At 65.0% G+C, this 230,686-nt stretch carries 192 protein-coding genes and 1 pseudogene (2 of these 193 only partly in view); 87 read left to right on the forward strand and 106 right to left on the reverse strand.

Features of this window, described 5'->3' with window-relative positions; translation table 11 throughout:
- Window positions 1-625, forward strand: the final stretch of a protein-coding gene (locus tag EDF58_RS13565; RefSeq protein WP_207912971.1) for a TonB-dependent receptor. It extends 2,411 nt beyond the left edge of the window; 625 of the gene's 3,036 nt are visible here — the last part of the coding sequence; its start codon lies beyond the left edge, outside the window; its stop codon occupies window positions 623-625.
- Window positions 626-708: 83 nt separating this feature from the next.
- A complete protein-coding gene (gene phoA, locus EDF58_RS13570; protein WP_132266435.1) occupies window positions 709-2,115 on the forward strand; it encodes an alkaline phosphatase in 1,407 nt (468 codons plus the stop codon).
- A 394-nt stretch (window positions 2,116-2,509) separates the two neighbouring features.
- On the opposite strand, the gene EDF58_RS13575 is transcribed toward phoA, so the two are convergent.
- The 9 genes from EDF58_RS13575 to EDF58_RS13615 all read right to left on the reverse strand — a co-directional run bounded on the left by EDF58_RS13575 (window position 2,510) and on the right by EDF58_RS13615 (window position 13,430).
- Window positions 2,510-3,910 carry an MFS transporter gene (locus EDF58_RS13575; RefSeq protein ID WP_207912973.1) on the reverse strand — a complete coding sequence of 467 codons (1,401 nt, stop codon included), beginning with the start codon at window positions 3,908-3,910 and terminating at the stop codon, window positions 2,510-2,512.
- Window positions 3,907-4,389 (reverse strand): prolyl-tRNA synthetase associated domain-containing protein, encoded by a 483-nt coding sequence (locus tag EDF58_RS13580; RefSeq protein WP_132266441.1) that lies wholly within the window; start codon window positions 4,387-4,389, stop codon window positions 3,907-3,909. The genes EDF58_RS13575 and EDF58_RS13580 overlap by 4 nt, the downstream gene beginning before the upstream one ends.
- Before the next feature lie 18 nt (window positions 4,390-4,407).
- On the reverse strand, window positions 4,408-5,697 hold the full coding sequence (locus EDF58_RS13585; protein ID WP_243654250.1) for a hypothetical protein: 1,290 nt from the start codon (window positions 5,695-5,697) through the stop codon (window positions 4,408-4,410).
- A 216-nt stretch (window positions 5,698-5,913) separates the two neighbouring features.
- On the reverse strand, window positions 5,914-7,407 hold the full coding sequence (locus EDF58_RS13590) for an aldehyde dehydrogenase (RefSeq protein WP_132266444.1): 1,494 nt from the start codon (window positions 7,405-7,407) through the stop codon (window positions 5,914-5,916).
- The gene (locus EDF58_RS13595) at window positions 7,400-8,323 is read right to left on the reverse strand and encodes a dihydrodipicolinate synthase family protein (RefSeq protein ID WP_207912975.1); all 924 of its coding nucleotides are present in this window, start codon (window positions 8,321-8,323) and stop codon (window positions 7,400-7,402) included. Before EDF58_RS13595 ends, EDF58_RS13590 begins: the two co-directional genes overlap by 8 nt.
- 46 nt (window positions 8,324-8,369) lie before the next feature.
- On the reverse strand, window positions 8,370-9,710 hold the full coding sequence (locus tag EDF58_RS13600; protein ID WP_132266449.1) for an MFS transporter: 1,341 nt from the start codon (window positions 9,708-9,710) through the stop codon (window positions 8,370-8,372).
- 59 nt (window positions 9,711-9,769) lie between these two features.
- On the reverse strand, window positions 9,770-11,080 hold the full coding sequence (locus EDF58_RS13605) for an FAD-binding oxidoreductase (protein WP_207912977.1): 1,311 nt from the start codon (window positions 11,078-11,080) through the stop codon (window positions 9,770-9,772).
- A 494-nt stretch (window positions 11,081-11,574) separates the two neighbouring features.
- A complete protein-coding gene (locus tag EDF58_RS13610; protein ID WP_243654251.1) occupies window positions 11,575-12,396 on the reverse strand; it encodes an EamA family transporter in 822 nt (273 codons plus the stop codon).
- Window positions 12,397-12,473: 77 nt separating this feature from the next.
- Entirely contained in the window at window positions 12,474-13,430 is a 957-nt protein-coding gene (locus tag EDF58_RS13615) for a DMT family transporter (RefSeq protein WP_132266455.1), read from the reverse strand.
- Between the two features lie 147 nt (window positions 13,431-13,577).
- Between EDF58_RS13615 and EDF58_RS13620 the strand changes: the two genes are divergently transcribed.
- Together EDF58_RS13620 and EDF58_RS25900 are read left to right on the forward strand one after the other, a co-directional pair.
- Window positions 13,578-14,258, forward strand: coding sequence for a GntR family transcriptional regulator (locus EDF58_RS13620; RefSeq protein WP_207912979.1), 681 nt, complete (start codon window positions 13,578-13,580; stop codon window positions 14,256-14,258).
- Between the two features lie 81 nt (window positions 14,259-14,339).
- A complete protein-coding gene (locus EDF58_RS25900) occupies window positions 14,340-14,489 on the forward strand; it encodes a hypothetical protein (protein ID WP_165921412.1) in 150 nt (49 codons plus the stop codon).
- 110 nt (window positions 14,490-14,599) lie between these two features.
- Here the strand turns inward: EDF58_RS25900 and EDF58_RS13625 are convergent, their stop codons facing one another.
- Window positions 14,600-15,610 (reverse strand): cation diffusion facilitator family transporter, encoded by a 1,011-nt coding sequence (locus EDF58_RS13625; protein ID WP_243654252.1) that lies wholly within the window; start codon window positions 15,608-15,610, stop codon window positions 14,600-14,602.
- Window positions 15,611-15,879: 269 nt separating this feature from the next.
- On the opposite strand from EDF58_RS13625, the gene EDF58_RS13635 reads away from it, so the two are divergent.
- Window positions 15,880-16,110 carry a hypothetical protein gene (locus tag EDF58_RS13635; RefSeq protein WP_132266467.1) on the forward strand — a complete coding sequence of 77 codons (231 nt, stop codon included), beginning with the start codon at window positions 15,880-15,882 and terminating at the stop codon, window positions 16,108-16,110.
- A 109-nt stretch (window positions 16,111-16,219) separates the two neighbouring features.
- Here EDF58_RS13635 and EDF58_RS25905 read toward each other — a convergent pair whose 3' ends face one another.
- The 3 genes from EDF58_RS25905 to EDF58_RS13645 all read right to left on the reverse strand — a co-directional run bounded on the left by EDF58_RS25905 (window position 16,220) and on the right by EDF58_RS13645 (window position 19,015).
- Entirely contained in the window at window positions 16,220-16,417 is a 198-nt protein-coding gene (locus EDF58_RS25905; RefSeq protein WP_165921407.1) for a hypothetical protein, read from the reverse strand.
- A gap of 60 nt (window positions 16,418-16,477) precedes the next feature.
- A complete protein-coding gene (locus EDF58_RS13640; RefSeq protein ID WP_132266469.1) occupies window positions 16,478-18,115 on the reverse strand; it encodes an FAD-dependent oxidoreductase in 1,638 nt (545 codons plus the stop codon).
- Between the two features lie 63 nt (window positions 18,116-18,178).
- A complete protein-coding gene (locus EDF58_RS13645; RefSeq protein WP_132266472.1) occupies window positions 18,179-19,015 on the reverse strand; it encodes an alpha/beta hydrolase in 837 nt (278 codons plus the stop codon).
- Window positions 19,016-19,200: 185 nt separating this feature from the next.
- On the opposite strand from EDF58_RS13645, the gene EDF58_RS13650 reads away from it, so the two are divergent.
- From EDF58_RS13650 to EDF58_RS13670, 5 genes are all read left to right on the forward strand, one after another.
- Complete coding sequence (locus EDF58_RS13650; protein WP_132266475.1) at window positions 19,201-19,482, forward strand: histidine kinase dimerization/phosphoacceptor domain -containing protein; 282 nt, start codon at window positions 19,201-19,203, stop codon at window positions 19,480-19,482.
- A complete protein-coding gene (locus tag EDF58_RS13655; RefSeq protein WP_132266478.1) occupies window positions 19,469-19,735 on the forward strand; it encodes an ATP-binding protein in 267 nt (88 codons plus the stop codon). The genes EDF58_RS13650 and EDF58_RS13655 overlap by 14 nt, the downstream gene beginning before the upstream one ends.
- A 146-nt stretch (window positions 19,736-19,881) precedes the next feature.
- Window positions 19,882-21,372: an ATP-binding protein gene (locus tag EDF58_RS13660; protein WP_165921413.1), complete on the forward strand. Its 1,491-nt coding sequence runs from the start codon at window positions 19,882-19,884 to the stop codon at window positions 21,370-21,372.
- On the forward strand, window positions 21,369-21,995 hold the full coding sequence (locus EDF58_RS13665; RefSeq protein ID WP_132266485.1) for a response regulator transcription factor: 627 nt from the start codon (window positions 21,369-21,371) through the stop codon (window positions 21,993-21,995). The genes EDF58_RS13660 and EDF58_RS13665 overlap by 4 nt, the downstream gene beginning before the upstream one ends.
- 61 nt (window positions 21,996-22,056) lie before the next feature.
- Window positions 22,057-22,419: a response regulator gene (locus EDF58_RS13670; RefSeq protein ID WP_207912981.1), complete on the forward strand. Its 363-nt coding sequence runs from the start codon at window positions 22,057-22,059 to the stop codon at window positions 22,417-22,419.
- Between the two features lie 105 nt (window positions 22,420-22,524).
- On the opposite strand, the gene EDF58_RS13675 is transcribed toward EDF58_RS13670, so the two are convergent.
- Window positions 22,525-23,052 (reverse strand): DNA starvation/stationary phase protection protein, encoded by a 528-nt coding sequence (locus EDF58_RS13675; protein ID WP_132266491.1) that lies wholly within the window; start codon window positions 23,050-23,052, stop codon window positions 22,525-22,527.
- 171 nt (window positions 23,053-23,223) lie between these two features.
- Between EDF58_RS13675 and EDF58_RS13680 the strand changes: the two genes are divergently transcribed.
- Window positions 23,224-24,264 (forward strand): cupin domain-containing protein, encoded by a 1,041-nt coding sequence (locus tag EDF58_RS13680; protein ID WP_132266493.1) that lies wholly within the window; start codon window positions 23,224-23,226, stop codon window positions 24,262-24,264.
- A 351-nt stretch (window positions 24,265-24,615) separates the two neighbouring features.
- Here EDF58_RS13680 and EDF58_RS13685 read toward each other — a convergent pair whose 3' ends face one another.
- Both EDF58_RS13685 and EDF58_RS13690 read right to left on the reverse strand, forming a co-directional pair.
- On the reverse strand, window positions 24,616-25,020 hold the full coding sequence (locus EDF58_RS13685; protein ID WP_132266496.1) for a thiol-disulfide oxidoreductase DCC family protein: 405 nt from the start codon (window positions 25,018-25,020) through the stop codon (window positions 24,616-24,618).
- Window positions 25,017-26,249, reverse strand: coding sequence for an NAD(P)/FAD-dependent oxidoreductase (locus EDF58_RS13690; RefSeq protein ID WP_132266499.1), 1,233 nt, complete (start codon window positions 26,247-26,249; stop codon window positions 25,017-25,019). Before EDF58_RS13690 ends, EDF58_RS13685 begins: the two co-directional genes overlap by 4 nt.
- Before the next feature lie 711 nt (window positions 26,250-26,960).
- Between EDF58_RS13690 and EDF58_RS13695 the strand changes: the two genes are divergently transcribed.
- Window positions 26,961-29,060, forward strand: a complete 2,100-nt coding sequence (locus EDF58_RS13695) for a TonB-dependent receptor (protein WP_132267181.1) — start codon at window positions 26,961-26,963, stop codon at window positions 29,058-29,060.
- A gap of 328 nt (window positions 29,061-29,388) precedes the next feature.
- Here the strand turns inward: EDF58_RS13695 and EDF58_RS13700 are convergent.
- Together EDF58_RS13700 and EDF58_RS13705 are read right to left on the reverse strand one after the other, a co-directional pair.
- Window positions 29,389-30,402, reverse strand: a pseudogene (locus tag EDF58_RS13700) (PepSY-associated TM helix domain-containing protein).
- Window positions 30,402-32,555 (reverse strand): TonB-dependent siderophore receptor, encoded by a 2,154-nt coding sequence (locus EDF58_RS13705; protein ID WP_165921414.1) that lies wholly within the window; start codon window positions 32,553-32,555, stop codon window positions 30,402-30,404. The pseudogene EDF58_RS13700 and the gene EDF58_RS13705 overlap by 1 nt, the downstream one beginning before the upstream one ends.
- Before the next feature lie 686 nt (window positions 32,556-33,241).
- On the opposite strand from EDF58_RS13705, the gene EDF58_RS13710 reads away from it, so the two are divergent.
- Window positions 33,242-35,212: a TonB-dependent siderophore receptor gene (locus EDF58_RS13710; RefSeq protein ID WP_243654253.1), complete on the forward strand. Its 1,971-nt coding sequence runs from the start codon at window positions 33,242-33,244 to the stop codon at window positions 35,210-35,212.
- Between the two features lie 381 nt (window positions 35,213-35,593).
- On the opposite strand, the gene EDF58_RS13715 is transcribed toward EDF58_RS13710, so the two are convergent.
- Both EDF58_RS13715 and EDF58_RS13720 read right to left on the reverse strand, forming a co-directional pair.
- Window positions 35,594-36,544 (reverse strand): YiiG family protein, encoded by a 951-nt coding sequence (locus EDF58_RS13715; RefSeq protein ID WP_132266508.1) that lies wholly within the window; start codon window positions 36,542-36,544, stop codon window positions 35,594-35,596.
- A gap of 206 nt (window positions 36,545-36,750) precedes the next feature.
- Window positions 36,751-37,320, reverse strand: a complete 570-nt coding sequence (locus EDF58_RS13720; RefSeq protein WP_132266511.1) for a VOC family protein — start codon at window positions 37,318-37,320, stop codon at window positions 36,751-36,753.
- A 360-nt stretch (window positions 37,321-37,680) separates the two neighbouring features.
- Here EDF58_RS13720 and EDF58_RS13725 point away from each other — a divergent pair, with 360 nt between their 5' ends.
- Both EDF58_RS13725 and EDF58_RS13730 read left to right on the forward strand, forming a co-directional pair.
- Complete coding sequence (locus tag EDF58_RS13725; protein ID WP_132266513.1) at window positions 37,681-38,853, forward strand: hypothetical protein; 1,173 nt, start codon at window positions 37,681-37,683, stop codon at window positions 38,851-38,853.
- 213 nt (window positions 38,854-39,066) lie between these two features.
- Window positions 39,067-40,227 carry an IS30 family transposase gene (locus EDF58_RS13730; protein WP_132266516.1) on the forward strand — a complete coding sequence of 387 codons (1,161 nt, stop codon included), beginning with the start codon at window positions 39,067-39,069 and terminating at the stop codon, window positions 40,225-40,227.
- A gap of 143 nt (window positions 40,228-40,370) precedes the next feature.
- On the opposite strand, the gene EDF58_RS13735 is transcribed toward EDF58_RS13730, so the two are convergent.
- Window positions 40,371-41,741, reverse strand: a complete 1,371-nt coding sequence (locus tag EDF58_RS13735) for an MFS transporter (protein ID WP_207912983.1) — start codon at window positions 41,739-41,741, stop codon at window positions 40,371-40,373.
- Between the two features lie 484 nt (window positions 41,742-42,225).
- Between EDF58_RS13735 and EDF58_RS13740 the strand changes: the two genes are divergently transcribed.
- On the forward strand, window positions 42,226-42,807 hold the full coding sequence (locus EDF58_RS13740) for a hypothetical protein (protein WP_132266519.1): 582 nt from the start codon (window positions 42,226-42,228) through the stop codon (window positions 42,805-42,807).
- Between the two features lie 429 nt (window positions 42,808-43,236).
- Here the strand turns inward: EDF58_RS13740 and EDF58_RS13745 are convergent, their stop codons facing one another.
- From EDF58_RS13745 to EDF58_RS13755, 3 genes are all read right to left on the reverse strand, one after another.
- On the reverse strand, window positions 43,237-45,249 hold the full coding sequence (locus EDF58_RS13745) for a TonB-dependent receptor (RefSeq protein WP_243654254.1): 2,013 nt from the start codon (window positions 45,247-45,249) through the stop codon (window positions 43,237-43,239).
- A 92-nt stretch (window positions 45,250-45,341) separates the two neighbouring features.
- Window positions 45,342-46,265, reverse strand: a complete 924-nt coding sequence (locus EDF58_RS13750) for a LysR family transcriptional regulator (protein ID WP_132266522.1) — start codon at window positions 46,263-46,265, stop codon at window positions 45,342-45,344.
- A gap of 222 nt (window positions 46,266-46,487) precedes the next feature.
- On the reverse strand, window positions 46,488-47,501 hold the full coding sequence (locus EDF58_RS13755) for a hypothetical protein (RefSeq protein WP_165921415.1): 1,014 nt from the start codon (window positions 47,499-47,501) through the stop codon (window positions 46,488-46,490).
- A 383-nt stretch (window positions 47,502-47,884) separates the two neighbouring features.
- Here EDF58_RS13755 and EDF58_RS13760 point away from each other — a divergent pair, with 383 nt between their 5' ends.
- Window positions 47,885-49,456: a phospholipase D-like domain-containing protein gene (locus EDF58_RS13760; RefSeq protein WP_132266528.1), complete on the forward strand. Its 1,572-nt coding sequence runs from the start codon at window positions 47,885-47,887 to the stop codon at window positions 49,454-49,456.
- Between the two features lie 77 nt (window positions 49,457-49,533).
- On the opposite strand, the gene EDF58_RS13765 is transcribed toward EDF58_RS13760, so the two are convergent.
- Window positions 49,534-50,394: an aldo/keto reductase family oxidoreductase gene (locus EDF58_RS13765; RefSeq protein WP_132266531.1), complete on the reverse strand. Its 861-nt coding sequence runs from the start codon at window positions 50,392-50,394 to the stop codon at window positions 49,534-49,536.
- Between the two features lie 96 nt (window positions 50,395-50,490).
- Between EDF58_RS13765 and EDF58_RS13770 the strand changes: the two genes are divergently transcribed.
- Window positions 50,491-51,393 carry a LysR family transcriptional regulator gene (locus EDF58_RS13770; protein WP_132266534.1) on the forward strand — a complete coding sequence of 301 codons (903 nt, stop codon included), beginning with the start codon at window positions 50,491-50,493 and terminating at the stop codon, window positions 51,391-51,393.
- Between the two features lie 43 nt (window positions 51,394-51,436).
- On the opposite strand, the gene EDF58_RS13775 is transcribed toward EDF58_RS13770, so the two are convergent.
- Window positions 51,437-53,776, reverse strand: a complete 2,340-nt coding sequence (locus EDF58_RS13775) for an arylsulfatase (protein ID WP_243654255.1) — start codon at window positions 53,774-53,776, stop codon at window positions 51,437-51,439.
- A gap of 100 nt (window positions 53,777-53,876) precedes the next feature.
- On the opposite strand from EDF58_RS13775, the gene EDF58_RS13780 reads away from it, so the two are divergent.
- Window positions 53,877-54,749, forward strand: coding sequence for a LysR family transcriptional regulator (locus EDF58_RS13780; RefSeq protein WP_165921416.1), 873 nt, complete (start codon window positions 53,877-53,879; stop codon window positions 54,747-54,749).
- A gap of 24 nt (window positions 54,750-54,773) precedes the next feature.
- Here EDF58_RS13780 and EDF58_RS13785 read toward each other — a convergent pair whose 3' ends face one another.
- From EDF58_RS13785 to EDF58_RS13855, 13 genes are all read right to left on the reverse strand, one after another.
- Window positions 54,774-56,084 (reverse strand): PHB depolymerase family esterase, encoded by a 1,311-nt coding sequence (locus EDF58_RS13785; protein WP_347812895.1) that lies wholly within the window; start codon window positions 56,082-56,084, stop codon window positions 54,774-54,776.
- Window positions 56,085-56,251: 167 nt separating this feature from the next.
- The gene (locus EDF58_RS13790; RefSeq protein ID WP_132266540.1) at window positions 56,252-56,497 is read right to left on the reverse strand and encodes a hypothetical protein; all 246 of its coding nucleotides are present in this window, start codon (window positions 56,495-56,497) and stop codon (window positions 56,252-56,254) included.
- Between the two features lie 755 nt (window positions 56,498-57,252).
- On the reverse strand, window positions 57,253-57,726 hold the full coding sequence (aac(6'), locus tag EDF58_RS13800) for an aminoglycoside 6'-N-acetyltransferase (RefSeq protein ID WP_243654256.1): 474 nt from the start codon (window positions 57,724-57,726) through the stop codon (window positions 57,253-57,255).
- An 83-nt stretch (window positions 57,727-57,809) separates the two neighbouring features.
- Window positions 57,810-58,085 (reverse strand): HU family DNA-binding protein, encoded by a 276-nt coding sequence (locus EDF58_RS13805; RefSeq protein WP_132266543.1) that lies wholly within the window; start codon window positions 58,083-58,085, stop codon window positions 57,810-57,812.
- Window positions 58,086-59,278: 1,193 nt separating this feature from the next.
- A complete protein-coding gene (locus tag EDF58_RS13815) occupies window positions 59,279-61,801 on the reverse strand; it encodes a TonB-dependent receptor (RefSeq protein ID WP_132266549.1) in 2,523 nt (840 codons plus the stop codon).
- A gap of 96 nt (window positions 61,802-61,897) precedes the next feature.
- On the reverse strand, window positions 61,898-62,836 hold the full coding sequence (locus EDF58_RS13820; protein ID WP_132266551.1) for an ABC transporter substrate-binding protein: 939 nt from the start codon (window positions 62,834-62,836) through the stop codon (window positions 61,898-61,900).
- 3 nt (window positions 62,837-62,839) lie between these two features.
- Window positions 62,840-63,700, reverse strand: a complete 861-nt coding sequence (locus EDF58_RS13825; RefSeq protein ID WP_132266554.1) for a TauD/TfdA family dioxygenase — start codon at window positions 63,698-63,700, stop codon at window positions 62,840-62,842.
- Between the two features lie 23 nt (window positions 63,701-63,723).
- Window positions 63,724-65,058, reverse strand: coding sequence for an LLM class flavin-dependent oxidoreductase (locus EDF58_RS13830; RefSeq protein WP_132266557.1), 1,335 nt, complete (start codon window positions 65,056-65,058; stop codon window positions 63,724-63,726).
- A 106-nt stretch (window positions 65,059-65,164) separates the two neighbouring features.
- A complete protein-coding gene (locus EDF58_RS13835; RefSeq protein WP_132266560.1) occupies window positions 65,165-66,256 on the reverse strand; it encodes an LLM class flavin-dependent oxidoreductase in 1,092 nt (363 codons plus the stop codon).
- Between the two features lie 26 nt (window positions 66,257-66,282).
- Complete coding sequence (locus tag EDF58_RS13840; RefSeq protein WP_132266562.1) at window positions 66,283-67,515, reverse strand: rhodanese-like domain-containing protein; 1,233 nt, start codon at window positions 67,513-67,515, stop codon at window positions 66,283-66,285.
- Window positions 67,512-68,132 (reverse strand): cysteine dioxygenase, encoded by a 621-nt coding sequence (locus tag EDF58_RS13845; protein ID WP_132266565.1) that lies wholly within the window; start codon window positions 68,130-68,132, stop codon window positions 67,512-67,514. The genes EDF58_RS13840 and EDF58_RS13845 overlap by 4 nt, the downstream gene beginning before the upstream one ends.
- Complete coding sequence (locus EDF58_RS13850) at window positions 68,129-68,926, reverse strand: ABC transporter ATP-binding protein (protein ID WP_132266567.1); 798 nt, start codon at window positions 68,924-68,926, stop codon at window positions 68,129-68,131. Before EDF58_RS13850 ends, EDF58_RS13845 begins: the two co-directional genes overlap by 4 nt.
- 35 nt (window positions 68,927-68,961) lie before the next feature.
- Window positions 68,962-69,768 carry an ABC transporter permease gene (locus tag EDF58_RS13855; protein ID WP_132266570.1) on the reverse strand — a complete coding sequence of 269 codons (807 nt, stop codon included), beginning with the start codon at window positions 69,766-69,768 and terminating at the stop codon, window positions 68,962-68,964.
- Between the two features lie 276 nt (window positions 69,769-70,044).
- On the opposite strand from EDF58_RS13855, the gene EDF58_RS13860 reads away from it, so the two are divergent.
- Entirely contained in the window at window positions 70,045-70,878 is an 834-nt protein-coding gene (locus EDF58_RS13860) for a LysR substrate-binding domain-containing protein (RefSeq protein WP_132266573.1), read from the forward strand.
- 109 nt (window positions 70,879-70,987) lie between these two features.
- Window positions 70,988-71,683: a peroxiredoxin-like family protein gene (locus EDF58_RS13865; RefSeq protein ID WP_132266575.1), complete on the forward strand. Its 696-nt coding sequence runs from the start codon at window positions 70,988-70,990 to the stop codon at window positions 71,681-71,683.
- 421 nt (window positions 71,684-72,104) lie between these two features.
- Here the strand turns inward: EDF58_RS13865 and EDF58_RS13870 are convergent, their stop codons facing one another.
- Window positions 72,105-72,983: a pirin family protein gene (locus EDF58_RS13870; protein ID WP_132266578.1), complete on the reverse strand. Its 879-nt coding sequence runs from the start codon at window positions 72,981-72,983 to the stop codon at window positions 72,105-72,107.
- Window positions 72,984-73,226: 243 nt separating this feature from the next.
- Between EDF58_RS13870 and EDF58_RS13875 the strand changes: the two genes are divergently transcribed.
- Window positions 73,227-74,513, forward strand: coding sequence for a DUF6683 family protein (locus tag EDF58_RS13875; protein WP_132266580.1), 1,287 nt, complete (start codon window positions 73,227-73,229; stop codon window positions 74,511-74,513).
- Between the two features lie 210 nt (window positions 74,514-74,723).
- Entirely contained in the window at window positions 74,724-75,620 is an 897-nt protein-coding gene (locus EDF58_RS13880; RefSeq protein WP_132266583.1) for a bestrophin family protein, read from the forward strand.
- A gap of 98 nt (window positions 75,621-75,718) precedes the next feature.
- Here the strand turns inward: EDF58_RS13880 and EDF58_RS13885 are convergent, their stop codons facing one another.
- Window positions 75,719-76,711: an aldo/keto reductase gene (locus EDF58_RS13885; RefSeq protein WP_132266586.1), complete on the reverse strand. Its 993-nt coding sequence runs from the start codon at window positions 76,709-76,711 to the stop codon at window positions 75,719-75,721.
- 29 nt (window positions 76,712-76,740) lie between these two features.
- Window positions 76,741-77,709 carry an SDR family NAD(P)-dependent oxidoreductase gene (locus EDF58_RS13890; protein ID WP_132266588.1) on the reverse strand — a complete coding sequence of 323 codons (969 nt, stop codon included), beginning with the start codon at window positions 77,707-77,709 and terminating at the stop codon, window positions 76,741-76,743.
- A 150-nt stretch (window positions 77,710-77,859) separates the two neighbouring features.
- On the opposite strand from EDF58_RS13890, the gene EDF58_RS13895 reads away from it, so the two are divergent.
- On the forward strand, window positions 77,860-78,789 hold the full coding sequence (locus EDF58_RS13895; RefSeq protein ID WP_243654257.1) for an AraC family transcriptional regulator: 930 nt from the start codon (window positions 77,860-77,862) through the stop codon (window positions 78,787-78,789).
- 72 nt (window positions 78,790-78,861) lie between these two features.
- Here the strand turns inward: EDF58_RS13895 and EDF58_RS13900 are convergent, their stop codons facing one another.
- The 6 genes from EDF58_RS13900 to EDF58_RS13925 form a co-directional block, all read right to left on the reverse strand.
- Window positions 78,862-79,314 (reverse strand): hypothetical protein, encoded by a 453-nt coding sequence (locus tag EDF58_RS13900; protein ID WP_132266591.1) that lies wholly within the window; start codon window positions 79,312-79,314, stop codon window positions 78,862-78,864.
- Between the two features lie 309 nt (window positions 79,315-79,623).
- Entirely contained in the window at window positions 79,624-80,901 is a 1,278-nt protein-coding gene (locus EDF58_RS13905; protein WP_132266594.1) for a Xaa-Pro peptidase family protein, read from the reverse strand.
- A 52-nt stretch (window positions 80,902-80,953) separates the two neighbouring features.
- Complete coding sequence (locus EDF58_RS13910) at window positions 80,954-81,808, reverse strand: SDR family oxidoreductase (RefSeq protein WP_132266597.1); 855 nt, start codon at window positions 81,806-81,808, stop codon at window positions 80,954-80,956.
- 107 nt (window positions 81,809-81,915) lie between these two features.
- A complete protein-coding gene (locus EDF58_RS13915; RefSeq protein ID WP_132266599.1) occupies window positions 81,916-82,677 on the reverse strand; it encodes an SDR family NAD(P)-dependent oxidoreductase in 762 nt (253 codons plus the stop codon).
- Between the two features lie 13 nt (window positions 82,678-82,690).
- Window positions 82,691-83,962 (reverse strand): cytochrome P450, encoded by a 1,272-nt coding sequence (locus EDF58_RS13920; protein ID WP_132266602.1) that lies wholly within the window; start codon window positions 83,960-83,962, stop codon window positions 82,691-82,693.
- A gap of 150 nt (window positions 83,963-84,112) precedes the next feature.
- A complete protein-coding gene (locus EDF58_RS13925; protein WP_132266605.1) occupies window positions 84,113-86,632 on the reverse strand; it encodes a TonB-dependent receptor in 2,520 nt (839 codons plus the stop codon).
- A 231-nt stretch (window positions 86,633-86,863) separates the two neighbouring features.
- Here EDF58_RS13925 and EDF58_RS13930 point away from each other — a divergent pair, with 231 nt between their 5' ends.
- Window positions 86,864-87,418 (forward strand): TetR/AcrR family transcriptional regulator, encoded by a 555-nt coding sequence (locus EDF58_RS13930; protein WP_165921417.1) that lies wholly within the window; start codon window positions 86,864-86,866, stop codon window positions 87,416-87,418.
- Window positions 87,419-87,527: 109 nt separating this feature from the next.
- On the forward strand, window positions 87,528-87,935 hold the full coding sequence (locus tag EDF58_RS13935; RefSeq protein ID WP_132266610.1) for a GFA family protein: 408 nt from the start codon (window positions 87,528-87,530) through the stop codon (window positions 87,933-87,935).
- 144 nt (window positions 87,936-88,079) lie between these two features.
- On the opposite strand, the gene EDF58_RS13940 is transcribed toward EDF58_RS13935, so the two are convergent.
- Window positions 88,080-88,724 carry a response regulator transcription factor gene (locus tag EDF58_RS13940; RefSeq protein WP_165921418.1) on the reverse strand — a complete coding sequence of 215 codons (645 nt, stop codon included), beginning with the start codon at window positions 88,722-88,724 and terminating at the stop codon, window positions 88,080-88,082.
- A gap of 354 nt (window positions 88,725-89,078) precedes the next feature.
- Between EDF58_RS13940 and EDF58_RS13945 the strand changes: the two genes are divergently transcribed.
- The 8 genes from EDF58_RS13945 to EDF58_RS13980 all read left to right on the forward strand — a co-directional run bounded on the left by EDF58_RS13945 (window position 89,079) and on the right by EDF58_RS13980 (window position 100,794).
- Window positions 89,079-90,476: a DUF1254 domain-containing protein gene (locus EDF58_RS13945; protein ID WP_132266616.1), complete on the forward strand. Its 1,398-nt coding sequence runs from the start codon at window positions 89,079-89,081 to the stop codon at window positions 90,474-90,476.
- Window positions 90,473-91,873 (forward strand): DUF1254 domain-containing protein, encoded by a 1,401-nt coding sequence (locus EDF58_RS13950; protein ID WP_132266619.1) that lies wholly within the window; start codon window positions 90,473-90,475, stop codon window positions 91,871-91,873. Before EDF58_RS13945 ends, EDF58_RS13950 begins: the two co-directional genes overlap by 4 nt.
- Before the next feature lie 176 nt (window positions 91,874-92,049).
- A complete protein-coding gene (locus EDF58_RS13955; RefSeq protein WP_132266622.1) occupies window positions 92,050-92,910 on the forward strand; it encodes a Na+-dependent transporter in 861 nt (286 codons plus the stop codon).
- A gap of 189 nt (window positions 92,911-93,099) precedes the next feature.
- Entirely contained in the window at window positions 93,100-95,514 is a 2,415-nt protein-coding gene (locus EDF58_RS13960) for a glycoside hydrolase family 2 TIM barrel-domain containing protein (RefSeq protein ID WP_132266625.1), read from the forward strand.
- Between the two features lie 175 nt (window positions 95,515-95,689).
- Entirely contained in the window at window positions 95,690-96,262 is a 573-nt protein-coding gene (locus EDF58_RS13965) for an RNA polymerase sigma factor (RefSeq protein WP_132266628.1), read from the forward strand.
- Window positions 96,220-97,176: a DUF4880 domain-containing protein gene (locus tag EDF58_RS13970; protein ID WP_132266631.1), complete on the forward strand. Its 957-nt coding sequence runs from the start codon at window positions 96,220-96,222 to the stop codon at window positions 97,174-97,176. Before EDF58_RS13965 ends, EDF58_RS13970 begins: the two co-directional genes overlap by 43 nt.
- 106 nt (window positions 97,177-97,282) lie before the next feature.
- Window positions 97,283-99,775: a TonB-dependent receptor gene (locus EDF58_RS13975; RefSeq protein WP_132266634.1), complete on the forward strand. Its 2,493-nt coding sequence runs from the start codon at window positions 97,283-97,285 to the stop codon at window positions 99,773-99,775.
- Window positions 99,776-99,855: 80 nt separating this feature from the next.
- Window positions 99,856-100,794: a metallophosphoesterase gene (locus tag EDF58_RS13980; protein WP_132266637.1), complete on the forward strand. Its 939-nt coding sequence runs from the start codon at window positions 99,856-99,858 to the stop codon at window positions 100,792-100,794.
- 103 nt (window positions 100,795-100,897) lie between these two features.
- Here EDF58_RS13980 and EDF58_RS13985 read toward each other — a convergent pair whose 3' ends face one another.
- From EDF58_RS13985 to EDF58_RS14010, 6 genes are all read right to left on the reverse strand, one after another.
- Entirely contained in the window at window positions 100,898-104,071 is a 3,174-nt protein-coding gene (locus tag EDF58_RS13985; RefSeq protein WP_243654283.1) for a glycoside hydrolase family 2 TIM barrel-domain containing protein, read from the reverse strand.
- A 74-nt stretch (window positions 104,072-104,145) separates the two neighbouring features.
- The gene (gene kduI, locus EDF58_RS13990) at window positions 104,146-104,982 is read right to left on the reverse strand and encodes a 5-dehydro-4-deoxy-D-glucuronate isomerase (protein ID WP_132266643.1); all 837 of its coding nucleotides are present in this window, start codon (window positions 104,980-104,982) and stop codon (window positions 104,146-104,148) included.
- A 12-nt stretch (window positions 104,983-104,994) separates the two neighbouring features.
- Window positions 104,995-106,137: a glycoside hydrolase family 88 protein gene (locus tag EDF58_RS13995; RefSeq protein ID WP_243654258.1), complete on the reverse strand. Its 1,143-nt coding sequence runs from the start codon at window positions 106,135-106,137 to the stop codon at window positions 104,995-104,997.
- 22 nt (window positions 106,138-106,159) lie between these two features.
- Window positions 106,160-106,285, reverse strand: coding sequence for a hypothetical protein (locus EDF58_RS26640; protein ID WP_279388324.1), 126 nt, complete (start codon window positions 106,283-106,285; stop codon window positions 106,160-106,162).
- A gap of 152 nt (window positions 106,286-106,437) precedes the next feature.
- Window positions 106,438-109,296 (reverse strand): TonB-dependent receptor, encoded by a 2,859-nt coding sequence (locus tag EDF58_RS14005; RefSeq protein ID WP_132266649.1) that lies wholly within the window; start codon window positions 109,294-109,296, stop codon window positions 106,438-106,440.
- 78 nt (window positions 109,297-109,374) lie between these two features.
- Complete coding sequence (locus EDF58_RS14010; RefSeq protein ID WP_132266652.1) at window positions 109,375-110,109, reverse strand: FadR/GntR family transcriptional regulator; 735 nt, start codon at window positions 110,107-110,109, stop codon at window positions 109,375-109,377.
- 175 nt (window positions 110,110-110,284) lie between these two features.
- Here EDF58_RS14010 and EDF58_RS14015 point away from each other — a divergent pair, with 175 nt between their 5' ends.
- The 8 genes from EDF58_RS14015 (at window position 110,285) to EDF58_RS14050 (ending at window position 119,685) form a co-directional block, all read left to right on the forward strand.
- A complete protein-coding gene (locus EDF58_RS14015; protein WP_243654259.1) occupies window positions 110,285-111,196 on the forward strand; it encodes a DUF4861 family protein in 912 nt (303 codons plus the stop codon).
- A gap of 2 nt (window positions 111,197-111,198) precedes the next feature.
- Window positions 111,199-112,491 carry a DUF2264 domain-containing protein gene (locus EDF58_RS14020; RefSeq protein ID WP_132266657.1) on the forward strand — a complete coding sequence of 431 codons (1,293 nt, stop codon included), beginning with the start codon at window positions 111,199-111,201 and terminating at the stop codon, window positions 112,489-112,491.
- Window positions 112,492-112,767: 276 nt separating this feature from the next.
- Window positions 112,768-113,436 carry a TetR family transcriptional regulator gene (locus tag EDF58_RS14025; RefSeq protein ID WP_132266660.1) on the forward strand — a complete coding sequence of 223 codons (669 nt, stop codon included), beginning with the start codon at window positions 112,768-112,770 and terminating at the stop codon, window positions 113,434-113,436.
- A 157-nt stretch (window positions 113,437-113,593) separates the two neighbouring features.
- Window positions 113,594-114,931: an aromatic ring-hydroxylating dioxygenase subunit alpha gene (locus tag EDF58_RS14030; RefSeq protein ID WP_132266662.1), complete on the forward strand. Its 1,338-nt coding sequence runs from the start codon at window positions 113,594-113,596 to the stop codon at window positions 114,929-114,931.
- A 157-nt stretch (window positions 114,932-115,088) separates the two neighbouring features.
- Window positions 115,089-117,422: a TonB-dependent receptor gene (locus EDF58_RS14035; RefSeq protein WP_132266665.1), complete on the forward strand. Its 2,334-nt coding sequence runs from the start codon at window positions 115,089-115,091 to the stop codon at window positions 117,420-117,422.
- A 24-nt stretch (window positions 117,423-117,446) separates the two neighbouring features.
- Window positions 117,447-118,205, forward strand: coding sequence for an SDR family oxidoreductase (locus EDF58_RS14040; protein ID WP_132266668.1), 759 nt, complete (start codon window positions 117,447-117,449; stop codon window positions 118,203-118,205).
- A complete protein-coding gene (locus tag EDF58_RS14045) occupies window positions 118,202-119,290 on the forward strand; it encodes a nuclear transport factor 2 family protein (protein WP_132266670.1) in 1,089 nt (362 codons plus the stop codon). Before EDF58_RS14040 ends, EDF58_RS14045 begins: the two co-directional genes overlap by 4 nt.
- A gap of 149 nt (window positions 119,291-119,439) precedes the next feature.
- Window positions 119,440-119,685, forward strand: coding sequence for a helix-turn-helix transcriptional regulator (locus tag EDF58_RS14050; protein WP_165921419.1), 246 nt, complete (start codon window positions 119,440-119,442; stop codon window positions 119,683-119,685).
- Window positions 119,686-119,750: 65 nt separating this feature from the next.
- Here the strand turns inward: EDF58_RS14050 and EDF58_RS14055 are convergent, their stop codons facing one another.
- From EDF58_RS14055 to EDF58_RS14065, 3 genes are all read right to left on the reverse strand, one after another.
- A complete protein-coding gene (locus EDF58_RS14055) occupies window positions 119,751-120,716 on the reverse strand; it encodes a sensor domain-containing diguanylate cyclase (protein WP_243654260.1) in 966 nt (321 codons plus the stop codon).
- 288 nt (window positions 120,717-121,004) lie between these two features.
- A complete protein-coding gene (locus EDF58_RS14060; RefSeq protein ID WP_132266678.1) occupies window positions 121,005-121,865 on the reverse strand; it encodes a hypothetical protein in 861 nt (286 codons plus the stop codon).
- Between the two features lie 128 nt (window positions 121,866-121,993).
- On the reverse strand, window positions 121,994-123,253 hold the full coding sequence (locus EDF58_RS14065; protein ID WP_132266681.1) for a S8 family serine peptidase: 1,260 nt from the start codon (window positions 123,251-123,253) through the stop codon (window positions 121,994-121,996).
- Between the two features lie 86 nt (window positions 123,254-123,339).
- Here EDF58_RS14065 and EDF58_RS14070 point away from each other — a divergent pair, with 86 nt between their 5' ends.
- Window positions 123,340-123,837 carry an RNA polymerase sigma factor gene (locus tag EDF58_RS14070; protein WP_132266684.1) on the forward strand — a complete coding sequence of 166 codons (498 nt, stop codon included), beginning with the start codon at window positions 123,340-123,342 and terminating at the stop codon, window positions 123,835-123,837.
- Window positions 123,834-124,649 carry a hypothetical protein gene (locus EDF58_RS14075; RefSeq protein WP_132266686.1) on the forward strand — a complete coding sequence of 272 codons (816 nt, stop codon included), beginning with the start codon at window positions 123,834-123,836 and terminating at the stop codon, window positions 124,647-124,649. Before EDF58_RS14070 ends, EDF58_RS14075 begins: the two co-directional genes overlap by 4 nt.
- A gap of 38 nt (window positions 124,650-124,687) precedes the next feature.
- Here EDF58_RS14075 and EDF58_RS14080 read toward each other — a convergent pair whose 3' ends face one another.
- From EDF58_RS14080 to EDF58_RS14095, 4 genes are all read right to left on the reverse strand, one after another.
- The gene (locus EDF58_RS14080; RefSeq protein ID WP_132266689.1) at window positions 124,688-125,509 is read right to left on the reverse strand and encodes a hypothetical protein; all 822 of its coding nucleotides are present in this window, start codon (window positions 125,507-125,509) and stop codon (window positions 124,688-124,690) included.
- The gene (locus EDF58_RS14085; RefSeq protein ID WP_243654261.1) at window positions 125,506-126,858 is read right to left on the reverse strand and encodes a lipopolysaccharide biosynthesis protein; all 1,353 of its coding nucleotides are present in this window, start codon (window positions 126,856-126,858) and stop codon (window positions 125,506-125,508) included. Before EDF58_RS14085 ends, EDF58_RS14080 begins: the two co-directional genes overlap by 4 nt.
- Window positions 126,858-127,592: a nucleoside triphosphate hydrolase gene (locus EDF58_RS14090; protein WP_132266692.1), complete on the reverse strand. Its 735-nt coding sequence runs from the start codon at window positions 127,590-127,592 to the stop codon at window positions 126,858-126,860. Before EDF58_RS14090 ends, EDF58_RS14085 begins: the two co-directional genes overlap by 1 nt.
- Window positions 127,593-127,663: 71 nt before the next feature.
- Window positions 127,664-128,365 carry a hypothetical protein gene (locus tag EDF58_RS14095; RefSeq protein WP_207912987.1) on the reverse strand — a complete coding sequence of 234 codons (702 nt, stop codon included), beginning with the start codon at window positions 128,363-128,365 and terminating at the stop codon, window positions 127,664-127,666.
- A gap of 352 nt (window positions 128,366-128,717) precedes the next feature.
- Here EDF58_RS14095 and EDF58_RS14100 point away from each other — a divergent pair, with 352 nt between their 5' ends.
- A complete protein-coding gene (locus tag EDF58_RS14100; RefSeq protein WP_207912989.1) occupies window positions 128,718-129,386 on the forward strand; it encodes a response regulator transcription factor in 669 nt (222 codons plus the stop codon).
- A complete protein-coding gene (locus EDF58_RS14105) occupies window positions 129,383-130,807 on the forward strand; it encodes a HAMP domain-containing sensor histidine kinase (RefSeq protein ID WP_132266694.1) in 1,425 nt (474 codons plus the stop codon). The genes EDF58_RS14100 and EDF58_RS14105 overlap by 4 nt, the downstream gene beginning before the upstream one ends.
- A 61-nt stretch (window positions 130,808-130,868) precedes the next feature.
- On the opposite strand, the gene EDF58_RS14110 is transcribed toward EDF58_RS14105, so the two are convergent.
- A complete protein-coding gene (locus EDF58_RS14110; RefSeq protein WP_243654262.1) occupies window positions 130,869-133,244 on the reverse strand; it encodes a DUF3772 domain-containing protein in 2,376 nt (791 codons plus the stop codon).
- 510 nt (window positions 133,245-133,754) lie between these two features.
- Between EDF58_RS14110 and EDF58_RS14115 the strand changes: the two genes are divergently transcribed.
- The 6 genes from EDF58_RS14115 to EDF58_RS14140 all read left to right on the forward strand — a co-directional run bounded on the left by EDF58_RS14115 (window position 133,755) and on the right by EDF58_RS14140 (window position 141,920).
- Window positions 133,755-136,487 (forward strand): TonB-dependent receptor, encoded by a 2,733-nt coding sequence (locus EDF58_RS14115; protein WP_132266697.1) that lies wholly within the window; start codon window positions 133,755-133,757, stop codon window positions 136,485-136,487.
- Between the two features lie 190 nt (window positions 136,488-136,677).
- Entirely contained in the window at window positions 136,678-139,101 is a 2,424-nt protein-coding gene (locus tag EDF58_RS14120; protein WP_165921420.1) for a TonB-dependent receptor, read from the forward strand.
- Between the two features lie 24 nt (window positions 139,102-139,125).
- On the forward strand, window positions 139,126-139,623 hold the full coding sequence (locus tag EDF58_RS26705; protein ID WP_165921421.1) for a TonB-dependent receptor: 498 nt from the start codon (window positions 139,126-139,128) through the stop codon (window positions 139,621-139,623).
- A gap of 103 nt (window positions 139,624-139,726) precedes the next feature.
- On the forward strand, window positions 139,727-140,260 hold the full coding sequence (locus tag EDF58_RS14130; RefSeq protein WP_243654263.1) for a sigma-70 family RNA polymerase sigma factor: 534 nt from the start codon (window positions 139,727-139,729) through the stop codon (window positions 140,258-140,260).
- Window positions 140,253-141,251, forward strand: coding sequence for a FecR domain-containing protein (locus EDF58_RS14135; protein WP_132266705.1), 999 nt, complete (start codon window positions 140,253-140,255; stop codon window positions 141,249-141,251). The genes EDF58_RS14130 and EDF58_RS14135 overlap by 8 nt, the downstream gene beginning before the upstream one ends.
- Before the next feature lie 132 nt (window positions 141,252-141,383).
- Window positions 141,384-141,920, forward strand: a complete 537-nt coding sequence (locus tag EDF58_RS14140; protein ID WP_132266707.1) for a hypothetical protein — start codon at window positions 141,384-141,386, stop codon at window positions 141,918-141,920.
- Window positions 141,921-142,048: 128 nt separating this feature from the next.
- On the opposite strand, the gene EDF58_RS14145 is transcribed toward EDF58_RS14140, so the two are convergent.
- The gene (locus tag EDF58_RS14145; protein ID WP_243654264.1) at window positions 142,049-143,008 is read right to left on the reverse strand and encodes a DMT family transporter; all 960 of its coding nucleotides are present in this window, start codon (window positions 143,006-143,008) and stop codon (window positions 142,049-142,051) included.
- A gap of 55 nt (window positions 143,009-143,063) precedes the next feature.
- On the opposite strand from EDF58_RS14145, the gene EDF58_RS14150 reads away from it, so the two are divergent.
- Window positions 143,064-144,425: a PLP-dependent aminotransferase family protein gene (locus EDF58_RS14150; protein WP_132266710.1), complete on the forward strand. Its 1,362-nt coding sequence runs from the start codon at window positions 143,064-143,066 to the stop codon at window positions 144,423-144,425.
- A gap of 57 nt (window positions 144,426-144,482) precedes the next feature.
- Here EDF58_RS14150 and EDF58_RS14155 read toward each other — a convergent pair whose 3' ends face one another.
- The gene (locus EDF58_RS14155; protein WP_132266713.1) at window positions 144,483-146,603 is read right to left on the reverse strand and encodes an ATP-binding protein; all 2,121 of its coding nucleotides are present in this window, start codon (window positions 146,601-146,603) and stop codon (window positions 144,483-144,485) included.
- A 210-nt stretch (window positions 146,604-146,813) separates the two neighbouring features.
- Between EDF58_RS14155 and EDF58_RS14160 the strand changes: the two genes are divergently transcribed.
- The 4 genes from EDF58_RS14160 (at window position 146,814) to EDF58_RS14175 (ending at window position 151,215) form a co-directional block, all read left to right on the forward strand.
- Window positions 146,814-147,089: a metal/formaldehyde-sensitive transcriptional repressor gene (locus tag EDF58_RS14160; protein WP_132266716.1), complete on the forward strand. Its 276-nt coding sequence runs from the start codon at window positions 146,814-146,816 to the stop codon at window positions 147,087-147,089.
- 17 nt (window positions 147,090-147,106) lie between these two features.
- Window positions 147,107-148,075: a CDF family Co(II)/Ni(II) efflux transporter DmeF gene (dmeF, locus tag EDF58_RS14165; RefSeq protein WP_132266719.1), complete on the forward strand. Its 969-nt coding sequence runs from the start codon at window positions 147,107-147,109 to the stop codon at window positions 148,073-148,075.
- Between the two features lie 51 nt (window positions 148,076-148,126).
- Window positions 148,127-148,843, forward strand: coding sequence for an NAD-dependent deacylase (locus EDF58_RS14170; RefSeq protein WP_132266722.1), 717 nt, complete (start codon window positions 148,127-148,129; stop codon window positions 148,841-148,843).
- Window positions 148,844-149,058: 215 nt separating this feature from the next.
- Window positions 149,059-151,215, forward strand: coding sequence for a TonB-dependent siderophore receptor (locus EDF58_RS14175; protein ID WP_132266725.1), 2,157 nt, complete (start codon window positions 149,059-149,061; stop codon window positions 151,213-151,215).
- Window positions 151,216-151,331: 116 nt separating this feature from the next.
- Here EDF58_RS14175 and EDF58_RS14180 read toward each other — a convergent pair whose 3' ends face one another.
- Window positions 151,332-152,717, reverse strand: a complete 1,386-nt coding sequence (locus tag EDF58_RS14180; protein ID WP_132266727.1) for an FAD-containing oxidoreductase — start codon at window positions 152,715-152,717, stop codon at window positions 151,332-151,334.
- Entirely contained in the window at window positions 152,714-153,169 is a 456-nt protein-coding gene (locus EDF58_RS14185) for a DUF4126 domain-containing protein (protein ID WP_132266730.1), read from the reverse strand. Before EDF58_RS14185 ends, EDF58_RS14180 begins: the two co-directional genes overlap by 4 nt.
- Before the next feature lie 253 nt (window positions 153,170-153,422).
- Between EDF58_RS14185 and EDF58_RS14190 the strand changes: the two genes are divergently transcribed.
- Together EDF58_RS14190 and EDF58_RS14195 are read left to right on the forward strand one after the other, a co-directional pair.
- Window positions 153,423-153,716 (forward strand): hypothetical protein, encoded by a 294-nt coding sequence (locus EDF58_RS14190; RefSeq protein WP_132266733.1) that lies wholly within the window; start codon window positions 153,423-153,425, stop codon window positions 153,714-153,716.
- Between the two features lie 79 nt (window positions 153,717-153,795).
- Window positions 153,796-156,135 carry a GH92 family glycosyl hydrolase gene (locus EDF58_RS14195; protein WP_132266735.1) on the forward strand — a complete coding sequence of 780 codons (2,340 nt, stop codon included), beginning with the start codon at window positions 153,796-153,798 and terminating at the stop codon, window positions 156,133-156,135.
- On the opposite strand, the gene EDF58_RS14200 is transcribed toward EDF58_RS14195, so the two are convergent.
- On the reverse strand, window positions 156,107-156,592 hold the full coding sequence (locus EDF58_RS14200; RefSeq protein ID WP_132266738.1) for a DoxX family protein: 486 nt from the start codon (window positions 156,590-156,592) through the stop codon (window positions 156,107-156,109). The two genes, EDF58_RS14195 and EDF58_RS14200, sit on opposite strands and share 29 nt — an antisense overlap.
- 92 nt (window positions 156,593-156,684) lie before the next feature.
- Window positions 156,685-156,948, reverse strand: coding sequence for a DUF2282 domain-containing protein (locus tag EDF58_RS14205; protein ID WP_132266741.1), 264 nt, complete (start codon window positions 156,946-156,948; stop codon window positions 156,685-156,687).
- A gap of 159 nt (window positions 156,949-157,107) precedes the next feature.
- Between EDF58_RS14205 and EDF58_RS14210 the strand changes: the two genes are divergently transcribed.
- From EDF58_RS14210 to EDF58_RS14245, 8 genes are all read left to right on the forward strand, one after another.
- Complete coding sequence (locus EDF58_RS14210) at window positions 157,108-157,647, forward strand: sigma-70 family RNA polymerase sigma factor (RefSeq protein ID WP_132266744.1); 540 nt, start codon at window positions 157,108-157,110, stop codon at window positions 157,645-157,647.
- A complete protein-coding gene (locus EDF58_RS14215) occupies window positions 157,644-158,285 on the forward strand; it encodes a DUF1109 domain-containing protein (protein ID WP_132266746.1) in 642 nt (213 codons plus the stop codon). Before EDF58_RS14210 ends, EDF58_RS14215 begins: the two co-directional genes overlap by 4 nt.
- A gap of 86 nt (window positions 158,286-158,371) precedes the next feature.
- On the forward strand, window positions 158,372-158,641 hold the full coding sequence (locus EDF58_RS14220; protein ID WP_132266749.1) for a hypothetical protein: 270 nt from the start codon (window positions 158,372-158,374) through the stop codon (window positions 158,639-158,641).
- Window positions 158,642-158,716: 75 nt separating this feature from the next.
- Window positions 158,717-159,559: a DUF692 domain-containing protein gene (locus EDF58_RS14225; protein WP_132266752.1), complete on the forward strand. Its 843-nt coding sequence runs from the start codon at window positions 158,717-158,719 to the stop codon at window positions 159,557-159,559.
- Window positions 159,556-160,320 (forward strand): DNA-binding domain-containing protein, encoded by a 765-nt coding sequence (locus EDF58_RS14230; protein WP_132266753.1) that lies wholly within the window; start codon window positions 159,556-159,558, stop codon window positions 160,318-160,320. The genes EDF58_RS14225 and EDF58_RS14230 overlap by 4 nt, the downstream gene beginning before the upstream one ends.
- Window positions 160,321-160,451: 131 nt before the next feature.
- Window positions 160,452-162,230 (forward strand): IlvD/Edd family dehydratase, encoded by a 1,779-nt coding sequence (locus tag EDF58_RS14235; RefSeq protein ID WP_132266755.1) that lies wholly within the window; start codon window positions 160,452-160,454, stop codon window positions 162,228-162,230.
- A 146-nt stretch (window positions 162,231-162,376) separates the two neighbouring features.
- Entirely contained in the window at window positions 162,377-163,267 is an 891-nt protein-coding gene (locus tag EDF58_RS14240) for a LysR family transcriptional regulator (RefSeq protein WP_132266757.1), read from the forward strand.
- Between the two features lie 208 nt (window positions 163,268-163,475).
- Window positions 163,476-164,543 (forward strand): putative sulfate exporter family transporter, encoded by a 1,068-nt coding sequence (locus EDF58_RS14245; protein WP_132266759.1) that lies wholly within the window; start codon window positions 163,476-163,478, stop codon window positions 164,541-164,543.
- Window positions 164,544-164,577: 34 nt separating this feature from the next.
- Here EDF58_RS14245 and EDF58_RS14250 read toward each other — a convergent pair whose 3' ends face one another.
- From EDF58_RS14250 to EDF58_RS14300, 11 genes are all read right to left on the reverse strand, one after another.
- Window positions 164,578-166,143 (reverse strand): alkaline phosphatase D family protein, encoded by a 1,566-nt coding sequence (locus EDF58_RS14250; protein WP_132266761.1) that lies wholly within the window; start codon window positions 166,141-166,143, stop codon window positions 164,578-164,580.
- Between the two features lie 14 nt (window positions 166,144-166,157).
- Entirely contained in the window at window positions 166,158-167,156 is a 999-nt protein-coding gene (locus tag EDF58_RS14255; RefSeq protein ID WP_132266762.1) for a nuclease, read from the reverse strand.
- A gap of 68 nt (window positions 167,157-167,224) precedes the next feature.
- Window positions 167,225-170,401: a TonB-dependent receptor gene (locus tag EDF58_RS14260; RefSeq protein ID WP_243654265.1), complete on the reverse strand. Its 3,177-nt coding sequence runs from the start codon at window positions 170,399-170,401 to the stop codon at window positions 167,225-167,227.
- A 92-nt stretch (window positions 170,402-170,493) separates the two neighbouring features.
- Entirely contained in the window at window positions 170,494-171,420 is a 927-nt protein-coding gene (locus EDF58_RS14265; RefSeq protein WP_132266764.1) for a FecR domain-containing protein, read from the reverse strand.
- 76 nt (window positions 171,421-171,496) lie between these two features.
- Window positions 171,497-172,069 carry a sigma-70 family RNA polymerase sigma factor gene (locus EDF58_RS14270; protein WP_132266766.1) on the reverse strand — a complete coding sequence of 191 codons (573 nt, stop codon included), beginning with the start codon at window positions 172,067-172,069 and terminating at the stop codon, window positions 171,497-171,499.
- 203 nt (window positions 172,070-172,272) lie between these two features.
- Complete coding sequence (locus tag EDF58_RS14275) at window positions 172,273-173,010, reverse strand: isocitrate lyase/phosphoenolpyruvate mutase family protein (RefSeq protein WP_132267208.1); 738 nt, start codon at window positions 173,008-173,010, stop codon at window positions 172,273-172,275.
- Between the two features lie 122 nt (window positions 173,011-173,132).
- Window positions 173,133-173,999 carry an NAD(P)-dependent oxidoreductase gene (locus EDF58_RS14280; protein WP_132266768.1) on the reverse strand — a complete coding sequence of 289 codons (867 nt, stop codon included), beginning with the start codon at window positions 173,997-173,999 and terminating at the stop codon, window positions 173,133-173,135.
- Window positions 173,996-175,174, reverse strand: a complete 1,179-nt coding sequence (locus tag EDF58_RS14285) for an L-rhamnonate dehydratase (protein WP_132266770.1) — start codon at window positions 175,172-175,174, stop codon at window positions 173,996-173,998. Before EDF58_RS14285 ends, EDF58_RS14280 begins: the two co-directional genes overlap by 4 nt.
- Window positions 175,171-176,382 carry an MFS transporter gene (locus EDF58_RS14290; RefSeq protein ID WP_132266772.1) on the reverse strand — a complete coding sequence of 404 codons (1,212 nt, stop codon included), beginning with the start codon at window positions 176,380-176,382 and terminating at the stop codon, window positions 175,171-175,173. The genes EDF58_RS14285 and EDF58_RS14290 overlap by 4 nt, the downstream gene beginning before the upstream one ends.
- A gap of 125 nt (window positions 176,383-176,507) precedes the next feature.
- A complete protein-coding gene (locus EDF58_RS14295; protein WP_132266774.1) occupies window positions 176,508-178,220 on the reverse strand; it encodes a beta-xylosidase in 1,713 nt (570 codons plus the stop codon).
- A 37-nt stretch (window positions 178,221-178,257) separates the two neighbouring features.
- Window positions 178,258-181,017 (reverse strand): TonB-dependent receptor, encoded by a 2,760-nt coding sequence (locus EDF58_RS14300; RefSeq protein ID WP_132266776.1) that lies wholly within the window; start codon window positions 181,015-181,017, stop codon window positions 178,258-178,260.
- A gap of 185 nt (window positions 181,018-181,202) precedes the next feature.
- Between EDF58_RS14300 and EDF58_RS14305 the strand changes: the two genes are divergently transcribed.
- Complete coding sequence (locus EDF58_RS14305; protein WP_132266778.1) at window positions 181,203-181,937, forward strand: FadR/GntR family transcriptional regulator; 735 nt, start codon at window positions 181,203-181,205, stop codon at window positions 181,935-181,937.
- 54 nt (window positions 181,938-181,991) lie between these two features.
- Here EDF58_RS14305 and EDF58_RS14310 read toward each other — a convergent pair whose 3' ends face one another.
- From EDF58_RS14310 to EDF58_RS14340, 7 genes are all read right to left on the reverse strand, one after another.
- Entirely contained in the window at window positions 181,992-183,632 is a 1,641-nt protein-coding gene (locus EDF58_RS14310; protein WP_132266780.1) for a peptidase S10, read from the reverse strand.
- 115 nt (window positions 183,633-183,747) lie between these two features.
- On the reverse strand, window positions 183,748-184,002 hold the full coding sequence (locus tag EDF58_RS14315; protein ID WP_134094381.1) for a hypothetical protein: 255 nt from the start codon (window positions 184,000-184,002) through the stop codon (window positions 183,748-183,750).
- Between the two features lie 113 nt (window positions 184,003-184,115).
- The gene (locus EDF58_RS14320; RefSeq protein WP_132266784.1) at window positions 184,116-185,045 is read right to left on the reverse strand and encodes a histone deacetylase; all 930 of its coding nucleotides are present in this window, start codon (window positions 185,043-185,045) and stop codon (window positions 184,116-184,118) included.
- Between the two features lie 84 nt (window positions 185,046-185,129).
- Window positions 185,130-186,137 carry a DUF2891 domain-containing protein gene (locus tag EDF58_RS14325; protein WP_132266786.1) on the reverse strand — a complete coding sequence of 336 codons (1,008 nt, stop codon included), beginning with the start codon at window positions 186,135-186,137 and terminating at the stop codon, window positions 185,130-185,132.
- Window positions 186,134-187,087: a DUF979 domain-containing protein gene (locus tag EDF58_RS14330; protein WP_132266788.1), complete on the reverse strand. Its 954-nt coding sequence runs from the start codon at window positions 187,085-187,087 to the stop codon at window positions 186,134-186,136. Before EDF58_RS14330 ends, EDF58_RS14325 begins: the two co-directional genes overlap by 4 nt.
- Complete coding sequence (locus EDF58_RS14335; RefSeq protein ID WP_132266790.1) at window positions 187,084-187,785, reverse strand: DUF969 family protein; 702 nt, start codon at window positions 187,783-187,785, stop codon at window positions 187,084-187,086. Before EDF58_RS14335 ends, EDF58_RS14330 begins: the two co-directional genes overlap by 4 nt.
- Window positions 187,786-187,809: 24 nt before the next feature.
- The gene (locus EDF58_RS14340) at window positions 187,810-191,433 is read right to left on the reverse strand and encodes a hydantoinase B/oxoprolinase family protein (RefSeq protein WP_132266792.1); all 3,624 of its coding nucleotides are present in this window, start codon (window positions 191,431-191,433) and stop codon (window positions 187,810-187,812) included.
- 121 nt (window positions 191,434-191,554) lie between these two features.
- Here EDF58_RS14340 and EDF58_RS14345 point away from each other — a divergent pair, with 121 nt between their 5' ends.
- Window positions 191,555-192,064, forward strand: coding sequence for a winged helix DNA-binding protein (locus EDF58_RS14345; RefSeq protein ID WP_132266794.1), 510 nt, complete (start codon window positions 191,555-191,557; stop codon window positions 192,062-192,064).
- 224 nt (window positions 192,065-192,288) lie between these two features.
- Complete coding sequence (locus tag EDF58_RS14350) at window positions 192,289-194,325, forward strand: TonB-dependent siderophore receptor (RefSeq protein WP_132266796.1); 2,037 nt, start codon at window positions 192,289-192,291, stop codon at window positions 194,323-194,325.
- Between the two features lie 66 nt (window positions 194,326-194,391).
- Here the strand turns inward: EDF58_RS14350 and EDF58_RS14355 are convergent, their stop codons facing one another.
- The gene (locus tag EDF58_RS14355) at window positions 194,392-194,622 is read right to left on the reverse strand and encodes a hypothetical protein (RefSeq protein ID WP_132266798.1); all 231 of its coding nucleotides are present in this window, start codon (window positions 194,620-194,622) and stop codon (window positions 194,392-194,394) included.
- Window positions 194,623-194,837: 215 nt separating this feature from the next.
- Here EDF58_RS14355 and EDF58_RS14360 point away from each other — a divergent pair, with 215 nt between their 5' ends.
- Both EDF58_RS14360 and EDF58_RS14365 read left to right on the forward strand, forming a co-directional pair.
- Window positions 194,838-196,412 (forward strand): HAMP domain-containing sensor histidine kinase, encoded by a 1,575-nt coding sequence (locus tag EDF58_RS14360; RefSeq protein WP_132267210.1) that lies wholly within the window; start codon window positions 194,838-194,840, stop codon window positions 196,410-196,412.
- A complete protein-coding gene (locus EDF58_RS14365) occupies window positions 196,409-197,029 on the forward strand; it encodes a response regulator (protein ID WP_132266799.1) in 621 nt (206 codons plus the stop codon). The genes EDF58_RS14360 and EDF58_RS14365 overlap by 4 nt, the downstream gene beginning before the upstream one ends.
- A 229-nt stretch (window positions 197,030-197,258) precedes the next feature.
- On the opposite strand, the gene EDF58_RS14370 is transcribed toward EDF58_RS14365, so the two are convergent.
- Window positions 197,259-197,870 carry a glutathione S-transferase family protein gene (locus EDF58_RS14370; protein ID WP_132266801.1) on the reverse strand — a complete coding sequence of 204 codons (612 nt, stop codon included), beginning with the start codon at window positions 197,868-197,870 and terminating at the stop codon, window positions 197,259-197,261.
- Between the two features lie 97 nt (window positions 197,871-197,967).
- On the opposite strand from EDF58_RS14370, the gene EDF58_RS14375 reads away from it, so the two are divergent.
- Window positions 197,968-198,699 carry a YafY family protein gene (locus tag EDF58_RS14375; RefSeq protein ID WP_132266803.1) on the forward strand — a complete coding sequence of 244 codons (732 nt, stop codon included), beginning with the start codon at window positions 197,968-197,970 and terminating at the stop codon, window positions 198,697-198,699.
- A gap of 24 nt (window positions 198,700-198,723) precedes the next feature.
- Here EDF58_RS14375 and EDF58_RS14380 read toward each other — a convergent pair whose 3' ends face one another.
- On the reverse strand, window positions 198,724-199,281 hold the full coding sequence (locus EDF58_RS14380) for a DUF1993 domain-containing protein (protein ID WP_132266805.1): 558 nt from the start codon (window positions 199,279-199,281) through the stop codon (window positions 198,724-198,726).
- Between the two features lie 138 nt (window positions 199,282-199,419).
- Here EDF58_RS14380 and EDF58_RS14385 point away from each other — a divergent pair, with 138 nt between their 5' ends.
- Window positions 199,420-200,451 carry an alpha/beta hydrolase gene (locus EDF58_RS14385; protein WP_132266807.1) on the forward strand — a complete coding sequence of 344 codons (1,032 nt, stop codon included), beginning with the start codon at window positions 199,420-199,422 and terminating at the stop codon, window positions 200,449-200,451.
- Between the two features lie 142 nt (window positions 200,452-200,593).
- On the forward strand, window positions 200,594-203,011 hold the full coding sequence (locus EDF58_RS14390; RefSeq protein ID WP_132266809.1) for a TonB-dependent receptor: 2,418 nt from the start codon (window positions 200,594-200,596) through the stop codon (window positions 203,009-203,011).
- A 16-nt stretch (window positions 203,012-203,027) separates the two neighbouring features.
- Here EDF58_RS14390 and malQ read toward each other — a convergent pair whose 3' ends face one another.
- Window positions 203,028-205,088 carry a 4-alpha-glucanotransferase gene (malQ, locus tag EDF58_RS14395; RefSeq protein ID WP_243654266.1) on the reverse strand — a complete coding sequence of 687 codons (2,061 nt, stop codon included), beginning with the start codon at window positions 205,086-205,088 and terminating at the stop codon, window positions 203,028-203,030.
- Between the two features lie 422 nt (window positions 205,089-205,510).
- Here malQ and EDF58_RS14400 point away from each other — a divergent pair, with 422 nt between their 5' ends.
- Window positions 205,511-205,720 carry a hypothetical protein gene (locus EDF58_RS14400; RefSeq protein ID WP_132266810.1) on the forward strand — a complete coding sequence of 70 codons (210 nt, stop codon included), beginning with the start codon at window positions 205,511-205,513 and terminating at the stop codon, window positions 205,718-205,720.
- A 29-nt stretch (window positions 205,721-205,749) separates the two neighbouring features.
- On the opposite strand, the gene EDF58_RS14405 is transcribed toward EDF58_RS14400, so the two are convergent.
- On the reverse strand, window positions 205,750-207,549 hold the full coding sequence (locus tag EDF58_RS14405; protein WP_243654267.1) for a GGDEF domain-containing protein: 1,800 nt from the start codon (window positions 207,547-207,549) through the stop codon (window positions 205,750-205,752).
- 336 nt (window positions 207,550-207,885) lie between these two features.
- On the opposite strand from EDF58_RS14405, the gene EDF58_RS14410 reads away from it, so the two are divergent.
- Together EDF58_RS14410 and EDF58_RS14415 are read left to right on the forward strand one after the other, a co-directional pair.
- Complete coding sequence (locus EDF58_RS14410; protein WP_132266813.1) at window positions 207,886-208,272, forward strand: hypothetical protein; 387 nt, start codon at window positions 207,886-207,888, stop codon at window positions 208,270-208,272.
- A 165-nt stretch (window positions 208,273-208,437) separates the two neighbouring features.
- Window positions 208,438-209,082 (forward strand): prolyl oligopeptidase family serine peptidase, encoded by a 645-nt coding sequence (locus tag EDF58_RS14415; protein WP_132266815.1) that lies wholly within the window; start codon window positions 208,438-208,440, stop codon window positions 209,080-209,082.
- Window positions 209,083-209,095: 13 nt separating this feature from the next.
- On the opposite strand, the gene EDF58_RS14420 is transcribed toward EDF58_RS14415, so the two are convergent.
- Both EDF58_RS14420 and EDF58_RS14425 read right to left on the reverse strand, forming a co-directional pair.
- On the reverse strand, window positions 209,096-210,643 hold the full coding sequence (locus EDF58_RS14420) for a class I SAM-dependent methyltransferase (protein ID WP_165921422.1): 1,548 nt from the start codon (window positions 210,641-210,643) through the stop codon (window positions 209,096-209,098).
- 141 nt (window positions 210,644-210,784) lie between these two features.
- Window positions 210,785-211,696 carry a LysR substrate-binding domain-containing protein gene (locus tag EDF58_RS14425; RefSeq protein ID WP_132266818.1) on the reverse strand — a complete coding sequence of 304 codons (912 nt, stop codon included), beginning with the start codon at window positions 211,694-211,696 and terminating at the stop codon, window positions 210,785-210,787.
- 114 nt (window positions 211,697-211,810) lie between these two features.
- On the opposite strand from EDF58_RS14425, the gene EDF58_RS14430 reads away from it, so the two are divergent.
- Entirely contained in the window at window positions 211,811-212,845 is a 1,035-nt protein-coding gene (locus EDF58_RS14430) for an aldo/keto reductase (protein WP_132266820.1), read from the forward strand.
- Window positions 212,846-212,855: 10 nt separating this feature from the next.
- Window positions 212,856-214,055: an MFS transporter gene (locus tag EDF58_RS14435; RefSeq protein WP_132266822.1), complete on the forward strand. Its 1,200-nt coding sequence runs from the start codon at window positions 212,856-212,858 to the stop codon at window positions 214,053-214,055.
- A gap of 3 nt (window positions 214,056-214,058) precedes the next feature.
- On the opposite strand, the gene EDF58_RS14440 is transcribed toward EDF58_RS14435, so the two are convergent.
- The 5 genes from EDF58_RS14440 to EDF58_RS14460 are packed head-to-tail and all read right to left on the reverse strand — an operon-like array spanning window position 214,059 to window position 218,280.
- Entirely contained in the window at window positions 214,059-214,772 is a 714-nt protein-coding gene (locus EDF58_RS14440; RefSeq protein WP_132266823.1) for an SDR family oxidoreductase, read from the reverse strand.
- Entirely contained in the window at window positions 214,765-215,979 is a 1,215-nt protein-coding gene (locus EDF58_RS14445; RefSeq protein WP_132266825.1) for an MFS transporter, read from the reverse strand. The genes EDF58_RS14440 and EDF58_RS14445 overlap by 8 nt, the downstream gene beginning before the upstream one ends.
- A gap of 50 nt (window positions 215,980-216,029) precedes the next feature.
- On the reverse strand, window positions 216,030-216,779 hold the full coding sequence (locus EDF58_RS14450) for an SDR family oxidoreductase (RefSeq protein WP_132266826.1): 750 nt from the start codon (window positions 216,777-216,779) through the stop codon (window positions 216,030-216,032).
- A complete protein-coding gene (locus EDF58_RS14455; protein WP_132266828.1) occupies window positions 216,779-217,339 on the reverse strand; it encodes a cupin domain-containing protein in 561 nt (186 codons plus the stop codon). Before EDF58_RS14455 ends, EDF58_RS14450 begins: the two co-directional genes overlap by 1 nt.
- The gene (locus EDF58_RS14460) at window positions 217,336-218,280 is read right to left on the reverse strand and encodes a fumarylacetoacetate hydrolase family protein (RefSeq protein ID WP_132266830.1); all 945 of its coding nucleotides are present in this window, start codon (window positions 218,278-218,280) and stop codon (window positions 217,336-217,338) included. The genes EDF58_RS14455 and EDF58_RS14460 overlap by 4 nt, the downstream gene beginning before the upstream one ends.
- Before the next feature lie 175 nt (window positions 218,281-218,455).
- Here EDF58_RS14460 and hisD point away from each other — a divergent pair, with 175 nt between their 5' ends.
- The 6 genes from hisD (at window position 218,456) to EDF58_RS14490 (ending at window position 223,483) form a co-directional block, all read left to right on the forward strand.
- Window positions 218,456-219,787 (forward strand): histidinol dehydrogenase, encoded by a 1,332-nt coding sequence (gene hisD, locus EDF58_RS14465; RefSeq protein ID WP_132266832.1) that lies wholly within the window; start codon window positions 218,456-218,458, stop codon window positions 219,785-219,787.
- Between the two features lie 2 nt (window positions 219,788-219,789).
- Window positions 219,790-220,545: an SDR family oxidoreductase gene (locus EDF58_RS14470; RefSeq protein WP_132266834.1), complete on the forward strand. Its 756-nt coding sequence runs from the start codon at window positions 219,790-219,792 to the stop codon at window positions 220,543-220,545.
- A 25-nt stretch (window positions 220,546-220,570) separates the two neighbouring features.
- On the forward strand, window positions 220,571-221,722 hold the full coding sequence (locus EDF58_RS14475; RefSeq protein WP_132266835.1) for an alpha/beta hydrolase: 1,152 nt from the start codon (window positions 220,571-220,573) through the stop codon (window positions 221,720-221,722).
- Window positions 221,723-221,727: 5 nt separating this feature from the next.
- Window positions 221,728-222,135 (forward strand): VOC family protein, encoded by a 408-nt coding sequence (locus EDF58_RS14480; protein ID WP_132266837.1) that lies wholly within the window; start codon window positions 221,728-221,730, stop codon window positions 222,133-222,135.
- A complete protein-coding gene (locus EDF58_RS14485; RefSeq protein ID WP_132266839.1) occupies window positions 222,132-222,419 on the forward strand; it encodes an antibiotic biosynthesis monooxygenase in 288 nt (95 codons plus the stop codon). The genes EDF58_RS14480 and EDF58_RS14485 overlap by 4 nt, the downstream gene beginning before the upstream one ends.
- Window positions 222,420-222,481: 62 nt before the next feature.
- The gene (locus EDF58_RS14490) at window positions 222,482-223,483 is read left to right on the forward strand and encodes an MBL fold metallo-hydrolase (RefSeq protein WP_132266841.1); all 1,002 of its coding nucleotides are present in this window, start codon (window positions 222,482-222,484) and stop codon (window positions 223,481-223,483) included.
- Window positions 223,484-223,489: 6 nt separating this feature from the next.
- Here the strand turns inward: EDF58_RS14490 and EDF58_RS14495 are convergent, their stop codons facing one another.
- From EDF58_RS14495 to EDF58_RS14510, 4 genes are all read right to left on the reverse strand, one after another.
- Window positions 223,490-224,560 (reverse strand): VOC family protein, encoded by a 1,071-nt coding sequence (locus EDF58_RS14495; RefSeq protein WP_132266843.1) that lies wholly within the window; start codon window positions 224,558-224,560, stop codon window positions 223,490-223,492.
- A gap of 109 nt (window positions 224,561-224,669) precedes the next feature.
- A complete protein-coding gene (locus EDF58_RS14500) occupies window positions 224,670-224,906 on the reverse strand; it encodes a hypothetical protein (RefSeq protein ID WP_132266845.1) in 237 nt (78 codons plus the stop codon).
- Window positions 224,906-226,489: an NAD(P)/FAD-dependent oxidoreductase gene (locus EDF58_RS14505; protein ID WP_132266847.1), complete on the reverse strand. Its 1,584-nt coding sequence runs from the start codon at window positions 226,487-226,489 to the stop codon at window positions 224,906-224,908. Before EDF58_RS14505 ends, EDF58_RS14500 begins: the two co-directional genes overlap by 1 nt.
- On the reverse strand, window positions 226,489-227,298 hold the full coding sequence (locus tag EDF58_RS14510) for an SDR family oxidoreductase (RefSeq protein WP_132266848.1): 810 nt from the start codon (window positions 227,296-227,298) through the stop codon (window positions 226,489-226,491). The genes EDF58_RS14505 and EDF58_RS14510 overlap by 1 nt, the downstream gene beginning before the upstream one ends.
- Window positions 227,299-227,411: 113 nt before the next feature.
- Here EDF58_RS14510 and EDF58_RS14515 point away from each other — a divergent pair, with 113 nt between their 5' ends.
- A complete protein-coding gene (locus tag EDF58_RS14515; protein WP_132267213.1) occupies window positions 227,412-227,855 on the forward strand; it encodes a helix-turn-helix domain-containing protein in 444 nt (147 codons plus the stop codon).
- Between the two features lie 27 nt (window positions 227,856-227,882).
- On the opposite strand, the gene EDF58_RS14520 is transcribed toward EDF58_RS14515, so the two are convergent.
- The 3 genes in view from EDF58_RS14520 to EDF58_RS14530 are tightly spaced (at most 31 nt apart) and all read right to left on the reverse strand, a layout consistent with a single transcriptional unit that may run on beyond the window.
- Window positions 227,883-228,887, reverse strand: a complete 1,005-nt coding sequence (locus tag EDF58_RS14520) for a LysR family transcriptional regulator (RefSeq protein ID WP_132266850.1) — start codon at window positions 228,885-228,887, stop codon at window positions 227,883-227,885.
- 31 nt (window positions 228,888-228,918) lie between these two features.
- Window positions 228,919-229,839, reverse strand: coding sequence for an NAD-dependent epimerase/dehydratase family protein (locus EDF58_RS14525; protein WP_132266852.1), 921 nt, complete (start codon window positions 229,837-229,839; stop codon window positions 228,919-228,921).
- 9 nt (window positions 229,840-229,848) lie between these two features.
- A protein-coding gene (locus EDF58_RS14530; protein WP_132266854.1) for a sulfatase-like hydrolase/transferase crosses the window boundary here: on the reverse strand, window positions 229,849-230,686 show its 3' portion. It continues 566 nt past the right edge of the window; the window shows 838 of its 1,404 coding nt (coding positions 567-1,404); its start codon lies beyond the right edge, outside the window; its stop codon occupies window positions 229,849-229,851.

Below are 230,686 nucleotides of genomic sequence, written 5' to 3' on the forward strand. Positions count from 1 at the left end.
TGGCGGTATTCTTGCCGCGTCCTACTTCTGGAAGAAGATCAAGGGCGTCGTCCAGAACGAGCTGACCGGCGTGGTGCCCGGTGTGACCGTGCTGAACGCCAACGGCACGGTGAACGGCGTCTACGACTTCGACGTCTATCAGCCGGTAAATGCCGAAGGCTCCTATGACGTCAGCGGCATCGAGCTGAACGCAGTGATCCCGTTTGTCATGATCGCCGACTGGGCGGACGGTTTCGGCATCAATGCCAACGTGACCTTCCTGGACAGCTCGCTGACCGGCGAGTCCGATCTGGGCATCCCGACCTCGCCGATCGGTCTTTCGAACAACACCTACAACGCGACCGTATTCTACGACAAGGGTCCGATCTCGCTGCGCCTGTCCTACAATCGCAAGGGCAAATATGTGGAGCGTATCGAGCGCAACATGTATCCGGTCTATCGCAATGCCTATGGCCAGTTCGACTTCTCCGCGAGCTACCAGCTGACCCCCAACTTCCGCGTGGAACTGCAGGGCATCAACGTCGGTAATGCCAAGACGACCGGCTATACGATGGACCCTGCCTTCCCGACTACCTACGAGTTTTCGGGAAGCCGCATCAGCCTGGGCGTGCGCGCGCAGCTCTGATCACATGACCTTACCGGGCCGGCGCGTGATCGATTTGCGCCGGCCCGCTTTCATCCGCCTCACGCTTTGGAGTGTCTAACCCGATGATCTCGCGCCTCGCCATTGCCGCTACTTTCACCCTTTCGTGCCAGCCTGCGCTCGCGCAGGAGGCAGCACCCGATCTGTCGCGCGCCGCGCGCGGCGATGTACGCGCGCCGGGCGGCGCCCGGCGCCTCCCCGGAGACATGCGCGCGACGTACGCGAGGCTTGCGGCGGAGGGCGATGTGCGCAACGTCATCCTCCTCATCGGCGATGGCATGGGCGATTCCGAGATCACGCTCGCGCGCAACTATGCCGAGGGCGCCGGCGGCTATTTCAAGGGCATCGACGCTCTGCCCTTCACCGGCCAATACACCCATTACTCGCTCGATCGAGAAACCGGCAAACCGGACTATGTGACGGACAGCGCCGCCTCGGCAACGGCATGGGCCTCGGGTGTCAAGAGCTATAACGGCGCGATCGGGGTGGACATTGACGGCAAGCCGCACAAGACGCTGCTCGAAATGGCCAAGGCATCGGGCTATGCCACCGGGGACGTATCGACCGCCGAAATTCAGGACGCGACACCTGCCGCCCAGATCGCGCACGTCACGCAGCGTAAATGCTACGCGCCGACATCCACACTGAAGGCCTGCCCGCAGAATGCGCTGGAGAATGGCGGGGCGGGATCGATCACCGAGCAGATGCTGAATACGCGTGCGGATCTCGTCCTGGGTGGCGGCGCCGCCAGCTTTGCCGAGAAGGCGGCCGTGGGCAAATGGAAGGGCAAGACGCTGGCGCAGCAGGCCCAGGAGCGCGGCTATCGCATCGTGCGCAACGCTGCCGACCTCAATGCCGTGACCCGCGCGGACGACAGGCAACCGCTAATCGGTATTTTCGCGGAGGGTAACATGCCCGTGCGCTGGACTGGTCCGAAAGCCAGCTTCCACGGCAATATCGACAAACCCGCGATCACCTGCCAGCCCAATGCCGAGCGCACGGAAACATTGCCGACGCTCGCAAACATGACGCGCAAGGCGATCTCCCTGCTCAAGAGCAATCCTAAGGGCTTCTTCCTTCAAGTCGAGGGCGCATCGATCGACAAGCAGGATCACGCCGCCAACCCCTGCGGCCAGATCGGCGAGACGGTCGACCTTGACGAGGCCGTGCAGGCCGCGCTCGCTTTCGCCCGCACCGATGGACACACTCTGGTGATCGTCACGGCCGACCACGCCCACACCAGCCAGATCGTGGGCAACGGCACCAAGGCACCGGGCCTGACCGCAGCGCTCAATACGCGCGAGGGCGGCGTGATGACCGTAAACTACGGCACGGCTGAAGAAGGGTCACAGGGCCATACCGGCACACAGCTACGGATCGCTGCTTATGGCCCGCGAGCGGTGAACGTGAGCGGCCTGCTCGACCAGACCGACCTGCACTACATAATCAGGAACGCGCTCGGACTCGACTGAGCGCGCTTGTATGCGCTGAGCAAGTATTCAAGGTCATCCAAGACCAGATAGTTTGGAATCCCTCTTCCTCCCATCTGGTCTTGGAGCATGCAAAGGCGCTGATTGCCGTGCACCTGTCAGCGTTACAAATGGCTGGTTCAACAAAAGGCTGACTTTCAGACCACCAACGCCGAATATCTTGAGCTGGTCGCGAGCTGCCAATCCCACCCCGCCAAGAGACTTCGCCGATAGGAAAGAATTTCCAGATTGGTCGAATGCGACCGGGGTATGACTATCATTCGCATCATGCAATTTGGCTATGCCGATCGGCGGGCGCGTTCATGGAGGGCACAAGAGCGCTTTGTGAGGGCCCGCTTGCCTCGCGACAGGCCAATTCGTGGAACGCCTCCCTCCATTACCCTTTCAACGACGCAGCTTCTTCCAGGCTGAGCGATGCCGTTTCCGGTGCCAACAACAGCGAAACGATCAGCCCGAGGAAGGTGATGGCGGCCGCGACGAGCATAGTGTTGCCGATTCCGATCATTTCCAGCGACACCGGAACCAACCATGTTCCCGCCGACGAGCTGAGTGCCGCCAACGATGCGCCTACGCCGACGGCGGCCGTGCGAATCTCGGTGGGAAACAGTTCGTTCGGGTAGACGATTTCCAGAACCTGGGCGCCGCCGATGAACAGGGCGTAGAGGCCGAACAGTGCAAGCACCAGCCATCCCGGCGCGTTCGGAAACAGGCCGAGCCCCAGCAGGCCCAGGCCGGACCACAGGAAGCTGTTGATGATCAGCGTGCGCCGGCCGATGAAATTGATCAGCCAGGTCGCGATCATGCAGCCAAGCGCAAGCAGCAAGGTGATCGCCATCGACCCGTAAGACGCCATGGCGCCCGTCAGATGCAGGGCCGCAAACAGCCTGGGGACGAAGGCATAGAGCGCGAACATCGGCACGACGGCGCAAGCCCAGAAGACGATCACGAAGAAGATCCGCTTCCCATATCCCGCGCGGATCGCATTCAGGAAGGTCATCTTCCGCATCGAAGCTTCCTCGCCGATATTGCGCAGCGAGAAGGCCGGCCCATAGATCTTCCTGATGACGCGTTCCGCTTCGTCCCGTCGCCCCTTGCTGAGGAGCCAGCGCGGCGATTCCGGCGCGCCCAGTCGCAGGAGCAGCATGGTCGCCGCCAGTATCGCGGGGCTGGCCATGATATGGCGCCAAGCCCCCTGCCCCCAGGTTTCCAGCACGACGTTACCGGCGATGTAGGCCAGAGCGGCGCCCACGAACCACATGACCGTCAGCAGCGACAGCCTTGAGCCCCGACTTTTCTGCGGCAGAAATTCCGTCAACAGGGAGCCGGCAGAGGTATATTCGATACCCACAGCCAAGCCGGACATCACTCTCAAGACAGCCATCGCGTGACTGCTATCCACCCAGTACATGGAGAGCGAGACGAGCAGGATGATCGACGGCCCCATGAAATAGGGCTTTCGGCGCCCGAACCGTCCCGTCAGCCATCCGCCGACAAAGCCGCCGAAGAACACACCGAGCAGTTCCATGGCCGCAACCATGCCCTGCTCGTTGCCGCTGAGGCCGAGGGCGGTCGAAATCGGGATCGTCGCAACGCCGATGACGCTGACGATATAGCCGACCATGGTCCAGCCGATACAGGCGCTGAGCGTCAGCTTTTGATGGAAACGATTGATCGCAACGTCGTCGATAAGGATCGGAGTTTGGGGGGAATGCATGGGCTCTCCTGGCTGGGGAGTGTCGCTGGTTTCAGCATTGGATCGGATCGGCAGGTGGCTCATGGCAGGGCGATCACTTTGGTTTCGACGCCTTTCGCGCGAAGCCATGCTTCCAGCGCGCCGAACGGCAGGGCGATCGTCGCCGTGTTGCGCAGCGGGTGAACCGCGATCCGCCGAGCCTCCCGGAATGCCGCCTCGAAAACGACAGTGACTTCGCCAGCAGCGTTCGCGGCGGCCAACGGCGTCACCGAACCCGGCGTGACATGCAACAGGCGCTCCATGTCCTCCGGCTTGGCGAACGAGAACTTGCCCGCGCCCAGCAACTGGGCAAAAGCCTTGAGATCCGCCCGCCGATCGCTCGGCAGCGTCACCAGCCAGAATTTGCCCTGCTTGTCCTTGAGAAACAGGTTCTTGGTATGGGCTGCCGGCAGTGCCTGATGGATCGCCGCGCTTTCCTCGACCGTATGTACGGCCGGGTGCTCCAGCCGTTCGAGCGCGATGCCCTGCTGCGCGAATTCTGCATAGATATCGTCTTCGCTCATGGCGAATATCCTCATCCGTTAGAAATAGTAGCCGAAAACGGCGAGAAACGAGACCTTGAGATGGTCGTCTCCGCCCTGCGCCGCGCCGGTCGCGTACTGCCCGGCGCCGATGAAAGGGTCGTTCCGGCCAACGAGCAATTCCGACCAGATCCGGATCCGCCCCGTCGCTTTGTCAGCCCAGTAGGCGCCCAGATCGAGCCGCTGGCTGTCCTTGAATTCGGCGCGCGCCTTCGCGAAGTAAGCGTAGTTGGCGAAGACCTGCAGCGAGAATGGGAAGCCCCCCGTTTCTACCTTCCGCCCCACTTCACCGAACAGCAGAGTACCGTCGGCGGCGATGTTGAAGGGCGCGTCGAAGTTGCCCACGGTAACGGTCTGCTCGCTGCCCGGATTGCGCAGAGACATGTCCTGCCGCGCGGCCAGGAGCTTGGCATGCCATGGCCCCTCGATGGCCTTGACGCTCACGGCGAAAGCGCGCCTCCATCCATCCCGATCAGTGTCGAAGTTATGGACGGTGGAGAGCCACGCCGAGCCGGAGACCGAGACTTCGCCGGTCGCGGAGGACGACAGCCGGTACTGCGCATGACCGACCATCATGTTGCGCTCCGCATTGCGGCTGGCGAGCGGATTGGCGGGATCGCCTTTGACGATGTTGACCGAATAGCGCGCCGCATCCTCGCTGATGCCGAAGGCATTGGGCGCGGTGGTCGGGAAGAACCCCGCCTCGATCTTGAAGGCGGGCTCCTCGTGCGTGTAAGTGATGCCGGCGTTGTAGACTTCCTCAAGGCCGATGACGAAGCCCATGGAGTTGAGGAAGGCAGATCCCCAGAACTGATCGTCGAAGGGAACCGGCTGGATGCCGACCGCGACTTTGTCCTGTTTGGACAGCTTCGCGCCGGCATAGGCGTAGACCGGAAAGCTGATTTCGCCCGGATAGTTATGGTAGCCCGAGGCCTTTCCGTAGAGGAAGCTGCCGCCATAGAAACGGTACTGCGCAGCCCCGAAGAATGTCGGGGAATCGTAGTCCGCCTTCAGGATCAGCGTGTCGAACGAGAGATTGCTGGAGGTCCGCCGTTGGCCGTCGCTGCCAACGTTGTTGAAGCGCAAGTCGTAACGCCCGCGAATGGCTCCGCCGAGCTTGAGGCCGGAGGACGGGGCGGCCGGCGCGGTTTCGAACGGCGGCGGGGTCGGCTGGCCCATGCCTCCGGGATCGCCGGCTGCCGGATCGAGGATGGCTGCCTCCGTTTCGGCTTCATCGGCCTGCGCAGGCGTGGCCAGCGCGAAGACCAGAACGACTGACGCGGCCGTCACGGCCGATCCGAACAGCGACCGCCTGCATCTGCCCCTCGATGGGCAATACTCTCCCGGTCCCCGCGGCGCGGGGGCAACTGGTTTCATGACATCCTCCGGTGCCGCGCCCGTTAAACCGGGCTTTCGGCCATTTTCCGCTCATGCGGTGGTGGGACCCTCACCGTCCGCCAATCCCGCCGAGGAGTGGCCTTATGGCGGACGGTGAGGCGAGCGCCGTCAGTTCGACACGTCGATCCAGATGGTCTTGATCTCGGTGTACTGGTCGTGCGCCCATTGCGATTTGTCACGGCCGCCAAAGCCGGACTGTTTGTAGCCGCCGAACGGCGTGGTCGCGTCGCCCTCTCCGAAGCAGTTGACCGTCACCACGCCGGCGCGGACCTCACGCGCCAGGCGCACGGCGTTCTTCAGGCTGCCGGTATAGGCGGAGGCGGCCAGGCCGTAGATCGAGTCGTTGGCAAGCGCGATGGCCTCCTCGATCGTCTGGAAGCTGGTCACCGCCAGCACGGGGCCGAAGATTTCCTCCCGGAAGAGGAGATTATCGGGCGTGACGTCATCGACGATGGTGGCTTCGACGAAGATGTCATCCTTCGTGCCGCCGCCGCTGACGACGTTCATCTGTTCGGACGCAGCGTGTTCAAGGTAGGAGCGAACCTTGTCGAAATGCGCGCGGCTGACCATCGAACCCAACCGGTTTTCGGGGTCGAGCGGATCGCCCAGTTTCCAGTCGCGCAAGTGGTGCGCGATGCGCTCCAACAGGGCGTCCTTCACATCGGCGTGAACGATCAGGCGCGACGATGCCGAGCAGTTCTCGCCCATGTTCCAGAAGGCGCCATTGACCACGTGCTGCGCCACCGCGTCGAGATCTTCGGCGTCCTGCATGACCACGGCGGGGTTCTTGCCGCCACACTCCAGCACGATCCGCTTGAGGTTGGATTCCCCCGCATAGGCCAGGAAGCGGCGGCCGGTGGCGGTGGAGCCGGTGAAGCTCACCATGTCCACGTCCATGTGCCGGCCGATCGGCTCACCCACATCGCGCCCGCTACCGGGTAGGACGTTGAACACGCCTGCCGGAATGCCCGCCTCATGTGCCAGTTCGGCCACGCGCAGCGCGGTAAGCGTGGTTTCGGCCGCGGGCTTGACCACGATCGAGCAGCCTGCCGCCAGCGAGGGGCCGATCTTCCACGCCAGCATCAGCAGCGGGAAGTTCCACGGCAGCACCAGCCCGACGACGCCGATCGGTTCGCGCACCACCAGCGTCAGCGCGTCGGAGCCGACAGGGGCGGTGCTGTCGTAGACCTTGTCGATCAGTTCGGCATGCCAGCGGATCGTGTGGATGCTTTCCGGCACATCGACCGTTTCGCATTCGCGGATCGGCTTGCCGCTGTCGATGCTTTCCATCACCGCCAGTTCGCGGGCGTTCTGCTCCAGCAGATCGGCGAAGCGCAGCAGTGTGTGCTTGCGCTCGCCGGGAGAGAGCTGGCGCCAGCGGCCGTCTTCGAAAGCGGTGCGGGCGGCGGCGACCGCCACATCCACGTCGCTATCGTCGCAGGCGGCGATGTGCGTCAGGGATGCGCCCGTTGCCGGGTTGATCGTCTCGAACGTCCGTCCGGCGCGTGCCGGACGAAACGAACCATCTATGAAAGCCTGCGTCGGCAAGCTGAGCCCTTCCGCAAGGGCGGCGTATTCGGCCTTGGAGAGAAGATCAGGCATCGACAGTGCTTCCGGCGACGGCCGCGACCTTGCTCTTCAGCTCGGCGACGACTGCGGTCAGGGCGTCCTTCTCGTTCTCGTCGAGCGGCAAGAGCGGCGCGCGCACGCCGCCGGTCTTCAGGCCGATGATCTCGCTGCCGGCCTTGATCGACTGGACGAACTTGCCGTTCTCCAGGAAGTCCATCAGCGGCAGCATGGCGGACATGATCGCGCGGCCCTTGGCAAAGTCCTTCTCCAGCACGCAGGCTTCGTAAAGCGCGACGTGTTCGCGCGGCACGAAGTTCGAACCGGCACAGACCCAGCTGCGCGCCCCCCAGGCGAAGAATTCCAGCGCCTGATCGTCCCAGCCGCAGGACAGCTGGATTTCGGGATGTTCGCTGGCGATGCGGTGCAAGCGCAGCGTGTCGCCCGAGCTTTCCTTGATCGCCATGATGTTCTTCGTGCCCTTGATGGCGCCGAAGAATTCATCGCCCATGCTCACGCCCATGCGCGCGGGGTAGTTGTAGAGCATGATCGGCAGGTCGGCCGCCTTGTCGATCGTCAGGACGTGGTGGGCGATCTCCTGCTCGGTCGGCAGGGCGTAAGGCGGCGTCGTGACGAGGATAGCATCCGCGCCGATGGACTTGGCATGGACGGCAAAGTCCACCGCGTCTTCGGTACGGGTGGCGCCGGTGCCGACGACGAGCGGCAGGCGGCCGCCGATCACGGCATGGGCGCGCTCGGCCAGATCACGGCGTTCCTGTGCGGTTTGCGCATAGTATTCGCCGGTCGAGCCGCCGATGACGATGCCGTGGACGCCGCTGGCGATCAGGTGTTCGAGCCCTGCGTCGAAAGCGGCGTAGTCGATCGAGCCGTCCGCTGCGAGCGGCGTGATGGCGGGGGTGAAGATACCGTCAAAGTTCATGGCGAAGTTCATGGCAAAGGTCCTTTCGTGATGGGGAGGATCGGGAGTTCGAGAGCGATCAGGCGAAGCCGGGGCGCAGCGCCGCTGCATCCGCAAGGTTCAGGGAGCGGGTTTCCGGCGCGAGGAACCAGGAGACGGCAAGGCCGACAAAGGTCACGGCGGCGGCGATGTACATGGTGTCGGCAATGCCGAGCCGGTCGAGGGACACGGGCACGAGATAGGTGCCGATGGCCGCACCGATCCGCGAGAACGAGGTGCCGAAGCCGACCGCTTTGGCGCGGATTTCGGTCGGGAACAGCTCGTTGGGATAGACCAGCTGGAGCACTTGCGCGCCGCCGATCAGCAGCGCGTAGCCGCCGAACAGGATGAGGATCAAGGCAGGCGCGCCGTTGGCGAACAGGCCCAAAAGGAGCAGTGCGAGGCCGGACCACAGGAAGCTGTGGATCACCATCGGGCGCCGACCGATCGCGTTGATGAGCATGGTAGCGCCGATGCAGCCCACGACGAACAGCAGGGTGATGGCGATCGAGCCGAAAGCAGCCCACTTGTCGTGGAGGTTCAGCGCCATCAGCACCTTGGGAGCGAAGGCATAGACCGCGAAGACCGGGATCACCGAGCAGGTCCAGAACAGGCTGACGAAGGCGAGGCGCTTCCCGTAGCCGGCCTTGAGCAGGCCCCAGAGCGAGACCTTCTCGCGCGCCGGGTCCTCGGTCAGGTTGGCGGTGGAATAGTTACGGCCGTATACCTCACGGATGACCTGATCCGCTTCGGCGCGTCGGTTCTTGCTGAGCAGCCAGCGCGGCGATTCCGGCGTGCCAAGGCGAACGAGGAACAGTGCAAGACCGAACAGGGCCGTGCTCGCAAAGGCCAGTCGCCAGCCCTGGTCGCCGCCGAATGTCAGGATCGCATTGCCCAGGATATAGGCGGTCGCGGCCCCCGCGAACCACATGATCGTCAGCGTTGCGAGGCGCGGCCCCCGACTGGCTTTGGGCAGGAATTCGACCAGCAGCGCGGTCGCCACCGGATATTCGATGCCCACGGCAACGCCCAGGAAGAACCGGCAGGCGAACAAGGCGAAGGGAGTATCCACCCAGAGCTGGGCGAGCGAGAAGAGAACGAACAGGATCGGCCCGACGAAGAATATCCGCTTGCGACCGAACCTGTCGGTCAGCGCGCCGCCGACCATTCCGCCGGCAAAAATCCCGATGAGCGCCGATGCCGCGACCAGGCCCTCCCAGAACGGTGTCATCCGCAGCGCGGCCGAGGCCTGGACCATCGCGACGCCGACCACGCTCAACACGTAGCCATCGACGAAGGAGCCGCCGCTCGCGCGAACCGTCAGCATCTGGTGGAACTTGTTCAGAGGAACGTCCTCTAGTGTTTGTGTGATCCTTTTCATGCTTCTCTCCGGGTGTTCTGATTATCGCCCCCAAAACGGCTTTTGCTCTTTGATGGGGATCAGCTTTCGAGGCCGGCCTTGTGCTGGGCCCAGGCCAGGTTCACGTTGACGCCGATGTCCAGAAACGGATGCGGCGGATTGCGGTTGGGGCCGGGCGAGGCCAGCAGGAAGTCGATGACTTCGCCGCGCCGTCCCGCCAGCCAGTCGGCCAGCAGCACGCCGGTCGCGGTGCCACGGGTAATGCCAAGGCCATTGCAGCAGAGCGCGCCGTAGACGTTGGGCGCTAGCTCGCCGAACTGGGATTCGTGATTGCGCGACATGACGATCGCCCCGCCCCAGGTATATTCGAAGGGAACGCCCGCCAGCATCGGGAAGCGCCGTTCGAACGAGCGGCGGTGACGCCTGGCGGCGATCGCACGTTCACGCGGGTTGCTGACGCCGCCCGGATGGTAGCTGAAGCTGTTGCGCACAAGCATGCGGTTGTCATGGGTTCGGCGCAGCGTGGTGCCCGCGGGATCGGCCGGGATCAGGCCCCAGAAGTCCCGACCGCCGAGGCGTGCCTGTTCTTCCTCGCTCAGCGGACGGGTGAGGCTGGCGTAAGTGAACACCGGAAGCATGCGGTCCTTGAGGAACCCGAACGCCATGCCGAAGCCGTTGTTGGCAAGGATCAGCTTGTCCGCGACGATGCGGCCGGTCGCATGAGTGAGCACGATCTGCGGGCCGTAGCTGACGCCGGTGATCGGCGTATGCTCATAAAGCGTCACGTTGGCGGGAAGCGTGTCTGCCAGTCCCTTCACCAGTGCGGAGGGCTGGACCAGCATCGTTCCAGGCGTGAACAGAGCCTTCTTGTAGAAGCCGGTGCCGATGTGGTCCGGCAGGTCCTTGCCCTCGATCACTTCGTAAGGCTGGCCAAGGCGGTCCAGACCCCCGCGATAGGCATCGAGAACCGCGATGCCCCGCTCCTCCACCGCCGCCTGATACTTGCCCGAAGCACGCATCTGGCAGTCGATGCCGTAGAGATCGACGATGTCCTTGAGATAGGTCTGGCCAAGCTTGTTGAGCTTGAGCACCAGATTGGCCGTGCCAAGATCGCCGATGTAGTCCGCTGCACCGATGTCGTGCGGAAGGTCGATGGCGAAGCCGGCATTGCGTCCGGCCGTTCCGAAGCCCACCTCCTGCGCTTCGACGAGAACGATCTCGTCGTTCGGGAAGTTCATCGCCAGTTGCCGGGCCGCTGCTAGACCGACATAGCCGGCACCGACAACGACCCAGGGCGCCCGCACTTCTCCGAATGCGACGGGACGCGGTGTGCGACGGCGGCTGAGGTGATACCAGCCGCAAGTGGCATCATCGGCCGGCAGCGACGTCACGCTTCTTGCCGAAGGTGCCTTCCGCGCATGGGCCGCAGTCGAAACCTCATGCGATGTCGCCTGCGACCGAACCATTTCCCGATCTGCGTTTGCAGCCTCGGCGCGACCCGAAGGCTCGTTCGTCCAGCGATGGCTTTCGCCAAGCGAAAAGCGGCCAGCAGCGCGCCCGGCGCCCGGCATATCCGGCTGCCCCGCGGGGCCAGGCACCGGCTCTTCCAAAGTGTCTTGAAGCGTTTCCACGACCACGGTCCTCTCCGACTCGCGTTATGTCTATTCTCTGTATACTCATGATAGGCATTTAATCTGTCGAGCGTCTACAAAGAATTTCGGCAGAGACCAACGCCAAGATTTGCCTTCGTTTTCAGATACCTTTGGCGATCTATCTTCGCATCTACCCCCTCCCCGTTGTCATCGGAGCGGAAGACAAGAAGGTGCGCGAAAGCACTCCGACCTCATGCAGGATCAGAGTGTCTGAGGGCCGCGAAGTCAGACGGTCAGGCTGGTCGCAATCTCGCGGCGCAGATCGCGCTGCCGCAAGAGGCGGCCACAATCGATACGATCGCGAGCCATTGCATCCCGGTCAGCTTTTCCCCGAGGACGAGGAAGCCCGCGAGCGCCGCTATGGCGGGCGCGGCGCTGAGAAGAATGCCGAAGACGTGCGACGGCAAACGTCGCATCGCTTCCATTTCGAGCGTGCACGGCAATACGCTGGTAAGAAGGGCGAGCCCAAGGCCCGTCAGCAGCACCCAGGTGTCCAGAAGCGCGCGCCCGGCAAAGGTCACCGCCAGCGGCGCGTTGATGCACGCTGCGATGACCATCCCCCAGGCAACGGCATCGACGCCGAGCTGAGTGGCGACGCGCTTCCCGAATACGATATAGAGCGCCCAGCAGGTCGCCGCTCCGGCCGCGAACGCGAGACCGACAGGATCGAGGCCTGTCCCCACCCGAAGCGGCAGCAAGAGCATCAGGCCAGCCACCGCCGCCGCGAACCACACGAGATCGAGCAGGCGGCGCGAACCGGCGAGGACGATCGACAGCGGGCCAAGCACTTCGATACCGATCGCAATGCCGATCGGCAGGCGCGCGAAGGCCTGGTAGATCAGCAGGTTCATCAGCCCGAGCATGCAGCCATAGAGCAGGACCCAAGGGAGGATCCTGCCTGACAGCGGCCGCCGCCACGGTGTCCTGAGAGCCATCAGGATCGCCGCCGCCAGGAATACGCGAAGTCCCGTCGTCCCAAACGCGCCGACGGCGGCGAACATCTGCTTTGCCAGCGTCGCCCCGAAGTTCTGCGCAATCATCGAGGCGATGACCATGCCCGGCCCCAAGAGAGGGCCTGCATGCACCGCTGCGAACGGCGGCCGTGTCTGCGCAAGGGTCGCCATGGGAACGATCAGTCGTGCGCGGCTGCCAGCGCGCGATCGGCCTCTCTCGGGCGATGCGCGGCAAGGCAGGTCAGCACCGATGCCAGGACGAAAAGGATCGCCGCGCCTTCCAGTACCGATGGCAAGCGCTGGTCCCACAGGAACCCGTAGAGAAGCGCGAACAGCGTTTCGAACAGGATCATCTGGCCGACCATCGTGAGCGGCAGCAGCCGCGACATCCGGTTCCACAGGCCATTGCCGATGATCGAGGACAGCAGCGCCACCGCAGTGGAAACGCCGCCGAACAGCAGCCATTGCGATACATTCTGGCTGGTGGTCTCGAACAGCAGCGCCGGCGGGATCAGCAAGAGCGCCTGCGCGCCCGTCACGATGCCGAGCAGCAGGCTCCAGTCATGGCCGGACACATGTTCGAGGCGGCCCAGCCATCGGCTGTTGGACACCGCAAAGGTCGTCCAGGATACCAGCGCGCCGAAGGCACAAAGGAGGCCCAGGGCCTGCGAAGCAAAGGCGCCCTCGCCCGCCTTGCCCAGCGATTCCCAACCGATGCACAGGATCCCGGCCGCGCTCAGGAACAACGAGGGCAACAGGCGCCCCAGCGGCACCGCGTGCTTGTCGCGGCTGCCGATGATCGTCACCGCGACCGGGAGAAAGCCGATCACCAGCGAAGTCATCGCCACGCCGCCCATCTGCACGGCAGCGGAAAGCAGGACGTAATAGAGGATGTTGCCCAGAACGCTCAGGTATCCCAGAGCGATCCACTCGCGTTTGCCGAGCACGGAAAGATAGCGTTTCCAGTGCGGCCAGACCAATGGCAGCGCGAAGATCCCATAGGCAAGGTAACGCCCCGCCGCGAGTTGCAGGGGTCCGAATGCCGAAGCGATCCTCGGCGTGACGAACACCAGGCCCCACAGGGCGCCGGCGATCACGCCGCAAAGCACGCCCGTCATTGTGTTCTTACCGGACATCGCGAATCCCGCAGGGCTGGAGTTTCGCCGCGCCCTAACGCTTGAAATCAGGAATGTCTATCATCTGTCTACAATACGAATGCAATCTGCCTATGAATTGCCGCACCCAAGTTGATGTGCCGCGCGAAAACCGTTAGGAACGGGGTTGTGAGTGGAACCGTAGATCGCAAAGTCACCCTGGGCGAAACGCTGCGTCGCAGGATCGTGAGCATGGAACTGGCGCCTGGTGCCGTCGTTGACGAGCAACAGATCGCCGAAGAGTTCGGGCTGTCGCGCCCGCCCGTGCGCGAATTGATGCGCCAGCTCGCCGCCGAAGGGTATCTCGAACTCGAACCGAACCGGCCGGCGCGCGTCACCTCCATGGACCTCCAGTCGCTGCGGACGTTCTTTCAGGCGGCCCCGCTGATCTACATCGCGACCACCCAGCTTGCCGCCACCAGCGCAACGCCTGCGGAGATCGCGAAGCTCAAGAAAGTGCAGCAGGATTTCCGCGCGGCGATCGAGGCGGACGATATAGCGGCGCGGGTCTACAACAACGACCAGTTCCACCTTGAGATCGGCAGGATGGCGCACAATCCCTATCTGATGCCAAGCCTGCGCCGCCTGCTTATCGATCATGCCCGCCTGGGCATGACCTTCTATCACCCGACCTCACCCGAAACGCAGGAAAATCTGGCGGAAGCGGTCGAGCAGCATGATGAAATCATCGATGCGATCGAGCGCCGCGATCCCGCCCGCGCGGGCGAACTGATCCGCGCCCATTGGGAAATATCCCGTCGCCGCATGGCCGATTTCGCCGCGCCGGAAGGTCTGGAAGTTACGGTCTGAACCGAGCATGGAAGCGTAATCCGCGCAATCATGCCTGCGTGACCCGGGCGCTGCACGGTCGAGCATTTCATGGCTGAAGTCGTGAAACTGCCAGAGGTCGTGGAACGCTTCGGCGCCCTCATCCTGTTCGGAGCGCAGCTTTCCAGCGAGTTCGATACGACCCGCCAGAGCCCCCCCGGCGCGGTGTACCTTCCGCCGGTGGACTGGGTATGCCGATGGCTGCTCCGCTGACGATCGTCGTGTTCGCCATGACCAAACGAGTCTACGTCCAATCCATCCTCGGGAAGGATGTGAAGATGGACGGCGAATGACGAAGTGACGGAACCGGGCGTCTGAAAAGTTCAATCCTCTTCTTCATCACCCTCCCGCTCGAGGGCGTCGACATCTTCGCCGATGTCCTCCAGCGCTTCGCGGTGACGCATGGTGGACTGCGCCTCGATGTAGACACGACGGACTTCGGGGAACTCCTCTCGAATGCCATCTTCCACGTCGGAAACGATACGCTCGACGGTACCGGCGAGCGTATCGTCCACGAAGTCTGCCGAGGCCAGTACCAGGACTTCGGAAGGCCCGAAATGCATCGTGCGGACCTCGTTCACCTGCTCAATCGACTTCACTCTTGCGAGGATTTCGCGAAGGCGTTCTTCGATTGCCGGGTCTGCCGATTGGCCGGTCATCAGCACATAGCAGCGCCGGGCCAGGCTCAAGGCCGTGATCGCAAGGATCACGCCGATTGCAATCGACGTCCAACCGTCGATGACCGGCATGTCGAGCAAAACCGCCAGACCGATGCCGACAAGCGCTGCGCCAAGACCGGCAAGGGCAGCAGTCTCTTCGTACACAACAGCGAAGATCGTGGGATCTCGGTGCGTCCGGATCGTTTCCCACATGCCCAGCCCGCGACGCTTCGCTTCGGTCCGCACTTCGCCAAGCGCGACCCCAAGCGAAGAGCCTTCGAGGGCAATGGCGACCAGCAGAATAACGATGTTGACCCATGCGCTCTGGATCGCGGTCGGATGAACGACCTTCTCGGCGCCCTCGTAAATGGCAACCCCTGAACCCAGGGCAAACACGGCCATGGCCACCACAAAACCCCAGAAATAGAGCCGCAGGCCATATCCGAAGGGGTGCGACGCATCTGCCGGGCGGCTCGCATCCTTGATGCCGTAGAGCAGCAACACCTGATTACCTGTATCTACGAGGCTGTGAATGCCCTCCGAAGCCATGGCGGATGATCCGGTGTAGGCGGCTCCGCAGAACTTGGCGATTGCGATCCCGGCGTTAGCTGCAAGGGCTGCATATAGGGTGCGTTTGGAAGCGTGTGCTGACATGATCGCCGCTATGGCCCACATGAACCCATCTCGCCAGCACTACGACTGCTGCCCGTTTCAAGCACCTATCGGGAATGTTCGTAAATCGGCGACAAGACCTGAATTCAGGATCGTTGGGCAGCTTCTGGAAAAATCGCCCGCTTTCGACCGTGTCAAAAACGACCGGGTGTCGTCGCAAGCCATAGCCGTCTCGCTGCTCCGCGGCTGATCCTCGAAACCTGCCGCTGATCCATCAAGCTAGTGCAAGAAGCACCGCTTGATTGGCCGCCAACAACGGCTAAGCAGTGGCTATGACGGCATCCGATCTCGAACAGCTGCTTATTGCCCGCCTTATCCGGGAAAGAGGCGGCTCTTCGCAATCATGGCGGCGGGCGCTTGGCAAGGTCATCGTGCGCGACACGAAAACCCATCCCCATTGCAATTGGGATGTCAGGCTTGGCGGAACCGATACGCAGCGCGCTGCGATCGAGCGACTGCTCGACGACGTGCGACTTGAATACTCGATCGTGGTAGCCGGCTGAACCCAGAGCGAAAAAGCGCCGGCGGAGCGGTCGTAGAACAGCGCATTTCGGTGCCGCGATAGTTGCTGTCCGTTCCCGCCGCCCAAATTCAGAATTGTGAACGACCTCTTCAACCAGAATACGACGCTTTCGGCCCTTGCTCCGGCTGAGTTCCGGGCGGCGGAGGCTGCAAATCGCTAGGGATAGTAATAGCGAGTACCGGGCCGAGTTGCGGAATTCGGTCGGGCAAATCAATCATTTCGTCGTCGATGCGGCACCAGCTCCACCCGTCCGGCAGGCCATACCCTTCGATGATCGGGTGGTCCATTGTATCGCAGCCGTGCGCTGGGCGTTACGCGCTTTATGGTGCTGCTGTGCTTGCACGACGTCATGGCCGTTCTCCCTTCATTTCAGCGATTTTTAGATGGATCTGGGCGATGACGGCGGCCCCTTCACCGACGGCCGCGGCGACCCGTTTCGTCGAGCCCTTCCGAACGTCGCCAATCGCGAATACGCCAGAAAGGCTGGTTTCCAGCGGCAGGGCGCTGCTGCCGGTCTCCACGAACCCTTTTGCATCGGTCACGACGCAGTCGCCAAGCCATGCCGAATTCGGGTCGGCGCCGATGAACAGAAACAAGTGCCGGATGTCGCGGCGATGGAGAGTACCGGTCGCAAACTGCCTGAAGGTCGCAGAGGCAAGCCCTTCTCCATCGCCCGAAAGCGCGACCACTTCGCTGCCCACATGGATCTCGACATTGGGCAAGGCCGCGATCCGTTCGATCAGGTAGCGGGACATTGTCTCCGATAGGTTCCGCCTGACGAACAAATGCAACCGCTTCACTTGCGGCGCCAGGAAGACGATAGCCTGTCCGGCCGAATTCCCGCCTCCCACGAGCGCCACTTCCTCTCCAGCACAGAGCCGGGCCTCGACCGGCGATGCCCAATACGACACTCCCCGCCCCTCGAAACCGGCAAGATCGGGAATGTCCGGCCGGCGGTAGCGTGCGCCCGACGCGATCACGACAGTGCGTGCCTGGAGGCGCCGATCGCCGGCAAGCTCCAGCGCCGGCACGGCGGAAGAGCAGTCCAGCTTCTGCACGCCGACCGGCACGGCAATCTCTGCACCGAACTTCAGCGCCTGGTTGAACGCGCGCCCGGCGAGCGCCTGCCCGGAAATCCCGGTGGGGAAGCCAAGATAGTTCTCGATCCGCGCTGACGATCCGGCCTGCCCACCCATCGCGCGCTCGTCCAGCACAATGGTCGACAGCCCTTCCGAGGCTGCGTAGACGGCTGCAGCAAGCCCCGCGGGACCGGCGCCTACAATCGCAACATCGTAGACCGTCGAAGGGTCCAGATTGGGGGTCATGCCCAGGCACGCAGCAACCTCCACATCGCTGGGCCGGCGCAGCATGTTTCCATTGGGGCAGACGACTAGCGGCAGTTCTTTGGGCAGTACGCCGATCCGCTCCACCAGTGCCTTGCCTTCCTCATCGGATGCAGCATTCAGGACAAGGTTGGGATAGCCGCTACGCGTCAGGAAGCCCTGAAGCCGCACGATCTCTGCGCTGTCGGGCACACCGATCAGGATCGTCCCGGCGCCCCCTTCGGCAATGAGCGCAACCCGCCGCAGGATGAGCGCGCGCATCACCGTCTCGCCCACATCGGCAGAGCCGACCATGAGTGCGCGGAGATGCGCGGCATCGAACGGCAGTGTCGTGCAGCCGTCCGGCCCCGCGCATCCGGCGGCGATCGATGGACGCCCGGCAAGCTGGTTCACCTCTCCCGAGAACTGCCCCACACCGTGCGTGGTGATCGGCGCCTCGTGACTGAGACCATCACGTCGCACGACCTCGATCGTGCCCTGGAGCACGAGCCAGGCCGGTGCGTCCTCGGCGCCGATCGCATAGACTTCCTCGTGCGGCTCGAAGCGGCGTTCCGGCCCGCTGCAAAACCGGCGCGCAATCGCGATCTGCGCATCGTCCAATACGGGAAACATCTGATGTTCGCGGGTACCCAGCGTGTTCATGTCGCGTCTCGCTTTGCAATGGCCTGAACCCGGCGGCGCAGTATTGCGCCGCCGGTGCGACGATCAACTGCGGACGAATGCCAGCAGGTCGGGATTGATGACGTCGGCGTGCGTCGTCAGCATTCCGTGCGGATAGCCCGCATAGATCTTCATCGTGCCGTTCCGCAGCAATTTGATCTGCTGCAGGGCTGCATCCGTATAGGGCACGACCTGATCGTCATCGCCCTGGAGGACAAGCGTGGGCACGGTTATGGCCTTCAGATCTTCGGTCTGATCGGTCTCCGAGAACGCCTTGATGCCCTCATAGTGCGCCAGCGCGCTGCCGCTCATGCCCTGGCGCCACCAGTTGCGGATGACCGCGTCCGAAACCTCGGCGCCGGGACGGTTGAAGCCGTAGAACGGACCCGATGCGACATCGAGGAAAAAGTCCGCGCGGTTCGCGGCGAGGGCACTGCGGAAACCGTCAAACACGGCGATATCGGTACCGCCAGGATTTTCAGGGGTCTTCAGCATCAGCGGCGGAACCGCGCTGACCAGCACGGCCTTGGCGACCCGGCCCTGGGGCTGGCCGAAGCGCGCGACGTAGCGCGCAACCTCGCCGCCTCCGGTCGAATGTCCGATGTGGACCGCGCCGCGCAAGTCGAGATGCTCGGCCACGGCGGAAGCGTCCGATGCATAGTGATCCATGTCGTGACCGGCGCCCACCTGCGCCGAGCGGCCATGGCCCCTCCGGTCATGCGCGACGACGCGGTACCCCTGCTGCAGGAAGAAGAGCATCTGGGCATCCCAGTCGTCCGAGCTCAGCGGCCAGCCATGATGGAACACGATTGGCTGCGCGTCCTTGGGGCCCCAGTCCTTGTAGAAGATTTCAACGCCGTCGTTCGTCGTGATGGTAGCCATGTTGTCCTCCATTGGCAGGCGGACACTGGCGGGGGGCCGGTCCGACCGTTCCGATATCGGCGCGGCGTGGATGCCCCGATATCATACGCAGGTTTGGGTGCTCCCTGATCGCCCTCATACCTGAGTATGATGGCCCGGCGGACTGCGATCGGGGATCAGCGGGTCACCCAATCGAGGAAGAGACGATGACCACCGCGCATCACGCCGCTTTCCCAGAAACCGCAGCCGTAGCCGTGCTTCCGCCCGTTCCCGAGCCAAGCGCGATGGACGAGGTCAATCACCGCGTAGCCAACAGCCTGCAGCTTGTGGCGGCCATGATGACGCTTGAGGCGCGCCGGATCGCGGACCCGGCTGCCCTTGCGGTGCTGGCTACGATGACCCTGCGGATAGCGGCGATCGCCGGGGTTCACCGTCAGCTCTGCCGGGAGCGGTCGGTCGGGCAGGTCGATCGGCGTGATCGTCTCTGAGCTGGTCGGCAATGCTTGCAAGTACGCCTATCCGGTGGGCTCTCCCGGCGCGGTTGACATCTCCCTCTGCGCGAGACCGATGGGCGGGTTCGTGCTGGAAGTGGTCGATCGGGGCCGAGGCCGCGCAGCGCGCGCGGCGCCGGAAGGAAGCGGACTGGGCAGTCAGTTCATTGCCTCGATGGCGCATCGTCTGGGCGCCCGGTACGGCTGGTCGGATGCGCGGCCCGGCACGCGCTTCACGTTGTGTGCCTGATACGGTCGGGCGACCGCCTCCCCCGAAGCATGCCAGCTTACCCGTTGCGATCATTGCCGTTCTCGTCCAGCTTGGCCACGCTCCCGGTCGCCTGGGCCGTGGGGCTACGCGAGGCGATCATGCGCGACGATGCAGGCGGTAGAAGGTTGACGGGAAGACTCCACGGCGCGGCGGCGCTGGCGCTGGCGCTCGCCGTCTTTGCCCTCGATGTTCTGAGCCCGCTTCAGGGTGCCGTTGCCGTCTTGTACACGGTTGCCATTGTCATGTCCTCGCGCAGCCATGACCGCCGGGTGATGCTGGCGACCTGTGCGGCCGTGCTCGCGATGGCAGTGGCGGGTTACTTCATCAGCCATGGGGGAGAGCCGCTGGGTTCGCCGGCCATGCGGCTTGCTGTCAGCCTGATCGCGATCCTGATCGCCACACTGCTCAGCATCCGCAACCTCGCGGTAGCCGAACAGCAGCGGAAGTCGGAGGAGCGTTACCGCACGATCTTCAATGCGGCGGGTCTGCCGATCTGGGAGGGCGACTGGTCCACGGCGCATGCGCTGCTGGCGAATGGCGGCTCCGCAACGCCAGAGCAGATCGATCACATCGCCCGTACCGCGACCATCCGCGCCGCCAATGACGCTGCGGGACGCCTGTTCGGCCTGCCCGATGCCCGCGCGTTGATCGGCGGCACGCTCATTCCCCACCACACGCCCGCCGCCGAGGCGACGCTCGGCCGCATTCTCGCTGCACTCGTGCGCGGCGATCCGGCGATCGAGGAGGAAACCCAGTTTCTCGCCGCTTCGGGAGAGACGATCGATGTGGTCCTGCGCGTGACCGTTCCCCCCGGCGCTGATGGCTGGAGCCGGGTATTGATCATGGCCATCGACGTTACCGAGCGAAACCGAACGCAGGCGCGGCTTGCCCAGTCCCAGGCCGAACTTACCCATGTCTCGCGCGTAACGACCCTGGGGCAACTGGCCGCATCGATCGCCCACGAGGTCAATCAGCCGCTCTCCGCGATCATCACTTATGCGAAATCCGGTCGCCGCTGGCTGGCGCGCGAAGCTCCCGATGCGAAAGAGGTTGGCGACTGTCTGGACCACATCGCATCGAACGGCACCCGTGCAGCAGACGTGATCGCCCGCATCCGCGACCTGGCCCGCAATGTCGAGCCGCGCCAGGACGTGCTGGCCTTGGGCCCCCTGATCGAAGAGACCGTCGCGCTGCTCCGCCGGGACCTCCAGACGAACGACGTCGCGATTACGCTCGACATCGGCGATAGCCTCCCGCTGGTGCGAGGCGATTGGGTGCAGATCCAGCAGGTGTTCATGAACCTGATGCTCAATGCCGAGCAGGCGATGGCCGAGACCCCGGCCGATCAAAGACAACTCTGCGTCAAGGCGGTACATGCCGGCGCAACCGTCAACGTCGAAGTGCGTGACTGCGGAACGGGCATCTCCGCCGATCCCGAAAGCCTGTTCGCGCCATTTTTCACGACCAAGAGTACGGGCCTGGGAATGGGCCTGTCGATCTGCCGCTCGATCGTCGAGCGGCACGGTGGCACGCTCGTCGCATCGAACAATGCGGCACTCGGCGCCACTTTCCGGTTCACGCTTCCGGTCATTGCGGCCGGGAGGGAGGCAGCATGACCGTCTTTGTGATCGATGACGACCCCGAAATCCTGGGATCGCTGGGCAGCCTGTTCCGCTCGACCGGGCTGGATGTGGCGCTGTTCCAGAGCCCCGAGGAATTTCTGGCCGCAGAAAAACCGACCACTGCGTCCTGCCTCGTCCTGGACGTGCGGCTTCGCGGGCAGAGCGGTCTGGACTTTCAGGAGCGCCTTGTCGCGGAAGGAATAACGCTTCCGGTTGTTCTCATTACCGGGCACGGCGATATCCCCATGACCGTGCGCGCGATGAAAGCCGGTGCGGTGGATTTCCTGCCCAAGCCATTCAGTGAGGAACAGATGCTTGCCGCCGTCGGCAGTGCGCTTGAGCGCGACGAAGAGCGCCGCGAGCAGGCCGCCGGGTCGGACGCACTCCAGCTTTGCTATGACCGGCTCACGCCAAGGGAGCGCGAAGTCATGAGTCTCGTCGTGACCGGTCTGATGAACAAGCAGGTCGCGGCGCGGATGGAGCTTTCGGAGATCACGGTGAAGATCCATCGCGGCAACGTCATGCGCAAGATGGCGGCCCAGTCGCTGGCGGATCTGGTGAGAATGGCCGAGACACTGGGCATTCGCGATGACACGATTCACCGCTTTAACATCTGAGTATGATGGCGCGGCACACGGTGCAGGCCCATCTGGAGGATGTGAACCAGGAGAATTGTGCGTGCCCGCTTCCCCCATCATCGCCATCGTGGACGACGACCCCGGCGTTCGAGGGAGTATAGACAGCCTTGTAAGATCGACCGGCATGACCCCGTGCAGCTTCGCCAGCGCCGGCGAATTGCTGGCAGCGGGAGATGAGGCTCTGGCGTGCATCGTGACCGACCTGCACATGCCGGAAATGACAGGTCTCGAACTGCAGGCGGAGATGCTGCGGCGTGGCTGGGCCGTGCCGCTGATCGTCATGACTGCTTTTCCGACCGATGCCGCCAGAGAACAGGCGATGGGCGCCGGCGCGCGGGCATTTCTGACCAAGCCGGTCGATCCGGATTCCCTGCTGGACGCCATCGAAGCGGCAATCCGCTGAACAAAAAGGAAGGCGCCACCGCGAGGTAGCGCCTTCCTTGTCGTGTGGTCCGGTACGGGCTTCATTGCACGGCGGCGACCCGGGGATGGAGCCCCGCCCTGTCCGTCAGCGGATAGCGGGGCCACGGCAGCTTTCGTACAGGAACCAGCTACGGCGTTCGGTTTCGTCGATCCACACTTCCAGCAGGCTTGCCGTGGCGACGTCGGAATACTCGTCGCACAGTTCATGAACCCGGCGCATCTCGGCCACCAGTTGCTTGTTGTCGCCGTGCAGTTCGGCGAGCATGTCCTTGGGCTCCACATAAGCCGCATTGTTGTCGAGGATGCGCTGGCGACCGGCGATGTCCGAGATCGAGCGGATGGTGGTGCCGCCAATCTTGCGGGCGCGCTCGGCCATTGGATCCGTCATTGCGAAAATCTGGTCGCCCTGGTCGTCCAGCAGCAGATGATAGTCCCGAAAGTTCGGGCCGCTCATGTGCCAGTGGAAGTTCTTGGTCTTGAGGTAGAGCGCAAACACGTCGGCGAGCAGGCCGGCCAGCCCGGCCGAAATGTCACGCGTCGCGTCGGTCCCAAGATCGGTCGGCGTGCCGAGAAACCGGTCGGCGATCGAGACGGTGGTGGTGTCGGTGGTCATCGTGCTTCTCCAGGTCGGGGCGGCACAGCGCCGTCCGATACCCTGGAGTTACGCATCTCGTCATCGCCGCCTATCCACACCAAGGTTTGCATATCTTGGTATGGATAGGCGCGGCGCATGCCAGTCCATAGCTTTTGAACGTGTTCGACTTCATCCGAAAGGACCCGTTCCATGACCGCATCCCGCCATGTCCGCTCGCTGATCACCACACCGCCAAGCTACGAAGGCAGCCTCGGATCGGTACGAGGGGCCGACGCCGGCAATTTTCCCATCCTGAAGGGCATGTCGATGCGCCGCCTGGTCCTGGCGCCGGGCGCGATCCGCGAGCCGCACTGGCACGCCAATGCCGATGAATTGGCGTGCTGCCTGTCGGGCGACCTGCTGGTCTCGGTGCTCGATACCGGCGACGTTTTCGGCGCCTTTACGATCTCTGCGGGAGAGATGTTTCACATTACCGTCGGCTCGCTCCACACGATCGAGAACGTCGGCGACGTCGATGCCGAACTCATCATCGTCTTCAGCCACGAACGACCCGAGGAATTCTCGCTGCATGGCGCCTTCGGGGCAATGACCGACGCAGTCCTCGGCAACACGTTCACCCTGCCCTCTTCCGACTTCGCCGCGCTAAAGCGCGATACCTCGTCCGCGCTGCTGGTGCACCGGACCGGCCCCGCCAGAGTGCCCGCAAACGCGGCGTTTCCGGATCCTCACAAGTTCGGCATCGCCAGCGAGACCCCGCCGATCGACCATCCCTACGGCACAGCGCGCGTTGCGCGCTCACAGTTCTGGCCGGCTTTGAAGAACCTGGCGATGTATTCGATCCTGATCCCAGAAAACGGCATGCGCGAGCCGCACTGGCACCCCAACACGGCGGAGATGGGCTACGTCCACAAGGGCCGCGCGCGGATGTCTATCCTGGACCCGGACGGCAGCGTGGACACTTACGAACTGCAGGCGGGCGATGCTTATTTCATCCCACGTTCCTATCCTCATCAGATCGAGGTAATTGGCGATGAGGAAATTCATTTTCTGGTCTTCTTCGACCAGCCGATGCCCGCGGACATCGGCTACCGCACATCGACGTCTTCGATCTCGCGTGAAGTTCTCGCCGCGACGTTCGGAGTAACAACCGGCTCCCTTCCTTCCCTGCCTTCGACGGTTGATGATCCGCTCATCGTGGAACGCGTGAATCCTCTGGATCGGCCGTCGTGAGTAATTCACTTTCCATGCCGAACGAGAATGCAACGGCAGCCGATATCGTGCCCAAAACGATCGTTCCAATCTGGATGCCACCGCTGCCGCAGGCTGCCCCGCTTATGTTTGGGGCACCGCTCGCCGGAGCAATCTGCAGATACTTGAGACAGCTTTTGTGCCGATCATTGGAACAGGTATCGGGCGACAGGCCTCAAGACTCAAATTAACTCATGCGTCGATTGCCCATAACTGAAACGTCATTGTCAGTTGTCAATTGGCGAACGCTCGATGAGAGACGATCTTAGCCGCCCGCCACTATGGCACCGACCGCGAGGAGTTCGCCATCGCCGCCGAGGAGCAGGATGCGGATCACAGGATGCGAGCCGCGTGCTCGGCCGTCGGTATCCAGCACGCGGACCTCTTTCCGAACAAACGGTAGCGATGCCGCGCCACCCAGCGATAGATGGGGTCACGCAACTTGCGCGGTACGATCCGCAGCGCCGCCAGGGCGTTCCAAGGACGATCGAGGCCCGCCCATATGGCCAGCATCGCATCGCTGTCCCGCAAGACGTTGTCGCCCTCGACGACGATCAGTGTTTCCGGATTCGCCGGGTCGATCCCGAACCGGCGATAGAGCGCGGCCCCGGCCTCACCCTGCATCGACGCCAGCCGGAAACGCCCGGCCCTGTCATGCCGGAGCACGAAGGCGGCATTGGCGGAGCAGAGCACGCACATCCCGTCGAAAACGATGATGGGTCCGGAAGCGGCGTTCATGCCGCTTCCGCGCCGCGCCGAGCCATCTGACGGTCGTCCTCCAGCCCCAACGGTCGCAGCGGATTGCCGACCAGTCCGCTCACCATCGATGCCTGTATGGCGGTGGCCGGCCATAGCTTGGATAGAGGGCCGACAATCCGGTCGCGGATCAGCGGCAGCAGGCGGCTGTCGGACTGATAGACCGGGGTGAACAGCGCAGTGAGCCATTGATAAGTGAGAACGTGGCGACGGCGTAGCCGGATGCCCTGCCGAACACCCTCGTCGACGCTGCCCGCATGGTCCAGACCGCGGGCCAGCGCCCAGGCATCGAGTAGCGCCATGTTGGCGCCTTGCCCCAGTTGCGGACTGGCGGAATGCCACGCATCGCCGATATGGACGAGCGCCGGTTCGGCCGGCGAAGCCAGGGTACGATGCGCATAACGAGCGAAGGTCAACTGGTTTGGATCGGTGATCTGGTCGAGCAGCGTCCCGCAATCAGGCCAGAGTGCGCCGACCCGCGCCTTCCAGGCGGTCAATCCAGCCTCGCGCCAGTCGTCCAGCCGATCTGCCCGGAGCGACCAGAAGAAAGCTGCCTTGGACACGGCCGCGCCGGGCGGGGTCCCGATGGGCAGAACGCCGGCCATGATACTTGCCCGGTCGTAGCGCTGCGCAAGGGCGTGGGGATCGAAGCCGGCACCCCCGGGCCAGTCGAGGCTGGCCCATAACGCTCCATATGCCAGTTCCCGGCCCGTCGGCGGAGCGAGTGGTGTCCGCGTGCCGAGCGCGTCCACGACGAGATCGTAGCGATCGCCTTTCTGTCCATCGGCAAACCGCAACGCACGTTTCGTTCCCAGCAGCGTCGTTCCCACCAGTGTGCGCCCGCAATGCAATGGAATGCCTGACCGCAGCACGGCTTCGTGCAGAACCGCAAACAAGCTGGCGCGGTGTATCCCAATGCCGAAGGTGTCCGGACGGCCCAGCGAGGCATATTCCACGTCGAGCACGACCCGCTTGCCCGCCATGCCGAACAACTTATCGATGCGCGCGCCGCGTGCCAGGACCGCGTCCAGCAGGCCGAGCTTGGCGAGAACCGCCATCCCCGTGGGCTGGATCATCAGTCCGGAACCGATAGGCTGGGGCTTCTCGAACCGCTCGAACAGGGTGACATGATGCCCCGCCTCGTGAAGCAGCAGCGCTGCAGCCAGCCCGCACGGCCCACAGCCGGCAATCGCGATGTTCAGCCCCCGCATCCCTGCTGCCTAGCCCATGATGGAGGTCGGTCCAATAGGGCGGGCTCAAATGGCCGCGCAGAAGCCGGCGATGTTCGGTGAGCCGAGGCTGCGAAATGTCCGAGTGAGACGATGGGAGCGCCCCGAAAGCGACCACCGACAAAGCTGCCATAGAGCGCGTAATCTCGGCTCCCTGACAGCTGCGGTCGGTCCACCCAGTCGCGGATGAACCTGAAGAACCGGACGTGAGTCGATCCGAAGCGGCAACTTCGTACTCGCGAAACAGGATAGCTTACGATCGATTACCTTGTGGTCGGCTTCCGCCACTGACCCTAACGTGACGTTTAGGCACGGATCTGCGTTCCACCTGCGGACGGGTCCAGTTATAGCGGATGTCGCCGCCGATAATCTGAATGGCTTGTAAGTGTTGCTATCGCCTGAGCCACCGTGGTCGGGCTCATGATAGAGCAAATAAGCAACGCCGATTCTTCCAACGCTTTGGCAAGCGATTTTCTTCGCCATAGCGCGACCCATGTTGCCGTGCTGTTTCGGCTCGAGAGCATTATCTTCTCTAAAGTAAGATCATATTTCTCAGGCGTTTCCTCTTCGCCAGGCGATTGACAGCCGAATTGCCCGCTCTCACTTGCCTCGTGCAAATGCGAGTCAATCGCATTTCTGGGCAAACCGGGGGAATTAAGCTTGTTCGAAATCATACATCGTCACGCCCGCCGCATGGGCGGGGCCAGTCTTGTCGCATTGTCCGTGTTCGCCGCGCCGGCAGCACTTGCCAAGGAAGCCGCAGAAGAGGCCGGGGCAGAGGACGCAGGGGCGCCGATCGTCGTCACTGCTGCCGGCTATGCGCAGGACATCACCCAAGCCCCCGCCAGCATCACCGTGATCGACCGCGCCGATCTTCAGGACAAGCGCTTCGTCAGCCTGGCAGAGGCATTGCAGGACGTTCAGGGTGTTGACGTCGGCGGCGAGGCGGGCAAGACCGGCGGGCTCAACATCTCGATCCGCGGCATGCCCAGTGAATATACTCTGGTACTGATCGATGGTCGCCGCCAGAATGCGCCGGGCGGCGTCACTCCCAACGGCTTCGGCGAGACATCGACCAGCTTCATGCCGCCCTTCGCCGCGATCCAGCAGATCGAGGTGGTCCGCGGGCCCATGTCCACGCTTTACGGTTCGGATGCGATGGGCGGCGTCGTCAACATCATCACCCGCAAGGTCGGCAACCGCTGGGTCGGCAGCGCCTCGGCCGAGAGCACGATCCAAGGCGATGAGCGCTTCGGCAACATCCAGTCAGTCACCGGCTTCGCGCAGGGCCCCGTGGTCAAGGACCTGATCGGCCTGACCCTGCGCGGCAGCGTGTTCCACCGCGAGGGCTCGAACATCGAGATCCCAGGCGACCCAGCGCTGACACTGGGCCGCAATCCGGTCCGCTCCGACATCTACACTTACGGCGGTCGCCTCAGCTTCACGCCCCACGCCGACCACGACCTGTGGCTGGAATTCGACCGCAACGAGCAGACCTACGACAATACCGAAGGCCAGCTCGGCACGCTGGGTTCGGGCGGCTATTCGCCCACCCAGAAGTTCAACCGCACCAACTACGTCGCGGCGCATACCTGGCGCGCGGGCGACTTCGGCCAGCTCGATACCACGTTCACGCGCAACGAGACCGAGACGATCGGCCGCCTCGTCCCCAACGGCACCCCGGGCGCCACGCCCGGCAGCGCGCGCAACCTGGAGGCGCGCAACGACATCCTGGACTCGCGCTTTGCCGGCAAGGCCGGGCCGGTGGCTTTCACCGTCGGCGGGCAGTACTGGTGGGCGCGCATGGTGGACGGCGTAGCCCCCGCCCCCTTCAAGTTCGAACAGTGGGCCGGTTTCGCGGAAGCCACGCTCACCGTGGTCGACGGGGTCAACCTGACCGGCGGCGCGCGCTATGACGATCACTCGACCTTCGGCTCAAAGTGGTCGCCCCGCGCTTATGCGGTGTGGAACGTCAACGACGACTTCACCCTCAAGGGCGGCGTCAGCCGGGGCTTCAAGACCCCGCGCGTAGAGCAGATTGCCAGCGGCATCATCGGCTTCGGCAGCCAGGGGCGCGTGCCTCTGATCGGCACCCCGGGCCTGACGCCCGAGACCAGCACCAGCTACGAGGCGGGCATCTACTATGACAGCCACGGGTTCTTCAGCGGCAACGTGACCCTGTTCAACAACGACTTCGACGACAAGATCGCCACCGGGCCAGGCATCCCCAACTGCTCGTTCGCAGGCAATCCCAACCGGCCGGGCTGCCTTGATGTCGGCAATTTCCCGGCGGTCGATCTGTTCGGCCAGTCGATCAACATCGACAAGGCGCGCACGCGCGGCGTCGAGGTGGCGACCCGTTTCTCCTTCACGCCCACCCTCTCGCTTTCGGCCAACTATACCTATACCGACTCCGAGCAGCTCAGCGGCGAGGACGAGGGCCTGCCGCTGGTGGGGGTGCCCAAGCACATGTTCAACGGCAACCTGCGCTGGAGCGTGACCGACGCAGCGAACCTCTGGGTCCGCGCCGAGGTCCGTTCAAGCCGCTGGCGCGGCAACAATGCACAGCAAGAGGCCGTGGGCGATTTCCGCAGCTACGAGGTGTTCCACCTGGGCGGGTCTTACCAGTTCACCCCCGCCTTCCGTCTTGCTGCAACGGTCTACAACATCCTGGACACCGACTACGCCGTCTATGTCCCCTATGCGAGCGGTGCGGTCACCGCATACACGCCGGCCTATTCGATCAACCAGGAAAGCCGCCGGCTCTGGATCTCGGCTAACGTCGATTTCTAAGCTCTCCAGGAGCCTGCCGGTCGTTTGCGACTAGAGCCGCAAATGATCGGCAGGCAATGCCTGGCAGACCGTGACCTGCCCCTCGAAGGGATTCCCGCCGACAAAGCGGCCGGAGGGCTCCACATCTTGGCTCCTTGATAGCTACCTCCGTTCATCCGGGCCGGATCAACCTGACTGACTTGGCGTGAGACTTTCCGGTCGTCCAACCGCAGATCAGCGAAAGACTATTCGGCTCCAAAGCTGGACTACCATTAAGGGCCGATAGCCGCGCCCCAGACAGCTCAACTGCGTTCGTTCTTGCAGATCGAGCAGCAATCCGTGCTCCGTTTTAATTTGCAAATCGCGTCCGAATTCGCTGAGCCATCTCTAGAGACGCTGGGGAGCGAAGGCCCGAAGCAGGCGACAGCAGGCACACCACTCTCTCCGGGGGCGCAGGGTCGAGAGGTATGAAGCGCAGGTCGCTGACGCCCGCGCCTCTGCTGATGTCTGCGGGCATGATCGCCGAATGTCCGCCGAGCGATACGGTCTGGAGAATTCCAGCGAACGTATTGAAGGCGATCACACGGCCAGGGGCCACATCCTGAGCATCCAGATAGGAATCTGGCCGCAGCGCATGTCCGATATCAATGATCTCTGCCCGTGCCGGATACGCCGCCTCGAAATAGGCGTCGAGACTCTTGAAATTTGCGCTGACTGCCCAGGGCATGAACGTGAAGACCAAGGTCACCAGACCGGTGCACGTGATCATCAGGTGAAACGGCAGCGCCAGCACAGCGCTGACGTTATGGGCATCGAGCCAGCTTCACGGTCCCTTGTTGAACCGCAGCATGAAGAAGTCAGCGAAAATCTTCTTGTGCGTCACGATGCCGGAGATGATCGCCACCAGCATCGCGAGCGCGGCCATGCTCACGATCATCCGCGCCCAGCTGACAGGCATCGCATGAAGGTCGAAATGGAAGCGATAGAGAAAATACCCGCCTTCCGTATCGCGCACCTGCAGTTCGCGGCCCGTCGCTGGATCGAACCGAACTTCATGCCGATCGCGCCATGACTGGCCCGGCATCAGCCACGAAGCCAACAGGGCATCGCCGCCACGCTTGCCGGGGATCGTGACGGTCCAGCTTTCGGCGCCCACGCCGCGCGCGGCAAGCACGCGCCCCGCTGCATCGAGCGCTTTAGCCGACACCGGCGCTGAATGCACTTCGGGACGCATCCATGCACTGATCTCGCGCTCGAAATAGGCGCTCGTTCCGAACAGGAAGATGACGCAGACAATCCAGGCGGGGATCAACCCCGCCCAGGTGTGCAGCCAGGCCATCGATTGCCGGAACGACTGCGCCATCAGAACTTTCCGCGCAGCGAGACGAGGAAATTGCGCGGATCGCCGTAGAAGTTGCCGTAGCCCGGGCTGCCGATGGTGACATAATAGGTCTTGTCGAACACGTTGTTGAGATTGGCGCTCACCGAGAACTGCTCGCTCACCTCATACTCCGCCCGCAGCGACCAGACGGCGTAGCCCGGCATGCGGAACTGATACAGGTAGTAAGGCCCGTCGTAGAGACCCGACACCGGGTTCAGCTCCTGCACGTAACCCGAACGGAAATTGCTGCTCTGCGCCGTCACGCCGCCGCCGATGCTGAGGCCCTTGAGCGAGCCTTCGCGGAACCTGTAATCGGTGAAGAGCTTGAACAGGTGCTTGGGCGTGATCTCCGCGAACGTGGCATCGTTGTCGCGCCGGTTCTCGTTGTCATTGTAGGTATAGCCGAGCGAGAGCTGCCAGCCGGGCAGGATCTCGCCGTTGATCTCGGCCTCGAAGCCCTGGCTCCTGAGTGAACCGTCGCGGACATAGCAGCAGTTGTCGGTGGAGCCGGCAGGCGGATTGCTAGGATCGACGGCGAACGCGCCCTGTTTGCGCACGCGATAGACCGCAAGCGATCCGGTCAGCTTGCCGCCCATCAGTTCGCCCTTGAGCCCGGCTTCGTAATTGGTGCCGGTCACCGGGGCAAGCGGTGTGCCCGGACGCGGCCCGGACATGTAGTTGGCCTGCGACTGGTAGATTTCGGAATAGCTTGCATAGAGGCTGACCGCCTTGGTCAGATCCAGCACCGTCGCCACGTAAGGCACGAACTTGGTCTTCTGGTCGATCAGCGAAGTGACCGCGCCCGTCGCGAGATTGCTGCCCTCGCTGCGGTCCTTCACCACCAGACGCCCGCCGCCGATCAGCGAAAGCGCCGCGATCGGCCGGATGCGAAGCGATCCATAGAAGCCGAGGCGTTCGATGTCGGTGCGGCCCTGATAACCGCCCTGATCCCATGCCGGCGGATAGGCGACCTGCGGCGGATAGACAGGATCGAAGACGTCTCCCGGTCCGTAGTAAGTCCAGAGACTGCGATTGTCAGTCTTGTTGCGCGTGTAGTCCATGCCAAGGACCACTTCCTGCTTCTGCCCGAACGCCTGGAAGCTGCCGGTCGTGTTGAAGTCCAGCGTCAGTTCGCGGACCTTGGCTGCCGATTGATAATACCACCAGTCGATGCCCGAACGATCGATGGGATCGACGGCGTTTTCCATTTCGGCGGCATTGGTCTTGTCATTGGAACGGCTGTAGTTGGCATTGAGCCGCACCGTCCACTTGTTGCCGATGGCCTGCTCGACCCGGCCATAGGCGATGTCGATATCACGCTCGATCCAGTTCCACGGCGCGCCTGTATTGGTGCTGCGCGGGAAACCGATATCCTCGCCGCTGCGATAACGCGGCAGGCTGACATTGAAGGCTTCGTGCCGATCGGACTGATGGGTGTAGCCGGCAAGCAGAAGCGTATCGGGCGCGGGATTGTATTCGATCGAACCGTGCGCCAGCCAGCGATCGTCCGACTTGTAGTCCTGGAAGGAATTGCTCATGTCGTAGACGCCGATCGCGCGCGCCCGCAGATTTCCGTCCTTGGTGAGAGCACCGGTCACGTCCGCATCGATACGGGCGTGGTCCCAGCTTCCGAACGTCATCGCGGCCCGCGCCTGCGGGTCTGCCAGCGCGCGCTTGCGCGTGAAGTTGATGACGCCGCCCGCTTCGCCGGCACCGAACAGGCCGTCAGCGCCCCGGACTAGCGCGATCGAGTCGAAGATCGCGGTATCGAGATCACCGGTGGTGGTGGACGTCTGGCTGCTGGCGCCGCCGTCCAACCGATAATTGGTGATGGTCAGTCCGCGCGAGGTGTAAGTTGAGGAAAGCCAGGCCCTGTCCACGGTCACGCCGGTCATTTGCTGCACGACGTCCTCGACGGTCAGCAGGTTTTGATCCTCGATACGCGCCCGGGTCATCACCGTGACTGACTGAGGGATTTCGCGCAGAGCCTGTGCAGCCTTGCCGACATTGACTGCCGCCGGGGCGTAGCTGTCGCGGCCTTCCGTGAGCGTCGGGTCGTTCGACGCGCGCTCACCGGTGACCGTGATATTGTCGGTTGGCTCGTCCTCGGCCGGGTTCGGCTGTGCCCACGCCATCTGCGGCATCGCACAACTTGCGGCCAATGCCGCAATCAAGGCTGTGATGCGCGCAGGCGCGGCTGCGCAGTGTGCGTTGCTGTTCCTCATTATTACCCCTGCAGTGATGTCGCGATCATGGAATTACGGAGATACCCGGATAACCTTCGCGATTGTTGCGGGCGCCGCTTAATGATAACGCTATAGATTCGCAATAGCATTATCATCGCAGTTCATGTCAGATGATCACGCCGCAGGGGGAGGTCGGTGGAATTACGGCCCCCTTTGGCAGAGCCTTTCGGCGCCATGGGTCGCCATAAATGGCGAAATTGCTTGGCAATAACCGGTCATGCCGTCCCATTCTTTGTTGGAGACCGAAGATCGATGTGTTTCCGATGCAACACTCTCAGCGAATCTCGTGACCTAAGCAAATGGCTCGAATCCAGGGCGAAGGCAGTTCCGCGATGGTGCGTGCGAGCGATGCTGCAGCACCGCATGCTATTGTGGTTGATTCGCATTAGCGTCATCCCTATCAGCACTTCCAATCCGGGGAGGAATTCAGAGTGCTAGGTCGATTGCTTTTCACAGCTGCAGTTCCGGCCTTGGCCGCATGTCCAGCCTACGCCTCGGATGCTCCTGCACCCGCCGATCAACCGCTGTCCCGGACGGACATCGTCGTCACCGGAGCAAGGTCCAAGCAGGTTGACTTGAACGAAAGCTCCTCGGCAACCGGCCTCGATCTGTCGATCCGGGAAACTCCTCAATCGGTCACCGTGGTCGATCGCCAGCGGATCGACGATTTCGCGCTGACGAACGTCAACGATCTGCTCGAACAGACCGTGGGCGTCACCGTCCAGCGCAATGAAACCGACCGCACCGAATACAGTTCGCGCGGCTTCGACATTACCAATTTCCAGGTCGACGGTATCGGGCTACCTCTGCTCGGCGCGGTGGATGGCGATCTCGATACGATCTTGTACGAACGCGTCGAGATCGTGCGCGGCGCGAACGCGATCATGACCGGCGTGGGCAATCCGTCCGCGACGGTGAATTACTTGCGCAAGCGCCCGACCACGACGTTTCAGGCGAACGCTTCGGCCTACGCGGGCTCGTTCGACATGTGGCGACTGGAAGGCGATGTATCCGGCCCGATCAACGCCAGCGGCACATTGCGGGCGCGCGTCATCGGCGCGCACGAGGAACGCAATTCCTATCTGGACTACAACCAGGTCAACCGCACGGTGCTGGGCGGTTCCGTCGCGCTGGACATCACGCCCTCGCTTACCGCTACGGTTGGGTACACAAGGCAGAAGAACAAGGCGGACGGGATCCTGTGGGGCGCCCTGCCGCTGGTTTACAGCGACGGCACCCGCATATCCTATCCCCGTTCCGCTTCCACTTCGGCGCCCTGGACTTACGCCAATGTCCTCAACGAAAGCGCGTTCGGCGAACTGACCTACCGGGTCGGCGGCGACTGGTCGCTACGCGGTGTTTTCACGTACAACCACGTCGATTCCGACGCGAAGCGGCTTTACGCTTCGGGTACGCCCGATCCGGAAACCGGCCTTGGCATTGCTGGCAGCAGCGGCATCTACCCCAGCCACAACAAGCAATACCTGATTGACGGCTATGCATCGGGCAGCGTAAATCTGTTCGGCCGCAGCCATCAGCTGGCCTTTGGCGTATCGAACGGTTGGCTCCGCAGCAGCGAATATGAGGCCTACTCCGATACCGAAATCGACTATGGCGACATCCGCCAGCTCAGTTCCTTCGTGCCCCCGGAACCGGACTATCCCGAGATCACGATCCAGGGGCATGAACGCAATCGGCTGACGCGGGTCTATGGTGCGATCCACCTCAATTTTACGGACCGATTGAAAGGCGTCGCCGGCGCGTCGGCCGTGTGGCTGAAGACGAGCGGCGATTCCTACGGGTCCGATCTTGCGCGAGACGATCACAAGGTCAGTCCCTATGCCGGCCTGCTGTTCGACCTGACCCGCAACCTGACACTCTACGCGAGCTATACCGATATCTACGCGCCGCAGAGCCAGGTGGACATCGACAACCGCCGCCTCGCCCCCGCAAAGGGCACTTCGCTGGAAGCCGGGATCAAGGGCAGCTGGCTGGACAACCGCCTCTCCGCGACGGCCGCCATCTTCAAGGCAAAGCAGCGCGGGCTTGCCAGCTACGTTGGCACGTTCGACGGAACCGATGGTCCGCTGGGCCTCGACTATTACGAAGCCTTGGACACCACCTCCAAGGGGTTCGAAGTGGAGGTTTCAGGGCGCGTCACCGATCATTGGCAATTGAGCGGAGGCTTTACCCACCTCAAGATCGAAGACAACCAAGGCCTGCGGACACAGAACCAGGTCCCGCGCGACAGCGTGAAGCTGGCGGCAACGTATGAGGTTCCGGAATGGCGCGATCTCAAGCTGGGCGCGCAATTCCGCTACCAGAGCGCGATAAGCGGGACCGATGATAGCGCCGGCCTGCCCATCTCCCAGAAAGGCTACGCCGTCGTGGATGTTTTGGCAGGCATCAAGGTGGTCGACCATCTCCAAGCCAGCGTGAACGTGCGCAATCTGACCAACGCCAAATACCTGAACTCGCTGGCGTGGGGTCAGGCCTTCTATTCTCCCCCACGTAGCGTGATTGGAACGATACGCTTCGATTACTGAATGAAGCGAATCGCGAAGGGCCCGACGGCGGGCGCCTCCACCGGCAAAGTTGGCTTAGGCGAAGCAGCCGCGATCGCACTGAAAACAGGATATGCTATTTGCGGACGCGACTGCCCATGCCGCCCTGTCCTGCCGAGAAATTTCAACCCTGGTCGGTCGCTCAGGGGGCGATTTAACGTTTCCGAAACCTGCCGATCCGGTATCCTCTGCCCACCAGACTCGTCCGCGACGAAATGGGTGGGAAGTCGTTATAGGCCTCTCCCCTTTCAGGGGAGCGAGGAGCCGCCGCTCCGGGGCGTTTTCAGCCCGAGTATCCTGCCGCCGTCACCCGTCATCTCAGGTGAGGCGGCGCAGCGTCCGCCTCAGTTTAACGATCGACCATCAGCACTGCTTGATGTTGATGTTGCTAATCACGTCGTTGTAGTTCTGCAGCAGGGTCTCTCCATCCTGAGTCTGTTGCGGCTTCATCAACATGAATGATGAGTTATTCTTGCTCTCCTTGGCATATGTGCCGTCCTCGGTCCGCTGAATGATGTTTCGTCCGGCGGCGAGATAGGCGTTTACATGCAGCATGAAGCCAGGGCACCCATCTTTGTTCGTCTCGCGGATCTTGTTTTCGAACTTTGTACCCATGATATTGAACTGATCGAGCGATGCCTTGAAAGCGTCCTTCTGATCGCCGAGGCCCTTGCCGTCGAGAACGCCCGATGCATGGTCAATGCTTTCCTTGATATGGTAGACCATACCCATGCGGTAATAATCGAGGGTGTCTTTCTTGGTGGCCTCGAACTCCGCCTTGATCCTGGCCCGGTCCTTGGCATCGATACCCTTCATGTAGGTAGACTGAGCAGTAGCTAGGTTCTCGAGGGCGGTGATGAGTGAAGGCTGGATTTCGCGGCCGTGCGCACCCTTATCGCTGGTGTAGGTCTTCGCCTCGATATAGTTCGCCATATCGCGATAAAGCGGATCGACCTTGCCAAGTGCGTCGCTGTAGGCGCGGCCAACGCCATCGAGTTCCGCCATATCAGGCTTCATAGCGATCGCCTTGTCCAACTGCTCCTTGATCCTTCCGATTCCAGGCTCAGAAGGGAAAAACAGGTTGGTCATATCCTTCCTGCCATCGAAAGCAGGCTCGATCGATTTTCGGTACGTTTCCAATGTTTTCGCGAATGAAACCTGCCCCATATTAGCGGCTTCGACATAGGCATTATATTTCTGCAGTTCGCCCTGATCGGCGGGCGTATGCGCCTGATGCGATTTGTCATTATCCTGGCTACCGCAGGCGGAAAGCGCGAGCACACAAGCCGAGAGAGCCAGCGAGCGGATCAGCATTTTCGTAATCACTAAATTACCTCAGGTGAATTGATACCAAGAGTTGGCGAGGCGCCCGCCACAGTGGGATCGAGGACGCTTCATGCCTCCCATGCCCTGAACGGCGATAGCATTCAAATTCAATGAGTTGAGTGGATGTCGAGAACGTTGGCTTCGCTTTCAAGCTCATCTTCATCGCAGACACTGCGCTGAACGATGTGCGAGCCTTATGTGACGCCGTGGGCTTCGGGTATGTTCGAAATCGCCCCCTCAGGCCGAGCAATCAGTTCCTCGTGGGAAGCCCCGTCGAGATATCGCTGGAGCAACGCTTCGGGGTCCACGTCGACGCCGATGGGGTTTCGAGCAAAGACATCGCTCTTCATGAATGCGATCGAGCCTTCACTGTCGAAGCAATCGACTTGCAGTTCGATGCGATTACCGTCCGGGTCCATGTAGTAGAAAGACAAGGTCACGCCGTGATGGACCGGCCAATAGGGGGTGATGCCAAGGTCGCGCAGCCGAGCATAGAGGTCCAGCAGATCACCTGCGCTTGCGTAGGTATACGACAGATGATTGACGCCGCTTTCGGCTTTTCCAGCGCCCTGGATCGGCTCCGGCCGCAAAACTTCCAGATTGGCGAAAGCGAACCGATGGTATTCCTCATCATATCGCAGGAAAGACAGAACTGCGTCGCCATGGACGACCACCGCCTCGAAAACGTTCTGGTACCAAGCCAGCATTTCCTCATATCGGCGCGTCTGGAAAAGCACGTGCGAAAACTTGATTGGAACTGCCATGTTCGTCCTCCGCGGACATCTTGTATGGAGAGAACACACGGTGGCACATAGACCGAACAGGCGAAATGCTATTGCCCGCTAGATCTTTGTTTGCCCACTGGCCGGAGAAACGCTTTTGGACGGCCGATCCGCCGTTTCTGAAGCTTCGCTCCCGCGTTAGCGGGAATTGCGAGAACAAGTGAATGGAATGTCCGCTATGTCGTCGACAGCTACCGGATTATGGCCGGTCTACACTTGGGGACTGGCGATCACTCTTTGAACGGCGACAAAGGGTCAGGGATTGCAAGGTCGTCGCCCTCTCGCGAGGCCAATAGGGCGATGGGGCATTGTAGCATGCTAATTTCAGCCTAAGGCTTCGTAATGACGCGAATTCACTCCCTCCTTCTGCTCGCTCTCCTTGTCTGTTGGGCGGCACCGAGCAACGCTGATAGTTGGCTCCCCGCTGAGCCGAAGATTTACGTGTCGCCAGACCAAACCTATCGCGTCCGAATTGATCCACGCCCGATCACCAGCCCGTTGGCTTATTTTTCCGACAAGGTGAAACGGCGCGAGCCAGCGGGGGCACCGAAGGGGCATAAGGACTCCAAGGCGACAGCGACGATCGAGCATCTTGAAAATGCTGGTAAATGGATTCGTATATGGTCCGGCAACTTGTCTAACCAAGTGGCTCCGGTCGACGCGCTGATCGCCGATGGTGGGAAATATCTGGTGACCTTCGATAACTGGCATTCCATGGGATATGGCCAAAACGTCGTGGCAATTTACGATGGCCAGGGGCAACTGATCCGCGCACTGGCCTTGAGCGACATTGTATCGGCGGACCACATTGCTGCACTGCAGCATTCGGTCAGCTCGATCCAATGGCGCGGTGAGCCACATCTTACGCCGGAAGGGTTGCTGGTCATCCCGATCGTCGTTCCAGACGAGCAGGATGAGAGCAAAGAGGAAACTTACCTGGATGCTGTTCTGCGGCTGTCCGATGGCTCGGTAATTTCCGGCTCTTCGCCTGATTGGCAGAGGGCGGAGGCGACAGCACAATTTGTAGCCCGCCGGAAGCGGGATTATGAAGAGCAGGCCAAACAGGCGTTCATCGCGCCGTTACTCGGCCCCAGCGAGAATACCGAACGAAACTGGCACGGCTATCTGAACGAGGCATTCTATCGCTCGTCACCAGACTGGAAGGACGAGACTACATCCACGACGGTTCTTCGCGACCCAAATGCCCCTGACTATGCTGCGTCGGAAGGCTGGCTACGCGACGCACTACTGTCGCTTGACTATGAGCATGGCACGATGAGCTTTGCCAGCATTGCGCCGTTTGATTTTTTCGTGGCTCGCTTGAAAGCCATTTTAGCCGATGCCGAACCGGGTCAACTTAAAGGCTCAAAGGTCCACGTCGCCGCGCCCACGAGCGCGCTTCCGCTATTGCAGACTATTTTCGCCAAGACGGGTGCAAAAGTGTTCGTCTTTGATCCAAATATCCCGATCCCGCAGCGTCCAGATCGCCTGAAGCGCTATCTCTCCAGAGACTGAAGGTTGAGTTTCGGCCTAGCACTGAAGCTTGGAGTGTCTGCAATTTAGGTGGATGCCGTCAGTCCGCTCGTGGGGAGCGGAAATCGGCGGCTGAGCGTCCTGGAACTGCCGGCACCGGAAGGCGACGGCGAAGCGTTGGAATGTCCGCTATCCCGGGTGGGTTCAACGGGTGGCGGCAACACTTTAATCTTTTGCGGAAGATGGAGTGTCGCGATGAAGCAGCGTCGTCGGATCTATTACACGGCCAGTCAGCGAGCGGAGATATGGGATCGCTGGCAGCGCGGTGAGTCGATGAGTTCGATCGGGCGAAGGTTTGATCGCGAGTCATCGTCGGTATTCTCGGTGATCTCGCCGACCGGCGGTATCCGGCCCGCCGATCGCAAGCGCGGCAGTTGCACGCTGAGCCTTGCGGAGCGGGAAGAGATATCGCGCGGTCTGAGTGTCAGCGAGCCCTTGCGGGCGATAGCACGGCGATTAGGCCGGGCACCTTCGACAATCATTCGTGAAGTCAGTCGCAATGGCGGCCTCGCGCGGTATCGTGCCACGGTGTCCGATCAGGCGGCATGGGATCGTGCCTTGCGGCCCAAGCCCTGCAAGCTGGCTTGTTTGCCGCAACTGGCGCAGGCAGTATCGGCCAAGCTGCGCCGTAAATGGTCTCCGGAACAGATAGCGGGGTGGCTCAGGCGCAGCTTTCCCGAGGAGCCGCATAGGCAGGTGTCGCACGAGACCATCTACAGAAGCTTGTACATTCAGGCTCGCGGGGTTCTGAAGAAGGAACTGCTGGAGCATCTGCGCGCCCGGCGCACCATCCGCAGATCCCGGCACGCTAGCCTCAAGCGCGATGGCCTCGGCCAGATCAAGAATGCCGTGTCGATCAGCGAACGCCCCGCGTCGGTCGAGGATCGCGCCGTTCCCGGCCATTGGGAAGGCGATCTGATCGGAGGCACGAAGAACAGCTACATCGCGACGCTGGTCGAACGCCATTCGCGCTACGTGATGCTGGTCAAAGTTGCCAACAAAGACACCAGGAGCGTCGTGTCGGCACTGATCCGGCAGACGCAGCGCTTGCCGCGCGAACTTTACCAGTCGCTCACCTGGGATCGCGGCAAGGAACTGGCCGATCACCCACGCCTTACCCTCGCCACCGATGTCGAAGTCTATTTCTGCGATCCACAATCGCCTTGGCAACGAGGCTCCAACGAAAACACCAATCGCCTGCTCCGACAGTATTTCCCTAAAGGCACCGATCTGTCCCTATATAGCCAGGCCAAGCTGGGTGCCGTTGCCAGGCAACTCAACGAAAGACCAAGGAAAACGCTCGAATACCAAACCCCCGCCGAGCGGTTTCAAGCTTGTGTTGCCGCCACCCGTTGAACCCACCCGTTTTCGCATGTGCAAAGCTGCCCTTCCAGACTGCCCCCAACTAATGCCCTTCCATCGCCTATGAAAAACCCCATGCGTGGACGGCCGATCATGGAGCGACAGCAATCAATTCCCACCGCGGTCGACATTCGTGGTCAGCGCCTCCGCATCAGCGGGCGGTTCACGCCCACCACGAGGATGATCAGCGACACGCCGAGGATACCCGCGCTCGCGACAGGGAACGATCCTGCCCCGGAGCGATCCAGCAGAAAGCCCCCTGCGACTCCGCCCAGCGCCACGGCGCTATTCCAAGCTGTCGTGCACATCGATTGGGCGACGTCCATGGAATCAGGTGCCAGCCGCGCTATCGCCGTCTGGGTGACCGCGCCGAAGCCGCCAAAGGAGATGCCCCATATGATGGCGGACAGATAGATCGGGAGCGTCGCCGTAGCGCCGAACATCCACATCGCGAGCGCTGCCATGAAGAAGCCGAGCTGCACCGGCCCCATCACGGTCAGGTGTCGATCCACAAGCGCGCCGACTAGGGCGAGGCCACCGATCGACCCGATGCCGAAGAGGAGCAGGATCAGGTCGAGGCTTCTGGCCTGGCCGATCGCGCGCAGGAAGGGCTCTACGAAGATGTAGACGATGTTGTGGCCTATAATGTAAGTGAGGATCACCGCCGTTGTCGCGGCGACGCCGGGACGCAGCAGGACCGTAAGCAGCTTTTCCCGCTCGCCGCCCTGCTCGCCAGGGAAGTCCGGGATGATCCGCTGGACCCAGATCATCAGCACAAACGCCAGCCCCGAAACCATCCCGAACGCGCCCTGCCAGCCAAGCACGTGCCCCAAGGCCGAGCCCAGAGGCACGCCGACGACGAGCGCGGCCGTTGCACCCGCGCCAGAGATCGCGATGGCCCTGCCGCCCATGCCCGGTGGAGCCATGCGCACAGCATAGCCAGCCAGCATTGACCAGACTGCGCCGCCGAAGAGACCAGCCACGAAGCGCGCACCAAGGGTGAGATAGATGTTGCTGGACAGCGCCGTGATCAGATTGACCGCAGCGAACCCACCAAGAAGGAAAAGCAGAAGGGGCTTGCGCCGCAGGCTGCGGGTCATCGCGGTGACCGGGATCGCCGAGATGAGCGCGCCGACCGCGAACGCCGTGATGAACTGGCCCGCCACGCTTTCCGGGACCGTCATGCCAGACGAGATGGCGGAGAGCAGACCGGCCGGCATGATCTCGGTGAGCAGGGTGACGAACGCAGCCATTCCCAATGCGAGCAGGCCCGCCAGCGGAAGGCGTTCGGCTTTCTCGCGGTTGGGAGGAACCGAGCCCGTATCCCATCCGACTTGCTTCCGACCACGTCGAACCACGCCACTCACTTGCGTCACCATCCATCGTTCCAAAGGTCCGGCGATCGTTAGGCGGCCGGGGATCGGATGGCCACCCCGCGCGCCTTCGGGACGAGTGACATTTTCCATCATCGAGATTGAGGCCATGATGCAAACGTCCGCAGCGCGCATGCCAGAGCCTAGCGGCGGACGTCAGATCGATGGGCCAGGCATCCCGCCATTCGCAAGCGGAAATGCTGCCAGGCGGCGCTGCGGGCAGCAGCGGAACCGCGGCTATAGCGGCTGGGCTCCGCTTCCATTGGCCACAATTAATTCCTGAGCCCACCACGTCACCGATAGGCGCCTAAACCGTCCCAATCCCCGGGATTAACTCAGGCCCTTGGCTTAAGGATTCCCGTCTGTTATTCTGCCAAGGCGCTGCGCAAAGGGCAGCGCCGAGACTGGTAATCCCGCCAATGGCAAAAACTCGGAAAACACGGTTTTCCGGGGTGTCGTCGTGCATGTCCAAACCTTCGGGTTAAAGACGGCGGCGCATGTCATTGGCATGTTACCAGCTCCGGCGGCTCCCGCGCGTTAGCGTGCGGGAGTTCGGGACTGGTCCGCATGGTCCTCAGCCTTCCGCCAACCCGCCCTAATGCGGACCCGGAGGTGCTGAATGAACAATCTTGTTCCTGCGACTTCACCCGATGAAAAGGCCGCCGTCTCGGCGGTCCTGAACTCCCTGCCGCACGACAATTCCGCGCTCGCCGCGCTGTGGAAGATCTATGGCGCCGAACCGGTGCGCCTGGTCCGTACCCAAGAGGGCCGCAAGCTCAGCCTCGCCCGCTATCACCGCGCCGAGGAATTCATGAGCAGCCTCGCGCGTGATGCGCCCGGTGACTGGCCCGATTTCCTTTACTCGACCGGGATCGTCGTCCAGCTCGCGCTATCCTCGCACCTGCTCGATGTCGGCTTTCCGGACGGCTGGTGTGCGCGGCACATCAGCCTCAATGTCGATCGATCGCTGGCCTACGCCAATGTCACCGCATTCGGCTACGATTGCGCCGAGACGGCGCGGTTGATCCAGGTGCTGGCGCCCTATTGGAAATGGAACCGGCGGCACCTTATGGGCGGCAAGCATCCTGACGATGGCGGCTTCGCACCTGACAAAGTGCGCACGCTGGTCGGCGGCCTCGTCGACCATGTCTGCCATGTCACGGGGCATGCCCGATCGCGGCGGCGCGCGATGCCGTCCTGACCTCTTCAAACGTTCAGCTAGCGAAGCCGGATCGCTCTGGCGCGAGAACCAGCTCAGTGGTCCTCTTCCTTGGACACTCCGATATCCAGCTTCATTACTGGCGAGGCGGCGTGAGACCCGAGGTTGAGATGCTATGGGGCCGAAAGTTATCATTGTGCCGACTGCCACCGCCACCTGAAACGCTACTGGTATCGCCATTGCACCTTTATTCGGCGCTGGGAGCGCCTACCAGCTGCAACGACCCCAGATCTCAACGCCCCTGCCCGAGCTATTTGGTCCAGTTCCGCAACTGTTGACAAGGGATTGAAGTAAACGATTGCAGCTGGAACCGGGATCTGGCCAAGTCCTAACGTGTCGAAGTTTCGATAAATACTTCAGCTTGCCGAGGAAAGGCGCTTCGGAGCGGGACCGAAGCGCCTTTGAGCCGAGTCAAAAGCGGGCGGTCGCGCCCATCCAGACGCGGGCGGGATCGATCATGTAGCCGGCTTCGTCGTAGTTCAGGCGCTTGTCGAACAGGTTCTGCACGCCGGCGTGGAAGGTGAAGCCGGGCGAGACCTTGTAGGATCCGCCCATGTCCACAGTGGTGTAGGATTCCACGACGAGATTGTTGCCGCTGATCTGAGCTTCGGTAACCGCCTCCTCGCCACGGAACACTGCGCGGGCATACAAGCTGAGACGCTCGTCCGGGCGCCAGTTCAGCGAAGCGCTGGCCTGCTGTTTTGGGGTGTCGTTGAGCGCCATGCCCGCGCTGGCACCGGTGAGCTGCTCGGAGTCGGTCAGCGTGCCCGTAGCGTTGAAGCGCAGGGTTCGGGTAAGGTTGAGATCGATGGTCGCCTCGATCCCGCGGACCTTGGCCTTGTCGACATTGACGTAAGTCGTCGGCGGCCGGCCGATCGAACTGAGCGGCTCGTTCACGCACCAGGCCCCGGCCTGTTCGCATGTAAGCCGGGTGATCTTGTCGTTGAAGCGGGTGTCGTAAGCGGTCAGGCTCGCCTGGAAGCCCTTGCCCTCATACATGGCCACGGCCTCGATCGTGCGTGAGGTCTCTGCCTCGAGATCGGGGTTGCCGTAGATGGTGCCGCCGCGGCTGGACTGGCCCCAGTCGGGCAGGGTCTGGCGCAGGTTCGGTGCGCGGAAGCCCTGCGAATATCCACCTTTGAGAGTGAATTGCGCGGTGGTGTTCCACACGAGGTAGACGCGCGGCGTCCAGTGCGCGCCATATTGCTCGTCATTGTCGAGACGAAGCCCTCCGGTCAGGCGCAGGGTATCCAGGATCGACAGCTCGTTTTCGGCAAACAGCGCCCAGTTGGTGCGGCTGGCACCGGCGCGAGTGGAACCGGGCAGCAGGTTGCCCACCGTGTCCGTCAGAACCTCGTTACGGAAGAAACCGCCAAGACTGAGCATGTTGGAAGGAAGTTGGACCGACCAGATCGACTGCGCGACGGTATTCTTGATGCGTTTGGTGGTTTCGAGGTTCTTGGCATCCTCGTACTGGACGTAGCTTTCCGAATTGGCGAAGCCCCAGCGGCCGGAATGGCTGAGCGCGGCGACGTGGCGTTCCTGGGTCTGAACATCGCGCGTACCTTCTGGCACCGTAGCGGTCACTTCCACGGTCTTGCCGGCCGTGGCGGTCACTTCCTGGCGGTAGAAGCCGCCCTCAACGAGGAAGTCGTGGTCCGGCCCGGCCGAGAAGCCTACCTTGCCGCCCAGACTCTCGTCCTTCCGCTCAGGCGTGCCGCCGACCACGCGGTCCTCACTGCGGCGGTTGATCGCGCCCTGCACCTGCAGGCCAACCCCCTTGGCCAGCGGGCCGGAGAGATAGAAGTTGCCGTCGTAGAAATTGCCGTAGTCGCTGCCCAGCTGCATGGTGCCGTTCACCCGCACGCTGCCACGCCATGAGGGCGCGATGCGGCGGGTAATGACGTTGACGACGCCGCCCATCGCGTCCGAGCCATAAAGCGAGGACATCGGCCCGCGCACCACTTCGATGCGCTCGATCGATTCCAGCGGTGGCAGCAGTCCGCCTTCGGACGTGTTGCCGCCATTGGTGCGAGTCTCGCGGCTGCTCAGGCGCTTTCCGTCCACCAGGATCAGCGTGTACTGCGGGGACATGCCGCGGATCGAGATGTCGCGGCTGTTGCCCTCGCCGGGGGTGACGGTCACGCCGGGAATTTCCATCAGGGCGTCAGTCACCTCGCGGTAAGGCAGGCGCTCCAGGTCCTCGCGGGTGATGACGCTGATCGAGGCCGGCGCGTCCTTCACTTCCTGCTCGCGGCTGGTGGCGGTGACGACGATGGTCGAGGCGCTGGTGGCGCCTCCAGAATCCTCGCCAGGCTCGTCGGCAAGAGCGGCCGGAATGGCGAAGGCCGTCGTCACGCCCGGCAGAGCCGCGGCAAGACTAAGGGCGGCCGCGCTCGTGCGCAGCCGAAACTTGTGGATCACGATTACCCCCTTGGAACACTAATGCGAATGCTTTGCATTAGCGCTCTTGACCCGGTGGTTCGCTCGGGCCAACAGTCAAGATCGGATATCGACTATTCAGAAATGCATGGCCGCGAACCGGAAGCCGAAAGGCGTCCGAGCCGCTCCCGCAACCAGCGGGAAGCGGGATCGCGGTGACTGCGCTCATGCCAGAGCAGCCAGTACTGCAGCACGCCCAACTCGGCCGGCGCCGGGCGCGTGGCCAGGCCCTGCCCCGCCTCGAAGCGGTCCGCAGCCCGCGAGGGCAGCACCATGACCAAGTCCCCTGCCGCCAGCATGTCCGGCGCGAGACTGAAATAGGGCAGGCTGGCGGCGATCTTGCGCGAGGCGGCGTTGGGTCCGAGTGACATCGTCACCCGGTCCAATTCGGCCTCGCTGACCGTCAGGCTCAGATGCGAATGCGCCAGGAACGCGTCGAGCGGCACCGGCTCATCGCTGCCGGCCAGCGGATGATCCGCAAGCGTGACGCAGACGAACTCGTCCTCGAACAGCAGGGCGCGGTGAAGCTGCGAAGGATCATGATCGAGCCCGGAAATAGCCAGATCGATGTCGCCCTCGGCCAATGCGCGGTGCGTGGCGTGGCTCAGCGGTACGATGTCGATGCCGATGGCAGGTGCCTCGGCGCGCAAGGCGGCCATGGCGGGCAGGAGAACGGACATGACGCCGAAGTCGGTGGTGGCCACACGAAAGCGGCGCTCCACTCGCGCGGGATCGAAGCGCTCTTCCACCAGCAGCGCGGATGTGGTGGCCATCCAGTCGGCCAGGCGGCCAACCAGTTCCTCGCCGCGGCGGGTGCGCGACATGCCGGTGCCGGATCGCACGAGCAGCGGATCCTTGAGCGCAGTGCGAAGCTGCGAGAGCGACCGACTGACGCTCGGCTGGCTCACGCCCAGCGCCAACGCCGTGCCGCTGACGCTCTTGGTCTTGAGCAGCAGGGTAAGCGTCAGGAGCAGGTTGGGCGAAATCGGCAGGAGCATAGGAGGCGCCTATTGCAACTTTGTCTCATTCGCAATCATCCCGCCCGATGAGACAGGGCTGTTCCTGCGTAGGTAAGGCGGAGAAAGCCTTTATAATATCGCAGTCGCAGGCGCGAAAACCTGGAGAAACAAAACCCGGAAAGTGCGAAGACGGGGCGTTAGCCGATGCGCGAAACGATGCTTCGGCGTCAACGGCCGGGCCGGGCCACTCGACCAGACAAGTTACGGTAGCGCCATGAATTCCCAGACGGGCTTGTAAAACGGCGTGCCGTCAACCCGGCGCGGCAGGAACCTGTCAAACGCCATGGCGAGGTGCGCATTCGCCAGCGCCACAAGAGGCCGTGCAGTGGTCAACTGGTGTGACCCTCCGTAAGGCGCACGGGTCAGATCGGTCCCCTGAGCAGGCCCGAACCGCGCCAGACCGATGGCTTCCCAGCTTGCCTTCGCGACCGGGAGGGGCACCACCGGGTCGGAAACATGAGAGAAGCCGTATTGCCGCTCGACCGGGGTGGCATTCGGTCTCGACAGCCATGGCGAGGTGAGGCCCGCCCTTGTGACGTCTGCCACGCCGGAAATCATGACAGCACGCAGCAATGCATGCCGCTTCGCAAACATGGCGACGTGACCAGCGCCTTGGGAATGACCAACCGCACTGACGCGGGACCATTCTATCGCATCATGACTCAGGAAAGCGCTCCATCCTTCATCAGGATAAGTGGCGGCAAGATATTTGAGCAGCCTGTACAGCCTGGGCTCGATAGCATCGGGACGGCTGACGGTAAGCAACGGCGTCAGATCTTCGCCGGTCAGGATTTCCTCGCGCACCTTGCCGGTGCAGTCGTCGTCGGCGGACCCTTTGCAAAGCGCTGCGACCGCTTCCGCATTGGGATAGGCGATGGAAATTGCATGGTAGCCGCGTCTTGCCGCCGTCCGCACGATATCCTGAGTCATCGAGGTGGCGGTGCGCGTGCCGTCGACGAACAGAAACAGCTTCGCTTTGCGCGCCGTGCTGGCGGACGGAAGCAGCACGAGATGCCTGTCCTGCAGTTTTGTCACCGGGTTCGGCGCCTGCGTCGCCGCAGGATCGGCAGCGGAAACGGGTACATCGTGCCGTACAAGCCCGGCATCCCCATCCGCCTCTCCGGCTGCCAGAGAAGGCACTGCAAACGCCAGGCAAGAGGCGATTGCGAACCAAAGCGTCGCGGTCTTGCGCGGCATTCCAGGGGACGGTTTCATACGCTGCTCCATTGAGGCGTGAAGATAGTGCCGGGATATGTGTGCCAACGGTGAGGTTGAGGAAGTTATTCAGCATTCCAGTCGCTTGGCAACCAGGCATGCCGGTATCCCGCCTTGTAGGTCGACAGGACATGAATGCTGGATGAGGGACTGGTCGTTGAGGACCAGCGAAACCCTCAAGCCTCTTGTCTTCACACCCAATTACGGCGGATTTTGCGTTCGTTGCGCGGGCACGACCTGCCACCCCCGCCTGTTCCTCGCGCCTTCAGCGCTCCCGCCCATGCTTTGAAGATCGCGCTTTTCAGGCTGCACAAGTCTCGCCGGAGCCGGCCGCGAGACACCTCGCCCTTGGCAGATCACTCCAGGCCTGCGATGGCGCAGTCATGGACACACCTGATACCCTGCTCGAACCCGGACGCAATTGCTGGCGGATCGAGCACGCGACCCGTGCCGCCGTCATCGTAGACGCAGATGATTATTTCAAAGCAGCACGCGCCGCGATGCTACGCGCGAAAAAGCAGATCCTGCTGGTCGGTTGGGACTTCGATGCCCGCATCCGGTTCGGCGGCGATAAGGACGACGGCGGGCCGGACCAGGTCGGTGCGTTTCTCAGTTGGCTCGTCCGGCGGACTCCGGGCCTGCAAGTCCACATCCTGCGCTGGGATACCGGTGCCATCAAGACGCTGTTTCACGGTCAGACGTTACTGAGAATAGCGCAGTGGATCAAAGATCCGCAAATTCACATGCGTCTCGACGGCCATCATCCCCCTACCGGATCGCATCACCAGAAGGTCGTCGTCATCGATGACGACGTCGCCTTCTGCGGCGGGATCGACATGACTGTCGATCGCTGGGACACGCGCCAACACGATGATGACGAACCCCGCCGTCTGGAGCCCGATGGCACGCCTTACGGTCCCTGGCACGATGCCACCACGATGCTCCAGGGGCCGGTCGCACGCACGCTGGGCGACATGTGCCGGAAACGCTGGGAAGTTTCGGGCGGAAGCGCGCTCGCTCCGGCTTCGTGCGATGCGGATTGCTGGCCAGAGGACGTCGAAAGCGACTTCACCGATGTGGAAGTGGGCATCGCGCTCACCGTTCCGGAAATGGCCGAACAGGATCCTCGCCACGAGATCGAGGCTCTCTATGTCGATCTCATCATGCGGGCGAAGCGCTGGTTCTATGCCGAAAGCCAGTATTTCGCCTCAAGAAAGGTCGCAGAAGCCATCGCGCAACGGCTGGCAGAGCCTGACGGCCCCGAATTTGTGATCGTCCATCCCACCTCCGCGCAAGGCTGGCTTGAGCCGATCGCGATGGATTCCGCACGCGCCAGATTGGTGGAGGCGCTGCAGCAGCGGGACGTCCATGGTCGCCTGCGGCTCTATCACCCCTATACCGCGAAGGGGCACCCCATCTATGTGCATGCCAAAGTGACGGTCGTCGACGATGAAGTGCTGCGCGTAGGGTCTTCGAACTTCAACAATCGTTCGCTCCGCCTGGACACCGAATGCGACGTCGTCATCGACGCCGGCCGGGAAGCCAATGCCGCCGAGCGCGGGACCATTGCCGGCATCCGCAACGCCCTTCTGGCCGAGCATCTCGATACGGACTGTCAGACCATCGAAGACCTGCTGGAACAGACCGGCTCGATCATTTCGACAATCGAAAAACTGCGCGGCGACGGCCGCTCGCTGCGGCCCTACGAAGTGCCGGACCTCGATTCCGTTCGCGAATGGCTCGCCGATCACAAAGTCCTCGATCCCGAAGGGCCGGGCGAGATGTTCGAGGCGATCTCCAAACGCACGCCGCTGCTCGCGCGTCTGAAGCACCGCCCTCATTTCAAGCGCCAGGATGGCGGTCTGTCGCTGGTCGGCGCCGGTATCCTTGCCGCGGGGGCAGCAGCAGGGATAGGCCTGCTCGCTACGGCCATTTCAAAGCGCTCGGATAAATAGCGCCTGCCGCCAAATCACGCCCCGTTCGCGCCCGCCGGCAAGAGGGCACCCATCCGCCATCGCCGGCACCTGGGCCATCAAATGGCGTCGAGCCGTACCTTGACATCAGCGGGCAGTTCCAGCGCCGCGGCAGCCAGATTTTCCGCCAGATGTTCCAGGCTCGACGTCCCGGGGATCAGCAGAAGGTTCGGCGAGCGCGCAAGCAGCCAGGCCAAGGCCGTCTGCATGGGCGTTGCCCGGATCTCGGCGGCAAGCCCGGCCAAGGCGTCCGACTGAATGGGGCTGAACCCGCCCAGCGGGAAGAACGGCACATAAGCGATACCCTGCGCCGCCAGAGCGTCCACGAGCAGATCGTCGCCCCGATGGACAAGATTGTACTGGTTCTGCACGCACGCGACCGGCGCGATGGCCTGGGCCTCGGCCACTTGCGCCTTAGTGACGTTGCTGAGGCCGAGGTGCCGGACCAGACCCTGCTCACGCAGCCGCGCGAGGGCCCAGAACTGTTCCTCCAGAGAGCCTTCGCTCGGCGCATGGACGTCCCCCATCAGCCGCAGGTTGACCACTTCGATCCGCTCCAGACCAAGGTTGCGCAAGTTGTCGTGGACGGCGCGGGTCAGTTCGTCCGCGCTCTGGGCCGGCAGCCAGGATGCGTCGGCTCCCCGCACCGCGCCGACCTTTGTCACGATGACCAGATCCTCACCGTAGGGGTGCAGGGCTTCGCGAATGATCTCGTTCGTCACATGCGGGCCGTAGAAATCACTGGTGTCGATATGGTTGACGCCCGCCTCCACAGCCGCGCGCAGAACCGCCACGGCGCCGGCGCGGTCTCGCGGGGGACCGAAGACGCCCGGTCCCGCCAGTTGCATGGCGCCGTAGCCCATGCGGTTCACGGGACGGTCGCCCAGTTGGAAGGTCCCCGCCTTGGCAAGATCGATCATTGCATGTCTCCTGGCATGTTGCTGCCCGAATATGGACTTCAACTCGCTGATCGATAAGACGGTCTATTGAGAACAGCTTGTACGGAAAATCGCACAATGGCCATGGAACTTGACGATCTTTCCGCCTTTGTCGCCGTGGCCAGCGCCAAGGGCTTTCGGGAGGCAGCCCGCATCTCCGGCGTGTCGGCATCCGGGCTCAGCGAAGCCCTGAGGCGCCTCGAAACCCGGTTGAACACCCGGTTGCTTCATCGCAGCACCCGCAGCATATCCCTGACCGAAGCCGGCGCCCGGCTCTACGAAAGGATCGGACCGTCGCTCGCCGAGATCGGCGCCGCACTGGACAGCGTTCAGGCTCTTACCGATGAGCCGGCAGGCGCGCTGAAACTGAACGTACCCGCCAACGTGGCACGCACGGTGCTCCCAGGCATTCTCCCGGGCTTTCTTGGCGCTCATCCGCATATCCGGGTGGAAGTCACCGTGGAGGACAGTTTCGTGGACATCCTCGCCTCCGGAGCGGACGCCGGTATCCGCTATGAGGAGCGCCTGGAGCAGGACATGATCGCGGTCCCTATCGGGCCGCGTGAACAGCGCCTTCTCACGGCCGCCGCACCGTCCTATTTCGCAGCGCGAGGGCGCCCTGCCCATCCGCGCGACCTCGTTCATCACAATTGCATGCGCCTGCGCTTTGCCAGCGGCGCCATAGCGACCTGGGAATTCGAGAAGGACGGCGAAGTGCTTCGTTTCGATCCCCCGGGATCGCTGCTGATCCAACCGGGATCGGCATGCGACCTGTTGGTGGAGGCGGCCGCCTCGGGGCTCGGTATCGTGTGCCTGTTCGAGGATTGGCTGGCCCCTCATTTGCGCAGCGGCGCACTCGAAACCGTGCTCGAGGACTGGACACCTCCCTTTTCCGGACCGATGCTCTATTATTCCGGTCGCCGCCAAATCCCGCCGCCCTTGCGGGCGTTCATCGACTTTACGAGGTGCATCTCGGGTTGAGCCTTTCCGGCGGCGCCCAGCAATCCGGGCGCCCGGCACGCAGTCAATCGAAATCCAGGCTGAGATGAGCGATGTCGCCCTCGATGCGGCCTTGCGGACTGCGATAGGCCGTTACCGGCACGCCCAGATCGCGTCCCACGTCCAGGGTTTCGCCGTTTCCAGCCGCCATCAGCATGGACGTCGGCAAACGCCCCGACGCGAGAGCTGCGCCATTCGCACTGAGCGTGACGGTGGCCGGGCCGCCCGGCCTGTCGACGGCGAAGCGCATGGTCAGCTTGACCGTACCTTCAGGCAGCGCTCGATCGGCGGCGACACGGGTGATCTCATCGGGATCGGTGGAACGCACAGCAATGAACACGGGACGGCCCTTGTCCAGGTAGAGGCTCCAGCCTCCGAAGCGGCTGCCGAACGCCATGACCGCTCCCGAAGCGGTATCGCTATCCAGTCGCAGATCGGCAGCGAGCGTGAAGCTGCGTGCGAACGGCACCGGCTCCGTATTGGCGGGCAGGCTCACATCCTTGCCCCAGAAGTCGAAATGCTTGCGACCGCTGCCGCGCATCATCGCCGCTCCGCGCGCCATGCCGAAGCGGTGATCGAGCGGAAGCACGTTGTTGCGCGCCGCCTCCCGCTTCCACAGATCGAGCATGGTCTGAAGCCGTGCAGGCTCCTTCGCGGCAAGATCGTTCGACTGCGAAAAATCCCGATCGAGATTGTAGAGGGACCATTGCACCGGGGGCCGTTCACCGGCGGCAGGAAGGTTCTGCCACGCCAGACGCCCATCATCGCCCGAGAGGAACCAGCCATCGTGATAGAGGCCGGCCTTCCCGCCGATCTCGTAGTATTGGGTGCGCGGTTTCGCCGCATCGCAGGAGGCGAGGCTGGCCAGCAGGCTTTCGCCGTCCATCGGCTTCTGGCGGACCCCATAGACGCTTTGCGGCGCTGGCAAGCGCGCCGCCTCCAGTACCGTCGGCGCAATGTCCACCAGATGCGAGAACTGACCGCAGACCGCACCGGGATGCGCCGTGTGTCCCTTCCAGGAAAGGATCATGCCGTTTCGGATGCCGCCCAGGAACGAGGCGTATTGCTTGGTCCAGCGCAGCGGCGTGTTCATCGCCCAGGCCCATCCGGCAGGGTAGCTTTCATAGGTCATCGAACCGCCGAGCCGATCGATATTGGCCTGCATCCAAGCCTCGCTTTCATCATGCGAGCCCATCGAGCGCAGTTCGTTGATCGTGCCTTTCGGCCCTGCCTCCGCGCTAGCGCCATTGTCGCCGATCACCAGCGCTACCAAGGTATTGTCCAACTGGCCCATCCGCTGCAGTTCGTCGATCACGCGGCCGATCTGCTCGTCCTGATAGACAAGCTGCGCCGCGGCGACTTCCATCGTGCGTGCAGCGAAAGCCTTCTGGCCCGAAGTCAGGCTTTTCCAGGCCGGAATTTCCGCAGGGCGCGGGGTTAGCGGCGTACCTTTGGGTATGATGCCCATGGCAAGTTGCCGCCGCCAGGTCTGTTCGCGCTGAAGATCCCAGCCGGCATCGAACTTGCCCTTGAAACGCGCGATATAGTCCGCTGGAGCCTGATGCGGCGCATGGGTGGAGCCGGGCGCCATGTAGACGAGAAACGGCTTTTCCGGCGCTGCCGCCTTCTGGTTGTGGATCCAGCGGATCGCATCCTCGGCCAGGCGGCTGTCGAGCAGGCTTTCCTCTCCATCGTCCTGCTCGGCGCGCTGGATGCCGCGATAGAGGATTGGCGAATATTGGTCGCTATCGCCGCTGACGAACCCGTAGAAGTAATCGAAGCCCAGACCGGTCGGCCAGCTGTCGAACGGCCCCGCCTCACTGCGTTCGTTGGACGGCAGGTTGTGATGCTTGCCGAACATCGCCGTGCTGTAGCCATTCGGCCGCAGGACCTGGGCGATCGTGGCGGTTTCCGGCAGGATTTTCCCGCCGTAGCCCGGAAATGGCGCAGGCACATCGCTCAACCAGCCGACCCCGGCGTTGTGATGGTTGCGACCGGTCAGCAGCGCCGCGCGACTGGGCGAGCAGATCCCGGTGGTGTGGAAGCGATTGTAGCGCTGGCCACGCGCTGCCAGCCGTTCGAAATGGGGTGTCGGAACGGGGCCGCCGAAAGCGCTGGACATCGCGAAACCGACGTCGTCGCTCATCATCAGGAAAACGTTGGGCGCTCCGGCGGGCGCCTGGATCGCGGCCTGGGCAAAGCCTGTGGCATCCAGGACATTCTCCGCCACCGTTCCCGTGAACGGCGCGGCCGGCACGGGCAGGATCGTGCGCGCGGGCTGGCTGTCCGCCGCCGCAGGGTGTGCTGACGCCGCCCCTGCCATCGCCAATGCCGCCGCGCCTGTCCGCCATCCGATCTTGCCCATCGCGTTCCTCCCCCGCTTCGTTCGCAGGCAAGTTAGGGCTCGCGCGATCAGGCTGTCCAATGCATATCAAGGCAACATTGCATGCATCATGGGAATACCGATGGACCTGCCGCGCCTGCGCCATATCGTTGCCGTCGCCCGTAACCAGAGCTTCTCGCGCGCGGCGGAGGAAGTAGGCATCACTCAGCCCGCGCTGAGCCGCAGCATCGCCGCCTTCGAGAAAAGGCACGGTGTCATGTTGTTCGATCGGGGGCGCGGCGGGGTCCATCCCACGGCTGCCGGGCTGCATGTGATCGAACACGCGCAAAAGCTGCTTCATGCCGCGGGAGACCTGGAACGCAGCCTTCGGCGCTATCCCGAAGGCAAGCCGGGACAAGTCGCCATCGGGCTTGGGCCGCTGATGGCCGGACTGTTCCTGCCGCACGTGGCCGGCTCGCTCCTGCATGCCTGGCCTGGAATCCGCATTCGCACCTTGGTGCGCGCGCCCGATCAACTCGTCACCGAACTGGTCAACGACCGGATCGAGATGATCCTTGGCAGCAACTGGAATCTTGGCCGCATCCCGAGCACAGGGATCGAGCGACTGGGCCGGATCGGCGTTGCCTTCATGGTGCGCGGCGGCCATCCCCTGTCTCGGCAAGGCCTGGTCACCAACGCCGATCTGGAGGATTATCCGGCCGCCAGTGCCGTCGAACTGCCAGATGGCCAGGGTGACCCGGCCGGAAGTTTCATCTGCGACAATTTCCACGTCCTGCGCGAAACGGTGCTGCGCAGCGATTGCGTCTGGATCTCCTCGCCTGCGTTCCTGGCCGATGATCTGCGCGAAGGGCGCATGGTCCAGTTGGAAGTCAGCGGATTCCCGCCCTCCCATAGCGAGGTCTGCCTGATTACGAAACGCAGCCGCACCCGTTCCCCGACAGTCACGGCCGTAGCGGAAAAAATCCGCACTCTCCTGGCGCAGGCGGAGGTATGATGTCGCTGCTCGCCTGTTCTGGTGCTAGGGCATGAGACCCGCGGCACGAAGCGCATCCTCGATCACTTTGCGCACGCCTGCCTCTCGGGTCCGCCCGCTCTGCCCGGGTTCCGAGGGCGGGATCGGCTGCAGGCGCCGGCCTTCATAAACCATCAGTCCGTTCATTTCGGCGGGTTCCGGAATTCGCGCCCTATCCGGAGAATGTTCGGCAGCCCTCGCTTCTTGGTGGTCATCGAGGAGTCCCCAAAAACTGCAGATCTGGTGGCTTGAGGAAACCCCCACTTCCAGCATGAAGGCCCCCGCCCGTCCGCACGCATCCTTGCCGGACGTCTTCAACGGGGTACCGTGCCCCATGCCGGCTATGCGATGATCCTCCATGACCGGGCGCCCGTGACGGTCCAGCCAGACACGGCGGGTATGGCTGCCCGTGGATTCGCTGAGATCCGGCGTCTCGCCGATATCGTGCAAGGCGCCGCATTGCCTCAGCAAGGCAGTGGCGTTGAGGTCGGCTACCGTTGCATCCCCGCTGCCATGCCAGACCGAGAGCGTCGGCCACGGCCCGGCATGAGAGGTCGCCTGGCGGACCAGCATCTCCAGCTCGCTCCGCTCGGGCATATTCTGGCCGCGCATGCGTTCGAGAGCCTGCGGCACACCATAGGCGCTCCCGTAAGGCAGACCGGCAACAACAGCGCCTCCCGCAAACACTTCGGGATAGGTCGCCAGCATGACCGCCGTCATGGCGCCGCCGGCAGAGAGGCCGGTCACATATATGCGGGCGGCGTCGATATTATGCCGGGCGACGACGGCCGCGATCATGTTTCTGATGGACTGCGCCTCGCCCGCACCGCGACGGCTGTCTTCTTTCGAAAACCAGTTGAAGCACAAGTTCGGATTGTTCGAGGCCTGCTGCTCTGGAAAAAGCAGGGCAAACCCATGCCTGTCGGCCATCTCGGACCATCCGGCACCCATATCGTAGCCTGCCGCATTCTGGGTGCAGCCGTGGAGTACCACCACCAGCGCCGGATGCTTGGACAAGGTGGGAGGGAGATAGAGGTGCGCGCGTAGCGCTCCAGGGTTCTCCCCGAACTGGCTCAGTTCCCGCAGGCGGCTATGGCCCTGAAATGCGCCGGATGCCGGCCCTTTCCGCAAGGCGGCCAAGTGAGCGATGGTCTCCGATATCGTTGGCATGGCATATCCTTGCTGAAATGGGGCAAGCACAGGATAGGAGCGCTCCACCATTTTGCTGCACTGCAACATCAAATGGTGACGAACGGGATTGTTGCAAGGTGAATCAGTTTTCAATTTTGCCGGGCCGCTTCGAGCAGCCTTTCGCAAGCCTCACTCATGGCAGCTCAAGACCCAGCCCTGATGCACCTGCGATCCGGGAGCCTTAGCTGATACAGTCCCGATTTCCGGGCGAAAGGCCGTCCGCCCGGCACCTCTCAGCGGCGGGCCAAGCCTCTCAACTCCGCAACAAGCTGACGGCAAACATCCCTTCCAATCTAGAAAGCGAATGCCAGCTGGTCTGGATGCGGCATCCGCCGACGGGTTCCGCGCTCGCGAACATTGTCCTGATCGACCGCGCCGAACACGACCTTGATCATGGTGAGTGCCCGCGAATTGATTTTTTCCGAGGCTTCCAGCCGGCGAACGGCGCGCGCAGGATCCCGATAGCCGATAGCCTTGCCAAGTTCGATTTCCGAAAGACCTCGGTTCTTGCGAGCTGCAGCCAGTTCGGCTCCGGTCATGAAAAACTCCCTGGTTTGATCGCAACGAGAAGCGAACCCGGCGGTTCTGGTCGGAACCGAAAAGGGTCGGGCTGCGCGCCGTAGCGGGCCAGAGTCCCGGATTCCAGTCCGGCACGGCACGCAATTCCGCAAATGCGCTCAGGTTATCAACAGCCTTGTCGTCAACCGGAATCCCTCTTGAGCGCAGCGACGATGAACCCGGCGGCAAGATGGCCCATCGAGCCGACCATGGATTGATTGCCGCGTCTGCGGGCTACCATTTCGGCGCAGCGCGTCGCCTGCCCTGGCCAGGAAGTTGGCCACTCACACCTCCCTCCAGTAAGCCCTGCGCAAGCCTTGCACCTGACCGCTGCCGTAGCTCGATGACGCCTGACAGCCGGGTTGAGGCTCGCCGGGAGCGGGGCCGGCCATCGATCCTGTGGAAAGCGAGTGCTCCATTAGCTGACGCCGCCCACAATCTCGCGTATCAGGGCTTCATGGCCATCTTTTGCTTCATTGGACGGCATAAGCCATCACTTGTCTCGGTCTCTCGCGGCAAAGGTAACGGCTATCTTGCTCTATGCGATTCCTGCGGGGTACCGCTCGAACGTTCTGCCCCAGGCGGATGGCATGCTGCGCGCCCCATGAAAGAGAGCCCGCTGGCAGCGACGCCTCCCGCTTAGGATACGCCCGCCGCGATCGCCTGCATCAGCCGAGGCTCAGACGCGGGCATATTTGCATAAGCCATTTTGCTGGAGCGGCAGCCCAAGCTGCGGTCAGCTGAGCGAATGCGGATCGTCCAGAACCTTGCGGAAATACACGACCCGCTCGGTCTCCTCGAAATCCAGCGCAGCATGCACCGCGTGGGACGCGCTGTTCTCAAGCAGGGCGTCGGAGGCAAGCTCGGCGCAGCCTCGCTGCCGGGCCCACTGCTCGACAGCGCTAACCAACCCGCGAGCGATGCCGAGACGGCGGCTGTCCTCGGCGACATACAGTCCTTCGAGAAACGCGACCGGCGAGGTCTCGCAGCCATTGACGTAGTCGATGCGCAAAGCGGCTTCGGCAAACCCTATCAGTTCGCCGCGCGCACCCCGCGCGAGAAACCCGGCAAACAATTGCGGGCCTGACAGCATATCTGCAAGTTCTTCGCGGTGCTCGGCCGCAGTCCCGTCAGGCCAGAGCTCGGCCCGGAGCGGAGCCCACTCGTCGAGATCGCTTTCATCGCCAATCTCAATCCGCACGATCATCATTCGCGGTCCCACGGTCGGATTGGACAGCTGGCAAAGCAAGAGCGGCGCCGAACCAGCCGTCGGCGCCGCTCTCATGGGCCGGATCAGCCGTTCAGCTTGTCCTTGACCGCCTTGGCGACCGTGAAGGACAGCTTCTTCGAGGCCTTGATCGTCATCGCTTCGCCGGTCGCGGGATTGCGGCCTTCGCGCTCGGGGCTGTCCTTGACCTTGAACTTGCCAAAGCCATTCAGCGAGACTTCGTCGCCCTTGGCGGCCGCATCGCCGATCGCTTCGAACACGGCGTCGACGATCTTGCGGGCATCGGCCTTGGTGAGGTCGTGAGCGGCGGCAATGGTGTCGGCGAGATCGCTGTTATTCATGATTGGTTCGTCCTGTCGAAATCTTCGGGTCTGCCGCGCTCCTCGGATTGCGGGTCACAGCGGCAAAACCAAGCATGGATCATTGCAGGGCGCCTGCAAAGCCGATCAGTGCCCCCTACCCGCACTCAAGCACAGTTTGTCCACAGCCTGTGGATAGCGAAAACGATAAAATGGGTTGCCCATACCGTTCGCCATACCGGACTGCAGTGCATTGAGCCGTCAGCTTTTCACCAACCCCAAAGCCGTCCAGTTCACAAATCTGTGATGAACGACCAGCCTTTGCCCGGGGATTGGACTGCAAACACGCAATCGAATCGCCACGATCCTCAGCCCCGATAGAACGGAAATCGCTTAACGTGCCCGGCTACGAGACTGTTCTTGAACTTTAGACGCATAAGCTCCGCGCCCTCCTCTCGAACACATACCAGATGCGTTCCTCCTGACGGAAGCGGCTCGATCACACTGATTAAAACTGCGAATTTTTCGCACATGGCTAAAACTTCAACGTGCCCGAGAGACAGATTCATCGCACGGCTCATCGCGGTAACTCCCAAATCGCCACTTGTTACGCGTCAGCCGTTAGTCCCTCTTATCAATCAAAACCGAGACTGGATTTTTCGTCGAGGCGTTTGATGCATTCGGCTTGGGAGGAACCGGCTTCTTGGGCTTGCGGATTTCCCTGCTGCTCTTTTTTTGGCCCTTTGCCATCTATCGATCCTTTGAGATTGACGAGTGTCCGACACGCGGGTTGGTCAGCGCCGCCGCGCGCAGTGCAGTCCAACTGCAAGATGCAGCCGCGCCGAGCCTGACTTGATAATTTTCGATTTGCTGCCCCCAGCCCTGGGCAATCTGGAGATGCCTTGAGCGAACAGCCAAATCGACCGCCGAGTCTGCCCGCATCGATGCAAGTTGATGTGCGAAATACAGCTGATTGAGGTCCAAGAATGGCTCCACGTAGTAAGCGGGAGCGCAATCGGTCTCTCAGTCGCGGGTGCCTACAGAGAACCCATCCGCGATCACCCCAAGATAGGTATTCAAGTGACGAATAGTAAGGGGTAGGGATTCGCCGGGAGAAAATTATTTCAGTGCAAAATATTCAGCCCGGCGAACCCGCAGGTGATGTGAAAACTCCGTCCTGACTGCCCAACTCGACTGCCAAGCCGTGGGCGAGACGGCCCGTCGAAAGCGCCGCATCAGAACTTAGCGCCGAGCCTTGCATAATAGAAGCCGCCGCTGAGGCCGAAGGGCGCAAAGTTCCCGTACAGTCCCGACCCGTCTGCAGCGACGGTGCCGTTCCTGTCGGGATATGCGTCGAAGAGGTTGTTGGCACCGACAGCGATGTCGAGATTGTCGGTGAGTTGATAGCCCACTTCAGCGTCGGCCACCCATTTGGCACCATAAGTGCGGTCCGAAGCCGCCACATTGCTGGACTCGGTGTACTTGCCATAGCGCGTCACGCGGGCCAGCGCCCGGAACTTGGCCAGGGACCAGGTGTTGGACAACACCACCTTGCTGCGGGGCAGGGCCGCAACGAGATCGCGCTGGGCCTGCCGGCCGAACAGGGTGACGTTCAGGTCACTGAGTTCCTCGGGATTGTCGATGACGTGGAGGATTTTCGTCTTGTTGTAGCTGTAGGCGGCGTTCAGGCGAAATGTGCCGAGCGAGGCGGTATCGAGCGTATATTCGCCGACGACGTCGACCCCGCGCGTGCGGGTATCGATCGCGTTGGTGAAGAACTGGGCGCTATCCACGTCATCGATGCCGTTTTCGACGAGGATGTCCTTGATCGCCGCCCCGCCGTTGGATGCCGTACCCAGGAATTCGGTTTTCACGATACGGTCGTCGATACGGATCTGATAGCCATCGATCGTCAGGCGGAACGGGCCGGTCTCATAAGTCACGCCCGCCGTGAAATTGAGCGACTTCTCCGGCTTGAGCGGCTTTGCCCCCAGTGCAATCGCTGCTGCGCTGTTCACCGGCAGGAATTTGGACACGGTCGACACGCGCTCGTCACCGATCACCGTGACGGTGTTCTGCGTAGTCGAGAACGCCGTCTGCGCCAGCGACGGCGCGCGGAAGCCGGTGTTGACGCCGCCGCGCAGCGCAAGTCCCTTCGCCAGCTCGATGCGGGTGGACGCCTTGGCGCTGAAGGTGTTGCCCGCGCTGTCGGAATAATGTTCGAACCGGCCGGCGACGCCGACAAACCAGCCCGGCATCACATCGGCGGAAACGTCCGCATAGGCCGCCAGGTTGTTGCGGCTGATGCTTGTCGCGTCGGCCGGCGATGTGCCGGTGAAGGAAACGAGTCCCGGCGAGGGCGAACGGCCACCATAGAGCTGGCCGAATGGCGTGCTATCCAAGGGGATCACGTAGCCGCCGTCCCTGTAGGAATCGGGCTCTCCTGCGATGTTCTGAAAACGCTCCCAGCGCTGCTCCGCGCCCAGCGAGAGGTTTAACGGCCCGGCGAGACCGAGATCCAGCTCGCGGCTAAGGTCAAGATTGCTGACCCACAGGTCCTGCTTCTGGCGGCCCATGAAAAAGCTGCTCTTGCTGTCCGGCCCCAGCGAGGGATTGAGCGTGTTCTCGGCGCCCAGCTTCACGTTGTCGCGCCCATAACTGGTCGAGAGGTCCAGCGACCACTCCGCAAACTGGGTACGCAGTCCCACGGCCGTCTGCCAGTCCCATTCCCAGATGCGGCGGTAGGCCTGGAAGCCAGCAGGATAGAGCTGGGGCAAGACCGAGGCGCCGGAACTGTTGGCGAGACCATTATACCCGGTCGCTGCCGCGAAGTATGCGCCGCGGGCATCCTTGATGTTGCGGTAACTCAGCGTCGAGAACGAGTAGAGCGTGGTATCCTCGCCGACGGGCAATTCCGCATTGTAACTGGTGTCGACGATCTTGTCGCGATTGGAGCGGCCGTAGCCGCCGGCGATGAGATGGTCCGCATCGGCCTCCCTCGGATCGGGCTGGCCGTTCACCAGGGGATAGACATAAGGGATGGGCTCGGCCGAGGAATCGGCGCGGTCGTGATATTTCGCCTCGATGGAGAACCGTGCGAAGCCGCCGTCACCCAGCGGCGTGCCATAGGAGCCCGCGACTTGCGCCAAGGCGCCGCCTTTCTCGTAGAGCTGCCCGCCGGTCACTGACAGTTCGCCGCCGTGCGGAGAATTGTCGAGGATGATGTTGATGACGCCGGAAATCGCGTCGGATCCATATTGGGCGGCAGCACCGTCCCGCAGGACTTCGATCCTGCCGACCGCGCTGGTCGGGATCAGGTCGATGTCGACCGGCGTCGATCCGCCCGAGATGCGCGAGAGATTGTTGATCAGCGATGTCGTATGCCGCCGCTTGCCATTGACGAGCACGAGCACATAGTCACCGGAAAGTCCCCGGATCGAGATCGGCCGGACACTGGCCGAGGTCCCGCCACCGCCCAGCGCGGGCATGCTCAGCGAGGGGATGATATTGCCGAGTATCTCCTTGAGACCGGTGCGCCCGGTATTCTTCAGTTCCTGCGGGCTGATCACGTCGATCGGCACGGGACTGTCCGCCACCGAACGCTGGATCCGGCCGCGCGCGCCGGTGACGACGATAGCCCCGGCATCTGCCTCCGCTGCAGTGCTGGCGGCGGCATCGGCAACCTCTTCTGCTCTGGCAGGAGAAACGGCGATTATTGAAACACTCGCAAGTAAACCGGCAATTACAGTATTTTTCACTTAAGCCCCCAAATTAATAAGCACGGAAGCTTATTCCCATCCTCGCCATGAATATTTAAATTGAATTACCTCAATTCAATTTCATTTCTGCTTATCTCAGATGTGATCCGCGAATGCTTTATCGATCGGCCGCACAGTCTTGACCTCTCCGAAGCGGCGGAAGGTATCGAGCACGACTTGCTGATCGGAGATCACGCCGGCGTCGATCGGTACACGCAGACGCACATTCTTTTCCGCCGTCGCGCGCGCGATGTCCGGCGGCAGCCCGGTTTCCCTGGCCAGGACCGCGCCATATAGGTCGACATGGTTCCGCGCCCACTGCAGGGCCTTTGCCTCGCGCGCGAGGAAATCGCTCAGCTGCGCGCGCTTGCGCTCGATGGCGCTTTCCGGCGCAACGTCGAAGCCGTAGCCCTGGACAAAGTCCCTGCCGTCGACGACGATGCGATCGCCCTCGGCCTGCGCCGCCGCGACATAGGGCATCCAGGTGGACCAGGCATCCACCGCACCGGTCTGGAGCGCGGCGCGGGAATCGCTGGGGGACAGGAACGCCAGCTCGACGTCGCCCGGACCGTAGCCCGAAGCCATCAGCGATCGCAGCACCAGGTAGTGCCCGACGCTGCCGCGCGTCGTGGCGATCCGCTTTCCTTTCAGGCCCTTGCCGTCGCGGACTGGCGAACGCGCCGGCACCAGGATGGAAAGCGCGCCGTCGATACGGCTTTGTGTGCGCTGCGCGCTCACGGCCTTGATCGGGCTCCCGGCCTGATAAGCGAACTGGAACGGGGCGTCGCCGACCAATCCGAGATCGACCGCACTGCTGCCAAGCGCTTCAAGAAGATTCTGCGCCGCCGGGAATTCGGACCATTCGACTTCGTAGGAGACGCCATCGAGCGCGCCGGAAGCCAGCATGAGCGATTTCGTGCCGCCCTTCTGGCTGCCTACCCGCAGCACGTCCGTATTCGCGCTGCCGCCCCGGCCGCAAGCGGCCAGGGCGGCAGTCGTGGCAAGTCCTGCAAGCAGGCCGCGTCTATCGATCATAGTTCAGAGATCCGTCCAGAGCGGCTCGTCCGCGATCAGGATGCGATGCAGCTCGCGCGGGAAGTCGCCGTAGTTGCGCACGGCGAAGTGCACTGTGGCACGATTGTCCCAGAACGCGACCGTGCCCGGCCGCCAGGAGAACCGCGCCTGAAGGTCCGGCCGCTTGTACTGGCGAAGCACTTCTTCCAGCAGTTCGCGGCTCTCCGACAGTTCCAGGCCGAGTATCTGCGGTTGCTGCGAGAAGTTGACCCAGAGGATCTTCTCTCCGGTTTCACGATGCGTGCGCACGATCTTGTGCGCGACGATGGGGTATTCGTGGCCCGAAAGCTCCAGCGCGGGCACGAAGTTGTGCGTGACGTGCCTGCCCTCCAGGCGCTCCTTCAGTTCCGGCGCCAGGGTCTCGTATGCCAGGTTCGCGTCCACCCAGATCGTGTCGCCGCCCACTTCAGGCAGGTTCACATCGCGCAGCACCGCGCCCCAGGTCGGCACGAGCCGCCAACTCGTATCGGTGTGATAGGCCTCCCCGGCCCTGAGCTTGTAGCCGAGCTTCTTCTCGTATTCCCGGTCCTCCCGCGCGGCGATGGCGTGGACTTCCTTGTTCGCCGCATCGTGGCGTGTGGTGGGATGGGTGTAGAGCGGGCCGAAGTTCGCTGCGAAGGCCGCCTGCTGGGCGTCGTCGATGGACTGGTCTCGGAAGAACAGGACTTTCCACTTGAGAAGCGCGGCGCGGATGGAGGAGCGCAGCTCGTCGGTCAGGGGTTTGGAAAGGTCCACGCCCTCCACTTCGGCGCCGATGGTCGGCTGCACGGGGCGGATGACGAGGTCAGTGCTCGAAACGTCGAAAGTGGAAGCGGTGCTGGCCATGAATCTTCTCCTTTGCTTTCGTGTCAGGCGGCGTCGCGGCGCAGGCGCGCGGCGGTGTTGCGGTTGACGGGAACGTCCAGCCCCAGCGTTTCGCGCAAGGTGCTGCCGGGGTAGTCGCGTTTGTAGATCCCGCGCGCCTGCAGGATCGGCACCACTTGATCGACGAAGACCTCAAGCTGGCCGGGCAGCGATTCGAACAGGTTGAAGCCATCCGATCCGCGCTGTTCGAGCCAGAGCTGGAAACGGTCCGCGATCTGCTCGGGAGTGCCGGTGAAGTGGCTGCGCGGGGTGGCGACGCGCAGGGCAATTTCGCCCAGCGTCAGCCCGCGGGCGGCATCGGCCAGCACGCGCTCGGACGCGCTCTGGTTGCTCCTGCGCCCTTCTTCCGCAACCTGATGCGGGAACGGGCCGTCAGGATCGTAGACGCTGAAATTGTGGTCGTTGAACGAACGGCCGAGCGCCCGAAGCGCGTTCTCCAGACTGACGAGGCCCGCCAGTTCGCCGTAGAGCCGCTCGGCCTCTTCCTCGGTCGAACCCACCACGGGCCGGCCGCCAGGAAGCACCAGAAGCTGCTCGGGATCGCGGCCGAAGCCGCGCGCCCGCGCCTTGACGTCGGCGTAGAAGGCCTGTCCCTCGGCAAGGTCTTCCTGGTGAGTGAAGATCGCCTCGGCATGGCGGGCGGCGAAGTTGCGGCCGTCTTCCGAGGAGCCCGCCTGGAAGATCACCGGCTGCCCCTGCGGCGAGCGCGAGATGTTGAGCGGGCCTTTTACGGAGAGAAATTCGCCCTTGTGGTTCAGTTCGTGGAGCTTGGCGGGATCGAGGAACTGTCCGCTGGCTTTGTCACGGACGAGCGCATCGTCTTCCCAGCTGTCCCAGAGGCCCTTGACGACGTCGAGGTATTCCTCGGCGAGGCGATAGCGCACGTCATGGTCGAGGTGCTTGTCGCGCCCGAAGTTGGCCGCGCTCCCTTCCAGCCAAGAGGTGACCACGTTCCAACCGGCCCGGCCGCCGCTGATATGGTCGAGCGAAGCGAATTGGCGGGCGAGGTTGTAGGCCTCGGTATAGCTGACCGTGGCCGTGCCCACGAGGCCGATGCGTTCGGTCACCGCCGCCACCGCCGAGAGGATCGTCAGCGGTTCGAACCGGTTGAGATAGTGCGGAGAAGAACGCGCGTTGATCGAGACGCTATCGGCCACGAAGAGGTAGTCGAACTTTCCGCGCTCGGCGAGTTGCGCCTGCCGGGTATAGAACGACAGGCTGGTGCTGGCATCGACCTGGGCGTCCGGGTGGCGCCAGTCGTCCCAACCGGGACCGACGCCGTGCAGGATGAAGCCGAGCTTGAGTTGACGGGTGGTCATGTCTTTCCTCCTTCTGCGTGGTGTCAGGCTATGCGGGTGGGCCGGGACGAACCAACGCGGATGGCTGATAGGAAGGTGAGTATTTCCAAAGCGCCGGAGGCCGGATTCAGCTCGCCAGCGCGACCTTGTCCGCTCCCTCGCGCGCGGCGAGTTTGGCGCGGACCAGCGGGATCAGGTCGCGGCCATAGTCGATGGCGTCTGCCAGCGGTTCAAAGCCCCGGATCAGGAAGTGGTCGATGCCGATGTCGTAATATTCGAGCAGCGCATCCGCGACCTGCTCGGGCGTGCCGACAAGGCCGGTGCTATTGCCCGCCGCACCGGTGAGCGCGGCCACGCCGGTCCAGAGGCGGGTGTCACGGCGCTGGGTCTGGGCGGTTTCGAGCAGGCGCAGCGATCCGGCATTGGGCGGTCGATGGCCGCTGGTCGGCAAGCCCGCCGCCTCGCGCTGGGCGCGGACTTTCTCGGTGATCTCGTCGGCCTTCTTCCACGCCGCTTCCTCGGTATCGGCGATGACCGGGCGCAAGGAGAGCGAGAAACCGGGATTGCGGCCATGCTGGGCGGCGGCATGGCGGACGGCGCGCACGGCTTCGCCCACTTGCTCCAGCGTCTCGCCCCAGAGAGCGTAGACATCGGCATGGCGCCCCGCGACCTCGATCGCTTCGGGCGAGGAGCCGCCGAAGAACACCGGCAGATTGTCGGGCTTCACGGCGCTGAAGCCGCCGCGCACGTCGTAGAACCGGCCCGAATGGTCGAACGGCGCCTGCTCGTTCCATTCGCGCTTGAGCACGTCCAGATATTCGTCGCTGCGCAAGTAGCGCTCGGCCTTGAGGGTGTGCCCGTCGCCATCGCGCGCCATCTCCTCATCGGCGCCGCCGGTTATGATGTGCACGGCAACGCGGCCGCCCGAGAGCTGGTCCAGCGTCGCCAACTGGCGCGCGGCGAGCGTCGGCTGAGTGAAGCCCGGCCGATGTGCGACCAGGAAGCCGAGACGCGTGGTGATCGCGGCGGCATGGGCGGCCACGATCTGGCTTTCCGGCGAACTGGAACCGAACGGGATCAGCACCCGGTCGAACCCGCCCGCTTCCTGCGCGCGGGCGGCCGCCTCCACATAGTCCCGGTCGAGCGCCCGCGAGCGCGCGCCGCCGTGGATCTCCGAACTGTCGTTGAAGCCGATATAGCCGATGAACTTGACGGTCATGATGCAATTCTCCCTGAGGTGTGGGATCAGATGACGAAGAAGCCGTGAGTGCCGTCGCGCTCCAGCTGGGCGACAAGACCGTATTCCCAGTCGAGATAGGCCTGCATGGCGGTCTCGCGGTTGTCGGTGCCTTCGTAAGGGCGCTTGTAGCGGCCATGCGCCCCGCGCGGCGCCGGGGCGCCGTCGCCTCCGGTTTCCAGCGGACCGTCGAAGGCGTCAGCCAGCACCAGCACCTCCCAGCCGAGCTGGGCAAGCCACGAAGCGGTCATGTCTGCCCGCGAACCGAGGTCGTCGGCCAGCACGATGCGCGCCCCGCGCACGGGGGCGAAATGATCGGTTTCCTGCACCAGCTGCCCGCCCGGCGCATTGCGGAACCCCGCGGGATGACCGGCCGCAAATTCGGCAGGCTGGCGCACGTCGAAGCGATAGAGAGTGCGATCGTCGTGGGCGAGCAAAGCCCTGAGGTCCGCGCCGTCGATCCGGCGCACGCCGGCGCGGTAGGCCACGTCACGGGCCCGCGTGCGGGCAAGGTCCTGTCCGCCCTCTTCGCCCTTGTCGACGTTTTCCTGCCGCCCGGTTTCCAACGTCTGCCCGGCCAGTGTCCAGCCGATCGTACCGTTGCGCAGGGCGAAGATGCGGTTCGGCAGGCCTGCGTTGATAAGCGACTGGGTGCCGATGATGCTGCGCGTGCGCCCGGCGCAGTTGACGATGATCGTCGTATCCGAATCCGGCGCGGCAACGGGCGCTCGCAGTACGAGTTCCGCGCCCGGCACGCTGCGGCCGCCCGGAATGCTCATGGTCGCATATTCCTCGAACCGGCGGGCATCGAGAATGGCGATGTCGGCCTTTTCCTCGATCAGCGCGAGCACGTCCGGCGCTGGAAGCGAGGGAGTCTGGCGGCGGTGTTCCACCAGTTCCCCGAAGGCCTTGGAGTAGCTGTTGACGTCCTCGAACAGTTCATAGCCCGCTGCACGCCAACCGGGCAGTCCGCCTGCCAGCAGGTCGACCTGCGTATAACCGAGCGCGCGGAACTGGTGCAGCGCCGGTTCGGCAAGCCCCTCCCCGTCATCATAGACCACGATCGGGGTATCCTTGCGCGGGATGCGCCAGGGCGCTTCCAGAGCGATGCGTTGCAACGGAATCTGCGCCGCGAAAAGCGGGTGGCCGAGCGCGAACTGAGCCTCCTGCCGTACATCGATGAGCGCTATCTCACGGCGGCCCAGCAAGGCGCTTCGGACTTGCGCGGGAGAAACACTCATGCCCGGATCACTCCATTCCAGAGGTTGGGCAGAACGTCGTTCGCATAGCCCGAGATGAAAGGGCGTTCCTCGCCGCTGTCGCGGTACGTCGCGCGCTCGACGGCGCCAATATTGCCCCCGTAGACGTGGATCGAAATCGAGGTTCGGTCGGCAAAGGCGTTGGCCACGCGGTGAATGTCGCCGACGTGGGGATCGATCCCTTCCACTTCGCCTTCGCGAAGCTCTCCGGTCCCGCCTTGCTGAACGAGCGAGCCATCCCCGCGGCGACGGTAGTTCTGCACGCGCTCCGCTCCGCGCAGCACGCCGACGAGACCCCAGACGCGGTGATCGTGGATCGGGGTCGCCTGGCCCGGCCCCCAGACGAAGGACACCACGCTGAAACGCTCGGCGCTGTCGCAGTGCAGGAGGTATTGCTGATAGCGCTCGGGATGCGGGCGGGCGAAGGCATCGGGCAGCCAATCGTCGCGCGAGACCAGGCGGGCGAGCAGGTCGCCGCCGTCTGCGAGGATTTCCGCCTGTCCGGCGGCGCTGTCGATCAAGGCCGCGAAGCCCCTCACGAAGCGGCGCAGCGGCGCCATATCGTTCGCAGGGATGACGAGAGAAACCGGCGCGTTCATGCCAGGCCTCCGGCGTGAAGCGCGATGATCTCGGCCGGCGAGGGACCTTCGGCTACGTGCCCGCCAAGCGCGCTCAGTAGACGGCTGCGCAGCCCTCGCGCGACATGGGCGCGCTCTCCGCGAGGCGCTTCGATCCGCTCCTGCGTGACAATGCGGCCCTGGTCCAGGAGGACGATCCGGTCGGCCAGCGCGATCGCCTCGTCCACATCGTGCGTGACCATCATCACCGCCGGCCGGTGCCGCGTCCAGAGCGCGAGCACGAGTTCGTGCATCCGCAGCCGGGTCAGAGCGTCCAGCGCCGCGAAAGGCTCGTCCAGCAGCAGCAGGCGCGGTTCGCGAACCAGGGCGCGGGCCAGCGCAACCCGCTGCGCCTCGCCGCCGGAAAGGGTCAGCGGCCAGGCATCGAGCCGGTGCTCAAGGCCCACCTCGCGCAGGGCATCCTCAGCCCGCCGGCGCACGTCGCCCTGCCGAAGACCCAACGCGACATTGCGCCAGACTTTCTTCCACGGCAGCAGCCGCGCATCCTGGAACACCACCGCGCGCGAGTCTGGAACCGTGACATCCTGCCCGGTCGTCGGATCGAGCCCGGCCAGAGTGCGCAGCAACGTGGTCTTGCCCGAGCCGGACCGGCCAAGCAGGGTCACGAATTCCCCCGGTGCGATGTCGAGGTTCAACCCCGAAATGACAGTGTCATCGCCGAAGCTGCGACTGAAGTCCCGCAGGCGGACGACCGGCGGCGTCATGTAGAATTCGGGCGCTGTTGCGCGGTGCGGACCGATCTTTCGGGCGTCCATGGCTGGGTTCTCCGGATAAGGTGCGGATCTGGGCGTCATTGCGAGACGATGCTGGGGCGCCACACCAGGGCGCGGCTTTCCACGGCGCGCACAAGGGCGTCGGCGGCAAGACCAAGCACCGCGTAGACCATCAGACAGACCACGATGATGTCGGTCCGCATGAAGTCGCGTGCATTGTTGATGAGATAGCCGAGACCGGCCGAAGCGTTGATCTGTTCGGCAACGACCAGCACGAGGATGGCGACCGACAGGGAATAGCGCAGCCCGACCAGCAGCGAGGGAAGCGCGCCGGGCAGAATGACATGCCAGATCTGCTCGGCACGGCTCAAGCCGAAGCTGCGCGCACCCTCCAGAAGCCGCACGTCCACGCTGCGGATGCCGCTATACAGATTGAGATAGACCGGAAAGATCGAGGCGAAGGCGATCAGGGCGATCTTGGGCGTTTCGCCTATCCCGAACCAGACGATGAACAGGGGTGTCAGCGCCAGCGTCGGGATCGTGCGCTTGATCTGCATGATCGGATCGACCGCGACCTCTCCTTGCCGCGACAGCCCGGCGACCAGCGCCAGCACAACGCCAATGGTGATCCCGATCGCGAGTCCGATCGCCACACGCAGGAAAGAGACCCAGAGGTTGTTCGAAAGCTCCCCGGAAAGCGCCATGTCCAGCATCGTGGACAGCACTGTCGACGGCGCCGCCAGAGTGCGTTCGGGAATGAGGCCGCACCGCGATCCCAGCTCCCACAGCAGCAGGAACAGCAAGGGTGACAGCCAGCGTGCGCTGCGCAGCGTATGGGCCAGCGCTCCGAACGAGAGGATACGGGAGGACGGGCGGGCGCTCATTGATGTCTTCTCGGATATGGCATCCGCGGAAGAGACATCGCATTGTCTACTAATTCAATTGAGTTTTGACGAAAGGCCTATCAGCCGCGCTCATAACGCAGGGAAACCGCGGATTCTCGTAGCTGAATCGTGCAGCAAGCGGGGTGAATGCCGCCCACCTTTTCCTGAGAGGCCACACAAGCATTGCCATCAGCGGGACAAACTCTACTAATTTGGTTGAGATAGTGCGGGCCGCTAGGTTCGCGCCGATGCCCTCTCTGAGCGAGTGATTCTCACATGCCTGTAAATCTGCCGACCAACCTGCTGCGCAGCTTCGTGACGATCGTCGATACGGGCTCCATGCTCAACGCAGCGGAACGGGTCTTCGTGAGCCAGTCCGCACTGAGCCTGCAGATCAAGCGTCTGGAGGAGCTGCTCCAGCAGGCCCTGTTCCACCGCGACGGCCGCCGGCTCACGCTGACCCCTTCGGGTGAGCTGATGCTGGAATATGCCCGCAAGGTGCTGAACATTCATGACGAGGCCGTCGCCGCCGTAACCGCGGGCCATTTCACCGGGCCTGCGAGAATCGGCATGGTCCAGGATTTCGCCGAGATGCTGCTGTCCGGGCTTCTCGCCCGCTTCGCCGAACTGCATCCCGAGGCGCAGCTCTATTCGCGGATCGCCGGCACCGCGGAATTGCTGGGCCAGCTTGAACGTCGTCAGTTGGATATCGTGCTGGGCTTTGCCGCGGCGAGCGATCCGGGCGCCATCGCCAGTGCGCCCATGGCCTGGTACGGCAATCCCGACCTTGCCCGGAAAACCGTGGTGCAGCTCGCCGTGCTGGAGCCGCCCTGCCGCTTTCGCGAAGCGGCGATCCATGCTCTGGAGGAAGCCGGGCGGCCCTACCGGATATCTGTGGAGACGCCCAACCTCACTGCCTTGCGGGCGGCTGTCGATGCCGGGCTCGGAGTGACCTGCCGCACGCATCTGTTCCTGCGTGACGCGCCGCTGGAAGATGGAGACTTGCCCGCCCTTCCCAACGTCTCCTGCATTCTCCAGACCGCGCCGAACCTGGACGGCCCGACAAGCCAGCTGGCCAGCCTGGCGCGCGAAGTCGTGGCCGCGTTGTAGACCGCCAAGCCCTTATTGAAAATTATCAAGGGTGCGACTGCGCTTCTTGTTATCGCCGCCGCGGCGCCCCGCCTAGCCTTGCCCCCGGACATCCATCCGGAGGGAAAGAATGACGAAGAGCCTCAAGGATCGTTTCACCGAGCTTCAGGCCGAGCGCGCACGGACTTGGAGCGCCGAGCAGCTCGAGCGAAACGCTGCGCAGCGCCGCGAACTGGCCAGACGTCACGACCCCGCGACATTGCCGCGCGCGGGTGACGTGATCGCGCCTTTCAGGCTCATCGACCAGGATGGAGGGGAACTCACCCGCGACCAGCTTCTCGCAGAGGGACCGGCGGTGCTGGTGTTCTTCCGCTTCGGCGGCTGCCCGGCCTGCAACATCGCCCTGCCCTATTACAACGAAACCCTATGGCCCGCGCTTCGCGAGCATGGAATTCCACTCGTTGCCGTCAGCGCGCAGATCCCCGTCGATCGGGCGCTGATCGAGCGCCACCAGCTCGGCTTCACCGTCGCCAGCGACCCCGGCTATGCACTGGCGAGAGACCTCGGCATCACGTTCCTGCCCGAAGAACAGCCTGAAGTCGCGCCCGGCCAGGAATGGATAGGCTCGACACTCGGCACGTTCAGTTACGAAATCGACCAGCCTGCCGTCCTGGTGCTTGGCAAGGACGCCAAGGTCCTGTTCTTCGAAGCGAGCCCGGATTGGCTGCAACGCACTGACAGCGAAACGATCCTGAGCGCCCTGGCAAGCCAGGGAACAAGCCTCGGGCATTTCGGCGAACCGCTTGATGTGCAGTCATCCTTATAGAAAACATGCCGGGGCCAGCGAATGGCGAAATTGAGCACGGACGCATATTCCGGCTCTGCCCTGCGTTGCTGCCCATTGCCTGTTGAGCGCTCACGGTGGCCGCTGCGATCCCAAGGATGATCCCCGTCAGTGCTTACGCCCGGTCAGCCTTTCCGCCACCGGCATGCACATGAGACAGCCATTGGCGCCGAAATGTTCGCAGCGCCTACGCGCGATTTCCTCATCGGTCGGAAATCAGGCGTCGATTCCTCCGCGAACACCTTGATATCCGCATTGGGGAAGGCGCTGGCGGTCAATTAGGCAGGGAAAGGCGGCGGGTCCTAGGGTAAATCCGAGCGCCCCTCCGCCATCACCCTCGATCAGCACACCTCGCCTCAAGGCAGCCTTGCGGAGAGTGCCTCTCCCCGCAAGAACGGCGCCGTTACTGCCCGACGCCGCGCAAGGGGCCGGTGCCGTTGAACTTGCCGGCCTGATAGTCGCGGATGGCCTCGCCGATTTCCGCCTGCGTGTTCATGACGAAGGGACCATGGGCCACCACCGGTTCGCGGATCGGGTCGGCGTGGCCGAACAGGAGCACCGCGTCGCTTTGCGCCTCGATCGAAAGGGTGTCGCCATCATCTCTCACGGTGACGAGATGCCAGGCGTTCACGGCCTCGCCGCTGACCGAGACGCTTCCAGATACGACATAAAGAAACACGCTCCGCTCTTTGGGAGCCGGCAGGTCGATCCGCGCGCCGGCGGTCAGACGCAGGGTCGACATGAACACGCCGGTGAGCGACGGGATCGGCCCGGTGTGGTCCCCATAGGTGCCCGCTATCAGGTTCAGGGTACCCTGCCCTCCGGCGATCGGGATCGCGGGAATGCCGTCGGCCTGAACGCCGGTGTAGCGCGGAGGTGACATCTTCAGCTGCGACGGAAGATTGACCCAGAGCTGGAGGATTTCCAGGGCACCGCCTGCTTGCTTGAAGCTGGGCGGCGACACTTCCGCGTGGATCAGGCCGGAGCCTGCCGTCATCCATTGCACGCCGCCCGCTTCGATGATGCTTTCATGGCCGCCCGTGTCGTGGTGGGCGAGATTGCCTTCGAGAATGAAGGTCACCGTCTCGAAGCCGCGGTGCGGATGCGGACCGAAAGGCAGGCCGTTGTTTCCGGGCTGATAGACCTGCGGGCCGTGATGATTCAGGAAAAGGAACGGATCGACCTGATCGAGGCCCGGTCCCGGCACCGGCCGCCGGGTGACGAGGTCAGCGATATCGTCGCGGCGGGCGGGATGGATCCCGGCAACGGAACGGCTGGTCATGGGAATTCCTTTTTGGAAAGCACGCGGCGCAAAGCGCTGGTCTTGCTTCGTGAGGTCCGAACGCGGTTCTGATGCTCCGGATAGCAGGAGGACCCGTGATGGCAATCCATTGCAGCTTGATGGCAGAGCCAGGCGGTATGGCGGGGACCGTTCGCCCCATCATTCGAACGGCCTATCGCCCCTGTCATGACCGCGTTATGTCTCAGCGGCCAGCGCGGTTCGGTATGTCCCGAAGGAGGTCCGATGCTCCCCCGCGTCCTGATACCGTCTGCCCTCCTGCTGCTGGCTTCTGGCCCGGCCGCCGCCGCGCAGTCCGAACCGGCCACCCGCTTTCACCGGGACCCCGCGCTCCTTGCCGAGAAGGAGGCGAAGATCGTCGCTTTGTTCGGGCAGAAATCACCGCAGGCCGGGGCGGAACTGGAGAAGCTTTTCCGGGAGGATATCGTCGCCAAGGTCCGGCCCGCCTATGGGAAACTCGGCTTCGATATCGAAGACGTGGTGGATCTCGTCTCCGCTTACTGGATGGTCGCCTGGCTGGCCGCAAACGGCATTGTCGATGACAGCCGCCCCGATCGCGAGACAGCGCAGGCAGTGCGGGCGCAGATGCGCAAGGTGATGCTCGCCAATCCCGGTTTCGCCGCCCTGGACGACCGCGGGCGGCAGGATATCGGAGACACCATGCTGCTCCAGGCGCTGCTTGCCGAAATCCAGATGCAGGCCGCAGCCACGCAGGGCGCCGCGATGAAACGGCAGGTGAGTGACGCCGTCCAGGCGCAGGCCGCCGCTCTGCTCAAGGTGGACATGCGCCGCATGTCGCTGACGGCGAAGGGCTTCGCCGGACAAGGCGCACCATCGGCAGCGGGAACCGCCCCGCCGCCCCCTGCCCCAACACCCGTGCGGGCGTCAGGGATGTCTGCCACGAGCAAAGCTGCCGGCCTGTATTTTCGCGCGATTTCGGGCGGCGGCGGGGTCGACTGGGAGCCGCTCGCATTCTTCGGCAACGGCGAATACTGGGAGATCGGCGCCACGCCGCTCGACGAGTTGAACGTCGCAGAGTCCAAGGCGCGCGAGCCGCACCGCTGGGGGCGTTGGCAGCAGGCAGGCGGAGGCTTTCGTCTGACCGGCAGCGACGGCCATACGAACGACTACACGCTTCCCTCCGGCAACTTCTTTCCGGCCTTCTCCAGCGCACAGGGCGGCGCGACACTCTCCGGCGCCTATTCACGCACCAGCTCCAGCGGGCTGCAAGGCGGCGGAACGACGGTGGCACTGTTCGTGGACAAGATCCGCTTCACGCCGGACGGGCAGTTCGTGGAGGGATCCAACATGGGCGCGATGGGCAGCGGCGTTTACGCCGGGCGCAAGACTGGTGGCAGCGGGCGTTACCGGCTGTCCGGCACCACGCTTGAACTCACATATGCCGACGGGCGGGTAAAGCGGACGAGCTTCGCTTACGGCGCGACCGGGCGGCCTGCACACCCTTCGAAGGACATGGTCTTCATCGGCGGCGATACTTTCGTCACGGACTAGGCCGGCAAGGCGCATCCGCCATGCGAATGCCTTGCAACCGCTGCAAGGATCCCTGCGAAAGTGGCTCTTGCGGCTGGTCGGCGGCTTGGATTAGAGCCATGCCATGCTGATCGAAACCCAGGCTTGCGCAACCGGCTACCAGTGTGACGGCAAGCCCCCGCATGTCGTGGCCGCGCATGGTCCCGCCGCGAATGCTGCCGAGATTTCCCTATGATCGTTCGCCCCAAACCGGGCCTTTGGGATGTCGCTTTCGCTATCAGGGGATCGATCCTTCCCCGTATCGTCGGCAGGTTGGTGACGATCGCTGCCGTCAGCTGCCTGGCCGTCATGGCCGCCGGACAGCGGCCGGACCTGTTTTCCCGGATCGGCACCACGCCCTTCACGCTGATCGGTATCGCGCTTTCGATCTTCATGAGCTTTCGCAACAATGCCTGCTACGATCGCTGGTGGGAGGGGCGCAAGCTCTGGGGCTCGCTCGTGATCGCCGGCCGCTCACTTGCGCGCCGCGTCGTCACTCTCGAACATGCCGATCAACGCAGGTTCCTGATCGGCATGTGCGGCTTTACGGCGGGCCTTGCAGCCCGGCTGCGCGGAAGCGGGGAAACGGAAGAAATCGCCAGGCGCTGCGGGAGCGGGCCATGGGACGATGCCGTCAATCCCAGTGACAGCCTGCTTCGCGAACTGGGCCGTCACGGCCTGGAACTGGCGAGGGACGGACGAGTCGGCGCGATCCACCATTCGCTTATCGAGGAACAGCTTCACCTGCTGGCGCAAGTCCAGGCCGGCTGCGAGCGCATTGCCCTCACCCCTGTTCCCTTCAGCTATTCGCTGCTGCTGCACCGCACCGCATATATATTCTGCCTGGCGCTGCCCTTCGCGCTGGCCGGTTCGCTGGGTTGGTGGACACTCCTTCCGGTCCTGCTGGTCAGCTACACCTTCTTCGGACTGGATGCGCTGGGCGATCAGCTCGAGGATCCCTTCGGCCTCGAACCCAACGACCTCCCGCTCGACGCCATGGTGCGCACCGTCGAGCGCGAGATGCTGTCGGCCCTGGGAATGACCGACCTGCCCGATCCGGTCTCCCCGGCGAACTACGTGCTGCGCTGATTGCCGGGCAGGGTTGCACCGTTTTCAGCCCGATCTTCGCGCGAAGGCAGGCCGGCGATCGTTGCCGGCCTGCCCTGCTTTCCGGTTCGCGCGATCGGTCAGAGCTTGACGCGTGCCATCCCTGCTTCGTTGTAGCGCGGGCCGGCCGTTCGGCCGCTGGGTGCCGCAGCCTCGATCACGGCCAGATCCTCGGCAGTGAGCGTCACGTCGGGGGCTCCGGCGCTGTCGCGCAGAGTTTCGCTGCGCTTGAACCCCGGGATCGGGACGATATCGTCCCCTTGCGCCAGCAACCACGCCAGCGCGATCTGCGCATTGGAGACACCGTGCCGCTGGGCCACCGAGCGGACCGCATCGACGATCGCAAGGTTCTTCGGCATGTTCTCGGGCGAGTAGCGCGGATCGTTGCGCCGCCAATCGCCCGCCGGAAGATCGTCCAGGCTGCGAATGCCGCCGGCCAGGAAACCCCGCCCCAGCGGGCTGTAAGGCACGAAGCCGACGCCGTTCTCACGGCAGGCATCGAGGATCTCCCCTTCCACGTCGCGCTCCCAGATCGAATATTCGCTCTGCAGCGCTGCAATCGGATGCACCCTGGCGGCCCGGCGCACCGTATCGGCGGCCGCTTCGGACAGCCCGATGTGGCGCACCTTCCCCTCCTTCACCAGTTCGGCCATGCCGCCGATGGTCTCCTCGATGGGGACGTTCGGATCGACGCGGTGCTGGTAGAACAAGTCGATGGTGTCGATGCCCAGGCGCTTCAGCGATCCCTCGCAGGCGCGCCGCGCGTTTTCGGGGCCGCCATCGACGTGGGTCGGCGTGTCGCCATCCCAGCGCATGGCGAACTTGGTGGCGATGACCAGCCCTTCGCGCCTGCCCTTGATGGCAGCGCCGACCAGTTCCTCGTTGCGGAACGGCCCATACATCTCGGCCGTGTCGAAGAACGTGATGCCAAGGTCGATCGCCTCGTGGATGGTGCGGGTCGAAACCGCGTCATCGGCGAGGCCATAGTTGATGTTGCCTTCGCGGATCATCGGCATGCAGCCGACGCCGATCGCGGATACCTTCAGGCCTTGGCCAAGAGTGCGGTACTTCATGTTGTCGTCTCCTCTGTTCGGGCCCGGCGTCAGAAACGCTCGCCGACCATCTCTTCGCTTTTCGCCCAGAGCGCCTTCGCGTTGTCCGGATCGAGCGCATAAGGCTGCACGCCGCCGCGCAGGCCTTCGCTCTCCTGGACTTCCGCGACCCGGCAGTCCTCGCAGTAGCGCCCGCCGATCTGCGATGGTTCGGCCACCACCGCAGACCAGAGCGTGGTGGCCGCGCCTTGCGGTATCGACTTGTAGACCAGCGCAGAGGCGCCCGCCGCTTCCAGGCTCGCGCCGATCGAGGCGACGAGCGCCTCCTTTTCGTCCTGCGTCATGTGGCGGGACAGTTCCGTATCCCAGATCACACCCGGATGGACGGCCACGGCGCGTATGCCCCTGTCGCGATGCCGCCTGTCGAACTCCACGGCGAAGAGGACGTTCGCCGTCTTCGAGCGTCCGTAGCCGAGCCAGGGATCGTAATCGCCGCGCTCGAAGTTCGGGTCCTCCAGGTCGACGTTGCCATAGCGGTGCCCGGCCGAGGACAGGTTCACCAGCCTGCCCCCCTCGCGCAGCAAGGGAGCAATGCGGTTCACCAGCACGAAATGGCCCAGGTGATTGGTGCCGAACTGGGTTTCGAACCCATCCGCGGTCTGCCCGAAAGGCGGTGCCATCACGCCCGCGTTGGCGATGACGATGTCGAACGGCTGTCCCGCTTCATTCAGGCCGTCCGCACAGGCGCGCACGCTCGCAAGGGATGCCAGGTCCAGTTCGACCAGGCTGAAGCTGCCGCCGCCGGTCTCGGCTGCCGCACGCACCTGCTGGGTCGCCCGCTCGGCCTTGGCCAGATCGCGCACCGCGCCGACCACTTCGGCACCGTGGGCCACCAGCGCGCGGCAGGTCTCTATGCCGATGCCGGCAGAAGCGCCCGTCACGAGCACGCGCTTGCCGCGAAGGTCGATCCCGCCAAGCACCTCGTCGGCGGTCGAAGTCTCTCCGAAAGGATGGGTCATGATTGTCTCCGGTTCGTGGCGCTCACCACTTGAGACGGTGAGGCCAGGAGGCGGATATAGGGCGCGGCCCCTTGCCCAGGGTGCCCGATCGTCTCAACGCCTTGCCCAATCCTATCAGCGCGGTTGCATCACCCCGCAGGCAGCCCGATAATGACGTTCATGCAGGACACGCTCAATCGCATGTGCCGGCGCGTGGAGCGCCATATTCCCGGGCCCTCCCGCGATATGCCCGCAGACATGCCGGTGCCGCGCCTTCGCGTTCACATGGCATGCGAAGCCGGGGGAACGATCAGCAGCCGGTATGAACCGATGATCTGCCTGGTCCTGCGCGGCGCCAAGCAAGTGACCATCGGCAATCGCGTGCTGCGCTACGATGCCGCAACCTGCTTCGTGACCTCGGTTGAGGTCGCCGCCGTCGGTTGCGTGACCGAGGCATCGCGCGAGCGCCCCTATATCGTCACGACCCTGGCGCTCAACCGCGAAGTCCTGGCCGAGCTGCTTGCCGAACTGCCGCGTTCGTCCGGGCCGTCGGAACCGGCAGGTCCGCTGGCGGGCTTCGGCGTGGCACCCGTGACCCGCGAAATCCTGGATGCCTGGGAGCAGCTTCTGGCCCTTCTCGACAGTCCGGCCGACATCCCGATCCTCGGTCCGGCCCGCGAACGCGAGGTGCTCTACCGCCTGCTCCAGAGCGGCCATGGCGGAATGCTGCGCCAGATCGGGCGCGAGGACAGCCGCCTCTCGCGCACGCGCCGCGCAATCGAATGCATTCGTCGCAATTTCGACCAGCCGCTGCGCACCGAAGCGCTCGCCGAAATTGCCGGGATGAGCGTTCCTTCGTTTCATCGGCACTTCAAGGCCGCCACGGGCATGAGTCCGTTGCAATACCAGAAGAGCTTGCGCCTCCAGACCGCCCGGCGCCTGCTCACGGCCAGCCCGGACGCCGCGCGCGCAGCATTCGCCGTCGGCTACGAGAGCGCCTCGCAGTTCAGCCGCGAATATGCCCGCCAGTTCGGGTCGCCGCCGACGCGGGACGCCGCCCGGATGCGCGAGGCGACCTCCGAGCGGTTCGACCTGACGTGATTTCCAGCCTCGGCGTGACGGCAAGCCCTGCCGCTCTCCGATCGGTTGCCTGCTCGCTCGCCGCGCTTTCGTTCAGCGGAGATCCTGCGTGAGCTGCCAGCAGCCGTTCTGCCATGCGAACAGATAACCGGCCGGCTTGCCAATGTGCCGCTCGACCGTCCAACCGTCACCCTCTTCATCGTCCCGCAGGATCGCAGGCTGATAGGTGAACCTGTAACTGCCGTCGGGCAGGTCCTCGAATTTCACATCCAGCGCGGTGTAGGGCTGGCTCGGATCGGCTTCCCAGCGCTTGACGGATGCCGTGTCGGCGAATTGCCAGTCGACATGCGAAACGTTGAAGATCCGGTAATTGCTGGCGGGAAGGTTGGTACCGGACGCCTTGGCGGGCTGGCGAAACGCGCGCTGTTCGACGGACGGCGCAGTGTATTTCGCGCGTACCGCCGGCGAGGCGATGAAAGCGTCGAGGAACTGAACGAATTCCTTTTGCGAGCAACCGCTTTTCGCCTGGGCCATCGCCTCGGCCATGTCCGTCTGGGTCTCGGCGAAAGAGGCCTGGGCCGTACCCAGAAGCGCGAGGGTCGCCGCGGCGCACGTCAAAACGGAATATCGCCCGAGGCCGAAAGGTCTAGTCACGGTAAAACTCCCTATTCATGAGAAAAAACCCGGCACACTTGCAGCGGGGCCAATTGCTGGAATTCGATGCCGAGCGCGATACTCCCGCGTCAGGACAGGTCCAGGTTTTTGGCAAGAAGCAGATGAGACGAAGCGTGGCGTGGCGCCGTTCAGTCGCGTGAGGTGGTCCGGTCTTTCAGGCAGTCGATCGCCGGTCGGCTATTATGGCGCCACAGTTCCGACCGGCTGCTCCAACGAAATGGGCGGGTTGGAAAACCAGGCGGGGCCGTTGGTCGTCATGTGGAAGCAGTCTTCGAGCCTCACGCCGAACTTGCCGGGCAAATAGAGCCCCGGCTCGTTCGAAAAACACATGCCCGGGGCCAGCGCCGTCGTTTCGTTGTGAACCAGGTTGACCGGCTCATGGCCATCGAGGCCGATGCCGTGGCCGGTGCGATGCGAGAGGCCGGGCAGCCGATAGCGGGGACCGAAGCCGCGCTTCTCGTAGAAAGCGCGAACGGCATCGTCGACACGGCCCGCAGGCAGCCCCACTTGCGCGGCATCGAAAGCAATCCGCTGGCCTTCGTGGACGGTATCCCATATCGCGCGGACCTCGGAAGGCGCCTTCCCGAGAACGAAAGTGCGCGAGACGTCCGACTGGTACCCTTCGACGGTACAACCGCAGTCCATCAGGATCACCTCGCCCTCCCGCACGGTCTGCGGTTTATGCGACCCGTGCGGATAGGCGGAGGCCTCGCCCAGCAGGACCAGCGAAAATTCCGGCGTGCCGCCCAGCTTCACCGTCGCCGCGTCCATCAGTCCGCCGATCTCGTGCGGGGTCATGCCCGCCCTTATGCGGGGCCAGACCCAGCGATAGGCCGCGATCGTCACTTCGGTCGCCTTCGTCATCAACGCGATCTCGGCGGGCGTCTTGATCATGCGGCAGCCGCGCACGACCGGGTTCGCGGAAACGATCCTGGTTCCCGGCGCGCGTCTGGAGAGACCGTCGCTGGCAAAGAAGCGGACCGTTTCCTCGACGGCCACCGTGCCGCTGGAAAGACCGCGCTCCTTCAGCGTAGCGGCGATGAGCGCAATCGGATCCTCGTCTTCCTGCCAGACGCGGACGTCCGCCGGGATCGCCAGGGTCTCGCGCACCGAGGGTTCCTCGAAGAACGGAGTGACGATCACCGGATCGCCCTTCTGGAAAAGCAGCGCTGCCGTCAGGCGTTCGCTGCGCCACCATTCGATGCCGGTGAAATAGGCCAGGCTCGCGCCAGGTTCGATCAGGATGGCATCGATCTCATGCTCCCGCATCAGCCTTCGGGCGCGTTCGAGGCGCCCTTCGCGTTCGGAGCGCGAGATGGGAACCGCATCGGAGGTGATCTTGCGCAGATCGCTGGTGTCGATGTCGGCCAGCAGCGGGCCGGGCAGCAGCATGGAGATCGCCAGCGCGCCTCCACCAAGGATCAGGCCGCGGCGATCGGATCGAAGAGAAGTGCTCATGCGAAATCATGGCACAGGATTGATCGCCGTCAAGCCGGCAGTGCCGTGCGGTTCAGGTGCCGGGCGATGGACCGTCCTGCCCTCGGTCATGTGCCTTGAGCAGGGCGTCGAAGGTCTCTTCCAGCTGGGCACGATAAGCGCCATGAGTCACGATGTAGCGCTCGTTCGCCAGCAGATCGGGGAGTATATTGCGCGCGGCATGTTCGGCCGTTGCCACATGGTCCGCCGAGGTCATGCCCCTGCTCTTCATCATCGCGTCGATATCGTCTCGCCTGATCGCCATCTCGCCCATCTCCCGGGGCCGCGCCAGGGCGCTGCTTTCCAGATGCCGGGTCGCCATGCCCGCGGGGAACGCTATCGAAACGCCGATGCCCTCCTCGGCCAGTTCCATCCGCAAGGTCTCGGCATAGCCGGTCACCGCGTATTTGGAGGCGGTGTAGGCTCCCATGCGGATGCCGGGCGTCAACGCCGCCGACGAAGACGTGACGAGAATACGCTTCGGGCCCTTCGACCGGCGGATGAGGGGCAGGAAGGACTGGACCGTATGGATGGTGCCCATGACGTTGACGTCGAGCACCCAGCGCCATTCCTGCTCCGTCAGCCGCTCCAGCGGGCCGAAATGCTGCACGCCCACGTTCGCGCACAGGATCGAGCAGTCCCCGAAGCGATCCGCCACGGTAGCGGCCGCAGCCTGTACGGCGCCCGCATCGGCGACATCGACACGCAGGCCCATCGCCTCCCCGCCTTGGGCGCCAACGCGGTCCGCCACCTGCTGCGCGGCGCTACCGTCGATATCGAGAGCCGCGATCTTCATGCCCGCTTCGCGAAACCGGTCCACCAGCGCCGCGCCGAACCCGGAACCCGCCCCTGTCACTACAGCCGTGCAGCCCTTCAGTTCGTCGGTCATTGCCCTCTTTCCTGAGATGAATCGATCCGGGCCGAAGCGCGCGGCGGCTTTCGGCGGAATTATGGTCGTGCGGGTCGCCGCAAGGTCGCCTGCCGGCCTGCCGAGGGCTACATCCACGTCCCGCCGTTCACGTTGATTTCCTGGCCCGTGATGTAGCTTGCCTTGTCGGAACACAGGAATTCGCAGGCGTTCGCGATATCCTCGGGCGTGCCTGGGCGGGCAATCGGGATGGCCTGGGCGATCACCTCCAGCGGAGGCACTTCTCCCGAGTTCACTCCGGCGCGGGCCAGCGGCGTATCGACCAGCGACGGGGGGATCGTGTTGACCGTGATGCCGTGAACGGCGAGTTCGCGCGCCAGCGAACGGGTGAGCCCGATCACCCCGCCTTTCGAGGCCGCGTAATGCGCACGGTCCTGCGCGCCCGACTGCGCCGCCTGCGAGGAGATCGTCACGATCCTGCCCCACTTGCGCGCCACCATGTCCGGCGCGGCAAGCTGGACCGTGTGGAACACGCCGTTGAGGTTCACATCGATCATCCGCTGCCAGGTCTCGACCGACATCGTGAGGAAATCTGCCGAGGCGGAAATGCCCGCGTTGGCGATGACGATGCTGATCGGGCCGAGGCTGCGTCTCACCGCATCGTAAGCGGCGGCCATATCGTTCCGATTGCCCACGTCCGCGCGAAGCGGCAGCACGTTCGCCCCCTCGGCCCGAAGCGCGCCCGCTTCGCGCTCCAACGCCTCTTCCTGCCGGTCGAGCATCGCCACGGGATGGCCGTTCCTTGCGAAGAGCCGGCAGATGCCCAGCCCCATTCCCGATGCGCCGCCGGTAACGACGACGACGCGATCTTTGTTCGTTTCCCTGGTCATGATCCTATCCCGTTCAGGCCGGAGTGAGCTTGAGGTTCAGCGAGGCCAGACCGCGAATGATGAAGCTGGGTTCGTATTCCAGCTTGCGCGCGCCTCTTGGCCCGTGGATCGTTTCGTCGAGGTCGATGTCGCTGGTGCGGGACAGGAATTCCTCGAAAATCGCGCGGACTTCCACCCGCGCCAGCGGCGCACCGGCGCAGACGTGCGCGCCGCGCCCGAAAGCGAGGTGTTCCTTGATGCGCGGGCGGCCGAGGATGAGTTTCCCGGGATCCTCCCAGCGCCGGGGATCGCGGTTCGCGGCGGCAAGGGCGATGAAGACCTTTTCTCCCGGACGCACATCGAAGCCGGCGATCTGCGCGGGCTTCTTCACCAGCCGCGCGGTCATCTTCGTGGATCCTTCGAGGCGCAGCACTTCCTCAAGGAAATCGGGAATGAGCGCCGGATCGGCGCGGAGCTGTTGCTGCAGCGCCGGCATGTCGACCAGATGGCGCATGGCATTTCCAAGCAGCTTGGCGCTGGTGTCCTGCCCGGCGCCGAACAGGAACGTCGCAAGCCGCACGATCTCCATCAGGTCGGGCTGCGATCCGTCCGGATAGGCGGCGGAGGAGAGTTCGCTGAGAACGTCCCCGCGCGGAGACTGGCGCCGGTCCGCCACGTACTGCGCGAAATACATGCCCATGAGGACCAGCGGCTGGTTCTGGGCCGCGAGATCGTCGGGATCGAGACTGCCCGGAGGCGGCCCGGCGTCGATGGCGTCCATGAACACCTGCCGGTCGTCGGCCGGAACGCCCAGCAGATCCGCGATCACGAGGGTCACGAAAGGCGTCGCGATGTCCTTGATGAGTTCGCAGCGCCCGGCCGCGACCGCATCCCCGACCAGCTGGCCCGCCAGCTCGGAAATGAACGCCTCGTTGCCCCGCAGCTTCGAAGGCGTGAACAGGCGGCTGAGGATCGAGCGAGAGAACGTGTGCTGCTCGCCGTCGTAGGCCACCAGCAGGTCGCCGCCCACGAAGCCGCCGCGATGGGCCTCGATCAGGGGCGAGAGGTCGTCGCCCCCGGCCTCGAACGGCAAGGGCGCGGCAGGCCCCTGCGGCGCAATGACCGACGAATAGTCATCCGTGTTCTTAAGAACTTCCAGCGCCTCCTCGAACCCCGTGACCAGCACGATGTCGCGGCCGGGAAGGCGGTAGACAGGGCCCCGCTCGCGCGCCGCTTCGAAGTAGGCGTAGGGATCGAGGAGAATATCGTGGTCGGTGAAGTAATCACGTTCGGCGAGCTGAGTCATGGAAAACTCTCCCGTTGTTCAGGCGGACCCTTGCGTCCCGGCCGGGTGAACCGGACCCTGCGCGATGCAGCCGGAGGGCGGTTCGAAAGGAAAAAGAAGGGCGGCGCAGTCTGGAGGTAGAGTCATGAAAACGCGCCGCCCTCCACCGGACTAGAAGCTGTACCGGAGACGCGCGCCGTACGTTTGCGGCTCGCCCAGGTTCGCCACCTCGAACCCGGCCACTGCGAACAGCCCCGGGGTGAAGGTGTAGTAACGCTCCTTCGTCACGTTGGTCATGAAGAGCGACAAGTCGACCGGCGACCCGGCGATCCGGCGCCAATCGAAATTCAGGTTGAGCAGGTCGATGGGCGCAAGCACGCCGATATCCCGCCCGCCGTTGGCGGCGATGCTGGCGGCATCGCGCGCGGCGTAATTGACCCGCTGCTTGCCGGTGTGGCTGTACGTCGCGCCCACCGAAACAGCGCCCACGCCCTCGCCCAGTGGCAGCATGTAGTTCGCCGCCAGGACCACCTTGTGCTTGGGCGCCAGGGCCAGCTGGTCCCCGGGCAGCACGGTGGAGGAAACGATGTAGGGGTCTGTCGGGGGCAGCTGCGGAAGATCGACCGACTTGATCCTGGTATTGAGGTAGGCGTAGCTCGCGTTGAGCGACAGGCCGTCGAACGGATTGAGGCCCGCTTCCACTTCCACGCCATAGATGCGCGAGCGGCCCGCGTTCACCGGGCCTGCCGTGGCGGATACGCCGCCGTTGACGGCGGGATTGTCCGCGAAGCCGACCTGAAGCTGCTGATCGGAGAAATCGTTGTAGAACGCAGCGACGTTGAAGTTGCCTCTCACCGGGCCGCGGAAGCTGGACTTCAGGCCGATCTCGTAAGCATCGACTTTTTCGGGACGGAATACCGAGAAGGCGACCGGCGCGTCTGACTTGATGCCGCCCGTGCGGTAACCGCGCGCGTACTTGGCGTAGAGCAGCAGGTCTTCCACCGGCTTGAAATCCAGCCCGACCAGCCAGGTCGGCGCCGAGGATTTCTGCGAGAGCTGCAGCGCGCAATCGGGAAGGCTGGTGTTACCCCGCGTGCAACTGGCGGTCGGCGGTCCGACCGGCACCGGGAAAGTGGGGAACAGGTAGCTGATTTGCGCGGTGTCGCTCTGCTGCCGATCCCAGGTGTAGCGGATGCCTGCGGTCAGCTTGAGCTGATCGGTCAGCGCATAATTGGCCTGCGCATATGTGCCGATGCTGCGCGTGGTAAGGCGGCCCACGGTGTAGTTGACGCTGCCGGCCTGGATCGGCGGAATGATCCCCGCCACCACCAGCGGCGTCACGTTCGGATTGAGGTTCGCCAGGAAGCCGAGAATGTCCGTACACTGCAACTGCGCGATATCCGTGCAGTTGATCGTGTTGGGAGACTGCGATCCGGTCAGGCTCAGCGGCGCCGATCGCTCGTAGTAGACGCCGGCCTGCCAGGTGAGCCGCCCGTCGCCCGAATTGCCCTGCAACTGGAATTCTTCAGTGAAGGTCGATTGATTGCTGAGCCCCTTTGCATTGGGCGCCGGGATCACGGTTGCGAAGTTGAACGGTACGCTGGGCAGGAAGCCGGGGATTGCCGGGGTGGAGAACTGGGTGCCGAACAGCGCGGAGCGCAGCGTCTGCTTCAACTGGGCATAGCTGGCGATGTTCTTGACCGTCAGGTGGTCCGATGCCTGCCATGTGGTCGTATTGATGACCTGCCAGGTCTCGGTCTTGGACTTGGCACCCTCCACATCGCTTCGCGCCGTATAGAAGCCCTCGGCCTTGGCCTCGGCATCCGCAAGCTGGGCGCAGGCGAAATCGCCAAGCGCAACGCCGGGGTTGCAGGCGATCAGCTTCTGGAGCGGGCCGCTCGTGTCCGACTTGGTGTAGGAGGCGATCATGTAGTTTTCGAGGTTCGGAGTCAGGTCCGCCACGATGCTGGCGCGGGCCGCCAGATAGTCGATGTCGTTGAAGCGGGATGGCCCGATGCCGCTGGTGTTGCGCAGCCAGCCGTCCCGCTTCTGCCGGTCCACGCCCAGCCTCACCCGGAAGGTTTCCGCCACGGGGATGTTGACCACGGCCTGCAAACGCCGCTGGTCGTAATTGCCCAGAGTGCCCTCGACATAGCCCTCGAAAGCGGAAGTGGGCTTTTGCGGCACGAGCAGCACCGCACCGCCGGTGGTGTTGCGGCCGAAGAGCGTTCCCTGCGGCCCTTTCAGCACCTGCACGTTCTGCAGATCGAAGAAGCTGCCCGGCCCCGCGCCGTCCCCCGATGGAATGCTGGGACTGCCGCCGCGCGGCGCCACCACATCCGCGAAATAGTTGCCCACCGACGGCGCGGTGCCGATATCCTGAACGAAGCCGCGAATGGCGAAGGTGGAATTCTCGCTGCCGAAACTGGTATTCGCTGACAGGGAGGGCGTGAGTTTGGCCAGGTCCTCCGCATTGACGATGTTGGCCCGGGAGATCTCCTGCTGATTGAAAACGGTGATCGAGATGGGAACGTCCTGCAAACGCTCCTCCACCCGGCGGGCGGTGACGATGATATCTGCATTCGCGGTGGAGACGTTCCGGCCCGCGGCCTCCTGAGCGCCGGCCTTGGGTGCCAGCACCGAGGCGAGCGAAGTGGAAGCTATCAATGCGAAATAGCGCTTCTTTGTCATCAGTGATCCCATCCCGTTTTGTTTTTTATCGGTGTGCTCACCAGTCTTGGCCGGTCTCGTCCCTTCTGGAATCTGCATTTTCCCGGGCGGCCATGCGCCGCGGATCGTGCCGCTGCGACGTCAATCGAGACGTCCCATCGGAAATTCCCGAAGTTCCCTTTCTCTCCCCACATGAGTCGTCTATGCGACTCATTGTCGCTTTGCGACTACTGGTCGCATAACGAGGTGCTAATGACGTCGTCAACCCGGAAAGACCCACGCCTGGCCCGCACGGACGAGGCGCTGGAACAAGCGCTGCTGACTCTCTTGATTCAAAGTCCGTTCGACCAGATCACGATCGTCGAAATCTGTCGGACGGCCGGAATTCACAAGGCAACATTCTTTCGTCGATACGAAAGCAAAGAAGCACTTCTGGATCAGATCGCGCGGGAGCAAATCGACCGGCTTGTCGCCATGACGTTGCCGGTCGGTCATAATTTAGCAGGTTTTACAGCGCTTTGCCTCTACGTCGAAGAACGCAGCGCATTGTGGACGGCTCTGCTGAACGGGGGCGCGGCGGGCGCGATGCGCGAGGAACTGCTCGCCGTGTCCCGCGCGCTGGTCAGCAAGGGCGGGCTGAGCGAAACCCGGCTGCCTGCCGATCTGGCGGCGGTCTGCACGGTGACATTGATCGTGGAGACGATTTCGTGGTGGCTTCACCAGCCCGAAGCCGAACGCCTCAGCCCCGTCACACTCGCCGAGATGCTTCTGGACATGGTGGCGGCGCTTTCCCAACCCCGGAAATGAGCGGGAGCTGGCAGACTGGCGGGAGGATCCTCGGGGGATCGCCTTCTCCGGCATGCTCTGACACATTATGCCGTGCCTTTCGAACTCCCGACCGAATGGAGAGACAGCGATGACGTCAGTGACATCCGGTTCCTGTCAATGCGGCGCGGTCCGGTTCGCCATCCACGGGCCTTTCGAGAACTTCTATCTCTGCCACTGCAGTCGCTGCCGAAAGGACACGGGGTCAGCGCATGCATCGAACCTGTTTTCGTCAAAGGCAACAATAGTGTGGCATGGCGGAAACGATCGGATCGTGCACTATCGCATTCCCGGAACCCGCCATGCCAGGAGCTTCTGCGCGATCTGCGGATCCGGCCTGCCGAACGTCCAGATGGACGGCGCCTTGCTCGTAGTGCCCGCGGGGTGCCTCGATGACGAAGTCGTCATCTCCCCGGATGCCCATATCTGCCTCTCCAGCCGGGCAAGCTGGGAGGACCGGATGGCCGATGTTCCAAGACTGGCCGGCCTGCCGGAGTAGCCGCCACCCCCGCCCCTCTGCACGAACCGGGATGATGGCTCGGGAATGTCGCCGATGCTGTAGCGGGGGGCGCCCGGGACAATCCGGACACCTCTTCGCTGCGCCGAAATCGCGACGCCGATCAAGCCATCGATTTTCGTATTTCTATATCGAAACCAGGTTGTTCCTGACCGCGTATCGAACCAGCTGGGATACCGAAACGAAGTTCAGCTTGTTCATCGCAGCTGCGCGGTGGGTTTCGACGGTCTTGGCGCTCACACCCAGGATATGGGCGACTTGCTTGTTCATCTGCCCTTCGGCGACGAGCTGGACCACCTGCCGCTCGCGGCAGGTCAGTGTCTGCTGTCGGAGATTTACAGGCTGGAAGAGCTTTTCCGCCACGAATTCGGACATGGATGAGGAAATATAGGCCTTACCGAGCTGAACGTTGCGGGCCGCGGCAACGAGTTGATCGAAGCTGTCGGTCTTGAGCACGATCGCGCGCACGCCGGCGCTGATATAGTCCATCACCAGATCGTCGGTGATGAACGATGTAAACAATATGATGTTCAGCGCCGGCAATCTCTCCCGCAGGCATCGCGAGAGATCGATGCCGTTGAGCGAGGGCAGAGTGTGATCAAGGATCACCAGATCGGGCTGAACCGTTGCCGCCAAATTCAGGGCTTCCCGGCCATCCGCTGCATCGGCAACGACTTTCCATTGCTCCTTGCATTCAAGCAGAGTCTTCACGCCTAAACGAAAAACTTCCTGCTGATCGACGACCATCACGCTCGATAGCTTCGTCGCCATAATCCACCTCGTCATATCGCGAGTTGCAAAACTAGGGATGATTATTGGCGACCCCGATTCTCTAGGGATATTACCTAGGAGAGTGGAGTAAGGTTTCTCTATCCGGAAAAACCCCGATAGCTGGTTGTCTTTGATGTACAAGGTAAAGATTGCAGGCAAAGGACGGATTTAGAGAAAATGGCTATCGGCATCGAAACCGATGAGCCGCCTCCCTGTCCTCGCCCCACTGCGTGACCGCGAAGTTCCACGAAGATCAGGGCCAGGCCCCGGATACCGCCGGAATTTGCAAGGGTCTTCCCGGATACAATGCCGAACCGTTCCCAATAGGCTGGCGTTTTCCAATGGAGCGCAGGCATGTCAGAAAACAATGTCGCGTCGCGCAAGGCTCTCGGCGAGCCGGCCGCGGCTTACTCGCCGAAGGAAATCGCTCGGCGAACCGTCTATCGCCGCGCGGTCGAGGCGGTGATCTGGGGCATGCCCGCGGTGAATTTCGACCTGATGCTCCAGGCCTTCATCGCGGCAGGCGGCGCGGCGAACCAGGTGGCCTATTGGTCCAGACTGCTCGATGACAAAAACCAGACCCTGACGCCGAACCCCGACACGATCTACCTCAACCCCTTCTACGACACGCGGGATGGGCCGATGGTGCTGGAAATTCCGCCGGCCGAAGGCGGTTCGATCACCGGCAGCGTGGACGATTGCTGGCAGAATGCGATCGAGGATGTCGGCCCGGCGGGGTTCGACAAAGGCAAGGGCGGCAAATACCTGATCCTGCCGCCGGATCATGAAGGCACCGTGCCCGAAGGCTATATCGCGCTCCGCTCGGATACCTATCAAGGCTTCGCCATACTTCGCTCCAACGTCAAGAGCAGCGGCGAGGCGGATGTCGCCGGGGCCGTTGCCTATGGGCGGCGCATCCGCTTCTATCCGCTGGCAGACGCCGGAAACCCGCCGAAGACCCGGTTCGTTGACCTGGCGGGCATCCCCTTCGACGCCACGATCCCCTATGACGCCCGGTTCTTCCATTCGCTCGCCCGCATAGTGGATCGGGAACCCTGGCTCACGCGCGACAAGGCGATGATCGATCCGCTCCGCTCGCTGGGCATTGCCAAGGGCGCCGCCTTCGCGCCGGACGCCGACACCGCCGACCTGCTTGACAAAGCCGCCGACGAGGCGTTGGCCTGCCTGGACGGGCTTTACGAGGCCGCGTTCGATCCGCCCTTCTATACCGGCGGGCGATGGTCCCTGCCTGCGCTGAAGGAAGTCGTGGAGGGCATGCCCAGCTTTTTCGCCGATCCCGATTCCTATCCGGTCGACGGCCGGGGCGTGACGTATTCGATGGCCTATTTCAGCGCCAAGCATCTCGGCGCCGGGCAGTTCTATCTCATGGCGATCCGCGACCGGGATGGCGAGCCGCTGGATGGCGAGGCGCATTACACACTGCAAGTACCGGCAGACGCCCCGGTCGATCTCTACTGGTCGGCCACCGCCTACGACCGCGAGACCCATGCGCTCATCCAGGGCGTGCCGCGCGCCAGCCGCGCATCGAGCAGCCACGGCATCGGCAGCGATGCCGACGGATCGGTCACCCTGTTCTTCGGCCCCGAGGCGCCCGCAGGCAAGGAGGCCAACTGGGTCCCCACCCGGCCCGGCCGCGGCTTTGAAGTGCTGTTCCGTCTCTATGGCCCGCAAAAGCGGTTCTTCGAAAAGACATGGGTACTGCCCGACATCGAAAAGGTATCCGTACGATGAGCAAGATCCCGGACGGCTATACCGCCACGGAAACCCGCATCGGCGCGCTCTCGCTCGACCGCCAGGGATTGCCGGACCAGGCGGCGATCGACACGCTCTATGCCCAGCGCGATTTCCAGCGCGCCTGCCAATGCTATCTCTGGGCGCTGCCGATCGTCAGCTATGCCCAGTGGCAGAACCAGCATGAGACCGTGTTCGGCGCGAGGGACGGCGATGTCGTCCAATATGTCTCGGTGCGCGACAAGCTCGGGCTGATCACGGCCAATGCCACCACGCCTTATGTCCTGGGCTTTGCCGATACCGCGAAGACCGGTCCCTTGATCGTGGACTTTCCGGCCGGGGAAACGGCGGGCGGCGCCGGCGATTTCTGGGAGCATTCCAGCAGCGATTTCGGCCTGACCGGCCCCGACAAGGGCAAGGGCGGCCGCTACCTCCTGCTCGGTCCGGGGCAGGAAGCGCCTGCCGGCGTGGAAGCCGATTTCGTCGTCCGGAGCCAGACGTTCAACGTTTTCCATGCCTTCCGCATCCTCACCACCGACCCTGTCGAGGCGGACCGCATCCTGCACGCCTATCAGGTCTATCCGGCGAGCGAGGCCGCAAACCCGCGCAAGACCCGCATCGTCACGCCCGATGGCCGGCCCTGGAGCGGCACCCAGCCTACCGGCATGGCCTATTGGCAGCGCCTGCACGAAATCCTTCAGGTGGAGCCGGTGAAGGAGGAGGACCGGCTGTTCATGGCGATGCTCAAGCCGCTGGGCATCGAGAAGGACAAGCCCTTCCATCCGGCGGCCGATCAGGTCCGCGCCCTCACGGACGGAGCGCAGATCGGCCAGTTGATGGCGATGGCCAATTCGTTCGACAAGCGCTTCGAAACCGCGCGCTATGCCGGGCATTGGGACCGTGCGGTGAACGTCGGCATGAGCCAGCAGGCCGAGTTCTATTCGCAGCTCGATGAGCGCGCCTCGTGGTTTTACGAGGCGGTGGGCCTGTCGGAGGGGATGACCACTCACACGCCGGGCGAGGGCCAGGCCTATCTTTCCGCCTATCGCGACGCCCAGGGCCAGTGGTTCGATGGCGGCAAGGCTTATTCGCTGCGCGTTCCCCCGGAAGTGCCCGCCGGCCAGTGGTGGTCGGTCGCGCTCTACGATATCGAGACGCGCTGCTTCATCGACACGAAATACGACAAGGCCGAAATCGGATCGCGCAGCCATCTGGCCGCCGATCCGGACGGTTCGGTCACCCTGGTCTTCGCGCCTGAGCCGCCGACCGGGTCTCCCGAAAGCAACTGGATCCCCACCGCCCCCGGCCGCGCCTGGTTCGCCTATTTCCGGCTCTATGCACCGCTGCAGCCCTATTTCGACGCCAGTTGGAAGCTGCCGGACATCACCGCGTCGTGACGCCGGGCGCGGCACATGTCTTGGGAAAATATCCCGCCGATCTGGAGTGTTCTCCCGATACCCGGTCGCCGCGGCCGCTGCGCACTCTTCTCGGCACCCAGCACGGATCCCGTGGATGTCAGCGGCGCGGCCGCGATCGATCATGAGGCAGAGATGAAAATCCTCCTGCGCAAGCAATGACCCTGCTCAGTGCCCTGAAGCTGGCGCTGGTGGCCAGCATCTTCCTGAGCGTTCTGGCCCTGGCGCTGCGCGCGCGGGCGGCCGACGTGTTCTACCTCTTCCGCGAATGGCGGCTGGGACTGCGGGCGTTCATCGCGATGTTCGTGGTGGTGCCTGCGGTGGCCATCTTCATCGCCTATGCCTTCGAGCTGAAACCGGCGGTGGAAATCGCCCTCATCGCGCTCGCGTTCTCGCCGGTGCCCCCGCTGCTGCCGAAAAAGCAGATCAAGGCCGGAGGCGCCGCGTCCTACACCACGGGCCTGATGGTGGGCGCCTCGCTCGCCTCGCTTGTCGCCGCGCCGATAGGCATCGCGCTGGCGGGCCACGTCTTCGGGATCGAGACTCATGTGTCGGTGCCGGGCATCGTCAAGACGCTGGGAATGCTCATCGCCGTGCCGCTGGCCCTGGGGCTCCTCGCCCAGCGCCTGTTCGGGGAGAGTGCCCGCACTATCGCCTCCGCACTCGGCCATTTCGCCTTGCTGCTGCTGGCCGCCTGCGCGCTCGTGCTGCTCTTCGTCATTGCCCCGGCGCTCTGGGCCGTGATGGGCGACGGGACGATCGTGGCGATCGTTGCCATGATCCTGGCCGGACTGGCGGCGGGCTACCTCCTGGCCGGACCCACGCCGGAAGACAGGGCAGCCCTCTCGCTCGCCGCCGCAGCGCGCCATCCAGGCATCGCCATGGGCATCGCGGCAGTGAACTTCCCTGACGAGAAGCTCGCGCCTGCCGCTATCCTGCTGTTCTTCATCCTGAGCGCCGTGCTCTCCATGCCCCTGCTGCACCTGCTGGGAAAAGCCACGGCAAATCCCTCCGCCTGAGTGGCCGGTACCGGGGTGCCGTGGGCATCTCGATCAGCCCGCAGCTTGTCATCGCCTTGATAGTAACCCTGCCTCGACTGCCCTCCTCCAATGGCTTGGCCAAGCCCTCCATTGCCGCATGATGAAACCTTATTGCAAATAGCGGGATTTCATTTAGGCCAAGGAGAATAAGCCACGGCAGGAGAGGACATGCGGGTGCGCAAGACGGGCAGCAGGGCGATATTCTATGCGCTGACGACAGCCTTGGCGTCGATCGGCGCAGCTCAGGCCGCGCCGCGTGCGGTCACCCCACTCCCCGATGGCTGGCGCTTCATCCAGGCCGATCCGGAAGGCGCGGAAACGACCACGCTGGACGATTCATCCTGGCGGGTCGTCAGCGTTCCGCATGACTGGGCCATTGCCGGTCCGTTCGATCCCAATGCCAAGGCCGCAGGCGAGAACGGCTTCCTGCCGAGCGGTGTCGCCTGGTATCGCAGGACGCTGGATCTGCAGCCCCGGCCCGGACGACGCTATTTCATGGAATTCGACGGCATCATGGAGCGCAGCGGCGTCTGGGTGAACGGCCACCACGTCGGCTATCGCCCGATGGGTTATGTCGGCCAGCGCTACGACATAACACGCCATCTGCGCACGGATGGACCCAACGTGATCGCCGCGCGGTCCGACACCTCCGCCGCCCCCTCATCGCGCTGGTACACCGGGTCGGGTCTCTACCGCCACGTCCGCCTGATCGAGACGGATGACGTGCATATCCCGCAGGGCGGCCTTTATGTGCGCGCGGCAGCCATCGGCGATGACCAGGCAACGATCGAAGCCACCGCCGAAGTGCAGAACGACAGCCCGGCCGCGGCCGGGGTGAAGGTCGAACTGCTGCTGACCGACCCCGAGGGGCACGAAGTCGCACGGACCGTCACTCCGGCCACCAGCATCGCCGCCGGGCGGACCAGTATCCTGCCGGTCCGGATCGCCCTGTCCCGTCCGCGCCGCTGGGACACGAACGATCCCGCGCTCTATCGCGCCGCCGTCCGCGTGCTCTCCGCCGACGGCACGCTGCTGGACAATGAGGATGTCCGCTTCGGCATACGCGAAGCCCGGTTCGATCCCGCAACCGGCTTCTGGCTGAACGGCCGCAACTTCAAGCTGAAAGGCGTTGCGCTGCATCATGACGGCGGCGCGGTGGGGGCCGCCGTGCCGCTTGCCGTGTGGCGCCAGCGGCTGACCACGCTCAAGGCCGAGGGCGTCAACGCGATCCGCACTGCCCATAACGTGCCCAGCCCCGAATTCCTCGACCTGGCCGACGAGCTGGGGCTGATCGTGATGGATGAGCTGTTCGACCAGTGGAACGTCGCCAAGACGCCGGAGGACTATCACCTCTTCTTCGGAGACTGGCACAAGCGCGATACGCTGGACATGGTGCGCAGGGACCGCAACCACCCCAGCATCGTGCTCTGGAGCGCCGGCAACGAGATCCATGACACCGCCTATCCGGTGCAGGCCAAGGCAGCGCTGCGCAGTATCCTCGACATCGTCCATGCCGCCGATCCCTCGCGCCCGGTAACGATGGCGCTGTTCCGCCCGAACGTGACGAAGGACTATGACAACGGCCTGGCCGACATGCTGGATGTGGTGGGCCAGAACTACCGCGAAAACGAGCTGATCGCGGCCAGCAAGCAGAATCCGAAGCGCAGCATCGTCGGCACCGAGAACGCCCATAACCGCAGCAACTGGGTGCCCGTGCGGGACTACGCGCCCTTCTCCGGCATGTTCCTCTGGACCGGCGTGGACTATCTGGGCGAGGCGAACCGGTCCGGCTGGCCCAATATCCAGAACCCGGCCGGGCTGCTTGATCGCACCGGGCGGCAGAAGATCAGCGGCATGGAGCGCGAAAGCTGGTGGTCCGACCGGCCGGTGGTGCATGTCGTGCGCAATGCCGATCCGGCGGCGGCTGGCCCGTCTACCGATGGTGCGGGCGGTCCGAACCAGCCTGTCCTGCCCACCATGATCGCCGTCGCGACGCCCAAGCCCAAAGTCGCGCTGTTCGACGACTGGACGCCGCAGGATCGCACGCCGCATGACGAAACGATCGAGGTCTACAGCAATTGCCGGCAGGTCGAGGCCTTCCTCAACGGCCATTCGCTCGGCACGCTGCCGATCAATGCCGATGCTTCTCCGCGGCGCTGGGCCGTGCGCTATGCGCCGGGCGAAGTGCGGGCCACCTGCCGCGATGCCGGCAGCGCGGCCGTATCCGACAGTTTGCGGACAGCGGGCAAGCCGGTTCGCATCGCGTTGACGCCGGATACGCCGACCGTCGGCTCCACGTTTGACGACATGGTCTACGTTCGCGCGCGGGTTGTCGATGCGAACGGCGTCACCGTGCCTTCCGCCGCCCAGCGCCTGCATTTCGCGGTCAAAGGCAAAGGGCAGCTGATCGCAACCGACAACGGCTCCTCGGTCGATCATACGCCCTTCCCTTCACCCGACCGCACGGCACAGGACGGCCTGGCCGTCGCTCTGGTGCGAGGTGCGGGCCGAGGCCGCTTCACCGTGACCGCCACGGCAGAGGGCCTGAAAGGCGGCTCCGTCGATCTGTCCGCAACCGAATGACGACGGGATAAAGGCGAACAGCTCTGCCCTCGGCATTGCCGAGGACTGTCGCCATGCACGGTCATCACCGGCCGCAATCCAGGTGCGTTGAGCGAGAGCCGACGAAAATCGCCTCAGGTGACGCATAACTGTAAGACCCGCCGCCTAGGGCGCCTCCAGCAATCCGGAGTGCGCCTTGAGCTGGCTACGTGAAATCGACCGGTGGTTCATGGTCGAAGTGCTGCCTCACGCAGCGGCCTATCGCGCCAGAGCCGCACACTTCTGCGGCCGGGACGAGGCGGACGACCTGGTTCAGGAAGCCTATGCACGCGTGCTCGCCGCGCCCGACTACCGGGACATCGCCTCGCCGCGCGGCTTCGTGCTCACCGTGGTCCGCAATCTCGCCCTGGAGCGGCTTCGCCGGGCCAACGTGGTGCGGATCGACTTTCTCGCCTCGCTCGACATGCTGGACGTGGCCGACCCGTCGCCCGACGCCTTCGCCGTCAGCTCCGGACGGTCCGAACTGCAGCTTCTCCTGCGCCTGATCGAGGAACTGCCGCCCCAGTGCGGGCGGGTGCTGCACATGCGCAAGATCCAGCAGATGTCGCCGCCGCGCATCGCCGAAGAACTTTGCATATCGCTATCGACCGTTGAAAAGCATATCGCTAAGGGGCTTTCCCTCATCACGAAGGCACGCCGCGAGCGTGTCGCCCAAGCGGAGGAACTGTGTCCGACCGTTCCGAAATCCCTGAACCAGCCGCTGACCTGACCGACATCGCGGCCGGGTGGCTGGCTTCGCTCGACGCCGGAACGGCCGACCGGCGCGCGTTCGAGGCGTGGCGGGCGGAAGACGTGCGTCATGCCGTCGCGTTCGCCGAAGTGGCGAGCACCTGGCGGGACATGAGCGAACTGGCGCGGATTTCCGGCGATCCCAAGCCAGCGGTGCCGGACGATGCGCCCGCGCCTGCCCCGGACGAGCAACCGACCCGCCGGCGCATGCTGCGCATCGCCGCGGCGGCGGGCGCGATGGCCCTTGCAGGCGGCGGGTTCGCCATGCGAGCGGCCGCCCGCAACAGCGCCGAGACCCGGATCGGAGAGCGCCGCGCGATATCCGAGGTGCCGGGCCTCTCGGTGAACCTCAACACCGACAGCAGCATCTACTGGAAAGACGGCAAGTCACCCCGGCTCTGGCTGGAGCGCGGAGAGATCGGCATCCAGCTCGATCCGGGTCGGCGGCTCAGCCTGATGACGCCGGGCGGGACATTCCATCTGGCGCCGGGCGACTACAACGCCCGCCTTCGCGGCTCCAGCTGCGAACTCGCGGTGCTTTCGGGAAGCGGTACGCTGGGCGATGCGGCCCGCCCCTTCCAGCCCGGCGACGTCGCTCTGGCCACGGCCGGGCAGGCAAATGTACGGCAGCGCGAGTCAGACCTCACCCGCATCACCGCCTGGCGCCGCGATACGCTGGTGCTGAACGGCGAAAGCCTCGATTACGCACTGGCGGAAATGAACCGGTACTTGCGCGGCAAGATCGTCATCGGCGATCCCGACCTCTCGCGCCTGCGCATCGGCGGCACGTTCGCCACCACCAATCCCACCGAATTCCTGGAGGCACTGCGCACGTCTTTCGGCGTGAAGGCCACTGCCGGGGCCGATGGAAACATCGTGCTCACTCATGCCTGACTCGCCCCCTGACCCAGGTCGCTGAAAAAAATTTCTCCCGCCGGATAGCGGTTTTTTCGCCCCCATCCATCCTTGCCCCGACAATCGCATCCAGCGGGGAAATTCCATGTTCAAGTATCTGACGACGACCGCCATCGTGGCGGCCGCGATGCCGGCTGCCGCCTTGGCGCAGCAGGCACCGATCCAGTTCGACATCCAGGCCTCGGATACGGCCACCGCACTCAACCGCTTCGCCAACCAGGCGGGCGTGCACCTGGTGTTTCCCTATGACGCCGTAGCCAATCGCCGGGTCGCCGCGCTGCGCGGCCGTTTCACCCGCGCCGAGGCCCTGCGCCGCCTGATCGCCGGGCAGGGGCTGGTCGTGGCCAGCGAGACCCCGAGCATGATCTCCCTCAAGGTCTCGCCCACCGAGACACGCGATGCCGCGCCTGTGGCCGTGGCGGACGCGGGCGCCACCGGCCAGGACATCGTCGTCCTGGGACAGGGACAATCGCGCCAGGTCCAGACCGTGTCCGTGGCAGCGATGGAGAAGACGACGGCCGGCACCTCCCCGCTGCGTTCGCTGGGCCGCCTGCCCGGCGTGAACTTCGATTCCTCGGACGCGCACGGAACTTACGAGGCCGCCACGCAGCTCTCGATCCGCGGCTTCATTACCGACCAGATGGGCTATACCCTGGACGGCGTGCCGCTGGGCAACATGCAGTACCGCAACAACAACGGCCTATCGATCAACCGCGCGCTTCTCAGCGAGAACAACGGCGGCGCCACGCTGTCTCAGGGCAGCGGCGCGCTGGGAACGGCGTCCACCAGCAACATCGGCGGCACGGTCGACTTCACCTCCATCGAACCCACGGCGAAGTTCGGGCTCGACCTCCAGCAGAGCTACGGCAGCGAGGACTCCTGGCGTTCCTTCGTGCGGATGAACAGCGGCGACCTTGCATGGGGCGGACGGCTCGCCATTTCCTACGCGCATGACCGGCAGGGCAAATGGCGCGGATGGGGCAAGCAGGAACAGGACCAGCTCAACGCCAAATACGTGCAGCCGCTGGGCGATGCCGTAACCTCGACCACCTTTCTCAACCTGATCGACCGCCGCGAGGACGATTATAACGATCTCTCGCTGGCCAAGATCAAGCAGTACGGCTGGAACTTCGACAATATCGAGAGCTTCCAGACGGCCGAGGATCTCGCCCGCATCGTCCAGAACGGCGGCACGGTTCCGGCGCCCTACGTGAATGCCGACGATGCCGTCTACAACGGCGGCGGCGTGCGGCGCGACCTGCTGGCTTACGAGAAGCTCGAATACCAGTTGGGCCCGCGTCTTTCCGGCTTCACCACCGCCTACATCCATCTCGACAAGGGCATCGGCACCTGGGCCGACCCCTACGACCCCACGCCCGAGGCCTATGGCGGCTCGCCGATCTCCGTCTCGGCGCTACGCTACAACGTCAACCGCAAGGGCGGCATCTCGCGCCTGATGTTCCAGGCCGGGGACCACAAGATCGAGGGCGGCATCTGGTATGAGCACAATGCCTTCGAGCAGGGCTCCTACCTCTACGGCCTGGAAGAAGGCGTGACACCGAAGAACTTCCAGAAGTTCTACACCAATCCCTTCACCACCAACTGGCACTACCAGTTCGCCACCGACACGGTTCAGCTCGATATCGGCGACACCTGGCAGGCCACTGACCGGCTGCGCCTGAACGCCGGAGTGAAAGGCGTCGTCTCCAAGAGCACCGCGAACACGATCACCAGCAGCAAGCCGATCGACGGTTCGATCAAGGCCGAGAACTGGTTCCTGCCCACGGCCGGACTGCTTTACCAACTGGACGACACCAGCGAATTCTTCGCCGACTACACGCGCAACATGGCCGCCTTCGTCGCCTCTGCCTCCAGCGGACCGTTCTCCAGCAGTTCGCAAGCCGGGTTCGACTATATCCGCGCCAACCTGAAGCCGGAGATGACCAACACTTTCGAGGCGGGCTACCGCTTCCACAATCGTGCCCTGCAGCTCTCGCTCACGGGTTACTATGTGAAGTTCACCAATCGCCTGCTCGCCTCCTCGATCAGCGCGACGATCGTGGGCAACCAGAACGTGCTCCAGAACGTCGGCAGCGTTTCTTCGCGCGGTGTCGAGGCAGCGGCAAACTGGAAGTTCGCCCCGCACTGGTCGCTCTACGGCAGCTACGCCTACAACGATGCGACCTATGACGATAACGTGCAGCCCGAGGGCGGCGCGGTGATCGCAACGAAAGGCAAGCAGGTCGTCGCCTCGCCCAAGAACGTCGCCAGCGCGGAGCTGAACTACGACGACGGCAAGCTCTGGGGCCAGCTTTCCGCCCATTACCGCAGCCGCCGCTATTACAGCTACCTCAACGACGCGGTGCTGCCGGGTGCGGTCAACGTCAACCTTTCCGCCGGCTATCGCCTCAGCAGCGCCATCGATTTCCAGGTCAATGTCACCAACCTGTTCGACAAGCGCTACATCGCCTCTACCGGTACGGCCGGTTTCGTGACCTCGGATCCGGCTGGCACTTACACCACGCTCCAGCCGGCGGCACCGCGGCAGGTCTTCGCCACCATCGGCCTGCATTTCTGACCCCTGCCGCAAAGCCCTGAACGGGACGTGCGCTCGCCCGGCGCGAGGCACGTCCCGAACACATCCCGGAAAGGACCAGCATGGACCGCCGCAATCTCCTGAAAGTCGCTCTGGCCACCTCCCTGATGCCCCTGGATGTGGCCACCGCCGCCGCCTCTGCCCAGCCGGACTCCAGCGGCCAGCGCTTCAGCTTCGCCTTCCTCAGCGACACTCACATCCGCCCGGAACTGGAAGCAGACCGTGCCTGTGCGATGTGTTTCGAGCAGATTTCCGCCAGCGATAGCGACTTCGTCATCCACGGCGGCGATCACGTCGAGGACGCCCTGGAAACCGGCCGCGCACGCGCCACGATGCTGATGGACCTCTACCAACGCACCGAAAAAGCCCATCTGCGCAAGCCGGTCCGCCACGTCCTGGGCAACCACGATTGCCTTGGCGTCTTTCCCAAGAGCGGTGTGGCGCCGGACGAGCGCGATTACGGGAAGCAGTTCTACATCGATCGCTTCGGACCGCGGTACTACACCTTCGACCACAAGGGCGTTCACTTCGTCGTGATGGATTCCATCGGGCTGACCGCCGACCGCAACTACGAAGGGCGCGTCGATCAGGAACAGCTCGAATGGCTCCGCGCCGACCTTGCCGCCCTGCCCCATGGCCAGCGCATCGTCGTGGTGACGCACATCCCCCTCGTCACGGCCATGCAGTGCTATGAACCCGAGTCCTGGCTCGATACCCCGCACAACTGGACATTCGTGGTCAACGGCCGCGAAGTCCTGCGCATCTTGCGCGGCTACAACGTTCTCGCCGTGCTGCAGGGGCATAGCCATGTCTACGAGCAGATCGACCTGAACGGGCTGCGCTTCCTGTCGACCGGCGCCGTGGCAGGCGCGGACTGGCGCGGCGCCTTCCTCGGCACGCCGGAAGGCTATACCGAGATCACGATCGACGGGCAGAGCCTCACCAGCAGGTATCGCACTTACGGCTTCGTCGCGCCCGATCGCGAAGACGTGCCGATCTGAGGATGTCCCGCACCCGGCCAGAGCCTCAGCGTCACCGGCCGCCTAGACGAACGGCCCTGTCGGGCCATCCTCCCTGCAACCAACGCGCCTGCTGCCGCTCGCATCATTCATGTTCGGCATTGTTCGCCGGCTTTGCGCTGTCCGGCGCGGTTCCGGCGCCGTCGAACGTGCTGAACCGGAACGTGAAACGCATGGGTTCCAGGCGGGTGCGATAGGGGAGCATGGGCTTGCCGAATTCGCTCCACTGCGTATCGCCGCCCACGCCCCATTGTGCCGCGTCGATCAGCAGGGTGCCATGATCGTGCGGGCGGATATCGATGGATTTCCACGTTCCGGGGGCATGCCGGTCGAGGTCCTCGTATGGGAACGCCAGGGCATTCGCCATGATCGGCGTCTCGCCCTCCACCCTCAGCCCCCGGCCCGCGCCCGATACTTCGATCCAGCGCACGTCGACCTTGTTTCCGGTCTCCTGCGGGCGGATGTAATCGTGGTTCTGCGCCGCCAGAGGGCCGCGCCAGAGACCGATGGGGGCCGAGGTCTTGCGATCCACATAGCTCTCGTGCGGCCCGCGTCCGTACCATTCCACCGTATCCAGATCGGTCGGCAGGCTGAACTCCAGGCCTACGCGGAAAGGCGGCGGCAGGTCGGTATTGAGCGGCGTGAACTCGCCCGAAACCGCCAGAGAGCCATCCCCCGCCATGCGGTAATGAAGCGCGAAACGGGCGTCTGCCTTGCCCAGTTCGTAGGTCACGGCAATTTCGCGCGCCCCTTCGTCAAGCGCGCGCAAGGTGACGCCGACCAGCTTGCGTTCGTGGCTCATGGCCTTCCACACGGCGAGTTGGCGGTCAGTGCCGATGCCGATGTCGTTGTCGGTCACCGCGCGCCAGAAATTGGGCGTGCCGCCCGAGGCCAGCATTTGCCCGTTTCGGGCATAGGATCGCACCAGGCCGGTGGCCCGATCGACCATCAGGCTGGCGCCGCTCGCCGAGAGTTCGATGACCCCGCCTCTTTCCGAGGTCACCACCGGCCCCGCCACGGCTGAGGCCATGACGCGCGCGCCCGGATCGAGCGCGAACTGCTCCCAGCCGATCACCTGTCCCTCCGCGACCGCCGGCACGCTGCCCGCTTTGGCATGGGCGCGGACGGTCACGAAATACTCCGCCCCGGCGCGGCGCGGAAACGTCTCCACCGGAAGGGTGAGAATACCGGCGTGATGGGCCGCCACGCTGGGTGCCGGCAATGTGCCATGCGCCGCGGCAACGCCGTTCTCCAGCAGTTCCCAATCGAAGGTGTAACCGGAAAGGTCGGTGAAATCGTGCCGGTTGCGCACGGTAACCCGGCCGATCGCCGGATCGAACCCGTCGAACTGGATCGGCGCATAGACCTTGCGCACTTCGAACAATGCCGGATTGGGGGTCCGATCCGATTGCAGCAAGCCGTCGCCGAATTCGATATCGCCGCCCGGATTGGGGCCATATTCTCCGCCGTCACCCCAGTATCGGCGCCCGTCCTTGGTATAGCGGTACATCGACTGGTCCACCCAGTCCCAGAGGAAGCCGCCTTGCAGCTTTTCCGGGTAGGCGTAGATCGTGTCCCAGTATTCCTTCAGGTTGCCGCCCGAATTGCCCATCATGTGGCCATATTCGCACTGGATCATCGGCTGTTTGAAGTTCCAGTTTTTGGCATAGTCGACCAGCTTCTCAACGGGATCGTACATCGGCGCGTAGATGTCCGCGTACCAGTTGGGGCGATGGTCGCTGACCCCGTCCCAGGTGCCCCAGCCCAGGTAACTTATGAGCCGGTCCGGATCGCGGGCCTTTACCGCCGCCGCTGCCGCCGCGAAGTTCGGGCCGATGCCCGCCTCGTTCCCCAGCGACCAGAAGATCACCGAAGGGTGGTTCTTGTCCCGCTCCACCATGTTCACCGCGCGGCTGACATGCGCGTCTTTCCACGCCGGATCGAAACCAAGCTGGAATTCCGCCCGCCGTTCCGGATGCTTGTTGGCATAGTCCATGTAGGCATGGCTCTCGAGGTTCGCCTCGTCCATGACATAGAGGCCATAGCGGTCGGCAAGTTCGTAGAGACGCGGATCGTTGGGGTAGTGCGACGTGCGGATCGCATTGATATTGTTGCGCTTCATCAGCTGGATATCGCGCTCCATCGACTCCAGCGACACGACGTGGAAGGTTTCCGGGTCGTGCTCGTGCCGATTGACGCCGCGGATGGTGATCGGCTTGCCGTTCACGGTGACGAGACCGTCCCGGATCGCCACATCGCGGAAACCGACGCGCGCATAAGTGGACTGGAGGATGCGCCCTCTGGCGTCGTAGAGTTCGACCAGCAGGAAATAGAGATGAGGCGTTTCCGCCGTCCACGGCTTCACGCCGGGCAAGCGGCCGGTGAGCGTGACGTTGCGCTCGGCCTGCCCGGCGCTGACCGCCTGCCGCCCTTCCAGAACCGTTCGGTCGCCGTCCATCAGCACGTAGCGCGCGCTCGTGGCGGCGCCGGGGGTGACCGCGAGGTCGATCGCCAGCGTGCCGGTTGCAAAGCTGTCGTCCAGCCCGGCGTGGACGAAGAAGTCGCGGATACGCGTCTTCGGCGCCGCCATCAGGAACACTTCGCGCTCGATGCCCGATACGCGCCAGAAATCCTGATCCTCAAGATAGGATCCGTCCGACCAGCGGAACACCTGGATGGCCACCGTATTGCGGCCCGGATGGACGAAGCCCGTCACATCGAATTCGGAGGGCAGCTTGCTGTCTTCCGAGTAGCCGACCTTCCGGCCGTTAACCCAGACAGAGTAGGCCGATCCCGCCGCCCCGATGTGCAGGATCACGTCCTCTCCGCTCCATCCCGCGGGAACCTCCACGTCGCGGCGATACGATCCGACCGGATTGGTCGCGTGAGGGATCAGCGGCCGATTGGCGGGAAAGGGATAAGTGATGTTGTTGTAGCGCGGCTGGTCGAACCCTTCGGCCTGCCAGTCGGCAGGAACCTTGATCGATTTCCAGTCGGACACGTCATAGCCGGGCTGCTCGAAACCCGCAGGCAGCGCATCGGCGCTGGGGGAGAGCGCGAATTTCCACTCCCCGCTCAGCAACAGGAACCGGGACGAATGGGTGCGATGACCGGCAATGGCGCGTTCGCGGCTTTCGAAGGGGAATCCGGTGGCCCGGGCAGGCAGCTTGCCGATGGCGTTGACCGCCGGATTTTCCCAGTCCGGGCGGGACGGGTCGACCTGCACCGGCTGCACTTGCGGCGCCTGTGCCTGCGCCATGGTGGCCGTCAAAAATCCGATTCCGGCCGCCGCCGCGCGCCATTTCCCCATGCGAGACACCTGATTCCCTCCCGTTATCGCAGCTGGCAGATGTCGAGGACGTCCATGTCCTCGTAATCCAGGTTCTCGCCCGCCATCGCCCAGATGAAGCTGTAGTTTTGCGTCCCGGCGCCCATGTGGACCGACCAAGGCGGAGAGATCACCACGTCTTCGTTCTCCATCACGATATGGCGCAAGTCTTCGGGCCGCCCCATGTAGTGGAACACCCGATCGTCCTGATCCAGATCGAAATAGAGATAAATTTCAGAGCGGCGCTCATGGACGTGAGGCGGCATCGTGTTCCACACGCTTCCCGGCTCCAGCCGGGTAAGACCCAGGCAGATCGACGCGCTCTGGCAGGTATGCGGCAGGATCAGCTGGTAGATCGTGCGCTCGTTGGAATTCTCCAGACTGCCGCGCCGCATCACATTGGCATCGCCCATGCCCACCTTGCGCAAGGGAAACGGAGCGTGTGCCGGCACGCTCAGCAGATAGAAGCGCGCGCCCTCGCCCGCGAAACTGACCGCATCGGTGCCCATCGGCACGTAAAGCGCCTCATGCTTCGCCAGCGAGAACGGCTGCCCCCCGGCCGTGACCACCCCCACGCCCGCCCCGATGTTGACCACCGCCAGCTCGCGGCGTTCCAGCAGGGGGTGCCCGGCGGCGCTTTCGGGTTCGCTCTGGCACGGCAATACCAGCGGCTCGCGCCCCGGCACCGCGCCGCCGATGATGAAACGCTCACCGTGCGAGTAAGTCAGCACGATCTCGCCCGGCCGGAACAGGCCGGAGACGAGATGGCGCTCGCGCAGGTCTTCGTTGCTTGCCCCCTGCATCATGGCGGGGTGGACCCCGTAATAGGTCTTTTCAAACAAGGATCGTCTCCGTCAGCGCGGCTTGCGGTCGAGTTCCGCCACTGCCGTCGCGGCGAGCAGGAAGGCGCCGACGCCGAAGTACTGGGTATCGCTGGGCAGGACCTGGTCAGGCCGGTCACCCACCTGCTGCACCCAGCCGAGGCGGCCGTCAGGCTGGATCGCTCGTTCCAGCGCCGCCCAGCCCTTGCGCACCGCGGGTTCATACTCGGCCCTTGGCAAGAGGCCCTGATTGATTCCCCAGGCAAGGCCGTAAGTATAGAACGCCGTGCCGCTGGTCTCCGGCGGCGAATTTTCCGGCGCGAGGAGCGAGGGCGCCCAGTAGCCGTCCGGCTTCTGCAGGCTCTTCACCTTCGCTGCCATGTCCTTGAACAGCGCCTCCATCCGGGTGCGGTCGGCGCTGCCGGCGCCAAGCAGCGGGATCACCCGCGCCATGCCGCCGAACACCCAGCCGTTGCCCCGCGCCCAGAACACCTTGCGGCCGTTGTCGCGCCGCTCGAAGAAACGGCTGTCGCGATAGTAGAGTTGCTCGGCCGGGTCGTAGAGGAAGTCCGTCGTCGCCCAGAACTCCTTCATCGCGAACCTCAGGTAGCGATCGTCGCCGGTCTGGCGGGAGAGTTCGGCGAAGGCGGGCGGCGCCATGAACAGCGCGTCGCACCAGCACCAGCGCTTCAGGCACTCGGTCGCGCCATAGCCTTCGGGCGGGATGGCGAAGGCCAGCGTGGTGACGGCCGGCTTGTCCACCACCGTGTCGAACGCCGCCTTCGTCGGTGCCAGCGCCGCCGCGCCCGCGCCGTGGCCGGCCGCCCAGACATAGGCCTGGGCGATGGCCTGATCGTCGGCGAAATAGAGGTTGTCGCCCGGGCGCCAGGCGTTGCGCCGGCCCATCGCCAGCACCGCCTCGGTAATGCGCGGCGGCGCGCCCGCATCGGCCAGCGCGGTCATGCCCACCCAGAACACGGCCTGCTCCCACCCGCGGGTCTTGCGGGTCTCCTCCGTGGCGCGGGGAATGTGCGACAGGTCATCGAGATGGGCCAGCTGCCAGTCGGCCAGCTTGACCGCCGCCGCAACGGGCGACTGTGCCGTCGGCGCCGCAAGGGCGGGCGTAGCGAAGGCCGCGCAGATCAGTGCAGCGGGGAACAGGTTTCGGATATTCACGAGGCGAGTTCTCCTGTCGGGGTCAGGCGGGGGCTGATGAGGTGAAGCGCCGCAAGGGCGATGAGAATGGCGCATCCGGCGCCATGAAGATCAAGGAATGGCTGCCGGTCAATTGCAGAACGGTGCCGACGAACGTGGCGATCGACATTCCGGCGATGGCCCGGCGAGGGCATTCGACTTTGCGACACGCGTGCCCTTGCACCCTCCTCCACGACGGTTTGCGGCACCTGCTGCATGGTCATCCTCTCGCGAAAGAGAGAGCGCCCGGGATTTCCGCCCAGGCGCTCGGCCGGGAGTGGCTCAGAATTTGCCGCGAACGCCGAAAGAGACGGTCGTGCCATTGAAGAACGAGTTGTCGCGCCGCGACTGACCGTTGCCCTTCGGGCCGTCGGGGTCGGAGTAATAGATATAGACGTTCTCGTTGGTGATGTTCAGCGCATCGATCCGCAGTTCGATCATGTCGTTCAGCTTGTAGCTGATCGTGCCGTCCAGGAAGCCCTGCGGTGCCGTGTAGGGGATCTGGTCGTTCCCCGTGTTCTGCGACGTGATGCCCGTCTTCGCGCGGTAGTTGTAGGAAGCGCGTACCGCAAAGGGTCCCTTTTCATAGAACGCCGTGGCGCTGTAGGAATACTTCGGCACGAACTGGATCGGCACGCGGGTACCTTCCGTCGTGACGAAGTCGTCGCCCTTCTGGTCGATCAGGGTCAGGCTTCCGGTAAAGCCCAGCCCGTCGAACGGCTTGGGCAGGAACGTGAAGTTCTGCTGATAGGCGAATTCCAGCCCCTTCAGCTTCAGTTCGCCCTGATTGACGTACTGGGTCCGACGGATGAGGAAATCGTCGGGAATGTCGCCGCCCGGGAAGCCCAGCGATACGGCATTGAAGGCGCTGTCCGGCAGGCCGAGCGAGCCGAAGGTCACGAAGTCCTGCACTGCCATCGCACGGTCGACGATGTCCTTCTTGAAGGCCCCGATGCTGAGCAGCCCGCCCGGCGCGAAGTACCATTCCACGCCCGCGTCGAATTGCGTCGCCATCTGCGGGCGCAAGTTCGGATTGCCCACCGTGACGTCGGCATTGAACACGTTGGGCACGACAGTGCCGCCGGCAATCGCCGTCAGTGCCGCGCGGGTGATCGTCTTGCCGGCCGAGGCACGCACGACGACCTTGTCAGTGACGTCATAGGCAAGGCTCGCCGATGGCAGCCAGTTGTCATAGCCGCCCTCGCGCCGCTGCGGCAGGAACACGCCGGCGCCGGCACTCTGGTAGTTGTGAATGATCGTGGAGGTGTCGGAATAGCGCATGCCCACGTTGCCGCGCAGTTCCTTGCCGAAGACCGGCAGCGTGAAGTTGGCCTCGAAGAACGCGGTCTTGACGATCTCGTTGGCCTTGAACGCGCCATTGAGATTGACCGGCGCCGCCGCGTTGGCGGCATTGGCATCCAGATCATCCATCACGAAAGAGCGCGGGAACGTGGCAAACTGCGAAGGATAGCCCGGGTTACCGCCGTCGCGGATCTGGCCGAACTGGATGTACGGGTCCATGTTGGAGAACACGTCCATCCCGGCGAGTTGGGCGGAGGCGATGCTGCTGCCGTCCTGCTGCGAGATTTCCTTGCCGGTGTCCACATAGCTGCCGCCCAGCTTGACGGCGAACGTGCGATCACCGTCGTCGACCAGATCCCAGTCCAGAACCGCGCGAGCGGTCTTTTCCTTGTCGATCTCCCGATTGAGCGAGAAGCCGAGGCCCGGCGCGGTGAAGTTGGCGGGGTCGGTGAAATCGACCGGCGAACTGATCGTGGGATAAGTGACGTTGCCCGTCGGGTCGAACGTGCTGGTGATCCCGTAGAGATTGCTGGTGATACGATTGGCGGTGTAGCGCGCATTGCTGTCGCTGAGATTGCCCTGCGCCGACAGTTTCATGGTGTCGGTCAGGTCGTAGACCGCGCGCACGATGCCGTACTTGAAACGGGTGCGGGCGTTTCGGAAGAAGCTTTCCTGGATGAAGCTGGTGTTGCCGAAGGTGCCGTAGAGATTGTTGAACTCGTCGATATGCACATCGAGCGGGATGATGCCCGAATTCGTGCCGACCCCGGGGGCACTCGTGGTGCCGGGCACCGTGCGCGAATTGCGGACTGCCGCGCCGAAGGTGAATTCGTCCGCCTCATCCTTCAGTTCGGAGAATATGCCGTCCACGCTGACGTCCAGGCGATCGGTCTTGTACTGGATAGACCCCACCAGGCCGATGCGTTCGCGTGTATTGTTGGATGTGAACACCCGATAGAAGCGCGGCAAGTAAGCGTTGTTGATCTGATCCCTGGTCAGATCGCCATAGTTCGCCAGCGGATTGTCGAGGTCCATCTGGAACTGGAAAGGCCCGCCCACGGTCGTCGGCCCTCGATAGGCCAGCGACCCGATCGCGGAGGAATTGTAGCCGCCGGTCGACTGGAAGCCCGAACGCTCGTTGACGTTCTTGGCATAGGCCGCGCCCACCAGGACGCCGAAATCGCCCCAGGTATCGCTGAACAGCAGCGATCCGCGCGGCTGCCACTTCTTCGACTGGGTATTGTAGTTGGCCTGCGCGGTATAGCGGATCACCCGGCCCGCGCTGTCGAACGGACGCGGCGTCTGCAGGTCGACATTGCCGCCGATGCCGCCTTCCTCAAGGTTGGCCAGCGGCGACTTGTAGACGTCCACCCGGCCGAACAGTTCGGATGGAAAGACGTCGTAGTTGAAATCACGCGTCGAGGATCCGACGTTCTGCGATGACGTGGTGTGAACGGGCGCGCTGTTGATGGTGGTGACGGTGAATTCCGAGCCCAGACCGCGGATGCTGATGCGCTGGCCTTCGTTCGAGGCGCCGTCCCTCGACAGGAACACGCCGGGAATGCGCTGCAGCGAGTCCGCGACGTTGGCCTCGGGGAACTTGCCGATATCCTCCGCGACGATGGAATCCCGCACGCCGATGGCTTCGCGCTTCAGCTCGATCCCTTGCTGAAGACTCTTGCGAAATCCGGTGACGACAATTTCCTCGGTTGCCGGCGCCGCTTTCGGCTCCTCACCCGAGGTACGAGATGCGGCAGCCTCCTGCGCCGAGGCTGCGTTGCAGGCTGCCAGAAATGCCAAAGCGCTCACCGTGGAGACTGCGGCTGTAACCACCCTCATGATCATCCTCCCTCATCCGCGATTCGTCGCGCGATGAGAGAGTTGTCATATAACTTTGAATGCTTGTCAATTGTCGGACTACTTAGGCCTCGATCCGTCATTGCCGCTGGCGATAGCGTCGCTCAGTTCGGAGTGCCTGATCAGACTCTCCTGCATGTGCAGCCGTGCCGCCAGGCGGGCGCCCTCGATGTCCATGCGAATGATGGCCTCCAGCAAGGCCTCGTGCTCGTCACTGACCTTGCCGACATAGGCATGATGCACGTCTTCGGACTGATCGCGCAGATAGAGACTGCGCGGCGGAACCAGCCTCACGCCCAGGAACTGGATGAATCGCACGAAATAATCGTTCTGCGTCGCCCGGGCGATGGCCAGATGGAACTCGCTATCGACCTGTGCCGAAGCGGCGGGATCGTCACCCACCTCGCGCATGCGTCGCAGAGCCGCGCGCATTTCGGCAATATCCGCCTGCGTACGCCGGGCCGCCGCCAGACCGGCCATTTCAGCCTCGATCGCCTGCCGCATTTCCAGTAGCTTGATGACGTCGGAAAGCTCGGAAAGCTCTTCTTTCGTGACCTGAAAGGCCCGGTACTGCGCCGTTTCCGAGACATAGACACCCGACCCCTGCCGGGCGACTGCAAAGCCCTGCGCCTCCAGCCGGGCCACAGCTTCCCGCACCACGGTCCGACTCACTTCCTCGCGCTCGGCGATGTCCTTCTGGGCGGGCAGCTTGGAGCCGGCGGGAATGACCCCGGAGATGATCTCCTCCTCCAGCTTCGCGTAGAGGATATCGGCCAGGGAGGCGGCTTTCACCATGGGCAGTCTTTCGTCGTTGACGGGAGAAAACCTCCCGAACGGTTCCATTCCTACACGAAGCGCTTGGCAAACGACAGATAGCAATTTATCAGGTTGGCATACAACTTTGACACATAGTCTTGGAGAGGACATGGGGCAGTTTCACAGATCCGCGCGCGGCAGGATCGCAGCGGGATTGGCAATAGCGATCGCTTGCGCGCCGGCCAGCCTGTACGCCCAGCGGCAGGACGACGCGCAGCTCAAGGTGGAAAAGCCGCTTCCTCCGCCCAAAAGCAAGACGCCGGCCGCCGTCGCCCAGTTCGCCCCCTATCGCTATGACGACCTTCTCTGGGAAAACGACAAGACCGCGCACCGCATCTATGGCCGCGCGCTGGAAGCGGCGGAACCGCCATCGGGGTCGGGCATCGACAGCTGGGGCAAGAACGTCGCCTGGCCCTTCGCCGACCGGCAGCTGAGCAGCGGCGACCAGCACGGCTATCACGGCGAAGGTTTGGACTTCTACAACGTGGGTACCGGGCGCGGCGCGGGTGGGCTGGGCATCTGGCAGGACAACAAGCTGTGGACCTCCCGCAATTACCTGCGCGCGCGTATCCTGAAGTCCGGCGGGAAGGAGGCGGATTTCAGCGTGGATTACGCGCCCTGGCCGGTGGATGTGGATCGCAAGGTCTGGGAGACACGCCGCTTCACGCTGCCGCTCGGCACGCATTTCACGCGGATGGTCTCGACGCTGCAATCGGATTCCCCGGCGCCGCTGGTGGTCGGGATCGGCATCGGCAAGCGCACGACCGGCGCGCGCGATGGCGAAGCCACGATCGATCGCGCCAAGGGCCTGATCTCCTGGTGGGGACCCGAAGACGGCGCGCATGGCCACATGGCGATCGCCGTCCGTGTCGACCCCGGCATGATTGCCGAGGTGAAACAGGATGCGGACAATTACCTCGTCCTGCTCAAGGTTCTGCCCGGCAAGCCCTTTGTCTACTATTCGGGCAGCGCGTGGAGCAAGGGACAGGACATGTTCGCGACGCGGCAGGCGTGGGACGCCTACGCTGCTTCCCAAACGCTCGACTTCTCGATTCCAAAGGACTGAACATGACCATGAATCTGGATCGCCGCGCGCTGCTGGCTGGCGCCGTGGCGGGCACCGCAGCGCTTTCGACCGGCGCCGCCGCTGCCCGCGTTGCCGGGCAAAAGCCACTCGGCCAGGCCGGGCTCCACGCGGGAACGGATGACCGCGCCTATATGCTGGGCCTGCTGGAACGCATGGCGACGCCGGTGCTCTCCCGCATGGCGCAGGGGCGTCTTCAGCAGGACTGGTCTCCGGAACTCAGCCCAAGCTGGGATGGCCGGAATCCCAAGGTCGCCTATCTGGAGGCATTCGGCCGGTTGATCGACGGCATTACGCCCTGGCTTGCCCTGCCCGATGACAACAGCGCGGAATCGCGCCTGCGCGCCCAGTTGCGGGAGCAGGCGCTGGCAAGCTACGTCCACAGCGTCGATCCCAAGAGCCCGGACTACCTGCTGTGGAGCGCGGAAGGCCAGCCGCTGGTGGATTCGGCCTATTTCACGAGCGCTCTCCTGCGCGCGCCGAAAACCCTGTGGGACCCGCTGGACGCGGCCACCAAGACCCGGATCATCGCCGAGATCCAGGGTTTGCGGCACGTAACGCCGCCCTACACGAACTGGCTGCTGTTCGCCGCCATGAACGAGGCCTTCCTGCTCTCTGTCGGCGCCCAGTGGGACCCGATCCGCATCGACCTTGCCCTCCGCAAGTTCGGCGAATGGTACGTCGGAGACGGCTGGTACGGCGACGGCGAGCACTTCCACTTCGACATGTACAACAGCTACGTCATCCATCCGATGCTCACCCAGATCCTGGATGTGCTGGTCCGCACCGGTGTCAAGTTCAACAAGCTGGACCCCGCAGAGCGCCTGACAACGCAAGTGAAGCGGATGCAGCGCTTCGGTGAGGTGTTGGAGCGCATGATCGGCCCGGATGGCGCATTTCCGCCGGTCGGCCGGTCGCTCACTTACCGTACGGCAGTCCACCAGCCGCTGGCCTATCTCGCGTGGAAGAAGCTGCTTCACGCCAAGCTGCCCGAAGGTCAGGTGCGGGCTGCCACGCTGGCAACGCAGCGCCGTATCTTCACCGATCCCAGCAATTTCGACGCCAAGGGCTTCCTGACGATCGGCTTCGCCCGGCACCAGCCCAGCCTGGGCGATGTCTATTCAAATGCCGGCAGCATGTATATCGCCGCAGAAAGCCTGCTGGCGCTCGGGCTGCCAGCCAGCGACAGCTATTGGCAAGCGGATGCGCAGCCGTGGACCATGCGCAAGGCTTATGGCGGAGCGGACTTTCCCAAGGACTATTACATCGAGGTCTGACGCCGCAAGCCGCCCATCCCTGCCGTTGCGCTTTGCCTTGCAAGGCCTGGCTGCCTGATGCGCGGTCCGCCGTCGAACTGGAAAGCCGGAATCCGACGATCTCTCCGCCCTTGGCTTGGCTGCGCACTGTTCTCACTCCGAGCGACGAGGATGTGTCCCGTAACATGGCCTTCCAGGCCCGGTGCTCGGTTGTCACCGGGCCTGGAAGAGGGAAGCCGGCGGATTTAATACGAGATCGGGTTGCTGTACGGCCGTTTAGAAGCGATGACCTGTCACATGTCGACGCCAGCCATTCAGCATTCCGCACGGCCCTCCACCAAGGGGGAGGCAACGCGCCATGCGATTCTAGATGCCTGCGAAGTGCTTTTTGCGCAAAACGGCTATCTGGGAACCTCCCTTCGCGATATCGCGGCGCAAGCGGGTGTCCGCATGGGCGTGGTCCACTATCACTTCGGCAACAAACACCTCATTCTCGATGCGGCATTGGAACGCAAGCTGCCGTTGTTGCAAGGCAGGATCGCGGCAAGCTTCGAGCTTGCGGAAGCGGCTGAAGGCGAATTCGGGCCTCGCGAAATCGTGACCGCCTTCATTCTGCCGTTCCTCACCGCCGCCTCATGCGAGGCCAGCCCTCTGCGCAATTACATCGTCATGACCTCGCACCTGATGAGCGCGTATCGCATGCCGGAATTGCGACCGATCCTGGCCAAGCTGTCGGTTATTTCCGGCATGCTCACGGAACGGTTGCGGATCCACTTGCCGGCCATGGCCGAGAGCGACCTTCTTGCCGCCGTCTATCTGATCGAGGCGGCCCTGATCTTTATGGTGCAGGATCCCGGGTTCCTGGACGATCTGACCGATGGCCACTTTTCCGCCCGTAAACTTGAGGACATCGCGCAGCCGGCCCTGCGCTTCTTCACGGCGGGCCTCGTCAGCCTGCAGGCCTGATTGTTTTAACAGGTAGGTCGACCGACCAAATTCGTTATTCTTCTCCTCGACAGGCGGCTGCAGGCTTTCGGGCAAAGCGGTGCGCCAGGAGAGAGGCGCCGGCCAAGGTCCTGACAAGGGACGGGCCGGATCGGGCACATGCCGGAAGGAAAACGAGATGGGAAGGCAAGGCATCCCTGCGTCCGCGCTGGATGGGCGCGACGCTGCGAACCTCAGGGGCGATCCGATCACGGGCGATCGCTACACCTCCCCCGCCTTCATGCAGCGCGAATGGGACCACATGTGGACCCGCATCTGGCATGTCGCCGGCCGCACTGCCGAACTGGAGGAACCCGGCGACTACATCGTCCATGACTTCATGAACGAATCCGTGTTCTGCGTTCTCCAGGAGGACGGCGCGATCAAGGCGTTCTACAACACCTGCGGTCACCGCGGGCAACGCCTGGTCTGGAATTCAAGCTCCCAGGAATCCTTCCAGTGCCCCTATCACGGGTGGGTCTGGGGCAAGGACGGCGTGCTGGCAAAGGCGCAGGACCCGGAGGATTTTCCCCAGGGCAATCCCTGCGGCAAGCTCAGGCTGAAGGAACTGCGCTGCGCCACCTGGGGCGGCTTCGTGTGGTACACGATGGACCAGGAGGCCCCGGAACTTCTGGATTTCCTGGCACCCATGCCGGAACTCTATCGCCATTATCCGATGGACACCGCCGTGCGCGTGTTCTGGATGAAGATCGACCTCGACACCAACTGGAAGTTCGCCACCGACAACTTCTCGGAAAGCTACCACACCCGCACCGCCCATCCGCAAGTGCCGCCATGGATCGACCAGGACGTCGATACCGCTCGGCACGAAATGTGGCCGGGGGGCCATGGCCGCACCGTCCAGCCCATGCGCCCTTCCCTCTCGGACCGCCTGCCCGAGGGCGTGGACCATCCCTTCGATGCGATCCTGCAGGCCTGGGACATCGATCCGCAGTCCTATCCCGATTTCGAAACCAAGGCGATGCAGGGCTGGCTCGACCTAAAGGCTGCGAAAAAGCGGCTCTGGAAGGAGCGCGGCTACGTCCACTACGAGAACATGGACGACGAGGAGATCACCGACAGCCCGCATACGGTGATCTTCCCCAATGTCACGATCAGCTTCCTGCCGGACAATCTGGTGTTCTTCCGGACCGAACCGCATCCGACCGATCCGAACAAATGCACGTTCGACTTGTGGTGCATGGCCTTCCCCGTTGCGGGGCAGAGCGTGGTGGAATCGGTCATGGCCGGTCCCCAGCCCCTGCGCGAGGCGGAGATGCAGCGCCGCGCCTTCGACAATGGCCGCGGCGTACCCGAGATCAGGGACCAGATCGTCTATCAGGACATGCTCCTGGCGGAAGGCCAGCAACGGGGAATGCACTCCCGCGGGTACCAGGACGCCTATCTGGCCGCGCAGGAAACCCGGGTGCGCTTTTTCCACGAAGTGCTGAACGACTACCTCGAAGGCCGCCGCTGAAGGCGCTCCGGTCCCGGCCCCGGGGACCGCCAACCATGAGCGACGCATCTTGCGGCAAGCCGATCCCGGCGTTCCGCCGCCACTTCCGGCGGCTGGCCCGCCATGTTCGGGGAAACGACCTCTAACCATAAAAAACAGAACAGTTGGGAGTAGGAAGATGAAGAACTGGCTCAATGCAAGCTCACCCCTCGCTCTTGCTGCCGGGGCGATGATCCTGCCGCAGGCGGCCCCCGCCCATAACAGCGCCCAGAATAGCGCCCAGAACAGCGCCCAGGATGATGGGCAACTCGCCCCGACCGAGACCAGCCAGCCCGAAAGCAGGATGCCGGTGGGCATCCAGGAGATCGTCGTCACGGCGCAGAAGAAGGCCGAGAACCTGCAGGACGTGCCGATCTCGATCACGGCGGTGGGCGGCGAAGCACTGGCCAGCACCCAGGGCATTTCGCTTCAGGCGCTTCAGGGCCAGATTCCCAACGTCCAGATCGACAACTTCGCCAATACCCCACAGAGCGCCGTCTTCACCGTGCGCGGCATCGGCGTCATCGAACCCGACCCTTACGCCGGCAATACGGTGTCGATCGTGGTCGACGGCGTCCCGCAGTTCTTCTCGATGGGCGCGCTGCTCGACCTTTACGACGTGGACCGCATCGAAGTGCTGCGCGGCCCCCAGGGCACGCTGTTCGGCGCCAATACCACCGGCGGCGTCATCAACGTGGTCACCGCCCAGCCCACGGGCAAGTTCGGCGGTCACGTCAAGGCGGTCTACGGCAATTACAACCGCATGGACCTCACCGGCTCCATCGAAGCGCCGCTGGTCGATGACGTGCTTTCGCTCAAGGTCGCGGGCATTCATACCCAGCGCAAGGGCTGGGTGACGAACGTGGTGGACGGATCGGACCTTGGGCGCAAGAACCTCGACGCGGTGCGGGCCTACTTGCGCTTCACGCCCAGCGCCAATTTCGATGCGACGCTTCAGGGCGAATACGTCAATGCCCGCAATGGATCGCCCATCGTCATCAACGGCGCGCGGCCCGGCGAAGTGCTCTATGTCGCCCCCGGCACCGAGGGAATGTATGTCAGCCCCTGCGCCACGAATGGCATGTGCGTAGCGCCCGACAAATATTACGGCGCCAACAACTCCGTGCCCGATCAGTCCAACATGGACACTTATTCGGGCACGCTGACGATGAACTGGCGCAATACCGGCCTGGGCGACTGGACCGCGATAACCGGATACAAGCGCTTCAAGCTCCGCGAATATACCGATCAGGACGGTACCCCCCTGTTCCTCAACGATACGTACCGCCGAACCGTGGGCTGGCAGTTCAGCCAGGAGCTGCGCACCAATCTGGAACTCTCGGACAGGCTGAACGTGCTGGTGGGCGGCTTCTACCTCAAGGACCATTACGATCATATCCAGGCCTACCGCCTGCAATTTGCCGCGCCGGGCTTGCTCCAGACCAACTTGCAGGATCAGGACAACTACTCCATTTCCGGCTTCGCGCAGGCCTATTGGGAAGTGACCGACCGGCTCAAGCTTCAGGCAGGCATCCGCTACACGCACGAGCGGACGGAATCGGCCCCCAGCCTCATCACCAGCATCGGCGCGGCCGCAGGATCGAACTACACCGGCGAGGGCAATACCGTCATCGACAGCTTCACCGTGGGCGGCAGCAAGAGCTGGGACAATGTCGGCTGGAAGCTGGGCGCCGACTATGAAATCGCCGACGACACCCTGCTCTATGCCAGTTGGGCGCGCGGTTTCAAGTCGGGCGGCTTCACGGCACGCGTCGGGGTGCCCGCCGACGGCGAGAATCCATACGATCCCGAAAAAGTCGATACTTTCGAAGCCGGCGTGAAGGCCGACTTCCTGGATCACCGCCTGCGCGTCAACCTTGCGGCGTTCTACACCAATTATCGCGACATGCAGGTGGCGCAGATCTACTTCGATACCGACACCAATACCCAGGGCAACCGCATCCTCAATGCCGGCAAATCCGAAATCAAGGGATTCGAACTGGAAACCACCGCGGCCCCGGTAGACGGCATGACCCTGCGCGCCTCGCTCGCCTATCTCGACGCGAAGTACAAGACCTTCCTCTATGGCGATCCCCTCAGCGGGGAGACGCTCGACCTGGAAGGCTACCGGCTTCAGAACGCGCCCAAGTGGAACGCCAGCTTCGGCGCGAACTTCGTGATCCCGCTGGGCGACGATGCCGATCTGGTCAGCGACGTCAGCTATACCTACACCAGTTCCAAGTATTACACGGCGATCCTCGACACCCCGCGCTCGAAAATCCAGCCCGCCCACCTTGTCGACGCCTCCTTGACCTACAAGCCGCGCGGCGGCGTCTGGTCCATCGGGCTATGGGCGACCAACCTGCTGGATTCCCGCTATCTTTCGACCGTCTACGACAGTCCGGGCTATGCCGGGCTGGCCGGCTATGCTCCGCCGCGCCAGTGGGGCGGCTCGGTCAGCTTCGATTTCTGACATGCGCATGGGAAGGAGAGCAGGATGAACCGCGTAGCAGGCAAAGTCGCGCTCGTTACCGGAGGCGCTTCCGGCCTTGGCGAGGCCGATGCGCGGCTCCTGGCGGCAGAGGGCGCCATTGTCGTCATCACGGACGTCCAGGTCGATCGCGGCCGCACGGTCGCCGCCTCGATACCGGGCGCCATGTTCCTTCAGCACGACGTCCGCGAGGAGGACCAATGGCGCAACGTCGTGGCGAAGACGATGGCCCGTTTCGGCCGGCTCGACGTGCTGGTCAACAATGCCGGGCTGGTCCGTTTCGGCCATGTCGAGGAATGCGAGCTGGAGACCTTCCGGCTTCAGATGCAGGTCATGGTCGAGGGCTGCTTCCTGGGCTGCAAGTCCGCGCTGCCGCACATGACCAAGAGGGCCGACGGACCCTGGGGCGGTTCGATCGTGAATGTCGCGTCAGTCGCCGCGCTCAAGGGCATTGCCGCGATCCCGGCCTATAGCGCGGCCAAGGCAGGTATCATCGCCCTGACCCGCAGCGTCGCGGTACACTGCCAGGACATGGGCTACGGCATCCGCGTCAACGCCGTCGCGCCCGGCGCCCACGATACGCCGATGACCCGGCAGGCGCTCGATCAATTGCCGCAGGACGACGCCGGGCTCGATCAGGTCCATGCGCATGGCCAAGGGCGTCCCGATGACGTTGCCAACCTCGTGCTGTTCCTGGCTTCGGAGGAATCGCGCCAGATCACGGGCACTCATATCGTCATCGACAATGGGGAGACCCTGCGATGACCGGCGCCCGGGACATTGGCTGGCTGGCCGATCGCCAGGACATCGCAAACGTGCTCGCCCGTCACAGCCGGGGCGTGGACCGTGCGGACGCGGGTCTGCTGGCAAGTTGCTATCATGACGATGCATTCGTGGACTACCGCTTCTTCACCGGCGCGGCATCCGAATTCGTGACCATTCTTTCAGAGGCCCAGAAAGCCGGCCCGGTCACCCTGCACCGAACCGGCCAGATGTGGACCGAGACGGACGGCGAGCGGGCGATCTCCGAAAGCTATGTCATGGCCTATGCATCGAGCGCCGGCGCGCAGGGACCGGCCACGCAGCACCTGATCTGCGGTCGTTACCTCGACCGGCATGAGAAACGCTCCGGCCATTGGCGCCTGACGCAGCGCAATTACGTGCTGGACACCAGCCTCAACTGGGACGGGGGATTGCCTCTGCCGGGCGTGGGCTCGCTCGGCAGCCAGTTGCCGACAGGCGGGCATGGGGCCGCCGACGCCGGCATCGCGCTGCTTGCCCAGGCTTATGCAAGGAACAGGACAAAAGGATCAAAGCCGATGACACACAGCGAACAGGCGATCGATGCAGTGATCTCTCGACAGCAGATCGCGGATGTGACCATGGCCTACTGCCGCGGCGTGGACCGCGCAGACCCGCATTTGCTGTCGGAGGTGTTCCATGAGGACGCCTCCGTGGTCAGCGGTGTGTTCAACGGCAATGGCCGCGACTTCGCCTCCGAGATCTGCAGGCTGGTGGAGAGTGCTTACGAGCAGACCTTCCATTCGATCGCCAATCAGTGGATCGAGGTGGAAGGCGACGGGGCAGTCGGAGAAACCTACGTCATCGCCGTGTCCACCAGCCGCGGCGACGAGAAGACCGATACCCTCACGGGCGGCCGCTATGTAGACCGTTTCGAACGCCGCGACGGGCGCTGGGCCATAGCCGACCGTACGTTCGTACTCGATTGGGCGCGCAGCGAACCCAGCACGCGCGACATGACGGGCGGAATGTACGCGGCGCTCGATCTCCACGGCTGTCGGGGCAAGGACGATCCCGTCTATGCCTTCCGGAGCCAACGAACGGATTGAACATGGAGATCGGCATGGACACGGCGATGCCCTTCACGTCGACGCGGGATATGCGGCGTCCTGAAAATCCCCCGCCTGGCCATTCGGCTACCCGATCAGCACCGAATGGTTTCGCGCGACATTAGGCCATGCGCGCCGGAGCACTCCAGATGGATGCGAATTCCCATGATGAGAAACCGCTCCTTTCTCCCAGAGAATTCGAGATCCTGTTGCTCAGCGCGGAAGGTGAAACCGATGCCGTGATCGCCCGGTCATTGGGGATAAGCCACACGACGGTGCGGTTTCATCTAAGAAATGCCTGCCTGAAGCTCAAGGCGATCAACCGAAGGCATGCCATCTACCTCGCCTTCAATCTGGGCGTGTTCGAACGCGTCCTCAACGACGATGCCGGATGACCGTCCCCGAGCCAACGCCCCCAGTGGGTCCGCCCCCGGATCATCACATCCGACGGCAGCCGCAATTAGGCCGAGATTGTCGATCTGACCCGATTGCGACCTTCCTGCTTGGCCGCATAGAGCAACTTGTCCACGGCATCGCAGAAATGGAGCGCATCACTGTCGAAAGGCGGAATGACCGTCCCGACGCCGACGCTCGCGGTCACGAATGCGCTGCAACTGGACCGTTCGTGCCGGATATGCAGCCCTTCGATCGCCGCGCGGCAACGTTCTGCCAGTACGGCCGCGGCAGCTTCGTTCGTTTCCGGCAGCAGGAGGACGAACTCCTCGCCCCCGCATCGAGCGACCACGTCGCGAGGACGGATTCCGATCTCCTTCAGCGCGTTCGCTATTCTGACCAGGCATTCGTCGCCCTGAATGTGGCCGTAGAAGTCGTTGTAATCCTTGAAGTGATCGATATCGAGCAGGATCAGCGAAAGCGGATGCTGGCCGGTCTGGGCGCCTTTCCACTCCGCCTTGAGCCGCTCGTCATAATGGCGCCGGTTGGACGTTCCGGTCAGGCCATCCTCGAACGAGAGCGCCTCAAGCTTCTTCTGCATCTTGATGAGTTCGTGCTCGATGCGTTTCCGCTCGCTGATATCGAACATGAAGCCAACCAGGCTATCGACTTCCCCGCCTTCGCCGCGCACCACATGCACGACGTCGCGGATCCAGACATAGCCGTCATCCTTGGTCAACGCCCGGTAGTCCGCTTCGTGGTCCTTGCCTGCGACCGACTGCGAGACGCAGAAATTGACCACATGTTCGCGATCGTCCGGATGGATACGGGAGGCCCAGTCCTCTACCGAGATCCAGCTTTCCTGCGACCAGCCAAGCAGCGGTTCGATCTGCGGGCCGATGTATGCGAAGCGCATCGTCGCCCAGTCGATCTTCCATGGAATGGCCAATGTCGATTCCAGCAGGGTCTTGTAGACCGCCGGATCGACTTCCATCCCCGGCGCCGTAGCGCTCGCCAGGTCGTTAACAGCCATGGTGGGAGTCATCGAAGGTCTGGCCCCATAAAATCGTTTCAAAAGCATCGGCGCGGAATCGCGTCACACCATTACTTGCTGGTGGCAGATTTCATATCGTTAAACCCGCCTGCCAGCGCACCCTGCGCGGAAAGTCTGTAGCCTTCGTAGCCTCATCGGTCAGCACCGGGCGAGGCTTGCGCAGCGACATCGAAACCCGCGGAAGCCGTGGTGAGCTTTCGCGGGTTTCGTTTCCTCCGTCCTGTCCTGACAGGACGGTTTCCTGCTTTCGCTTCTGGGGTTTCCGGTTCAGTTCCCGTTTGCCGAGGCGCTCAGGCTGATGGAGCCGCCGCTGGCCGAACCCGAGCCCGAAGCTGCGCCCACGGCCGAGGCATTGTGCTTCCCGGCCGAAACCGTGCCCTCGCCAGTGCCGGAGCCTTGCGCATTTGCAGTCGAAGCCGTGTTCTGCGCCGAAGAGGCTGCGTCCGATGCGCGGCTGGCTGTCAAGTCGCGGGCGGATCCGACCGTCCCTGCAAGGCGGGAGGCGGCGCCGCTGGCTGTGCCGGTGGCATCGGGCAGTGCCGGGGCGGTCAGGTTGCCGCTCGATGCGCCATTACCCGTCGCGGAGCCGCTCGCGCCGGTTCCAGACGCGGAATGGCTCGCCGCACCGGAGACGGCACCGCTGCCCGAAGCCGCCGTGTTGCCGGCGAGCGAACCGAGCGTGTCGGGGGCCGATCCGGCCCGCGATGTCACGCCCGAAACGGCCGATCCGGCAAGTCCGCTGGTCGAGCCGCGTGCGTTGGAAACGGCGTCGCTGGCACCGGAGGTATCGGGCGCGGACACAGCGGGCGCCGTGACCTTCTTGCTGGCGCTGCCGCGGCCGCTTCCCGAAGCCGATCCGGTCGCCGAACGGGCACTGCGCGTGACGCTCATGTCGCCGGCGCCGCTGCCCATGCCTTCGATCGAATTGCCGACAGACCCGATGCTGCCCCCGAAGGAACCGCCCAGCGCGCCGCCCAGACTGCCGCCGAGGCCGCCGCCACCGCCGAGAAGCTGGGCCTGCACTGCACCGGGAGCCATGGCGATGGCGACAGCCGCCAGCGCCGCGCCGAGATTGGCCTTGGAGAAAGTCTTCACGCCGCGCGTCTTATTCACAGGGATGATCTTCATCGTTCCGGTTCCTTTCCTCTTCTCGTCCTGTCCACCGCCGCGCCGAAACGCTTGGCGAAGGGTCTGGGAGAGAAACGGATGGCCTTGCCGGTTTCATCCCTCGGCATGCCGCAAAACCGAAAACGCGATCAGCCGCCGGTCCGGCAGACCATGCAGAGCACACCGCGGCCGGTCCGCCGCGAAGGGGCCAGGGCTTCGGTGTTGGTCGCCCGCAAAACCGCCGCGACGTCGCGGCCCGGGCCCATTCGCGCGGCCATCCGGGCGGCGGCAAGCGGCGCTGCAAATGAGGTGCCGCGCAGACCGATGCGCCCTTTGCCCGGCACCAGCGCCGTCATGTCGGCGCCGGGCGCCGCATAGTCGAGATGCGCGGCCCTGCCCGCCTCGATCAGCACGCGCCCGCGCCCGTCGACGCCCGTGACCGCGACGACGCCGAGATAGGAGGCGGGAAAGGCCGGGGGCGCCGCCGCGCCGTCATTGCCCACGGCCGCGACCACAACGATGCCCCTGGCCCGCGCTGCCGCCACCGCCCGGGCCAGCAGCGGATTGGCAGGCCCGACCAGGCTGATCGAGACCACCGGCACCCGCTGCGCCGCCATCCAGCCGAGGGCGCGCGCGATCGCCAGGGCATTGCCGCCCGCAGGATCGGTGCCGTAGACATCCGCGCCGTAGATCCGTGTCGTGCCCGCCCCCTTGAGCAAGGAGGCGATGGCCGAGGCATGGTCGCTCGCTTTCGGTGCCCCGGCCGCAAAGGCGCCTTGCGCCGCCAGTCGGTCCGATCCGGCGATCCCGCCATCGATCACGCCCACCGTGCCGCCCTTGGGCAGCGCGGTTGCCGGCGCCCTTTCACCGCTCTTCCCCGAGGCAGCGCCTGAGGGAAAGTGCAAATGGTCTGCCGTGATCTCCCGGCCCGGCAGGATGCGGCGCAAGTCGGCAATGGCCCGGGCCAGCGGCTCGCCTTTCGGGATGGAAAGGCGGGCATAGGCGATGCCGAGGTCCGCGATCCCGGCTTGTTCGATCAGCGCGAAGCCCTTCTCCGCGGCCCGTGCGAGGCTGTCCGCATCGGGATCGAGCAGCAGCAGTTCGCCGGCACGGGCCGGTTCGTGGCGTTCGTCCCAGTCGACGCTGCCGCGCCGGGCCGCAACGAAATCGCGCAGCCGCCCGAGCCGGTCCTGCGCCAGTTGGCCGGCATTGCCGGCAATCGTGGAGAGCCCCGAAACCGAACGGTCGACGACATTTTCGGCAGCGCCCGAAACGGTCGACCGCGTGCGATCGATCGTGCCGAGGGGGGCCAGCCCGCCCGGCAATCCCAGTTGCGCGGCGGCGGGGGCTGCCAGCGCGGCCAGTATCAGCGCGGCAAGCCCCGCACGCATTTCGGACCTTCGACCCATTCCTCGTCCCCACAGCAAAAATCGGTGGCGCTCAAGGATGAAACGGTGCCATCGGGACGTTTCATCCTCACGGAAACGATATTTCGATGAGAACGCACGACTTCTGCGACCAACTGACGGCATTGCTGCCCCGCCTGCGCCGCTTCGCGCGTGGCCTGACACAGAACCCGGCGGATGCCGACGACTTGTGCCAGTCCACCGTCGAACGCGCTCTGGTGGCCCGCGGCCAGTGGCAGGAAGGCACGCGGCTCGATGCCTGGGTGTACCGGATCATGCGCAACCAGTGGATTGACGAGACGAGATCGCGCAGCCGCCGCGCACGGACGTTCGTGCACGAGGACGAGGGCATGAACGTGGGCATCGCAGGAGACCGCGATGCGGAAAACCGCGTCGAGCTTGGCAATGTCGACCGGGCGCTGGCGCGCCTTCCCGCCGACCAGCGCGAAGCCGTGGTGCTCGTCCTGGTCGAGGGCTTTGCCTACAAGGAAGCGGCCGAGATCATCGGCATTCCGCAGGGCACCCTGACCTCCCGCCTCGGCCGCGGCCGCGAGGCGCTTTTGAAGGAACTTGGAGAAACCGCATGAGCGTGACCCCCGAAGAGCTCATGGCCCTGGCCGATGGTGAATTGTCCGGCGAAGAGGCCGCGCGCGTGGAAGCGGCAATCGCTGCGGATCCCGTCCTCGCCCGGCGGCTGGAGGCGGAGCGCGGCCTGCGCGCCGCGCTGCGCGGCCGCCTCGATCCGGTTGCGCAGGAGCCGGTACCCCTTGCGCTGACCGACCTCATCGCCCGCACCGCCGCCGCGGATGCCGGACAGGGCATGACCGGCAAGGCCGCTCCCGCTCCCGCAGCCGCCCCCTCACCCGCCGAAGTCGTCGACCTTGCTGCGGCCCGTACCCGGCGCAAGGAAGCCGAAAAGGCGCGCGATCGCGCAGCCAGGCGCCCGAACGTGCCGATTTTCGCGGATCGCCGCATGGCCTTCGCCATCGCCGCCTCGCTGGTGCTCGGGTTGATGCTCGGCAGCCAGTTGCACCGCGAAGGCCCGGTCACCCAGACGCGCGCAGGGCTGGCCGCTTCGGGTTCGCTGGCGCGAACGCTGGATCGTCAGCTGGCATCCGCGGGCGATGTCGACGGCCTCCGCATGCTCGCCAGTTTCAGGCGGCAGGGCGGCGACTATTGCCGCGTGTTCGCAGGCACGGCCACTTCGGGCATCGCCTGCCGGCGGGAGGACACCTGGCTGCTCGAACGCACCATGGCGGGCGGCGGCGGGCCATCGAGCAATTACCGGCAGGCCGGTTCGGTGCAGGGCGACATGCTCGCCGCCGCACAGGACATGATGCGCGGCGATCCTCTCGATGCCGCCCAGGAACGGGCGGTGATCGAGAAAGGATGGCGTTAGGCTGTCGGGGTGACGACGGGGCCGCTCCTGACGGCCCATCATGCCGGATAGGCCGATGTCAGGGCCTGCAGGCGGACCAGAATGTCTTCCGGCATGGGGACATCGTCGCGGTGGTAGTCGCGGTGCCCTTTGCCGGCCTGTTCCACGAGATCGTCGTGCATGCTGCCCATCAGCCCGTTGATGGCGCTGAGGAAGCGCGACATGCGATAGGCGTGTTCGCCGGGTTCCAGCGTCCGCAAGGTGTCGTAGAACGAGACCTGGCGGCTGACGACCTTGCGGATCATGTGGAAGCGGTGCCCGGTCAGCGCCCCGTCTCTCAGCCAGCCCCTCAGCTTGCGAAACTCCGCCTTGCGGAAGGCGAGGAAGCCCGGCGCATCGTCCAGTCGCACCTTGCCCACCTCGCGCCGCACCGCCGCCCAGGCCGGCCGGGCCAGCAGCACGCGGAGCATGAGAGCGAAACCCAGGATCGCCGCGCGCCGGCGGTTGCGGAACGCATCCTGCAGATGCCCCATGATCGCCACCGTCGCGCGGAACAGCAGCGGCGCCTTGTGCGGGCGGCCATAGAGCACCAGGGCGAAGCGCAGCTGCTTGTAGGCCGCACGGATATGCTTGTAGCGCGCGCGGGCGTCCTGCGGCAGGTCGCCGGTCAGCAGCAGCGTGCCGACAAGCGCGCGCATCTCCGCCTGACTTGCCCGTTCCCGCCAAAACTGGCGGCACAGGTCCAGGCAGCGGGCCATCTCCTCCTGCGAGCATTCGACCGTGATCGGATCGGGCAGCCTGACCACCGGGTCCACCACGTCGTCTATCTCGATGGCGTCGAACAGCGCGCCAAGCGTTTCCTGCGGGAAATGCCTGCTCATGCGTGCGCCTCCTGCGCCATGATATGCGAAAGCGTCCCGCGTGCCCGATAGGCCCAGAGCGTGGGCATGAACATGAACAGTGCCTTGAGGCATACCCCCGCGACATAGGCCAGCCCCGCGCCCGTGATACCGAACATATGGATCAGTGCGAAAAGCAGCACCGCATAGCCCGCCGCCGCCGCGCCTTCGGCCACCAGCGCCGAACGCTGGCGTCCTGCCATGTAGAGCAGCGATTCCAGCGGGAAGCTGGCCATCGTCACGATCAGCGAGGCGGTCATGAGCTGAAGCAGGTCATAGGCTTCGACATAACGCTTGCCGAACACCAGTCCGATCACGGGTTCGCCGCCCAGGATCACCGCCAGCAGGATCACGAAGCCGATCCCGCCGGAAATCAGCGCGCTGCGGATGGCAAGCTGCCAGGGATGGCGCGTCGCAGGGTCGAGGCGCATGATCTCCGGATAGAAGCTGCGCGACATGAGATCCGCCGGCTTGCTGGCGGAATCGAAGAAGGTCGCCGCGATCTTGAACAGGCCCGCGCTGGTCGGCCCGAGCAAGGCGCCGACGATCAGGTTGCTCACCGGGCCCCAGGCCGCCCAGATCGAATGGGCGAAATTGGTGGTCCACACGAAGTCCCAAGCGCCCGACAGCCGCCGTCCCGGTCCCGCCAGGCCGGGACGCAGCGCGCCGCGAATGCCCTTGCGGCGCAGTTCCTGCACCGACATCGCCCAGAGGCACAAGTCGCCCAGCAGGTCGGCCAGATACCAGGTGACGACGAAGCCGGCGAAACCGAAGCCGCCGAAATAGGAGATCACGCCGCCCAGCGCGCGCAGTGCCGGGGTGACCATCTGCTGCACGGCGATCTGGTCGAACCGGTCCAGCACGCGCAGGATGCCGGTCGGCGTTGCCGCCGTCATCGTCGGGATCAGTGTGCAGTAGAGCATCGCGAGCTGCACGTCTTCGGCGGGAATACCGAACCAGGCGGCCAGGAACGGCAGCAGGACGAGTCCCCCCGCCAGGCCCACCAGTCCGCTGGCAAGGTCCAACCCGAAAGCGAAGCCGGTGACGTCGCGAAATTCGCCAAGGTCACCGCGCCCGAGTGCCGGGGTGCCATAGCGCACGATGAACTGCCAGGTCTGGAACTTGACCAGCGCGCCGACGCCATTGGCATAGGAGTGGATGATGACCAGCGTGCCGAACAGGGCCGGCGTCAGTCCGCGCCCGGCGCAGGCCAGCGCGATGAGGCCCAGCAGCGCCCCGACCAGCTTGCTCGATCCAAGGTAGGAGGCATTGCGCACGATCGTGCGGAACACCCCGTCGGCAAACCAGTGCTTCATGGAGAGAGACTTCATCACGCCGCCTTCCTGTCGGAGGCAAGGTCCCGCGCTTCGATCTCTGCCAGGCGGCGCTCGATCGCGGCCCTGGCCTGCGCCAGGACCTGTTCCAGCGGCAGATCCGCATCGATCTCGACGATGGGCGCGCCCTCGAAAGTGAGTCGCGGCACGTCGGCCACCTTGCGCGCCAGCGAGGAAGCGCGGTGATCGGGCTTGCGCGCCAGGGCCACCTCCAGCGAGACGTTGAGCCGCAGCACCAGATCGGGCGCATTGACCACCATCGCCGCGTAACGGCGACGCTCCGAGCGTGCCAGCCAGCCCACGAGACCGCCCCCGCCCCCGCCCCCGCCCGCACCGGCCAGGCCGAGGCCATCCATCGGCCCCGGCACGCCCAGTTGGGGGAAGCGGTCGGCGATGATCGCATGGCCCCCTTCCCACAGCTTCATCATGCGCCCGAACCGGCGCACGCGCCGCATCGAGAACATGTAGATCACCATAGCCGCCAGGACGCCTGGCCCCTTGTCGGTCTGGGCCTTCTGCGCCTTGGCGTGGATCGACTTGTCGAGCTTTCCGCCCAGCAGCGGCAGGCGCGCGATGCGGCGGCCGATATTGCCGGACTGCTTGCCGAGATGGCAGATCCGCGTGGGCTGGCGCGCGCTCATCCAGAGGCGCAGCGCCTCGGTGACGGTCGACTTGCCGGAACCGTCGCAACCGACGACGGCGATGAGGGGAGGAAGGGAATTACGGATCATCTGGAAACCTGAAAATCGATGGGGCAGCGGCTCGATCGTGTTGCCGCAGGGGAAGACCGGAACGCGAAGCTTCAGGCCTCGAGGCCATGGCGGCGCAGCACCGCCAGCACGCTTTCGAGCACTTCGCGGTAAGGGCGGGTGGCATCGACGTCGACGATCTGCGCCCCGCCGAAGCGCAAGGTGGGCACCACTGCGAGCTTCTTCTCCAGCATGTCGCGCTGGTGATCGGATTTGCGCGCCAGTGCCGTGTCGACATCGACGTTGAGCCGGATCACCAGTGTCGGGCGATAGGCGGCCATGTCGGCGTAAAGCGCGCGCTCGCGCGAGGCCAGGCGCTGGACCAGCGCCGAACCCTTGCGCATCCAGGACAGGCCGGGGCCATCGAAGCTGCCGGGCACTTCGGCCTGCGGATAGCGGTCGGTTATGACCTGCACACCGTGCCGGCGGAAATCGAGCACCTTGCGGAAGCGCCGCCTGCGCGCCAGCGAAAAGCCGAACATCGCCAGCGCCGTCGCCAGGCCGGGCAGGCGCTTCTCCCGCTCCGGCCCCGCCTTGCCGTCATGCGCCTTGCCGTCATGCGCTCTCTTCGCCTTGCCCGTCAGGAAGCGCTCCGCCAGTCGGCCAATCACGGGGATGCCGCCGATCCGGCGGCCGAGATCGCCGGTGCCGAGCCCGAGGTAGATCGAGCGGGTGGGCGAGCGGCGGTCGAGCAGCGAAACGAGATCGCTGGCCAGGGTGGACTTTCCCGACCCGTCCAGGCCTATCAGCGCCACACAGGGTGCGAGGGGGTTTCGCGCCTTCCGCCGCGAGACCGGAAAAGCCGGGCCATGGGAGGGACGGGTTACGATCCCGGATGCGAGATCGCGCGGAGACTGGTGGATGGTCATATTCGAATGGGCCGTGATGGCTCCGCCTGCCGGTCTTTGCCGGGTGTGGCGGAGGGGGGTTCCTGCAAAAGCGCCGCCTGAATTCAGGTCGATCCACAGGCCCTAGACCCCGAAGCTGATGCGAGGCTGATGGCGCGAAAAAGATATTTCGCCCGTTTGACGGCCCCCGAAAGCTGGCATAGGCGAAAGGCTTGCCGCGGCGGATCCGTGCCGCTCACTTGCTCTGGGAGCCTGGCCCTTGCCCCGTCTGCTGGTTGCCGAAGACGATGCCGACCTCGGCCCGGCGATGAAGCGCGCGCTGGAGCTGGACGGCTATGTGGTCGATCTCTTCGCGCGGGGCGACGACGTCCTCGAGGCGGCCAGCGTGAACGCTTACGATGTGATCCTGCTGGATCTGGGCATGCCGCGCATGGGCGGGCTGGAGGTGCTGCGCCAGCTCCGCGCAGAGGGCAATGCAACGCCGGTCATCGTCGTGACCGCCTTCGACCGTACTCGCCAGCGCGTGGCCGGGCTGGACGCCGGCGCCGACGACTATGTGGTCAAGCCCGTGGACCTAGAGGAGCTGGCCGCGCGCATCCGCTCGCAGCTTCGGCGTAAAGACGGCCGCTCGGCCGACAGCGTGAGCGTGGGCGAAGTGACGCTGGATTTCTCCGGCCACGTCGCCTCGCTGGAGGGCGAGGTGGTGGCGCTGACCGCCAAGGAATTTCGCGTGCTCGCCCTGCTGATGCGGCGCGCCCGGCGCTTCGTCTCCAAGGCCGACCTCGAAGGCGAACTCTACGACCAGGAGCACTGGGTGGAATCGAACACCGTCGAAGTCGCCATATCCGCGCTGCGCCGCAAGTTCGGGCGCGACTTCATCCGCACCGCGCGCGGGCTCGGCTACATGGTGGGCGGGCCGCACGCATGAAGCGCTCGTCGCTTTCCAGCCGGCTCTATCGCCGCGTGCTGATCCTGCTGGCGCTGACGGGTCTGGGCATGGGCGCGATCCTCTATTCCGTCACCAACCGGGAGATCGGCCGCGCTTCCGATGCGCAGCTGGTGAACGCCTCGCGCCTGCTCTACATGATGATGCAGGACGAGCTGACCGCAGGCGTGCTCGCCGCCCGCGGCCAAAATCAGGATCAGGCGCAGGATCAGGCACGAGAGCCGCAGAAACTCGACGATGATCCTCTGCTGTCGGACGAGGAGCGCAAGGCCTTTCACGCCTCCTACGACTGGTGCATGTTCGCGGTCTTCTGGGAGGGCCAGCCGGTCGCCCAGTCCGGCTGGGGCGCGCCGGTCAGCCTCGTGCCGCGCCAACCCGGGCTGCACGATTTCATCGCCGTGGGCGACCATTGGCGCAGTTACGGATTGCCTGGCCGCGATCCCCGCCTGCTGGTGGTGGTGGCGGAACGCGACACCATGCGCGAATTCTCGATGGTTCCGGTACTGCGCAAGCTGGCCCTGCCGCTCCTGCTGCTGATCGCGGCCAGCATGCTCGTGCTCTGGTGGACCCTGCGCAAGAGCCTGTCCGAAGTCGAGCGGCTGGCAAGCACGCTGAACGCCCGCTCACTGGCGGACCTGACACCGCTGGCGCGCGGCGACTGGTCGCGCGACCTCGGCCCGCTGATCGTCGCGCTGAACAAGCTGTTCGTTCGCCTGGACCAGGCCTACGAGCTGGAACAGGCCTTCACCGACGATGTCGCGCATGAACTGCGTACGCCGCTGGCGGCGATCCGCGCGCAGGCGCAGCTCCTGCGCAAAAGCGTGCCCGCCCCGCAGCAGGAGGAAACGAACCGCCTGCTCGCGGTAGTGGACCGGGCCGGCGACCTGATCGACGGAATGCTCACCCTCGCCCGTCTGAACGCGACGGCGGTGTCCACCCGCTCGGTGGACGTCCATGCACTGGTGGCGGACGTCGTGGCCGAAACGCTGATCCATCTGCCCCCGGAAACGATGGAGTTCTCCGTCACGCCCGATCACATCGTGCGCTGGCGCTGCGACCCCTCCTCGCTGCAGATCGCACTCTCGGCCGTGATCGGCAACGCGACGGTCCATGCGCGGGACGGCGGACAAGTGGACATCGCCATCGTCCGCAGTTCCGATCGCCTTGCCATTACCGTGGGCGACCGGGGCCGCGGCGTGGCCCCGGCCGATCGGGACCGCCTGCTGCGCCGCTTCGAGCGCGGCACCGCGAACGAAGCGGGCAGCGGCCTCGGCCTGTCCATCGCGGTGAAAGCGATGAAGCTGGCAGGCGGGACGGTCCGGCTCGAAGATCGCCAGGACGGCGGCGGACTGCTCGTGGTCCTCAGCCTGCCTGCCGCAATCGAACATGGCCTAAGGGCATAACCCGCACCATTGGAGTTCCGCGCGGCGCCCGAAAGGTCCGCCTTGCCTCTCCCGTCGCCGGTCAGCTATCTCTGTCGCCGGGCAAGGCCCCTACCAGTTCGAGCCGCTGCGGGACCGTGCCGATCGCGATTCCGTCCTGGCGGAACCGGCGGAGGAGAGTGGCGAACGAATTGCTGCGCGCTCCGTAGGCCGCGCGGGGCGTGGCTACGTGGGCGAAACTGTTGAAGAATATCCGCCCATCGGCAATGGAATCGATGAACACGGAAGGCGCGGGCTCGCTGAGCACGCTTTCCTCCGCCGCGTAAGTTTCCAGCACGATCTTGCGAACTGCGTCTGCGTCGACGTCGATCGGTACGGAGAACTGGATCTGCAAACGGCCCAGTGGGCTGGCCAGTGTCTTGTTGAGGACCGTTTTCGTGATCAGCTCGGAATTCGGGACGATCAGGGTGGAATGATCGGCCAGTTCGATTTCGGTCGACCGGACGCTGATCCGCTTGACGTCGCCCTCGTCGGTGCCGACGCGGACGAGATCGCCGATCTTTATGGGCCGCTCGGCAAGCAGGATGAGGCCCGACACGAAATTCTGCGTGATCGCCTGAAGGCCGAAACCGATCCCGACCGAGAGCGCCGAAAGCAATATCGCAATACGCTCGACACCGATCCCGAGCGAAGCCAGCCCCCAGATTACCGCGAGAGCCACGCCGACATAGCGCGCGACGAGGCTGACCGAATTGCGCCCGCTTCCGTCCAGATCCGTGGCGGGCAGGTATCGGTGATCGAGCCAGCGCATGAAGGCCCTGACAAGCGCCAGCCCGACGAACAGGACCAGCCCTCCGCGCACCAGCGCACCAGGCGAAACGCTGACGCCGCCGACTTCGAAACCTTGCGCAAGAAGGCCAAGGCGCCCGAACAGGCTGTCGACATTGCCCGCACCGAACGGCGAGAGCAGCATCCCGAGCGCCAGGATCACCACCGTGACGCGCAGGATTCCTGACAGCAGGACGCCGAACTGGTCGATCGCACTGCCGCGCAGGCCCAGGCTGCGAACCAGCGCATCCCCGAAGGGACTCGAACGGTCGAACACCGTCGAGGCGACATCGTCGATCGCCGCCATCAGCAGGTAGACGCCGGCGCCCAGCACGACCGCCCAGGCGATCATCTGCAGCACGAACAGACTGAACCCGAAATAGCCGGTGAGCAGGGCCAGGAAAGCGCCCCCAACTGCCACCCAGGCCAGCAGATTGACAAGGCCCAGCCCGGCAGCGACCTGCCCGCTCCCCTCACTGGCCTGCGCGGAGCGAAGCCGGCCGAGCGTGACGAGGCTCGCCCCGATCAGGAGGATATGGCAGAGCGCGAGAATGGCCTGGGTACAGGCCGTGGCCGTCGCGCTCGTACCCAGCGTCAGATTGAGCGCGTTCGACATGATCGCGCAAAAGGCAAGACACCCGAGCACGATGGTATAGGGCCGCAGGCGAGAAGCGGCCTGGTCGCTCAGCCGCGCTATTCTCCATGAGGGCTGACTGCGCATGAGCAGCGCGCCCAGGACGGACATGGTGAAGCCAGAGAACGCCGCAGCGGCAACGAAGGTGCCCAGCAGCGCATTCCAGCTCGGCGGAACCATGGATGCCCAGCGCAGCCCCTGAACGAAGGCGAGCCCCGCCAGCAGCGGCGCCAGGGTGCCGACCAGCACCCGCCACAAGGCATTGGCCGAACGGCGGACCGAGCGTGCCGGGAAACCTTCGGTGAGCATCTTTCGCCCGGTGCTTCGCACGAACGAACGCAGCGGAACCAGGATGACGAATCCCACGATCAGGCCCAGCAGCGCGAGCCAGGGCGTGCCGTGATCGAAACTGTAGGCAATCTGGGACCGTCCCTGCTGGACGAACATCGCGGCGCGCCTGCTGTCGCGCGGCCAGGCGTGAGCGAGCGCACTCCAGAAACCGGGCGCCAGCGGAGAAGGCGAGCGTGTAGACAGCTTTTCGCCCAGTTCCTGGGCCTGGCTCTCCGAAATCTCATCGGCAAGCTGCTGCGCCTCGACGGCGAGCAGGTTCCCGCGCTTGATCGCGGAGTCGATGGCAGAGCGCTGTTTTGCCAGGCTCGCTCGCTGCCGCTGGATGTCAGGGGCCTCTCCGCTGCTCGGCTGCGGCCCCAGCCCCTCGAGCTTGGCATCGAGCAGCGTGATCTGTTCCTGGAGCTTGGCGCTCGTATCGGTGGCCGAAGACTTGGCGGCCAGAACCTTGGCCCAGGCCAGCTTCTGATCGCTGTCGCTCATGCGCGCATCCATCGACCTGTCGACCGACCGGATGTCGCTCTCTGCCGCCGCAAGGTCCTGCGAAAGCGCAGCCAAAGGCTCCGATTGCGCAAGAACGGGCGTGGCCGCGGCGGGCATCAACAGCGCAAACATGACGAACATCAGCGCGAGCCTTTTCGCGAGCATTCGAGCGATCTCCGTTTTCCTGCAGTCCCGGCACCGCATGGGCCGGCAACGCCGGCGCTATGTAGGCTGGGCGCCCTATCGGACACAATCGCGGAAGCGGGCAATGGAGTGTGATGCTCGGCGGACAGAATCTGCCGATGGCACGGGACGCTCCTCGATCACCCCAGAGCCAGTTCGTTCGGCATTTATTGGCGTCAGCTGCTCAGGCGAAGTGGAGAGTTCTCAGCCATCTCTTGGCAAGCTCGTTTCCGCCGAGACGCGGTTTTTCACAAAATATTCTCCAGCAATGACCACTAACTCATCTACGCACCCCGAAACATCTAGTTGGTTTTTCAACTGTCACATCCGACCAACCTCAAACCTTATTTATTTCATAGAAATGTCATAAATAGTCTCTGAACTTTCACAAAATTCTTTTGTCCCCGTCTCCACCCCATCCCTCTCTTCACCCTCGATTGCGGACCCGATCCGGGCCGCGGTTTCGACCAATGGAAGATGAGGGAAACGACAATGTGGAACAGGCGCAGTCTCTGGCTGGTATCGACAGCTCTCGCCTTCGCGGCGCAGCCCGCGCTGGCGGAGGCTGAAACGGGGGCGACCGCTCCGACGCAGGACGATGGCAGCATCGTCGTCACCGGCTTCCGCGCCAGCCTCCAGGGTGCCCGCGACGTGAAGCGCAATGCCACGATCATCCAGGACTCGATCGTCGCCGACGACATCGCCGCTTTCCCGGATCTCAACCTCGCCGAAGCGCTCCAGCGCCTGCCGGGCGTCGCCATCAACCGCGAAGCCGGCGAAGGCCGCCGCGTCAGCCTGCGCGGCCTGGGACCGGACTTCACCCGCGTCCAGCTGAACGGCATGGAAGTGCTGGGCAACGTCGACTCCCCGCAGGACAGCCGCGGCCAGGGAACCCGCGACCGCGCGTTCGACTTCAACATCTTCGCCGCCGAACTGTTCAACCGCGTGGACGTGCGCAAGTCGTTCTCGGCCGAACAGACCGAAGGCGGCCTTGCCGGTACCGTCGGTCTCTACACCGCGCGTCCGTTCGACTATTCGGGCACCAAGGTCGCCTTCTCCGCCTCGGGCGGCACCAATACGCTGACCAAGGACTTCCAGCCGCGCCTCACCGGCCTCGTCTCCAAGAACTGGGGCGATTTCGGCATCCTCGTCTCGGCCGCCTATAGCCACCGCCAGACCCGCGAAACCGGCGTCGACACGTATCGCTGGCGCCTGAACAAGGCCAACGGCTCGGACATTTCGGCCCTGACCCAGGAGGAGCAGGACAAGATCAATTCCGGCGAACTGCGCTTCGCGCGCGGCAACCGCCAGTCGGTCTGGGACAGCACGCAGGACCGCCTTGGCGTGACCGCGTCGGCGCAGTGGAACCCGGCCGACACCGTCCACCTGACGCTGGACGGCCTCTACGGCAAGTACAAGGCCGACCGTTTCGAAACCCACCTCGCCTCGCGCGGCGGCGGCGGTTCGACCTGGCTCGGCGGTAGTCAGACTTTCGCCGGCGTGACCTACCCCAACTCCACCATCAACGACATCGAATGGAACGAGCAGAACGAGGTGACCTACCTCGATGTGTCCGGCGCCCAGACGGCCACGGAAACGCGCATCCAGAAGACCACCAACACCTTCAAGCAGCTTGTCCTCAGCGGCGATGCCGAGATCGTGCCCGGCCTGAAAGCCACGTTCCTGGGCGGCATCGAGCGCTCCAGCTACGACATGCCGGTGGACGACCACTTCTATACCGAAGCCTATGGCGACGTGATCTCCGACTATCGCGGCGGCAACTACTCGCTGGTCAACACTTATGGCTGGGACACGGGCGACGCGGCTAATTACCACGCGCACGAAATCGACATGAACCAGAGCTTCCAGGACACCGCCTTCGACAACGTCAAGGGCGCGCTGGCCTATGAGATCACCCCGGACGACAAGATCTCGATTGGCGGGGAATGGCGGCGCTTCAAGAACTCGGGCTACAAGCGCACCTACAACGACGCGCTGCTGACCGCATTCAAGAACGGCACCGTCAGCGCCGATATCAGCGATTATTCGAAGGTCTATACCGGTTACAAGGGCCAGGACTGGGTGATCGTCGATTACGACAAGGCGCTCGACGTGCTTGGCATCGACCGTAGCGACTATCTGACCACCAGGAACAGCGTCTTTGCGGTGGAAGAGCGTACTGCTGCCGGCTATGTCCAGTATGACTGGAACCACATGCTCGGAAACCTGCCGTTCCGCGGCAATGTCGGCGGCCGTTACTACCACACCGACATCCTTTCCGCGGGCATCGGCACGGTGGGCGGAACCGATACCCCGATCGCCGTCTCTTCGAGCTACCAGGGCTTCCTGCCCGCCATGAACCTGATCTTCGACGCGACGAAGAACCTCGTGGTCCGTGCCTCCGCCGCACGCAACATCAACCGGCCTTCGCTCGGCTCGCTGGCGGTCAATGGCACCGTATCCGTGGGTGACAACGGCGAACTGTCCGTCTCGGTCGGCAACCCGGCGCTGAAGCCCTACAAGTCCACCGACCTCGACCTTTCGCTTGAATATTACTTCGGCAAAGTCGGATCGGTCAGCGCGGCGCTGTTCTACAAGACGCTGGACGGTTTCATCACCACCCAGACCGTCAACGACGTGCCCTACAGCGAGACCGGACTTTCGACCGACCTCGTCTCGGGCGTGACGGGCAGCACCGTCGTCACCTCGTTCTCGCGCCCGGTGAACCTGGGCAAGACCGACCTCTGGGGCCTGGAACTGGCCGCGCAGACCGACTTCACGTTCCTGCCCGCGCCCTTCGACCACTTCGGTACGGCGGTGAACTTCACCTACGTCAATTCGAAGTACGACTATTCGACGATGTACACCGGCGGCGCCAACACCACGCTGGAAGGTCTGAGCAAGTACAACGGCAATATCACGCTCTACTACCAGGATGCCAAGTTCGACATTCGCGGATCGGCCAACTATCGCAGCAGCTACGTCTACAGCGCGGCGCCGATCACCAGCACGCTGGGCCTGGACCAGGATCTCTCCGGCTATGCCGCGACGATCTATGTCGATGCCTCGGCTCACTACAAGGTAATGGAGGGCGTCCAGCTCACGCTCGACGCGATCAACCTCACCAACCAGCACGAGAGACAATACTCGGACAGCACCAAGCGCCTCTACGTCAACACCCGTTCGGGCACCACGATCATGGGCGGCGTGCGCTTCGAATTCTGATCGCCTATGCCCTTGTAACAGCCCACCCGACAGGCAGGTCGCTCACCCGGAACTGCCTGTCGTTTCCGGCCCGGACGCCGCGGCGTCCAGGCCGGCTTTCATCGGGCCTCGCTTCCCGGTTTTCAGTCACATCCATTTCACATGACTGTCATCTGGCCGCGCTAGGCGCGCCCTCGAAAGGGCGCTCCCCGTGTCTTCGCTCCTCCCCGGTGCCCGGTCGCGCCGTCTTGCTGCCTCATGCCTCGTGCTTGCCATCGTCCCGGTGGCCGCCGAGGCGCGCGAAGCACAAGTTTCGCTCCACGTTCCGGTGCTCCGCCTTGCCGACGCCCTGGCGGAGATTTCGCGCCGCTCCGGCGTGCAGATCGTCACTTCGGTACCCGCCGACCTGCGCACCACGCACCCGGTGCGGGGGCGCTTCGGGGTGGACGAGGCGATCCGGCAAGTGACCGACAGGCTGCCCGTCACGGTCAGGCAAGTGCCGGGCGGCTATCTGGTGACCCCCGCTCCCGCACCCTTGCCGGTCACCGTGCCCCTGCCCGGCCCAGGCCAGCTGGTCGTGCAGGAACCTCCCGCAGAACCGATCGTCGTCACCGGCTACCGCGAAAGCCTGCGCCAGGCGGTCGCCGTGAAACGCGCCGCCCGCTCCACCCTGGAAGTGACGCGCGCGGAGGACATTGCCGCCTTTCCCGATCACAACGCCGCCGATGCCCTGCAGCGCCTGCCGGGCATCGCCATCAGCCGGGACAACGGCGAAGGGCGGCAGATCTCGCTGCGCGGGCTGGGCCCGCTCTTCACCCGCACCACGCTGAACGGGATCGAAGCGCTGGCAACGACCGCTTCCGGCATGGACAATCGCGGCTCCGCCAGCCGCCAGCGGCGCTTCGACTATTCGGTTTTCGATGCCGGGCTGTTTTCCGGGGTGGAAGTGCGCAAGACCTGGTCCGCCGATCTCGACGCCGGAGGCATCGGCGGTACCGTCGCGCTCCACACGTTGCGACCGTTCGACCGGCCGGGCGATGTAACCCTGCTTTCGGTCCAGGGCCGCACATCGGGGAACGACAGCGCCGTCACCCCGCAGATCACGGCCGAAATCTCTCGCCGGGGCGACCATTGGGGCGCGCTGTTCGCCGCCTCCTACAGCCGCAACGCCGTGACCGAATACGGCTATCGCAACTGGGACTGGGTGCCCGTGACGTTCGGGACGGCCAACATCGGCCCCGGCGTCGGCGCCGCAGACCGGGCGCGACTGACCGGCGACGGCGATCCCGTCTACATGTCGCGGGGCCAGACCTACTCGACATGGACCAACCGCTTCGACCGCCTGAACCTGGTCGGATCGCTGGAGCATGAGAGCGACGATGGCCTGCATGTCACGCTCGACCTGATCCACGCGCGCCTGTCCAACCACCGCGGCGAATATTCGCTGGCGGCGGCCGGCACCAATGGCCTCACAAGCGGCACCGTGGACGGAACGCAAGTGCTCGATTCGGTGAAGATCGTCGGCAACACGATGGTCGCAGCGGATTTCAGCGGCATCGACATGCGGACCGAGCGCAAGGTCACCGAGGATCACACCGATTTCAACCAGGCCGTGTTTTCCCTGCAGCGCCCGCTCGGCGCTTCGACCCGCATCGAGGTTCGCGCCGGCTATGCCCGATCGGACTTCGAGGAACCGGTGTTCGACAAGGTGTTCCTGGAAGCCCCGGGCCAGGATTTCGCCTATGTCGCCACCGGCGCGCATCCGCGAAATGCTTATGGCTTCGACATTGCCGAGGCGGCGAACTGGAATCTGATGCGCGCCGATGTGCGCGAGGATGCCATCCTCAACCAGAATGCAACGGCCCGGGTCGAACTGGTTCGGCGGCTCGGCGCGCATGTCGAACTGCGTATGGGCGGCAGTTACCGGTTTTTCGGCAATAGCGGCTACGAACGCCGCGTTACCGCCGATTATCGCGGCGAGGCCGAACAGGCCGCCACCGCCCTGATCCACGCGCGCTCTCTCGCGCGCTACGTCGTCGCCGATCTTGACGCCACTTTCGCGGCGCTCGGCCAGGCCCGCGACCTCACCGCCACCTCCAACCTTCCCGGCACGGCCTACCGCGTGCGCGAGAATGGCTACGCCGTCTTCGCCCTCGGTCAGTTCGACTTCGCGCTGGGCACGGTCCCGGTGGAGGCAGAACTCGGCCTTCAGTACTTGCGGATGGACACCCTGTCCTCGGGCGAAGCGAGCGACGATACGACGCTGATCGCCGTAGGGCAGCGCAGCCGCCATTCGGCGTGGCTGCCCTCGCTTCAGGCGAGGCTTGACCTGGCGCCCGACGTGCGCCTGCGCCTTTCCGCCAGCCGCAACCTGAACCAACCCGACGTCGCCGACGTGCGCGCCGCTGCATCGGTCAACTCGACCCCGTTCGGCGGCACGGTCGAGACCGGCAACCCCGCGCTCAAGCCTTTCGCGGCGACCGCGCTGGATCTCTCGCTGGAACGCTACATGGGGCACGATGGCTATGCCTCGCTCGGCCTGTTCTACAAGCGCATGGCGTCCTTCATCACTTCCGAAACCACGGTCATGGCTTATGCCGAGACCGGGCTGCCGCTGTCCTTCCTCTATGACTGACTGGACGGATCGGCACTCTACAACGTGGTGCGGCCCCTGAACGGCAAGGGGGCCTCCATCGTCGGCGCCGAAGCGGCGGTCCAGCGCGACTTGCGCTTCCTGCCCGCGCCCTTCGACCGGCTGGGTATCCAGGCCAACCTGACATATGCCGCCGGCCACAGCGAGGTGATCTACGACGGAACCGCGATGGAGCTGCCGTTGATCGACCTCTCGCGCTGGTCGGGCAATGCCACGCTCTACTACACCGGCCGGACCTGGGACGCCCGCGTGGCAGCGGCATGGCGCGGCACCTATCGCATCGACATCGGCAACAACGGCAACATCGGCGAATGGATCGAGGGCGCGATGACGCTGGATTTCGCGGCTCACGCCAAGCTCACGGGGAACCTGCAGGCCATGTTCGAGGCCCGCAACCTCACTGACGCGCCGATCACGCAATATACCGACCGGGAGGCCAAACGCCTGCTGGCGCGGACCCGCTCCGGCCGGGTCTTCTCGCTTGGCATGCGCTGCACGTTCTGATGACGGAAAAATCGCTCCTGTCCCCGCCGGGCACTCTCATGCCTCTACACTTCGAGCGCGGCGATTTTTCTCTGCCGCGCTTCTTTCGACCGGGATGCCGCGCATGTTCATGAGCAATGCCACCAGCCCGCTGCTGGCCGGGGTAGGCCGGTTGAAAAGCTATGTGCGCAAGCGCATGCGCGATCCCGACGGTGTGGAGGACGTTGTGCAGGAAACCCTTGCCCGGGTGATGGAACAGGAACAGCGGCAGGCCATCGAACATCCGCTGGCCTATGCCTTTCGCGTGGCGGATTCGGTAATCCTCGCCGATGTGCGCAAGAGCGGCCAGGCAAACCGGCCGGGCAGCGAACTCGACCTGCTGGAACTCGTTTGCGACATGCCGCTGGCAGACGAGGTGCTGGACTACCGGGAGCGTTTCGCCCGCTTCGAAGCCGCGCTTGCCCGGCTGACCCCGATGCGGCGCAGGGTCTTCCGCCTGCGCCATGTCGATGGAAAATCCCGGCAGGAGATCGCCTCGGAACTCGGGCTGAACCTGGAGACCGTGAAGAAGCACCTCGTGCGCGCCATGGCAGACCTGACGCAAGCCTTGGAGGGCGATCTGGACACGGCCGGAGAGGGGCACAAAAACAATGGATGACAAGCTGACCACGCTCGAACTCGCCGCCGACTGGGCCGACCGCTTCGATGAATTGACCGCCGACGAGCGCCGTGAACTGGCGCGCTGGCTGGGAGAAACGCCGAAGAATGCCGCCGCCTTTGCCCGGATGCGCCGGCTGCTGGGCGATCCCGCATTGATCGATGCGCTTGATGGCCAAGATAGCCCCATCCAGGACTTGCCGCCGCTGCAGCAACTGCGTTCGGGCGCGGGAACGCGCCGACACGGCCGCTCCGATCGGCGCGGACCGCTGGTCGGCCGACGTCAGGCCCTTGCGGCCGGACTTGCCGGTGCCCTCGCCCTGCCCTTCGCAGGTCTCTGGTTCGCGAGAGAGCAGGCTGCGGAAACGTCCCCCAGCCTGCGCTTTGCCACCCGCACAGGCGAGCGGCGGCGCTTCCAGCTGCCCGACGGGTCCGGCCTGCTGCTGGACGCGGCATCGCGGGTGGCGGTCGATTTCTCGGAAGGGCGCCGCCATGTCTGCCTGGAACAAGGCGCCGCGCGCTTCGACGTTCGCCACGATCCCTTGCGGCCCTTCGAAGTCCGCACGCCGCATGCCGGCATGGTCGCGCTGGGCACCAGCTTCAGCGTCGATCATCTGGCCGAAGCCAGCGAACTGCGCGTCTTTTCCGGCCGCGTGCGCCTTGACGTGGCGGGCCAGGCCGCCCGCGTGGTGCCCGCCGACCGCTGGGCCCTTGTGCACGGCGCCTCCTTCTCGACCGGCTCGTTCGATCCCGCCACGCATCCCGACTGGCAAAGCGACTGGCTGGACGCCGACGCCATGCCGCTGGGCTTCGCCGTCCAGCGCCTGGCACGCTACAGCCCCGCGCCCGTACGGATCGCCGATCCGAAATTCGCCAGCCTCACTTTCAGCGGCCGCTTCCGCCTGGACAACCCGCGCCAGTCGCTCGAACTGATCGGCGCCCTGTTCGGCCTGAAACTGATGCAGCGGAAGGATGCGCTCTACCTTGTGTAGATATCCTGAAGTCATGCCGACCGGCCGGTGGCGACTTTTCCAGGCGCCTTGAATCGGCTCACGATTCGTCTTTCCGGTTGCAGGATGGGCCGCGCTCGGTCAGGCAGCGGATCGGCATTTCGGGGGGAAATCGTGCATCAACTTTGGATCGCAATCGGCGCGTCTCTGGCGCTCGCCACAGGCACTGCCCAGGCGGGCGAACCTGGAAATCCCGCTGCGCCGCCCTCTGTCGCGGCGCTTTCCGGTTGCTGGGCTGGCACCGGCGAAGTCATGGGAAAACCCGTCAAGACCACGCTGGAGGGACGCTCGATCCTCCTTGGCGCCATGTTCTCCGTCGACACGGAAAGCACGGCCAGGGATGATACCGCCGACCGCTACGCTGCACATCTCGTTTTTGGCGGCACGATGGTGCTGCCCGGCAGCAGGGACGACATCACGGGCTATTGGGCCGACAGCTTCGGGGGCGCCATGACGTCGACCGGAACCGGCACCAGCAAGGTCGGCGGCTTCGACATCACTTATGCCTATGCGGATGCGCAATTCGTGAACCATTGGGAGGTTCAGGCGGATCACATCCACTGGCGCATCGTCGCGCTTGAAGCCAGGAAGGCCGAGCAGCCTTTCGCGGATTACACCTTGACGCGGGTGGAGTGCCCCCCGGCCAGGTGAGAGGCGCCCTTCGGAGGGGAATGACCGGCTGAAGCAGCGCTGTTTGTGTAGCAATCCGGGTTCGGTTCAAGCCGGGACGCTGCTCGCATCGCCAAGGTCACGGCCCTCCGGCCAGAGCCCGATCGAAATCAGGCGAACCGCTTTGCGCCGGCTACGCAGAGAATGACGAACGCGGCGGAGGCAATCATGGGCCAGCCCACCGTCTCTCCCAGCACCGCGCCTGCAAGGACCAGGCCCAGGAACGGTTGGAGCAGTTGAAGTTGGCCGACGCCTGCAATTCCGCCCAGCGCCAGCCCGCGATACCAGAATACGAAGCCCAGCATCATGGAGAAGACAGCGACATAGCCGAAGCCGAGCCAGGCGCTGAAGCCGATCCCGGACCAACTGGCCGGCCTTGCCGCGACAGCGACGAGCGCCATGATCGGCAGGGCAATCAGCAGCGCCCAACTGATGACCTGCCAGCCGCCCAGCCGCCGCGCCAGCCTTGCCCCTTCCGCATACCCCAGGCCGCACAGCACGATCGCGGCCACCATCAGCAAGTCACCGGTTCCGGACCCGCCTCCACCGCTGCGAAGCGCGAAACCGGCTATCGCCGCCCCGCCCATCGTGGAGAATAGCCAGAAGGCGGGTTTGGGCCGTTCGCCGCCGCGAAGGACGCCGAAGATCGCCGTCGAAAGCGGCAACATGCCGACGAAGACGACGGAATGCGCGGCGGTTATGTGCTGGAGAGCCAGGCCCGTCAGCAGCGGAAAGCCGGCGACCACCCCGATCGCGACGATGGCGAGAGATGGCACGTCCTCCCGCGCGGGCCTGCTTTGACGAAGGACGACCAAGAAGAACGCGCCCAGCAGCGCGGCGATGACCGCGCGCGCCGATGTCACGAACAGGGGGCTCATATCCGATACGGCCACGCGCGTGGCCGGCAGCGAACCGCTGAAGATGATAACGCCCAGAAGGCCACTGCCCCAACCGGCGGTACTGCGTTCCATAGTTCCCTCGCTTTCGCGATCCGGGTAGAACGAATTCGCTGGCTCAAACAGGAACAGAACCTTACAAAATGGCATAATTGTATGCCTGAAGGTGCCCATACAAATGGCCGATGCGATCGAACGACAGCTTGCAGGATCACGGACCCGAGGGCTGATGGACGCCATTCGAACGCGGATAGCGAGCCGGGTGCTCGGCCCGGGCGACCGCCTGCCCTCGGTCCGCAGCTTTGCCGGCACCATGGGCGTTTCGCCTTCGACGGTCGTGGAGGCATACGACCGTCTCGCCGCCGAAGGCGTGATCCGGGCAAAGCGGGGGTCCGGCTTCTACGTCACCGGATCGAACATGCCGCCGCTCGCCATCGGCGAACTGGGGCCGCGCCGCGATCGCGCCGTCGATCCTTTCTGGGTATCGCGGCAATCGCTGGACGCCGATGACACCATGGCAAAGCCCGGTTGCGGATGGCTCCCCGCCGACTGGATGCCGAACGAGGCCTTGCGCAAGGGGCTGCGCAGCCTCGCCCGCGGGCAGGCCTCCATTCTGACGGACTATGGCGGCACGCGAGGATCGCTGGCGCTTCGACGCCTGCTTCTCGGACGCTTCGCCGATGAGGGGATCGAAGCCGGCGCCGATCAACTGCTGCTTACCGGCTCGGGAACGCAGGCCATCGACCTGATCTGCCGCTTTCTGCTGCGGCCGGGCGACACCGTGCTGGTGGACGATCCCGGCTACTTCAATTTCCAGGCTCTGCTGCGCGCGCATCGGGTCGAGCTGGTGGGGGTTCCCTACACCCAGACGGGCCCCGATACGGCCGCGTTCGAGGCCGCGCTGAAGGCGTACAAGCCCCGCCTCTACATCACCAATTCAACCCTCCATAACCCGACCGGCGCGACCATGTCGCCGCAGACGGCACACCGGCTTCTGAACGCGGCGGCCGCGCACGATCTGATCGTGGTCGAGGATGACATCTTCACCGATTTCGAGCCTTCTGCCTCGGCGAGGCTGGCCGTGCTGGACGGTTTCGACCGCGTCATTCGAATTGGCAGCTTCTCCAAGACGCTGTCAGGGTCGGTCCGCTGCGGCTACATCGCCGCCCGGGCGGACTGGATCGAGGGGTTGATCGACCTTCAGGTCGCGACGAGTTTTGGCGGCCCCAGCCCCGTGGCGACGGAACTGATTGCCAGTGTGCTGGCCGGCGGCAGCTATCGCAAGCACATGAGCGAGCTTCGCCAGCGGCTGGCCGTGTCCATGGACCGGACGGCGACGCGGCTGGACAGGCTTGGGATCACGCCCTGGACCATGCCGCGAGGCGGCTTCTATCTCTGGTGCCGGCTTCCAGACGGGCTGGATTCGGCGGATATTGCAAACCGATGCCTGAGCAAGGGCGTGGTGCTGGCGCCGGGGAACGTCTTCAGCGTGTCCCAGTCGGCCGCGCCCTATCTCCGCTTCAATGTCGCGCAATCCGACAGTCAGCGTGTCGAGGACACCCTTCGCGCCGCCATCGATGAAAGCGGGTAGGTGCAGCATGGTGCGCGGACCGGAGCGCCCTGCCGAGCCGCCCGAGGAGCCGAACCATCACTCGGCCGGGGGAGGCTCGATCAGGGTGAAGGCGATCGGTTCGGCTTCGATGGCCGGCATGATCTTTTCCAGCGCTTCGGAGAGTTCGGCCTGCCGGAAAGGCTTTTCCAGCCGCGGCAGATCCGATGCAAGGCCCACCGCATCGGAGTAGCCGGAGGTAATCAGCACCGGCATCAGGGGCCTGAGTGCCAGGCATGCTCTTGCCAGTTCGACGCCGGTCATCGCCGGCATCAGGTGATCGGTCACCATGACGCATATCCGCGCGTCCGTTTGCACGAGCGCCAGGGCTTCGGCCCCGGAACCGGCCTCGACGACCTCGAAACCGAGATCGACGAGCATATCGGCCGTGCTCGCCCGAACCAGGTCCTCATCGTCGACGAGAAGCGCGACGCCCGCAGCGCGAACCTGCCGCACGGGCACCGCATCGAGAGGCGCTTGCGGCGCCGAGGTCGCCGGAAACCAGAGCGCGATCGTCGTGCCGGTGCCGAGCGCGCTGTCGATCGTGAGGGCGCCTCCCAGTTGCCGCGCCAATCCATGCGCCATGGACAGGCCCAGCCCGGTTCCCTGTCCTACGCCCTTGGTGGAGAAGAACGGTTCGATCGCGCGCTGCTGGGTCTCTTCGTCCATGCCATGACCCGAATCCGAGACGCGGATCACCACATAGGCAGCCCCGTCCATGCCCGCGGCCACGGATTGCGCGGAATCGCAAAGCTGCGCAGTGATGACCAGCCCGCCCCCCTGCGGCATCGCATCGCGCGCGTTGACCGACAGGTTCAGCAAGGCCATCTCGACCTGATGGGGATCGGCGTTCGCCATCGGCAGATCCGCAGCCAGATCGAGCCTTAGCTGGATCTGCGGGCCCATCGTCGTGCCGATCAGCTCGGACATCCCGATGATCAGCGCGGTCATGTCCACCGGCTCGGGCTTCAACGGCTGGCGCCGGGCGAAGGCCAGCAGGCGTTGGACGAGAGTTCGGGCCTTGTCCGCCGACTGCAAGGCGCCATTGATCAGGCGCTGCTCGCGCTCGCCGCCGACTTTCCGGCGATGCAGCATGTCGAGGCTGCCGATGATCGGCGTCAGCAGATTGTTGAAGTCATGCGCGACGCCGCCGGTCAGTTGCCCCATCGCTTCCAGTTTCTGCGACTGGCGAAGGGCTTCCTGCGTCCGGATGAGTTCCCGCGTGCGCTCCTCGACAAGGTGCTCCAGCGTGGCGGCCGAAGTCTTCAGCGCCTCTTCCATGCGCTTGCGCTCAGTGATGTCGATCGACACGCCGGACAGGCCGATGGGGGAGCCGTCCGGCCGGAACGCGGGCTGCCCCCGGACGCCGATCCAGCGGGTCTCGCCGGACTGCGTCAGGACCCGGTATTCGACATCGTAATCGCAGCCCGTCTGCAGGCTCGTGCCGATGGCGGCATTGACCCAAGCACTGTCGTCAGGGTGGATCGAGGCATGGAGGTCCTCGTACGTGAATGGCAGGGCGGGATCGCGGCCGAAATTCTTGCGGCAGGTTTCGGAAGCATCGAGCGTGCCCGAAACGACGTCGAACGACCAGGTTCCCATTCGCCCCGCCGCCAGCATGATGGCCTTGAGGCGGGCGTCTTCCCGGTTGCGATCGAGCAGCCGCGCGTTCTCGACCGCAATCCCGGCCAGCGCGGCAAGGCTTTCCAGGCGCGCCACGCTGGCCGCGTCCGGCGGCTCCGGTTTCGACCAATAGGCGCCGAGCGCCGCGATGGCTTCGGGCCGGCCGATCGGTGCTATCGCAAGGCTGCGAACGAACGTCGGCGCATAGGCTGCCTGCGGAATGCGCGGATCGTTGCGGACATCGGCAATCGACACCGTTTCGACGTGCTGCATCGCCCAGCCGGAGATACAGAGCTTCGCATCGAACCTGTTGCCGCTCCACAAAGGCGCAGCGGCGTCCTCCGCCACATAGTGGCATAGATCACCGTCCTTCAGCACGACGGCGATCCCTTCGGCCCCCACGGCACTCCGCGCCGTATCGCGCAGGATGTCGACAACCGCGGCCATGGACCGGGCCGTCGCCAGGCGCTCGCTGGCCTCGATCAGAAAAGACTGCGAATTCGTGGACTGCGGCGAGGGAGCGTGGCTGTAGGTCATGAACGCCTTTCAGTCCGCACAGCTAACATAGTGTCCGGCCCGGTGCGACGGGGAAATGCAGCCGGTTCGGCCTCTTGCCCGATAAGGCCACCGGACGTGCCGAGCGCAGGAGCGGGTCCGAGGGCTTGTATACCATACCCCCCTACGCTATTAGGCTCGCCATGACCGGATCGACGATTCCGGTGGCCAAAGTCGAAACCTGGGGAAGAAATGGCTCACATCAGCGAAAACCGCGACGCACTGCTGGCACGGGTCAAGCGAATCGCCGGGCAGATTGCGGCGGTGGAACGGGCGATCGCCGGGGACGCCGACTGCACCGAAGTCCTCCACGTCGTCGCTGCGGTGCGCGGGGCCGTGAACGGCCTGTTGGACGAAGTCATCGTCGACCATCTCGAAGCGCATGTCGCGGCGCCCGGCCTTTCCGAAGAGGAGCGTCACAAGGGCGCGGAGGATCTGGCGACCGTGATCCGGAGGTATACGAAGTGAGCGGACAAGCACCCCCCATGGCCGCCCCCTTGGGCAATTTCACGCACCTCACCCATGAGCACGTCTTCCTGGGCGCTGCGCATGACGAGAATGCGCGGCGGACGCGCTGGGTGGTGGCACTCACGGCGGCGATGATGGTGGGCGAGATCATCGCCGGCTACGCAACCGGATCGATGGCGCTCCTGGCAGACGGCTTCCACATGGCCACGCATGCCGGGGCGCTCGGCGTGGCGGCCGCCGCCTATGCTTACGCGAAGCGCCACGCGCGCAGCAGCGCCTTCAGCTTCGGCACCGGCAAAGTGGGCGACCTGGCTGGCTTCGCCTCGGCGCTCGTGCTGGGCATTGTCGCCTTTGCGATCGGCGCGGAATCGCTCCTGCGCCTGTTCGAGCCCATCACGGTGGCATTTGCCGAAGCGACGTGGATCGCGGTCCTCGGCCTCGCGGTCAACATCGCCTCCGCCTTCCTTCTTTCCGGCGGTCATGATCATGGTCACCATCATGGGCATGGCCACCACCATGAGCACGGGCACGGGCACGGGCACGGGCACGGGCATCACCATGGCCACGGCGGCGACAACAACTTGCGCTCGGCTTACGTCCATGTGCTCGCCGACGCCCTGACATCGGTGCTGGCCATCGCAGCGCTTCTCGCTGGCCGCTACCTGGGGTGGGTGTGGATGGATCCCGCCATGGGCATCGTCGGCGCGGTCGTGATCGCACGGTGGTCGTGGTCGCTGATGCGCGACACGGCGACGATCCTGCTCGACCGGACCGACGATCACGTCGCAGAGGAAGCACGGGAACTGATCGAGACGCCGGGCGACGCGCAGATCACCGACCTCCACGTCTGGAAGGTCGGCCCCGAAGCCCACTCGGCTATCGTCAGCGTGGCGGCCAGGCCGGGCATCGACGCCGCCGAAATCCGTCGCCGGCTGGTGCCGGTTCACGAGTTGCAACACCTGACGGTCGAAGTCGCACACGTCTGACGTGCGGCCGATCGGACAGCGACCTGAACCTCGAAACCAGCGCGGGACAGCTTGACCAACATCGTCATCCTCACGGGAGCCGGGATTTCCGCCGAGAGCGGCATTGCCACGTTTCGAAGCTCCACCCCGCGCTGGGACGATCGCGCACTTGAAGCACTTTGTTCGGCAGAGGGCTTCGCGGCGGACCGATACAAAGCGCATGATCTCTACGACGCCAGAAGGGGCCAGCTGGCGCAAGTGGAACCCAATGCCGCCCACCTCGCCCTCGCCCGCCTCGAACGCCACTGGCAGCGCGAGAACCGGGGTGAATTCACGCTCATCACGCAGAACATCGACAATCTCCACGAGCGTGCGGGAAGCCGGCAGGTCCTGCACATGCACGGCGAATTGGACGCGGCGCGGTGCGAAAGCTGCCACCGCAGCTTCCCCTGGTCCGGCAGTCTCGCCGTTCGCGAGGATTGCCCGGCCTGCGACGAACCGGCGCTGCGACCGGACGTCGTCCTCTTCGGAGAAGCCCCCTATCACCGGCAGCGCAGCGAAGAGCTGTCGGCTCGCGCAAACCTGTTCATCGCCATCGGGACTTCGGCAACGGTGCACCCGGCCGCCGGGCTGGTGAAGCACGCCCGAAGCAACCGCGCGATCACGATCGAGGTCAATCTGCGGCGCTCGGACAGCCCGGACTTCCGCCGCTTTTTCGAAGGTCCGGCAACGCGCGAGGTTCCGGCGCTGGTCGATTACCTGACGATCGAGACCGGCGCGGAAGGCTGACCTCGTCACACCGGTCCCAGTCAAGCGGCACGTCCGTCAGTCCCCGGCAAAGCCTCCGACAAGCCGACCCTCTTCGTTTCGCAACGGTTTCCTGTCCCTTACAAAATAAATGCTTAGCTGATATTGCATCTGCAACTCATTCGCATTAGTCCGCCGCCCGCAGATGGGGAGGCAGGGAGCTTCCCGCCTGAGCCATAGCCAGGGGAGGCTAAAAGATGTCCATTCGAAGCACGATCCGCGCCCGTTATTCCGTTCCGTCCATGCTGGTGATAGGTCTGCTGACCGCCACCGCCGCCCGTGCGGAAGACACCGCGGAAGATCCCGAACCTGACGCCATCGTCGTCACCGGGGCCACGGAAACGACCGGTCTCAGCCTCTCCTCTCGCGAGACGCCGCAGTCGGTGACGGTTCTCGACAGCGCCCGCATGGAAGAACAGGGCCTTTACGACATCTCCGAAGTGATGGAGCAGATCGTCGGCATCCAGTCCAACCGCTCCAGCGCCTTGGGAACGGACGGCACCAACTACACCGCGCGCGGCTTCGCGGTGCAGAACTACCTCGTCGACGGGGTGGCCCGGCCTATCAATATCTATGGCTTCACCGAAGACACCGCCGACATGATCGCCTACGACCGGATAGAGGTCATCCGCGGTTCGGCAGGCATGATGACCGGCACCGGCCAGCCCTCCGCGGCGATCAACATGGTCCGCAAGCGCCCCGGCACGACCACCCGCGCCACCGCCGCCGCAACGGTCGGCTCCTGGGACATGTACCGGGTCGAGGGCGACGTTGGCGGAGCGCTGACGTCCGACGGAAAAGTGCGCGCCCGCGTGGCCGGGGCCCTGCAGGAAAACGACACTTTCATCGACCGCGAACACGTCAAGCGCCAGGCGCTCTACGGCGTGGTGGAAGCGGACCTCACCCCCAACACCCTCCTTACCGCCGGCGTGGAATATCAGAACTTCCGCAACGAAGCCGCCTCGCGCGGCGGGGTCCCGCTCTACTTCACCGATGGCACCAAGACGCATTTCGCGCGGTCGACCAATGGCGGCACGGACTGGTCGGACTTCCACCGCAAGAGCGTCAATCTCTTCGCGTCCTTGGCCCATGATTTCAGCAGCGACTGGCATCTGGAGGTCAGCGCCGAGCACAAGTCCGGCTCTTACGACGAGACGATCGGGTACTTCTTCGGCTCGTCGATCGACAAGGATACCGGCCTTGGCGGCACGCTCTATTCCACGCGCTGGGCATCGGACCTGACGCTGGACGCCGTCTATGCCAACTTGCGCGGCAGCTTCGAGGCGCTCGGCCAGGAACAGCATATCGCCCTGAACCTGAGCCACGCCGAGTTCGACGACGACCAGACGCTCTACCCCGGCTGGTGGGACGGCCCGGAATACATGAACTCCTCCATCAACGCCTACGAGTTCTTCGAGACCGGAAGCTACCCCAAGCCCGACCTGACGGCGACTGGCGCCCTTGGCGGCAATCGCGTTCGGACCACCAGCGCGGCAGGCGTGGCGCGGCTGAAGCCGATTGCGCCGCTCTCCATCATCGCCGGTGGACGCCTGACATGGTGGAAGCAGGACAGCTATTCGCAGGACGAAGGCGCGGCCCGGATCTGGACGCCGGGCACGCACGAGAAAGCCGTCTTCACGCCTTATGCGGGCATCGTGCTGGACTTCACGAAGACCATCTCCGCCTATGTCAGCTACGCCAGCGTGTTCGAACCGCAGACCAAGCGCACGGTGGACGGAGACATCATCGCGCCGCTTGAAGGCAATACTTACGAGGCCGGTCTCAAGGCCGATTTCCTCGACGGCAAGCTGAGCGCCAGTGCGGCAGTCTTCCGCATGAAGCAGGACAATTATGCCCTGGCCGACGGCGCCGGCATCTTCGCGCCGGACGGCAGCACGGCCTATCACGCGGTGTCGGGCATGAAGTCGAAGGGCTTCGAACTGGAAGTCACTGGCGAGGTGCTGCCCGGCTGGCGCGTGGCGGGCGGTTTCGCCAACGCCCGCGCGAAGGATCGCGACGGCGTGCGCCAGCTGCCGCAAGTCGCGAAGAACAGCTTCAAGATGTTCACGACATATCGCCTGCCCGGCGACCTCGACGGCTTGACGCTGGGCGGCAACCTGACGTGGCAGGGCAAGACGACGGCAGACGGCGAAGGCCCCAACGGCGAGATCTATACGCAAGGCAGCTTCGCGATTGTCGATCTTCTGGCAAGCTATCGCTTCTCGCAGCGGCTGTCGCTGGCGGTGCATCTCGATAACCTGTTCGACAAGACCTACTATTCGGGCCTGTTCATCGGCAGCGCGCGCTACGGTTCGCCGCGGGCCTTCACGGCATCGCTGCGCGCAAGCCTGTGATCCGGGGCCGCCCCGGGTTTCCTGCCTGATCGAATGGGAAGGACGGTTCCGTCAGGAGCCGTCCTTCCGCGCCCCTGCCCGCCCCGGGGCCTTCCCCCATGCCCGCCCGCTGGCGATCATGACGCGCCGCCGTCCGGCTTCGCGTCCAGGGCAAGGGTGGGGAGCAGTTCGGCTACCGTGGGATGAATGGGCACGGCCCAGCGCAGCGTATCGATCGAAGCGCCTGCGTTCATCAGGTCGAGCACGCCGCTGATCGCCTCGTCGCCCGACGTGCCAAGAATGGCGGCGCCGAGGATTTCACGCGTTTCGGCATCGGCGACGAGCTTCATGAAGCCCAGCGTTTCCGCCTTCTCCACGGCGCGGCCGACCCGGGACATCGGACGCTTGGCCACGAGCAACGATCGGCCGCTGGCGCGGGCCTGGCTCTCGGTCATGCCGACACGGCCGAGTGGCGGATCGATGTAGAGCGCATAGCCGAGGATCCGCGCACTGACGCGGCGCGCCTCGCCGTCGAGCAGATTGGCAGTGACGATCTCGTAATCGTTCCACGCGGTGTGGGTGAAAGCCCCCTTGCCGTTACAGTCGCCGAGGGCCCAGACGCCTTCGCATGTAGTGGCGAGCTGATCGTCGACCGTGATGTAACCGCGGGCGTCGGTGGCGATCCCCGCCTTGTCGAGGCCGAGGTCGTCGGTGTTGGGTCGCCGCCCGGTGGCCAGCAGGACATGGCTGCCATGGATCGACGGCGCGCCGGTCTGGCAGTCCACCCCAACGGAGACGCCCGTTTCGTGCGGCGCCAGGCTGATGCAAGTGGCCGAAGTGCGCACCTCGATGCCTTCGGCTTCAAGGATACTGCGGATTTCCTCGGAAACGTCCTCGTCCTCCCGGGCGATCAGGCGGGGTCCCATTTCCACCACGCTGACCCGGCTGCCGAAGCGGCGGAACATCTGCGCGAATTCCAGGCCGATATAGCTGCCGCCGATGACCACGAGATGCTGGGGCAGACTGTCGATCGCGATCAGATCGGCATTGGTCAGGAAGGCGACATCCTTGACGCCCGGCAGATCGGGGATAGCCGGACGGCCGCCGACATTGAGGAAAATCCGGGGCGCCGACAGACGGCGCTCACCCACCGCCATGAGCCCCGGGCCGAGGAAGGCCGCATGGCCGCGAACCAGCTCAAGCCCCGGCATGCCCTGAAGCCAATCCTCGTTGCCGTGACGGGCATCGAGGATGATCCGGCGTGCCCGCTCCGCCACTTTGGCCATATCGACCGAGACCGGACCGCTGCTCACGCCGAAATCGGCACCGCGGCGGGCGAGGTGGGCGGCATAGGCGCTGGCCACCATCGTCTTGGTGGGTCTGCAGCCGGTGTTGACGCAGGTTCCCCCGACATGGCGGCGTTCGATGAGCGCGACGGTCATTCCGGCAGCCGTCAAGCGCCCCGCCAGCGCGGGACCGGCCTGACCGGCGCCGACGATGATGGCGTCGAAATGCTCGGTCATACCTGGCTCACGATCATGACGGCCGCCGCGATTGCCACGACATCTTCCAGAAGGGCCGCCGGGCGGTCGCTTCCGAAGGCCCTGGCCAGCGCCCCTCGCGCCGCCGCGCCGCCAAGCGTGCCGACGAGGGCACCGAGCGCGCCCAGCAGAAGCCCGGCGATCAGACTGCCGCTGCCGGCGCCGATGGTCGCCCCGGAGAGCCCGCCGGTCAGGATACGGCCCCCGAACTGCACCGGTACCTTGCGGCTGGGCGTTGAGGGAAGCTTGTCGGTGACGAGTTCGCCGAGGGCCAGGACGCCGAGGATCCAGGGCGTGAAAGCATAGCCCATGAACGCGAGCGGCGTATCGGCCACATGCAGGCCGCCGAAACGCGCCGCGAAAGCCGCCGCGGCCGGAGCGGTCATCGACCGCAGGCCCGCAACGATCCCGATCAGAAAGGCCAGCACGAGCATAAGTCGAACTCCTTATGAGTTGTTTCGCTTTTCGTTAACGCGTCTGCGGATCACTCTGGCCGGCGGCATGGCAGGAGAAGACGGCACATCGCTTGGGCCGCTGCCGGTTCGAAAGCTATACCGGCATTCCACCAAAGGCCAAGGCCGGGAGATCATGGATAGATCCAGACTGGCGCCATGTGCATCCTGCGGCCTCGGCTGTTTCGCTCAAGAACGGTATGCGCAGGCCGTCCGATCGGTCTAGACGGCACGGATGAGCCTTCTCGAACACACTCTCGCGGCCCTGGCGATCCAGGGCCTGTTTCGGCTTCTCACCGGAAACTGGTGGAGCGGGGCCGTGGCGGCCTCGGCCTATTTCCTGGGGCGTGAGGTGGCGCAGGCGGAGTATCGCTGGATCGAAGTCTACGGACATGGGCTGAGGGCGAATATGCCGTGGTGGGCGCCGATGGACCTGCGGGTATGGCCGAAGCTCGATCAGTGGGTGGACTGGATGGGGCCGATCGCGGCCACCGGCGCGGTTGCCTGCCTGCTGAACCGCCGCCGATGAGCAGAACCGTCTCGCGAGCCGTCCCGGAAGGTTCGCCGCGCGGTTGAACAGCCGTCATGGCTCGGCTTATCATGCGGCGATGAAACTTCTCCTTTCGGTCGCCCTGCTGACCAGCGCCCTTTTCGTGCAACCGCTGGCCGCGGTGCCGGACGACGACGTGCTGCGCTGGGTGGACCCGATGATCGGCACCGGCCCCGAAGGACATACCTTCCCGGGCGCCAGCGCGCCGTTCGGCATGGTGCAGCTCTCGCCCGATACCGACGCGACCTGCCAGATACGCGACTGCTACGCCCATGCCGCCGGCTACAGCTATCACGACAGCACGATCCAGGGCTTCAGCCACACGCACTTTTCAGGAGCCGGGCACTCGGACCTGGGCGACCTGCTGGTGATGCCCGCCATCGGCCCGGCCAGCGCCGTGAAGCTCGACCCCGGCAGCGCCGACCGGCCCGGTTCCGGCTATCGTCAGCGCTTCTCGCACGGGACCGAAGTGGCCAGCGCGGGCTACTATGCCGTGACCCTGGCCGACAGCGGCGTGCGTGCGGAACTGACCGCCGGAACCCGCGTCGGCATCCATCGCTATGCTTTCCCCAAGGGCACGGACGCGCACCTGGTGATCGACTTGCGCAGCAGCCTCTACGATTATCCCGGCAAGATCCTGTGGTCGGGCCTGCACGTGCACCAGGACGGCACGATCACCGGCTTTCGCGAGACGCGCGGCTGGGCGCCGGGCCGCAAGCTGTTCTTTGCGATGCGCTTTTCCGCGCCGTTGAAAGACCACGCCTTCATCGACCGTGACGAGCACGTTCCCTACAAGGGCTTCCGCGCACCGCAGGCGCTGCCGGGCCGGAGCGCGGACGGCGTGGCCGAGAAGCTGGGCAAGGCGCTGGAGGCCCGGCTGGACTTCGGCTCGCTGGACCGGCCGCTGGAAGTGCGCGTCGCGCTGTCCGGGGTGGACGAGCAAGGCGCCATCGCCAATCTCGATGCCGAGGGCGCCGATTTCGAGACCGTGCGCCGCCGCACCGAGGGGCAGTGGCGCGAAGCCCTGGCCCGGCTCAGCATGGACGCACCGCCGAAGATGCGGACCAGTCTCTATACCGCGCTCTATCACAGCCTGCTCGCACCCAGCGTATGGAGCGACACCGACGGGCGCTATCGCGGCCCTGACGATCAGGTCCACATCGCACGCGATTTCACGTTCCGCTCGACCTTTTCGCTTTGGGACACTTTCCGCGCCGAGCACCCGCTGCTGACCCTGGTACAGCCGGAAAGAACCACGTCCGACATCGTCAATTCGCTGGTCGCCAGCCGCGAGCACAGTCCCTGGGGCATCCTGCCGGTGTGGCAATTCGCCGGGCGCGAAACCTGGACAATGATCGGCTATCATGCCGCGCCGGTGATCGCCGATGCCTATCTCAAGGGCCTCGGCGGGTTCGATGCGGCCAGGGCGCTCGACGCGATGGTCGCCAGCGCCGACTATGCGCCCTACGGCGGCCTGGCCGAATATATCCAGCGCGGCTACGTGCCGATCGACAAGGAACCCGAGGCGGCATCGAAGACGGTCGAGTACGCTTACGACGACTGGACGATCGCCCGCATGGCGCAGGCCATGGGCCGCAAGGATCAGGCCGCGCGGTTCGCAAAGCGCGCCGGATACTGGCGCAATTCCTTCGACGCGAAGAGCGGCTGGCTGCGCGCCCGCAAGAGCGACGGCACTTTCCGCACGCCGTTCGATCCCACCGCGATCAACTACGGTTCGGACTATACCGAGGGCAACGCCTGGCAATATAGCTGGTTCGTGCCGCAGGACCAGGCCGGGCTGTTCCGCATGCTCGGCGGCGACGGCAAGGTCATCGCCCGGCTGGACGCCATGTTCGACTTCGACAATTCGAAACTCGACTACAGCCATGCCGAGGACATTTCCGGCCTGATCGGTCAATATATCCACGGCAACGAGCCGAGCCATCACGTCGCCTACCTCTACGCCCATGCCGGCGCGCCGTGGCGCACGCAGGAGCGGTTGAAGCAGATCGTCGAGAGCCAGTACAAGCCCACGCCGGATGGCCTGTCCGGCAATGACGACCTGGGCCAGATGTCGGCCTGGCTGGTCTTCACGGGGCTTGGCTTCTATCCGGTGACGCCCGGATCCAACCAGTATGTGATCGGCCGTCCCTTTGTGCGCCATGCCGCCATCACGCTGCCCGGCGGCAAGACCTTCACCATCGAGACCGACGCCTTCTCCGACGCCAATCCCTATGTCGGCAAAGTGGAACTGAACGGACGCCCGCTCGACCGCGCATGGATCTCCGATGCCGAAATACGCGGCGGCGGCACGCTTCGCTTCGTGATGCAGGCCCGGCCCGACAAGGCCTGGGGCTCAGGTCGCGGGGTCAGGCCCTTCTCGATGTCGGCGCACTGACCGTCCGCCCCGCCCCCGGCATGTTTCTAATCAGCGCATCGAGCGACCATGCTCCGCCGCCGCGCGCGATGAGCGGCAGCAGGATCGCAGCCCAACTGAGATGCGTTGGCCAGGCATCGGGATAGACGAATATCTCGATGACGGCGGTCATGCCCAGCAGGGCGGCTGCGGCCGGCCGGGTGCACAGCCCCAGCACCAGCAGGATCGGGAAGACATGTTCGGAATAGGCCGCCGCTCTGGCCGCGAATTCGGGCGATACGAGCGGCAGCGCATATTCGCTGCGGAACAGCTCGAAGGTGCCGGGGGTGATGGTAAGGATGCCCTCCACCTTGCTGCGGCCGGACTGGAAGAAGACCGCCGCTATGCCCAGCCGGGCGATCAGCAGGAGCAGATCCTCGGGCAGGAGGCGGGCCGCCAGCGCGGCGGCGCGATCGGAAAAGGCTTGGAGCTTGGGCATGGCGCGGTGTTCCGTGAAAGAGCGCCCGCATCCGGAGCCAGAGCCGATCACAGCACTGGCCGGATGCGGGCTGAACGGGTTCGCTGAAAGGCTCAGGTCTTGGGCGTCAACGAGCCGTGGCCCTTGGGCGTCTTGATCTTCTCGCACGAACCGGCCTTCACCAGCTTCCAGGCATTGCCCTGGTAATCGGTCTTCGAAGTGCCGGCGCAGCTGGTGCCCGCACCGGCCTTGCAATCGTTCTTTCCGGCGAGCGAGACGCCGTAGCACTTTTCCATGGGGGCGGCGGGCGCCGCGGCGGCATGGCCGGCGACGGACAGGGCAAGGGCGGCGGCGAGCGCGGCGGGGGTCTTGTTCATGGCGGAAGTCACCTTTCGTGCAGGCCGGTCATTCGGCCGCTTCATGAAAGCCAGTTCGGACCGATGCCGACGAAGGTTACAGTGCGCGGCGCCGAAATTTATTCTAGACTGGCCTGTAACCATTGCCGCCACTTTCCCGAATGGGGGTGAGGAGCATCGATGCAGGCAAGCGAAGACGAACTGAGGGCGATGATGATCGGCGGGCTGAATGGTCACGCGCCGTCTCATGCCGCGTTGCTGCGTGCGCTTGTCCCCCTGCTCCGCGCTTTCTATCGCCGCCGCATGCAGGGCGGCGAAGACGATATCGAGGACCTCGTGCAGGAAACGCTGATCGCCGTGCATACCCGGCGCGCCACTTACGACCGTGACCGCCTGTTCACCCCATGGCTCTTTGCGGTCGCGCGCTACAAGATGATCGACCACTTCCGGCTCCGCCGCCGCAATTGCCCGATCGAGGGATTGGAGGAAATCCTGGTTGCCGAAGGTTTCGAGGATGCCAGCAATGCCCGCATGGACCTGGACCGCCTGCTTGCGGACCTGCCGCCCAAGCAGGCGGAGTCCATCCGCGCCACCCGGATCGACGGTCTCAGCATCACCGAAACCGCCGACCGCGCGGGCCTTGGCGCGTCGGACGTGAAAGTCTCGGTCCACCGGGGTCTCAAGGCGCTGGCCGCCCGTATCGCGGGAGAGCGGCGATGAACGTCGAGACTCTCATCGACACGCTCTCGGCCGACGTGAAGCCGGTGCGCCGCCACGCGGTAGCACGGCGGATCGCGCTGGGCCTGCTCATGGGCGGCGCGGCCACCGCCATCCTGATCGCCATCGGCCTGGGCATCCGGCCCGATCTGGGTCTGGCGATGCGCGGCTATTCGTTCTGGGTGAAGTGGCTCTACACGCTCTCGCTGGCGGTCTGCGCGCTGATCCTGGTCGCCCGACTGGCGCGGCCGGGCAGGTCCGCATCGCGCTGGCTATGGCTGCTGCCCGTACCGGTCTGCCTGCTCGCCGTTATCGGCGTGGTAGAGATGGCCCATGTCCCGCAGGCGGAATGGCTGGCGATGTGGCTGGGGCATAGCTGGAAGGTCTGTTCTTCGCTGGTGCTCATGCTGGCCGCGCCGATCTTCGTCGGCCTGCTCTGGTCGTTCCGCCGACTGGCGCCCACGCGGCTGCGTGCGGCGGGGGCGGCAGCGGGGCTTGCCGCAGGGTCCTGCGCGGCGACCCTCTATTGCCTGCACTGCCCGGAAGTCTCGGCGATCTTCGTGCTGACGTGGTATACGCTGGGCATCGCGCTGGCGGCGGGCGCCGGGGCCCTGCTGGGGCCTCGCGTGCTGCGCTGGTAAAAAGAAATTGCCGGCGCTGTAACCTCGGCCCGCTCCGCGCCGAACTGGAAGGGCCAAACCGGCACTACCCATCGGGAGATCGATCCATGAACGCCAAGTCCACCAGCATCACTTTCGCCGCCACGGCCGCCCTGCTCGCTCTCGGCGCCGCTGCCAACGCCGTGCCCGCGAGCGCCCAGGACGCGAAGGCCGAAGCCATCCACTGCTACGGCGTCAACAGCTGCAAGGGCACTTCGGACTGCAAGACCGCCCAGAACGACTGCAAGGGCATGAACGTGTGCAAGGGCCACGGCTTCAAGGAAATGACCGCCAAGGCCTGCGCCGCTGCCGGCGGCCGCACCACCGAGGCCAAGTAAAGTGCAGGAGGGCCCGGGCGGTTTCGCTTCCGCCCGGGCCCGCCTTCCCCCCGCCCACCTGCCGCGAGCATGACCATGAACGCACCCGTCCCGACTTTCTCCGGCTATGGCCTCGGCCTTCGCAGGGAGCATTACCGCAACTTTCTCGAAACCGCGATCGACGTCGATTTCGTGGAAGTGATCTCGGAAAACTTCATGGTCGATGGCGGCCGCCCGCGCGACATCCTGCGGCGCGTGCGGGAACGCCACCCGGTGGCGCTGCACGGCGTTTCGATGTCGATCGGCTCGGCCGACGGCCTCGACCGCGCCTATCTCGAAAGGCTGAAGGCACTCGTCGACGAGATCGAGCCGCTGTTCGTGTCCGACCACCTCAGCTGGTCGCGTTTCGAAGGCTTCAATTCCCACGACCTGCTCCCCCTGCCCTATACCGCCGAAGCGCTCGACGTGGTCTGCGCGAACATCGGCCTGGCGCAGGATGTGCTGGGCCGCGCGATGCTGGTGGAGAACCCCTCCAGCTACGTCGCCTTCGACGGATCGACGATGAGCGAATGGGCCTTCATCGATGCCATGTGCCAGCGCACCGGCTGCCACCTGCTGCTGGACGTCAACAATATCCACGTCAGCGCCGTGAACCACGGCTTCGATCCGGTCGTCTATCTGGACGGCATCCCTGGCGCGCGGGTGCGCCAGGTCCATCTCGCGGGGCACAGCCAGGGCGAGGACATGCTGATCGACACGCATGACAGCCCCGTCCCGACTTCGGTCTGGACCCTTTACGAACATGCCATGAGCCGCCTCGGCCCGGTGGCGACGATGATCGAGCGGGACGACGCCATCCCCCCGCTGGAAGAACTGCTGGCCGAACTGAATACGGCGCGCCGCATCGGCACGGCGGCCCGGCGAAAGGCGGCGGCATGAACCTCGCGGCACTTCAGGGCGATTTTCGCGGATGGCTGGTCGAAGCTTCCGAACATGCGGCGCGCCGCATCGGCCCGGCCGCCCGGCCCGGCCTGTCGGTCTATCAGAACAACTATCGCACGCAGCTGGTCACCTGCCTGGCCGAAACGCTGGGGCACACCCATGCCTGGCTGGGCGACGAAGCGTTTCTCGCTGCTTCCATCGCTCATATCGACGCGGTGCCCCCGCATGCCTGGACGCTGGACGTCTATCCCGCCGGCTTTGCCGAGACGCTGGCCCGCCTCTATCCCGGTGATGCGGAAGTGTCCGAACTGGCGGCGCTGGAATGGGCGCTGTCCCGCGCGTTCACGGCGCCCGATGCCGCGCCGATGCCGCTGACCGATCTCGCGGCGGTAGACTGGGACACCGCCGTCCTCCGCTTCGCGCCCAGCCTGCAGATCCTTCCCGCCACGACGAATGCGGCCGCGATCTGGTCGGCTCTGGCTGCCGGCGAAACGCCGCCCGCAGCCGCGCTCTTGCCGGAAGCCGCCGCGCTGCTGGTGTGGCGGCAGGACTTCGCCCCCACCTTTCGCACCATCGATGCCGTAGAAGAGCAGGCCATCGCCCTCTGCGCCGCGGGGCAGGATTTCACGGCGCTCTGCGCGTCACTGGCCGAGGCGCTGGGCGAGGAACCCGGCATGGCCCGCGCCGCCGCCCTTCTGGGCAAATGGATCGGCGACGGCCTCATCATCGGCGCGGCCCCGCCTTCGACCGCCGCGTAACGACCGGGCCCGGCAGGCCCGCCATCCGCAAGTCATCGTCCATTCTGGCCCCGCGGTCGCCGGGGCCCTTGCATTGGGGCCGGCAGGATGTGCTAGGTGTTCAGCGGCAGTGCCGAGAGAGGATGAAGACCATGACCGCTATTCCCGAACGCCGTTTCCGCTCGCAGGACTGGTTCGCCGATCCTGCGCGGTCGGACATGGTGGCTCTCTATCTCGAGCGCTTCATGAACTACGGCATCACCCCCGCCGAACTGCGTTCCGGCCGCCCGATCATCGGCATTGCGCAATCGGGCAGCGACCTGTCGCCCTGCAACCGCATCCACCTGGACCTCGCGAAGCGAGTGCGCGACGGCATTCGCGATGCGGGCGGGATCGCGATGGAGTTCCCCGTCCATCCCATATTCGAGAACTGCCGCCGCCCGACCGCCGCGCTTGACCGCAACCTGGCCTACATGGGGCTGGTGGAGATCCTCTACGGTTATCCGATCGACGCCGTGGTCCTGACCACCGGCTGCGACAAGACCACGCCTTCGCAAGTCATGGCCGCTTCCACGGTGGACATTCCCGCCATCGTCCTGTCCGGCGGGCCGATGCTGGACGGGTGGCACGAAGGCGATCTCGTCGGTTCCGGCACCGTCATCTGGCGCAGCCGCCGCAAGCTGGCGGCGGGCGATATCGACGAGGAGGAATTCCTCCAGCGTGCCTGCGACAGCGCACCTTCGGCCGGGCACTGCAACACCATGGGCACGGCTTCGACGATGAACGCCGTCGCCGAGGCGCTCGGCCTCTCGCTGCCGGGCTGCGCCGCCATCCCGGCGCCCTATCGCGAACGCGGCCAATACGCCTATGAAACCGGGCGCCGCATCGTCGAAATGGCGCACGAGGACTTGCGCCCCTCGCGGATCCTGACGCGCGACAGCTTCCTCAACGCCATCCGCGTGGTCAGCGCCATCGGCGGATCGAGCAATGCGCAGCCGCACATCATGGCGATGGCCCGCCATGCCGACGTCGAATTGACCGCGGCCGACTGGACCGAACATGGCTACGACCTGCCGCTGATCCTCGACATGCAGCCCGCCGGACGTTTCCTGGGCGAACGGTTCCACCGTGCCGGCGGCGTCCCCGCGATCATGTGGGAACTGCAGCAGGCCGGCGTCCTCGCCGACCAGTGCCTGACCGTGACCGGCGAAACCCTGGCCGACAATCTCCAGGGCCGCGAAGCGCGAGACCGCGAGGTCATCCGGCCCTTCGCCTCGCCCTTGCGCGAAAAGGCCGGCTTCCTGGTACTTTCGGGCAACCTGTTCGACTTCGGCATCATGAAGACTTCGGTGATCAGCGCCGAATTCCACGACCGCTACCTCTCCCGCCCCGGCTCGGAAGGCGCGTTCGAGGCGCGGGCGATCGTATTCGAAGGGGGCGAGGACTACCACCACCGCATCAACGATCCCGCGCTGCAGATCGATGCGGACTGCATTCTCGTCATGCGCGGCGCCGGTCCGCAGGGCTGGCCCGGCTCGGCAGAAGTCGTCAACATGCAGCCGCCAGATGCCCTGATCAAGCTGGGCGTGCAGTGGCTGCCAACCCTGGGCGACGGCCGCCAGTCGGGCACTTCGGACAGTCCCTCGATCCTCAACTGCTCGCCCGAGAGCGCCGCCGGGGGCGGGCTGTCGTGGCTGCGCACCGGGGACACCATCCGCATCGACATTCGCGCCGGCACCTGCAACGCCCTGGTGGACGAGGCCGAGATCGCCGCCCGCAAGGCCGAGGGGCCGCCGCCGATCCCCGAGAGCCATACGCCGTGGGAGGAACTGTTCCGCGAAAAGACCGGACAGATGGCCGACGGCGCGGTGATGGAGATGGCCGTCAAGTACCGGCGCATCGCCGAAAAGACGCCCCGTCACAATCATTGAGCGCCCATAATCACCGAGCGCCTGATCACTGAGTATCGCCATTGGCGAACACCGGGCGGGGGAGCGATCCCCCGCCGCGCCGAATATCGAACACCTTCCTGCACCCGCGCCTTGCCAACGGCCAAGGCGCGGGGCACATCGCCAGGATGACGCTTGAACAGCTGCGCATCTTCATCGCGGTCGCCGAACGGGAGCATGTCACTCGGGCGGCCAGGGCGCTCAACGTCACCCAGTCGGCCGCGAGCGGCGCGATTGCAGCGCTGGAAATCCGCCACGACGTGAAGCTGTTCAACCGCGTCGGTCGCGGGATCGAGCTTACCGACGCCGGCCGGATGTTCCTGGACGAAGCCCGCGCCGTCGTCGCCCGTGCCGCCAGCGCCGAACTGGCCCTGGCAGAATATGGCGGCCTCAAGCGCGGGACACTGCGCCTCGTCGCCAGCCAGACCATCGCCGGCTACTGGCTGCCCGCGCGCCTTGCCGCATTCAAGCGCCGCTATCCGCGGATCGCGCTGTCGGTCGCCATCGCCAATACCGAGGCGAGCGCCCGCGCCGTCCATCTGGGCGATGCCGAACTGGGCTTCATCGAAGGCGCCGTCGACGATCCGGCGCTGGCACGCTGGCCGGTCGGCGCCGACCAGATGGTCATGGTCGGCCGGGAGCCGGTAGAGGCGGTCACTAACGACTGGCTTGCGAAAGCGCCCTGGGTCATGCGCGAGGAAGGCTCGGGCACCCGCTCGACGTTCGAAGCGGCGGTCCGCGATCGCGGTCTCGATCCCGGCGCGCTCGACGTGGTGCTGACGCTGCCGTCGAACGAAGCGGTCCTCGCCGCCTTTCTGACCGGCGCGGGTTACGGCGTCCTCTCCAAGCTGGTCGTCGATACCGCGCTGGCGGCCCGCTCCCTTCATGCCCTGCCGTTTCACCTGCCACGGCGGCCTTTCTTCGGGCTGCGGCAGAAGGAGCGCTATCGCAGCAAGGCGGCCGATGCCTTGCTCGACATCATCCGCGACCACGAAGCGCAGCCCGACTGGATCATCTGATCCGCGAGCAGGCCTGAATCGATCGACCGAAGCGATCGTCCCGAGGAAAACGCCGACGAGCATATACGTCTCGCGCAACCCTTAGGCTCGCAGGACCGCCGATCCAAGGCGCGCGATCAATCTCTCCGACAGATTGGAATGACAAGAACTCGCCATTGGTACGATCGGTCTTCGCAGAGCATCTGTTTCCCGACCCAAGGAGACAGCCGTGACACCCACCCTGCGCACCCGAGCGATCCGCCTGATCCCCGGCCTTGCGCTTTGCCTGGCCGTCACCGGCGCGGCTTACCTCTGCCAGCGCGCCGAGCAGGCGCTACTGGGCGAAGCCTGGCTGGAGGCGCTCGTGCTGGCGATCGTGATCGGCACGGCCTTGCGCTCCATCTGGACGCCGGATCCGCGCTGGCAGGCGGGGATCGCCTTCAGCGCGCGGTTCCTGCTGGAGGCGGCAGTGGTGCTGCTCGGCGTTTCCGTGAGTGCCACGACGATCCTGGCGGCAGGACCGGCCCTGCTGCTCGGCATCGCGGCGGTAGTGGTGCTGGCCATTGCCGCAAGCTTCGTGGTCGGACGCCTGCTTCACCTGCCCGCGCGCATGGCCTTGCTCGTCGCTTGCGGAAATTCGATCTGCGGAAACTCGGCCATTGCCGCGGTTGCCCCCGTGATCGGCGCCGAAAGTGACGACGTGGCGGCCTCTATCGGCTTTACCGCCGTGCTGGGCGTCGTCGTCGTTCTCGTGCTGCCGCTGTTCGGAGCGGCCCTGCACCTTGGCGGCTTGCAGTACGGCGCGCTCGCAGGGCTCACCGTCTATGCCGTGCCGCAAGTCCTCGCCGCTGCGGCGCCGCTGGGCTCGGTGGCCGTGCAGATGGGCACGCTGGTGAAGCTCGTGCGGGTACTGATGCTCGGGCCGGTGTGCCTGCTGCTCTCCTTCGCCGCACCGCGTCTCTGCAACGAAACGGGAGGAACCTGGCCTCGCGACCCCGCCGGAGATCGCCCCGCCCGCGCGAGACCGGCGCTTCATCACCTTGTGCCCTGGTTCATCGCCGGGTTCCTGGCCCTCATCGCGCTGCGCTCGTTCGGCCTCGTGCCGGAGCGCCTGATCGCGCCCGCCGAGACTACGGCGACCTTCCTGACCGTCGTGTCGATGGCAGCGCTCGGACTGGGCGTCGATGTCCGCACGGTGGCGTCCGCCGGCAGCCGGGTCACGGCCGCCGTGGTCCTATCGCTGCTGGTGCTGGGCGCGATGAGCCTGGCGCTGGTCCTGACCCTTCACATGGCCTGACCCCTTGCATGCCTGACCGGAGACAGGTTGCCCGTCAGGCCCGGTGCAGCGCCGCAGCATCGGGCGCCACTTCGTAGCGCATCAGCGTCCGCACGGTGCCGTCCGGCTTCTCCACGTCGTCCATCACTTTCACATGCGTGGTCCAAAGCCGCGGCGTCACATCGAACACCTGATAGCCCCTGCGATCGGTGTAGAGATCGAGGTTGGGATTGTTGTCGAGAACGTGCGCCAGCCCGGCCTCGCCATGACCGTTGCCCCCGGACGAGATCGAGGTCGCCAGGAACTCGACGGCGACGGCCTTGCCGTCCGGCGCCTCGTCGCGTTCCGGCACGATGCCGGCCGCGTGCTTGTGATGATCGCCCGTGGCGATCACGACATTGGTCAGCCCGTTTTTGCGGATGCTTTCCACGAGGCGCACCCTGGCCGGACGATAGCCATCCCAGAGATCCGTCTCGAACGTGGGCTTGCCGGCCCCCGCCGCGCGCACGTCAAGCGGCATGACGATGACCTGCTGGGCCAGCAGGTTCCATGTCGAGGGCCGCGAAAGCCCCTCGTCCAGCCACGCTTCCTGCGCATGGCCCAGCATCTGCGGGCTGGCATGGGCCTCCGGCGTACAGGCATCCGAACGCGCGACATCGCCGCAGGACTGGTCGGTGCGATAGGTCCGCGTATCCAGCACATGGGTGCGCAGCAATTGCCCGTAGTCGAGCCGGCGATAGGCCGTGATGCCCTGCGTCCCGGGGAACATCGCGCGGCGCACCGGCATATTCTCGTACCAGGCCTGCATGGCCGCCATGCGCCGCAGCAGGAACACTTCGGGCGGTGTGCCGTCCTGATCGAAGTCGCCCGCCCAGTTGTTGTCCACTTCGTGATCGTCGAACGAGGCCGCGAAAGCGCAGGCCTGGTGCGCCGCCTTGAGGTGCGGGTCGGCCTTGTACTGCGCGTAGCGGCGACGATAGTCGTCAAGGCTGTAGATCTCGTCGCCCGCATGCTGCCGAACGGCCTTCGGGTTGCCGCGGCCTTCGTAGATGTAGTCGCCATAGTGGAATACGAGGTCGAGGTCCGGCTCCTGCGCCAGGGCGCCCCAGGCATCGAAGAAACCCGCCTCCCAGTGCTGGCACCCCGCCACGCCGATGCGCAGGCGATCGACGGCGGCTTGCGCGGCGGGCGCCGTGCGGGCCATGCCGACTGGGCTGGTATCGCTGCCGGGTGCCGTGAAGCGGTACCAGTAGTGGCGATGGGGCTGCAGGCCGAACAGTTCGACGTGAACCGAATGCCCCAGTTCGGGCCGCGCCAGTGCCTGCCCCTTCTTCACCACCCGGCGGAAGCCCGCGTCTTCGGCCACTTCCCAGCCCACCGGCACGGCAGCCTGCGGCATCCCCCCGTGCTCATCGAGCGGGCGCCGGGCCAGCCGGGTCCAGATCACGAAGCCGTCCGGCCAGGGATCGCCCGAAGCCACGCCCAGCGTGAAAGGATCGGCGCCGAGCGGGCGGGTCAGTACCGCGGCGGAGGCAGGCACGCCCGCCAGAAGCGCCAGGCCGCCGCCGGCCTTCATCAGGGTGCGGCGATCCAGGCTCATGAAAGGGGAGACCGAAAGCATGGAGGTTCTCCTGGTCAAGGGGCGGTGAGCGGCGCGGGTGCCGATCCTGTTTCCGGGTCGTAGTGCGGACCTGCGGGATCCTGCGGGCGCGGATCGCCTTCTCCCGGCCGGGCGCTTTCCTTCCAGGCGCGGGTCAGCAGGTCACGCAGCATGGCGGCGCCTGCCGCGCTGCGCCTGTAGACGAATTCGCGGCCCTCGCGGCTCGCCGGGTCTGCCAGCACCCCGCGCTTGTCGAGCGCGAAGATCGTCTCCACGTCCCGGTTGCTCTCGTTCAGGAACGTGAGGACGTGGGTGAAGAGATCGCCTTCCTGCCGCTGCGGCACGCCGATGCGCTTTTCGAAATCGGCCGGTTGCAGATCGATGGAATCCGCATAGCCGATCTCGAAATGGCCATGGATGCCGCCGCTGCGATTGTAGTTCCTGGGATTGTCGCCGAACCAGCCCTCGCAATGGATGCTGACGTGATGCGGGTTGGTGCCATCGGCGATATAGTGGGACATCCAGGCGGTGTAGAATGCCAGCGTCTGCTCGATATGCGCGGTCGGTTCCCCCTTCGAACGCTTGGACCGCAGGCTCCGCATCCCGGCCACGATGCGGCCGTAGCCTTCCATCACGGCATAAGGCATCGTGCCCGTCCAGCGCACGTTGAGGCGCTCGGCGGCCTTGGGGTCGGTCTTGACCACCCGCTCATGTTCGCGGTGGAGCGCCAGCACGAAAGCATAGCGGGAGCGCGGCACCGGATCGAGGAAGCGGAGCCGCTCGACGAACCAGGTGTGGTTGGGGTCCTCGTCGATCTTGGAGAACGGCTCCGAGGAAGACCGCCAGGTATCCGGCGCCCCCGCCTCTTCGCCGATATATTCGGCATATCGGCGCAGGAACACCGGGCCGTCGTCCGGCAGCGTATCGAGCGCGGCCTGGTCGATCACCGCGTGGCCCCGCCCGCCCCAGGCAAGAGCGGCGGGAGCATGCACGGTCGCAAGCAAGGAGAGGGCGGCAAAGGCAAGTCTGCGCATGGGAGAAGGTTTCCGCAAGAAAGGCAAAGGGCCGGCCCGGCGCCTGCAGCGCCGGGCCGGCCGGAATGTCAGAAGTTGTATGAGATACCGACGTAGGCGCGGCGACCCGAGTAGACCGAGCTGGTCAGGCGGTCCTTGGTGTCGCTGCCCAGGTACTGCCACTCGTGCGACTTGGTGAGGTTGATGATCGAAGCAGTGAGCATCAGGCCGTCCCGGATCTCGTAGGAGGCGTTGAGGTCCACCTGCTCGTAAGGCGCGGTATAAGTGTTGAGGCCCGAGGACAGGCCGCCCACCACAGTTCCGCGGCGGTTGTACGAGGCGCGCAGCAACATGCGGCGGGTCTCGTAGAAGACCGAGGCGTTGAACTGCGTCTTGGCGCTGCCCACCAGCGGCGAAGTGCCGACTTTCTCTCCGTCGAGCGTCACGTCGGCGGTCGAGGTGTCATTGTAGGTGAAGTTCACTTGCGCGCCGAGGCCGAAGGGCAGCGTGTGCTGCGCATAGACTTCGACGCCCTGCGAGACGGCGCTCGATCCGTTGGCGACCGTGGAGTACGATTCGATCAGCACTTGCTCGCCGGCCACGTCGCGGGTCACGTCCATCACCAGCGGAACGATGAAGTTCGACACGTCCTTGCGGAAAGCCGTGGCGCCGACGACCGATCCGGGGCGGAAGTACCATTCCAGGCCGATGTCATACTGCCAGGCCTTGAACGCCTTGAGCTGGGAATTGCCGCCGCTGCCCGACCAGCCGGCGAATTCGCCGAATTGGTCGCGGTCGAAGGCATAGGCTTCCGACTTGTAGGTCAGCGAACGCGCCCCGGCGAGGTCCGAGATCGAGGGCCGAGACACGACCTTGGCCACCGCGCCGCGCAGCAGCAGCGTGGGGGTGATGTCATAGGACAGGTTCAGGCTGGGCAGGACATCGGTGTAGCTCTTGCGTTCGTGCAGGCGGATGTTCTCGATGATCTCGCGACTGGCGAGCGGCAGGACCTGGCAATTGCCGTCCGCGCCCAGAGGGCGATTGGGATCGAACGGGCCGCCCGGTCCGTCGACGCAGTAGTCGACGAGGTACTGGAGGCGGTCCGAGGTCTCGTCGCGCTGGATGGTCTTGACGACGCGCAGGCCCAGGTTGCCGCGAAGGCCGCCGCTGCCGAAGTTCGCCTGGGCATAGCCGCCCAGCGCTTCCTCGCTGAGATTGTAGACGTTGTTCGGCTCCGGCTCGCGCACCGAGGGGCCATAGCGCTCATTGATGATGTCGAGATAGCGCTTGAAATCGACGCCGGGATAGAGGTTGGCGCTGAACCCGCCGTTGATGTTGCCCATCGGCGTATCGTAGAAGTATTCCGGCTGCGCGACGGCGCCGGCCGGCGTGTTCTGGTAGCGGATCTTGTTCTCCGCATCGGCGTACCATTCGTTGCGCCCGGTCTCGCGGTGGACCTTCAGGCGGCGCCATTTTCCGCCCAGCTGGATCGAGCGCAGGAAGCTGCCATCGAACGAGCGGGTGAGGTCCAGCTGGACGTAAGGCTGGTCGATCGCGCTGTTGGTGAAGCTGGAATTGGTGCCGCCGATGTCGATCTGGGCCACGCCGTTCATCAGGTTCTGCTGCAGTTCGGGCGAGAACTCCATCGCCACGCCCTTGCTGCTGAGATCCCAGGCGCTGAGGAAGTTGCCGTTCTGCTCCTGCCCCGTCACGGTGATGCGCGGCTTGGCCGCGACCTGGAATCGCATCGTCGGGCCGCCGCGGGACGCGGTCTTGCCCACCTTCAGCACGGCGTCGAAACGATCGCGCTTGTAATGCGCCTCGCCTTCGAACGTCTGCGAGTGCTGCTTCTCCTTGGAATAATACCCCGTGAGGCGCGGCGTCTCCATCGTGCACATCGGCGTCGCGGCAAGGCAGGGCGCGCCGTCGACCGAGAAGGCGGCGGACTTCATCACCGTGCCGCTCTGGTCGAACACGGCGTCGCTGAAGAACTTGCCGTATCCCCACTCGGGAATGGTCAGCTGGTTCATCACATAGTCGCTGCTATATTCGAAACGGAAGTAGTTCGCAGTAATCGTCAGGTTTTCGGTCGGACGGAACTGCGCAGTCGCCTGGATGCCGAAGCGCTCACGATCCTGGTCGAAGACTTCGGCGCGCACGGACTGCGGCGCCCAGTATCCGGTGTAGTGATCGCCGTCGATCGTGCTCTGGCCGCCGCCGGTCCAGTAGGAGACCGCCGCATCGTTGGCGATCGGATTGCCGTTCACGTCGGTCGCGCGTTCGAGGACCTGGCCATCGGCGCCGCGATCGCTCCACCAGCGCCAGGTGCCCGCAGTGGAGCGCATCTCGCGGTTGGTGCGCTTCTGGTAGACGCCGCCGACCAGGAAACCGATCGTCTCGTCCTCGTTCTTCCACGAGAACTGCGCGCCGATCTGCGGCTCGAACTTGTCGCTATTGTCCGAATACGTGCCTTCGGCGGAGATGAAGCCCGAACCGGCAGGCACGTCGAAGGGACGGCGGGTGTTCAGGATGATCGTGCCACCGATGCCGCCTTCTTCCAGTCGTGCCTCGGAAGACTTGTAGACTTCGGTGCTGGCGATGAAGTTGGCAGGCAGCATCACATAGTTGAACGAGCGCTGGGGATCGCCGCTGTCGGCGCCGGCCAGGAAGTTGCCGTTCAGCAAGGTCTGCGTAAGACCGGGCTGCAACCCGCGAATGCTGACGCGGGAACCTTCGCCGCCGTCGCGGGTGATGACCACACCGGGCATGCGCTGCAGCGCATCGGCGACGTTCTTGTCGGGAAACTTGCCGATGTCTTCCGCATTGATGACTTCGACGAAGGCATTGGCCTGGCGCTTCTGCTCCAGACTTTCCTCGATCGACTGGCGATAGCCGGTCACGACGATGTCGGGCTCCGGGGCCGGTTCACTCGCCGCAGCAACGGGACCGTTTCCCTCCGTGGCCTGCGCCAGCGCCACCACCTGACCGTCATCGCCCACCACGCGCAGGCCCGAACCGGCGATCAGCTGGCTCAGCGCTTCCTGCCGGGTCATCGTGCCGCGCACCGAAGCCGCCGTCAGCCCGCGGATCTTCGCCGCCGGATAGACGATCTTGACTTTGGCCTGCTTCGAGAATGCGATCAGCGCCTGGCCCAGCGACTGCGACGGAACGTCGAAATAGATCGTGGCAGCCTGCGCCGGAACGGCAAGCATCGCGGTCGAGGCGACCATGGCGGCGACAAGCGAATTGAACCTACGGACGGACATGAAAATCTTACCCCCGATATGGCGCAACGTCTGCGCCATTCGCGGGGATGACGGGATTGAAAAGGTTTGCCTCCAAGTCGAAGCAAAAAAATTCAGCGGATCAGTTCGTAACCCGCCGCATTGGTCACGACACGCGCGTTCAGGCTCAGGGACACGGCCTGAAGAAACTGGTCCGGCCGGTCGAGATCGAAGCGACCGCCGATCTTTTCACGCGCCAGTTCGGAATCGCCCACCGTGATCTTGCGCGTGAGATGCCGGTTGAACTCGCTCGCCGCCTCCGCCACGGATTCGTCGAGGAAAACGATCTCGCCCATCCGCCATGCCATCAGCGAGGCCACCTGCTCCGTGCTGCGCGTTTCCAGGCGCGGCGAGCCGTCCTCGACCAGGATGACCGAATCGTTGCGGCGCAAGGTCAGGCCGCTCGCGGTCTGCGGCAGATGCAGCGCCGCGCCGTCGACCAGCGTCAGTTCCGCATGGCCGTCCTCGATCCTGACGTCGAACAGGCCCGGCGCCAGCGGCAGCGAAGCGTCGTTGGCGCGCAAGGTCGCCGCGCCGCCGTGCCGCAAGTCCAGCGCCATCTCGCCGCGGTCCAGCCGGAGTGTCCGCTCGTGGCGGCCGAACCGCCAGGACAGTGCACTGTCAGTATTGAGGTAGGCGACACTGCCGTCGGGCAAGGCCACGCGCTTCGTCTCGCCAATCCCGGTCTTCGCCGAATCCCAGGCATAAGCGCGCTCGGCCAGGAAGCCGGAGCCGAGCACGGCCATCGGCACGCCCACGGCGGCAACCTTGAGCCACTGCCGCCGACTGACGCGCCAAGGCACGGCCGGGGCGACCGGAGCCCCGGCGATGCCCTCCCATTTCGCGACGATCCGCGCATAGGCCACGGCGTGGGCAGGACTGCCGGTGCGCCACGCCTCGAACTCTTCCGGACGCGCGGTTCCCGCGTCCAGCGCCGCGAACCAGCGCGAGGCTTCCGCAAGAAGGGCATCCTGACCCAGAGGATCTTTCGAATTCGTCATGTATCACGGCGTCTGCAGTGGGTTGCGATCGGCTAAGTGTCGGTCCTGAGACCCTTGTCTATCAAGCTGGCGCAAATCAGAGAAGCATCTTCTCCCGCACGTCTTCCGATGGCGCCTCGCAAGTGCGGTCCTGCGGGGTCAAGGCGTGGGTCAGAAGTTCGACCGCGCGCGCCAGGCGTTTCTCGAAAGTGGAGACGCTGATGCCGAGATCGCTGGCGATCTCTCGCGGGGTTTCCTCTGCAAAGCGGCGGCGCACCAGCGCGATCCGGCAACGCTCCGGCAGGGTCGCGATAGCTTTCTGGACATGCGCCATCTGCATCCGCGCGGCGACGGTGCGGAAACTGTCGGGCGTATCGTCGGCAACTTCGTGCAGCGACAGTTCGGGCAGCGGCTGCATGGTCACGACCCGGGCCTGGCGGATACGCTCGATCGCCTGGTTGTGGATCATGCGCATCACATAGCCCGGCGGATTGGCAATGGCGCTCCACCCATCGAGCGTGAACAGCTTGGCGTAGACGTCCTGCACGATATCGCCCGCCTCCTCGTCGTTGCGAACGGTGCGGCGCGCATAAGCGAGATAGGCCCGCTCATGCGGCAGGACTTCGTCGACGAACCAACGATCAATCGGGCGAACTTGAGGCGCGGTCACGGCGAATGGCTCGGCAGCGAGAAGAGGACGGCCCGCGACTAAGCGACTATAATGTAAGTTTTGCTACATGGACCGAGAATAGACGCTGCGTCGGCCTGGCGCGAATGGCATTGCATGGTTCTGCGGCCGGTCGAACCGGAAATGCTCTCACCGGCCGGCAGAAAGAATCGCGCCCTCGCGGCAGATCGCCGCGAGGGCGCGGATCAGGCTTCGAAGCCCTTCAACGCGGCCGCAGCCTCGTCGAAGGCCTTCCAGACCGTACCGGCAAGCGCCGCGCCCACGCTGCAGCGGCGGGCGCCCAGTCGCGCGTAATCCGGGATCGTGTCGAAACTGGCGACCAGCACGTTGACCGGCTTGGGCGCGACGGCCGCGATCAGTTCGGCAACGGCGCCATGATCGAGCATGAAAGGCACGAAAAGGACATCCGCGCCGGCCTCGCTATAGGCGACCGCACGCGCGATCCATTCGGCGGCCGGCGTTTCCGGCGCGCGGAAGAATTCGCTTCGCCCCACCAGCAGGACATCTGGATCGAGCGCTTCGCGCACGGCCGCGATACGTTCGGCCCCAAGGCTTCGGTCGTAGATCGCGCTACCCGACCAATCCTCGATCGACAGGGCGGCAATGCCGGTGGCCGCGGCGCGCACGGCATTGGCGGCGACCGCCTCTGGCGCGTCCGCGAACCCGTTCTCGAAATCCGCATTCACCGGCAGGCCGGTTGCCGCAACCAGCATTTCGAGATGCGCGACCGCTTCGTCGCAGCTCAGCTGGCCATCATCCTTGCCCAGCGCCCAGGCCGCACCGGCACTGGTGGAGGCGATGGCCTGGAAACCCTGGGCTTCAAGCCGTTTCGCGCTGCCGGCATCCCAGGCATTGGGGAGAATGAAGAAGCCATCCTGGTGCAGTGCGCGAAAGCGGGCGCGTTTTTCCTCGGTGTTGAGCATGACGATTCCCGTTTGAAAGTTCTCGTCATGTTCTACCTCGCCAAACAGGATGCTGCAACCGGGATTGGACGGCGTCATGCTTCCGGCACCGCAATCGCCGCCTCCCGCAAGGGCCCGCGGGATTACCGCAGCGGTTCGATGATCGAGGCGATGTCCTGCTCCCCATGTCCGGCCGCCGCCGCATCGAGGAACCGCTTCCGCGCCGCCTCCGCAATGGCGGACGGAACTCCGGCCTCGGCAAGGGCCTGACCGGCGTAGCTCAGGTCCTTGGCCATCAGCGGCACGAAGAAGTGCGGATCGTAGGCCCGGTCGAGCATGCGGCGCGAGACGGCCTTGAGCAGCGGACTGGCCGGGGCGCCTTCGGTGAGGACCGAAACGGCCTGCTCCACGTTGAGTCCGCGCTTTTCGAACAGCGCCAGGGCTTCGGCCAGGCTGGCCGCCTGGACGCCGCAGAGGAAGTTGTTGGCGAGCTTCACCGTGGCACCGCTGCCGACCGGGCCGAGATGGACCGTCGCGCTTCCCATCGCGTCCAGCACGGGACGCGCGGCTTCGAGGACGTCCGCTGCCCCGCCGACAAGAAAGCGCAGCGCGCCTTGCGCCGCCTGATCGCGGCTGCCGGTCACCGGTGCTTCCAGGAACCGCACGCCGCGCGCCTCGGCCAGCGCCGCCAGTTCGGTCACCCAACCGCCGGTGAGCGTGCTGGAATCCAGGGCGATCGCCCCTTCGTGCATGGCCGCCAGAGCGCCGTCTTCGCCGGTCCAGACCGCGCGGGACACTGCATCGTCGGCCAGCATGGCGATGACGATCGCAGCCCCGTTTCCGGCATCCGCCGGAGAGGCGGCAATCCGCGCGCCCTCATCCGCCAGCGGCTGCGCCTTGTCCGCGCTGCGGTTCCACACGGCGACCTCGAAGCCCGCTGCCAGCAATTGCCGCGCCATGCCGGAGCCCATGATACCCAGGCCGAGCACGGCCACTTTCATCCTCGTCATCCGATCACCTTGAAGCGCGAGAGGGCATCCTCGTCGATTTCGAGGCCGAGCCCCGGAAGATTGTCGTCCAGGTCGATGTACCCGTCCACCGCCTGCGGCTCACCCTTGAAGATGTACCAGAAGAGCTCGTTGCCGACTTCTACGTCCACCATCGGGAAGTACTCCGCAATCGGAGAATTGAGGCTGGCCATCACCACATGGTAATTGTGCATCTGCCCGGCATGGGGGACGACCGGGATGGAATAGGCTTCCGCCAGCGCCTGGATCTTGCGCGCGGCGGTGATGCCGCCCACCCGGTTGGTGTCGAACTGGAAGTAGTCGAGCGCCCTGGCCTCGATCATCTGGCGGAAGCCGAAGCTGGTGAACTCGTGCTCGCCCGCCGCGATGGGGGTAGTGCCGAAGCGCCGCAGCTCGTGATAGCCGTTGATGTCGTCGGGGATGATCGCCTCTTCCAGCCAGCGCAAATTGAACGGCTCTATCAGCCGCATCATGCGCTTCGCATAGTCGAGGCTCCAGCCCATGTAGGCATCGGCCATGATGTCGATCCCGTCCCCCACGGTCTCGCGCACGGTGCGGAGCAGTTCGACGTTGCGGGCCATGCCCTCTGCGCCGTCGATGGGCCCCCAGCCGAAGCGCAGCTTCATCGCCTTGTAGCCTTGCGCCTTGTAGCGGGCGGCTTCCTGGGCGAGTTCGTCCAGCGGGACCGAATAGAGACGGCTGGCGTAGACCGGGATCTTCGCCTTGGTGCGCCCGCCCAGCAATCGGAATACCGGCTGTTTCGCAGACTTGCCCATGAGATCCCAGATCGCGATATCGAGCGCGGAAATGGCCACCAGCGCCACGCCCTTGCGCCCGAAGGCCATCGTCTTGCGGTACATGTGCTGCCAGAGAAACTCGCTGTCCCACGGATCCTGCCCGATCAGCAGGGGCGCGAGGTACTGGTCGATCATCTGCTTGGTGACGAGCGGCGCCAGCGCGGCATTGCCGATCCCGACAAGCCCCTGGTCGGTGAATATCTCCACGATCAGCCAGCCATGGAACGTGAAGGTGCCCATGGTCTCGGGCGACAGCATGGGGGACACGAGGTCCATGGGATTGGTGCAGAAATGCGGTGGCAGCGGCACGGTATCGCCCTGCCACTGGACGACGCGGGTGCGGACTTCGGTGATCTTCAAGGCAGGACCTTTCCTGAAAAATCAAGTTGCGAGATGCGGGGAATGGTGAGGCAGATCAGCGCGAAGGCGATCAGGTGGAGCATGGCGGCCACGGTCAGCACGGGCGGGTAGCCCAGCCCCATGTCGAGCGCCAAGCCTGCCGCCTGCCCCATGACGATGCCGCCGAAAGCGCCGCCCAGGCCGACCAGCCCGGCCAGCCGCCCCAGCGCGCGGCGTGGAACCAGGTCGGTCGGCAGGGTCATGACCAGGGTGGACCAACTCTGCTGGCCGAAGAAGGCGAGGCTGAAGATCGCGATCACGGCGGCGACCGAAGCGGTGGCCGGCACAAACATGACCCAGGGCATGCAGGCGGCGCTGGCGCCGAGCGCGATCTTGCGGGCGGCGTTGACCGAATGACCCGTCGAAAGCAGGCGGCTCGACAGCCAGCCGCCGCAGAGGCTGCCCACGCCCGAGGCGGCATAGGGAATCCAACCGATGGTGGCGGCCTGCTTGAGGTCGAAGCCATGCGCCTCGAACAGGTACTTGGGCAGCCAGAACAAGTAGAAGTACCACGCGCCGTCGCTGAGGAACTTGGCGCAGACGACGCCGCGCACCTCGCGGCGGGCGACCAGCCCGGCCAGCGTCGGCGCGGGGCCGCTCGTCACTTCCGCGTTCGCGCTCTCGGACGGCGTGCGATAGGTCAGGAACCACCAGACCGCCCAGGCCAGGCCGAGGCCGCCGGTGAGAAAGAACACCCAGCGCCAGCTCGCCAGGCCGAACCAGTGGCCATAGGCCAGCACGCCTGCGATCAGCGGCGGTGCGATGACCGCGCCGACCGCCGTGCCGGCATTGACCAGTCCCATGGCCGCCGCGCGGTGGCGGGGCGCGAACCATTCGGCGATGGCGCGGGTGGCGGCGGGGAAGCCCCCGCCCTCCCCCATGCCCAGCAGCAGGCGGCTGACGACCAGTGCCGCGATCCCGCCCGCAAACCCGTGGCTGGCGCAGGCCAGGGACCAGAACACCATGATCGCCAGAAAGCCGGCACGCGTTCCCACGCGGTCGAGCAGCCAGCCACCACCCAGGTACATGAGGCCATAGGTGGCCAGGAAGGCGGAATCGAGGAAGGCCTTGGTCTGGTTGCCGATCGGGATATCGGCTTCGATATACTTGATCGCCCAGGGCAGGGTCTGGCGGTCGAGATAGCTGATGGCGATGGCGACGGCGATCATGGCCGCAATCGCCCAGCGTCCCCGTATCGGACCTGAACCTGTCTCAGGCCTTGTCCCTGTCCCTGTCCCTGTCCCTGCCCCTGTCCCTGTCCTTGTCCCGGCCACGGCTTCCACGTCCGCCATCCTCACTGAGCGTCGAGCATGACCAGGGCGACACCCTGACGCGGCAGGCGCAGCGAGACACGGGCATCCTTGCCGCTTGCGCTCACGGCGATCCGCTCCGCCTGCATGCGCGACGCGGCTTCCAGCTGGGCATATTGGTTCTGGTCGGGAGACTGGGGCGATCCCATCTTCTGCCAAGCCGCGAAGGCATTGGCGTGGTCGCGGTCCACCCGCCACAGGCTCGCCCCGGCAGGCGCGACCTTGAGGCCCTTGAAGTTGACGGTCACCTGCGCGTCGGGCCCGGCGACGTCATCGTCGTGATAGTGCCAGAGCAGCAGCGCCACTTTGCCCTCGGCCGTCCGCGTGGCGATGGAGCCGATGTCGGCATTGCCTTGCACGCCTTGCGCCATCACCGCTTCGAGCGGGATCTGCGCGGCGTTGACCGTCGCCAGCTTCGTCTCGCCAAGCTGGGCGAACATGCGGAATACGTTGAGCACCGGCAGGTCGACGCCATTCGTGGAAAGCTGGCGATAGCCGGCGAACCAGGGCTGGTCTTCGAACTCGAAGGACCAGGACAACACGCCTTCCAGGTTGACCTTGCGCTTCTGCGCCAGTTCCCAGATCCGCGCGAAGCTGGCCGCCGTGTAGCTGGAATACATCGTGCCGTTGCGATAGTCGTTCTGCGGGCCGGGGCAGGCCGCGCAGCCCTCCGGATCGCTTTCGCCGATCACCACCGGCTTGCCCGCCAGCGCAGGGATCGACAGCACTTTGGTGAAACCGCCATCGGTCTCGCGCAGATGCGTGGCTATGCCCATGCGGACATGCCCGTCCACGAAGGAGGGCTTGCCCTTGGCATGAAACGAAAGAAAATCGGTGGGCGTGCCCGTCTCGCCGGTCGCATAGTTCTTCCCCGAGGATACGTGCTTGAGGAAACCGTCCATGAACGTGCCGCCGGGCCCCGCCACATCCGGCCCACCCACGCGCGCGCTCGGCAGGGCCTTGCGGATCGCTGCAACGGCGTAGTCGTGCAGCTTGTAGAATTCCTCGGGACTTGCCGACCAGTAGAAGTTGGAATTGGGCTCGTTCCAGACTTCGAAGTACCAGCTTTCCACCTCCGCCTTGCCATAGCGCTCGATATTGTGGAGCGTCCACTGGCGCACCAGTTCCGCCCACTTCTCGTAATCCTTCGGCGGATAGGTCCAGCCGGTGGCGATCAGTTTGTAGTCGAAGCCTGGGCGCCAGCTATGCTGGTAAGGCGTGCCCTTGGGCGCGCTGGAAAGCGCCTCCGGCATGAAGCCGATCTGGAGATAGGGCCGCACGCCGCGCGCCAGATAGGCGTCGATGATCCCGTCCACCACCGTCCAGTCGTAGACCGGCTTGCCGTCCTTGCCTTCGCTGTAGGCATTGGTGCTGCCCCACTTGAACGCCGGCGTGCCATCGCCCGAACTCAGCAGGTTATGAGCGCGGAAGTAGACCTGGCCGGACTTCAGTTTGCCCAGTTCGACCAGCAGCTTGCGGCCGTCCTTCATCGTCGCATAGTTCGGCTCGTCGGCACCGAAGAACCGCCACACGGGGGGCAGCTTGCCCTCGGCCCGGGCGGTATCGACGGTGACGGTCACGTCCCTAGCGGTATCGGTCAGCGCCGTCCCGGCCTTGCCGGCCGCCGTCTGCGCATGGACCGGCAGGGGAAGCGTCATGAACGCGGCCATTGCAGCGATCGCCCTGGATATCGTCATCGGGTCATCCTCTTGAATGGGAGCATTGCCAAAGTCCTCACATCTTGGCCCGGAAACCGAGCGCGATGGTGCGGGTGTAAAGGACCGTATCGCGCGGGAAGAGCGCCGGGTCGTTGAAAGAGGTCTTGTAAAGGTTCTTCAACACATTGGTCGCGTCCAGCACGACCGTGAAGTCCGGATTGATCTCATAGGAGAATGACAGGTCAAGGTTGCTGATCTGTCCATTGGTGATGAAATTCGGATTGATGCCGGTGAAGTGCAGTCCGGCGTTGTACTTGTCGCGCCAGACATAGGATGCCCGGCCCGAGAAACCGCCCTTCTCATAGATCAGAGTCGCGCTGGCGGAATACTTGGAGACGTTCTGGAACGGGATGTCCATGTAACCGGTGACGCCCGGCAAGGGAGAAAGCGCCTTGTTCTTGCCGTCGATATACGTGCCGTTCGCGCTCACGCCGATGCCGTCGAGCCAGGTGGGCAGCCCCTTGGGGAACAGGGTCACACCGCCCTCGATCCCCTGGATCTTGCCCGAACCCGAGTTTTCCGGCCGGGTGATCTGGTAGACGCCGTTGTCGGCCCCGAGGTAGTCGATATCGAAATTGCTGGTGACGGACTGGATGAAGCCCGTCACGTCGCGGCGGAACAGGGTGGCGGTGATCGAGCTGGACCGATCGATGTACCATTCCAGCGACAAGTCGTAATTGTCCGAGCGGATCGGCTTCAGGTCGGCATTGCCGCTGCTGCCGCGTCCGAAAGGCTGCTGTCCCGGGACGGGCGGCGTCAGCGTCACTGCTGGGTTGAGCTGGGCGAAGCTGGGCCGGGTGATCGTCTTGCTGGCGGCGAAGCGCAGGAACAGATTGTCCTTCAGCTTGTAGCGCAGCGCCAGGCTGGGCAGGACGTCGGTGCTCTCGTTACGGATCGTGACGGGCGAGGTCGCCCCGCGCAGGACCAGGAAGGCGTTCGACGTGATGTCGGTTCGGATAACCCGCAAGCCGATCTGACCGTCCAGCCGCCCCGCCTCGATATTGGCCTGCAGATAGCCGGCATAGTTCTTCTCGGTGATGTCGAAGTGCTGCGTATCCTGGAAAGCCGGATCGGCGGCGGCCAAGCCGAAGGTCTGGCGCAAGTCGCCGATCCGATCGAGCAGGTAGCTGGTGGAAGGCGTCGCCCATTGCCGCGCATAGGGCCGCGTGCCCTTGTAGAACCCGCCGGGAGTCAGCGTCATCAAGCCGGGCAGATCGTCCGCCTTGATGGAGTAGCACTTGACCGCGCCGGTGGCGGAGCAGTTGACGGTCTGCACGAAGGAGTCCGACCTCGCATCCCGTTTGCTGATGCGGGCGCCGGCGTCGATCCCGGAAAAGATCAGGAATGGCGAGCGGTAGGAGACGTCCGCGCGCCACGCCAGTTCCTTGCCGTCACCCACGGTGCGCGTCGTCGAGAGGCGTGAGAGATAATAGCGTGACGGATCGGCGATATCGTCGGCGGGGAGCACGAAAGTCGGCGTTCCCGAACCATTGTTGAACACCGCATCCGTGCGCGCGGCGATGAAATCGACATCGAGGTTGTTGGCGATGTCGGTGGCCTTGGAGCGCGTATAGGAAAACTCGCTCGATGCCTCCCAGTCGCCGCTCTTCCAATCCGCCCCGAGCGCGCCCTGGTAGCGGTCCGCGGTGTTCTGGTAGGCTTGCCCGAACTGCGCCACGCGCCCGCCGGCGATGCTCAGCGACTGCACCAGCTTGGTGTCGTCCACGAACTGGAGCGGCGAGAGCAGCGTGCCGTTCATCGAGGTGAAGTTCTGGTTGCCGTTGCCCTTTTCGCGGTAGCCGTAGAACAGGCCGTCGGCATGGACGGTCAGCCGGTCGTCCGGCGCCCATTGCAGCGCGACGTTCACGGCGGGCCGCTTGCGCGTGCCGATCCGGTCGAAGGCGCCGATGACATCGGTGCGGAACACCCGGGGGTCGGCGGCGCCCGTACCGCGCGGGTCGAGCGGTACGCCGGGCGTGTAAGGCGCGCGGCTGTTATCGAGATTGTAGCCGAAATAGCCGCCGCCGAAGATCGTCTCGTCGCGGTAGCGGGTCTGGTGGAATGAAACGCTCACCAGCGCGCCGATCTCGCCGATGCCGGTGGACCAGCGATCGGTCAGCAATGCGCTGGCATAAGGGTCGATCTTGTCGGCCTGCTCGCTGTAGACCTCACGGCCGGCCAGCGCGAGCTGGAAACCCTTGAAGTCGAACGGCCGCCTGGTCCGCACGTCGATGAGACCGGCGATGCCGCCTTCGAGCTGCTCCGCGGAACGGGACTTGTAGACGTCGACGCCGGCCACCAGATCCGCCGGAACGTCTGCAAGCGAGAGCGAGCGGCCGGTGGTGGTGAAGATGTTGCGCCCGTTGATGAGCGTCACCACGTCGGGCAGCCCGCGGATCAGCACGGTGGCGGATTCCCCGCGGGCGCGCGGAGCGACCTGGACGCCGGGCACACGCTGGAGCGCTTCCACGACATTGTTGTCCGGCAGCTTGCCGATGTCCTCGGCCACGACCGAGTCCACCAGTTGCTGGGCGTTGCGCTTGATGTTCTGCGCGGAAGAGAGGCTGGCCCGCATGCCGGTGACGATGATGTCCTGGCTGGAAACGCCCGGGTCCGGCGCCTCGCCCCCGCGCTCGGCTGCCACGGCCTGAGCGGCATCCTGCGCAGAGTCTGGCCCGGAAACCTGTGCGGCGTCCTGAGCGGCGTGGGCGGTGCCTGATAGCGTGAAAAGGATGGCGATCGCGGATGCGCTGCCCAGACCAAATCCAGTTTTCATGATATCCCCTCCGAGTCTGTCTTTTATTTCTCATACTAGATTGCCGATCATTCTCGGCATGACAAGCCTGATTCCGGCATATCGCCGCCTCAAACCGAAAATTGGTATTTTTTTCTCATACTAGATGTGCGCGACAACGTCGCTCCGGGCTTGACGTCAGCGCGAGGACCGCAGACGAGGGGTGGATGAGCGTTGAAGACGACCATCCCCTGTCGCGGCACGCGACGCAGCCGACACGGGCGATCCATGATCGGATCGCACACGACCTGGCGATCGCGATCGTCGGAGGCCGCTACCAGCCCGGCGAAATGCTTCCGGGGGAAGAGCGCTACAGCGCGGAACAGGGCGTTTCGCGCACCGCCTACCGGGAAGCCGTGCGTGTTCTTTCCGCCAAGGGCCTGGTCTATAGCCGCACCAAGAGCGGCACCCGCATCAACGAGCGTCTGCGCTGGAACATCCTAGACCTCGATGTTCTGGCCTGGATGTTCGAGGCCGGGCCGACGCCGGAATTCCTGCGGGACATCTTCGAACTGCGCACCGTGGTCGAACCCGCCGCAGCCCAGTTCGCGGCCATGCGCCGCGACGGACAGGACATCTCGCGCATGGGTCACGCGCTAGAGGAAATGCGCCGTTTCGGGCTACAAACCTCGGAAGGCCGTGCGGCAGACCAGAGCTTTCACAACCTGATCCTGATGGCCACCCGCAACGAGGCGCTCATCAATCTGGCCACTTCGGTGACCGCCGTGGTCGCCTGGACCACTCGCTTCGCCCGCGACGAACGCAAGGAATCGCGCGATCCCATGCCCGATCACGATGCCGTGTTCGACGCCATCCTGCGCGGGGACCCCGAAGACGCGCGGCTCAAGATGCTCGCCCTCATCGGCAATGCCTCGCGCGATGCGGGAATGTCGGGCGCTTAGCGGCCAGGACCTCGTTTATTTTTCATACGAGATTCGGCGCTTGCTACAGTTCCGTCAGCGACCCGTTCCGCTGCCGCTTGACGTCTTGCGGATGAAGGCGGCCACGTTGTCGTGAAGGGCGTGAAGTGACGGCAGGTGCGCGTAGACCATGTGGCCAGACTCGTAATACCGATACTCGATATTCGCCTGCAGGGCGGGAGGCACCGGCAAGTGCCGCATCTCGAACACGCCTTCGAAATAAGGCGTCGAAACGTCGTAATAGCCACCGTTGACCATGACCTTCATCGTCGGATTCTGCTTCATCGCGATGGCCAGGTCCGGCAGCACATTGGGCAGCGCGATCAACGGCTTCCCGGCGGCGGGCGGCTTGTGCCGATAGTCCCAGCTGCCATAGATGCCGATGCCGGGCTTGAACTGCTTCTCGCCGCCCTCGCCCGCCGCGTAATGCAGGGTGCCGCGCGCATATTGGTTGAAGGCGGCAACGTAGGCGCCTTCGAGTGCCGCGCTCTGCGGGTCGTAGTCCGCCACCTTGCTGAGCGGATCGAGCGTCGCCCCGGCGAAGCGCGTGTCCAGAGTGCCGGTTGTCAGTCCCTGGTCCGACAGCAGTTCTTTCTGGAAAGCGCCATATTCGATCCTGAGATTGGTCTTCAGGAGATAGTCGGCCGATAGGCCCGTATAGGCCGCCAGTCGTTCCGCGATTTGCCGCCGCTCGGCGTCGGTCAGCGCATTGCCCTTCATCAGCGCCTGGGCATATTCCCCGGTGGCGAAGGCCTCCACTTGCGCCAGAAACGCCTTGAGATCGTCCGGCCGGTCAGCCAGCTTGCGATGATACCATGCCGTCGCCGCGTAAGTCGGCAAGGCGACGATATAGGGCAGATCGACCGAGGGATTGGACTGCGGATCGTCGGGCATCAGGTCCCAGTTCAGGATGTCCGACAGCAGGATCACGCCGTTCAGGTCGATCGAACGCGCCTGCAGCGCCAGGGTCATGCCGGCCGCCCGCATCGTGCCGTAGCTTTCGCCGAACAGGTACTTGGGCGAATTCCAGCGACCGTATTTCGAGAGGAATTGCTCCACGAATTGCGAAAAGGCGTCGATGTCCTGGTCCACGCCGTAAAAGGCCTTGACCTTGTCCTTCCCCGCGATGCGGCTGAAGCCGGTGCCGGGTGCATCGATGAACACGAGGTCGCTGGCGTCGAGCAGGCTCGCGTCATTATTGACGGTATTGTACGGCGCCGGCCCGGTATGGGCGCTGTCGGCGGTTTCCACCCGCACCGGACCGAAGGCGCCCATGTGGAGCCAGACGCTCGACGATCCGGGACCGCCGTTGAAAAGGAAAGTGATCGGGCGTCCGGGCGTTCGCACGCCGTCCTTGAAATAGGCGGTGTAGAACATCGAGGCTTCGGCCTTGCCGCCCTTCTTGTCGTCCTCGTCTTCGGACGAACGGGCATCGAGGGCGTCGGTGTCTTCCCATCCCTTGGCATGAACGACCAGCGTGCCCGCCACGGCGTGGTAGGCCACGCGTGAACCCGCGATCGAAACCGCGCCCGTGGACTGCACCGCTTCGGGCTGGAACAGCGCGGGGTTTTCGGCATCGCCCGCAGGCACGTCCGGCGCGCTGGCCGCAGGTGCGGCAAACGCGGCAGACGCGGCCAGGAGCGAGGCAAGCGGCAGGGCGGCCAAAGAATACTTCATCCAGCGTCTTTCGGGAAAATGCGGCCGCATCGTCAGGCCGCGATACCATTTTCGATGACACGCCCGCCCCGTTTCCGAATGGCCGGTGCGCCGCAGTCCGTCCGGTGCGAGGGGATCATTCGTAATGCGGATCCTGGAGTGCGTTCATCCAGTCTGGGCACTTGTTCTCCGCCTCGCCGCGAAAGGCTTCGCTGTTGAAGGCCATGAAATCGTGAGCGGCGTCCCGCGCCGTCATGTCGGCGGGGATGCGGTAGCTCGCCGCCACCGCGTCACCGCAAGCCGCGGTCCAGCCGGCGACGTCTCTTTCCCGCTGCATCCAGAGCTGGACCAGCCAGAGAAAATCGTGGCGCTTGTCCTGCATCGTCGGCATCATGCAAGTCCTTCAAAAGTGACAGAGACGCTTGGTTGCATGGCGGGATCGCCCGTGCAACCTCCCGCAGGCCCCGCTTCGAAAAATCGGCCTGTTCCCGAAGCCGCGATATCTCAGGCACCATGACCGGCCGCCTCGCCTGCCGCATTGTGCAGGCCCGCGCCCAAGGCCAGAACGGTGCGGGCGTGCCTGCCCGCCACGGCGGCGCGGTCCGCGCCGTAGCCGCCGCCCAGAGTGCTCGCCAAGGGGAGGCCCCGCCGCCGCGCTTCGCGCGCGACCATCCGGTCCCGCGCGAGCAGGCCGTCATCGGACAGCGCCAGTCGGCCCAGTCGATCCTCGCCATGAGCGTCGACACCGGCCTGCATGAGGATCAGGTCCGGCATGAATTCATCGAGCACACCCGGCAGCGTGCGGCCGAGGATGTCCATGTAGTCGGCATCGCCCATCCCGTCGGGCAGCGCGATATCCAGGGAGGAGCGCGCCTTGCGGGTGGGGAAATTCTTCTCCGCATGGAGGGACAAGGTGAATATGTCGCCGCGACCGGCAGTCAGCGCCGCGGTGCCGTCTCCCTGGTGCACGTCGAGGTCCAGGATCAGGATACGGGCGGCATCGCCCTCCTCGATCAGCCGGTTCGCGGCCACGGCCAGATCGTTGAACACGCAGTAGCCCGCCCCGGTATCCGCCAGCGCGTGATGACTGCCGCCCGCGCTGTTGGCCGCATAGCCGTGCCGCAAGGCGAGCTTCGCCGCGAGCCAGGTGCCGCCGACGGAAAGCTGCGATCTCCGGGAAATGCCCGCGTCCACCGCAAACCCGATCCTGCGCACCTTGGCGGCCGGAACGGTGCAGCTGAGAACTTCCTCGACATAGTCCGGGTCATGGACGGCTTCGAGCCAGCGGCGGGGCATCTCTTCCGGCAGGTGCTCGGTCATGGGCGCATGGCTGGCGCGAAGCGCGTGCATCACCAGCGCATACTTGTCGTGAAGAAATGTCCCGGCCGCCCTTGTCGGGACCACATATGCGGGATGGTGGACGACATGCAGCATCGCCCGGCAGACTAGCGGTCCCGGCAGTGGCCGTCGAGCCCGCGCACCAGAGCCGGCGCGGGCCCGCTTGCCGATCGCCCGGCGCTAGAGCCCCGGGCTGCCGATTGCCAGCAGGGCAAACGTCGCCAGCCAGTGCTCGCCCATATAGTCGCCCGCGACATGAGGCAGCGCGGCCTGCAGATGCCGTTCGGCTATCGCGGCGCCTTCGCGGCGGACGAAATGGCCTTCCGGCAGCCGCGCCGCGATCTGCCGCCAGCACCAGGCCCGGCTGAGGTTCAGCCCGTCGAGATGCGCGATCTTGCCGTCGGTGCGGTCCGAAACGAAAGCCGGAACCGTGAGAGTCCGGGGCTGCCCCTCGGCAATGTCCGGGAGGAAAGCATCGAACCAGAGCGCGAAGGCGGCCGGGGGCAGGACGCGGCTCATGGCCAGGGCCTCGGTCAGTGTCGGCGAGAGGAACTCGTCGCCCGACGGCTCCCAGGCCTGGGCCGCGCGGTCCTCCGCAAACCAGTCCTGCAGCCGGCTCTCGATCAGACCGGCAAGGTCGGCGCGCCGCGATGCCGCCCATTCGTGGGCCAGGACAAGCGCGAAGGCCGAATTGCTGTGGATGCCGTGGCGGATCGGGTAAGTGAGCTTCGGCAGGTAGTCCGCGAAACGCTGCGCGAAGATATCCGCCAGCGGCGCCAGAGCCTCCGCCCAGGCGCCATCCTCATGCAACGAGAGTTCGTGATGGAGCGCCAGCAGCCATCCCCAACCGTAAGGCCGCTCGAAGCCCTGCGACAGGGGGCGGGCCAGATAGGCGATCTCGCCGGCAATCTTCCCGGGCACCAGCATCGCATCCGCATGCGCGCGAATGGCCGGCGCTTCCGGGATCTGGGGGAACTGGCGCAGCAGCCGCATCACCTGCCACCAGCCATGGACGCAGCTGTGCCAGTCGAAACTGCCGTAGAACACGGGATGCATCGCGGAAGGCGTCTGCGCGTCCTCCGGCCCGGCGAGCACATGGTCGAGCTTGTTGGGATATTCGCGGCCGAGGTGGCCAAGGGTGAGCTGCGCAAAGCGCGAGGCGTGTTCCGCCGTCAGGATCGTGGTCATCGCGAGAACCCCAGGAAGTAGAGAAGGAATATATTGGCCACCAGCATGGCCAGGGCGGTGGGCGCCTGCGCGCGAATGACGCCGTAAGTGTCGCGCAAGTTCAGCAGGGCCGCCGGCACCAGGTTGAAATTCGCCGCCATAGGCGTGAGCAGCGTGCCGCAGAACCCGGCCAGCATGCCGATTGCGGCCACGGCTGCCGGGTCGCCGTGCTGCACGTTGACCAGCAGAGGCGCGCCCATCGCCGCGAACATGACCGGAAACGCGGCCAGGGCATTGCCCATCAGCACGGTGAGCAGCGCCATGCCCGTGCAATAGAGCGCCACTTGCGCCAGCAGGCTGCCGCCGGTGTCGACATAGTCCAGCAGGTGCCCTACCGCCGAACCCATTCCCGCCGCGGCGTAGATGATGCCAAGGCTGGCGAGGAGCTGAGGCATCAGGATCGCCCAGCCCAGCCCATCGGCCAGCCGCACGCCTTCGCGCAGCGGCGCCTGCGCCTTCGTCCGGAACCAGACCATGCAGATCACGGTCGAGACCACCGCCCCCAGCGCCAGCGAGACCAGCGTGGCGTCGGAAGCCTTGACGATCCCGGGCACCGACTTGAACAGCACCGTTCCTCCCAGCGCTATGGCCGGGATGGCCAGGGCGGGCAGGAACAGGCGGTTGCCATAGCGCCGGGCAGAGGCTTCCAGCGCGGTTGCGCTCGCGGTGCCGTCACTCTCGGGCGGCGCGGCTCCGGTACGTCCCGAAGCCGCGACGACGACGATGACGATGGCGAGCAGGCCGTTAGCCATGTCGCCGATATAGTCGCCCAGCAGGAAGCTCAGCGCGATCAGCCCCCAGAGAAGCGCCGTGGCGCGGCCCTTGCGGTCCCGGCGGTGCCACGCCGTGACCAGCGCGAAGCCAAGGAACATCGCGCCCGCCAGCGCATAGACGAGTTCGAGGCCGATCACGCTGCTGAATCCGTCGATGAATTCTCGGCAGCCGCGGCAGCAGCATCCGCACCTGGGCGCTTCCGGCGATCCAGCAGCATCACCCGCGTGCCATGGATCAGCAAGGCCGCGATCGCCGTCGGCACGGCCCACATCGAAAGCGCGAAGGGCTCGGCCTTCATGCCATAGCCTTCCATCACGCCTTTCATCAGCAGGATGGAGCCGATCGCGAGGAAGATGTCCTCCCCGAAGAACAGGCCGATATTGTCCGTCGCCGCCGCGAGCGCTTTCGCGCGGTCGCTGTCGTGCCCGGATCCGTCCTTCTCGGCCGCCGCTTCCGCCATCGGCGCCAGCATGGGGCGCACCATCGTCACTTGTCCGCCAAGTTGCGTCAGGCCCACGGCGGAAGTCAGCTGGCGGGCGAGCAGGTAAGCCAGCAGCAGGCGGCCCAGCGTGATGCCGCGCAAACCGCGCATGAGCTGTTTCGCGCGCTCCTGCAGCCCGTGGCGTTCCAGCAGCCCGATGGTGGGGATCACCAGGAAGACCGCCGTGACGAACTTGTTGGCATTGAAGGCGGCGCCGAACCGGGCGAGCAGGTCGAGGAACGGCAGGCCCGCCGCCAGCCCCGCCGTAGCGGCCGAAGCCAGCACCACGGCCAGCGGATTGACCCGGACGACGAGCCCGGCGACCAGGACGACGACGGCTAACAGAACCAGCATGTCATGCTTTCCCCTCGAAGCGGTTCAGACCGCGGCGTCGGAATCGGCCGGCGCCCCGAAGCCGCCGCCGCCCGGCGTTTCTATGACGATGGCGTCGCCGGGTGCCAGCGGCGTTTCCGCCGTGCCGGCCAGATCGCTCCGCGATCCGTCCCGGCGCTCCACCCATTGCCGGCCCGGCTGCCCCGCCGCGCCGCCGTCGAGACCGAACGGCCCTTCGCTGCGCCGCGACGAAACGATGGTGGCGGTCAGCGACTCCAGCGCCATGATCCTGCGCACCACGCCGTCACCGCCGCGATGCCGTCCCTCTCCGCCCGATCCCTTGCGGATCGCGAACGTTTCGAGCCGCACCGGGTAGCGCATTTCCAGCACTTCGGGGTCGGTGATGCGCGTGTTGGTCATGTGGGTGTGAACGGCGGAAGCCCCGTGCGCGCGCGGACTGGCCCCGGCGCCTCCGCATATCGTCTCGTAGTACTGCACCCGCTCGTTGCCGAACAGGAAGTTGTTCATCGTCGCCTGCGCGCTGGCCGTGGCGCCGAGCGCGCCGAGCAGGGCATTGCAGACCGCCTGGCTCACCTCGGTATTGCCGGCCACCACCGCCGCGCCGGGATGGGGCGAGAGGAAGGTTCCCTCCGGCACGACGATGTCGAGCGGCACGAGGCACCCTTCGTTGAGCGGCAGGTCGGCATCGACGAGGCAGCGGAAAGCATAGAGCACCGAAGCGCGCGTGACGGCAGGCGGGGCGTTGAAGTTGCCCGGCCGCTGTGCATCGGTGCCGGTGAAGTCGATCGTGGCGCTGCGGCGCGCGCGGTCCACCGTCACGCTCACCCGCAGGCGGGCGCCGTCGTCCATGCGGTAATCGAATACACCGTCGCCGATGCGGTCGATCACCCGGCGCAGGCTCTCTTCGGCATTGGCCATCATGTGGCCGACATATGTCGAGACCGTCGGCCAGCCATAGCGGCCCATCAGGCCCAGGATCTCGCGGATGCCGGTCTCGTTGGCCGCTACCTGGGCCTTGAGATCGGCGACGTTCATGTCGGGATTGCGCGCCGGATAGCGGGCAGAGGACAGCAGTTCGCGCAGGGCCGCCTCGCGGAATGCACCCCCTTCGAGCAGGAGGAAATCGTCGATGACGACGCCTTCCTCCTCCAGGCTGGTCGAATCCGCAGGCGTGGAACCCGGCGCGATGCCCCCGATGTCGGCATGATGGCCGCGGTTGGCCACGAAGAAGCGGATATGCTCGCCCGCCTCGTCGAAGACCGGCGCCACCAGGGTGACATCGGGCAAGTGAGTGCCGCCGCGGTAGGGATCGTTGAGCGCGACCATGTCCCCGGGCTGGAGACTGTCGCCCCGCGCGGCCAGCACCGCACGCACGCTCTCACCCATCGCGCCGAGATGGACCGGCACATGCGGGGCATTGGCGATCAGCTGGCCGCCCGCGTCGAAGAGCGCGCAGGAGAAATCGAGCCGCTCCTTGATATTGACGCTGGTGGAGGTGTGCCGCAGCACCGCGCCCATCTGCTCGGCAACCGCCATGAACATGTTGTTGAACAGTTCGAGCATCATCGGATCGGCCACGCCGCCATCGTCGCGGCGTTTGCGGTCTGCCGATGCGCCTTCCTGCCGCAGGACGAGGTTGCCCCAGTCGTCGGTCGTTGCCGTCCAGCCGGGTTCGACCACCGTGGTGGCCAGCGGCTCGCGAACGAGCGCCGGGCCGACGATGCGGTCCCCCGCCAGCAAAGCCGCGCGGTCATGAACGTCGGCCAGCGCCTCCGCGCCGTTCGCCCAGAGCGGCATGCGCGTGAGCACCGGCGGCAGCGCGCCTTCCGGCCGCCGCGCCAGTTGCGGCATCGCCGCCGGTTCGCCCGGCAGGATCACTTCCACCTCGATACTGTCGATCACCAGCCCGCGACCCGGCGTGGAGAACCCGAAACGCGCGACATGCGCCGCATCGAAGGCCAGGGTCATGGCGGCGTCATCGTCCAGCGCAACGGCAATGCCGGTATCCGTGCCTTCGTAGCGCAAATGCACGCGGGCCTCGGTCCGCAGCAGCGCTTCATCGCCGGACTGCACGATCGAGCGGGCCAGCTCCGCCGCGATCTGCCGCGCATCCGCGCTTGCCGCGGCGGCCGCAGCGCCATCGAGCGGGCGCTCCACGGCCACGCGGCGCACTTCGCTGCGGTCGGCCAGGCCCATGCCATAGGCCGACAGGACGCCCGCGAAGGGATGGATGAAGACCGTGGAGATGCCCAGTTCCTGCGCGACCATGCAGGCATGCTGGCCGCCAGCGCCGCCGAAGCACTGCAAGGTGAAATCGGCAAGGTCGTGCCCGCGCTCGGTGGAGACTTCCTTGATGGCGCGCGCCATGGCGGCCACGGCCACGCGCACGAAGCTCTCTGCCACTTCGCGGGGGTCGGAAGCCCGCCCCGTCGCCGCCGCGACCTCCTGTGCGAGCGCGGCAAAGCCCTGTTCCACCACCTCGCGGTCCAGCGGCAGGGTTCCTTCCGGCCCGAAGATCGCCGGGAAGAACGCGGGCGCGATCCGGCCCAGCATGACATTGGCATCGGTTACCGTCAGCGGGCCGCCACGCCGATAACAGGCCGGCCCCGGATCGGCCCCGGCGCTGTCCGGCCCGACGCGGTAGCGCGCGCCGTCGAAGTGCAGGATCGATCCGCCCCCCGCCGCCACCGTATTGATCGCGATCATCGGCACGCGGACTTTGGCACCCGCCACTTCGGCGTCGACCACCCGCTCCAGCGCCCCGGCATAAAGCGCCACGTCGGTGGACGTGCCGCCCATGTCGAAGCCGATGATGCGATCGAAGCCTGCCGCCTGCGCGGTCCGGGCCGCGCCGATCACGCCTCCTGCCGGGCCGGACAGGATCGCGTCCTTGCCGTGGAACTTGTCATGCTCGGTGAGGCCGCCATTGGACTGCATGAAATAGAGCGGCACATCGCCCAGCCGGTCCACCACGCGGCCCACGTAATCGCTCAATACGGGCGAGAGATAGGCATCGACCACGGCCGTCGACGCGCGCGGCACCAGGCCCAGCAGCGCGCTGGTGCCGTGGCTGGTGGAGACTTGCGTGAAGCCGGCCTCCCTGGCCAGTTCCGCCAGCCGCTGCTCGGCCGCGGGGTATTTCCAGCCATGCGCCAGCGCGATGGCGCAGGCCGATATCCCCTCGGCCCGGTGGCGGGCGAACATCCGCGCCGCCGCGTCCTCGTCCAGTTCCGAGATCGTCTGGCCATGTACGTCGCAGCGCCCACCCACTTCCTCGACAGCCGTATAGAGCTGCGAAGGTCGCCGGATATCCAGCGCGAACAGGTCGGGACGGCTCTGGTCGCCGATCTCCAGCAAGTCGCCGAACCCTTGGTCGAGGACCAGGAGCAGCGATGCCCCCTGACGTTCCAGCAGGGCATTGGTGGCGACGGTGGTGCCCATCTTCACCTCGGCCACCAGCCCGTGGGGGAGAGGCTCGTCCGCCTCCAGCCCCAGCAGGCTGCGAATGCCGGCAGTGGCGGCGTCGCGGTAACGCTGCGGGTTTTCGCTGAGCAACTTGGTGGAAACGAAAGTGCCGTCCGGCCTGCGGCCGACGATATCGGTGAACGTGCCGCCACGGTCTATCCAGAACTGCCAACCCGACGACATCGCACACTCCGATATTTTATCGATAAATTATCAATGAGGGGTCTTGGCCCCGCCTGTCAAGCTGGGTGCAGGCAGGCCCGGCATCATTGACAAGCGCTCCGCCGGGATTTCATAAAACCGCATGAGCGCCATCGAACCGGGTCCGATCATTTCCTCCGCCCATCTGGCAGATGGCGCGTCTCCCGCCCTTTCCGAGCTGGAATTCAGCCTGACGCTGGCAGCCAATGCCTACCAGAAATGGATCGTGCGCTGCGCCGCTGCGGCCGGCCAGCAGCTCGCGCCGCTGGAAGTGCTGGTGCTCCACTCGGTCCGCCACCGCGACCGCCCGAAGCGGTTCATGGACCTCATGCTGGTGCTTCATGTCGAAGATGCGCATCTGGTGAACTACGCCGTGCGCAAGCTCTCCCGCGCCGGACTGGTGGAGACGCGCAAGGTCGGCAAGGAAAAGGTCATCGAAGCGACCCCTGCCGGCATCGCATTCTGCGACGCCTATCGCGCAATCCGCGAGAAAGTGCTGGTCGGCGACGTGAAGTCCTCCCTCAGCGAGGAGACGCTCTCGCAGATGGCCGAAGCGCTGCGCATGCTCTCGGGAGACTACAGCCAGGCCGCCCGCGCCGCCGCCACGTTGTGACAGACTGAACCAGCCGGACGCGCTGCATCCGCGTCCGTGGGATCCGTCTCCGAACGAAAATGTTGATAATGCGATTGATTCGCATATGCAAAATAGTCTATTGCGCTGCAGCATTTTGACAGGGGCGCGACATTTCCAGGTTAGCAATTCTGAAGTCACTGGCGCTGGCGGCGCCGGTCCTTTCCACTGCGGCATGGGCTGCCGAAGAAAACGACCCGATCGTCGTGAATGGACGGTCCGAAGGAATCTACGGCATTTCCACCGCAAGCACCGGCATGAAGATCGACGTGCCCGTACTGAAGACGCCGCAATCGATCACGGCGATCTCCAACGCCGTGATCCTGGAGCAATCGGCCGAAACGCTGACCGACGTGCTGCGCAACGTCAGCGGCATCACCGAGGCGAATTCGTTCGGCAACACCGGCGACAATTTCATGATCCGCGGCTTCGAGAGCGGCCAGGGCTCGGTCCTGCGAGACGGCTACCTGAGCGTGCAGGTGCGTGCGCTCAATGCCTCGACCGAGCGGGTGGAAGTGCTCAAGGGCCCGGCTTCGCTGCTTTACGGCCGTTTCGAGCCCGGCGGCCTGGTGAACGTGGTGACCAAGAAACCGCTCGACAGTTTCCATTACAACATCAGTGCCAATGCCAGCACGCGCGGACAGAGCCGGCAGATGGCCGACGTTACCGGCCCGCTTGGCGGCGGCTTCGCATTCCGCCTGATCGGCGAGCGCGAGGACAGCGACTACTGGCGCCCGCACGGACATGACATCGAACGCACGTTCGTGGCCCCCAGCCTCTCGTGGAGCGGCCATGGCTTCAGCCTCCTGGCCACTTACGAATATACCGACAGCACCCAGCCCTTCGACCGCGGCCGCGTATACTACAACGGCAAGCGGCTCGACACGCCCGCCACGCGGTACTTCGGAGAAGCGTTCACCACGCTGAAGCAGAGGCTTCATTCGGGGAACGTCCTGCTTGGCTACGTTTTCGCGCCGGGCTGGCGAATGGAGGCGAAGTACGCCATCCAGCGCACTTCGGGTTCCGACCTTCAGGTGCGACCGCGCAGCCTGGTGGTCGGCGCCGACGGCGAAGCGACCGGCGAACTCATCCGCAGTCTCGACGGCAACCGCGACCTTCACGACAACCGTGACTATCTCTCGCTCAACCTGCACGGCGATGTGCAGATGCTGGGCATGCGCCACAAGCTGCTGTTCGGCGCGGATTACGAGACTTACGAAAGCCTGCGCGGCTTCCAGGTGGATTCGCCGCGACGGGGCGGTTTCAACATATACGATCCAGTCTACGGCCTGCTGGACCAGAACCTTGCGGAGCTGACTGTCACCCCCAATTCAGCAACGGTCGATCGCTACAGGACGGCCGGTCTCTACGTTCAGGACCTGGTGATGCTGGACGATGCCTGGACGCTGGTGCTGGGCGGCCGCTACGAGACCTTCCGGGACTTCACGCAAAGCGGCTCGAACGTCAGCGACCGTTCGAAGACCGATACTTTCCTGCCGCGGCTGGGACTGGTCTTTCAACCTCGCCCGAACATGTCGGTCTACGCCAGCTATTCGCGCGCCTTCGCGCCGAACCCCTCGGTTCCCGCCGAGGGCAGCCAGCCGGCCTCCGGGCCCTTCCCGCCCGAGCGCAGCCGCAGCTACGAAGTGGGGCTGAAGGCCGAACTGTTTTCCGGCGTCACCACCACTCTGGCCGTCTACGACATCCGGAAGAACAACGTCCTGGAAACGGTGGATATCGGCGACGGCAATACGATCACCGAAGCCCGCGACAAAGTCACCTCGCGCGGGGTGGAATTCGATCTCGCCGGTGAGATCACGCGCCGCCTGAGCGTGATCCTGTCCTATGCCTATACGGACGCCCAGGACCCGCAGAGCACGTTCCAGGACAATGTCGTGAACGTGGCGCGGCATACCGGCAGCCTGGCGCTGTCCTACCGGCCCGGCGGCGCGCTGGACGGGCTTTCGCTCGGCGGCGGCGCCTATCGCGTCGCCCGGCGCTATGGCGGGCTTTCCCAGGCCCCGAACGGATCGACGAGCGTGCCCTTCTTCCTGGACGGCTACACGACGTTCGACCTCAACGCGGGCTACGCCTTCGAAGTCGCCTCCGGACACAGCGCTTATGCCCGCATGACGCTGCGAAACCTGACCAACCGCAATTACGACCAGTCCGCCGGCAATGCCCTGCGCGTCGTTCCCGGGCAGGCGCGGACGCTGTTCGCCACGATCGGGATGCGGATGTAGCGGCCTTGAAGAGAGGGCCGCGTTCGTTCCGGCGCGGCCCTCTCACGGTTCGATCGGAGCGCCCGCTTACCAGACGACGATGGGGTTGCGCGCCTTCAGCTCGTCGATCCGCCGCTTGGCCGCGAGCATGCCGGCCATTTCGGATGCGCCCTTCGGATAGGCCATGGCCTGCCAGTTGCTCACCCCGCCCCGGGATGTCGGCGGATAGGGCCCGTCGATCCAGTAACCGGGAATGCTCGCTTCCAGAGCATCCAGCAGTTCGCGAAGGGTACCGCGGCTGATGGTGTCATTTGTCATGACTCAGAAAACGATGAGGCGGCCGAAGGCTGCCTTGCCCCGCCTCGCCTTGTCGATAAGTGCGCCGGGCAACAGGAACCCGCGGTTCGTCCGCTCCGGGGCGCGATCGTCCCGCTACCGTAAAACCTCCGGGTTTATCCGCGCCTTGCGATCTGCCACAGCTTGCGCCGATGACCGCGCTCCCACACCATCATGACCGCCGGATAAAGGGGCGAATGATAGACTTGCGGGCGAGCGATCTGCCCCTGCTGGTCCTCTACGCGCTCGCGTTCGCGCTGCTGCACTGGACGGCCAGCCCCTGGAGCGGTGCGGGCTTCTTCTCGCTATGGTACCCGCCCGCGGGTCTGCGTTTCGCCGTGCTGTGGAGCCGGGGCGCCCGCTTCGCGCCCTGGCTGGTCCTTGCCGAACTGGCCGCAGACTTCAGCGCCGGCGTCATCGACATCGGGGCTCCGGGCCTGCTTCAGGCGGTGATCGGCGCGATGCGGCCGGGGCTGACGTACGGCCTGGCGCTGGCCGGCACGCGCGGGATTGCGCGGGGCAAGGACGACACCTTTTCGCTGCCGCCGATGATGATGGGGCTGGCCGCGGTTGCGGCACCGGCGCTCAATGCCTTGCTCGTGGCGCCCATCGACGCCCTGCTGCCGGCCGATGCCGGGCGATACCGCATCGGTGTGGACATCGCGATCTCGCTTACCGGGCTAGCCGTGGGAGACCTGCTCGGCATCCTCGTGCTGGCGCCGCCCCTGCTGTGGATCGCGGCGTTGACGGGCGGCCCGCGGCAGGCTCTGCCCCGGCCGCCCTCGCGGCGGGCGGTACTGGAGGATGCGCTCGTCCTGTCGGGCTGCCTGCTGCTGACGATTGCCCTGTGGCGCGCCGGGCTGGGCGCGCAGCCGGCGCCGGGACTGCTGGCGGGCGCCTGGATCGGCCTGCGCCACGGCCGCATTGCCGCCTGGCTGGCGATCGTGGCGCAAGTCCTGGCCTTCCTTCCCTATTCGTCCGGCCGGTTGGACGATGCGACGCGGCTGGAGCTGCATCTGGGCATTGCCGCGGTCGTGCTGGTCACCTGGCTCGCGGGAAGTTTCTCCGACGCGCAGAAGACCGCGCGGATCATGCTGGAGAGACGCAATCGCCTGCTGTTCCAGGCCGAGCGACTCAAGACCCTGAGAGCGATGTCGGTGGCGGTGATCCACGAGATCAGCCAGCCGCTCTCCACCCTGGCCATCGAAGCCGGCCACCTCGCCCGGGCGACCGAACATCTTGACGCCGACATCGCCGAGAGCGCGGCGCTGGTCGATCGCAAGGCGCGCGACTTATCCGACCTCGTGCGCCGCCTGCGCCGCTTCGGCGGCCGCGACGTGGACGAGCCTTCGCTGCTGCCCGTTTCGATGTTGCTGCAGACCGCCTGCCAGATCGTCGCCGCCGAGTTACGCGCGTCCGGCGGCCGGATCGATTGTCTCGGCATCGCCCCGGACCTTGCCGTTCAGGCGCAGGAGATCGAACTGACGCAGGCGCTTGTGAACCTGCTGCGCAACGCCGTGGCGGCCAGCCCCGGCGAAACGATCGCGCTGCGCGCCGGGGCCGTCGCCGACGAAGTCCGCATCGAAGTGACCAATCCGCTCGTGACCGCACGGAAAACCGACGCTCAGCCCCTGGGGGCGGGCATGGGGATCGGTCTCGTCATTGCCCGCACCATCGTGGAGGCGCATGGCGGCACGCTCGTCCGGCAGGACGACGTCGATACCGCGCGCTTCGTTCTGTCCCTGCCTCTCGTCGCCGGACCCCTGCCATGACCGACCCCGCCGCCTCTCCCGCTGCCTCTCCCGTCGCCCCTCTCGTGGCCGTGCTGGACGACGATGCCGATCTCGGCGCCAGCGTGGCGCGATTGCTGGCGCGCAACCGGATGGATGCGCGGGCCTTCACGGACCCGCGGGCGCTTCTGGCCATCCTGCCCGATTGCGCATTCGGATGCGTCATCAGCGACATCCAGATGGGCGAGATGGACGGATTTGCCTTCGCCGACGCCTTGCGCGCCCGCGATCCGGCCGTGTCGCTGGTGTTCATGACCGCCTGGCCGACGACGGCCCATGCCGTCGATGCGGTGCGCCGCCACGGCGGGATCGACTATCTCGAAAAGCCGATCGACGAACCGCGCCTGATCGCCGCCGTGGCCGAAGGCCTGGGCTGGTCCGCGCGGGAGCGGCGCATCGCCGCCATGACCGCCGCCTTCACCCGGCGCGAGCGCGACGTGTTCGACCTGCTGGTGCGCGGCCACTCCAACAAGGAGATCGCCGAGCGCCTGGCGATCTCCGCGCGGACGGTGGAAGATCACCGCGCGGCCATCGTCACCAAGACAAGGACCAACGGCCTGGCCCAGCTCATCGCTCTCAGCCGCGGGGAAGCGGTCTAGGTCTCCGACCCCAATTTCGGAACACCGGGAATTTCCCGGATCGACCCGGCACTTGCCCCGCGCCAGTTTCCCCATGCGACCCGAAGGCCTGTCCGAATTCCACAATGGACCAGGCTGCCCTGGCCGGCCAGGCTCCCGAGCCTGCGCCGGCCTTTTCGCAAGCTCCCGGTCCATCGTGAAGTCCGGTCTGCCACAGGTCACCATCGGGGCGATGGTGCCGTCAGTAGGGTCAGGCCGCGTTCTGCAGACCGGCGGCACCGTCCCGCGCCAATGCCTGCTGGGCGGCGGGGCGCTGGCGGCACCGCGCGACATAGGCGTCCATCGCGGCATCTTCGGGGAACGCCCGGCGGGCGAAGTTCAGCGCGCTGCCGATGAGAATGTCGGCAGCCGTAAACTGCTCGCCCATGACGTAGGGACCCGCCGCAAAGGCACTGGCCAGCTTTCGCAGCACCGCATCGTAGCCGCGCCGCTTCTCTGGCGATCCTTCGAGTTCTCCCGTAAATCCGGCAAAGAGAGCCGGCTCCATTTCCGCCACATACCAGGCCATCCAGGTCAGGTATTCCCCGCGGCGCGGATCGCCGGGCTTCGGCGCCAGGCCCTGCTCGGGAAAAGCATCCGCGAGGTAGAGGGCGATGGCCTGCGATTCTGCCAGAAAGACACCGTCATGGTCCAGCGCCGGCACGCGCTTCTCGGGATGGGGGTTGGATGCGTCCGGAGTGCCCTCTCCCGTCATCGGGCGAAAGATGGTCACTGGCCGGATTTCGTAGGACGCGCCCAATTCCTCCAGCATCCAGACGATGCGGGAGGAACGCGAATTCGGCGCATGGAACAAAGTGAGCATCGGTAGGTCTCCTGGAATTCTCGCGGCGCATGGTCACGCCGCGAAGTTCCCGATAGAGAAGCCCTACTGACAGCATATTGTCAGTAGGAGGCATGCGATGCGACGGGCGGACCGACTTTTCCAGATCATCCAGATCCTCAGGCGGTCGTCGCGGGCGGTGACGGCGGGAGAGATCGCCGGCGAACTCGAAGTCTCGCAGCGCACCGTCTATCGCGACATCGCCGACCTCGTCGGGCAGCGCGTGCCGATCCGCGGCGAGACCGGCTTCGGCTATATCCTCGACGACGCGTTCGACATGCCGCCGCTGATGCTGACGACGGACGAGATCGAGGCTGCCGTGCTGGGCGCGCAATGGGTGATGGGCCGCGGCGACCCGGTGCTGGCCCGCGCCGCGCGGGACCTCATCGCCAAGATCACCTGCGTCGCGCCCGAACGCTTGCGCTCGGTCATCGCCACGCCCTCCATCGGCACGCCGTCCAGCGGGCAGTGGCCGGGCCGGTCCATGGCGCCTGACGGCATCGACCTGGCCCGCACCCGCACCTGGATCCACGAGGGGCGCAAGATCGTCCTCGACTATCGCGACGAGCAGGGCCGCACGTCCCGGCGCACTATCTGGCCGGTGATCGTGGGCTTCATGGAGAAGGCCCGCATGCTGGCCGCCTGGTGCGAAATGCGCGAGGACTTCCGCCACTTCCGCGCCGACCGCGTGCTCCAGGCGGAGTTCCTGGACGATCGGCACGGAGTCCGGGCCAGCACCCTGCGCCAGCGCTGGAAACGGCACATGGCGGAGGCGAGCCGCGCCCGTCAGCGCGCGGCCGCCGAAGCGTGAACCGGTGACAGGTCCGGTCCGCGCCTATTGCCGGGGCATGGTGCCCGGCCGGAGGTAAGGGAACATGTGCGCGACATAGTCCGCCTTGCCCAGGTCCACGCCTTGGGCGCGAAGGATGGCGTAGGCGGTCATGACGTGGAAGTAGAACTGCGGCAGCGCCCAGTCGCGGACATATTGGGCCGCGTCCAGATCGAAGACCATGCCCTGCGGCAGGGCGTGAGCTATGGCGGCTGCCGGATCGACCTCGGGCATGCCGGCCGCCGCCTGCTCCACGATCGCCACGGTCTCGGCGATCCTGGTGCGCGCCTCGGCAATCGAGCCGGGCTGCTCTCCCCCTTTGCGTCCTTCGTCGAGCAGTTCCGCGATCGAGGGCGGAAGAGGCTCCCCGCGCAGCCTGAACATGCCTTCCTGCGCCTGGACGCAGGCGAAGCGGACCTGGGTGGACAGAGGAAACATGTCGGGAGCCAGACGCGCCGCCATCAGCGCATCGGCCTGATCGCCGGCTTCGGCCTTGCCGAGCCATGCCGACAAGGCGCCGAGCATCTGGAGGTAGGTAGGCACTAGGATATCCGGCAGCGTCATGATGGTCTTTCCGATCGTTGGGGCCAGGCGGCACGGCTTGCACGGGCGCTGGCGGCAAGACATAGTGAACGCCATCCGGCCGCCTTTCGACGCGATATCGAACACTTGGTCATGGACGAACAAGCATGCGGCGAGACAATGAACAATAGCAAAGCGGGCAACGGCGGCACGGATCGCAGCAAGACCGGCGACAAAGGCGCCGTGAAGCTCGGACCCAGGGCGATCCCGATCCCCCGGTCGATCAGCGAAGAGGCGCAGGCGGCGCTGGCTCGTCTCGTCGGCGAGGACGGCATTCCCCTCCATGCCCACTACGAGATGCCGCAACCGGACGATTTCGCGGGCTGGATGCGCATGAAGGCCGCAGCGGACGCGCAATACGCCGCCGCCGTGCAAGGTCTCGCCGGCAGCCTGCGCGCCGCCGCAACGACCATGGAACAGGGCGGTGCCACGATCCACGTCGCGATGCCGGAGGTTCCGGCCGAAGACGGCAGGGCTTTGATCGACTTCCACGGCGGCGCCCTCGTCGTCGGCGGCGGGGAGGCCTGCCGCATCGGCGCGTGCCGCCAGGCCGATCAGCATGGCATCGCCTGCTACGGCGTCGATTACCGGATGCCGCCCGAGCATCCCTATCCGGCCGCGCTGGACGATTCCCTGGCGGCCTATCGCGTCGTTCTGCAACGCCATGCTCCGGGCAGCATCGCCATCTGCGGCCGCTCGGCCGGAGGCAATCTGGCCGCGGCCATGCTGCTCAGGGCGCGGGAGGAAGGCCTGCCGATGCCGGCCAGCCTCGTTCTGCTCTCACCGCAAGTGGACCTGACCGAATCCGGGGACAGCTTCGAAACCAACCGCATGCTCGACGTGGTGCTGCCACGCCCGCTGCCCTCGAACAACCGTCTCTATGCAGGCGGCGCCGATCTCGCCGATCCCTGCCTCTCCCCGCTGTTCGCGAACCTGCAGGGCTTCCCGCCAACATTCCTGCAATCCGGCACGCGCGACCTTTTTCTATCGAACACCGTCAGGATGCACCGCGCGCTGCGGCAGGCAGGCGTGGCGGCCGAACTTCACGTCTTCGAGGCGATGCCGCATGGCGGCTTCATGGGCGGCACCCCGGAAGACGCGGAACTGGAAGCGGAAATTCGGCGCTTCATTCAAACGCATTGGAACGAATAAGGGGCGCTGCTTGCGCCTGATCCCGTGATGACTTGACTGGAGAGGAAGCAAACGTCGCCCCGCCGATCATTGGCTTCCGGTCGATTGACACAAAATGCCTGTCCACCAACCCTCGCCGTTCACGTGCGGCGGAGAGAAGACGATGGACAGGCAACAACTGGCGGTGGGCTTTGCCGCGGCAATTCTCGGCATATCTCTCACCTCGCCTGAAGTCCGCGCCCAGGAAGCGCCTCCCAGTGCCGCCGCTGCCGGATCGGGCGAGATCATCGTCACGGCCCGCAAGCGCAGCGAACGCCTGCTGGACGTGCCGGTCGCGGTCTCGGCGCTGTCCCAGGAGCAGCTCCAGCGCTATGCCACGGTCACGCTCACCTCGATCAGCCAGCAGGTGCCGCAGCTCGTCATCGCGGAATCGCAGAACCAGGTCGGCGGCTCGATCAACTTGCGCGGTATCGGTTCCGGCATTTCCAATCCTTCGACCGAAACGGCAGTCACCCTCAACATAGACGGCATCCCGATCAGCTACGGCAACGCGATCCGCCTTGGCCAGATCGACCTCTCCCGCGTCGAAGTGCTCAAGGGGCCGCAAGCCCTGTTCTACGGCAAGAACAGCCCCGGCGGCATCATCTCACTGGTATCCCAGGATCCGGGCTCCACTTTCGAGGCGAAGCTGCGCACCGGCTACGAATTCGCAGCCGACCAGCGCTTCGTGGAAGGGTCCGTCTCGGCGCCGCTGACCGAGACTGTCGGCGCCCGCGTGGTGGGCTACTACTCGAAGGAGGATGGCTGGTTCCGCAATGTCGCGGTGCCGATCGCCGGCGTCACGCCCGGCCCGGCGGCAGACAGCTATAATGCCGAAGACGTGTTCGTGCGCGGCACGCTGTCCTTCCATTCGCCGAGCGGCGCCACCAGGGCCACCGCCAAAGTCGCTTATGGCCGCCGCACCCGCGACGGTGTGGGGCCGACCGGCGGGTCGCAGATCGTCTTCTGCCCGGGCGGCGTCAGCCGGCTGTCCGGCGCCATCGACTGCAAGCTGAACCGCAAGTTCTACAGCGTGATCCTGCCCGCCCGGATGACGGCGCTGGACCCGACGCTGGGTGACGGCGTTCCCTTCGTGAAGTCGACCCAGTTCCTCGCCTCCCTGTCGATCGACCAGGACCTTACCGACGAACTCACGCTGTCGTCGGTAACCGGCTATTACCGGCTCGGGGAAAAGTCGGTCGATCCCTTCACCTTCTCCAATGTTCCCTATTTCGGGGCATCGAACGACATCGTCGCGGACGGGGTGAGCCAGGAAATCCGCGTCGCGACCGACTTCGACGGGCCGTTCAACCTGCTCTTCGGCGGTTTCTTCCAGGACGCGCACTTCAAGATCCGGCAGGCCTTCGCCGTCGACTTCGGCGGGACGACACGGCCTTTCCTCGTCGGCTCCACTTTCTATGACGTGCATACCAGCGCCTATTCGGTCTTCGGACAAGGCCGCTACAAGCTGGCCGACGACCTCGAACTGGCGGCGGGTGGTCGCTATTCGTGGGAGGACAAGTCCCTCCAGGGCACTTCCTTCGCCAGCCCGATCGACGTGCTGAACCCGCGGCGGACTTACGAGGACTTCTCGCCGGAAGTCACCCTCACCTGGCGGCCGAGCAACGACCTCACGCTCTATGCCGCCTATCGCGAGGGCTTCACTTCCGGCGGCTTCAACACGGTGCCCACCACACTGCGCTCGCAGGCGAACCCTTCGCTTCCCCGCGTGGATTTGTCCTATGGCCAGATGACCGCGAAAGGCGGCGAAGCCGGGATCAAGGGATACCTCGCCGGACGACAAATCCTGTTCGACCTCGTCGGCTACTACTACAAGTATTCCGGCCTCCAGCTTTCGCGCTACGACAATGCCTCGTTCACGCAGCTGACGCAGAACGCCGGGGGCGCGGAGATCGAGGGCGTGGAGGCCAGCGTGACGGTGCGGCCGGACGCGCTTGCGGGGCTCTCGCTCAATGCGGCGGCGGCCTACAACCACTCGCGCTACACCGACTTTATCGGCGGATGCTACGCCGGCCAGTCCGTGGCCGCCGGCTGCAATCTCAACCCCCGCAATCCGAGCCTCGCCGCCTCCACATACGGCACGGCAGCGAACCCCTATCAGGATCAGGACCAGACCGGACAGCGGCTGTTCCGCGCACCGCTGTTCACACTGACCGCGGGCGCCGCTTACGACCACAGTTTCTCCGAACGCCTGGGCGGCACCCTGGCCGTCGATACCAGCTATTCGAGCAGCTACATCACCCAAACGGAAGCCAATCCGCTGAACCGCCAGGGCTCCTACTGGCTGCTCAACGGTGCGGTAACCCTGAACGGCGGAGAGGACAAACCGTGGGAACTGGCGCTGATCGGCCGCAATCTCACGAACAGGCTCTATGTCGTCGCCGGCTCGGTCGTAGGCGCCACCGCCAGCGGCACGGGCACCGCCGCGACGGTTCAGGGCGACGTGCTGGGCACGGCCAGCCCCCCGCGCTCGGTCACGTTGCAGCTGACGCTCAAGAGCAGCCTGCTGCAGGGCCGTTGACGGCAGGCGCGCCCCTTCAAACGGAGGGCGGTGCAGACCGGCTCGCGGCGTCCTCCTCGGGAAATGCCGTGCTGCGCCGCCCATCCAGCATCGCGATCCGCGACGCGACGCGCTTACCGTCCAGGATCGCATCGAGCGGCGCGGCCATGCGGCGGCGCCAGTTGGGATGTTCGTCCACGGTGCCCGGAAGGTTCGGCTGTTCCTCCAGGCCGAGGATATCTTCCAGCGGCACGATAGCGAGGTCGGACCCCGCCCGCGCAGTCTCGCGGATCGCCGCATCGACGGCGTCGGCCGGTTCGCTCGGCAGAGGCTGAGGCTTTCCTTCGCCGATCGTGCGCCACAGCGCGGCCCGGTCGGCGGATCGCCGGTCGTCCGCAGCCTCGCCTGCCGCGCCGCGCCCGAGGGCACGGTTCCATTCGAGATCACGGCCGGACCACCAGCCTGCCACGGTCGCCGTGTCGTGCGTTCCGGTCATCGCCGCACTCGAACGGTCGTAGCGGGACGCGGCCTGGAAGCCTCCGTCTTCGTCGCGTTCGAACCAGAGCACGCGCATGCCCAGAAATTCCCGGTCGCTCAGCAGATGGTCGAAGCCCGGGGGCCGCGTGCCCAGGTCTTCCGCCACGATCAAGGCCTGGGCACGGTGCGATTCCAGCGCGACCAGGCGCGTCAGGTCGTGAATGGGATAGTTGAGGTAGGCGCCCTTGCCGGCCGGCTCACCCTCCGGGATCACCCATAGCCGCGCCAGCCCGAAGGCATGGTCGATCCGCAAGCCGCCCGCATCGCGCAGCCCCGCGCGCAGCGTGGCCAGCCACGGTTCGAACCCGCTGGCCACCAGCCCGCGCGGCGAGAAGGCGGTCAGCCCCCAGTTCTGCCCATCCGGGCCAAGCGGGTCCGGCGGGGCACCGATGGTCAGCCCGGAAAGGACGCTCTTCTGCATCGCCCAGGCATCGCTGCCTAGCGGATCGATCCCGACCGCGAGATCCTTGACGATGCCGATCTTCATCCCGGCCTCCAGCGCGGACTGCTGCACGCACTTCATCGACCGCGCGGCCAGCCACTGCGCGAAGAGGTGGAACCGGATCTCCTCCGCATGGTCCCCGGCGAACCGTTTCGCCTCCCTGCCGGAGGGATCGTGATAGTCGGAGGGCCAGTTCTTCCAGCCCCGGCCATGCGCCGCAAAATGCAGCGAGAGCGCATCGAACAGCGCATGACCATAGGCACCCGCTACCTTTGCAGCCCAGGCATCGACTTGTTCCCGCACCTCGCTGCCGCAAGCGGCATGGAGCTTTCGCATCGATTCCAGGCGGCGCGGCAGGGCTTCGTCCCAGTCGATCAGGGCAGCACCCTCCGGCTCCGCGTAAGGCTCCAGGCCCGCGAGTTCGGGCGCAGCCAGCGCGGCGTTCAGGAACAGGCGGCTCGATGGGGCATAAGGGCTGAACCCGCTCGACTGACCGGCGAAGATCGCATGTACCGGACTGATCGCGAGCGCATCGGCGCCAAGCCCTGCAAAGCGGACCGCGGCATCCGCCAGTGCCCCCAGGTCGCCGAATGGCGCGGGGCCATGCTTCCTCAGCGAAGGAATCTGGATGGCCGCCCCCCATGTCCTCAATCCATGAAGGTCATGGCCGAGCGAGAAGGCACGGTGCGGAGCGACCGCCAAGCGCACCGACTGGCCACCGGCATGGAGCCGATAATAGCCGGGCTCCTCGATCGCCATGACCAGCCCATCGTGCGCAGGCAAGGCGCGCGAAATGCCGCTGTCCTCCGAAACGAGATTCACCCGGTGCAAGTGGGCAAGCGCCTTGGGCAACCGGACGGGCGATCCTTGCTCCGCCGTTATCAGACCGGGAAGCGCCAGAGCCTCTTCCCGCCACCGGGCGAAGCTCTGCCTGATCTCGCCGTCCGACCCGGCTGCATAGCCCAGCGCACCCAGCACCGAGACGAGCACCTCGTCGGCAACCAGGCACTCGCTTCCCTCGGCGCTTCGCCAGGCGCGCATGACGCCCACTGCTGCGGCAAGATCGTGGAGCGGGGTGCGCGGCTCGCACTTCGGCGCGGCGCCGACGTCTAGAGACAAGGGGGCACCTTCAAGCGCCGAACCCGTTCCGGTCTCGTACCTGCACCGAAATTGTTCCCTCGCATCTCGCCTCCTCGCTCAAAGGCAAAGCCGCAAGACCGGCAAGGTTCCGAACCAGGCCCCGGCGCCGAAAGAGGGCGCGTGGTTCGGGCGCCTTCCCGGTCGCCCGCTTGCCCGGCCGCCCGTTTATCGCGGTAGCTTCCCGGCTTTTACAGGAGGCGCAGCTCTCGCCAGACCCATCCTGCATGGTTTGGACAGGTCCAACGACTTGCCGATTAAAATGCAAGTTCCGACGCCCCCGGCGCTAACGCCCCGGCCGCGCAGGAACTTTTTGCCCTTTGCCAACCTTAACCGTCGAAATTTTAACCAGAATCACGCTTTACCGGTTGCGTGCAACGACATCCGGTTAGCTGGAGCCACGTATGAAGACCTATACCTTGAAGTTCTCGGACGATGATATCGGCGTGGCTCGGCGTCTCGAATTCAAGGCTTCGGACATGACCGGCGCGCTCGTCATCGCGCACCGCGAGGCTTCGAAGCGTTCGGCGGAACTTTGGGAAGGTGCCCGGAAGCTCTGTTCCATCCGCCGTCCCGCGAACGACGTGTGGATGCCTGCCAGCCTCAAGGCCTGACAGGGCGGGCTGCGGTTGCCCTGAGGGGGCTAGACGGTCTCCGCCAGCTTGAGCATCATCGCCCCCGCCTCCGCAGCCGGAACCGCCCGCGAATAGTGGAAACCCTGTCCCAGCAGGCAGCCGAGCGCCAGCAGCTCGCGGGCCTGGTCGGCATTCTCGATTCCTTCGGCCACCACCTTGATGCCCAGCCGCCTGGCAATGCCGATGACGCCCTCGACGATGGCGGCGCTCGGGCCTCTCGAAACCAGGTCTTCCACGAAACTGCGGTCGATCTTGATGATGTCCACCGGCACCGTCATCAGATGGGTAAGCGAGGCATAGCCCGTGCCGAAATCGTCCAGCGCCAGCCGGATGCCCCGCGAACGCAGCGCCTGCATGGACTTGCGAACGATCCCCGCGTCGTCATCCATGCAGACCACTTCGGTCACTTCCACGATCACATGCTTCAGCGGGACATTCTCCCGGTCGAAGCTTTCGGCGAGCACCGCGTAGATCGTGCCGCTGTGAAAGTCGGCCGACGAGACATTGATGCCGACATGCTGGAATGCGATCCCCAGATCGAGCCAGCCACGGACGTCCCTGGCCACTTGTGAGATCACCTGCCTGGTCAGCGCCGTCGCCACGCCGGCGTCGGACGTCGCCTCATGGAAGGCGGAGGCCGACACCAGCTGGTCGCCGCTGCGCATGCGGCAAAGCGCTTCCACACCGACGATCTCGCCGGTCTCGATCAGGACGATCGGCTGATAGAACGTCTCGATGCGGTGCTCGCGCAAGGCGACGTCGACCTCGCGAACGGCAGCGAGCCTGCGGGTGATGCGCGATCCGATCTCGTCGGAGTAGGGAACGTGGGCACCGCGGGCGGTATCCTTGGCGTGATAGAGCGCAAAGTCGGCCTTCTGTCGCACGCGCTCCGGCAGCAGGTCGCCCGGGGCCAGTTCGGCATAGCCGATGGTGGCACGCGGCACGATGGGGTTGTCCACCTGCCCGCCGGCGCGGGCCAGCGCAGCGAGGTAGCCGGCCATGGTCTCGTCCAGCGCGCGCAGGGCGGCCGGGTCCTGGACGATCACGGCGAACTCGTCCCCGCCGATCCGGAACAGCGGCTCCGGCGCCGCTGCACGGGAGAGACATTCGGCCACGAGTTGCAGCAGGCTGTCCCCAGCCTGGTGGCCGAAGGCATCATTGGTGACCTTCAGATTGTCGAGATCGATCACCGCCAGCGCCCAGGCGCCCGGGATCTCGCAGCTCAGGCCGGAAAGCGCGGCATTGAAAGCCGCCCGGTTCGGCAAGTCCGTCAGGGCATCGGTATGGGCGCGGCGGTTATGGTCTTCCACCCGCCGTTCCCGGTCGAGCGCGATGGCGCACAAGTGGACGCATTGATCGACGATCTCCCGCTCGCCCTGGGTCGGCCCGCGTTTCTCTCCGAAGTAGAAGGCGAAAGTGGCTATCGGCTCGCGGTTCGCCCCCAGGATCGGGCTCGACCAGCAGGCGCGTATTCCCAGCGGCAGGATGAGATCGCGAAAGCCCTCCCAATGCGGATCTTCCGCAATGTCCTGGGAAAGCACCTCGGTCCCGAAATAGAGCGCGGCCCCGCAGGCCCCGATGGTCGGTCCGATTTCAACGCCGCTGACCAGATCGCAAAAGGCAGGAGGAAGCCCCGGACCCGCCAGCGGACGGAGGCATCCATCGGCATCAGCAGTCACAACGGAGCAGATTACATCCGGCGCCAGGCGATTAACTTCACGGCAAAGACGATACACCGTCTCGGATAGCGGCTGCCCCTTGGCAATCATCTCCAAAATAGTGCTTTGAAAGTCAATCACATGAGACATCCGCTGTTTTGCACGCAAGGCCACTGTATCTATGGAAACTTAATTTCCCCGTGATCGGGCATGAAGGGAAACAGCCGATCCGGTTGCTTTCCCGCTTCTGCCGCCCGCTCGGGGACGTTCTCCACCCCATAGGAAGGGCTCCGCGCAGTCGAAGTTCCGCTGGCCGTGACAAAGTCCATGAACATCGCGGGCCACTATCCAAGTAACGTGCCACTGCGCGCGCCCGGCATCATGGCAGGATCAAGACCTTGACGAGAGGGCCAAAGCGCTACTTTAAGGGCCTCATGAAATTGCGCGGCGCCGTTCCTCGCGGTTTCGCTTTAGGGGGATTAATCCATGAAGTTTGTGCTGGCTTCCGGCGCGGCCGCTTTTGCCGCCTTCCTGTCGCTGCCATCTGCAGCCCAGACCTCGACCTGCTATCTTCTGGGCAATGTCTCCAGTTGCAGCGTCCGATCCGGCGGGGCCAGCGACAACCCGGCCTGGCAGCGCTATTCCGCCTTCCAGGAACTGGAGCGGCAGCGAAACGAAAACCAGCAGCGCCGGGAGGACGAGGAAAATCTCGCGCAGGCCCGCAAGGGGCAGGAACTTCGCGAGACGGTGGGCGCACTCGTGGCCGATGGAAAATGTGCCAGCGCGAAGCGTGCAGCGCTCCAGGCCGGTGACTTCGCCCTGGCCGAGCAGGCAGCTTCGCTTTGCGAGCCGCCTTCCCGCGCCGGACACTGAGCCGCCCGCCAGCGGCGGGAACCGGCGGCCGGAATTTCGCAACGCTCCGCAGATTCTCGGCGCCGCGGCATTTTCGAAAGGGAAATTCGCGCTTGCCGTCAGGCGAATTTCGGCCTCTCAGAGTTGCGACCAGGATCTCCCCGATCCGCCGAAAGGATATGCGCCTTGCTTGACGGCCCCCGCCTCGCCCCCCTCTCTGGCTCCAGTGCCGATGCGCTCGTGGTCCTGATCCACGGCTATGGCTCCAACGGCGATGACCTCATCGCACTGGCGGCCGCAATGCAGCCCATGCTTCCCGGCGCGGCCTTCGTCGCGCCCAATGCCCCCTCGCAGCTGCCGCACATGGCCGCCGCCTACCAGTGGTGGCCGATCGAGACCTTCTCGATGGCCGAGCGCGCCGCGGGCGCGGCGGCGGCCGCGCCCGGGTTGGACGCCTTCATCACGGCGGAACTGGAAAAGGCCGGCCTTTCCAGCGACCGCCTGCTTCTCGTCGGCTTCAGCCAGGGAACGATGATGGCGCTTCACGTCGGCCTTCGGCGCCCCGATGCTGCAGCCGGCATCGTCGGCATTTCCGGCATGCTCGTGGCGCCGGAAAGCCTGCAGGCGGACATCCGCAGCCGCCCGCCGGTCCTGCTCATTCACGGCACCGAGGATGAAGTCGTGCCGTTCCGCTCGATGGAGATGGCCTCCACCGTCCTCACCGAAACGGGCGTGCCGGTAGAGACGCATGTCTCGCCGGGGATCGGCCACGGCGTGAGCCAGGACGGTCTCGTCGCCGCCACGAACTTCGCGCGGCGCGTCCTGACCTGACTCCGGCACCCGCTCAGGCGAGCGCGCCGAGCCTTCGCCATTTCGGCAGGTCACGGTCCAGGAATGTCCGCGCGCGGCTGCGTGCCTCGCGGCGTTCCTGGACGCCTTCGAGCGGGCTTCCGCCGCGCTGCAGCGTCCTGCCGGATCCGGCGAGTGAAAGGACCAGCCGTTCGGACAGCGCCGTCTCGTCGGCCAGATCGCCAAGCGCGAGCCAGGCATCGATGAGCATGAGGTCGGCAAAGTCGACAGGCACGGCGCCGCCGATCGCCGGCGCCGCGAGATGATCGTAAGGCATGCCGCGTACCGCTTCGCGCGCTATGGCCGCATTCAGGCGCTGGGCGGGTGCGTGGTCCGTGCGCGGCGCCTCAATGCCGAGCGTTCCGGCATGTAGCAGCATCAGCACCAGTTGCAGCACTTCCGCCAGATCCTTGCCGCCGGCCTTCGGCAGCACTGCCAGTTCCGCCAGTGTCAGCGATCGTTCCGCCAGAGCCTCGACGATCCCGGCATAGGCAAGCGGTTGCAGCGCGAGTTCGCCGAAGGGCGTGCGCACCGACAGGGTTGCCCCGGGTGCAGGGGCATCGAGCAGAAGGAAGCGGGTATGCGCCGCCCGCTCGCCGGGTGTGGGCGTGGGCGTGGGCGTGGGCGTGGCAGGCGCTTCGCCGCGTCGGTAGATGTCGCGCCGATAGAACTGGTTGATGACGAAGTCCTGCACGTCCTGCCGCAGCAGCGGATCGCCCTGCGCCAGGATCGTGTCGCGCAGGGCCGAGGGCAGGAAGGCGGGCAGCAGCGCTTCGGGCAGCGTTGCCGAGCCCGCAAAGGCCAGCCCGACCCCGGCCACCTCGCGGGCGACTTGCGAATGCCACATCGGCTCCCACCCTTCGTGCAGATATTCGTGGGCCAGTTGGGCAATGTCGCGCTTGCGCAGCGAATCCAGCCTCGCGCCGAGCCCGGGCAGCAGCTGGAAGGTGGCAGCGCCCCCGCCGCGCAGCTGTTCGAACAGCGAGATCGAACGGTCCAGCACTTCCGCCACCGGCGCCGCCCCTTCTTCGTGGATAAGCCGCGCGATGTGCCGGAAGGGCATCGTCGCCAGCCAGCCGGGCTGCGCATTGTAGCCGATGTAGACCAGCGCCCCGGGCGCGCTCGCCTGCCCGATGCACTGCAGCAGCGCATGGCGCACCGGCGCCGTGACCCAGCTGTAGACGCCGTGGAGCGCGACATGATCGAAGCGGCCGAGCGCCTCCGGCCAGGATCGTGCCAGCTCGACGAAGTCTCCCTGGACGAATTGCACATTGGCAAGACCGGCCGATGCCGCGATCCCGTTCGCATGGTCGACATGCTCGGCCATCAGGTCGATGCCGACAAACGCCCTGCCCGGATTGGCCGCCGCCAGCAGGCACAGCCCGATGCCCTGCCCGCACCCGAGTTCCAGAAAGCGCCCGCCCCCTGCTGCCGAAGTCTCGCCTGCTCCCGCGGCAAGATCCATCCAGGCAGGCGCCATTTCCCGGCAATAGCCGTAAGTGTAGCCTACCGAGACGTCGTAGCCATGCGTCCGGTCATCCATCTGTCGCACCCCGATCATAATTCGCCAGTGCCCGGCTTGGCACGCCAACCGTGACGGTTTGACGAAACGGACCTTGCGCGGCCCGGGGCCGATCGGCGGCCGGCTTAGGGATAGCGGTCGCCTCGCGGCGCCTCGCCCGTGTCAGCGCAGGTTCGCGGCGAGGAAATCGACGAAGACGCGGATGCGCGCCGGGGTGCTGTAGCCGCCGACGAACACGGCGTGGATGAACTCCACGTCTCCGGGATTGAACGCCTCCAGAATGGGCACCAGCCGCCCGTCCGCGATCTCGCGCTCCACGCTGAACCGCCCCACCCGCGCCAAGCCGACCCCCGCCGCCGCGAGCTGCCCCAGCGTCTCTCCGTTGTTGGCCTCGATGCTGCCTTTCACGGAAAGCGCGAATTCGCGCCCCTCGCGCAGGAATGGCCAGACCGGCTCGGCCCTGCGAAAGTTGAAGTTGAGACAGTTATGGCCGTGGAGATCCTCGGGTTCCTGCGGCGTGCCGTTCCGCGCGAGGTAGTCCGGCGCGGCCACGATCACCCGGCGCGTTTCGCCCAGCTTCCGCGCCGTCAGCGTGCTGTCGGCCAGCGGTCCGAACCGGATGGCGATATCCGCCTGCCCTGCCGCCACGTCGACCAGTGTGTCGGTAAGCGCAATGTCCACCAGGATATGCGGATGACGCGCTGCGAACGCGCCGAGCAAGGGCACCACGCATAGCCGTCCGTGCGAGAGTGCGGCGCTGATCCGCAAGCGCCCGCGCGGCGCGCCCTGATCGGCGATGAGCTGTTCGGCATCGTCGAGATCGGCCAGGATACGGCGCGCCATCTGGAGATAGGACTGACCTTCCGACGTCAGCGCCAGCGCCCGGGTCGAGCGCAGCAGCAGCCGCACGCCCAGCCGCGCCTCGATCCTGTCGATCGCGCGGCTGACGGCGGAAGGGCTGAGGTCCAGCAGCCGGCCGGCACCCGAAAAGCTGCCCTGCTCCACCACCGCCACGAACAGTTCGAGCGCACGGGCCCGGTCAGTGCCGCCCGCGAGCTTGGCTTCGCTCAGCATCTTTGCGTCACAGTCAAAATTCCTTCGCGTTCGCGGGCAGTACCGCCTTCGGTATTTTGCCGTCATCTATGCGCCTGCATAGCAAATTCACCGCTGCCGCGAGAAGGATTGTTCATGGATTATCGTCAACTCGGCTCATCCGGCCTGCGTGTCCCCGCCCTGAGCTTCGGGACCGGCACTTTCGGCGGCCAGGGTCCGCTCTTCGCCGCCTGGGGCAGCAGCGATACCGCCGAAGCGCGGCGCCTGCTCGACATCTGCCTGGAGGCCGGCGTCACGCTGTTCGACACGGCCGATGTCTATTCGAACGGCGCCTCGGAGGAAATCCTCGGCCAGGCGCTCAAGGGCCGCCGCGACGACGCTCTGATCTCCACCAAGACCGGGCTGCCAACCGGCGACGGACCGCAGGACTGGGGCGCCTCGCGTTCGCGCCTGATCGGCGCGGTGGAGGCCGCGCTGCGCCGTCTCGATACCGACCGGATCGACCTGCTGCAGCTCCATGCCTTCGATGCCCATACGCCCGCGGAAGAGCTGATGATCACGCTCGACCGGCTGATCGCCGCCGGCAAGGTCCGCTACGCCGGGGTCTCGAACTATCCCGGCTGGCAGGTCATGAAGGCACAGGCCGTCGCCGACCGCCACGGAATGCCGCGGCTGGTGGCCCACCAGGTCTATTATTCGCTGGTCGGCCGGGCCTACGAGCACGAACTCATGCCGCTCGCGGCGGACCAGGGCCTGGGCGCGCTGGTCTGGAGCCCGCTCGGCTGGGGCCGCCTCACCGGCAAGATCAGCCGCAGTCGCCCCGTACCGGCGGGGAGCCGCCTGCACGATACCGAGCAGTTCGCGCCGCCGGTCGAAACAGAGCTGCTCTACGCCGTGGTCGACGTTCTGGAAGCCATCGCCGGGGAAACCGGCAAGAGCGTGCCGCAGATCGCCCTCAACTGGCTGCTGCGCCGCCCGACCGTCTCCTCGGTCATCATCGGCGCGCGCAACGAGGAACAGCTGCGCCAGAACCTCGGCGCGGTCGGCTGGTCGCTCACTGCCGAGCAGGTCGCCCGGCTCGATGCCGCCAGCGAGGTGCTGCCGCCTTATCCCCACACCCCCTATCGCCAGCAGGAAGGGTTCGCTCGGCTGAACCCGCCGCTGGTCTGAGGACCATCCGATGAAGCTCAATCCCGGCCTTCTGGCCCTGTCCGTCGGCGCTTTCGGCATCGGCGTCACCGAATTCGCACCGATGGGCCTGCTGCCCGTCATTGCCGGAGACCTGGGCGTCTCCATCCCCGCCGCCGGGCTGCTTATCAGCGCCTATGCGCTGGGCGTGGTGCTGGGCGTGCCGGTGATGACGCTCACCACCGGGCGGGTGCCGCGCCGCACGCTGCTGATCGCCTTGGCCGGGATCTTCACCCTGGGCAACCTGCTGGCAGCGGTATCCGGCAGCTACGGCATGCTTCTGGCCGCCCGCGTGCTGACCTCCTTCAACCACGGCGCCTTCTTCGGGGTCGGCTCGGTGGTCGCCGCCAGCCTGGTCCCGCCGCACCGCCAGGCCGGCGCGGTGGCCGCGATGTTCATGGGGCTGACGATCGCCAATGTCGTGGGCGTGCCCTTGGCGACCTGGGCGGGCGAGCACCTCGGCTGGCGCGCCTCGTTCTGGGGCATCGCGGCGCTGGGCGGTGTCACGATGGCGGCGCTGCGCCTGACCCTGCCTCCCTTGCCCTCTACGGACGGCGGCGATGTGGCGGCCGAACTGCGCGTCCTGATCCGCAAGCCCGTTCTCGGCGCGCTGGCCCTGACTATCGTGGGTTCCAGCGCGATGTTCACCGTGTTCACTTATATCACCCCGATCCTGCGCGAGGCGACGGGCGCCTCTCTCGGCTTCGTCACGGCGATGCTGGTGACTTACGGCCTCGGCCTGACGGTGGGCAACTGGCTGGGCGGCAAGTTCGCGGACCGTTCGGTCGATCGCACGCTGATCGTCACCCTGGCCTCGCTTGCCGCGATCCTGATCGCTTTCGCCATGACGATGACCCATGCCGCGCCTAGCGCGATCGTGATCTTCCTGTGGGGCATCGCCAGCTTCGCCTTGGTGCCGCCGCTCCAGGTGCGGGTCATGGACGCAGCCAGCGACGCGCCCAACCTGGCGTCGTCCATGAACATCGGCGCCTTCAACCTGGGCAATGCGCTGGGCGCGGCGCTGGGCGGCGGCGTGATCGCTCTCGATCTGGGCTATCCTGCCGTAGCGCTGGCCGGCGCGGCAACCTCCGTCATCGGCCTGGCGGCGCTGCTCCTGACGAGCGGCCGGAGCGCGGCCCGCCAGAGCGGCGAAGTGGCGACCGAATGCACCGGCGGCGCGCGGCTATCGTGAGATCTACCAAGCCGTAGCCCCCGCATCCACGGCAATGTCCGCTCCGGTGACGTAACGCGCCTCCGGGCTCGCAAGCCAGGTCGCGGCCCAGGCGATGTCCTCCGGCTCGCCCAGCCACTTGAGCATGTTTCCGGCCAGGACCCGGCGCCCGAAGCCGGGATCCGCCTCCAGGTGCCGGGCCGTGGCCGCCGTCCTGATGAAACCGGGCGCTATCGTATTCGCGCGAATGCCGTGCGGGGCGCCTTCCATGGCAAGTTGCCGCGTCATCGCCAGCACGCCGCCCTTGCCCGCGCAGTGCGCCAGCGCCGGGGAACCCTCCAGCGCATGGCGCGCATTGGCCGATGCGAAGTTGACGATGCTGGCCGTGCCGCTCGCCTTGAGCCATGGCCAGGCCGCGCGGGTTGCCAGGTAGACGATGTCCAGCTCCCCCGTCAGCGTCCGTTTCCAGTCGGCATAGCTCAGGTCCTCGATCCACGAGAAGACTGCGAATGCCGCCGCGTTGACGAGGACGTCGATCCGGCCGTGCTCCGCGCCGATCCTGGCAAAGAGCGCGCTGGTGGCCGCCTCGTCGATGAGGTCGCAGGCCTCGTCCGTTCCCGAAAGGTCGACGCCGATCACCCGCGCGCCCTCCTGCCGGAAGATGCGCGCGACGCCTTCGCCTATGCCGTTCGCGGCACCGGTGACCACGGCGATCCTGCCCGCGAGACGATCAGCCATGCGCCATCGCCCCATTGCCGCCGTGCGATGCGCGCGAAGCGATCAGCGCCACGACGACCCCGCCCAGCGCGGCGAGCGACAGGACCGAAAAGGCCCCCAGCAGGCCGCCCGTGTGCCGTCCCGCAAAAGTCACCACCAGCGGGGAGAGAAACTGCCCGAACGCGAAGGCCGATTGCCAGAAGCCCGTTCCCCGGCCGCGAAATTCGAACCTGAGGATCGACATTGACCAGACCAGCAAAGTGGGCAGCAGCAGCCCTGCCCCGATCTGGTTGACGAAGCATCCGGCCAGGAAGCCCGGAACGGTGCCGGACCTTGCCATCAGCATGAAGCCGATGGCAAGCAGGGCGAACTCCAGTAGCAGCAGCCGTCCCACTGCCAGCCGCGTGCCGATGCGCGAATAGATGAAGGTCCCCAGCGGCACGCCAATAGAGGCGATGGATGTCAGGAACCCCCGCTCCGACGGGCTGGCCATGCCGAGTTCGGCCAGCCCGCTGGGCGCCTGGATCTGCACCGTATAAAAGAACACCGAGCCATAGACCGTGATCGCCACGATCATCGCCATCGTCGCCCAGGGAAAACCCGCCCAGGAGCGGTTGTGCGGCGGCGCATCGGCCTCGACATCGGGGGTGCCATCGCGCGACGGCTCCCATGTGAACTTCCAGACGAGCGCGAACATGACCAGCGCCGAGGCATAGGCCCAGAACGGCGTCCGCCAGCCGCCTTCTCCCAGCACCCCGCCGAGGTTGAAGAACAGCAGCGCCGACATCGAGGCGAAGGCCGTCTGCGCAGCCAGCCACTTGTCGCGCGAGGCGCCCTTGTAATAGTCGCCGATCATCGTCGTCGAGAGTACGTAGATCAGGGCCTCGGCAATGCCCACGCCTGCGCGCGAGATCAGGATATGGGTGAGATCGTCGAGAAACACGGGCATCACGCCGACAACGGCATAGAGCAGGAATGCCGCCAGCAGCAGCCGGCGCCGCCCGAACCAGTCTCCCAGTATCCCCGCCAACGGACAGAGCAACGCCACGCAGAGCGAGGGCAGCGTGAGGATCATCGGCACCCAGTATTCATGGCCCGGCACCGCGGCGTAGTGCGCCATCAGATCCGGGATGATCGGCGCCAGCAGCACGATAGCCATGGTCGTCAGCGTGATCGGCAGCAGCAGCGATATGCCGGTCAGCAGGCCCGGCTCGGGATGGCGTGTCATTCTCTCCCTTTCTTCGGCCGCCTGTCTCCGGGCCGATAGAAACACAATTTTCAGCTTCCGTCGGTGATGAGCGTACCGCCGTCCACGACGAGATTATGTCCAGTGACGAAAGCCCCGGCCTCGGAGGCGAGGAACACGGCCGCGCCTGCCACTTCCTGCGGCGTGCCGGGTCGCCGCAGCGGAGTCATTGCCATGCGGCGGGCCATGAAACTCTCGTCCGCCAGCAGCGGGCCAGATAGCTCGGTGGCGATGAAGCCGGGCGAGATCGCATTGACGCGCACGCCGCGCGGCCCCCACTCCACCGCCAGATTGCGCGCGAGTTGCGCCACGCCCGCCTTGGCAAGGGCATAGGCGTTGATTCGCCCGTTGCCTCTCAGGCCCGAGAGGCTGGAAACCAGCACCGCCGCGCCGCCGCCCTGCGCCGCGATATGCGGCAGGGCAAGGTTGCAGAGCGCAACCTGACTGGTGAGGTTGATCGCCATGACACGGGCATAGTCGGCCATGTCGAGATCGGCGAAGGCTCCCGCCTTGCCGGTGATGCCGGCATTGCAGACCAGCACGTCCAGCCCGCCGAACTCCGCCACCGCGCGGTCCACCAATGCGGCCAGCGCGGCATCGTCGGTCACATCGCAGGGCTGGCCCGGCATGCTGAGTTCGGCGGCAACGCGCGCGGTATCCCCGGCGTCCTCGCTGGAGATCACCACCCGCGCGCCTTGGGCGATCAGCCCTTCCGCAATGGCGCGGCCAATCCCGCGCGTGGAGCCGGTGACGATCGCGCTCTTGCCGGTAAGGTCGAACATCAGGCCCCCGCCGACCCTTGGCCCGCCGCCTCGTTGTAGACGGGATCGACCTGCTCGGGCTTGGCCTCGTCCAGCGGTACACCGTCATGGAGGTAAGCGGGCGCTTCGATCAGAATGAAGGCGATGCGGCAGACTTCTGCGGTGGTGTTGCGCCACAGGTGGTTGGTGCCCCGCTGGACGATGATCCCGCCTTCGCGCACCGTCTTCTTGCGGCCGTCTTCCAGTTCCAGTTCGATCTCGCCCTTCAGCACGATGCCGTAGTCGATCGAGTTGGTGCGGTGCATCGGGCTCTGCTTGCCCGGCAGCATGTCCACCACGCGGATCACCGAGCCGCCTTCCAGCGTGGTGCCGGTGGGGCGTTCGCGACCCTCGGTCTCGTCATTGTTGTCGGCGGGGACGGTGGCGGTGGTCCAGATCGTCAGGAACGAGGCATCGCCAGAGGGCACCATCCTGGTCGGCGTCACGTCTTCGGAGCGGAACACGGCCCGGCCATTCTCGTCATGCCCGGTGACGACGCGCTGGACCGGCGGCAGGCCGGAATCGGAGAGAACCTCGCTCATGCCTTCACAACCTTCTGTTCGATCACGCCGAACGGCGCGCGGCCGTCGGCAAGGGTTCCCTGCATGCGCACGCTGTCGCCAAAGCGCATGAATTCGGTCTTCGGCTCACCGAAATCGACCAGTTCGATCCCGCGCCGCTCGGCTATGCAGGAGGAGCCGATCTCGCGGTAATTCTCGTTGGAGACGGTACCGGATCCGATCACCGTGCCCGCCACCAGATCGCGCGTGGCGCAGGCATGGGCGACAAGCTCATGAAAGCCATGGCCCATCGGCTCGCCATTGGCGGCGCCGAAACGCTTGCCGTTCCAGTCCACCAGCAGGTCCATGCAGACGCGGCCGCCGCGCCACTGGTCGCCCAGTTCCTCCGGCGTCACCGCGAAGGGCGCCATCGAGCACGGCGGCTTGGCCTGGACCCAGCCGAAGCCCGTCTTCATCTCCGGTCCGGCCAGCTTCCGCAGCGACCAGTCGTTGATCTGCACGATCAGGCGAATGTGCTTCAGGCAGTCGTCAGCCGAGGTACCCATCGGCACGGCATCGACGATCACGCCGAACTCGCCCTCGAAATCGATGCCGTTATCTTCGGTGAGGTAGCGCACGTCCTCGGCAGGACCGTAGAACTTGTCCGAAGTCCCCTGATACATCAGCGGCTTGCCGGTCTTCACCGGCACCACGCCCAGCGCCTTGTCCATCAGTTCCCCGTGGCAGGCGAAAGCCGAACCATCGAGCCACTGCCACGCACGCGGCAGCGGCGCGCGCAGTAGCGCAGCGTCGAGCGCCTCGGGAAACGCCGAAATCTCGGCCAGCACGGGCGAGACGAAAGTCCAGCTTTCCATCGCCTGTTGCAGCGTATCCACTGGCGCGGGCGCATAACGATCGCCTTCGGGCGAAACGACGACGAGGCGCCCGTCCGGGGTGCCGTCATCGAGAGTGGCTAGACGCATTGCTCCTTGTTCTCCCAAAGAATGCTTAGTCCTTGGGAACCGGGCTAGCGAAGCCCCTGTGCGGCAACAACGGCATAGGATCGATAGCAAGGCATCGATAACATGCGATGGTCCCCGCTCGCTCCCCGGCGCTAGGTCCGATGAAAGTCACGTCACACCGGATCGGGAGAATATCATGGCCATCTGGCTGAAGCGCGGCGCCACTGCCGAGGCAAAGGCAGACGCAGACCGCAAGGTCCGCGACATCGTCGAGGCGGCGCTCGCCGATATCGAGAAGCGCGGCGACGAAGCGGTGCGCGACATGTCGATCAAGTTCGACGGCTGGGACCGCGACGACTATCGCCTCAGCCAGGCCGAAATCGACGCCTGCGTCGACAGTCTGACCCCGCAGGAACGCAAGGACATCGAGTTCGCGCAGGCACAGGTGAAGAACTTCGCGCAGATCCAGCGCGATTCGATGAAGGATGTCGAAGTCGAGACGCTGCCCGGCGTGGTGCTGGGCCACAAGAACATCCCGCTGGGTTCGGCCGGCTGCTACGTGCCCGGCGGCAAGTATCCGCTGCTCGCTTCCGCCCACATGTCGGTGATTACCGCCAAGGTCGCGGGCGTGAAGCGCGTCATCACCTGCGCTCCGCCGTTCCAGGGCCAGCCGGCACGCGCCATCGTCGCCGCCCAGGCCATGGCCGGGGCCGACGCGATCTATGCGCTGGGCGGTATTCAGGCCGTGGGCGCCATGGCGATCGGCACGCAGAGCATCGATCCGGTCGATATCCTGGTCGGCCCCGGCAATGCTTTCGTCGCCGAGGCCAAGCGCCAGCTTTTCGGCCGCGTCGGCATCGACCTCTTCGCCGGACCGACCGAAACCCTCATCATTGCCGACGAGATCGGCTGCGATCCTGAAATCGCCGCCACCGATATTCTTGGCCAAGTAGAGCACGGTCCGGACAGCCCCGGCGTGCTGCTAACCAATTCCGAGAAGTTCGCCCGCGCGACCATGGCCGAGATCGACCGCCTGCTCCAGCTCCTCCCCACCGCCGACCATGCCCGCAAGGCGTGGGAGACGTTCGGCGAAGTGATCGTGGCCGACAGCTACGAGGAAATGGTCAAGGTCGCCGACGAGATCGCCAGCGAGCACGTGCAGGTGATGACCGCCGATCCGGACTACTTCCTGAACAACATGACCAACTACGGCGCGCTGTTCCTGGGCAACCGCACCAATGTCAGCTTCGGCGACAAGGTGATCGGCACCAACCACACGCTGCCCACGAAGAAGTCCGCGCGCTACACGGGCGGCCTGTGGGTCGGAAAGTTCCTGAAGACCTGCACCTACCAGCGCGTCACCACCGACGAGGCGTCCGCGCTGATCGGCGAATACTGCTCGCGCCTCTGTGCGCTGGAAGGCTTCGCGGGGCATGGCGAACAGGCCAACATCCGCGTGCGCCGCTTCGGCGGCCGCAACGTGCCCTATGCCGGGCAGGCCGAGCCGACGCCCGAAACGGCGGCCTGACCGTGAGCCTGCCGAAGACGCCGAGCCTGCGCCTTGACGGGCGACGGGCTGTGGTGACCGGAGCGGGCCGAGGCATCGGCCTCGGCGCCGCCGCTGCGCTGGCCGGGGCGGGTGCCGAAGTCACGCTCGTCGCCCGCACCTCGGCCGAGATCGAGGACGCTGCCGCCGAAATCGGCAATGGCGCGGAGGCCGCGACGCTCGACGTTTCGGACCTTGCCGCCGTCGCCGCGTTCTTCGCAGACCGCGCGCCGTTCCACGTCCTCGTCAACAACGCCGGCACCAACCGGCCCAAGCCGATATGGGAAGTGAGCGAGAACGATTACGACGCCGTGCTCGATCTCAATCTCAAGTCCGCCTTCTTCGTGGCGCAGGCCTGCGTGAAGCGGATGATCGCCACGAAAACCCAAGGCAGCCTGATCCACATGGGCAGCCAGATGGGCCATGTCGGCGGCCCGAACCGCTCGCTCTACTGCGCCAGCAAATGGGCACTGGAGGGCATGAACAAGGCCATGGCGCTGGACCTTGCCCCCCACGGCATCCGCTCCAACACCATCGCCCCGACGTTCATCGAAACGCCGCTGACCAAGCCGTTTTTCGAAGACGAAGCGTTCAAGGCCAGCGTCCTTTCCAAGATCAAGCTGGGCCGCATCGGCCAGGTGGAGGATCTGATGGGCGCGGTGCTGTTCCTCGCCTCCGAAGCTTCCGCGCTCATGACCGGCACCAGCCTTGTCGTCGATGGCGGCTGGACTGCCGAATAATCATCTGAAAATCGCAGGATAGATCATGTTCGAACCGTTTCCCGGAAACTACGTCTGGAACCTCGCCACCAATCTCGCGCTCGCCTGCGGCGGCAACTATGGCGAGATCGACGAGGCCAACCGCCCGATCATGGAAGCGAGCAAGGCCGGCGCCGATGCCGGCTCCGCGCAGATGTTCGATAGCTGGATCGCCGTCGCCGATCAGGTCTGCGCCAATGCCGAGGCCGATGAGGCGGCAGGCTATCTGCTCTCCGCCGGCACCAAATACTTGCGCGCCTCGGGCTACTACCTCGCTGCCGAGCGCATGCAGAGCCGCGACTATGCCCCGCGCTGGGCGGCTTACGACAAGGGGCTGGAACTCTTCCACAAGGGCGCCAGGCTACGCGGACTGCACATCGACAAGGTGGAAATCCCCTACGAGGACGGCGCCTATACCGGCATCTTCGTCCACGACGGCTCCGGCACGCCGCGCCCCACGCTGGTTTCGGTCAACGGGCTCGATTCGATGAAGGAGCAGGTCTGCATGGCGGGCCACGGCCAGTCGAATCTCGAGCGGGGCATGAACACCCTGTTCGTGGACCAGCCCGGCACCGGCGAGGCGATCCGCAAGCGCGGGCTTCCGGCCGTGTTCGACGGCGAACGCTGGGGCACACCCGCGCTCGAATACCTGCTGACGCGCGACGACGTGATCCATGACCGGATCGGCATTTTCGGCCTCTCCTTCGGCGGCTACCATGCCCCGCGCATCGCCGCCAACGAGCCGCGCTATGCGCTTTGCGCGGTGATGGGCGCCAATCATGTCTGGGGCCGTCGCCAGCGCGAACGCGTCGCCAACGAGGGCGAAAACCCGGTGCCGCACTACTGGGATCACGTCATGTGGGTGTTCGGCATCGAGGATCGCGACGCGTTCCTTGAATATGCCGACCAGATCACGCTGGACGGGCAGGTCGAGAAAATCCGCGTCCCCTTCCTCATCACTCATGGCGAGAACGACCGCCAGATCCCCGCGTTCAACGCCCAGCTCAGCTACGATCAGGCCGTGAACAGCCCCAAGCGCACCCTCCGCGTCTTCACGAAGAAAGATTTCGAGGTAGAGCACTGCGGCGCCGACAACGGCACCGGCATGCGCGACTACATTGCCGACTGGTGCGCGGAAACTTTCGCGGAAATGGGCTGATCCGGATGGCTGAATTCACGTTCCACCACGGGGGTGTCTCTGTCCCCAGCCTTGACGAAGCGATCGACTGGTACGGCCGCGTGCTGGGCTTCGAGGTCGAGAAGACATTCTATATCGAGGCCGCAAAGTCCCGCACCGCGATGGTCCGCAAGGGTCCGCTGCGGTTCGAGATCTTCGAGGTGGAAGGCGCCGCCGCTCTCCCCGAAGACCGCCGCTTCCCGCCGCGCGACCTCAAGACGCACGGCAACAAGCACGTCGCCTTCCGGGTGGAAGACCTCGAAGCATTCCTGACGGAGATGGAAGATAAGCAGGCCGACATCGCCTTCGTCGTGCGCGAAGCTTTCGGCAAGGGTTGCTTCATCCGCGACTGTGCGGGCAATCTGATCGAATTCGTCGAGGAGCCGAACCTGTGATCCACGAAATAGCCACTCTGACCATCGACCCTGCCCGCGCCGCCGAATTCGAGGCTGCCGTGGCAGAAGCCCGACCGCATTTCGAAGCGGCAAAGGGGTACGTCTCCTTCGCGCTCCATCGCTCGGTGGAGAACCCCGAACGCTATCACCTCGTCGTCGGCTGGGAGAGTGTGGAGGCCCACATGGTCGACTTTCGCGAGTCCGAAGGTTTCCAGGCCTGGCGCGCGCTGGCGGGGCCATTTTTCGTGGGCACGCCCTCGGTCGAGCACTTCGCGTTGATTTAACGCGGTTCTGCCCTCGCACTTCCGCAGGCCGTTCCTACATGGCGTGCGGAGGTCGCCCCCACATGCCAGATCGCAATCGTTACTATACCGGACCCGCCACCGACCATTTCGACGGAACGCGCTTTCTCAATCCTGCCGGTGAGCCGGAAACCGACCGTTCCTTCGGCGATATCCTGCGCTGGCGCCGCACCGCGCCCGCCACGAAATGGCCCAAGACGATAGCCGTCACCCCCGTCGTTCCCGAACGCCGGGTGGAGGGCCTGCGCGTCACCATGGTAGGTCATGCCACGCTGCTGATCCAGGTCGGCGGGCTCAATATCCTCACTGACCCCGTCTGGTCCGACCGCGCGAGCCCGGTCCAGTTCGCCGGGCCGAAGCGGGTGACGGCGCCGGGTATCCGCATCGAGGACTTGCCGCCGATCGATGCGATCCTGCTTTCGCACAACCATTACGACCACCTCGACATCCCGACGCTCAAGGCCCTCCATGCCCGGCACGCGCCGCTGATCGTCACGCCGCTGGGCAACGACAGCACCATCCTGCGCCACATTCCCAAGGCGCGGGTATCGGCCGGCGACTGGGGCGACGCCTTCGACATCGCCCCCGGCGCACGGGCGCATATCGTCCCTGCCCTGCACTGGTCGTCACGCGGGATGGGCGACCGGCGGATGGCGCTGTGGGGCGGCTTCATGCTGCGCGTGGGGGAGCGGTTGATCTACTTCGCGAGCGATACCGGATACGGCACCGGCAATATCTTCCGCCGCCTGCACGAGGAGTTCGGCCCGCCCGATCTCGCCCTGTTGCCGATCGGCGCCTATGACCCGCGCTGGTTCATGGCCGCGCAGCATACCGACCCGGAAGAGGCAATCCAGATCATGCGCGACCTTGGCGCCCGCGCTGCCGTGGCCATGCACTGGGGCACCTTCAAGCTGACCGACGAGCCCCGCGAAGACCCCGCGCTGCGGCTGCGCGCGGGGCTGGTGGAACGCGGGATCGACCCGGCCGCATTCGTCCCGCTGCTACCGGGCGAATGGGCCGCGTTCGATCCGCTCTTGGCCTTGTGAGCGCCGTCAGAGGGCGTGCTCGTCGTCCTCGGTCAACTCGCTAAGCTTGCCTTCTACCGGGCGCTTGCCGGGCCTGTCCTTGCGGAACGGTTCGAAGCTGGCGCGGTCGGCGTCGAAAGCCATGTCCCAGGGAATGTTGTCGCCCCTGAAGATCGGCGGCGCATTGTTCGACCAGAGCAGCGATCCGAACCGGAAGTCCCAGGCCCGCGGCACCCAGTTGTCGTCGAGATAGTCGGTATCGGCGTGATACTCGGCCTCGCCCGCCTTGCCGGGCATGTCGCAGTAATAGTAGATCGCGCTGGAAATGCGGTGGCGGGAGATACCGCCCGAGCTGTTCATGCTCTCGTTCTTCCAGCCCTTTCGCTCCATGATGTTGGCGCCCAGCATCACCTCGTCGATATCGTCCATGCCGAAGGCGATGTGCATGAACTTGAAGTGGTCCGGTGCGATGGGCAGGTCGCAGTTCACCCAGAAGATCGAGTGATGCTCGTAAGTCCCCCCGGCCCGCGCGAAGATGCCCGATCCCTTCGAATGATCGACGTAGCGGAAGCCGAAATGGCGTTCGTAGAATTCGAAGCTGCCGACATAGTCGGGCGAGAAGAACACGACATGGTTGATCGTCTTGGGAACCGCCTTGCTGCGCCAGATGCGGTGCTGGTTGAAGCGCGGATAGCTGGCCGGCGTGTTGACCGGGCTGGCTTCCGAATGGAACGCGCGCTTGTTCCAGACCCGCAGCGCCAGCGGCTGGCCGTCCGGGCAGACGGCATGGACGGTGCCGTCGGCATCCCGCGTCACCGGAACTTCCGCCGCCAGGCTCGCCGCGATCGTCTGGAGATTTTCGGCGGTATCGACGCCCCAGACGGTCTCCTTGAGACCGTCCCCCGGAAAGGGATCCGGACTCGGCAAGCGGGCATCGCCGTGACGCAGGACGATAACCCGGCTGCCCGAGGCCAGGCGGAACACCGCTTCGTCCGCGCTGGCGCTTTCCAGCGGCAGGCCAAAATCGGTCCAGAACCGCGTGTGCTCCGCGACGTCCGCGACGCCGAACAGGACGCTCTCAACTCCCAGAATGCTCATGCTTGTTTCTATCCCGGCTGCTTGAGCCTTCCTTATGGAGGCCGCGGGCCGCGCCGAAAAACGCATGGAATGGGATCGGTGCTATCGAGCGGGCCGATGCGGCCAGCCTTCACCGGCTCCTGCGGAACAGCAGACTGACGATGAACAGGATCGTCCGCGCATCGAGCAGCTTCAGCGCGGCGCGCGCCTCCTCGGGCGTCACTTTCGCCACCATCGGCATGGCGCCGAAGATCTTGCCGCGAATGACGAGGTTCTCCCCGTCCCGCTCGATCCGGCGCACCGCCATCAGTTCCTTGTCCTGCCCATCGAGGATACGCATGACAGGCGCCTTCTTCGCATCGGCCATCACACCCGCTCCCCGCAGACCTTGTCGAATTCGATATCGAGGTCGTCCATCATCTGGATCGCCGTCGCCCGGCCTGCGCCGAACACGCCGCCGCCCGGGTGCATGAACGGCCCGACGAGGTAGAGCCCGTCGATCTGCGGCACCCGGAACGAGCCGAGATCCGGCGTCGGTCGGTGGCCCACCGACTGGTAGAAGAACGGCGCGCAGCCGTGGATATCGCCCTTCAGGAAGCTGGCCGGGCTGTCCCGCTCGTGATCGAGCGGGGACCGGATCAGGCGGCCGGTGATGTTGTCGTCATCAAGGTTCGCGTAGAACTTGCGGTACTGCGCCAGCGCCTTGTCGGCGATCTCTTCCTTGCACTCGTCCCACGATGCCGGTCCGCCGGGCCAGAGGTCGTAGGGGGCGAAGTTCACACCGTAGAACACGCCCGCGCCTTCGGGGGCGCGGCTGGGATCGAAGATGGTGTTGTCCCCGCCCGCGATCAGCCGTTCGGACACTTCGCCGCGCCGCAGCTTGTCGTACTCCAGCAGCATGTCGCGCATGGTGTAGAAGTCCATCAGCTCGGTCATCATGGCATTGGTTTCATTGCCGACCTTGAGCCGCAGCCGCTCCTTCAGCGTCAGGTGCGTGAGGTTGATCGAGAAGGTGGACTGGGTGACCCGCTCGGCACGCTCAAGCACCGGCTCAGGCGTTTCGGCCACGAACTTGCGCAGGACATGCGGGTGGATCGCGCCGATCACGCCGTCCTTCGCCATGAAAGTCTCGCCATCGATCAGTTCGAGGCCCGCTGCTTTCCCGCCCGACACGATCACCCGGCGCACTTCGGCATTACAGCGCACTTCGCCGCCGAAATGCTCGATCGCGCGGACCAGCGCGTGGGAGAGTTGGCCGGAGCCGCCCTTGGGCATCGAGCAGCCATAGGCGTGGATGATCCCCGGCATCAGGAAAGCGCCCATGCCGGTACCCAGTTCATCGGGCATCTGCAGGTTCTCGGTGACCATGCGCACGATGTGAAGGCGCAGCAGGTCGCTTTCGAAATACTGGTTCACCACGTCGAGCGCGGAGCGCTGCATGACGTCGAGCAGGAAGCGCCCTTCGTCCGACTGGTCCATCATCGCCACGAAAGCGCCCATCGGGAACGGCGGGGCGTAGAGGCCGGACATGAACATCGGCAGCGCTGCCATCGAGGCTGTGGCGAACTTGCGATAAGCCTCTGCATCGCGGGGCGAGAACATGGCGATTTCCTCGCACGTGCGGTCCAGATCGCGCCAGGATCGCACCATCGTCCCGTCTTCCCAGATCGAGGCATGGGGCAGTTCGGGATAGATGTATTCCAGGCCGAACTTGCCCAGCAGGCCCAGTTCGTCCTCGCGCAGCATCGGATTGCCCTGGATCATGATGTGCACGTTGGAGTGCTCGTCATGCCAGAAACCGGGCTGGATCAGCTCACGCGTGGAAACGCCGCCGCCGTAGTGCGGCTTTCGTTCCAGCACGATCACCTTCTTGCCCGCCTTGGCCATGTAGGCGGCGGCGACGAGGCCATTGTGGCCCCCGCCCATGACGACGATGTCGTACTCGCTCATCACTGTTCTCCCGAAAAGAAGGCCCGGAACTGTGCGATTCCGGGAACGTGGCTGGCGCAGCCGCCATCGGCGACGAGCACTTGCCCGGTAATGTTGCGCGCCGCGTCGGAGGCGAGGAAGGCCACTGCCTCGGCAATGTCCTCCGGCTCACCCAGACTGTCGCGCAGGGTTTCGTCCTCCACTGCCTGGCGCAGCACGGGCGGGAAGGCTTCGCGCAGCGCCGGGGTCATGGTCATGCCGGGGGCGACGGCGTTGCAGCGCACGCCGTGGAGGCCGTGGCTGGCGGCGATGGCGCGGGTCATCTGGATCACCGCCGCCTTCGACGAGGAATAGGCCGCCTGGATCAGGTGGCCCTGCAGCGCCAGGTTGCTGACGGTGTTGACGATATTGCCGCGCGTCTCGCGCAAGTGCGGCAGGGCGGCGCGGCAGGCGATCATCGTACCGCGCACGTTGACGGCATAAGTCTGGTCCCAAAGGGCAGTGGCCATGTGCTCCACATCGCCGTCGGCCTGCGCGATGTCGGGGCCGAGCAGCGCGGCGTTGTTGTGCAGCACGTCCAGCCGGCCGAAATGCGTGAGCGTCCGGGCGATCAGCGCCTCGATCGAGGCTTCCTGCTCCAGATCGAGAGGCACCGCAATGGCACCGGGCAGTTCCCCGGCGAGCGCCGCCGCGGCCTCTTCCGCAATGTCCGCGATGACGACCCGTGCGCCGCGCGCCGCCATCAGCCGCGCTGTCGCCGAGCCGATCCCTCCTGCCCCGCCGGTGACGACGGCCACTTTTCCGTCGAGGCGGATGGCGTCGATGGCCATGTTTCTCTCCCGTTTGCGAGCCAGCGATTGACCCTGTCCTCACTGGTCATAAAGTGGCCTTCGATGGTGAGAAGACGGCACTTTTTTGTACCCTCGGGCGGACCGGCGCGATGATGGCTGAGGCGGAGGACGACCTGCCAGCGCGGCCGGCCATCGTCGCGCTGGCGGCCGACATGGCGGCGCATGGCACCGCCCGCGATGCGCCGGTGCGCAATGTCATGGGGGCGCTGGGAGACCGCTGGACCACGCTGGTGCTGCTGGTGCTGACCACCGGGCCATGCCGCCATGCCGCGCTGCGCCGGTTGCTGTCGGACTTGTCCAACGAAGGCGACGTTTCGCAGCGTGTGCTGACGCAGAAGCTGCGCGCCCTGGAACGCGACGGCTTCGTGGAGCGGAGCATCAGTGCGGACGTACCGCCGCGCGTCAGCTATGCCCTCACCCCGCTGGGGAGGGCGCTGGCCCTGCAGGCGCGGGCGATGATCGACTGGGTCAATGCCAACGAGGGTTCCATCCTTGCCGCACGCGTCGCTTTCGACGCGCGCGAGGCGGAGGACTAGGCCGTTAACTCCTGGACCGCAGGCCGCTCAGCGCGGCGGCTGAGGGTGGTTCATCCGATACTCGACTTCCAGCGCGTCGCGGTCGATCCGCTGCGCGGCGAATGCCACGACATTGCCGGGTTCGTCGACCTTGCGCGCGGCGATGAGCTGGAGGCGCTCGACGATCCAGCGCAGGGCGCGGTCGTTGCTGTTGGACAAGTGCCACTGCAGAGCCTCGCGGATCGGCGGGAAATCGAACGGGATCTCCCGCATGATGAGAGGCATGTTCTGCACCACCTGCTCGGCCAGGCGCCGGTGGATCGTGGCGATCCGGTTGGTATTGATCACCAGGCCCGAGATCGAGAGGAACGTCGGCGCCACCACCTCGACGCGCCGCTGCTGCTTCTGGCGGCGCACGAACCAGTCGTCGAAGGCGGGGACCCGCGCCTTGCCGAACCGCGCCGTGACGTGGCCGAGTTCGAAGTAGACGTCCTTGGTCATCGGTCCCTGCATCGCCGGATTGCCCTCCCAGCCGACCACGACATAGTCGTCTTCGAACAGGATCAGGCTGGGGTGATCGGCGGAAATCGCGTAGTCGATGGTCAGCAGGAGATCGATGTAGCCGCGTTCGAGCGCCTCGATCGGAAAGTCGTTCATCGGCTGGATCTCGAAGCGCATCTGGGGGGCATCGCGCTCGAATTCCGACAGCGCCTCGGCCAGCAGGACCTGCGTGGAATAGTCGGAGGCCATGATCCGCACTTGCCGGTCGGCGGTCATGGGATCGAAGGCCGGGGCGACCGAGATGGTCGTGCGGATCTGCTCCAGCACCGCGCGGACCGGTTCGATCAGTTCCTCGGCGCGGGTGGTGAGGATCATGTTGCGGCCCTTCACCACCAGTAGATCGTCCGCGAAATACTCGCGCAGGCGGCCCAGCGCGCTGGAGGTTGCCGATTGCGAGAGGCAGAGCCGGTCCGCCGCGAGCGAGACGCTCTTCTCGCTCAGCAGCGCATCGAGCGCGACCAGCAGGTTGAGGTCCAGTCTTCCAAAACGCATTGCCATCTCCCGCTCCCCGTTTCGCTGGTGGTTATTCCAAAGTCGAAAGGGCGCTGGCAACGAGACTAGCAGCATCGCCGTCATGCGCGAAGCCCGCATGATCCGCCGCCGGCGTGGCAAGCGGGGGCTGCGCGGCAAAGGCGGCCTCCAGCGCGGCGTCAGGCTCGTAGCGCACGAGATCGGCGGAGACACCGCACTGGCGCGCGATCTCGGCGGCAAGCTCACCCATCGTCAGGCGCAGCGCCGGCAGCGTCACCGCGCGGGTCGGCGGCAGCAGCGCGGTATCGAGCGTCAGGGCGTGTACGAAGTTTCGCGCCGCGCATTCCAGCGATTCCGCCCAGATCGTGCCCGCGGCCGAGACCGGACACGTGAAGGCCTCGCCCGCCTTCAGCGCATGGAACAGGTTCGACATGAAAGCCGATTTCATGCCCGACGGCCCTTTCGGCCGCGCGAGGATGCCGGGCAGGCGCACCGTCACGCCGTCGATCAGCCCGCGGTTGGAGAACATCGCCACGGCATGCTCCATCATCGCCTTGTGCCCGCCGTAGATCATCCTGGGCGAAAGCGGGGTCCCATCGTCGACATGCGCCGGCAGCGGATCGCCATAGACCGCGATCGAACTGGCATAGGCGACCCGCAAGCCCGGCGTGCGCGCGCTTGCCTCCAGCAGCAGGTCGTACATGGCATCGATGTTGATCCGGCGCGAAGCCAGAGGATCGGCCTCCGCCGCCCCGCCCGGCACGGTCGCGAGGTGGACGAGCGCGTCGCAGCCCTCGGCCAGAGCTTGCGCCCGCACGGCGGCATCGCCCAGATCGCCTGCCACCGCCTGCGCGCCGGCCGGAATGGCCCCTGCATGGCTGTCGATCCCCACGACCGCGTGGCCCGCATCCAGCAGGCGGCGAACCAGTTGCCGGCCGACGAAACCGCCGGCGCCGGTGACGAGCACTTTCACGTTCTTCTCCTAGTATCTGTCCGAGTACGCCTTGCGCACGTCCTCGGAATATCCATCGACGCGGTAGGGCAGCATCTGGGCATTCCAGCCGTCCCAAAGGCCCTTCAACTCGGCCAGCTTGGCGGGCTCGGCAGCAGCGCGTTCGGCGCGTTCGTGCTCGTCCTCGGCCAGGTTGTAGAGGTGTTCCTTCCCGCCGAGTTTCACGTATTTCCAGTTGCCCTGGCGCACGGCGGCCTGCTCGTTCGCCTTGAAGCGCCAGAACAGTGTGCGCGGCACCGATGCCGCCTTGCCGGTCAATTGGGCGGAGAGGTCCACCCCGTCGACCTTGCCCGCCTTCGCCACGTCACCCCCGGCCATCGTCAGGAACGTCGGCAGGAAGTCCATCGAGGCCATGACCTGATCGGAGATCGATCCCGGCGCGATCTGCCCGGGCCAGCGCATCAGGATCGGCACGCGGATGCCGCCTTCCAGCACTTCGCCCTTGTGGCCGATGAAGGGCCAGGTCTCCGAAAACCGCTCGCCCCCGTTGTCGCTGGTGAAGACGACGATGGTATTGTTCGCCTTGCCGGTGCGTTCCAGCGCGGCCAGCACTTTGGCGACGTTCTGGTCCATCGCCTCCACCATTTCCTTGTACTTGGCGAGATTGCCCCCGTCATAGTGGAAGGAATTGGGCAGGACTTTGGCCACCGCCGCATCCTCGCGCCCTTCCCAGGGCCAGTGCGGGGCGTTGAAGTGGAGGGACAGGAACAGCGGTTTGTCGCCTGCCCCCTCGATGGTCTTGACCGCCTCGTCCCCGAACAAGTCGGTGAGGTAGCCCTCCCGCTGCTCCGCCGCGTTATTCTGGGCA

The organism is Novosphingobium sp. PhB57, assembly GCF_004342985.1.
GTDB lineage: Bacteria > Pseudomonadota > Alphaproteobacteria > Sphingomonadales > Sphingomonadaceae > Novosphingobium.

Coding starts and splice junctions, on each gene's coding strand:
- phoA (WP_132266435.1), top strand. CDS start 709: ATGATCTCGCGCCTCGCCATTGCCGCTACTTTCACCCTTTCGTGCCAG.
- EDF58_RS13575 (WP_207912973.1), bottom strand. CDS start 3,910: ATGAGCCACCTGCCGATCCGATCCAATGCTGAAACCAGCGACACTCCC.
- EDF58_RS13580 (WP_132266441.1), bottom strand. CDS start 4,389: ATGAGCGAAGACGATATCTATGCAGAATTCGCGCAGCAGGGCATCGCG.
- EDF58_RS13590 (WP_132266444.1), bottom strand. CDS start 7,407: ATGCCTGATCTTCTCTCCAAGGCCGAATACGCCGCCCTTGCGGAAGGG.
- EDF58_RS13595 (WP_207912975.1), bottom strand. CDS start 8,323: ATGAACTTCGCCATGAACTTTGACGGTATCTTCACCCCCGCCATCACG.
- EDF58_RS13600 (WP_132266449.1), bottom strand. CDS start 9,710: ATGAAAAGGATCACACAAACACTAGAGGACGTTCCTCTGAACAAGTTC.
- EDF58_RS13610 (WP_243654251.1), bottom strand. CDS start 12,396: ATGGTCATCGCCTCGATGATTGCGCAGAACTTCGGGGCGACGCTGGCA.
- EDF58_RS13615 (WP_132266455.1), bottom strand. CDS start 13,430: ATGTCCGGTAAGAACACAATGACGGGCGTGCTTTGCGGCGTGATCGCC.
- EDF58_RS13625 (WP_243654252.1), bottom strand. CDS start 15,610: ATGTGGGCCATAGCGGCGATCATGTCAGCACACGCTTCCAAACGCACC.
- EDF58_RS13635 (WP_132266467.1), top strand. CDS start 15,880: ATGACGGCATCCGATCTCGAACAGCTGCTTATTGCCCGCCTTATCCGG.
- EDF58_RS25905 (WP_165921407.1), bottom strand. CDS start 16,417: ATGGACCACCCGATCATCGAAGGGTATGGCCTGCCGGACGGGTGGAGC.
- EDF58_RS13640 (WP_132266469.1), bottom strand. CDS start 18,115: ATGAACACGCTGGGTACCCGCGAACATCAGATGTTTCCCGTATTGGAC.
- EDF58_RS13645 (WP_132266472.1), bottom strand. CDS start 19,015: ATGGCTACCATCACGACGAACGACGGCGTTGAAATCTTCTACAAGGAC.
- EDF58_RS13650 (WP_132266475.1), top strand. CDS start 19,201: ATGACCACCGCGCATCACGCCGCTTTCCCAGAAACCGCAGCCGTAGCC.
- EDF58_RS13665 (WP_132266485.1), top strand. CDS start 21,369: ATGACCGTCTTTGTGATCGATGACGACCCCGAAATCCTGGGATCGCTG.
- EDF58_RS13675 (WP_132266491.1), bottom strand. CDS start 23,052: ATGACCACCGACACCACCACCGTCTCGATCGCCGACCGGTTTCTCGGC.
- EDF58_RS13680 (WP_132266493.1), top strand. CDS start 23,224: ATGACCGCATCCCGCCATGTCCGCTCGCTGATCACCACACCGCCAAGC.
- EDF58_RS13685 (WP_132266496.1), bottom strand. CDS start 25,020: ATGAACGCCGCTTCCGGACCCATCATCGTTTTCGACGGGATGTGCGTG.
- EDF58_RS13690 (WP_132266499.1), bottom strand. CDS start 26,249: ATGCGGGGGCTGAACATCGCGATTGCCGGCTGTGGGCCGTGCGGGCTG.
- EDF58_RS13695 (WP_132267181.1), top strand. CDS start 26,961: ATGGGCGGGGCCAGTCTTGTCGCATTGTCCGTGTTCGCCGCGCCGGCA.
- EDF58_RS13705 (WP_165921414.1), bottom strand. CDS start 32,555: ATGGCGTGGGCACAGCCGAACCCGGCCGAGGACGAGCCAACCGACAAT.
- EDF58_RS13715 (WP_132266508.1), bottom strand. CDS start 36,544: ATGCTGATCCGCTCGCTGGCTCTCTCGGCTTGTGTGCTCGCGCTTTCC.
- EDF58_RS13720 (WP_132266511.1), bottom strand. CDS start 37,320: ATGGCAGTTCCAATCAAGTTTTCGCACGTGCTTTTCCAGACGCGCCGA.
- EDF58_RS13725 (WP_132266513.1), top strand. CDS start 37,681: ATGACGCGAATTCACTCCCTCCTTCTGCTCGCTCTCCTTGTCTGTTGG.
- EDF58_RS13730 (WP_132266516.1), top strand. CDS start 39,067: ATGAAGCAGCGTCGTCGGATCTATTACACGGCCAGTCAGCGAGCGGAG.
- EDF58_RS13735 (WP_207912983.1), bottom strand. CDS start 41,741: ATGCGCGCTGCGGACGTTTGCATCATGGCCTCAATCTCGATGATGGAA.
- EDF58_RS13740 (WP_132266519.1), top strand. CDS start 42,226: ATGAACAATCTTGTTCCTGCGACTTCACCCGATGAAAAGGCCGCCGTC.
- EDF58_RS13750 (WP_132266522.1), bottom strand. CDS start 46,265: ATGCTCCTGCCGATTTCGCCCAACCTGCTCCTGACGCTTACCCTGCTG.
- EDF58_RS13755 (WP_165921415.1), bottom strand. CDS start 47,501: ATGAAACCGTCCCCTGGAATGCCGCGCAAGACCGCGACGCTTTGGTTC.
- EDF58_RS13760 (WP_132266528.1), top strand. CDS start 47,885: ATGGACACACCTGATACCCTGCTCGAACCCGGACGCAATTGCTGGCGG.
- EDF58_RS13765 (WP_132266531.1), bottom strand. CDS start 50,394: ATGATCGATCTTGCCAAGGCGGGGACCTTCCAACTGGGCGACCGTCCC.
- EDF58_RS13770 (WP_132266534.1), top strand. CDS start 50,491: ATGGCCATGGAACTTGACGATCTTTCCGCCTTTGTCGCCGTGGCCAGC.
- EDF58_RS13775 (WP_243654255.1), bottom strand. CDS start 53,776: ATGGGCAAGATCGGATGGCGGACAGGCGCGGCGGCATTGGCGATGGCA.
- EDF58_RS13780 (WP_165921416.1), top strand. CDS start 53,877: ATGGACCTGCCGCGCCTGCGCCATATCGTTGCCGTCGCCCGTAACCAG.
- EDF58_RS13790 (WP_132266540.1), bottom strand. CDS start 56,497: ATGACCGGAGCCGAACTGGCTGCAGCTCGCAAGAACCGAGGTCTTTCG.
- EDF58_RS13805 (WP_132266543.1), bottom strand. CDS start 58,085: ATGAATAACAGCGATCTCGCCGACACCATTGCCGCCGCTCACGACCTC.
- EDF58_RS13820 (WP_132266551.1), bottom strand. CDS start 62,836: ATGATCGATAGACGCGGCCTGCTTGCAGGACTTGCCACGACTGCCGCC.
- EDF58_RS13825 (WP_132266554.1), bottom strand. CDS start 63,700: ATGGCCAGCACCGCTTCCACTTTCGACGTTTCGAGCACTGACCTCGTC.
- EDF58_RS13830 (WP_132266557.1), bottom strand. CDS start 65,058: ATGACCACCCGTCAACTCAAGCTCGGCTTCATCCTGCACGGCGTCGGT.
- EDF58_RS13835 (WP_132266560.1), bottom strand. CDS start 66,256: ATGACCGTCAAGTTCATCGGCTATATCGGCTTCAACGACAGTTCGGAG.
- EDF58_RS13840 (WP_132266562.1), bottom strand. CDS start 67,515: ATGAGTGTTTCTCCCGCGCAAGTCCGAAGCGCCTTGCTGGGCCGCCGT.
- EDF58_RS13845 (WP_132266565.1), bottom strand. CDS start 68,132: ATGAACGCGCCGGTTTCTCTCGTCATCCCTGCGAACGATATGGCGCCG.
- EDF58_RS13850 (WP_132266567.1), bottom strand. CDS start 68,926: ATGGACGCCCGAAAGATCGGTCCGCACCGCGCAACAGCGCCCGAATTC.
- EDF58_RS13855 (WP_132266570.1), bottom strand. CDS start 69,768: ATGAGCGCCCGCCCGTCCTCCCGTATCCTCTCGTTCGGAGCGCTGGCC.
- EDF58_RS13860 (WP_132266573.1), top strand. CDS start 70,045: ATGCCTGTAAATCTGCCGACCAACCTGCTGCGCAGCTTCGTGACGATC.
- EDF58_RS13865 (WP_132266575.1), top strand. CDS start 70,988: ATGACGAAGAGCCTCAAGGATCGTTTCACCGAGCTTCAGGCCGAGCGC.
- EDF58_RS13870 (WP_132266578.1), bottom strand. CDS start 72,983: ATGACCAGCCGTTCCGTTGCCGGGATCCATCCCGCCCGCCGCGACGAT.
- EDF58_RS13875 (WP_132266580.1), top strand. CDS start 73,227: ATGCTCCCCCGCGTCCTGATACCGTCTGCCCTCCTGCTGCTGGCTTCT.
- EDF58_RS13880 (WP_132266583.1), top strand. CDS start 74,724: ATGATCGTTCGCCCCAAACCGGGCCTTTGGGATGTCGCTTTCGCTATC.
- EDF58_RS13885 (WP_132266586.1), bottom strand. CDS start 76,711: ATGAAGTACCGCACTCTTGGCCAAGGCCTGAAGGTATCCGCGATCGGC.
- EDF58_RS13890 (WP_132266588.1), bottom strand. CDS start 77,709: ATGACCCATCCTTTCGGAGAGACTTCGACCGCCGACGAGGTGCTTGGC.
- EDF58_RS13895 (WP_243654257.1), top strand. CDS start 77,860: ATGACGTTCATGCAGGACACGCTCAATCGCATGTGCCGGCGCGTGGAG.
- EDF58_RS13900 (WP_132266591.1), bottom strand. CDS start 79,314: ATGGCCGAGGCGATGGCCCAGGCGAAAAGCGGTTGCTCGCAAAAGGAA.
- EDF58_RS13905 (WP_132266594.1), bottom strand. CDS start 80,901: ATGAGCACTTCTCTTCGATCCGATCGCCGCGGCCTGATCCTTGGTGGA.
- EDF58_RS13910 (WP_132266597.1), bottom strand. CDS start 81,808: ATGACCGACGAACTGAAGGGCTGCACGGCTGTAGTGACAGGGGCGGGT.
- EDF58_RS13915 (WP_132266599.1), bottom strand. CDS start 82,677: ATGACCAGGGAAACGAACAAAGATCGCGTCGTCGTCGTTACCGGCGGC.
- EDF58_RS13920 (WP_132266602.1), bottom strand. CDS start 83,962: ATGACTCAGCTCGCCGAACGTGATTACTTCACCGACCACGATATTCTC.
- EDF58_RS13925 (WP_132266605.1), bottom strand. CDS start 86,632: ATGACAAAGAAGCGCTATTTCGCATTGATAGCTTCCACTTCGCTCGCC.
- EDF58_RS13930 (WP_165921417.1), top strand. CDS start 86,864: ATGACGTCGTCAACCCGGAAAGACCCACGCCTGGCCCGCACGGACGAG.
- EDF58_RS13935 (WP_132266610.1), top strand. CDS start 87,528: ATGACGTCAGTGACATCCGGTTCCTGTCAATGCGGCGCGGTCCGGTTC.
- EDF58_RS13940 (WP_165921418.1), bottom strand. CDS start 88,724: ATGGCGACGAAGCTATCGAGCGTGATGGTCGTCGATCAGCAGGAAGTT.
- EDF58_RS13945 (WP_132266616.1), top strand. CDS start 89,079: ATGTCAGAAAACAATGTCGCGTCGCGCAAGGCTCTCGGCGAGCCGGCC.
- EDF58_RS13950 (WP_132266619.1), top strand. CDS start 90,473: ATGAGCAAGATCCCGGACGGCTATACCGCCACGGAAACCCGCATCGGC.
- EDF58_RS13955 (WP_132266622.1), top strand. CDS start 92,050: ATGACCCTGCTCAGTGCCCTGAAGCTGGCGCTGGTGGCCAGCATCTTC.
- EDF58_RS13960 (WP_132266625.1), top strand. CDS start 93,100: ATGCGGGTGCGCAAGACGGGCAGCAGGGCGATATTCTATGCGCTGACG.
- EDF58_RS13975 (WP_132266634.1), top strand. CDS start 97,283: ATGTTCAAGTATCTGACGACGACCGCCATCGTGGCGGCCGCGATGCCG.
- EDF58_RS13980 (WP_132266637.1), top strand. CDS start 99,856: ATGGACCGCCGCAATCTCCTGAAAGTCGCTCTGGCCACCTCCCTGATG.
- EDF58_RS13985 (WP_243654283.1), bottom strand. CDS start 104,071: ATGGCGCAGGCACAGGCGCCGCAAGTGCAGCCGGTGCAGGTCGACCCG.
- EDF58_RS26640 (WP_279388324.1), bottom strand. CDS start 106,285: ATGTCGATCGCCACGTTCGTCGGCACCGTTCTGCAATTGACCGGCAGC.
- EDF58_RS14005 (WP_132266649.1), bottom strand. CDS start 109,296: ATGAGGGTGGTTACAGCCGCAGTCTCCACGGTGAGCGCTTTGGCATTT.
- EDF58_RS14010 (WP_132266652.1), bottom strand. CDS start 110,109: ATGGTGAAAGCCGCCTCCCTGGCCGATATCCTCTACGCGAAGCTGGAG.
- EDF58_RS14020 (WP_132266657.1), top strand. CDS start 111,199: ATGACCATGAATCTGGATCGCCGCGCGCTGCTGGCTGGCGCCGTGGCG.
- EDF58_RS14025 (WP_132266660.1), top strand. CDS start 112,768: ATGTCGACGCCAGCCATTCAGCATTCCGCACGGCCCTCCACCAAGGGG.
- EDF58_RS14030 (WP_132266662.1), top strand. CDS start 113,594: ATGGGAAGGCAAGGCATCCCTGCGTCCGCGCTGGATGGGCGCGACGCT.
- EDF58_RS14035 (WP_132266665.1), top strand. CDS start 115,089: ATGAAGAACTGGCTCAATGCAAGCTCACCCCTCGCTCTTGCTGCCGGG.
- EDF58_RS14040 (WP_132266668.1), top strand. CDS start 117,447: ATGAACCGCGTAGCAGGCAAAGTCGCGCTCGTTACCGGAGGCGCTTCC.
- EDF58_RS14045 (WP_132266670.1), top strand. CDS start 118,202: ATGACCGGCGCCCGGGACATTGGCTGGCTGGCCGATCGCCAGGACATC.
- EDF58_RS14050 (WP_165921419.1), top strand. CDS start 119,440: ATGGATGCGAATTCCCATGATGAGAAACCGCTCCTTTCTCCCAGAGAA.
- EDF58_RS14055 (WP_243654260.1), bottom strand. CDS start 120,716: ATGGCTGTTAACGACCTGGCGAGCGCTACGGCGCCGGGGATGGAAGTC.
- EDF58_RS14060 (WP_132266678.1), bottom strand. CDS start 121,865: ATGAAGATCATCCCTGTGAATAAGACGCGCGGCGTGAAGACTTTCTCC.
- EDF58_RS14065 (WP_132266681.1), bottom strand. CDS start 123,253: ATGGGTCGAAGGTCCGAAATGCGTGCGGGGCTTGCCGCGCTGATACTG.
- EDF58_RS14070 (WP_132266684.1), top strand. CDS start 123,340: ATGAGAACGCACGACTTCTGCGACCAACTGACGGCATTGCTGCCCCGC.
- EDF58_RS14075 (WP_132266686.1), top strand. CDS start 123,834: ATGAGCGTGACCCCCGAAGAGCTCATGGCCCTGGCCGATGGTGAATTG.
- EDF58_RS14080 (WP_132266689.1), bottom strand. CDS start 125,509: ATGAGCAGGCATTTCCCGCAGGAAACGCTTGGCGCGCTGTTCGACGCC.
- EDF58_RS14085 (WP_243654261.1), bottom strand. CDS start 126,858: ATGAAGTCTCTCTCCATGAAGCACTGGTTTGCCGACGGGGTGTTCCGC.
- EDF58_RS14090 (WP_132266692.1), bottom strand. CDS start 127,592: ATGATCCGTAATTCCCTTCCTCCCCTCATCGCCGTCGTCGGTTGCGAC.
- EDF58_RS14105 (WP_132266694.1), top strand. CDS start 129,383: ATGAAGCGCTCGTCGCTTTCCAGCCGGCTCTATCGCCGCGTGCTGATC.
- EDF58_RS14110 (WP_243654262.1), bottom strand. CDS start 133,244: ATGCTCGCGAAAAGGCTCGCGCTGATGTTCGTCATGTTTGCGCTGTTG.
- EDF58_RS14115 (WP_132266697.1), top strand. CDS start 133,755: ATGTGGAACAGGCGCAGTCTCTGGCTGGTATCGACAGCTCTCGCCTTC.
- EDF58_RS14130 (WP_243654263.1), top strand. CDS start 139,727: ATGTTCATGAGCAATGCCACCAGCCCGCTGCTGGCCGGGGTAGGCCGG.
- EDF58_RS14135 (WP_132266705.1), top strand. CDS start 140,253: ATGGATGACAAGCTGACCACGCTCGAACTCGCCGCCGACTGGGCCGAC.
- EDF58_RS14145 (WP_243654264.1), bottom strand. CDS start 143,008: ATGGGCACCTTCAGGCATACAATTATGCCATTTTGTAAGGTTCTGTTC.
- EDF58_RS14150 (WP_132266710.1), top strand. CDS start 143,064: ATGGACGCCATTCGAACGCGGATAGCGAGCCGGGTGCTCGGCCCGGGC.
- EDF58_RS14155 (WP_132266713.1), bottom strand. CDS start 146,603: ATGACCTACAGCCACGCTCCCTCGCCGCAGTCCACGAATTCGCAGTCT.
- EDF58_RS14160 (WP_132266716.1), top strand. CDS start 146,814: ATGGCTCACATCAGCGAAAACCGCGACGCACTGCTGGCACGGGTCAAG.
- dmeF (WP_132266719.1), top strand. CDS start 147,107: ATGGCCGCCCCCTTGGGCAATTTCACGCACCTCACCCATGAGCACGTC.
- EDF58_RS14175 (WP_132266725.1), top strand. CDS start 149,059: ATGTCCATTCGAAGCACGATCCGCGCCCGTTATTCCGTTCCGTCCATG.
- EDF58_RS14180 (WP_132266727.1), bottom strand. CDS start 152,717: ATGACCGAGCATTTCGACGCCATCATCGTCGGCGCCGGTCAGGCCGGT.
- EDF58_RS14185 (WP_132266730.1), bottom strand. CDS start 153,169: ATGCTCGTGCTGGCCTTTCTGATCGGGATCGTTGCGGGCCTGCGGTCG.
- EDF58_RS14190 (WP_132266733.1), top strand. CDS start 153,423: ATGAGCCTTCTCGAACACACTCTCGCGGCCCTGGCGATCCAGGGCCTG.
- EDF58_RS14195 (WP_132266735.1), top strand. CDS start 153,796: ATGAAACTTCTCCTTTCGGTCGCCCTGCTGACCAGCGCCCTTTTCGTG.
- EDF58_RS14200 (WP_132266738.1), bottom strand. CDS start 156,592: ATGCCCAAGCTCCAAGCCTTTTCCGATCGCGCCGCCGCGCTGGCGGCC.
- EDF58_RS14205 (WP_132266741.1), bottom strand. CDS start 156,948: ATGAACAAGACCCCCGCCGCGCTCGCCGCCGCCCTTGCCCTGTCCGTC.
- EDF58_RS14210 (WP_132266744.1), top strand. CDS start 157,108: ATGCAGGCAAGCGAAGACGAACTGAGGGCGATGATGATCGGCGGGCTG.
- EDF58_RS14215 (WP_132266746.1), top strand. CDS start 157,644: ATGAACGTCGAGACTCTCATCGACACGCTCTCGGCCGACGTGAAGCCG.
- EDF58_RS14220 (WP_132266749.1), top strand. CDS start 158,372: ATGAACGCCAAGTCCACCAGCATCACTTTCGCCGCCACGGCCGCCCTG.
- EDF58_RS14225 (WP_132266752.1), top strand. CDS start 158,717: ATGAACGCACCCGTCCCGACTTTCTCCGGCTATGGCCTCGGCCTTCGC.
- EDF58_RS14230 (WP_132266753.1), top strand. CDS start 159,556: ATGAACCTCGCGGCACTTCAGGGCGATTTTCGCGGATGGCTGGTCGAA.
- EDF58_RS14235 (WP_132266755.1), top strand. CDS start 160,452: ATGACCGCTATTCCCGAACGCCGTTTCCGCTCGCAGGACTGGTTCGCC.
- EDF58_RS14240 (WP_132266757.1), top strand. CDS start 162,377: ATGACGCTTGAACAGCTGCGCATCTTCATCGCGGTCGCCGAACGGGAG.
- EDF58_RS14250 (WP_132266761.1), bottom strand. CDS start 166,143: ATGCTTTCGGTCTCCCCTTTCATGAGCCTGGATCGCCGCACCCTGATG.
- EDF58_RS14255 (WP_132266762.1), bottom strand. CDS start 167,156: ATGCGCAGACTTGCCTTTGCCGCCCTCTCCTTGCTTGCGACCGTGCAT.
- EDF58_RS14260 (WP_243654265.1), bottom strand. CDS start 170,401: ATGTCCGTCCGTAGGTTCAATTCGCTTGTCGCCGCCATGGTCGCCTCG.
- EDF58_RS14265 (WP_132266764.1), bottom strand. CDS start 171,420: ATGACGAATTCGAAAGATCCTCTGGGTCAGGATGCCCTTCTTGCGGAA.
- EDF58_RS14275 (WP_132267208.1), bottom strand. CDS start 173,010: ATGCTCAACACCGAGGAAAAACGCGCCCGCTTTCGCGCACTGCACCAG.
- EDF58_RS14280 (WP_132266768.1), bottom strand. CDS start 173,999: ATGACGAGGATGAAAGTGGCCGTGCTCGGCCTGGGTATCATGGGCTCC.
- EDF58_RS14290 (WP_132266772.1), bottom strand. CDS start 176,382: ATGATCGCCGTCGCCATCGCCATCAGCTATCTCGACCGCCAGACCCTG.
- EDF58_RS14295 (WP_132266774.1), bottom strand. CDS start 178,220: ATGACGATATCCAGGGCGATCGCTGCAATGGCCGCGTTCATGACGCTT.
- EDF58_RS14300 (WP_132266776.1), bottom strand. CDS start 181,017: ATGAAAACTGGATTTGGTCTGGGCAGCGCATCCGCGATCGCCATCCTT.
- EDF58_RS14305 (WP_132266778.1), top strand. CDS start 181,203: ATGAGCGTTGAAGACGACCATCCCCTGTCGCGGCACGCGACGCAGCCG.
- EDF58_RS14310 (WP_132266780.1), bottom strand. CDS start 183,632: ATGAAGTATTCTTTGGCCGCCCTGCCGCTTGCCTCGCTCCTGGCCGCG.
- EDF58_RS14315 (WP_134094381.1), bottom strand. CDS start 184,002: ATGCCGACGATGCAGGACAAGCGCCACGATTTTCTCTGGCTGGTCCAG.
- EDF58_RS14320 (WP_132266784.1), bottom strand. CDS start 185,045: ATGCTGCATGTCGTCCACCATCCCGCATATGTGGTCCCGACAAGGGCG.
- EDF58_RS14325 (WP_132266786.1), bottom strand. CDS start 186,137: ATGACCACGATCCTGACGGCGGAACACGCCTCGCGCTTTGCGCAGCTC.
- EDF58_RS14335 (WP_132266790.1), bottom strand. CDS start 187,785: ATGCTGGTTCTGTTAGCCGTCGTCGTCCTGGTCGCCGGGCTCGTCGTC.
- EDF58_RS14340 (WP_132266792.1), bottom strand. CDS start 191,433: ATGTCGTCGGGTTGGCAGTTCTGGATAGACCGTGGCGGCACGTTCACC.
- EDF58_RS14345 (WP_132266794.1), top strand. CDS start 191,555: ATGAGCGCCATCGAACCGGGTCCGATCATTTCCTCCGCCCATCTGGCA.
- EDF58_RS14355 (WP_132266798.1), bottom strand. CDS start 194,622: ATGACAAATGACACCATCAGCCGCGGTACCCTTCGCGAACTGCTGGAT.
- EDF58_RS14360 (WP_132267210.1), top strand. CDS start 194,838: ATGATAGACTTGCGGGCGAGCGATCTGCCCCTGCTGGTCCTCTACGCG.
- EDF58_RS14365 (WP_132266799.1), top strand. CDS start 196,409: ATGACCGACCCCGCCGCCTCTCCCGCTGCCTCTCCCGTCGCCCCTCTC.
- EDF58_RS14370 (WP_132266801.1), bottom strand. CDS start 197,870: ATGCTCACTTTGTTCCATGCGCCGAATTCGCGTTCCTCCCGCATCGTC.
- EDF58_RS14375 (WP_132266803.1), top strand. CDS start 197,968: ATGCGACGGGCGGACCGACTTTTCCAGATCATCCAGATCCTCAGGCGG.
- EDF58_RS14380 (WP_132266805.1), bottom strand. CDS start 199,281: ATGACGCTGCCGGATATCCTAGTGCCTACCTACCTCCAGATGCTCGGC.
- EDF58_RS14385 (WP_132266807.1), top strand. CDS start 199,420: ATGAACAATAGCAAAGCGGGCAACGGCGGCACGGATCGCAGCAAGACC.
- EDF58_RS14390 (WP_132266809.1), top strand. CDS start 200,594: ATGGACAGGCAACAACTGGCGGTGGGCTTTGCCGCGGCAATTCTCGGC.
- EDF58_RS14400 (WP_132266810.1), top strand. CDS start 205,511: ATGAAGACCTATACCTTGAAGTTCTCGGACGATGATATCGGCGTGGCT.
- EDF58_RS14405 (WP_243654267.1), bottom strand. CDS start 207,549: ATGTCTCATGTGATTGACTTTCAAAGCACTATTTTGGAGATGATTGCC.
- EDF58_RS14410 (WP_132266813.1), top strand. CDS start 207,886: ATGAAGTTTGTGCTGGCTTCCGGCGCGGCCGCTTTTGCCGCCTTCCTG.
- EDF58_RS14420 (WP_165921422.1), bottom strand. CDS start 210,643: ATGGATGACCGGACGCATGGCTACGACGTCTCGGTAGGCTACACTTAC.
- EDF58_RS14425 (WP_132266818.1), bottom strand. CDS start 211,696: ATGCTGAGCGAAGCCAAGCTCGCGGGCGGCACTGACCGGGCCCGTGCG.
- EDF58_RS14430 (WP_132266820.1), top strand. CDS start 211,811: ATGGATTATCGTCAACTCGGCTCATCCGGCCTGCGTGTCCCCGCCCTG.
- EDF58_RS14435 (WP_132266822.1), top strand. CDS start 212,856: ATGAAGCTCAATCCCGGCCTTCTGGCCCTGTCCGTCGGCGCTTTCGGC.
- EDF58_RS14440 (WP_132266823.1), bottom strand. CDS start 214,772: ATGGCTGATCGTCTCGCGGGCAGGATCGCCGTGGTCACCGGTGCCGCG.
- EDF58_RS14445 (WP_132266825.1), bottom strand. CDS start 215,979: ATGACACGCCATCCCGAGCCGGGCCTGCTGACCGGCATATCGCTGCTG.
- EDF58_RS14450 (WP_132266826.1), bottom strand. CDS start 216,779: ATGTTCGACCTTACCGGCAAGAGCGCGATCGTCACCGGCTCCACGCGC.
- EDF58_RS14455 (WP_132266828.1), bottom strand. CDS start 217,339: ATGAGCGAGGTTCTCTCCGATTCCGGCCTGCCGCCGGTCCAGCGCGTC.
- EDF58_RS14460 (WP_132266830.1), bottom strand. CDS start 218,280: ATGCGTCTAGCCACTCTCGATGACGGCACCCCGGACGGGCGCCTCGTC.
- hisD (WP_132266832.1), top strand. CDS start 218,456: ATGGCCATCTGGCTGAAGCGCGGCGCCACTGCCGAGGCAAAGGCAGAC.
- EDF58_RS14475 (WP_132266835.1), top strand. CDS start 220,571: ATGTTCGAACCGTTTCCCGGAAACTACGTCTGGAACCTCGCCACCAAT.
- EDF58_RS14480 (WP_132266837.1), top strand. CDS start 221,728: ATGGCTGAATTCACGTTCCACCACGGGGGTGTCTCTGTCCCCAGCCTT.
- EDF58_RS14490 (WP_132266841.1), top strand. CDS start 222,482: ATGCCAGATCGCAATCGTTACTATACCGGACCCGCCACCGACCATTTC.
- EDF58_RS14495 (WP_132266843.1), bottom strand. CDS start 224,560: ATGAGCATTCTGGGAGTTGAGAGCGTCCTGTTCGGCGTCGCGGACGTC.
- EDF58_RS14500 (WP_132266845.1), bottom strand. CDS start 224,906: ATGGCCGATGCGAAGAAGGCGCCTGTCATGCGTATCCTCGATGGGCAG.
- EDF58_RS14505 (WP_132266847.1), bottom strand. CDS start 226,489: ATGAGCGAGTACGACATCGTCGTCATGGGCGGGGGCCACAATGGCCTC.
- EDF58_RS14510 (WP_132266848.1), bottom strand. CDS start 227,298: ATGGCCATCGACGCCATCCGCCTCGACGGAAAAGTGGCCGTCGTCACC.
- EDF58_RS14515 (WP_132267213.1), top strand. CDS start 227,412: ATGGCTGAGGCGGAGGACGACCTGCCAGCGCGGCCGGCCATCGTCGCG.
- EDF58_RS14520 (WP_132266850.1), bottom strand. CDS start 228,887: ATGCGTTTTGGAAGACTGGACCTCAACCTGCTGGTCGCGCTCGATGCG.